Genomic DNA, 227076 nt, shown 5'->3' with positions numbered 1-227076 from the left:
TCGCGCGCGTGATCAGAACATGGGGCGCACCCAGCGCACTGGCGAAATCATGGGCCGCCAGGCCAATGCGCGTCTCCACCCCCGGCAAGCCCAGTTCCCGCCGGATACGCGGCGCCAGCCACGGATCAGGCGCGGGCAGGCCGGGCCATGTGCCTTCGTTCAGGCCGCCCAATATCATCAGGTCCGGCTGTACCAGTTGCGCCTCGATCAGCCCCAATATCGCAATGCGCGGGTGGCCACCCTGCGGCGGACGCACCGACACGCCGCCCAGCACATGATCGAGCAGCATCGGCAGCGCGCGCATGTCCGCCTGGCGCGGGCCTTCATCGGCGGCACCCTCCATCTCGGCGAACAGATCGGCGGCGGCATGCCCCTGATGCCCCGTCCAGACGGCGTCCCCCGTCAGCGCGCCCGCCTGCTCGCGGATCGCCGCCAATTGCGTGGCAAGATCAGTTGCGACGGCAAAGGCCCGTTCCAGCGGTTCCAGCAAGGCGCGCGCGGCAGGCCACCAGTCGCGCACCTGTCCGCGTATGGTCCGCTGGCGATCATCATCGCGCGGCATCAGCAGCAGGTCGATCCCTGCCAGCCCCGCCTGCGGCCTTGGCCCGCGCAACAGCAGGTCGAGCGCGCGCACACCCTCCAGCCATGCCAGCCGCCCTTCGCCCCGCATGACCAATGGATGTTTGAGCAATGTCAGCAGCGGGACCGGCGCGAACCGTTCCGCCACCGCCTGCGCTATCGCGATCAGCAAAGTGCCGGGCGGAAGCCGTGAAAGCGGCAAGCCCGCCGAATCGTCCGCCTCTATGCCCCAGCGCTTGAGATGCGCAGATACCCGCGTCGCCAGTTGCCGGTCGGGCGTCACCAGTGCGGCGGTGCGCTTCTCCGTCTCCAGCGCCTCGCGCAGGGCGATGGCGATGGCCTGTGCTTCCTCGCCCGGTGTCGCCACTTCCAGCGCAGCGACCCCCGCCAGCGAACGGTCTGCGGTCTTCAGGTCACGCCAGCGACTGGTGAGCCGGGGCGGCAGCATTGCGTTGGAGATATTGCGCCCGCGCACCGCCCGCGCATCATGCTCGCTGCCCCAGCGCCACTGCGCCACATCGTCACGGGTCGCGCTCATGGCGTGGAGCAGCCGTTTCAGCGCATATTGCGGATGGCTTTCATGCCCGGCGGGGGCCAGGCCGGTGACGGGATCGGGATCGAAGGGGCCGATCGCCTGCCACGCTTCGTCGTCCATATGCTGGTCCAGCCCGGCGAACACGACCATGCCGCCCGGCATTTCGCCTATCCGGCGCAACAGCCCTGCGACCGCCGGAGCCGTCGACGCAATGCCCGCCGCCACGACAAAGCCCGACGGCGGATGATCCCGCCAGCGCGCCGCCAGCCGGTCGAACAGCTGGTTGCGCCGCTCGGTCAGATCCATGCAGCCCAGCCGCGCCAGTTCATCGGGCCAGCGGGCGATCACGATCTCGAACAGATGCAGCGACGTTTGCCAGTGCCGCGACAATTCGTCGGACAGGCTGAGGTCGCGCAGCGCCGTGACTGGCACCCGCTCCACCTGCATCTGATCCAGCACCGCGCCCAGAGCCTGCCCCAGTTGCAGCGCTTGCCCCGCGTCAATATCGCCCTTCACCTGCTGCACCATCCGCGCCAGGATCATCTGGCGGCGCATCGGTGCAATCGCCGGGGGCAGCGCGTCCCCCTCCCCCAACGGATCGAGTGCGCTGCCGACCTGCTCGCCAATATCCGGGTCGCCGATGGCCGCCAGACGCGGCAGCAACAGCCCCCCGCCCGACGCGCGCACGAACGCATCGCTGACCGCGCGGACCGCGCGATTGCTGGGCAGCAGGATCATGCCCTGCGTCAACGCCATCGGATCGCCGCCATGGCGCGCCAACAGGCCCGCAACCAGCGCATCGGAAAAGGCGCGGTGCGCCGGGATGGAAAATAGCGCGGGGCGCGTGCGATCACCCATGGGTGATCATGGATTCCACGACAGGGATGGCTTTGGGCGTACCGACGTCGAACCAGAGGCCCTGATGCGAAACGCCATAGAGCCGTCCCGCCTCGATCGCCCTGTCCCAGAAAATATTGGTCGAAAATACGTCACCGGGCGGATCGCGCAGCAGCGCGGGCGACATGATCTGTACGCCGGTAAAGACGAATGGCGCGACATGGGCCGTCTTGCGCCGCGTCAGCCGACCGCTGGCGTCCATATGAAAATCGCCCTGGCCAGTATGGCAGTGCGCGCGCGCGAGCGGTACCAGCAGCAGCAGCGCATCCATCCTGTCCGGGTTCCAGATGCGCTGCATCATTCCCAGCGTTTCCTGTGGCCCGTCGATCCACAGATTGTCGCTATTGGCGCAGAAAAAGGGTTTGTCGCCCAGCAGCGGCGCGGCATGGATCAGGCCGCCGCCGGTTTCCAGCAATTTGGCGCGCTCATTGGAGACGGCAAACGCCATGCCGCCCTTGCGCGTGCGCAAATGCGCCTCGACCGTGTCGGCGAGATAATGGACATTGACGATCACCTTGCGGATGCCGCCAGCCTCCAGCCGGTCGAGCGCATGGTCCATCAGCGGTTTGCCCGCCACCTTGACCAGCGGCTTTGGCCGGGTGGCGGTGAGTGGACGCATCCGCTTGCCAAGCCCCGCCGCCATCAACATCGCTGTGTCGATCATGCCGGGGCGAACTCCACCAGCGCCTCATGGCGTTGATCGGCCGGTATGTTGGCGGCGAACCATTGCGCCACCGGTTCCAGCGCCGGGTGCGCCAGATCGCGCTCCAGCAAATCCCACATGCGCGGCAGGAAGCTGAGATAACGCGGCTTGCCATCGCGCTGCCAAAGGCGGGTGAAGATGCCGATAATCTTGGCGTTCCGCTGCGCGCCCAGCACCGCATAGGCAGCGTCGAAATCGGGCGGCGGCGCGGCGATCGCCTTGTAGCGCGCCAGCATCGCTGCCTCGACCTGCGGCGGCACATCGCGCCGCGCATCCTGCAACAGCGACACCAGATCATAGGCGGGATGCCCGGCAAGCGCGTCCTGAAAATCGAGCAGGCCCAGGCCATGCGACGTCGCCCGGTCGATCAGCATGATATTTTCTGCATGATAATCGCGCAGCACCGTGACGGTCGGGCTGGCGGACTGTTCGACGATCGGCAGCACCGCATCCCATGCCGCGACATAGGCGTCCTGATCGACCGTCAGGCCGATCGCCGGGCAATACCATTGCGTCAGCAAATCGACTTCGCGCTGATAGACCGCGCGGTCATAGGGCGGCACCGGCGCTGCGGGCAAACGGTGGAGGTCCGTCAGCAAATCGATCGCGCGGCCATAGACCGCAAGTTCCGCGTCCGGCTGATCGTCCAGATGTTCCTTGACCCGCAGATCGCCGAAGTCCTCGATCAGCACCAGCCCCTCTTCCAGATCGCGGGCCAATATCCGTGGCGCGGCAAAGCCGTCCGCCAGCAGATGTTCTGCGATGGCGATGAACGGGCGCGGATCTTCATGCGGCGGTGGCGCATCCATCAGCACCGCGCGGCGTCCGCCGTCGACGACGCGGAAATAGCGACGGAAGGATGCATCGCCTGCCAGCGGCACGATGGCGGCGTCGCCCCATCCGGCTTGGCCAAGGAAAGCGGGTGCGGCGGCCGGGGGGATCATATCTGTGACCATCGCTCCGTCCAAGCGTCGGGCACGTCCGCTGTCAAGCGCCGAGCGCCATCCCCTTCAATCGCAATGCTCAAACGCAGCGCATGCGGCCATAGCCGCGCACCCAGCCGGTCGGGCCATTCAACGATCAGCAGACTGTCCATCAGATAGTCGCCCAGCGCCAGTTCCTCCGTATCCTCCGGCGTGTCGAGCCGATAGAGATCGACATGGGCGACCGGCAATCGCACTTCCGGCACGTCATAGGGCTGCACGATCGCAAAGCTGGGACTGGGCGCTTCGCCCGCCAACCCCAACGCTTCCAATATACCGCGCGCCAGCGTCGTCTTGCCCGCCCCAAGCCCACCTTCAAGCGCAATGACATCGCCGATTCGCACATGGGTGGCGATGCGATGGCCAAGGTCCAGCATCGCAGCTTCATCGGCCAGATACAGCGCCACGTCAGCCACGGGGCAACTCGATCACCACCATCGTCCCCTGACCCGGCTGCGACACCAGTTCCAGCGTCCCGCCGTGGGCCTGCGCCAGCTGGCGGGCGAGCGGCAAGCCGATCCCGGCCTTGCCTCCGCTACGTGCCTGTCGGGCGCGGGCTGCCGGATCGAACAGCAATTTCTGCTGCGCCGCCGGGATGCCGGGTCCATTGTCGGAAATGACGATCCTGGCACGATCAGCACCACCATCGCCATGCAGCAGCACGCGGGCGCTCCTGCCGCCATAGCATATGGCATTTTCGAGCAGATGATCGATCGCCTGCCCGATCCGGCGGGCGTCCCCCTCCACCTGGCCCAGGCTGGGGTCGATCGTGACGGCCAGGTCTATCCCCTTGGCGTTGGCGTCGGCGCGGACACGATCGGCGCTCGCACGGGCAACCGCCGCCAGATCGACGGGCGCACGATCGATCGGCAACGTCCCCGCCTCGCCCTGCGTCAGGTCCAGCACATTGTCGATCAGCATGGACAGGCGGCCCGTGCTTTGCAGTATGCCATCGACATAGTCCTTGGCCGATGCGCTGAGTTCCCCGGCATAGCCCGCGCTCATCATCTCGGCAAAGCCGGCAATGGTGGTCAGCGGCGTACGCAGTTCGTAGCTCATATTGGTAACGAAGGCGGTCTTGACTTCATCGGCCTGTTCCAGCGCCACATTGCGGTCGCGCAGTACCTGTTCGACGCGGCGGCTGTCGGTCACGTCCAGCATGGTGAAAAGCGCATTGCCATCGGGCAACGGGATGGCGGCAAATTCGAAGGTCCGCCCGTCAGCAAAGCCGACATGGCCGATCCGCTGCTTGCGTTCGACCGTCGCCGCGCGGACAAGTTCGCGCACCAGATTGGACTGTTGCGGCTTGGCCAGCCGTTCCTGCACCGCGCGCATCAGGTCATCTATGCGCGGATGGGTCGCCAGCATTTCCTCATCTGCGCCCCACACCGTGCGGAACCGGCTGTTCCACATCTGGAGGCGACCGTCGGACGAAAAGACGCCGATCGATTCGAACAGATTGTCGAACGTCGCCGTCCGCACCCGCAGTAGCGTATCGCGCGCGCTCGAAAGCTGCACCTGCTCGGTCCGGTCCTCGAAGATCAGCAGCAGGCCGCCATCGGGAAGAGGCTGGGCATAGACACGCAAATGGGTGCCATCCTGCAGCAGCCAGTTTTCCTCGACCGGATCGGGGGACAGGAACCAGTCGCGCCGTTCGCCGCGCCATGCCGGAAAGTCGCGATGTTCCGGCAGGCGGCGTGCGTCGCGCATCTGGTCCAGCACCCGCTCGAACAGGGGGGCATCGGCCAGTTGCTCCTGATGCAGGCCGAACAGGCTGATGAAGGGCTGGTTCCAGAAGCGTAGCGCCCGGTCCGGGCCAAATCTGGCAACGCCTGCGGACAGGCGATCGAGCAAGTCGCGCTGCGCTGCTTCCAGGCGGCGATGTTCGACCCGTGCCTGTTCCAGTTGATGCTGGTCGACGGCATAGCCCGCGACGCCCGCCTCGCCCAGCGGCACGTCAACCACGCGCATGGTGCGCCGCTCGCCGTCGATCGTCGCGGGGACCATGCGTTCGATTGGCTCACCGCGCGCCAATGCGTCGGCGGCGGCGGCCTGCGGCGTCAGGCCGCCCACCGCCTCGACCAGTTCGACGCCGCTGCCGATCACTTCGCGGGCATCGGCACCATCGACCGCGCGGACATAGGCGCTGTTGACCAGGCTCAGGCGCAGGTCCGGGGTGCGGTGCCACATCGGGAAGGGTGCAGCCTCGACCAGTCCCGCCAGCGCTTCCAGCGCATCGCGCAACTGGTCGACCTGGCCTTTGAGCGCCTGGATTTCGGACTGGCTGTCGGTCGCGTCGAATATCCACAGCACGACGCCACCGTTTGACGCCAGGCTGGGCGATGCAGGCGCGCCGCGGACCAGAAGCAGGCGTGACGACCCGACACCGCGCACCGGCAGGGCAAAGCTCTTGCCCGCCTTTTGCGCAGACGCGATTTCGCGCGCCAGCGCTGCGGCATCGTCGGGTTCCAATCCCCCGTCGGCAGCGATCAGTTCAGATGCAAAGGTCGGGACACGGGGCTTGCCCAGCCATTTGGCGAGACGATCAGCCGCTTCCAGCTTGCCATCGGGATGAATGACCACCGGGGCGGCCGGTGCGGAAGCGAGCAGCATGGCAAGGCGATCGAGCTTGCCCTGCGCCTGCATCCCCTCGCGGCGCATCCGCTGTCCGCTGGCCAGCGCCCACACGGCGGCGCCCAGCCACAGGGCCAGCACGATGCCCAATATGATGGCGGCCATGGGGGTCAGCGTCATTGCGCCCTCTGCTCCCATTTCCGCCGAAACTGCCTGTCGCTGTTCATAATCATGCCCGGACTAACGCAAGTCGGGCGCAGCGGGAAGAAGGCGATGCAAAGAATTGAGGCCAGCGCGTAAAAGCAGACCAAAACAAATCCTCCCCCTTGCAGGGGAGGTGGCAGCACGACGTGCTGATGGAGGGGTGTCGCCCTATCTAAAGCAGGACACCCCTCCGTCTGGCCTGCGGCCCGACACCTCCCCCTAAAGGGGAGGATGGTCACTGATCAGTAGCGGTAGTGGTCGGGCTTGAACGGCCCTTCGACCGGCACGCCGATATAATCGGCCTGACGCTGGCTCAGCTTGGTGAGCTTCACGCCCAGCTTTTCCAGATGCAGTTCGGCGACCTTTTCGTCCAGATGCTTGGGCAGGACATAGACTTCGTTGCGATACTGATCGCTCTTGGTCCACAGTTCGATCTGCGCCAGCGTCTGGTTGGTGAAGCTGGCCGACATCACGAAGCTGGGGTGGCCGGTGGCATTGCCTAGATTGACCAGGCGCCCCTTCGACAGGACGATGATCTTCTTGCCGTCGGGGAACTCGACTTCGTCCACCTGCGGCTTGATCTCGGTCCATTTCATGTTGTTCAGGCCCGCAATCTCGATCTCGCTGTCGAAATGGCCGATGTTGGACACGATCGCCATATTCTTCATCGCGCGCATGTGATCGACGGTCAGCACGCCTTCATTGCCGGTCGCGGTGACGAAAATGTCGGCGCGCGGGGCGGCCTCTTCCATCGTCACGACTTCATAGCCTTCCATCGCCGCCTGCAGCGCGCAGATCGGATCGACTTCGGTCACGAGCACGCGCGCGCCACCATTGCGGAGCGAGGCAGCCGAACCCTTGCCGACATCGCCGAAGCCGGCGACGCAGGCGACCTTGCCGGCCAGCATGACGTCGGTGCCGCGACGGATCGCGTCGACCAGCGATTCCTTGCAGCCGTAAAGATTGTCGAACTTCGACTTGGTGACGCTGTCGTTCACGTTGATCGCGGGGAAAGGCAGCTTGCCCTTCTTGGCCAGTTCATAGAGGCGATGGACGCCAGTGGTGGTTTCTTCCGACACGCCCTTGATCGACTGAACGGTTTTGGTCAGGAAACCGGGGCGTTCCTTCAGCACGCGCTTCAGCACAGCGCAGAAGATTTCCTCTTCCTCGTTCGACGGGGTGAACAATTCCTCGCCCGCTTCGACCCGCGCGCCCCACAGGGCGAACATGGTGGCGTCGCCGCCATCGTCCAGGATCATGTTGGCAACGCCCGACGGATCGGTGTGCCAGTCGAAAATGCGTTCGACATAGTCCCAATATTCCTGCAGCGTTTCGCCCTTGATGGCAAATACGGGCACGCCCGACGCGGCGATCGCGGCGGCGGCATGGTCCTGCGTGGAATAGATGTTGCAGGTCGCCCAGCGAACCTGAGCGCCCAGCGCGGTCAGCGTTTCGATCAGCACGGCGGTCTGGATCGTCATGTGCAGCGATCCGGTGATGCGCGCGCCCTTCAACGGCTGCGACGGGCCGAATTCCGCGCGCAGGGCCATCAGGCCCGGCATTTCGGTTTCGGCGATATCCATTTCCTTGCGGCCAAAATCGGCCAGGGCGATATCGGCGATCACATAATCCTGCGCCTGGGTGGCGGAAGCGGTGGCCACGATCGTGTCTCCGTAAACTTGAAATGATGCCTGTACCGCTGGAAAAAGGTCCGGGCGGCGGCGATGGCAAGCGCTTTACCAACCGCCGCCGCCCGTGGCAACTCGATATAAAGATTTCTTTATGTGATGACCCTGCCGGTCGACCGAAACCTGCGTCAGGCCGAACCGGCACCGCGCACCAGATGCGACGAATCGACACCGGCCGCCGCATAGGAAGCGGCCCATTTGCGATGGGTGGGCACGTCGAACAACAGGTCGGCATTGCCCGGTGCCAGAAACCAGCTGTCGCTCGTCATCTCGCGTTCCAATTGCCCGGCGCCCCACCCGGCATAGCCAAGCGCGACGAGATAGCGGCTGGGTCCGCGCCCCTGCGCAATCGCCTTCAATATGTCGAGTGATCCGGACAAGCCCCATTGCGTGCCGACCTGCACCATGTCCTGCCCCGACCAGTCGAGCGAATGGAGGACAAAGCCGCGCCGCGGTTCGACCGGACCGCCGCGCAGGACGGGTCTGTCGGGGATCGCGCTGCCGTCAATGTCGAAACTGTCGAGCAGGCCATGCAGGCTGACGCCTTCCATTTCCTCCCCGACCGCTATGCCCATTGCCCCTTCGGCGTCATGAACGCACAGCGCGACCACGCTATGATCGAACCGCGCATCAGCCATGCCGGGCAATGCGAGCAGGAAATGCCCGCCAAAGAAACTGGTCTGGTCCATCACCGGAATATAGACCAACATGGGATGATGCCAAGGATCTCGCGGCATATTCCGTCCCCGCCCTTGACAGTCCGCCCGGCAGCAACGACCTGCGCCCTCGTCAGTTTCAGGAGAATGACCATGACCATTGCCAAGGGCGACCGCCTTCCCAGCACGACATTCACGAAAATGACCGAGGATGGTCCGGAGCCCGTGACGTCGGACGAATATTTCGCGGGCCGCACGGTCGCGGTCTTTTCCGTTCCCGGCGCATTTACGCCCACCTGCTCTGCCAAGCATCTGCCCGGCTTCATCGACAAGGCCGGTGCGCTGAAGGAAAAGGGCGTCGATGAAATCGCCTGCACCGCCGTCAACGACGCTTTCGTGATGGGCGCTTGGGGCAAGTCTGCCGGTGCCGATGGCAAGGTGACGATGCTCGCCGATGGCAATGGCGATTTCGCCAAGGCCGTTGGCCTGACCATGGATGGCAGCAAATTCGGCCTTGGCCAGCGGGGCCAGCGCTTCTCCATGATCGTGAAGGACGGCGTCGTGGCCGAACTCAATGTCGAAGCCCCCGGCGATTTCAAACTGTCATCGGCCGACCATATGCTGGGTCAGCTCTAATTCCAGAAGTCGGCGTGCATTTTCGATCGCGCGCCGACTTCCTTCCGTCATGCAACTGCGTTAGCAAGGGGCGATGACACAAAGCATCGGCAGCGCAACGGTCGCGCAACTTGACCGTCTCTATCAGACATCCATCGAAACATTGCGCGACGCCATGCGCGCTTACGGTCGCGACGGCAGCGTCCCTCCGCCGCAAGCGCGGCACGACCAGCGTTTCTGCTATCCCGAATTGCGCATCACCTATCATGGTGACAGCGACGCACCGCCGCCCGGCCGGTCCTTCGCCCGCCTGTCCAAACCGGGCCGCTATGTCACCACCATTACCCGTCCCGCGATGTTCGCCGATTATCTGGCCGAACAGATCGACTTGCTCGTCCGCGACTATGGGGTGGAGGTCGAAACCGGCCTCAGCCACCAGCAAATCCCCTTTCCCTATGTTCTGGACGGGCTGGACATGGGGGCGCTCGACGGTACGCCCCCGACCGAACTGGCGCGCTATTTCCCCACGACCGAACTGGCCGAGATTGGCGACGAGATTGCCGATGGCCTGTTCATGCCGGATGCGGACGGTGATCGGCCGCTGGCGCTGTTCGACGGTCTGCGCACCGACTTTTCGCTGGCGCGTCTGAAACATTATACCGGCACGCCTGCCGAACACATGCAGCGCTACATTCTGTTCACCAACTATCATCGCTATGTCGATGAGTTCGTCAGCTGGGCCTGCGCGGAATTGCAGCGGGACGGCAACCGCTTTACCGCTTTGTCGGGGGCTGGTGGCGTCTATGTCACCCCCGAAACCGCCGATCCGGCGCAGATGATCGCCGACAGCGCCTGGCGCAAGCATCAGATGCCGGCCTATCACCTGATCGCGCCAGACGGCAGCGGCATCACGCTTGTCAATATCGGTGTCGGTCCGTCCAATGCCAAGACGATCTGCGATCATCTGGCGGTGCTGCGCCCGGAAGCCTGGCTGATGATCGGCCATTGCGGCGGGCTGCGCCCCAGCCAGCGGATCGGCGACTATGTGCTGGCCCACGCCTATCTGCGCGATGACAAGGTGCTTGACGCCATGCTGCCGCCGGAAATTCCGATCCCGGCCATTGCGGAGGTGCAGGTGGCGATGGCCCAGGCGGCAGAAGCCGTGCTTGGGGGGCGTGACCCGGAAGATTTCAAGCGCCGCCTGCGCACCGGCACGGTCGTCACGACCGATGATCGCAACTGGGAACTGCGCTATTCCAGTTCCGCCCTGCGCTTCAGCCTGTCGCGCGCGGTCGGCATCGACATGGAATCCGCCACCATCGCGGCACAGGGCTACCGCTTCAGGGTACCCTATGGCACGTTGCTATGCGTTTCCGACAAGCCGATCCACGGCGAACTCAAACTGCCGGGCCAGGCCAACCGCTTCTATGAGGAAGCGATTGCCAGCCATTTGCGCGTGGGGCTAATGACCTGCGAACTGCTGCGAGAAGGCGGCGCAAAGCTGCACAGCCGCAAGCTGCGCGCGTTCAACGAGCCGCCATTCAGATAAGGTGTTGATCAGGCAGCCGCGCGCCAGATGGCGACGCGGTCCTTGCCGTCACGCTTGGCGTCGTAAAGGGCAGCGTCAGCACGGGCGACCATGTCGTCCAGTTGCTGGTCGCCCGCCTGCAATTGCGCAACGCCAAAGCTGGCGCGCAACCGGGCGTGCGGGGCGTTGGGCAGGATCAGGCAACCAATCTCCGCGCGCACCCGCTCCATGACGTCGGCGGCGGCGGCGGCGTCCGTCTCGACCAGCAGCAGCCCGAATTCATCGCCGCCCATCCGCGCGACGATATCGCCGCGGCGGACGGCGCTGCCCAGCAACTGGGCAAAGCCGCGCAGGGCAGCGTCCCCGGCGATATGGCCATGCCCGTCATTCAAAGCCTTGAACCCGTCAAGATCACACACGACCAGCGCCAGCGGGCGGCCATAACGCCGGGCATTGGCGATGGCGCGCACGGCGGCCTCATCCAACCCGCGCCGGTTGAGCACGTCCGTTAACGGATCATGCCGCATCTGCCGCCGCAACTGGTGCGCCAGATCGCCCGCGACCACCATGACGGCGGCCACGCCCGTGCCGACATAGATTGACGGCAGGCCAAGGCCCAATATCGCGCGATAGGTGACCAAGCCCGCGCCCGGCGCCTGGCCGAGATTGGCGGCGGCGCTGACGGCCAGGGCCGTCTGAAACAGCGCGAACAGCAGGAACATGGTGAAAAAGGCGATTTCCGGTGCATTGAACCGCCGGTCACGGGGCCAGAGAGAGGCAGCCGAACACAGCATCAATATGCCGACATAGCCCGGCACGATCATGCCCTGAAGCGCGCGATCATGGATCATCGCCGCATAGATGCCGCCGACCGCCACGATTGATCCCGCGCCCAGCATCAATCGCCAGGGTACGGGCTGTCCCGACCGCTGGCGCACGCCCGCCACCACCAGCGTACCGCTGACGACGATGCAGCATGCCGCCAGCGCCATCAGCGGGGCACTTTTCAACAAAATGCCCGCCGCGTTGGCGATCCACTGGACCGTTGCGGCGCTATAGGAGAGCGTCCAGCTTAACGCATGGACCTGGCGTCCAAAATGTAACCACGCCACCCCCATCGCCAGCGCCATGACGACGCTGGTGAAGAAGAGCAAAGCAATGATGATGATCGCCGGGTCCACGGGCCTGGCCTTTACTGGCTTTACTTGGCGATTACCAGCCGCAAGACTTGCCTTTGTTCTGCTGGACGAGCCATTTTTGCAACGGTGCGAAATAAGCGGTCATCGCCCTGCCCGAAATCTCGCGCGTTCCAGTGAAAGCCTGCAATGCATCGGGCCATGGCTTGGACGCGCCCATTTCCAGCATCGCGTTCAGCTTGGCGCCAACAGCCTTGTTTCCGTAGAAGGAACAGCGATGGAGTGGCCCCTTCCAGCCCGCCTGTTTGCACGCCGCTTCGTAAAATTGCTGCTGCAAAATCCCTGCCAGGAAATAGCGGGTGTAGGGGGTATTCCCCGGAATATGGAATTTCGCCCCCGCGTCGAACTTGGTTTCATCGCGGGTCACCGGCGGGACGATACCCTGATATTGGCGGCGCAGGTCGGTCCAGCCCTTTTCATACTGGCTCTGCGGTATCGCGCCGCTGAATACGCCCCAGCGCCATTTGTCGACCAGCAGGCCAAAGGGCAGAAACGCAACCTTGTCCATCGCCTGACGCAGCAACAGGCCAATATCCTTGTCCGGTCCGGGCACTTTGCCTGCGTCCAGCAGGCCGATCTTCACCAGATAGTCGGGCGTGATCGACAAAGCGACGAAATCGCCGATCGCTTCATGGAAGCCATCATTCGCCCCATCCAGATAAAGCGGCTTCTGATTCTGATAGGCACGCTGGTAATAATTATGGCCCAGCTCATGATGGATGGTCACGAAGTCGTCGCTGTTGACCTTCGTGCACATCTTGACGCGTATGTCGTCCTTGTTGTCGATATCCCATGCAGATGCATGGCAGACGACTTCGCGGTCCAGCGGCTTGATGAACTGGGTGCGTTCCCAGAACGTCTCCGGCAGCGGCGCAAAGCCCAGCGAGGAATAAAAGCCCTCGCCGATTTTGAACATCTGCTTTTCCCAATAGCCGCGCTGCTGCTTTTCCGGCGTGTCGGGGGTGTCGACCTGAGCGGGTCGGGTTTCGACATAACCCTTGGCCTTCAGCAACGCCCCGACGTCATAGCCCAGGTCGCCTGCGCCCTTGGGCGCGACGACATCATAGATATTGCCCCAGGATTGCGCCCACATATTGCCCAGCAGGTCGGCGCGGATCGGTCCCGTCGCCGGCTGCACCGCATCGCCATATTTCTCGTTGAGCTTGGCGCGGGTATAGCAATGCAACTGGTCATAGAGCGGCTTCACCTCCGCCCAGATCTTGTCGGTCAGCTTGGCAAAATCATCGGCTGGCATGTCATATTTGGACCGCCACATCGCCCCGGTATCGGCAAAGCCCAACTCCCTGGCGCCCGCATTGGCGATATCGACCAGCTTGGCGTAATCGTCCCGCATCGGCGCGCCAACATTGTCGTGCCAACTGACCCACATCTCTTTCAGTTCTTCGGGGTTGCGGTTGTTCCCCATCTGCTCCTCAATGTCGCTGCCATTGATCGGCTGGCCCTTGAGCGTTCCCTTCCCCTTGCCATAGGTGGACTGGAGCCGTGTCGCGAGATCATTGAGTTGCTGCGCCGCGCCCGGCGTGGTCGGCGCAGGCAGGGTCAGCGCGGTGCGCAGCAGGTCCAGGCGGCGCTTCGTTTCGGCCGACAGGCCAGCCGCGGTGGCATATTTCGCGGCCTCAAGTGCATAATCGACATTCATGGACGTGCGGATGGCGCCGAAATAGGCGGCCACGGCGTCGCTGTCGTCATTCAGATAGGTGGAATTGACCCAGTCGGCACGGTTGGAGATCAGCGAATGTTCGAACATCGCCTTTTCCGCCTTCGCAAGGAAAGCTTCGGCCTCGGCAGCCGTCGGTGCGGGCGTCTGCTGGGCAAGGACGGGCGATACAGTAAGCGCGGCCGCAAGCGCGGCAAGCGAGATGGCGATTTTCACGGGAGTTCCCCTCATAGGCTTATGAAGGGGAAGGTGACTTGCCCGGACGATACAGTCAAGCGGTCAGGAAATCGGCCATTGCCTGCCCCATCTCCTTGCGGGTGACGGCGTTCATGTGATTGCCCGGTATTTCGACATAGCGCCCATCGGGCAGCACATCCGCCAGTTCCTGCGCCACGCCATTATCGCGGTCGTCCGCGCCGCAGATGATTTCGGTCGGCTGCTGAATGGCAGCGATTGTCTCGCGCGGCGTATCGACAAAGGTGTTCAGGATATGGAGCATCGCCACCGGATCGCCCTTGGTGGTCTTGAGGAAGGCTTCCGTCATCCATTCCGACGTGCCGCGCTCGAACGTGCCAAGGTTCGTCAGGACATTCCTGTAATAGCCGCCATTGTCGAGCGTCTGGACCAGTCCGCGCAGGCCCATCCCCGCCAGGATCACCCGCCGCGGCGTCGCTCCGCGCGCCAGCATCCGAACGGTCGTGCGCGCGCCCAGCGAATAGCCGCCCAGATCATAGTCGGTCAGCCCCAGTTGCTCGACCAGTGCCAGCCCGTCTTCGGTCAGGGCGTCGGGCGGATAGGCGGCAATATCATGTGGCTTCCCGCTTTCTCCATGGCCGCGCAGGTCGGGCATGATCAGGCGGAAGCCCGCCTCAACCAGCTTGGCGGCATGACCGTAGCGAATCCAGTTGGTGAAGGCGTTGGAAAAATAGCCATGGATCAGCACCAGGTCCCGGCCCTCCCCCGCCACATGCACGGCGATTGGCAGGCCATCAAAGCCCTTGATGTCATGGCGTTCGATGGTCAGGTCGGTCATGGAGTAATCCTTACGCAGCGGTGGGCGGCTTGCCGATATGGCGTCCGGCGCGGGGGCGCAAGAGCGCGATCAGCGTCAGCGCACTGCCCAGTTGGGCCGCCGCCATATCTTTCTGCGCGTCCCAGACATCGCCTTGCTGGCCATTATAATAGTCAGCCGTCTCGCCAGCCGCGACGACCGTAAGCAGCCATTCGAATATTTCGTAGAGCGCGCTGCCCAAACCGATAGCGGCGAAGGCGAAGGTCAGGCTCCATCCGTGGCGCAAGCCACCGAAGCGATGCGCGCTTTGCGCCAGAGGCATCGTAAGCAGCGCGCCGAACGCAAAATGAACCAACCTGTCATAGCCGTTGCGCGACGTCCCGAACAAGGATGACAAGTCGTGCCCTGCCAACGCCCGCGCCCAATCATCATAGGGCACATAGGAATAGATCCAGCGCGCGCCGAGTGTATGGAGTAGAAGAAAGAGCCAGATGCACGCAACAGCGCCGTTGGATAACGGCCAGCGTCGAAGCAGCCAGGGCGCGGTAGCGATCAGCGCAATGGTTGGCCCATGTTGTAGTGGCGCAAGTTCAGGATAGGGCTGGGCGATGTTGGCGAGGCCGATCGCCATGATCAGCGAGAGGATCATCCGGCGCTGCGCAACAGGAACAGCGTTCCAGAGAGCGGCAGCGCCGGAGATCATGGGGTCGTCACCCCTTCTTGAGGTGACGGCGGCCCAGCAGTTCGGCGATCTGCACCGCGTTCAGCGCCGCACCCTTGCGCAGATTGTCACTCACGCACCAGAGCGTCAGGCCATTGTCCACGGTCGAATCCTCACGCACGCGGCTGATGAAGGTCGCGAAGTCGCCGACACATTCGATCGGCGTGATATAGCCGCCATCCTCGCGCTTATCGACCAGCATGATGCCGGGCGCTTCGCGCAATATGTCCTGCGCTTCCTTGGCGGAAATTTCATTCTCGAACTCGATGTTGATCGCTTCGGAATGACCCACGAACACCGGCACGCGCACGCAGGTGGCGGTCAGCTTGATCTTGGGATCGAGGATCTTCTTGGTTTCCGCGACCATCTTCCATTCTTCCTTGGTCGAACCATCGTCCAGGAAAACGTCGATATGGGGAATGACGTTGAAGGCGATCTGCTTGGTGAACTTCTTCGGCTCCGCCGGATCACCGACGAAGATGTTGCGCGACTGCTCGAACAGTTCGTCCATGCCCGCCTTGCCCGCGCCGGACACCGACTGATAGGTGGATACGACCACGCGCTTGATGGTCGCGGCGTCATGCAGCGGCTTCAGGGCCACCACCATCTGCGCGGTCGAGCAGTTGGGGTTGGCGATGATGTTCCGCTTGGTATAGCCGTCGATCGCGTCCGGGTTCACTTCGGGCACGATCAGCGGCACGTCCGGGTCCATGCGGTACAGCGAACTATTGTCGATCACGACGCAGCCGGCTGCCGCCGCCTTGGGCGCATATTCGGCGGTAGGGCCGCTGCCCGCCGCGAACAGGGCGATGTCCCAGCCGTTAAAGTCGAAATGTTCGATATTCTGGCATTTGATCGTCTTGCCGGTTTCACCGAAATCGACGGCCAGACCCTGCGACCGCGACGATGCGACCGCGGCGATCTCGTCAATCGGGAACTCGCGCTCGGCGAGAATGGTCAGCATTTCGCGGCCCACATTCCCGGTGGCACCTACGACGACGACCCTGTAACCCATGACTGAACACTCCACTCCGATGCAGATATTGCGGAGTGGGCGGCATAGCGGCGTTGCGTCATTTGTCCAGTGGCAAGCCCTTTGTTGCGCGAAAGGTCAGCTTTTCCCGCTGGACGTTGCCGCGATGCCGCAACGCCCTTTGCCGCCTGTCTCCTATGGTTTGGCGGCGTCGGGCGCTATCCCGCGCCGGGCCAGAAAATCCTCGATCGTGCGCCACAGATGTACGCTGATCCCCGGCCCGCCGACGCGGTGGGTCTGGCCGGGATAGACCATCATCTCGAACGGCACCGCCGCGCCCTGCATCTTGGCCATCAGGGCAGTGGCATTGTCGAACACCACATTGTCGTCCGACATGCCGTGGATCAGCATCAACGGATCACTGATCTTCACCGCCTCGTCGATCGCGCCTGATGCCGGATAGGCGCTGGGCTTGTCCTGCGGCATCCCCAGATAGCGTTCGGTGTAATGGGTGTCGTACAACTCCCACTTCGTGACTGGCGCACCCGCCACGGCCGCCGCGAAAACGCCCGGTGCCTTTTCCAGCAGCTTCAGCGACATATAGCCGCCATAGGACCAGCCATAGGTCGCGATCCGCTTGGGATCGACGAACGACTGGGCCTTTAGCCAATCCACGCCCGCCAGTTGATCCGTCACCTCGACCGTCCCCATCGCGCGATAGAGATGATCCTCGAACGCCTTGCCGCGATCGGGCGTGCCACGATTGTCGACCGCAAAGACGATCCAGCCGCGGTCGACCAGATACTGGTTCAGCGCGCCGGACCATGTGTTCGTCACCTGCCGCCCGCCGCCCGGCCCGCCATAATGGATCATGAACACCGGATAGCGCTTTCCCGGCTCGATCGGCGGGGTCATGATCTTGGTATACAGCGTCGTTCCGTCCGCCGCCTTGATCGTGCCGAACCGGGTTTTGACATGGCTCGCCAGATAGGGCGCATAGGGATGGTCGCCCTTCAGCGCATTTTCGGACAGCCACTGCAATTGCTTGCCGCTATTGTCGGCCAGATAGACCTGCTTGGGCTGATCGCTATTCTGGCGCGTGATGACGGCGCGGCTGGCGGCGGCGTCCATCACCGCGTCATTCCACCAACCGCTGGCCGTAATCTGGCGCGCGGCAGCCGGTCGCGTGATGGGGGCACTGTAAAGCTGCTGTTCCAGCGGTGTTTCGCGATTGCCGGTGAAATAGGCCAGCCCCGCTTTTTCGTCGACCGCCACCAGCGTCTTGACCTCCCAGTCGCCACTGGTCAGCGCCGTCCATTTGCCGTCATGGACGCGGTAGAGATGGCCATGGCCGCTCTTTTCGGACCACCACAGGAAATCGCCACCCGACAGGGGATGGAAATTGTCGCTCAGGTTGATCCAGCTTTTGGCCGTTTCGCTCAGAATGACCTTGGCCTTGCCGGTCGCCGGATCGACCGCCAGCAGGTCGAGCCGCTTCTGGTCGCGCGCTTCGCGCTGGACATAGAGGGTGCGGCCATCCTTCGCCCAGTCGACCCGCGCCAGATAAATGTCCCGATCCGATCCCAGATCGACCTTCACCTGGCCCGATCCGTCCGGCTTCATGACATAGAGGTCGACGATCGCATTGGGCGTCCCGGCGGCGGGGTAACGCTGCTGATAGACCGTCGTGCCCTCCCCGCCAATTGCGGTACGGGTGACGATGCCGACCGGGCTTTCATCGACCCGCGCAACCGCAATCAGGCTGTCGTCGGGCGACCACCAATAGCCGGTGCGCCGGTCCATTTCTTCCTGCGCGACAAATTCGGCAACGCCCCAGCTGACCGTATCGCTGGCCCCTTGCGTTACCTGCCGTTCCGCACCGCCGATCGGCTGTACGAAGAGGTTGCCGCCGCGCACGAAAGACACGAAACCGCCTTTGGGGCTGACAACGCCATTCAATTCGCCGTCAGGCGTATCGGTCAGCCGCTGCACCTTGCCATCCAGCGCAGCAAGATAAAGGTCGCCATCGACCGGCACCAGGATGCTCTTGCCATCCGGCGACCAGTCATAGCTGGTGATTCCGGTGCTCCCAGCGACGGAGCGGTCGCGTTCGCGCTGCATCTTTTCCGCTTCGGATAGCGCCGCGCCGCTGCCGGTCTTGCGCGAATCGACCAGCATCCGCTGCTTGCCGGTGCGCGTGTCGATCGCCCACAGGTCCAGCCGCTCCTTTTCGTCGGCGCGCGGTTTGAGCAAGGTAACGAGCGTACCGTCCGGCGACAATTTTAGCGCCCGCGGCTGCGGTCCTGCCAGGTCGGGGCTGGCAAAAACTCTCTCGAGCGTCAGCTTTTCCTGCGCGATGACAGGCGCGGTGGACAGCATCAGCAGCACGCCAAGCGCTGCGCCGGATTTCAGATAGGGCGGCATCGACATCCTTTCACGTCGGCGACCGTGCAGGCCACCGGATCAAGGGCAATGATTAGCCCCATGAGACTGAAAAGATCAATGCAGGGAAATAATCTGTCCCGTCCATGGCAGCCAAGCCATGGTGGGCGCGGTAGGGATTGAACCTACGACCCCACCCGTGTGAAGGGTGTGCTCTACCACTGAGCTACGCGCCCCCTTTCGGGAGGAGGCGGCCATTGGCATCGCTGGCGCGCCCTGTCAAGCGCGGCAGTATGGGCGCGTGCAAATTGCGCCTTTGCACGGCATCGCCCAAGCGCTTAAAATGATTATGCCGCAAATATGGAGTGATGAATTAATGCGTAAGGCGCTGTTTCTGGCCATTCTGGCTACGTTGGCCGCCTGCAACACTGTGCAGGGCGTAGGACGCGATATCGAATCTGTTGGTCGGGCCGGCAAAGAAGTGATGCACTGACCGATCGACAGGATATTATTGCAGGACGCGGCCGATGGCTGTCGCGTTTTTGCGCAGCCGGACGCCATCACATTCCGGTTCGCCACAGTTGCATGCTTCGATCGTATAGCGCACGCCACACATGACCAAAATGTCGTGATCGAAACTATAGTTGGAAATGCCCGCGCGCTCGACCTTTTCCTGAGCTCTGGCCTTGAGAGTCATGCGCGTTCTCCCATGAATGCGGACGCCAATAATTGATGGTGCAATGCACAATGTCAATTGATCGACATTTGTTCCTGAACGGTTTGTAAGAATATTGTCGCCAAAATGCCACGCTTCGTCGTCGCTGTTCAGGCGACTTGCACCACAAAGCACAGCGTCCCATATGCCGCTTCATGAATGACCATAACAGCAACAGCATGCCGGTCTGGCATGGCACCACCATCATGTCGGTCCGCAAGAATGGGAAGGTCGTCGTCGCTGGCGACGGTCAGGTTTCGATGGGCCAGACGGTGATGAAACCCAATGCCCGCAAGGTTCGCCGACTGCATGACGGCAGCGTCATTGGCGGCTTTGCCGGCGCCACCGCCGACGCCTTCACGCTGTTCGAGCGGCTGGAAGCGAAGCTGGAGCGCCATAATGGCCAATTGATGCGATCGGCGGTCGAACTGGCCAAGGATTGGCGCACCGACAAATATCTGCGCAATCTGGAAGCGATGATGATCGTCGCGGACAAGGATGTGACGCTGATCCTGACCGGCAATGGCGACGTGCTGGAACCCGTGAATGGCGTGGCCGCGATCGGCTCCGGCGGCAACTTCGCCCTCGCCGCCGCCCGCGCGCTGGTCGATTATGAGGCAGATGCGGAAACGCTGGCGCGCAAGGCCATGGCCGTGGCGGCCGACATTTGCGTCTATACCAACGATCAGCTCACAATCGAGACGCTGGACAGCGCCGCTTAACCTCCCTCCCGTTTGCGGGAGGAATTTTGGGGAGGGCGCGTAATCAGCCATCCCCGACATGCCCTCCCCTAACCCCTCCCTGAAGGGCGGGGAAAAGGACTGAAATGAACGACAATCTGACACCTAAAGCCATCGTCGCCGCGCTCGACGCGCATATCATCGGCCAGCATGACGCCAAGCGCGCTGTGGCGGTCGCCCTGCGCAATCGCTGGCGGCGGCAACATCTGCCCGACGACTTGCGCGATGAGGTAACGCCCAAGAATATCCTGATGATCGGGCCGACCGGCTGCGGCAAGACGGAGATCAGCCGTCGCCTTGCCAAACTGGCGGATGCGCCCTTCGTCAAGGTGGAGGCCACCAAATTCACCGAAGTCGGCTATGTCGGCCGCGATGTCGAACAGATCGTCCGCGATCTGGTCGAGGAAGCGGTGCGCCTGGAAAAGGACCGACGTCGCGAGGCCGTGCGCGAAGCCGCGTCGGAAGCCGCGATGGGCCGCCTGCTCGACGCACTGACGGGCAAGGAAGCCAGCGAAGCCACGCGCCTGTCCTTCCGCCAGAAGATCGAACAGCATCAGATGAACGATGTCGAGGTTGAGGTGGAAGTCGCCGACAGCCCTTCCATGCCGATGGAAATCCCCGGCATGGGTGGTCAGGTCGGCATGATCAACCTGTCCGACATGATGTCCAAAGCCTTTGGCCAGCAGCAGAAGAAGCGCCGCAAGATGCGGGTCGCCGATGCGTGGGACAAGCTGGTCGAGGAGGAGCAGGACAAGCGCCTGGATCAGGATGATGTCGCCCGCGTCGCCATCACGAGTGCGGAACAAAATGGCATCGTGTTCCTTGACGAGATCGACAAGATTGCAGTCAGCGACGTGCGCGGCGGCTCGGTCAGTCGCGAGGGCGTGCAGCGCGACCTGCTCCCGCTGATCGAAGGCACGACCGTTTCGACCAAATATGGTCCGCTCAAGACCGACCATATCCTGTTCATCGCGTCCGGCGCCTTCCACGTCGCCAAGCCCAGCGACCTGCTCCCCGAACTTCAAGGCCGCCTGCCGATCCGCGTCGAACTCAAGGCGTTGACCGAGGAGGATTTCGTGGCGATCCTGTCGGACACCAAGGCGAGCCTGGTGGCGCAATATCGCGCACTGTTGGCGACCGAGGAGGTGACGATCGACCTGACGCCCGAAGGCATCCACGCCGTTGCGCGCATCGCTGCCGAAGTAAATAGCGAGGTCGAAAATATCGGCGCCCGCCGCCTTCAGACCGTGATGGAAAAGCTGCTGGAGGATGTCAGTTTCGAGGCGGAAGATCGTCGCGGCGAAACGCTGGTGATCGACGCTGCCTATGTCGAAAAGCAGCTCAATGCCATCGCGCACGACACGGATCTGAGCAAATATGTCTTATGATACATTGCCGGGGATTAGCGCGACTGGGAGAAATTCGCCGCGCTCAGCCATGGCTTGCAGCGTCAGTGCACCGCGAACTGAAAAATGGTAGCCATTGCCGAAATAGGGTTCTGAATCGTCATAACCCACATCCGTTCGTTTCGAGCGTAGTCGAGAAATATAGCACAGCGCTGGCGGCTTCTCGACTACGCTCGAAGCGAACGGAGGTATTTTGTCTGCCGAAGCTCAATAACTCCGCCCGACCAGTACGCGTTCGACCGCCTTCTCCCCGGTGAATATGCATGTCCCGTCGGCGGGGTCGGCATCATTGGGCACATTGCGCAGTGTCAGCTTCTCGCCCTTGAGCCACTGCACCACCTTCTCCAGCGCCTCGCCGGTCGGCTTGGCCCATTGCACCAACGCCCAGCCGGGCTTGGCGCTGGCGGCGAAATAGGCCTTTAGCGCTTCAATGTCGGTGATCGACCGGTCGATGCTGCCATCCAGTCTGGACTTGGCATCCGCGAACAAGGACGCCTGAATTTCGGTCAGCATGCCGGTGGCGCCGGCGACGAAATCGTCCCTGGCGACAATCTGGCTGTCGAGCTTTCCGTCGGCGCGATAGAGCCGGTCGCGCCGGATCACCGACACATTACCGCCCGCCACGTCGCGGCCACCGACTTCGATCACGATGGGTGCGCCTTTCTTGACCCAGCCCCAGCGCTTGGTCGCTGCCTTGGCCGCACGACGGTCAAGCAGCGCGCGCACGGGTTCGCGGAACACGTCCAGCGCATTGAGCTGACCGACCAGATCGGCGCAATAATCCACGATCGCGGCATCCTCGTCCGTGTCGCGCAGCATCGGCACCACGACCACCTGATAGGGCGCAACGCGCGGCGGCACGCGCAGTCCGTCATCGTCACCATGGACCATGATCAGCCCGCCGATCATCCGGGTGGACATGCCCCAGCTGGTCGTCTGCGCCAGTTCCTGCTGCCCTTCGGCATTCTGGAACTTGATATTCTGCGCTTGGCTGAAGGTGGTGCCCAGGAAGTGCGAGGTGCCGGCCTGCAACGCCTTGCCGTCCTGCATGATCGCTTCGATCGAATATGTCGCGACCGCGCCGGGGAAGCGCTCATTCTCCGGCTTTTCGCCCGCCACGACGGGCATGGCGACGCAGTCTTCCGCAAAGCTGCGATAGACTTCCAGCATCTTCATCGTCTCTTCCATCGCCTCTTCGACGGTGGCGTGGGCGGTATGGCCCTCTTGCCAGAGAAATTCGGTGGTGCGCAGGAACATGCGGGTGCGCATTTCCCAGCGGACGACATTGGCCCACTGGTTGATCAAGACGGGCAGGTCACGCCAGGACTGGACCCAACGGCTGAACGCCGCGCCGATCACCGTTTCCGACGTCGGGCGCACGACCAGCGGCTCCTCCAGCTTGGCTTGCGGATCGGGAATCAGCTTGCCGTCCTTCTGGATCAGCCGGTGATGGGTGACGACCGCCATTTCCTTGGCGAAGCCGTCGACATGCTCGGCTTCCTTTTCGAAATAGCTCAAGGGGATGAACAGCGGGAAATAGCAGTTCTCATGGCCCGTCGCCTTGATCTGTGCGTCAAGCAATGTCTGGATGCGTTCCCAGATGCCATAGCCCCATGGCCGGATGACCATGCAGCCGCGCACGCCGCTTTCTTCGGCAAGGTCCGCTTCGGTAATGACGGCCTGATACCAGGCGGAGAAATCCTGTTCGCGGGTGACGGAAAGGGCGTGTTTCACAGAGATGGCTTGCCTGCTGTAGGGAATGGATCGGCGCGCAATAGGCCATGCGCGCTATCCCCGTCCAGCCCCGACGCGCATTGATGTTCAGCCGATGGCGACGCCCATTTTTTCAAGCCATGCGCGGGCTTGCTTTGGCTCGCCCGGCGCATCCGATGCCACCGGGCCGCGGGCGGCAAGAAAGGACTGGTGCAGCGCAAACGGCTCCAGCCCCAACTGATCGCGCAGGGCGTCGATGTCGGCGGCAAGTTCATCCAGTGCCGCGATGACAGGCGCAGTTCTGGCGCGGGCCTGTCGGTCAGGCTTATGGTCGAACAGGCCCCAAACCCCGCCAGCGGCCGTTTGAAGTGCTGCGATCAACGCGGCTTCATAGTCGGCTTCCAGCTCGGCCCGCCTTACGTCCAGCCGTTCGAGCCGGTCAGCCTTCGCCATGGGGTATCAGCCCAGCTTGTCGATCTTCGCGTTGAGCGCGGCGAGTTGCGCCTTCAACTCGGCGATCTCGTCATCCTTGTCGGCTTCCGCGGGAGTCGTGCCCGGAACGCCCGGAACACCGGGCATCAGCCCGCCTGCCCCCTTGAAGGCGCTGGTCGCGGCCTCGAACATCTGCATGTTGCGCTTGGCGATCTCGGCCAGCGGGCCGCCGCCGAACGCACCCTGCATCGCTTCCTGAAACTGCAACTGGTTCTTGCGGAAAGCGTCCATCGACGCTTCGAGATATTGCGGCACCATCGACTGCATCGAATCGCCATACATGGAGATCAACTGGCGCAGGAAGTTGACGGGCAGCATATTTTCGCCGCGCTGTTCTTCTTCCATGATGATCTGCGTCAGGACATTGTGCGTGATGTCCTCGCCGCTCTTGGCATCGACGACCACGAACTCGCGGCCCTCGCGCGTCATTTGCGACAGGAGATCAAGGGTGATGTAACTGGAGGTTTCGGTGTTATAAAGCCGCCGGTTAGCGTATTTCTTGATAACGACCGGCTCTGATTCATTAGCCGCTTTAGATTTGGCCATGGACACCTCTCCCGCACCTGCACAATCCTTATTAGCACAGGGCGTTGCCGCACCGCAACATGGCCCGAGGCCTTTACCCCTTTTTCTCAATATTTTATGGCGCGAAACAGAGGACGATCCCGAACTGCGCAAGCGCGCGTTCGTCGGTTTGCGCCGCTATCAGCAGGCAAAGCGCCCCGCCCCGCCGCCTGCCCCGGCCAGCATGGTGCAGGTCGGCAGCGCCCGGTTGCTGCGTTATGGCGTTGAAAATGGCCGCGCTCCGGTGGTTTTCGTGCCCTCGCTCATCAATCCGCCGCAAGTGCTGGACCTGTCGGAGCGCCGATCTTTGCTGCGCCACATGGCCGCAGCAGGACATGATGCATGGCTGGTCGACTGGGGCGCTCCATTGGCCGGTGACAGAGCAATGGGGCTTGAAGGGCATGTCACCGACCGGCTCTTGCCGCTGATCGCGGCGCTGCCGCGACCGCCCATCATCGTGGGCTATTGCCTGGGAGGAACGCTGGCGATGGGTGCGGCGATGCTGCGCCCCGTTCAGGCAGTCGCAACCATTGCCTCGCCCTGGCGATTCGATGGCTTTGCCGATGCCGACCGGCAGGAGATCAGTGCTTTGTGGCGCGGCGCGAAACCGATGTGCGATCGACTGGGCTATGTTCCGATGGAGGTGCTGCAATCGGGCTTCTGGGCGATGGACCCGGCGCGCACGATCCGCAAATTCGCCGTCTTTGCCGATGCCGCGCCGGGTTCCGACGGGGAGCGGGCGTTCATGGCGGTGGAGGATTGGGCCAATGGTGGCCCCCCGCTGACCTTTGCTGCGGGGCGCGACCTGTTCGACGATCTCTATGCCGGTAACGCCAGCGGACAAGGACGCTGGACCGTTGGTGGACAGACGGTCGATCCGCAGGCGCTGACCTGCCCCACCCTGTCGATCCGTTCCACGACCGACCGGATCGTCCCCGCCGCCGCCTCGGCCGAATTGGCTACAGACTGGCAATTGAAACTGGGGCATGTCGGCATGGTCGTGGGTGGGCAGGCGCGCGAAACTCTGTGGCTTCCCCTGTCCCAATGGCTTTCCAGCCATGGCGGATGATGCTATGTGCGCCTGCGAAAAGAGACCCCAATAATAGAGGATCGAGCCTTTGTCAGATATCGTCATTACCGCCGCCAAGCGCACGGCCGTCGGCAGCTTCATGGGCGCGTTCGGATCGACTCCGGCGCATGAACTGGGCCGTCAGGCAATCATCGCCGCGCTGGCGCAGGCCGGGGTCGCGCCCGACGAAGTGGACGAAGTGATATTGGGCCAGGTGCTGAGCGCCGGTCAGGGGCAGAATCCGGCGCGTCAGGCCGCCATCAATGCCGGCATCCCGGTCGAGCGCACGGCGATTGGCATCAACCAGCTCTGCGGATCGGGCCTGCGCGCCGTCGCACTGGCGGCGCAGGCGATCCGTGCGGGCGATGCCAGCATCATGGTGGCCGGCGGGCAGGAAAACATGTCGCTGGCCCCCCATGCGCAATATCTGCGCGCGGGCAGCAAGATGGGCAATGTCAGCCTGGTCGACACGATGATCCATGACGGCCTGACCGACGCCTTCAACAATTATCATATGGGCATCACCGCGGAAAATCTGGCGGAGAAATATCAGATCAGCCGTGAAGCGCAGGACGCTTTCGCGGTGGCCAGCCAGAACAAGGCCGAAGCCGCGCGTGCAGCGGGGCGCTTTGCCGACGAGATCGTGCCGGTCACGATCAAGGGCCGCAAGGGCGACACGATTGTCGATCAGGACGAATATATCCGCGCTGGCGCGACCATCGAAGCGATGGAAAAGCTGAAGCCTGCATTCAAGAAGGACGGCAGCGTCACTGCCGCCAACGCCAGCGGCCTGAATGACGGCGCCGCCGCGCTGGTGCTGATGACTGCCGATGCCGCCGCCAAGCGCGGCGCGACGATCCTGGGCCGGATCGCGGGTTTTGCGACCTGCGGCGTCGACCCTTCGATCATGGGCATCGGCCCCGCGCCTGCCAGCCGCAAGGCGCTGGAAAAGGCGGGCTGGGCACTGGCCGATGTCGACCTGATCGAAGCCAATGAAGCCTTCGCGGCGCAGGCGCTGTCGGTCGGGCAGGAACTGGGCTGGGATGCGTCCAAGGTGAACGTCAATGGCGGCGCGATCGCCATCGGTCATCCGATCGGTGCGTCGGGCGCGCGGGTGCTGACCACCCTGTTGTATGAAATGGCCAAGCGCGACGCGAAGAAGGGTCTGGCGACGCTATGCATCGGCGGTGGCATGGGCGTGGCGATGTGCATCGAACGCTGACCGCCTGAGACATTGAAAATGGCCGTCGCTCCAGCAAAGGGAGCGGCGGCCTTTTTCGTGTCAGGCTTTGCGCGGCGCGCTACGACAGCGGTCGGAACAATAGACGACATTGTCCCAGTCCCGCGCCCACTTCTTGCGCCAGGCAAAGGGGCGCTGGCAGACCGGGCAGGTCCTGGTCGGCAGATCGCGCTTCGCTACGCCGCGTGGCATGGGCAATCCCCGGCTGTTTCAGGCGTCGAGCGGGCGGTCCTTCGTTTCCGGCAGCGCGACGAGACAGGTGATAAGCGCCAGCGCCACGACAGCCAATGTGTACCAAAGCCCGGCATAGGGATCACCCGTGCGCGCCACGATATACTGGCTGACGAGCGGCAGGAAGCCGCCGAAATAGCCAGTCCCGATATGATAGGGGATCGACAGCGAAGAATAGCGGATGCGCGCCGGGAAATATTCCGACAAGAGCGCCGCCACTGGGCCATAGGTCGCACCCGATAGCGTCCAGAGCAGCAGCAGCGCGCCGAACAGCAGCATCGCGCGCGGCCAGTCCGGGGTTACGGCGCCGCTGGGGTAGCCCCCGGCCTTCAACGCCGCATCAAGGCCGTCGCTACTAAGGTCCGTGACCTGCAAATCGCCGATCTGCACCGCAGGCGCGGGCGCGGCCTGCTTGTCATAGGGGATGCCGCGCTTGGAAAAATGGTCGAGCAATTTGCCGCAGGCGGTCGGCTGTACCTTGGCGAAGGGATCGAACACGCAATCCGGGCCGCGCACCACGACAGGCGAGCGCGCGCCTGCCTCCACCAGCGCGGGGTTCGCGGTCGCGCCCATGAATTGGTAGAGCGGCATCAACAGCAGCAACACCAGCGCATAGCCGATGACGATCGGTTTCTTGCGCCCCACCCGGTCGGACAGATGGCCGAAATAGACGAAAGCCGCCATGCCCGCAAAGGCGCTACCCCCCACCAGCAATTGCGCGATGCCGGGGGAGACATGCAGGCCATTTTGCAGGAAATAGAGCGCCTGGAACATCACCGTATAGGCAATGACGGTAAAGCCCGCCGCGATGCCGATCATTGCGACCAGCATCCGCTTTCGGTTGCCGGGATAGGTGAAAGCCTCCTTGATCGGGTTTTTCGATTGGGCGCCTGCCTTCTTCATGGCCGTAAATACCGGGCTTTCGCGCAGCATCAGCCGCATCCACAGCGATATGCCGAGCAGCGCGAGCGAGAAGATGAAGGGCAATCGCCAGCCCCAGTCCGCCCAGATGTCCGGCCCGACGATTGCCTGCGTACCGACCACGACGATCAGCGACAGGATGAAGCCGCCGATCACTCCCGCCTGAATGAAGCTGGTGTAAAAGCCGCGTCGGCCGGGAGGCGCATGTTCAGCGACATAGATGGCCGCCCCGCCATATTCGCCGCCAAGCGCCAGTCCCTGGGCGATGCGCAGCACTATCAGGATGATGGGCGCGGCGATGCCGATGCTGGCGGCTGACGGCGTCAGGCCGACCCCGGCGGTCGCGACGCCCATCAGGATGATCGTGGCAAGGAACGTATATTTGCGGCCAAGCCTGTCACCCAGATAGCCGAACAATGCCGCGCCGATCGGACGGAAGGCGAAGCCGATCGCAAAGCCCGCCAGCGTATAGAGCAGTTCGACGGTGGGATTGTCGGTGGGAAAAAAGGTGCGCCCGATGATCGGCGCAAGGACGCCATAGATGTAGAAATCATACCATTCGAACACGGTGCCGAGCGCCGAGGCGGTGATGACCAGCCGGTCGCGCCTGACGTCCATCACATAGTCACTGCCGACCGCTCCGTTCATCCCCTGCCCCCCTTAACTTCGCACTTTTCCCGGCAATCGTGATATTGTGTTACCCGATCCGGCAACTAAATTTCCAACATCGCGCGACGCGACCGCCTGCATCGACCCTGCGCAACACAGGGTCGATATGGCATGAAGCAGGGGCAATAGGACAGGCAAAAACCTGTGTCAGCGTCGCAGTTGCAGCGTCACCAGCAGGACATGGTCGACATCATCGGCGCGACCGCGATTTTTGACATATTGATTGAGATAGCCGACCTCCATCGTCGACTTGCCCGCCAGCGGCAGTTCCAGCCCGGCAAAGCTGCGCAGCCGGTCAAAGCCGTCGCGCGCGCCCCAATCGGTATCGTTAAGGGCAACGAATCCTTCCGCATAGGCCAGCGCCGACACGCCCCCCGACCTCTCCGTCAACGGCACTGCCAGCCGGATCATCTGCCGCAGCCGCCACCCCATATCGTCGCCACTCGACACCCAGCGCTGTTCCAGCCGCGTGCGGGAAGAGAGCGGCCCGCGCGCAACCTTGCCAAGCGACCAGTTGATCTGCTGGAAGCTGCGATGCTCGCGCGTTTCGCCGCCACCCGATTGCGGCGTGCGGACATAGGCATAGCCCTGAAAGACGGTCAGCCGATCGGACAGTTTGACGCCGATCGCCGGACGCAGCAGCATCTGGTCCAGCCCGCCCATATCCCTGCCAAAGCGGGACTGGATTTCGGCAAAATAGACGATGTCGCCCGAAACCGGCCCCTGCGCGATAGCCTGGAGCCAGATTTGCTCATCCTCGGCGGCGTGGGCCGGCAGCGCGGCCATGGCGGCGCACAGGGCGAAAAGGCCGAAGATCGTCTGTCGCAGGCTGCTCATCCGGGGCTGCTAGGCGAAGGATCGGGGCCGGGGCAAGGCGTGACAGCGCGGCGAAACATAAAATAACAAAGGGCGATCATGGTCCTTGCACGCCCGCTGCCGAAATCCTGCTCCCGCAACCGTAGAGGAATCGCATATGAGCTTTCGCCATCCCTACAACGTCATCCTGAACTTGTTTCAGGATCCATCGCGCCCCAAAAGCTGCCGCTCGTGACGAGAAATGGATGCTGAAACAAGTTCAGCATGACGAAGGAAAATGAGGCGCGTTTTATCTGCGATAGCCCTACCCCGCGGGGAACGAGGAACCTTGCTCAACACGCCAATTCCGGTTTGCAAACCATGACAAAGGGCCGCCCAGCCTGAGCGGAGCGGCCCTCTATTGCAGCGATGCGGCGTGCGCCTATTCCATTTCGAGGATGATGGCATCGACGGCCAGGCTGTCGCCCTGCGCCGCCGACACGCTCTTGACCACGCCCGCTTTCTGCGCGCGCAGGATATTTTCCATCTTCATTGCCTCGATCACGGCCAGCGGCTGCCCTGCCTCGACCTTGTCGCCTTCGCCGACATGCAGTGCGACCAGCAGGCCGGGCATCGGGCAGATCAGGTAACGCGACAGGTCCGGCGGGATCTTCTCGATCATGTGCGCAGCATAGCGTGCAGCATGGGCGGGCAGGATGCGCAGCTTGTGGCTGGCCCCATGGCAGGTCAGCACAAAGCCGGCGCGGACCGGCGCAATGCGGACGGCCAGTTGCTCGTCGCCAAACTCCGCCTCGATCAGGCGATCGCCCGGCGTATATTCCAGCGCCATGTCGATGCTGACGCCATCGACGGTCACTTCGTCGCCGTCAATTTCGACGTCATGGGTCGCGTCGCCGATCTTGACCTGCCAGCCGGTCGGGGGGCTAAGGCGCTTGCCCAACTGTCCGTCGATCCGACGCGCCCGGTCGGCCTGCGCCATCGCCGCGAAGGCACCGATGGCGGACAGACGCACCAGCAGTTCGGGCGACGCAGGCGCGCCCTGGAACCCGTCAGGATATTCCGCCGCAATGAAGCCGGTGGTGATGTTGCCCGACCGGAACCGTTCATGCTGCATCAGCGCGGACACGAAATCGATATTATGCCCCGGCCCCTCAATCTCGAACTTGTCGAGCGCCTCGATCTGCTTGTCGATCGCTTCCAGGCGCGTGGGCGCCCAGGTGATCAGCTTGGCGATCATGGGATCGTAGAACATGGAGACCTCGCCCCCCTCCTCCACGCCGTCATCGACGCGGATCAGCGCGCCACTTTCATCCGCGCCGGTTTCGGGCGGATTGTAGCGGATCAGGCGCCCCGTGGACGGCAGGAAGCCGCGATAGGGATCTTCGGCATAGACGCGGTTTTCGACCGCCCAGCCGTTGATCTTCACATCGTCCTGCGTGAAGGCCAGCTTCTCGCCATTGGCGACACGGATCATCTGTTCGACCAGGTCGACGCCGGTGATTTCCTCCGTCACCGGATGCTCGACCTGAAGCCGGGTGTTCATTTCCAGGAAGTAGAAACCGTCCCCGGTCTTGTCCTCGCCCGACACGATCAGTTCGACCGTGCCTGCGCTGAAATAGCCGACCGCGCGGGCCAGAGCGACGCACTGCTCGCCCATCTTGCGGCGCATTTCGGGGCTGACGAACGGCGACGGCGCTTCCTCGACCACCTTCTGGTGGCGGCGCTGGATCGAACATTCGCGTTCGTTCAAATAAACGATATTGCCATGCTGGTCGCCCAGCACCTGAATTTCGATATGGCGCGGGCTTTCAATGAACTTTTCGATGAACACGCGATCGTCGCCGAAGCTGGCAAGCCCTTCGCGCTTGGTCGCTTCAAAGCCTTCGCGAACATCCTGTTCGGAATAAGCGAGGCGCATCCCCTTGCCCCCGCCGCCAGCGGACGCCTTCATCATCACCGGATAGCCGATCTCGTTGGAGATTTTGACGGCATGTTCGGTGTCGTCAATGACGCCGACGAAGCCGGGAACGACATTGACGCCTGCTTCGAGCGCCAGCTTCTTGGACTCGATCTTGTCGCCCATCGCCGCGATGGCATTGGCGGGCGGGCCAACGAAGATGATGCCCTCCGCGTCCAGCGCGTTGCGGAAGCTTTCGCGTTCGGACAGGAAGCCATAGCCGGGATGGACCGCGTCGGCGCCCGTCTGCTTGCAGGCCGCGATGATCTTGTCGGCGATCAGATAGGATTGGGCGGCGGGCGACGGGCCGATATGCACGGCTTCGTCGGCCATCAACACATGCGGCGCGCGCGCATCGGCATCGGAATAGACCGCCACGGTCTTGATGCCCATTTTCTTGGCCGTGCGCATGACACGACACGCAATTTCGCCACGGTTCGCGATCAGGATCTTGGTGATTGCCATTCTATTTCCTGTCCCAGTCCTTGCTCTAAACTCCGTTCGGTTCGAGCGTGTCGAGAACCGCTTCCCGACCTCGCTCGAGCCGAACGGATGATTTCAGTCTCCGTGCATGAACATGCCCAGATCGACCATCATCCAAAAAACCGCTGCCAGAACTGCGATGGCGACCGCCAAGCATCCCAAATAGCGGATCACTCCTATTCAGCCGCCTCCAGCTCAACCTTTACCTCGGCTTGCATCGGCACGACGCCCAGCTTCGCGAACAGTGCCGCGTCGGCATTGTCGCCCGCATTCGCAGTCGTCAGCAGCTTGTCGCCAGTAAAGATGCTGTTGGCGCCCGCCATGAAGCAGAGCGCCTGACATGCATCCGACATGCTCTCGCGCCCCGCAGACAGGCGCACCATGCTTTCCGGCATCACGATCCGGGCGACGGCAACCGTCCGCACAAACTCGATCTCGTCGATCTTGGCGAGCGGCGTGTCGGCCAGCATATTGCCCAGCACGGTGCCCTTGACCGGCACCAGCGCGTTGATCGGTACGCTTTGCGGATGGGTGGGCAGCACGGCCAGGGCGTGCAGGAAGCCGACGCGGTCCTCGCGCGTTTCGCCCATGCCCACGATTCCGCCCGAACAGACGTTGATCCCCGAATTGCGGACATTTTCGAGCGTTTCGAGGCGATCGTCGAAGGTCCGGGTGGTAATCACCTTCTCATAATGTTCGGGCGAGGTGTCGATATTATGGTTGTAATAATCGAGGCCAGCGTCGGCCAGCACCTTGGCCTGGCTTTCGCTCAGCATGCCCAGCGTCATGCAGGTTTCCATGCCCATCTGGCGCACGCCCTTCACCATCTCGACGATGGCGGGCATGTCCCGCTCCTTGGGATTGCGCCATGCCGCGCCCATGCAGAAGCGGGAACTGCCCGCATCCTTTGCCTGCGCCGCGGCCTGCATGACCGCCTGCACGCTCATCAGCTTCTCGGCCTTCAGGCCGCTCTCCGCCGACGCCGACTGGTTGCAATAGCCGCAATCTTCCGGACAGCCGCCGGTCTTGATCGACAGCAGGGTGGAAAGCTGCACTTCGTTGCGCGGGAAATTCGCGCGATGGATCGACTGCGCCTCGAACATGAGGTCGTTGAAGGGCAGATCGAACAGCGCGGCGATTTCGGCGCGGGTCCAGTCGGTGCGGGCGGTGATAGCCGTCATGGTCACTCCCCGCCTCCGTTCGCTTCGAGCGAAGTCGAGAAGCCGGAAGCCGCGTGCCAATGTTTCTCGACTACGCTCGAAACGAACGGCTGTTGGGTGCGGATCAGGATGAAGAGATTGTTCAAGCAGCGTCCTCCAGCCCGGCAGGGGGCATGTTGTGGCCGAGGAGGCGCAGCACGTCGGCGGCGCATTCCACGACATTGGAGCCCGGTCCATAAATGCCCTGGACGCCCGCGTCACGGAGGAAGTCATAATCCTGCGGCGGGATGACGCCGCCAGCGATCACCTTGATGTCGTTGCGACCCGCTTCGCGCAGCTTGGCGATGAGGTCCGGGATCAAGGTCTTGTGGCCCGCCGCAAGCGAGGATGCGCCGACGACATCGACGCCGCTGTCGAGCGCCAGCACCACGGTTTCGTCGGGCGTCTGGAATAGCGGTCCCGACACGACGTCGAACCCCATGTCGCCGAACGCGGACGCGATGACGTTGGCGCCCCGGTCATGTCCATCCTGCCCCATCTTGGCTATGAGGAGTTTGGGTTTGCGACCGAGGCGCCGCTCGACGGCCTGCACGCCGTCGAGTACCTGTTGCCAGCGGCTGTCGCCTTCATAAGGCGCGCTATAGACGCCCTTCACCGGCGTCGGCTGGGTTCCGTAGCGATCGAAGCTTTCTTCCATCGCCGAAGAGATTTCGCCCAGCGTCGCGCGGGCGCGGGCGGCCTCCACGGCGAGGGCAAGGAGGTTGTTGTCAAGACTGGACGGCCTGGCTGCGCCATCGCGCAACGCCTGCAATGCGGCTTCGCATTTGGCGCTGTCGCGTTCCGCCTTCACCCGGTTGATCCGGGCGATCTGCCCTTCGCGCACCTTGGCGTTGTCGACTTCCAGCGTTTCGAGCAGATCCTCGTTCGCCAGCCGATATTTGTTGACGCCCACGATCACGTCGTCGCCGCGATCGACCCGCGCCTGACGCGCTGCCGCTGCGGTTTCGATCATCGCCTTGGGCCAGCCAGCCGCAACGGCCTTCGCCATGCCGCCTTCGGCCTGCACCTTTTCGATGATCGCCCAGGCTTCGTCGACCAGTTGCTGGGTCAGCGCCTCGACATAGTAGGAGCCGCCCAGCGGATCGACCACCCTGGTCATGCCGGTTTCTTCCTGGATCACGATCTGCGTGTTGCGCGCGATCCGGGCGGAAAAGTCGGTGGGCAGTGCGATCGCTTCGTCCAGCGCGTTGGTGTGGAGCGACTGCGTGCCGCCCAGCATCGCGGCCATCGCCTCGATCGTGGTGCGCATGACGTTGTTGTAGGGGTCTTGCTCGGTCAGCGAGACGCCCGACGTCTGGCAGTGGGTACGCAGCATCTTGGAGCGCTCGTCCTTCGCGCCCAGCTGCGTCATGGCGCGATGCCACAGCACGCGCGCGGCGCGCAGCTTCGCGATCTCCATGAAGAAGTTCATGCCGATGGCGAAGAAGAAGCTCAGGCGACCGGCAAACTTGTCGATGTCGAGACCCGACGCGACGCCATATTTCACATATTCCATGCCGTCGGCGATGGTGAAGGCCAGTTCCTGCACCTGCGTCGCGCCGGCTTCCTGCATATGATAGCCGGAAATGGAGATGCTGTTGAACTTGGGCATCTCGCGGCTGGTATAGCCGAAAATGTCGCTGATAATCCGCATCGATGGTTCGGGCGGGTAGATATAGGTGTTGCGGACCATGAACTCCTTGAGGATGTCGTTCTGAATGGTCCCGTCGAGCAATTTGCGCTCGACGCCCTGTTCTTCGCCCGCAACGATGAAGAAGGCCAGGATCGGGATGACCGCGCCGTTCATCGTCATGCTGACCGACATCTTGTCGAGCGGGATGCCGTCGAACAGGATCTTCATATCCTCGATCGTGTCGATCGCCACACCCGCCTTGCCAACGTCGCCCGTGACGCGCGGATGATCGCTGTCATAGCCGCGATGGGTGGCCAGGTCGAACGCGACCGACAGCCCCTTCTGCCCGGCGGCCAGATTGCGGCGGTAGAAGGCGTTGGATTCCTCCGCCGTCGAAAAGCCCGCATATTGGCGGATGGTCCAGGGGCGGCCCGCATACATGCTGGCCTTCACGCCACGGGTGAAGGGCGCAAAGCCGGGCAGGCCGGGATCGGCGGTCACATCGTCGGCGGTATAGAGCGGCTTGACGGCGATCCCTTCCGGGGTCTGCCAGGTCAAATCCTTGCCCTTCACTTCCTTCGCGGCAGCGGCGGCCCATTGGTCCAGTGTCGGCTTGTCGGTCATCTAATCCATCCCTTTCCTCGCCCCGGAGGGGAGAGGATACGCAGGCTTGCCAGCTTGTCTGGCTAGCCGAAGTTGGAGAGGGGGTTCGACCCATCGGGCGTCGCGCCCCCTCTCCGCTGCGACTAAGGGTCTGCTGCGCAGCCCCCAAGTCTCGCTGCCTCCCCCCGCCGGGGGGAGGCTTAAACCGTCAATGTGCCTCCTTCGGCGTCTCCATGATCTCGGTCAGCACCCCGTTCATATCCTTGGGATGCACGAAGAAGATCAGCGTGCCATGCGCCCCGATGCGCGGTTCGCCGAGCACCCGCGCACCCTTCGCCTCGAACCAGGCCTTGGCTTCGAGAATGTCGGGCACCTCGTAGCACATATGATGCTGCCCCCCGGTCGGGTTCTTGGCGATGAAGGCGGTGATCGGCGAACTTTCATCGAACGGCTCGATCAACTCGATCTGCGTCCCCGCCGTCCCATTCTCGCCCGGCGTATCGACAAAACACACCTTCACCCCCTGCGCGGGCAGGTCGAACGGTTCATGGATCTTCGTCGCGCCCATCACATCGCGATAATAAGCGATGCTCTTTTCCAGGCTGGGCGTGGCGACGCCGATATGGTTGAGACGGCCGAGTTTCATATTTTCACCTTATCGCGCGCGAAATTCCGTAGGATAGTTAACTGAAGAACAACTGCCGGGAGAAAGGATTGCAATTAGGATTCCGATTCCGATCGAAGCAATCCACACCATCCCGAATGCCGCACCAATGATGTTGCCGACGCCATGAAAAAAACGAGAAATGATATTCGGTCTTACAGGATTCACTTGAGTTGCAGGTTGGGCTTTTCGATACTCCGCCCTGCGCTTGTCAGCCCAAGCTTCAAATTTTTCATCACGGCTTTCCAACGCCCTACTCACAGCGGAATATTGTCATGCTTCTTCCACGGATTCTCCAGCGCCTTGTTGCGCAGTTTCCGCAGGCCCAGCGCGATCCGCTTGCGGGTCGAGTGCGGCTGGATCACCTCGTCGATGAAGCCCTTTGATGCGGCCACGAACGGGTTGGCGAAGCGCGCTTCATATTCCGCGGTGCGCTCGGCGATCTCGTCCGCCGTCTTGCCGCGGAAGATGATCTCGACCGCGCCCTTGGCCCCCATCACCGCGATTTCGGCGGTCGGCCAGGCATAGTTCAGGTCGCCGCGCAGATGCTTGGACGCCATGACGTCATAAGCGCCGCCATAGGCCTTGCGGGTGATGATGGTGATCTTGGGCACCGTCGCTTCGGCATAGGCGAACAGCAGTTTGGCGCCATGCTTGATGATGCCATTATGTTCCTGCGCCGTGCCCGGCAGGAAGCCCGGCACGTCCACCAAGGTCACGATCGGAATGTCGAACGCATCGCAGAAGCGCACGAAGCGCCCCGCCTTCTTCGACGAATTGATGTCCAGCACGCCCGCCAGCACGAAGGGCTGGTTGGCGACGATGCCGATCGTGCGTCCTTCGACACGACCAAAGCCGCAGATGATATTGCCTGCGTGCGCTGGCTGCACTTCGAAGAAGTCGCCTTCATCCACGATCTTGCGGATGAGTTCGTGCATGTCATAGGGCTGGTTCGCATTGGCGGGGATCAGCGTGTCGAGGCTCGGTTCGATCCGGTCCCACGGGTCCGCGCTCGGCCGCTCCGGCACCGGCTCCTTGTTCGACGCAGGCAGGAAGTCCACGAAATCGCGCACCGCCAGCAGCGCTTCGAGGTCATTTTCAAACGCCACGTCCGCAACGCCCGACTTGGTCGTGTGCGTCACCGCGCCGCCCAGTTCTTCCTGCGTCACCACCTCGTTCGTCACCGTCTTGACCACGTCGGGGCCGGTCACGAACATGAAGCTTGAATCCTTCACCATGAAGATGAAGTCGGTCATGGCAGGCGAATAGACAGCCCCGCCCGCGCACGGCCCCATGATGACGCTGATCTGCGGCACCACGCCCGACGCCAGCACATTGCGCTGGAAAATCTCCGCATAGCCCGCCAGCGACGCCACGCCTTCCTGAATCCGCGCGCCGCCGCTGTCATTCAGGCCAATGACCGGCGCGCCGACCTTCAGCGCCATGTCCATGATCTTGCAGATCTTCATCGCGTGCCGTTCGGACACCGCGCCGCCGTAAACCGTGAAATCCTGGCTGAACAGGAACACCAGACGGCCATTGATGGTGCCGGACCCGGTGACCACGCCGTCGCCGGGGATATGCGCCTCATCCATGCCGAAATCGGTGCAATTATGTTCGACATACATGTCGAGCTCTTCAAAGCTGCCTTCGTCCAGCAACACCTCTATCCGCTCGCGCGCCGTCAGCTTGCCCTTGCCATGCTGCGCGTCGATGCGGCGCTGGCCGCCGCCCATGCGCGCGCCTTCGCGCTTGGCTTCAAGCTGTTCGATAATGGCGAGCTTCGACATAGGCATATCTCTCCGGTCAGGGTGCGGACCTGTTGTGACGCCCTTTTCCCGCGATTGCGATTTTTCGCAAATGTAAATTTGCTAATTTGCAAATCACGACTTCGCAAATTAGGGATGGGCAAATCCAGTCTATGGGTTTGTGCAGGGGGTGTATAGTGGCACGCGGCAACCGTATCTTTGCAGGACCAAAGCTGCGTCAGTTGCGCCTTGACCATCGCATGGACCAGGCGACGATGGCGCAGGCGCTGGGCATATCCGTGTCCTATCTGTCCCAGATGGAAAATGACGATCGCCCCCTGACCGCCAAGGTCAAGGCGGCGCTCGCCAATGCCTTCCCGACCGACTGGGCGAGTTTCGACGCGCGCGAGGATGAGCAGATGCTGGGCGCATTCACCTTCGCGCTCAGCCATCCCGAACTGCCCGGCGTCGCGCTGGAGCCGGAGCGGATCGAGAAATTGCACCTGCAATTTCCCGAATTCGCGGCGCGTTACCTCGATCTCTACAACGCCCATATCCGCGCCAATGAACGCATCAACATGATCGAGGAAGCGATCGCCAACGACAGCACGGTGCAGGCGCGGCTGCCATGGGAGGCGGCGCGCGACTGGTTTCATGAAGCGGGCAATTATGTCCACTCTCTCGACTGTCTGGCCGAGGATATGGCCGCCAGCTTTACCGCCGGGCAGGCGCTGGACGAGGGCATGCTGGTCGAAGCGCTGGCTCGGCGGCACGGCATCGAGACGCTGATCGCCGATACGCCCGACAGCGCGTTGCGATCCTATAGCGCGCCGGACCGACGCCTGTTCATCAACGCCGCGCTGCCGACCGAGAGCCGCAAATTCATGCTCGCGCACCAGCTGATGATGCTGGAGGGGCAGGCCGTCATCGCCGATGTCGTGGCAAAGGCCGCGCTGCCGGTGGCCGGGGCTGATCGGTTGCTGGCGATCGGCCTTGGCAATTATGCCGCTGGCGCGCTGCTGTTGCCCTATGCGCCGTTTCGGGAGGCGGCGCGGGTGATGCGCCACGACATCGACCGTCTGGCCCGCACCTTTGGCGTGAGTTTCGAGCAGGCGTGCCACCGCCTGTCCACGCTGCAACGCCCCGGCCTGCGCGGCATCCCCTTCTTCTTCTGCCGCGTGGACATGGCGGGCAACATCACCAAGCGCCACAGCGCCACCCGGCTGCAATTCGCCCGTTTCGGCGGCGCCTGTCCGTTGTGGAACGTGCATGAAGCGGTCGCCATCCCCGACCGGATCAACGTGCAACTGGGTGAAACGCCCGATGGGGTGCGCTATGTGTCGATGGCGAAGGGGCTGGTAAAGCCATCGGGCAGCTACAGCCGCACGCCGCGCCGCTTTGCCGTGGTGCTTGGGTGCGAGACCGCCCATGCGGCGAATTTCGTCTATGCCGACGGACTGCGACTGGAGGATGAGGGCGCGGCGACGCCCATCGGCATCACCTGCCGCCTCTGTTCGCGCCAGAGTTGCGACCAGCGCGCCTTTCCGCCCGCCGACCGGCCGATCCATGTCGACCCGGACAATCGCCAGATCGTCCCCTATTGGATCGGGTGAAGCCAGCCTGCGGAAAGCGGCCCTGTCGATCGTCTGGGCAAGGCATTAGAGAGGCATGATGACTCACGGCGCACTGATCGACCCGGCGACCAACGCCATTCAGACTATGATGGCAAGACAAGGCTATGCGCGCCTGTCGGGGGCCGAAACCTTCGCGCAACTGGGCGTGGGCGTGGCCGAATGGCATGCGTTTGCCGCCAGCTGGAACGATCTGGGGCCGGATCTCTATATGGCCGATGGCGGGCGCTACCGCCGCCGTCGCCACGCGACCTTCCGCTACGAAGCGGGCGATTTCATCCGCCAGCCGCACCAGCCCCATTATCAGAGCCGGGACTATAATCCGCTCAATGGCGATGTGCAGCGCTGGTTCGATCCGGTCGAACAGGCCACGATCGACAGTCCCGTCTGCCGCGCCATCTTCGCCTTCTGCGCGGCGCAATTCCCGATGAACGGCACCGCCCATGTCGAAATGCACCAGTTCCGTATCGAGGCGCGGCCCGGAGAAGTCGGCCGCCCCACGCCCGAAGGATTGCATCGCGACGGGGTGGATCATGTCCTGGTGATGCTGGTCGAACGGCGCAACGTGCGGGAAGGCGTGACCCGGATCGGCGCGCCAGACGGCACGCCGCTGGGCGAGTTCATGCTGGCCGATGCGGGCGACGCCATGCTGATCGACGACCGGCGGATATTGCATGGCGTTACGGAAATCCATGCGGTCGATGACAACCAACCGGCCTGGCGCGATGCGCTGGTGGTGACGTTCGTCCAGGCCTGAATGTTCCCGCCTGCGCGGGAACACGCCTATTTCATTTCAGCAGCACCAGTTCTTCCGCCATGCTGGGGTGCAGCGCGACCGTGTCGTCAAAGTCCTGCTTGGTCAGCCCCGCCTTCACCGCGATGGCCGCGGCTTGCAAGATTTCCGGCGCGTCGGGACCGATCATGTGCAGCCCCACCACCCGCTCGGTCGTGGCGTCCACGATCATCTTGTAGAGCGCCCGCTCCTCGCGCCCGGCCAGCACATATTTCATCGGGCGGAAGTCGGACGTATAGACCTTCACCGTCCCCAGCTTGTTCTTCGCCTGCGCTTCGGTCATGCCGACACCGGCCAGCGGCGGGTGACTGAACACGGCGGATGGCACGCAGTCATAATCGACCGTGCGCGGATTGCCGCCAAAGACCGTATCGGCAAAGGCATGACCCTCGCGGATCGCCACCGGGGTCAGTTGCAGACGGTCGGTCACGTCGCCCACGGCATAGATGCTCTCGCAACTGGTCCGGCTATAGTCGTCGACCTTGATCGCGCCCTTGTCGTCCAGTTCGACGCCTGCGCTGTCCAGCCCCAGCCCGTCGACATTGGGCTTTCGCCCGGTCGCGAACAGGACGACATCGGCGGATACCGGATCGCCATCCTTGAAGTGGACGCACAGCGCACCGTCATCCGTCTTTTCGATCCGTTCCATATGCGCGTTGAAACGGAAATTGATGCCCTTCGTCATCGAAATCTGAAGCAGCCGGTCGCGTATCTGTTCGTCATAGCCGCGCAGCAGGGTGGAGGAGCGATTGACGATCGTCACATGGCTGCCGAACTGGTGAAAGATGCCGGCAAATTCATTGGCGATATAGCCAGCGCCGACGATGACGATCCGCTTTGGGCATTGGTCGAGATGAAACACCTCGTTCGAGGTGATGCCATGTTCCGCGCCTTCGATGTCGGGCATGACCGGCCAGGCGCCAGTCGCGACCAATATATATTTCGCCGTCACTTCGCGCCCGCTGGCCAGCTTCACGCTGTGCGGGCCGGTCACGACCGCGCGTTCGGGGATCATCTCAACCTTGTGGCTGTTGAGTGTATTCCGGTAGAGCCCCTCCAGCCGGTCGACTTCGCCCAGCACATTGTCGCGCAGCGTCGTCCATTCAAAGCCGCAGTCGGGGACGTTCCAGCCAAAGCGGCGCGCATCCTTCAGATCCTCGGCGAAATGCGCGCCATAGATCAGCAGCTTCTTGGGCACGCAGCCGCGAATGACGCAGGTGCCGCCGACGCGAAACTCCTCGGCCACCGCGACCTTCGCCCCATGCGCTGCGGCGACACGCGACGCGCGCACGCCGCCCGATCCTGCACCGATGACGAAAAGGTCGAAATCAAACTCGCTCATGCCTGGCCTCCGATTGGGTGCGGGGGATATGGCGGTTGAGGGCGGGAGTTACAAACGGGAATCTTGTTGCTGGTAGCCAAACCACCTCCGTTCGCTTCGAGCGTGTCGAGAAGCGTGCAGCGCCGCTTCCGCGTTTCTCGACTTCGCTCGAAACGAACGGCTGTTGTGGTTTACTCCGCCCCCAGCGCAATCTCGATCAGCGCCATGGTCGACGGATCAAAACCTGTGGCCCCGTCCGCCTCGATCGATTTGGCGATTTCCTTGCCCAGTTCGACGCCGAACTGATCGAACGGGTTGATGCCCATCAGCACCGCATTGGCAAAGGTGCGATGCTCGTAAAAGGCGATCAGCGCGCCCAGCGCATGCGGCGTCACATCGTCCATCAGGATGGTGGTCGACGGGCGGTTGCCGGGATAGGCGCGTGCCGGGTCGGCGGCATTATCCTTGCCGCGCATCAGCGCGGCTCCCTGCGCGAAGCAGTTGACCAGCAATGCGCGGTGATGCGCCGGGTTGAGCGCATGGCCCGGCTCGATCGCGGCGATGAATTCGACGGGCGTGATGATCGTGCCCTGATGCAACAGCTGGAACACGGCATGTTGCGCGTCCGTCCCTACCCCGCCCCAGGTGATTGGCGCAGTCGGGCCGTCCACCGGCGATCCATCCAGCTTTACCGCCTTGCCATTGCTCTCCATCTCCAGTTGCTGGAGATAGGATGGCAGCAGCGCCAGCCGCTCGTCATAGGCGAACACGGCGCGGGTCTGGCACCCCAGCACCCGCGTATAATATTGGTCGGCAAAGGCCGCGATCAGCGGAATATTCTGCGCCGGGTCGGACAGGCGGAAATGGCGGTCCATTTCGGCCGCCCCCTCCAGCAGGCTTTCAAACGCATCCCAGCCAAGCGCCAGCGCGGCGGGAAAGCCGATCGAGGACCAGAGCGAATAGCGCCCGCCTACGGATTCGGCGAAGGGCAGGATGCGGGTTTCATCGACGCCCCAGTCCATCGCCCGTTCGGGCGCGGCGGTCAGCGCGACAACGCGGCCATAGGGGTCTTCCACGCCGCCTTCGATCATCCAGTTGATCGCGCTGGCGGCGTTCAGCATGGTTTCGCTGGTGGTGAAGGTCTTGGAGGCGATCGCGATCAGCGTCGCATGGGGATCGAACCCCTCGATCGCGCGCTCCAGCGCGGTGCCGTCGACATTGGACACAATCGCCACGTCATACCGCACGCCGTCGCCGTCCAGCGCATCGACGATCAGGTCGGGGCCAAGCGCGGACCCGCCAATGCCGATATGCAGGATGTGGCGAATGTCGCCCAGCGCGCCCGCCTCTATCGCATCGACCAGCGCGCGCATGCGGTTATGCAGCGCCTTTGCGCTGGCGACGCTGTCGGGATGTCCCTCGCCCCGCTCGGCGGGATGCTCGGCCGCACGGCCTTCGGTATTGTTCACCGCCTCTCCGGCAAACAGCGCGTCGCGCCGCTGGGCAAAGCCCTGCTCATCCGCCAGCGCCAGAAATCCGGCGACAAGGTCATCGGTCAGATGGGTCTTGGACCAGTCGAAGCGGATCGGCCCCAGTTGATGCACCAGTTTGGACAAGCGATCGGGATCGGTCGTGAAAATCGACTTGAGGTCGGCTTGCGGCAGGGCGGCGATGGCCGCCAGTGCAGGAGTCGGCATGAAAATATCCTCTTCGATGAAACCGAAACCGGCGCTGCACATGCCGATTCCCGGCCTTCTTTAGCCAATGTTTCGACCAATTGCATAGGTCAGGACGCGCTTGACGTGTCAGGCCGCAAGCCTCAAAAGCCCCAACGGCCGCTTTATCGGCTGTTTCACAGGGATTGAACGATCACCCATGACTGCAAAATCGGAAACGCGGGACTTTCTCTGGTTCCTCGCCAAGCTGGGCCTGTTCGTCTTTGTCCTGCGTAGTTTCATTATCTCGCCGTTCAATATCCCGTCGGAATCCATGCAGCCGCGCCTGCTGATCGGCGATTATCTGCTGGTCGCCAAATGGCCCTATGGCTATTCGCGCTATTCGCTGCCCTTCAGCATCCCCCTGATCCCCGGCCGCATCTTCCCGTCCACCCCGCACCGCGGCGACGTGGTGGTGTTCAAGGCGCCGCCGAACCAGAAGAATGACTATATCAAGCGGGTGATCGGCCTGCCCGGCGACATGATCGCCGTGCGTGGTGGCACCGTTTACCTCAACGGCGCTGCCATCCCCAAGCAGAAGGTCGCCGACCTCGTCATTCCCGTGACCCCCAACATGACGCAGGCTGCAGCCAAAGAGGGCGCAGAGTCCCCCTGCTATCGCCCCGATTTCGAGGAAGCCGCCCCCGGCGGCGGCAAGCAGTGCCGTTATCCCCAATATCGCGAAACGCTGCCAGCGACCAAGGATACGCCGGCGAAAAGCTATAATGTGCTGGACCTGGTGCCGGACGGCGCGGCGGATGATCGCGACACGGTGCTGGTGCCGCAGGGCCATTTGTTCATGATGGGCGACAATCGCGACCGCAGCGCCGACAGCCGCTTCCCGACGGTGGAAGGCGGCGGCATCGGGCTGGTCCCTGAAGAAAATCTGGTCGGCAAAGCCATGATTTCGGTATTTTCGACCGATGGCAGCGCCAACTGGCTGCTGCCCTGGACTTGGGTGTCGGCTGCGCGGTGGAACCGCATCGGGGAAGGTTTTTGAACCATAAGGCGCCCCAACCTGACACGGCGGGCTGGCTGGCGGCGCTGATCGGGCGCCCCCCGCGCGACCCTGCGCGGTTCAGCCAGGCGCTCACCCATGGCAGCGCCAACCCGGTCAATTATGAGCGGCTGGAATTTCTGGGCGACCGGGTCTTGGGGCTGCTGGTATCCGAATGGGTGTTTGATCGCTTTGCCGGTGAACCGGAAGGCAAATTGTCGCGCCGCTTCAACGCGCTGGTGTCGGGCGAAACCTGTGCCGAGGTGGCGCGCGACGCGGGCGTGCCGGCCCATCTGATACTGGGCAAGCAAGCGCGCGACGATGGCGCGGCCAATAGCGACAATGTGCTGGGCGACGTCATGGAGGCGCTGATCGGCGCGCTCTATCTGGAGGCTGGGCTGGACGAAGCCCGCACGCTGGTGCGCCGCCTGTGGGCCGACCGCGTCGATACCCAGACCGCCGCGCCGCGCCACCCCAAATCCGCGCTTCAGGAATGGGCCGCCGCCAACAAGCGCAAGCCGCCTGAATATGAAATCAAGGACCGATCCGGCCCGCAACATGCCCTGCGCTTCGTCGTCGCCGTGACGATCAAGGGCGCAGGCGAGGCCAGCGCGACCGGCGGATCGAAGCAGGAAGCGGAGACAGCGGCGGCAGCAGCGTTGCTGGAGAAGCTGACGGGCTAAACCGAATTTATATGTTATGATGTGCTCCTGCGAAGGCAGGAGCCCAGGGCGCACTGGCGCGTGCTAACGCCCTGGGCTCCTGCCTTCGCAGAAGCACGGCTTGTTTAGGGCGAACGGAGTTTAGTTTGGAAAGTCCAGAAATTCAGTCAACGCAGCGCTGCGGCGTCATTGCCATTGTCGGCGCGCCCAATGCGGGCAAGTCCACGCTGGTCAACGCGCTGGTGGGGCAGAAGGTGGCGATCACCAGTGCCAAGGCGCAGACGACGCGCACCCGTGTCATGGGCGTCGCGATCGAGGGCGACGCGCAACTGGTGCTGGTCGATACGCCCGGCATTTTCGCGCCCAGGCGGCGGCTGGACCGCGCCATGGTGCAGGCGGCCTGGGGCGGCGCGCAGGGCGCGGATCTGATCGCGATGGTCGTGGATGGCAAGGCGGGGCGTGGCCCGAAGCTTGAACCCATCATCGAAGCGCTCAAGCATCGCACCGAACGCAAATGGCTGATCCTCAATAAGGTGGACATTGCCATCAAGGAAAAGCTGCTGACCCATACGCAGGTGCTGAACGACACGCTGGGTTTTGACGAAATCTTCTTCGTATCCGCCGCAACCGGCGATGGCCTGCCCGAACTCAAGGCCGCCTTTGCCGCCGCCATGCCGCAAGGGCCATGGCATTTCCCCGAAGATCAGGTGTCCGACGCCACCGACCGGATGCTGGCGGCGGAAATCACCCGCGAGCAGCTCTATCACCAGCTTCACGCCGAACTGCCCTATGCCGCCGCTGTCGATACCGAACAATATAAGGAACGGCAGGACGGATCGGTCGAAATCCACCAGCAAATCCTGGTCGCACGCCCGACGCAGCGCGCTATCGTGCTGGGCAAGGGCGGGCAGCGGTTGAAGGAAATCGGGTCAAAGGCGCGCGAGGAACTGGCCAAGCTGTTGGGGGTGAAGGTGCACCTCTATCTGCATGTCAAGGTCAAGGAAGACTGGGAAAATGACCGCGGCATCTATCGCGACATCGGCCTGGACTGGGTCGAGTAGCCGCTGAAATTCATTGTTTACTATCCTGTGCTACCCAAAGGCGATGCGGGGCATGCACAGGATCCTGGCGGGCATAAGCTTTTCGGTCAGCACGACCATGGCCGCGATGTTCGTCGCCTCGCGCTTTCCGGGCATGGAAATCCCCTTCCCCTACTGGATTTTCGGCTTCTGCACGCCGCTATGCATTTCCACGCCCGTCTGTATCATCATGAGCAGGCAGGCGGAGCAGAAGCGCCGTCTCAATGACAAGCTGCGCGCCGCGCTGGTGGAATTGCAGCAACTGGCGGAAGTGGACCAGATGACCGGCCTGCTCAACCGGGCGACCTTTCTGCGCCGTCTGCAGGAGGAGCAGGACCGCCAGCCCGGCACCTGCCTGCTGATCGATGTCGATCATTTCAAGGCGATCAATGACGGCTATGGCCATGCCATGGGCGATCGCGTGCTCAAGGCGATCGCGGACAGCCTGCGCGCCACCATTCGCAGCGATGATCTGTGCGGGCGGCTGGGTGGCGAGGAATTTGCCATCTACCTGCGCAACATGCCATCGACCCAGGCAACCGCCATGGCGGAGCGCGTCCGCCAGGCGATCGAAATGCTGGACATAGCAGCGGCGGACGGCACCCATATTCGCCCGACGATCAGCGTAGGCGCTGCACATGCGGATGGCAGCGCCAGTGCCGGTCCCAGCGTCAGTGCCGGTGCGAGTGCCGATCAACTGCTCCAGCGCGCGGACATGGCCATGTATGCCGCAAAGGCGAATGGCCGCAATCAGGTCAGGCTCGCGGCCTGACCATCATTCCGCCGCCGCCGCCTTCTTCTTGGCCGGGGCTTTCTTTGCAGCGGGTTTCTTCGCCGCCCCCTCCTTCTTGGCCGCCGCCTTCTTGGGCGCGGCTTTCTTTTTCCCGCCCTTCTTGGCCGGAGCCGCGGCGGCCCGCGCGTCGATCAGTTGCGCAGCTTCCTCCAGCGTCAACTGGTCCTTGTCCACCGTCTTGGGCAGGGTCGCATTGGTCGTACCGTCAGTCACATAGACGCCGTAGCGTCCTTCCATCAGCTTGATCTCGGCTTCCGTGCGCGGATGCGCGCCCAATATCTTCAAAGGCTCCCGCCCGGCGCTGCGCGGGCCGCGATTGGCGGCTTCGGCAAGCTTGACCACCGCGCTGTTCATCCCGACCTCGAAAATCTCCGACGTCGATGCCAGCCGCCCATATTTGCCGTCATGCAGCAGATAGGGACCAAAACGCCCGATATTCGCCACGATCGGCTTGCCGGTTTCGGGGTGCAGGCCAATCTCGCGCGGCAGGCTCAGCAGCCTGACCGCCCAGTCGAGCGTCAACTCGCCATCGGGCAAGTCTCTTGGGATCGACCCGCGCTTGGCCTCCTTGCCTTCACCCATTTCGATATAGGGGCCAAAGCGGCCGGATTTCTTGACGATGTCCTGCCCGGTCTCCGGGTGCTTGCCCAATATTTCGGGGCCAGTATCCTCGCCATCCTTGCCGCCGGGCTGGCCGAATTTGCGGGTATATTTGCATTCGGGATAGTTGGAGCAGGCAATGAATGCGCCAAAGCGGCCGCCGCGCAGCGACAATTGCCCGTCCGCGCACAGCGGGCAGGCGCGCGGATTGCTGCCGTCCGCCCTGGGCGGGAACAGCATCGGCTCCAGAAACTTGTCGAGCGCGGCGGTGATGTCGCTCGGCTTCTGCTCCATCACCTCGGCGGTCTTGGGCTTGAAATCCTTCCAAAAGGCTTCCAGCACCGCCTGCCACTGCGCCCGGCCGCCGGAAATGTCGTCCAGCTCGTCCTCAAGGCCCGCGGTGAAATCATAGGAGACATAACGCTCGAAGAAGCGCTCCAGAAAGGCCGTCACCAGCCGCCCGCTCTCCTCGGCAAAAAAGCGGTTCTTTTCGACCCGAACATAGTCGCGGTCTTTCAGCACCTGCAATGTCGATGCATAGGTGGACGGTCGCCCGATCCCCAACTCCTCCAGCCGCTTCACCAGCGATGCTTCGGAGTAACGCGGCGGCGGCTGGGTGAAATGCTGCTCGGCGCTGACCTTCTTCCTGGCGGGCGCATCGCCCTCGCTCATGCGCGGCAGCAGCTTGCCATCTTCATCGTCGCTATCGTCGCGGCCTTCCTCATACAGGGCCAGGAAGCCGGGAAAGATCACGACCTGCCCGGTCGCGCGCAGCGTATGCGATCCGGTGGCGTCGCTCATGTCGATCGTGGTGCGCTCCAGCCGCGCCGACGCCATCTGGCTGGCCAGCGCCCGCTTAAACACCAGGTCATAGAGGCGTGCGTGATCGCCGCTGCCCACCTTGTCGCGCGAAAAATCGGTCGGACGGATGGCTTCATGCGCTTCCTGCGCATTTTTCGCCTTGGTCTGGTAGATGCGCGGCTTGTCCGGCACATAGCCGCCATCATAGCGCTGCGCGATCGCGGCGCGCGCGGCGGAAATGGCGCTGCCGTCCATCTGCACGCCGTCGGTTCGCATATAGGTGATCGCGCCATCCTCATAAAGTTGCTGCGCGATCCGCATCGTGTGGCTGGCGGAAAAGCCCAGCTTGCGGGCGGCTTCCTGTTGCAGGGTCGACGTCGTGAAGGGCGGCGGGGGATTGCGGGTGAGCGGCTTGGTCTCGACCTTCTCCACCGTGAAGCGCCCGGCCTCGACATCGGCCTTGGCCGCCATCGCGTCGCCCTCGCGACCGATCGTCAGCCGCTCGATCTTCTCGCCCTTCCAGCGGACGAGGCGCGCGGTAAAGGCGGTGCCGTCCTGCTCCATATCCGCCGCGACCGACCAATATTCCTGCGGGGTGAAGGACTCGATCTCCCGCTCCCGCTCGACCACCAGCCGCAGCGCGACCGATTGCACCCGGCCCGCCGACTTGGCGCCGGGCAGCTTGCGCCACAGCACGGGCGAGAGGGTGAAGCCGACCAGATAATCGAGCGCCCGGCGCGCGCGATAGGCGTCGATCAGATCCTCGTCCAGCGCGCGTGGCTTGGCCATCGCGTCCAGCACGGCGGCCTTCGTGATCGCGTTGAAGGTCACGCGGTCCACCTGCGCCGGCAGCGCCTTCTTGGCGCGCAGCACCTCCTGCACATGCCAGCTGATCGCTTCCCCTTCGCGATCAGGGTCAGTCGCCAGGATCAATCGTGACGCGCCCTTGGCTGCGTCGCTTATGGCCTTGAGCTGCTTGCCCTTGTCACCATAATTTTCCCACTGCATCGCAAAGCCGTCATCCGGGTCCACCGATCCGTCCTTGGCCGGCAGATCGCGGATATGACCGTAACTGGCCAGAACATGAAAATCCCCGCCCAGATATTTCTCGATAGTCTTGGCCTTGGCAGGCGATTCGACGATGACAAGCTGCATTTACGGCCCCGGAATTTGATGCCTCACACGTACGCGCGAGTCTGGAAGGCGATGACGGCGGGCGTCAAGCGGTGCGTGTGATTAGGGGAGAAGGCGGGGGAGCGCTAGCCCCTTGGCTCTGCCGTCATGCCTGCGAAGGTCGGCATCTCTGGTGATAAAAGAGTTGGCGGAACTATTGGCTCCGTTCGTTTCGACTGGGCGTCATTCCTCACCGCAAACGCACCCGTCCCCCCGCCAGCCGGTCCAGCCGCTCGGCCAGTTCCAGTTCCAGCAGCACCGTTTGCACCACCGCCGGGCTAAGGCCGCTCAGGCGGATCAGTTCGTCCACCGGCACCGGCGCATGGCCCAGCAGCGCGATGACGGCGCTGCGTTCGCCCGCCGCGACATCGCTCGATACCGGCTCACCGGCGAAATCGAAGCTGCCCTGCCGCACCATGCGAATGTCGATGCTGCCCACTGCCTCCAGCACATCGTCGGCATTCTGGATCAGGGTCGCGCCCTCGCGGATCAGCTGGTTGCAGCCTTGCGCGCGCGGGTCTAGCGGCGATCCGGGAACCGCCATCACCTCCCGCCCTGCTTCGCCCGCCAGCCGCGCGGTGATGAGCGAACCCGATTTGGGCGCGGCTTCGACCACCACGGTCCCCACCGCCAAACCCGCGATGATCCGGTTGCGCGCGGGAAAATGGCGCGCCAGTGGCTGCACGCCGGGCGGATGTTCGGTCACCAGCAGGCCGACATCGGCGATCTGCGCCTGCAAATCGCGATTTTCCGGCGGAAACACCACGTCCAGCCCGCAGGCGATGACGCCGATCGTCCCGCTGCCCACCGATCCCTGATGCGCCGCCGTGTCGATCCCCCGCGCCAGCCCCGATACGACCACCGCGCCGCGCTGCCCCAGATCCTGCGCCAGCGTCCGCGCGAAGCGTATTGCCGCAGCCGACGCATTGCGCGCGCCAACCATGGCGATGCACTGCCCCGCCGCCAGCGCCGCATCCCCGCGCACGATCAGCGCGGGTGGCGCGCCCTCAAACTGGTCGAGCAGGGCGGGATAGTCTGCGTCCCCCATCAACAGGTAACGCGCGCCCAAGGCCCGTGATGCGGCAATCTCCCGCTCGACCGCGCCTGCATCGGCAACGCTTGCCTTGCCGCCGCCGCGTGCCGCCAGATCGGGAATGGCGCGCAATGCAGCCCCCGCCGTGCCAAAGCGCGCCAGCAATTGCCGATAGCTGACCGGGCCGATCCGGGGTGAGCGGATGAGCCGCAGCCGGTCGAACCGTTCCTGCTCGCTCACCCTTTGCCGGACCCGATCTTGGGTTCCGTTCCCTGCATCAGCCGCGCGATATTGGCGCGATGCCGCCACAACAGGATCAGCGCCATCGCCAGCGCCACGGGCACCAGTTCGATCCGCCCCATGAACCATAGCGCGATCGGCGCGCTAACCGCCGCCGCCATGCCGCCGACCGACGACCATCTGGTCCCGAACAGCGCGCCGAGCCACACTGCGGCAAAGATGCAGCCAGCGGGCCAGTGCAGCGCCGTCACCACGCCCATCATCGTCGCCACGCCCTTGCCCCCGGCAAAGCGCAGCCAGACCGGATAGCAATGGCCGATAAAGGCCACGGCCCCCGCCATCGGCCCTCCTCCGTCGATCAGCGCCGCGCCGATCAGCACCGCCGCCGCGCCCTTGAGCAGGTCCAGCAGCAGCGTCGCCGCCGCCAGCCCCTTGCGCCCCGTGCGCAGCACATTGGTCGCCCCGATATTGCCGGAACCGATCTGCCGCAGGTCGCCCGCCCCGGTAAGGCGGGTCAGCAACAGGCCAAAGGGGATGGAACCCAGCCCATAGCCAAGCAGCAGAACGCACAGGGGAAGCAGCCAGGGAAAGTTCATATTCTCGCCGATGATGATAGGGCAGACAGGATGGTCAGGCGACCATAGCGTGACGGGCGGCGCGGGCAATGGTCAACCGCAACCGCTCACCGCCTTCGCTTGATTTATGCCTGCGCGCCCGTCATTCTGGCGACCTCCCAGCGACGGACTTGCCATGACCGACAATGCTTCGTTCGATCCCCTGAGCAACCTCGTCCACAACTGGAGCATGATGGCGCTGGCGCCGCAGAAATTGTGGCAGTCGATCAACAGCGGCTGGTCGTTCGGCAACATCATCGTCAACGAAAATAATTCGAGCGCGCCGCAGACCGAACAGGCGATCGTCGCGCAGGAAAGCTATGGGCGGCAGATCGGCAAGTTGCTCGACGCGGTCGATACGCTCGCCAGGCGGCAGCCGGACTGGCCGGACACGGAGCAGCTAAAGGCCGCCATCGACCTGAAGATCAGGGTCGACGGCGTGAAGCTGGCCATGGCGCAGCGGCGGATCGACCAGTTGCGCGGCGATCTGGAACTGCTGCGCGCCGCCGGCCCGGCCGACCAATATGATGCCAGCGTCGCGGCCCTGCGCAAGCTGCTGGCGGAACTGCCCGAAACAGGGGATTGAACCGAACGGGCGTTGACACCCCCGCCTGTTCCCGCGACATGTCCCTCCATAATGACGGTCGCGCCAGAAGCTCCCATCCTCTTTTTCGATTCCGGCGTGGGCGGGCTATCCATCCTCGCCCCCGCCCGCGCACTGATACCGACCGCGCCGGTCGTCTATGCCGCCGACAGCGCCGGATTCCCCTATGGCACCAAGAGCGAGACGGAAATTGCCGCGCGCGTTCCGGCGCTGCTGGGGCGGCTGGTGGAGCGATACCGCCCGCGCCTCGCCGTCATCGCCTGCAACACAGCATCGACCATCGCATTGAGCCATGTGCGCGCAGCGCTCGACATTCCCGTCGTCGGCACCGTACCCGCCATCAAACCCGCCGCGCTTGCCTCCAAAACCCGCGTGTTCGGGGTATTGGGCACCGACGCCACCGTGCGCCAGCCCTATGTCGACCGGCTGGCCGCCGAACATGGTGCGGACTGCATCATGCTGCGCCATGGCTGCGCGGCATTGGTGCAACTGGCCGAAGCGAAGCTGCGCGGCGAACCGCTCGACCCGGCGATCGCCCGTGCCGCGCTCGCGGGCCTGACCGACCAGCCGGGCGGGGACCGCATGGACATAGTCGCGCTGGCCTGCACCCATTTTCCGCTGGTCGAGGAAGAACTGGCCGCCGCTGCATCGCGTCCGCTGACCTTCGTTCATGGCGGCGAGGGGATCGCCCGGCGCATTGCGTTTCTGACGCAGGGCCAGCCCTGGCCTGACGTTCCGGCAAACGGCATCGCCGTATTCACGCGGGTGGATGACCATGTCCGCGCGCTCGCCCCGGCGCTTGCCCGCTATGGCCTCGACCGGATCGAACAGCTCTGATTCTGTCTCTTGGACAAAAGGTCCGATATGATTGATCGGTATTTCCCCTTATGTCTGCGAACGGTTAGCGCTGGTAAAGCGCAGCATTAATCGGTAAACGCCCGCTATAAGTAGAATGTGGGCAGTCTAGGGTTAGGGCGAGCGTGAACTACAAGCATATCTTTGCGCAGGCGATCGATCGTCTCCATGAAGAAGGCCGGTATCGGGTGTTCATCGATATCCTGCGCAACCGGGGCGCCTACCCCAATGCGCGCTGCTTTCACGGCCATAATGGTCCCAAGCCCATCACCGTCTGGTGTTCCAACGACTATCTGGCCATGGGCCAGCATCCCAAGGTCGTGGCCGCAATGGAAGAGGCGCTGCACGATGTCGGCGCCGGGTCCGGCGGCACCCGCAATATCGGCGGCAACACCCATTATCATGTCGATCTGGAAGGCGAACTGGCCGATCTGCATGGCAAGGAAGCGGCCCTGCTGTTCACGTCGGGCTATGTCTCGAACGAAGCGACGCTCTCTACCCTGGCCAAGCTGCTGCCGGGCTGCATCGTCTTTTCCGATGAACTCAACCATGCCAGCATGATCGCTGGCATCCGCAATTCGGGCTGCGAAAAGCGGGTGTTCCGCCACAACGACGTCGACCATCTGCGCGAATTGCTGGCGGCCGAAGATCCCGAAGCGCCCAAGCTGATCGCGTTCGAAAGCGTCTATTCGATGGACGGCGACGTCGCGCCGATCGCCGCGATCTGCGACCTGGCCGACGAGTTCAACGCGCTGACCTATCTGGACGAAGTCCATGCCGTGGGCATGTATGGCGCGCGTGGTGGCGGCATTTCGGAACGGGATGCCGTAGCTGACCGGCTGACCATCATAGAAGGCACGCTGGGCAAGGCGTTCGGCGTGATGGGCGGCTATATCGCGGCCGACCAGATGATCGTCGATGTGATCCGCAGCTATGCGCCCGGCTTCATCTTCACCACTTCGCTCTCCCCCGTGCTGGTTGCGGGCGTGCTGGCCAGCGTGCGCCATCTGAAAGGCTCCAGCGAGGAACGGGACGGGCAACAGGCGTCCGCCGCCCTGCTCAAGCAGTTCATGGCTGATGCGGGCCTCCCCGTCATGGACACGGTCACCCATATCGTGCCGCTGATGGTGGGCGATCCGGTCAAGGCCAAACGGATCAGCGACATTCTGCTCGCCGAATATGGCGCCTATGTGCAGCCGATCAACTATCCCACCGTCCCGCGCGGGACAGAGCGCCTGCGTTTCACCCCCGGCCCGGCCCACACCGAAGCGATGATGCGCGATCTGGTCGCGGCGCTGGTGGAAATCTGGGACCGGCTGGACCTTGAGTTGCTGGAACGCAAGGCAGCTTAAACCCCATCGCCGTTTCGCTGGAAATGGGCGGTCAGGCCTTCGCCACGCCACCGCGAACGGCATAGCCGCGATACAGCGTCCTCAGGCTCGGTTCGCCACCGACATTGCGGGCGACGGCTTCGATGGCGTCACCCAGCACCGGGCGCGGCGTTACGTGGAACCGCGCCAGCCATCCAAACAGGACCGCGCGCCACGCTCCGGGCAGGCCTTCCTGCTGGCCGAAATCCACAACCTCCAGCCTGCCCCCCGGCGCGACGCATAGCGCGGCCTGTTGCAATGCCGCTTCCCAGTCGGGGATCATCGACAGCGCATAGCTGATGAACACGCGATCGAAGGTCGCCCGGCCGAACAGCGCCTGGGGATCGAAATCCACCGCATCCCCCCGTGCCAGCCTGACGCGGCAGGCCATGCCCACCCGCTCAACCGAAATCTGCGCAGTATCAAGCATCGCCTGCGAAATATCGACGCCATAGAGCCGCGCATGGGGCCATGCCTTGCCAACCGCGATCAGGTTGCGTCCGGTGCCACAACCGATTTCCAGCACGCTGCCGCCCGAAGGCGGAGCAAGGTCGGCGATCAGTCCGTCGCGCCCCAGCAGATAATATTTGCGCGTTATGTCATAGATATGCCGTTGCCAGCGATAGGTGCCGTCCATCAACCGTCCATGGTCGCTCATCATGCCTCCTTCAGCACATAGAGATGCACCCCGCCATAAATGGCCGATCGGTCGCTCGCCGTGTAATCAAGCGACGCCTGCGCCTGATACGCCCACTGGTCCATCACCGCGTCGACAACCCGTCCGGGCAGGATGCTCGGTTCGCCCGCCGTGCGGAACAGCACCCGCGCGCCCGGCTTCGCCGTCCGCGTGATCTGCGCCCACAGCGCGTTCAACTGATCGTCATCCATCCAGTCCTGCGCATCGAGCAAAATGTAGCGATCCGCCGAAGCGGCAGGCTGATCGCGCAGGAAATCGGTGAAATTGACATGGCGCACATCGACCCGGTCCGCCCGCGTGCGCACCGCGTCATGATTGGCCGCCTGCAAATAGGGCGGCAATGGCCCCGCGCCCGCCGGGTCATTGGCGGCATAGCCGCGCCCGAAGGCCTGCACCGCGAAATAATTATCCTTCAGGTCAAAGTCGCAGGCCAGTTTCTTCAGCCGGGCTTTGAGCACCGCGTCCATCCGGTCGTCCCCGGCCAGCGCCTCGAACTGCGCGGGCGGAATGCCCAGCCCGAATAGCGAGGCGGGCTGGCTGGTCAGCCAGCGCACAAACGCCTTGTCGAAAATCGGGGCCAGTTCCGCGTCGAAAATCGCCCGCTGCTCCGCCAGTGTCGTGGCGTCCAGCATCCGCCGCGGATTGACGCCATGCAACCGCGCCAGCAGATGCGCCGCGCCGATGAAGCGCCCCAGCAGGCCATGTTTGTAGATGCCCCGCGCAAAGCCGCCGATCCGCCGCCGCCCGATCAGGTCGCGCCCTTCCCAGTAGCGCCGCGTCGCTTCATCCAGATGCGGCGCGACCATTTCCCGATAGGCCGCGATATTCTCGCGGCTGTCCGCCTGCGCGAAAAAACGGTGGAAGGCGGCGTGGTCCGGCAAGGTCCGCGCCGCCATCAGCTTCAGCCGGTTGAGCGCGATATGCGCGGTGTTCAGGTCCACGGCCGTGATCTTCGCGGGATCGGCAGTCAGGTAGGACAGGACGTTGCAGCCCCCCGACGCGATCGTCACCACATGGCAATCGGGCGTGATCGCCAGCGCCTCCATATCCACCGCCGGATCTTCCCAGATCTGGGCATAGACCAGCCCCCGGAACGCGAAGGTGAAGGCACGCTCCAGCAGCCCCTGCTTGGACAGATGCCGGTGGCGATGCACCGCGCGCGTGATCTTTTTATGGGCCGGTGCCGCCATGCTGTTCAAGCCTCCTCGCTATCGGGTCGTGGCGTGGCCCATAGGGCAACTGCGCGTCGGCACCGTGACGATAGCGTTACGTCCCTGTTACCAGCTTGCGGAACCGGCGGCGCTCTCACATCTTCTGGTCATCTATGGCCCATTGGATCGAACCCCACCCCACCGGCATCTATGTCCGCCCTGCCGATGCGTGGATCGACCCGTCCGCCCCGCGCGAGCGCGCATTGGTGACCCACGGCCATGCCGATCATGCGCGCGGCGGCCATGGCCATGTCTGGGCCACGCGCGAAACGCTGGCGATCATGGGCCTGCGCTACGGCACGGCATCGGGCACGCCGGTCGGCTATGGCGAGGAAATCCGGCTGGGCGGCGTCACCATCCGCTATGTGCCCGCAGGCCATGTCCTGGGATCGGCGCAGATCGTCCTGACCCATGCGGGCGAGCGGGTCGTCGTCACGGGCGATTACAAGCGCCGGCCCGACCCCACATGCCCGCCGTTCGAGCCGGTGCCGTGCGACATTTTCGTGACCGAAGCGACCTTTGGCCTGCCCGTGTTCCGCCATCCCGATACCGGCAGCGAGATCGACCGGTTACTCGCCGCCCTTCACGCCAACCCCGATCGCTCCGTGCTGGTCGGCGCCTATGCGCTGGGCAAGGCGCAACGGGTCATCTGCGAATTGCGCGCGCGCGGCCATCACGACCCGATCTACCTCCACGGGGCAATGGAACGCATGTGCAATCTCTATGTCGAACTCGGTGTCGAGATGGGCGACCTGCGCCCCGCCACTGGCGTCGCGGCAAAGGAGATGCGCGGCGCGATCATCGTCGCACCGCCATCCGCCCTCAACGACCGCTGGAGCCGCCGCCTGCCCGACCCGATCACTGCCATGGCATCCGGCTGGATGCGCGTGCGCCAGCGTGCCCGGCAGAAGAATGTCGAACTGCCGCTGATCCTGTCCGACCATGCCGACTGGGACGAACTGACAGACACGATCCGCGAGGTTGCCCCGACCGAAACCTGGATCACCCATGGGCGGGAGGAAGCTTTGCTCCACTGGTGCATGACCCATCAGATCAGGGCGCGGGCGCTAGCGCTGGTCGGGCGGGACGATGAGGAGGAGGAAGGGTGATGGCCCTGAGCGACCCCCACCCGTTCGGTTCGAGCTTGTCGAGAACTGTATCGCGCGCGTTCTCGACAAGCTCGAACCGAACGGACGTTGGCCAATGAGACCCTTCTCCCAACTGCTCGACGCCCTCGTCTACACCCGATCGCGCAATGGCAAGCTGGCGCTGATCGCTGCCTATCTGCGGTCCGCGCCGGACCCGGATCGCGGCTGGGCGCTGGCTGCTCTCACCGGCAATCTCGATCTCAAGGCGGTCAAATCCTCGGCCATTGGCGAAATGATCCGCGCCCGTGTCGATCCCGTCCTGTATGAAATGAGCCGCGACTATGTGGGCGATCTGGCCGAAACCGTCGCCCTGCTCTGGCCGACGCCGCCGGGCGAACCGCCGGACCTGGACGACGGCACGCTGACACTTGCTACCGTGGTCGATCGTCTCCACGCCACCAGCCGCGCCGCAGCGCCCGACGCCCTGGCGCAGATGATGGACCATCTCGACGCATCAGGCCGCTTCGCCCTGCTCAAGCTCGCCACCGGCGGCCTGCGCGTCGGCATCTCCGCCCGCCTCGCCAAAACGGGCTTCGCGCAGGCATTCGGGCTCGACGTCGATGATGTCGAGCAGGTCTGGCACGCCTTGCCGCCCCCCTACACCGCCCTGTTCGACTGGGCCGAAGGCCGCGCGCCACGCCCCGACCCAGCGGGCACGCCCTTCTTCCGCCCCTTCATGCTCGCCCACCCGCTCGAAGCCGACAGCGTGGACTTGGCGGACTATGCCGCCGAGTGGAAATGGGACGGTATCCGCATCCAGATCGTCGGCACGGGGAGCGAAACGCGCCTCTACAGCCGCGCGGGCGACGACATTTCCGCCAGCTTCCCCGAAATAGCCGCCGCCTTCACCGGCCATGCCGTGCTGGATGGCGAATTGCTGGTGCGCGGCGAGTTTCAGGGCGGCGAGGCGGCCAGCTTCAACGCCCTGCAACAGCGCCTTGGCCGCAAGCTCGTCAGCGCCAAAATGCAGGCGGACTATCCCGCTTTCGTGCGCCTGTACGATCTGCTGCTGGAGGGCGACGAGGATTTGCGCGCCCTGCCCTGGGAACAGCGCCGTGCCCGGCTCGAAGCCTATATGCCCCATCTCGACGCAACGCGGTTCGACCTGTCCGCCACCATCGACGCTGCCGATTTCGACGCCCTCGCCGACATTCGGGCAGGCGCGCGCGACGCCGCGATCGAAGGCGTAATGCTCAAACGCCGCGACAGCCCTTATGTCGCCGGGCGCAAGGCTGCTTTATGGTATAAATGGAAACGCGATCCGCTGACCGCCGATTGCGTCATGATGTACGCCCAGCGCGGCCATGGCAAACGCTCCTCCTTCTATTCCGATTACACCTTCGGTTGCTGGACGCCGGAGGGTGAACTGCATCCGGTGGGCAAGGCCTATAGCGGCTTCACCGATGAGGAATTGAAATGGCTGGACCGCTTCGTCCGCCAGAACACGGTCGCCCGCTTCGGCCCGGTGCGTGAAGTGGAAAAGACGCTGGTGCTGGAAGTCGCTTTCGACAGCATCCATGACAGCAAGCGCCACAAATCCGGCCTCGCCATGCGCTTCCCCCGCATCGCCCGCATCAGGCGGGACAAGCCAGCGGCGGAGGCGGACACGGTGGAGGGGCTGAAGAAACTGGTGCGCTAACCCAAAAACAAACGGGCCGATGGCAAGGGGGTGGAGCCATCGGCCCGTCGGCCATCACATCATTTCGACAGCGATCAAGGCATCAAAACCGTGTCGATGACGTGGATGACACCGTTCGACTGATTGACGTCGGCGATGGTGATCTTGGCCGATCCGCCCTTGGCGTCGGTGACATACCAGTCCTTGCCCTTCTGCCAGACGGTCAGCGGTTCGCCCTGCGCGGTCGTCAGCACAGCCTTGCCGCCATTGGCCGCAGCCTTGGCCGCAATGTCCTTCGCGTTCATTTTGCCGGGCACGACATGATAGGTCAGTATGCCGGTCAGCGTCGCCTTATTCTCCGGCTTCAGCAGCGTATCGACCGTGCCTGCGGGCAGCTTCGCGAAAGCGGCATTGGTCGGCGCGAACACGGTAAACGGCCCGGCGCTCTTGAGCGTGTCGACCAGACCGGCGGCCTTCACTGCGGCTACCAGCGTCGTGTGGTCCTTTGAATTGACTGCATTGTCGACAATATCCTTGGTCGGATACATCGCCGCGCCGCCGACCATCGGGTTCTTGGCCATTTGCGCCTGCGCGATCCCGCCGCCGCTGGCGGTCAATATCACGCTGGCAAGCGCGATCGTCATGGGTGAAAATTTCATGGGGGCATCCTTCCGCTATCCTGGCATCCCAAAGGTGTCGGGATGCGCGGTTGATACGTTTGAGAGCAGCGAATGGGTGCAAGGCATGACCTAAAGGACATCAGGGCAGGCAGCGCAATTGCACTGCGTCTTTGCGCTGTCATCCCAAGCCCCTATATGGGCGCTTTCGCGGGGTGACCGCGCACAGCATATGGAGACGAGATTGAGCAAGGTTCTGGTCATCGGCGCGGGCGGCGTCGGGTCGGTCGCGGTGCACAAGATGGCGATGAACAGCGATATATTCTCGCACATCACGCTCGCCAGCCGCCGCATCGTCAGCTGTGAGAAGGTCGCCGAATCGGTCCTGGCCCGCACCGGCGTCACCATCGACGTGGCGCAGGTGGATGCGGACGATGTCGCCGCCACCATCGCGCTGATCGAAAAGGTACAGCCCAGGCTGGTCGTCAATCTGGCCCTGCCCTATCAGGATCTCAACATCATGGACGCGTGCCTCGCGACCAAGGTGGATTATCTCGACACCGCCAATTACGAACCGCGCGACACGCCGAAATTCGAATATGGCTGGCAATGGGCCTATCAGGAACGCTTCAAGGAAGCGGGCATCATGGCGCTGCTCGGCTCCGGTTTCGACCCCGGCGTCACCAGCGTATTTGCCTCCTACATCAAGAAGCATCTGCTCGACACGATCGACACGCTCGACATTCTCGATTGCAATGGCGGCGACCATGGCCAGCATTTCGCCACCAATTTCAATCCGGAAATCAACATCCGCGAAGTGACCGCCCCGTCGCGTCACTGGGAAAACGGGCAGTGGGTCGAAGGTCCGGCGCTCAGCCACAAGCAGACATTCGATTTCGATCAGGTCGGCCCCAAGAATATGTACCTCATGTATCATGAGGAACTGGAAAGCCTGGCCAAATTCTATCCCGAAATCAAACGCATCCGTTTCTGGATGACCTTTGGCGACGCCTATTTGAAGCATCTGGAAGTGCTCCAGAATGTCGGCATGACCCGGATCGATCCGGTCATCTACGAGGGCAAGGAGATCATCCCGCTCCAGTTCCTCAAGGCCGTGCTGCCCGAACCGTCCAGCCTGGGTTCCACGACCAAGGGCAAGACCAACATCGGCGACATTGCCACCGGCACCAAGGATGGCGTGCAGAAAACCGTCTATGTCCTCAACATCTGCGATCATGAGGATGCCTATGCCGAAACCGGCAATCAGGCGGTCAGCTACACCACCGGCGTCCCCGCCATGATTGGCGCGGCCATGATGCTGACCGGCGCATGGCGCGGCGAAGGCGTGTTCAACATCGAACAGTTCGATCCCGACCCGTTCATGGACATGCTCAACAAGCATGGCCTGCCCTGGCAGGTGAAGGAACTGGACGCGCCGCTGGCGTTTTAAGCCGCCGTGCTCCTGCGAAGGCAGGAGCCCAGAGTCCGGGGCGCAGTGCTTGCCGCCCTGGGCTCCTGCCTACGCAGGAGCACATTGGGATAGAAATCATGGAAACCAAAGCCGGCGATCCCGCCGCCTTCGCCCATTTCGATCTGTATCGCGTTCCCTCGCCCGCCTTCGTGGTGGATGAGGCCGCGATCCGGCGCAACCTTGCCATCCTGGCCGATGTTCGCGACCGCGCAGGCATCAAGATATTGGGCGCGCTCAAGGCGTTTTCGATGTGGTCGCTCGGCAGCGTCATGGGCGAATATCTCGACGGCGTCTGCGCGTCCGGCCTCTATGAAGCGCGCCTTGGCCGCGAGGAATATCAGGGCGAGGTCGCGACCTATTGCGCCGCCTACAAGCCTGCCGATCTGGCCGAAATCCTCAAGATTTCCGACCATGTGATCTTCAACAGCCCCGGCCAGATTGCGCGCTTCAAGCCGCAGATCGACGCGGCCCGCGCCGCCGGACACAGTTTCGACATCGGGCTGCGCATCAATCCGCAAAACCCGGAAGGCGAAGTCGCAAAATACGACCCTTCGCAGCCGCACAGCCGCCTGGGCTTCCCCGTCAGCCAGTTGACGCCCGATCATCTGGCCGGGGTGGACGGCATCCATTTCCATAATCTGTGCGAACAGGATCTGGCGCCGCTGGAGCGCACCTGGGCGGCGGTCGAACCGCATATCCTGCCGCACATCGCCAGCCTCAAATGGCTCAATTTCGGCGGAGGCCACCATATCACGCGCGCCGATTATCAGCGCGACGATCTGGTCGCCTTCCTGCAACGGATCAAGGCGCAGACCGGCCTCACCCTCTATCTGGAACCGGGAGAGGCCATGGCGCTCGACGCGGGCATACTGGTGGGCGAAATCCTCGACGTCATCGATAATGGCATGGCCGTCGGCATCACCGACATTAGCGCCACCTGCCACATGCCCGACGTGATCGAGGCGCCTTATCGCCCCGCCATGCTGCACGAGCCATCGGACGGTCCCGTCACGCGCCTTGGCGGGCCATCCTGCCTGGCGGGTGACATTATCGGCGACTATCGAGTCCCCGGCGGTGCAGAGCCGGGCGCGCGGATCGCCTTCCTCGATCAGGCCCATTATTCCATGGTCAAGACCAATACGTTCAATGGCGTTCCCCTGCCTGCCATCTGGCTCTGGGATTCAACCACCGACAAACTCACGGAAATTCGCGCTTTTTCCTATTCGGATTTCAAGGCTCGCCTCTCCTGAGGCACGTTTCGTGGAGCCGCGTGCAACAAAATTTGCACATACGCTTTACAGGGGGACCCCCTACGCATATAGCGACCGTCCGCTGCCCCATGGGACTTCCACCGCAAGGCAGCTTTTTATGCCCACGAACGACACTGGAGGTCCCTTGAATTGCACAAGCATCCTAGCGCGCTGGGGGTAGCGACCACCCTCACACCGGCAGCACCGGTAACGCTGATTCGCCCGCAGGCTGCGGCCCGCGCCGCCCGATTCTTCGTCGAGAAGTTTCCGGGGCGCTCGCTCTATGCCGTAAAGGCCAATCCCTCGCCCGATTTGCTTCGGACGTTGTGGGACAATGGTATTTCGCACTTTGACGTCGCTTCCATCGCGGAAGTGCGCCTTGTCGCGGAAACGCTGCCGGACGCGAAGCTGTGCTTCATGCATCCGGTCAAGGCTGAAGAAGCCATCGCCGAAGCCTATGCCGTCCATGGCGTACGCACCTTCTCGCTCGACACGATCGACGAGCTGGAAAAGATCATGCGCGCGACCAATGGCGCGACCGATCTGGAATTGTGCGTCCGCCTGCGGGTGTCGTCGGAACATAGCGAATTGTCGCTGGCGTCGAAATTCGGCGCGGAACTCGGCGAAACCCGCGAATTGCTGATGGCCACCCGTCAGGCCGCCGACGCGCTTGGCATCTGCTTCCATGTCGGTAGCCAGGCGATGAGCCCGCAGGCCTATAGCGACGCGATCGAGCGCGTCCGCGCGGCGATCGTCGATGCGGCGGTCACGGTCGACATCATCGATGTCGGCGGCGGCTTCCCGTCGGTCTATCCGGGCATGGAGCCGGTTGCGCTGGAAAATTATTTCGACGCGATCCACCGTGGCTTTGAAAGCCTGCCGGTCAGCTATTCGTCGGAACTCTGGTGCGAGCCTGGCCGCGCGCTGTCGGCGGAATATAGCTCGATCATCGTGCGGGTGGAGCGCCGTCGCGGTACGGAGCTCTACATCAACGACGGTGCCTATGGCGCCTTGTTCGATGCCGCACATATTGGCTGGCGTTTCCCGGTCGCGCTGCTGCGTGACGAGGAAAGCGACGCGGCGATGACCGGCTTCTCCTTCTATGGTCCGACCTGCGACGATATGGACCATATGGTCGGCCCGTTCATGCTGCCTGACGATGTCGCTGCTGGCGATTACATCGAAATCGGCATGCTGGGTGCCTATGGCTGCGCCATGCGTACAGGTTTCAACGGCTTCACGGCGGAAACCGTGGTCGAAGTAGCGGACGAGCCGATGGCTAGCCTCTACGCCGAACCGGTCCCTGCCCGCCGTCGCGCGACTGTCATCAAGCTGGGCTAAAAGGCTCAAGCTCCCCTTTGGAGAGGGTGCCTGTCCCTCGCTGCTTCCCCCGCAGCGAGGGACAGTTTTTATCGGCGGAATATTCCCACCATCTCGACATGGGTGGACCAGCGGAACTGGCCGACCGGGCGGACCTGATCCAGCCGGTATCCGCCGCCCACCAGATGCACGGCATCGCGCGCAAAGCTTGCCGGATTGCAGGACACATAGGCGATTACCGGCACACTGGACGCGGCCAGTTGCATGACCTGCTCCCGCGCGCCCGCGCGTGGCGGGTCGATGACCACGGCGGCAAAGCGGTTCAGTTCTTCTGGCGTCAATGGCCGGCGGAACAGGTCGCGATGGTCCGCCACCATCCGCCGCTGCGCCCTTTGCCCCGCCAGTTTCAGCGCCAGCACGACATCCCGCGCGCCTTCCGCCGCATAGACCGGGCGCGCAGCCCCCAGCGCCAGCGCGAAAGTGCCAAGACCACAAAACAGGTCCGCCACCGCGCCCGTGTCCGGCATGGCCTCACGCACCGCGCCCACCAGCGCCGCTTCGCCATCGGGCGTCGCTTGCAGGAAGGAAAACGGCGGAAACGCCACCGGCACGCCACCGAATGTCACCGTGGCCGCTTCGGGTTCCCAGCGGGTCTGCGGGCCATCGCCTTCATCGATCGTCAGGCGCGCCAGGCCCAGCGTCCGCGCAAAATCGCCCAGCCCCTCGTCCGCCGCCAGCCCTTCGACCTTCACCCCTTCCAGCAGCAGGTCGACGCCCTGGTCGATCAGCGACATGCGGACATGCGCCGCCCGCTTGTCGGGCAGGATCAGCCGCAACAGGCCGCGCAGCGGCGCCAGCAGCGCAAACAGGCGCGGGTCCAGCACCGCGCACATGCTCAGGTCGATGAGCTTATGGCTGCCGGATTCGGCAAAACCGATCGTCACCGTCTTGCCCGCCCGCACCGCGCGCAACGAGGCGCGTCGCCGCGTCATGGGTGGCGAAAGATGCGGCGGCAGCACCGTTTGCGCGACAATGCCCTGCCCCGCCAGCGCGCCGACCACACGCCCGGTCACAAAGTCCGCCAGGCTCGGCTCATCGACATGCTGCAATTCGCAGCCGCCACAGGTCGGGAAATGGACGCAGGGTGGTTCCACACGATGCGGCCCGGCGATGGTCGTGCCATCGGTCAGCAGCCGGTCGCCCGGTGCGGTCAGCGCAGCGTGGCGTCCATCGGCGGTGATGCCATCGCCCTTGGCAGCGATGCGGATGATGATGTCTGGATCAGTGTCGGTCACAATCGCGCGGCGATAGCCGCTGGCAGCGCTGCAAGCAAATCATCGGCGATAAAAGCCGCGCCCACCCGTCGCGCAGCATCGCCATGCAGCCACACCGCCTCGCCCGCCGCGCGAAAAGCATCGCGCGTTACCGCCAGCCGCCCGGCGACCAGCCCCGCCAGAACGTCGCCCGTCCCGGCGGTGGACAGCCAGTGCGACGAACCCGACGCCACCGCAACGCGCCCGTCTGGCGCGGCGATCACGCTGTCCGCGCCCTTATATATCACGATCGCACCGCTCCGCTCCGCCGCCGCCCGCGCCCGGTCGATCTTGCTGCCCGGCAGATCGCCGAACAGCCGCGCGAATTCGCCCTCATGCGGGGTCAGGATCGCGCCATCGGGTATCTGGTCGACGTCGATCAGCGTCAGCGCGTCGGCGTCCAGCACCAGCGGATGGCCATGGGTCAACACCGCCTCGAGCCGCGCCCGCGCCGTGGCGTCGCGCCCCAGGCCCGGCCCGACCAGCACGGCCACAAGCCGCGCGTCATCCAGCCAATCATGGAGCGCATCGACAGTCTGCGCGTCCTGCGTGACGATGGCGTCGGCTCCGTGGCGCAGGCCATCGGCTGCCAGCCGCCGCACCATGCCCGCGCCGGATCGCGCGGCTGCCTGCGCCGCCAGAATGCTAGCGCCGGCCATCGTCCCGCCGACGACGGTCACCAGACCGCGCCGATATTTATGATCGTCCGGGCCAGGCGCTGCCAGGCGTGGCGGCATCAGCCGATGCACCAAGTCCGACGCCGGAATACCGATGTCGGCGCAGATCAGCCGTCGGACATGCCCCGCCGCCGGATAGATCAGGTGGGCGGGCTTCAATGCCCCCAGCGCGATACAGATGCTGAAATGCGGCACGGCGGAAAGTAGCGCGCCGCTGTCGCTATCCACGCCGCTGGGCAGGTCGATGGCATAGCTGTGGCTGGCCGACGCGCTCAGGTCGCACAGCCGCGCCGCCACGGCCGGATCAAGCCCGCGCGACAGCCCGGTGCCGAACAGCGCGTCGACCAGTTGCGTGGCCGGGGCAGCGGTCGCGAGTTGCTCGACCGGCCCATCCCATCCCGCCTGCGCCCGGCGGCTCGATGGCGTGCCGCTTTCCCCCAGCACGGCGACCCGTACCGCAACGCCCCGCGCGCGCAGCAGCCGGGCGATGACAAAGCCGTCGCCGCCATTATTGCCCGGCCCGCACAGGACCAGCGTGTCGCGCAATCCTCCCGCGCGCCAGATAATCGCCGCCGCCGCCGCGCCAGCTTCTTCCATCAGGCCATAATCATCGACGCCAGCACCGAACAAAGCCTGTTCCGCGCTGCGCATCTGCGCTGCGGTCAGGATCGGCGTTCCGGCGTTCACGGCGCCGATCCGGCGACCTTCACCGGCAGGCGATAGCGGTCGCCGCCGATACGGATTTCGACCAGTCCGGTATCGACGATCTGCAACCGCGCCATCTCCGCGCCGTCCGCCGCTTCCAGCCCACGACCGTCCGCCAATACGCGGAAGCGGCGGAAACCGCCATCAGGATGACGGATCGTCAATATCTCGCCTGTCCGTTCGATCTGGCAATCGCGCGCCCAGCCAGCGTCCGCGCCGATCGCACAATCGGCCTTGCCGTCATCGACCGGCGTAGCCGTCTCCTGCTGCGGCCCCGCCTCATTGCCCGGCTTGCCTGGCTCGCCGCCACAGGCCGTCAGCAACAGGCATCCGGCGATCAAAATCCTCATGTCAGTGCGCTCCTGCACGCCAGCACGACCGGGCCGATCAAATCGGCAAAGCGCCGCTGCCCCGCCGCGTCACGCACCATATCCTGCCGCATCTCGATCCCCAGATAGGGAATACCATTGGCCTCCGCATGGCGGTTCATCGTCGCGTTCAACTGCTTGCCAGAATAGGGCAACTGGTCCCCGACGATCAGCCCCGCCGCCTCCAGCATGGGGATTGCGATGCGCGCGGCGCGATCGTCCGCATTATATAATATGCCAATCTCCCAAGGGCGCTTCTGCCCCGGATCGCTGGCCAGATGGGGCGTGAAGCTGTGCAGCGACAGGATGAACGGCGCGGTCATCCTCTCCAGCTGCCGTTCGACCTGATGATGATAGGGATGGTGGAACCGCATCATCCGCTGGGCCAGATCGGCGTCGCGATTGCCGGGAATGGCATGGCCGTCGCTCATCACCGGCAACAGGCCCGGCGCGTCCGGTTCGCGATTGAGGTCGATCACCAGTCGCGACGCTCCGCCCAATATCGCGGTACAGCCCAGTTGCGCCACCAGCAGCGCGCTGACCTCCGCCACGCCGATGTCGATCGCGATATGATTGTCCAGCAACGCCGGATCGATGCCCAGGTCGATGTCATCGGGCACCCGCGCCGACGCATGATCGGCGATGATCAGAACGTCCAGCCCGCCGCCGTCAATCTGCGTGAATGCCTCGCTCATGCCGTTCTGATCCGCGTTTCCATGATCCACCAGTCGCGGTGCGCCGCCTGCACCGCCATGGCCGCGTCGGCCATCGCCGCATCGCTGTCGAACAGCGCAAAGCAGGTCGCGCCAGAGCCGGACATGCGCGCCAGCACCAGCCCGTCATGCCCCTCCAGCGCGCCGAGCAGCTGCGCAATCACAGGCGCAGCGGCGATCGCCGGCGCCTCCAGGTCATTGCGCCCCTGCGCCACCAATGTTTCCAGGCTCGTGGCATCCAGCGGTCCGCGATCCACCCGGTCCCAACCTTTGAAAACCTGCGCCGTCGATACACCGACCCCCGGATTGACGAGCAGCATCGCCATGCCGTCCAGCCCCTCAACAGGGTGCGGTCGCAGCCTTTCGCCGCGTCCTGTCACCATCTGCGTCACGCTGGCGACGCAGGCAGGGACGTCCGATCCCAGATCGAGCGCCAGCCCCGCCAGTTCCTCAGCTTCAATACGCACGTCCCACAATCGCGCCAGCAGACGCAGCGTCGCCGCAGCATCCGCCGAACCGCCGCCAATGCCCGACGCTACCGGCAAAATCTTGGTCAGGCGGATCGCCGCGCCGCGCTGATCCCCCAGATAGGCCTGCAACGCGCGCGCCGCCTTCATGACCAGATTGTCCGGCCCCGCCTCCAGCGCGCCGCCGAACGGCCCGTCGATGACCAGGTCGATCGCCCCGTCATCACTCGCCACCGCGCTCAGCCGGTCGCCATGCTCGGCAAAGACGAACAGGCTTTCCAGCGCATGATAGCCATCGTCCCGCCGCGCCCGCACGTGCAGCGCGACATTCACCTTGGCATAGGCGGTCTCGATCATCAGGCCCGCGTCCAGATCAGGGTGCGGCATTTTCTGGCTTCAATCCCTGCTCTACCTTGGCCGCGATCCGCTCCGCGCCGTCTCCTTGCGCAAAGAGGGAGGCCGCCGACCAGGCATAGCGCGCCTCATACCGCCGTCCGGCACTCCACAGCGCATCGCCCAGATGCTCGTTGATCGTCGCATCCGCCGGCGCGCCCGCCGCCGCCCGCTCCAGCACCGGAACCGCGCCAGCAACATCGCCCGTCACATAGCGCGCCCAGCCGAGAGAATCGGCAATAGAGGCATCCTGCGGCTTCAGCGCGCTCGCTTTCTTGATAAGGTCCAGAGCCTCCGCGACATTCTGCCGCCGCTCGATCTGCGCATAGCCCAGATAATTGAGCACCACAGGTTCGTTGGGGGCCAGCGCCATGGCCCGCTCCAGCACCACCCGCGCTTCATCCCAGCGTTCGCCCTGTTCCAATGCGCTGCCCTCGAACAGCAACAGCGCCCAGGGCACTTGCCCGTCACCATAGTCTGCCTGCGCTGCCCGGAACGCCGCGGCGGCACCGTCAAAATCATGCATGTCGGCCAGCAACCGACCCAACCGCACCTGCCGTTCGCTGCCCGCGCCCGGTTCCGCAGCCAGCGATCGCGCCAGTGCCAGCGCCGCCTGCCTGTCGCCCGCCGCCGCCAGCGCATCGACCAGCTCTGCCTGGCCCAGCGCGCCATACCAGCCATCGACCGGGATCTTGCGCGCCTCCGCCACGCCGCCCTGCGCCAGCCCGCCCGCGCTTAGCAGACGCGCGGCGACCAACTGCACCTCCGTCCCGCCCGGATCGGCAAAGGTCGCGATCCGCGCAAGCCGGACGCTCAGCGCCATGCCGCTATTGTCCGACGCGATGTCGGAAGCCAGCCGCGACAGCAAGCGCGCATAGCCCTGGACCGGCGTGACCGCCGCCGCCTTCACTTTGCCGCGTGTCAGATCCGCCCGCGCGCGCGCAAACGTCGCCTCGCCCGCCGGGACCAGCATCAGCGCCTCCGCCTTCGCCCCGCGCGCCGCCAGTTGCGCCGCCAGCGTCAGGCGCAACGCCGCGCTTTCGCCGCCGCGTAGCGCGATCGCGCGCCGGATCGCGGGCACCGCTGCCGCTACATCGCCGCGATCCAGCGTCTGCAAGGCCAGATGTTCATCGATATAACGCTGCGCCAGCGCCGCAAAACGGTCCTGACCCGCGACGACCGGCGCGGCATAATGGCCCTCGCCCAGCGTGATCCAGCTGGTGATGATGGGGGCAAGGAAGGAGAAATTGCCTTCCTCCACCATCCGCGCCGTCAGCGCGCGCGCGCCTGCCCAATCCTTGCGCCCCAGCGCCTCGCCGATCAGCAGCAGCGTGCCGTCACGCGGCAGCGCGCCCTGCTCCTCCAGCAACGCGGCGGACCGCAGCGCCAGCGCCCGGTCGCCGCTCTCCAGCGCCTGGACATAGGACCGCCGCGCCACATCCACGCTGTCCGGGTCGAGCGTCAGGGCCATGCGGTAATTGTCCACCGCCAGCGCCATCGCCCCATCCCCGTCCGCCAGCCGCGCGCGCGCATAGGCGTGCAGCGCAGCTTGCGGATCAACCGAGGCTCCGGCGGGTGCAGCCACCGGAATCGTCAGCATCAGGAACGGGATCAGGCGCTTACATATTGGGATAGTTTGGTCCTCCACCACCTTCGGGGACGACCCAGTTGATATTCTGGGTCGGGTCTTTGATGTCGCACGTCTTGCAATGCACGCAATTCTGCGCGTTGATCTGGAACCGGGGATTGCCCTCTTCCTCGCCAACCACTTCATATACGCCTGCGGGACAATAACGCTGCGCCGGCTCGTCATAAAGGGGCAGATTGTAGCTGATGGGGATCGCTGGATCCTTCAGCTGCAAATGAACCGGCTGGTCCTCTTCATGATTGGTGTTGCTCAGGAACACCGAAGACAGGCGATCGAAGCTGATCACGCCGTCGGGCTTGGGATAATCGATCTTGGCGCAGGCATCCTTGGGCCAGATTTTCTCATTGTCCGGCTTATGCTTCATCGTGAAGGGCAGGCCGATCTTGAGCGTACGCATCCACATGTCGATGCCCGCCAGCATCGTGCCGATCGTGCCGCCAAATTTGCTCAGCAGCGGTTCGGCATTCTTGACCAGCTTCAGCTCGTCCGCGATCCAGCTGGAGCGCAGCACATCCTCATAGTCGGTCAGAACGTCGCTGCCGCGCTGGCTCTGCACCGCGGCAAAGGCAGCCTCGGCCGCCAGCATGCCCGATTTCATCGCTGTGTGCGTGCCCTTGATGCGCGGCACGTTCACAAAGCCCGCCGAACAGCCGATCAGCGCGCCGCCGGGGAATACGAGCTTGGGGACCGACTGCCAGCCGCCTTCGTTGATCGCCCGCGCGCCATAGGAAACGCGCCGTCCGCCTTCCAGATATTTGCGGATTTCCGGGTGCTGCTTCCAGCGCTGGAACTCCTCGAACGGGTAGAGGTGCGGGTTGCGGTAGCCCAGCCCGACCACGAAGCCCAGCGCCACCTGGCCATTGGCCTGATGATAGAGGAAGCCACCACCATAGGCGTCGGTCAGCGGCCAGCCCTGCGAATGGATCACCAGGCCCGGCTGATGCATGGCGGGATCAATATCCCACAATTCCTTCATGCCGATGCCATAGACCTGCGGCTCGCATTCCGCGTCCAGCGCGAATTGCCGCTTCAATATCTTGGTCAGGTGCCCGCGCGCGCCTTCGGCAAAGAAGGTATATTTCGCGTGCAGCTCCAGACCGGGCTGATAGTCGCCCTTATGATTGCCTTCCCGGTCAACACCCATGTCGCCTGTGGCCACGCCCTTTACGCTGCCATCCTCATGGTATAGGATCTCGGCCGCGGCAAAGCCGGGGAAAATCTCGACGCCCAGCCCCTCGGCCTGCTCCGCCAGCCAGCGGCACAGATTGCCCAACGACCCGGTATAGGTGCCCTTGTTGTGCATCCACCCCGGCGTCATGATGTGCGGCATCGCCATCTTGCCGGTCTTGGTCAGGAACCAGTGCTGATTGTCGGTGACCGGCGTTTCAGCAAGCGAACAGCCCATCTCGCGCCATTGCGGCAGCAATTCGTCCAGCGCCCTGGGGTCGATTACCGCGCCCGACAGGATATGGGCGCCGATTTCCGACCCCTTTTCCAGCACGCATACGCCCAGTTCCTGCCCCGCGTCATTGGCCAGTTGCTTCAGCCGGATCGCGGCTGACAGCCCCGCCGGTCCCCCACCGACGATGACCACATCATAGGGCATCGATTCCCGTTCGCTCATAAACCCTCCATTGAGCCACCGGCGGGCTGCACCCCGTCCATCCGGTCGCCTTATTACTCCAACACTTTACCATCCAAGGCGATGAAGAATCTTGACCCCCTCGTCAACCTCTGGCCCAAGATGTTCTTGATGCGGGGTTTATTGCAGGATGAAGCGGCGGCAGCTAACGCCTATATGGCGTGGTGGACGCTCGCGGGCGTGGATGGCGCAGTCGGCGAATCGCCGGTTAACTGGCTGCGTCCCGTCACCGCGCCCGATGCGAAGGGCGCGATTCGCGCGGTTCCTGCGTCTGCGCCTCCTGAACAGAAACCCCAAAACCTCGATTCGTTCCGTGATTGGCTGGCAAATGATCCGGCCCAGCCCGAACGACGCTGGCCCGGCGCGCCCATTTTGCCGACGGGGGGCGAAGCCGCCCCGCTGATGGTCGTGACTGATTTGCCCGATCCGGCGGACATGGCGGCGGGTCAGTTGCTGGCCGATCGCGCGGGCATGTTGTTCGACGCGATGCTGCGCGCCATCGGGCTGGACCGCTCCGCCATCCATCTCGCCTCGCTCTTCACCGCCCGTCCGCCCGGCGGCATGGTGGAGGCGGCCGATCTTGCCGCCGTGGCCGACCGGATGCGCGCCCATGTCGCCCTCGCCCGCCCCCGCCGCCTGCTGCTGCTGGGCGATCGGACGATCCGTGCGCTGCTTCCGACGGATGCCGCCGCGGCCCCGGATGGTTTACGCGACTTTAACCATGAAGGCGGCATTGTGCCTGCCATCGCCACATTTCATCCCCGCCTGCTGCTGACCCAGCCTGCGGCGAAAGCGCAATGTTGGCGCGCCCTGCAAAGCCTGATCGAGGAAGTTCACCCGTGATTCGTGCCGCGACCCAAATATCCAGCCTTGCCCTGATCGCGCTGGGCCTGGCTGCAACGCTGCCCGCCCGCGCCGAAACTGCCCCGATCTCGCCCGCGATCGCCGTCACGCCCGCCTCCCCGCTCCAGATTGGCGATGGCGCCAAAGCCAGCTACCGCGCCATCTTTACAGCGTTGCAGGCGCAGCAGTGGAACGAAGCCCGGACGCTGATCAACGCGCTCGATGCGCAGGACGCCGTCCGCCCGCTCGCCCTGTCCGAACTCTATCTGGCCAAGGGATCGCCACGGGTCGAACTGTTCGACCTGCTCGACCTCATCAACAAGGCGGCCTGGCTGCCCAAGGCTGAACAGCTTTCCCGCCTCGCCGAAAAGCGCGGCGCAACCATCCTGCCCACCCTGCCACAGGTGCAGAAAATGGTGTGGCTGGGTTCCGCGCCCCGCCGCGAATATGTGGTGTCGACCAAGACGGATGCACTGGCGGTCGCGCTTTCCGGCCAGATACAGTCCTTCATCAAGGTCGACGATCCGGCCGGGGCCGAAGCGCTGCTGACCACCGGCGAAGCGGGTCTGACGCCAGAAGGGCTGACGGAAGTGCGCCAGCGCGTCGCCTGGGCCTATTATATCGAAAATGACGATGCCAATGCCCGCCGCATGGCCGCCCGCGCGCTCGAAACCCGCACTGGGGGCGACTGGACGGTGCAGGCGCACTGGACCGCCGGCCTTGCCGCATGGCGTCAGAATGACTGCCGCGCCGCTGCCCCGGCCTTTGCCAATGTCGCCGCCTTCGCGACCAATGACGACATGCGCGCGGCTGGTGCCTATTGGGCATCGCGCGCCTATATGGTCTGCGGCGAAGCGGAAAAGGTCGCGAACTATCTGAAGCTCGCCGCCCGGTCGGATGAAACCTTCTACGGCCTGCTGGCGCGTGAATCATTGGGGATGCCGCTGGGCGCTCCGCCGGTCGCAACCCGCTTCGGTCAGGCCGAATGGCTGGCGCTGAAGGACAGCCCCAACGCCCGCGCGGCCATTGCGCTCGCCGCGATCGGCGATAGCGCCCGCGCCGACGAATTGCTGCGCTTTCAGGCAAAGATTGGCGGCACTGGCCAATATGATGCGCTGCTCCGCCTCGCCAACGCGCTCAATCTGCCCGCGACCCAATTGTGGCTCGCCCATAATGGCCCGGCGGGCAAGCAACCGGCCAGCTTTGCCCGTTTCCCCGCGCCCGACTGGCGCCCCGATGGCGGCTGGCGCGTCGATCCCTCGCTGATCTACGCGCACACATTGCAGGAATCGGGCTTCCGGTCCGACGTCGTCAGCAGCGCTGGCGCGCGCGGCCTCATGCAGGTGCGCCCCGGCACGGGCAGCGACATGGGCCTTTCTTCCGCCGCGCAACTGTTCGTCCCGTCGACCAACATGGAGTTTGGCCAGCGCTATCTGGAAGCATTGCGCGACATGAGCGCGACGGGCGGGCTGCTGCCCAAGGTCATGGCCGCCTATAATGCCGGGCCGCTGCCGGTGGAGCGCTGGAACTCGCAGGTCAATGACAAGGGCGATCCATTGCTGTTCATGGAATCGCTGCCCTATTATGAAACCCGCGCCTATGTGAACATCGTCATGCGCAACTATTGGATGTACCAGATCCAGGCCAAGGGTACCGCCGATTGCCTGACCGGGATGGCGCAGGGCATGTGGCCGACCTTCCCCAACGCCAAGGGCGTGAAACTTGTCCGCCTGAGCCATGCCGATGGCCGCACCCGTCCGGCCGCGTCGATGGGTGGCGGGTCCGACTGATGCCGATTGACGAAAGCCGGGACTTCATCCCCGTCCGCATTGCCGTGTTGACCATATCCGACACCCGCAGCGCGGCGGACGACCGCTCCGGCGACACGCTGGTCGAACGATTGGAAGGCGCGGGGCATGTCTTGGCCGCCCGCTATATCGAGCGGGACGACAAGTCCGCCATCGTCGCCAGACTTCACGCCTGGATCGATGATCCCGACATAGACGTCATCCTGACCACCGGCGGCACCGGCGTCACCGGGCGCGATGTCACGCCCGAAGCACTGGCCCAGGTGCAGGACAAGGAAATTCCGGGCTTTGGCGAACTGTTCCGCTGGCTCAGCTACCAGACGATCGGCACCTCCACGATCCAGTCCCGCGCCACCGCCTGCGTCGCGCGCGGCACCTATATTTTCGCGCTCCCCGGTTCGACCGGCGCGGTGCGCGATGCATGGGACGGCATATTGGTAACCCAACTGGACAGCCGCTTTCGCCCCTGCAACTTTGTCGAACTGATGCCCCGCCTGACCGAGCGCTGACCCGGACTTGCCATATGGTGTATGGGCTGGCTTTACGAACTTCCGATTGACATTTTGTTCCTTTTATGTTCTCGTTCGGTCATGGGAATGGAGAAAGGAAGAGGCGCAACATTCAACACGCAAAGTGCGCGTTTTTCCCTGCCCCAACGTGAAACCGATGGCGACTGGCTCGATGCGGTGGAGGATATAGACGGGCCCGTCACCCGAACCCGAACGCAGGTCACGGTCGAACATCCCCGCACGATCATCACCCGCAACAATTCGCCCGATATTGGCTTCGACCAGTCGATCAACGCCTATCGCGGCTGTGAGCATGGATGCATCTATTGCTTCGCGCGCCCGACCCACGCCTACCATGACCTGTCGCCGGGACTGGATTTTGAAACCCGGCTATTCGCCAAGCCGGACGCAGCAGACTTGCTCCGCGCCGAACTGTCGAAGAAAAATTACACCGTCATGCCCATCGCTTTGGGCACCAATACCGATCCCTATCAGCCGATCGAAAAGGATTGGCGGATCACCCGATCGATCCTGAAATTGCTGGCGGAATGCCGCCACCCCATATTCATCACGACCAAGTCCGACCGCATCCTGCGCGATATCGATCTGCTCGCCGCCATGGCGCGCGACAGGCTCGTGTCGGTCGCCATATCGGTGACGACGCTCGACCCAGTGATCGCCCGCACGCTCGAACCGCGCGCGCCCCATCCCCTGCGCCGGGTGGAGGCAATCCGGCAACTGGCGGATGCTGGCGTGCCGGTATACGCCAGCCTATCGCCGATCATCCCGGCTATCACCGATCATGAGATCGAGACGATCGTCGCCCGCGTCTCCGCAGCGGGCGCGCGCGAAGTCACCTATATTCCCGTTCGCCTGCCCCATGAAGTCGCGCCTTTGTTCCGCGCCTGGCTCGACGCCCATTATCCCGATCGCGCGGCGCGGGTCATGACGATCATTCGCGAATTGCGGGGCGGGCGGGACAATGACCCCAAGTTTGGCAGTCGGATGCGGGGGCAAGGCGTATGGGCCGACCTCATCCGCACCCGCTTCGTCAAGGCCCGCAAGCGCGCCGGGCTGGGGGCCGAACGTCTGACCCTGCGCACCGACCTGTTCCGCCCGCCCGAAGGCGCGCAGATGCGGCTGCTGTGATGCTCAGCCGACCAGCCGCATTCCCGCCCGCCGGTTGCGGGTCCGGTAGCCGTCCTGGGTCGGCTCCATCCGCTCGAAGCGGTGGATCGTCAGATTGGGGATCACCGACATGGCGTCGACCTGATCGGCACCCAGCAGAAAATCATCGCCCAGAAACAGGCGCACAGCCTGCCCGTTCCCGGCCGATGTTCGCAGGAACAATTCGCTCCGCCCACCCCGGCTCTGCGCCATCAGCGCCGCCAGAGCCTCGACCGCTACCGGATCGGTCGTATCCACCACCAGTTCCATGCGCGACGCGCTGGCGATCAGCTTGAATGGCTCGATCTTGCGCACCGTTACACGCGGCGTTTCCTCACCCGGCAAACGGTCCAGTTCGACATATAGCAGCGCGCAATCGCCATCGCGCGCCAGTTCCTCGATCGCCTTGCAGGCGTCCTCCTCGAAACAGCTGGCCTGAAACTGCCCACTACTGTCGGAGAAGGTCGCATTGGCATAACGCGCCCCACGCTTGGTCTCGCGCCAGCGTACATCCTCGACCATTGCCGCCATGACGCCAGTAGCGCGCGCTTCCCCCGCCAATGGCTCGGCGCAGATCGCGCCATAGCTTTTGGCACCGCGGGCATCGGCCAGATGGCGGAAACGATCGACAGGGTGGGCGGAAAAATAAAAGCCGAACGCCTCCTTCTCCTGCGCCATGCGATCAGCCACCGACCAGGCCTGATGCGGCGGGATGCGGACATCGGCATGGGGCGTTTCGACATCGCCGAACAACCCGCCCTGCCCGCTTTCGCGCGCCTGCGCCGCGCTCGACGCGACGCTCAATATCGTTTCCGCCGCCGCATGGACGCCGGCCCGGTCGGCATGGATCGCGTCAAACGCTCCCGCCGCCGCCAGGCTTTCCAACTGCCGCCGGTTGAGCAATCGCGGTTCGATCCGATCGGCAATATCGTCCAGGCTCTTGAACGGACCGCCAGCGTCGCGTTCCGCAACCAGCTGGTCCATCGCCTTCTCGCCCACACCCTTCAGGCCACCCAGCGCATAGCGCACGGCATAGCCCAGCCGCGGATCATCGCCCTCATGCGCGATCGGCTCGACCGAAAAGTCCGCCTGACTGCGGTTGATGTCAGGCGGCAGACAGGTCAGCCCCATGCGCCGCATATCGTCCACGAATATGGTCAGCTTGTCGGTCAGATGAATATCGAACGCCATCGACCCGGCATAAAATTCCGCCGGATAATGCGCCTTCAGCCACGCCGTCTGATAGGCGAGCAAGGCATAGGCGGCAGCGTGCGACTTGTTGAAGCCATAGCCCGCGAATTTGTCGATCAAATCGAACAGTTCGTTCGCCTTGGCCGGCTTGATGTCGCTGGCGGCGCAGCCCTCGACGAAGCGCGAACGCTGCGCGTCCATCTCCGCCTTCACCTTCTTGCCCATCGCGCGGCGCAGCAAGTCTGCGTCGCCCAGACTGTAACCGGCCAATATCTGCGCGGCCTGCATCACCTGTTCCTGATAGACGAAGATGCCATAGGTCTCTTCGAGGATCGGTTTCAGCAGGATATGGGGATATTCAATCTCCTCCTGCCCGTTCTTGCGGCGCCCGAACATGGGGATATTGTCCATCGGACCGGGCCGATAGAGCGACACGAGCGCGATGATGTCGCCGAAATTGGTAGGACGCACGGCGGCCAGCGTCTTGCGCATCCCTTCCGATTCCAGCTGGAACACGCCCACCGTGTCGCCCCGCTGGAGCAGATCATAAACGGCGCTGTCATCCCAGCTGAGCGTATCAAGCTCCACCGTAACGCCGCGTGCCGCCAGCAACTGCACCGCCTTTTGCAGCACCGACAGGGTCTTGAGGCCCAGAAAGTCGAACTTCACAAGGCCGGCCCCTTCGACATATTTCATGTCGAACTGGGTGACAGGCATGTCGGATCGGGGATCACGGTAGAGCGGCACCAACTGCTGCAACGGCCGGTCGCCGATCACCACGCCTGCGGCATGGGTGGAGCTATGGCGCGGAAAGCCCTCCAGCTTCATTGCATAGTCGATCAGCCGTTTGACCTGGCCATCATTGTCATATTCCGCGCGAAACTCCGCCACGCCGTTGAGCGAACGTTCCAGCGTCCAGGGGTCTGTCGGATGATTGGGCACCAGCTTGGCAAGCCGGTCGACCTGACCATAGCTCATCTGAAGAACGCGCCCGGTATCCTTGAGGACCGCGCGGGCCTTGAGCTTTCCGAAGGTGATGATCTGCGCGACATGATCGACGCCATATTTCTGTTGGACGTAGCGGATGACTTCACCGCGCCGCGTTTCGCAAAAATCAATGTCGAAGTCGGGCATCGACACACGTTCGGGGTTCAGGAAGCGTTCGAACAGCAGGCCAAGTTGCAGCGGATCAAGATCGGTGATCAGCAGCGCCCAGGCAACCACCGACCCTGCGCCCGAACCACGTCCCGGCCCCACCGGAATGTCATGATCCTTGGCCCATTTGATAAAGTCGGCAACGATCAGGAAATAGCCGGGGAAGCCCATCTGGATGATGATGTCGGTTTCGAACTTCAGCCGGTCGAGATAGGGCTGACGTGCGGCATCGTCGATGATGCCGAGCTTCGCAAGCCGGGCGTCAAGGCCAGCACTGGCCAGATCGCGCAGCATCCGCGCCTCGCCCTCGATATCACCGGCCAGGCTCGGCAGGATCGGCTTGCGCTTGGGCGCGGCGACGGCGCAGCGCTGGGCGATGACCAGCGTGTTGGCCAGCGCTTCAGGCAGATCGTCGAACAGGCGGCGCATTTCGGCGGCCGGTTTCATCCAGGCGTCAGGCGAACTGGTCCGCCGGTCGGGCATGTCGACATAGGCGCTGTCGGCGATGCAGAGCATGACGTCGTGCGCGGCATGGAAATGCGGTTCGGTAAAGCAGGTCGGGTTGGTTGCTACCAGCGGCAGGTTGCGGGCATAGGCGAGATCCAGCAGGTCAGGCTCCGCCTTTCCCTCTATGGGATCGAGCCGACGACAGATTTCGATATAGAGACGGTCGGGAAAGAGTGTTTCCAGCCGCTCTGCATAGGCAAGCGCGGCTTCGGGCTGATCCTCCGCAAACAGGCGGGCCAGCGCGCCTTCGCCGCCCGCGGTCAGCGCGATCAGGCCGTCGGTCCGCCCCTCCAGCACGTTCAGGTCGACATGCGGCACTTCCTCCAGCGGCCGGTCGAGATGCGCCATGGAGACCAGCGCGCACAGATTGTCATAGCCCGTCTCATCCTGCGCATAGAGCGCCAGCCAGTCATGGACCGGCGACGCATTGGCGGGACGCCCCGGCCGCAACACGCCCAGCATCGCGCCGATCAGCGGCTGGACGCCCTCGCTCTTGCATGCGTCGGAAAAGGCCATCGAGCCATAAAGGCCGTTGCGATCCGTGATGGCGGCGGCGGGGAAGCCGAGCGCCCGCGCCTGCTTGGCGATCTTCTTGGGATCGATCGCCCCTTCCAGCATGGTGTAGGAGGAGAATATGCGAAGCGGGACGAAAGCGGCGTGGGGCATAGGGCACTCTATCCAGAAGGCCAGCTTGGTGACCAGCCCTGCGGAAGAAAAGTCTGTGGGTAAGATTGGGCTGCCTTACTGCAAGACCCCTTCGTGCAGCCGGACAACGCGATCCATCCGGGCGGCAAGCCGTTCATTATGGGTCGCGACCAAGGCTGCCGATCCCTCCTCACGCACCAGCCGCAGAAATTCAGCCAGAACGATGTCGGCGGTCCGCTCATCCAGATTGCCGGTCGGTTCGTCCGCCAGCACCAGCGCAGGCCGGTTGGCGAGCGCACGGGCGACGGCAACGCGCTGTTGCTCGCCGCCTGACAATTGGCTGGGTCGGTGGTCCAGCCGATGGCCAAGACCCAGCGACGTCAGCAAGGATTCCGCACGGGTGCGCGCGGCCTCCATCTCGGTATCGCGGATGACCTGGGGCAGGATGACATTTTCGGTCGCGTTGAAATCGGGCAACAGATGGTGGAACTGGTAGACGAAGCCCAATGCGTCGCGGCGCAACCGGGTGCGGCCGTCATTATCGAGCTTCGCCGCTTCTTCGCCATCAATGCGGATCGACCCGTCAAAGCCGCCCTCCAGCAGGCCAACCGCCTGGAGCAGGGTGGATTTGCCGGAGCCCGATGGCCCCAGCAGCGCGACAATCTCGCCCGGTCCCACGGTCAGGTCGACACCGCGCAGGACATGGATCGTCTCGCCACCCTGGGTAAAGCTGCGGGTTAGCCCTACGACTTTCAAAATGTCATTCATAGCGGAGAACCTGCACAGGATCGGTATTGGCGGCCTTAAAGGCCGGATAGAGCGTCGCGAGGAAGCTGAACAGCAAGGCCATGATGCAGATCGTGGCGATCTCTACGGGATCGGCTTGCGAGGGCAATTCGGTCAGGAAGCGGATCGAGGGATCCCAGAGATTTTGCCCTGTCACGAACTGGATCGCGTTGACGACATTCTGGCGGAAGAAAAGGAAGGTAAAGCCAAGGATCAGCCCCGCCACCATGCCCAGCGTGCCGATGGTGACGCCCACCGTCATGAATATGCGCACCAACCCGGCCCGGCTCGCCCCCATCGTGCGCAAAATCGCGATGTCGCGCGTCTTGGCACGCACCAGCATGATCAGCGAGGACAAGATATTGAACACCGCGACCAGCACGATGATCGATAGCACGACGAACATCGCGACCCGCTCGACGGCCAGCGCCTCGAACAGCGATGCGTTCATCTGCCGCCAGTCGGTGATGACGGCGCGGCCTGCAACCTTACCTGCCAGCGGTTCCAATATCTGGCCGACCTTGTCGGGATTGACCGTTTCAACCTCGATCATGCCAACGACATCGCCCAGCAGGAGCAAGGTCTGCGCATCCTCCATCGGCATGACGATGAAGGCCTTGTCATAATCATAGATGCCGACCTCGAAAATGGCGGCGACCTGATAGGCGACCTGCCGCGGCACCGTGCCGAACGGGGTGGAGCGGCCCGCCGGGTTGATCACGGTCAGACTGTCGCCCAGCTGGATCCCCATGTTTTCGGCCAGGCGCGATCCGATCCCGATCTTGCCGCTATTGGGCGTCAGACTGTCCAGACTGCCAGCGATCACCTTGCCCTTCAGCGTCTTGTTGGCGCGGATGTCGGCCACGGTCATGCCCCGCACCAACACGGCTTCCGCCCGTCCGTTGAAGGTAGCCAGCAAGGGCTGTTCGATCATCGGCGTCGCGCTGGTGACGCCCGGTGTCGCCTTGGCTTCTGCCAGAACGGCTCGCCAGTCCGGCAGACGGCCGCCATAGCCTTGCACCACGGCATGGCCGTTGAGGCCGACAATCTTGTCGAACAGTTCGGCGCGAAAGCCGTTCATGACGCTCATGACGATGATGAGCGCAGCGACACCAAGCATGACGGCGACCAGGCTGATCCCGGCGACGAGGAAGATGAAGCCCTCCCCCTTCCCCGGCAACAGGTAGCGTTTGGCGATCATGCGTTCGTAACGGGATAGAATCATGTGGCGCGGTCGGCCTTTGCGAAGGAACAGGCTGATCGTCTAGGCATAGCATGGCACAACGGCAAGCATTGCCAGATTGTTGCATCACAGCCACAGGCATAGGCGCAAAATCACACGCAGCCGATTTTGCCCGTGACTCCGCCCCTCAGCAGTCATAGCAAGATAGCCGAAGCACAGGTAAAAGGCCGTGGTTCAGGGATACTGCATCCCGTTTCGAGCTTAGGGGGCTGAGAAGCGGTCGAGGCAGACCAAGGGGGAGACGAGCAATCGTCCATTAAGCGCCCGGATCGTGAAACCGCGATCCGGGCGCTTTTTTGTCTGCGCCAATTGTTGTTCCCTGACGATAGGACAAACTGTCCAACCCCGCACGCGCTGGCGCTCGAAATGCTGGCTGCCACATCCCCTTGAAAGCCGAAAAGCCCGAACCATATCAAGCGCGTCTGGCCGCCGCATGGGGCCAGACATGGTATTGCCGAACGCCGGTTTCGGGTTCGGCAGGTTCATTTTGCTCTTTGGGAGATTATGACGATGCGTAACTTTGACCTGACCCCCTATCGCCGCTCGACCGTTGGGTTCGACCGCCTGTTCGACCTGATCGAAAATAATGCGCGTTTGAGCCAGGGCGACAATTATCCGCCCTTCAACATCGAACGGCTATCGGAAGATCGCTATCGCGTGACGCTGGCCGTTGCAGGCTTCCGTCCTGAAGAGATCGACATCACCGCGCAGCAGAATCTGCTTCAGGTTGTCGGTCGCAAGGATGAAGGCTCACCAGCCGACCGGTCCAAATTCCTGCATGTCGGCATCGCCAATCGCAGCTTCGAGCGGCGGTTCGAACTGGCCGATTTCGTGCGCGTGGAAAAGGCGGACCTGGCCGATGGCCTGCTGGTGATCGACCTGTTGCGCGAAGTACCCGAAGCGATGAAGCCCAAGAAGATTGCCATCAATGGCGGTCAGCTTGTGGAAATCACCGCGAAGGATCGCGACGCGGCCTGATAGGCACGTCGGGGCGCAGCCTGATTGGGGCTGCGCCCTTTTTATATCTCGACCTGACTGCCCAGTTCGACCACCCGATTGGTCGGAAGACGGAAGAATTCCATCGCGCTTTCCGCGTTGCGCAGCATCCAGGCGAAGATTTTTTCCCGCCACAGCGGCATGCCGGGCTTGGACGACGGCAGCAGCGTCTGTCGTGCCAGGAAGAAGCTGGTGTCCATCATCTTGAACGCCTGACCGCATCCCGCGACATTCTTGAGCGCGGCGGGGACATCGGGTTCCTGCATGAAGCCATATTGCAGCACCATGCGGAAGAAGCCCCGGCCCAGATCCTCAAGCTTGCAGCGGCCGTCATCCTCCACGACCGGTACGTCACGGATCTTCACCGTCAGCAGGATCACGCGTTCGTGCAGCACCTTGTTATGCTTCAGATTATGCAGCAGCGCATGGGGCACACCGTCGGGTGTCGACGTCATGAATACCGCGGTGCCGGGAACGCGGACCGCGCTGTTGGCGGCGGAGGCGACGAATACCGGGATCGGCATGGCCGCTTCACGCAAGCGATCCTGCACCAGCCGCCGACCGCGCGACCAGGTGGTCAGCAACGTGAAGATGATGAAGCCGATCAGCAGCGGGAACCAGCCGCCGTCCGGCACCTTGGTCAGGTTGGCGGCAAGATAGGCGCCATCGACGATGTAGAACACCGCAAGCACCGGCGCGGCATAATACCATTTCCATTGCCACAGGCGATAGAGCACCACTGTCAGCAGCACATTGTCTATGAACATCGCGCCTGTGACCGCGATGCCATAGGCCGCAGTCAGGTTGGACGATGTCTTGAAGGTCAGGACCAGCAGGATGACCATGACCATCAAGCCCCAATTGACGAGCGGGATGTAGATCTGGCCTGCGGTTGCGGCGCTGGTGTGGGCGATGCGCAGGCGGGGCATGAAGCCCAGCTGGATCGCCTGCTGCGTGACGGAGAACGCGCCCGAAATGACAGCCTGCGACGCGATGATCGCGGCCATGGTAGCCAGTACGATCAGCGGCAACTGTCCCCATTGCGGCGCGAGATTGTAGAAGGGGCTGTGCAGCGCGGCGGCGCCTTCGCGGAACAGCAGCGCGCCCTGCCCCATATAGTTGAGCATCAGGGCGGGCAGGACGAAGGCCAGCCAGGAGACGCGGATCGGGTTGCGACCGAAATGCCCCATATCGGCATAGAGCGCTTCGGCACCGGTCACCGCGAGAACGACCGATCCCAGTGCGAGGAAGGCGGGCAGAGGATCGGTGACGAAAAACATCACCGCCCAATAGGGGTTGAAGGCGAACAGGATGCCGGGCGTCTTGATGATGGAGAGGATGCCAAGGCTTCCGATCGACACGAAATAGAGCAGCATGATCGGGCCGAACAGCGCGGCGACCTTGTTGGTGCCAAGCCCCTGTATCCAGAACAGACCAAGCAGGATCAGGATGACGACCGGCAGGACGGCGGGCGCCAGTGCGGGGTTGTAAACCGCAAGCCCTTCCACCGCCGAAAGCACGGACACGGCCGGGGTGATCATCGAGTCGCCATAGAAGAGCGCTGTCGCAAATACGCCCAGCAGCACGATGCCGCGCGACCAGCGCTGCGTCTTGGTCTGGCCATTGATCAGCGCCAGCAGGGCCAGGCTGCCGCCTTCGCCCTTATTGTCCGCGCGCATGATGATGCTGACATATTTTAGCGTCACCACCAGCATCATCGACCAGAACATCAGGCTGATGACGCCCAATATATGGTCGGGGTCGAGATCGAGATGGTGATGCCCGGCAAAGGTTTCGCGGAAAGCGTAGAGCGGGCTGGTGCCGATGTCACCAAACACGATGCCGATCGCGCCGACGACGAGTTTGACCGTCGCTTTTTGCCGGGAATGGCCGTGGCCGCCGTCATGATCGTCCGCAGGGGACGATGGCGCGGTATTGGGAAGAAGATCAGCCACGAAGGAAAAGCCGAATTGTCATGCTCTGTTCGACACCTGTCCAAGGGCAATCAGGGAAATGCCGCCACCCCACAAACCGCCGCGCCCTATCACGGCTCCCAAGGCCGCGCAATGCGGCCTGAGGGGTGATCATGGGCTGACCGGCCCATTACCGGACAGCAGCGAGTCGATACGCGCGATATTGGCGTCCAGTTCCGTCCTGATCGCACTGCCCGGCGGCGTGGCTGCGGCGAGTGGCGCCCAAAGGTCGCGCGCCGCCTGCAACTGGCCATTGCGGGCAAGCGCAAGACCGTAGAAATAGCGGGGCGCCAGCCCGTCCGGGTCGAGCGCAAGGGCGCGCCGATACGCAAAGTCCGCGCCCGGTGACACGACGCCATCGGCGTGGGCGACCAGTGCGTTGCCAAGACCAAGCCAGAGGTTGGGATCATTGGGCGTCTGGCGCAGTCCTGCAAGCAGGATATTGGCCGATTCCTTCGTCTTGCCCTGACGCCCCAGGCCATCGGACATGACCAGCCATTGCCCGGCGGGACCATAACGTTCCGCCAGGCCGCGCCTTTGCTCAGCCAGCTTCTCGTCAAAGGGCGCGTCAATCTGTTTGACCGTTCGCGGCGCGCCGGCAAGGCCGGGATTGCCCTGCCAGGCATAGCCCGCCAGACCAAGCAACAGCGCGGCGGCCGTGATTTCGCGCGCCGATCGCGGGATGCGACCTACCAGCAGCATCGCGACGAAGGCCAGGGCGGCCAGCCCGAAGGCCAGGAACCATCCGGTCATGCCCGTCCCTTTCGCTTGATTCGGCCACGCAGGAGGAGGAGGCCCAGTCCCAGCAACACCAGTGGCGCGGCCCAGAGCGGCCAGAGGATCGGCGCGGCTGTGGGTTCATAGCTCACCCAGTCGCCATAGCGGGTGATCAGCCAGGCGCGGATCGCTTCGGGCTGTTCGCCCGCCATGATGCGTTCGCGGATCTGGGACCGCATGTCGCCCGCCATGCTGGCATTGCTGTCGGCGATCGACTGGCTCTGGCAGGTCAGGCAGCGGATGGTCTCCATCAGCGCCTTGGCTTTGCGCTCCAGCGCCGGGTCGGCGATCTGCTGATTGGCATAGGGCGCGGGCGGGAGCGCGGTCTGCGCGGCCAGCGGCGCGGCGATCAGCGCGAAGAGCAGGACCAGATACTTCATTGCGCGCTCCTCAGCCGGTCGAGGATCATCGGCACATCGTCGGCGCGGATCTCGCCGATATGCTGATAGGCGATGCGGCCCTTGCCATCGATGACGAAGGTTTCGGGAACACCCGACGAACCCAGCGCGATCTGGACTTCGCTGCGCGCGTCCAGGCCGATGCGGGCATAGGGGTTGCCGTTGCGCTGGAGGAAAGCGTCGACATCGGCGCGGGCGTCGCGGATGGCGATGGCGTCGATCTGCACGCCTGCTGCCCGCAACGCTTCGAGTTGGGGCGCTTCGGCCGCGCAGGGGACACACCAGCTGGCGAAAATGTTGAGCAGGCGCGGCTGTCCGGCGGCAAGCTGGCCGCTCGCGAGCGGCGGCCGATCGCTGGCGGCGGCAGGCAGGTTGAAGGCCGGGAGCGGCTGACCCACGAGGCGGGAGTGGATGATGCGATCGTCAGGCTGGAACAGGCCGCTGGCGAACAGGGCGATGAAGCCCAGGAACAGGACGAGCGGGAGCCAGATGAGCCATTTCCTCATGCCGCCGCCCTCGTCCGCCATTTCATCAGCCAGCCGCGACGCTCCCGGCCGAGCAGCGCCAGCGCGCCGCCCAGCGCTATCATGATGCCGCCAAGCCAGATCAGCGTGACAAAGGGCTTCCACCAGATGCGCAGCTGCCACCGGCCGCCCTCCACCTCTTCGCCCAGCACGACGTAAAGCTGGCCGTCCCAACGGGTGAGCAGCGCAGCTTCGCTGGTGGTGGTCGGCGGAGAGGCGAAGAAGCGGGACTGGGGATGAATGGTGACCGGCGCGCCGTTCCGGCTGACGTCCATATCGGCTTGGAGCGCGGTCCAGTTGTCGCCGGCAAGGGGCTGGATCTGAAGCAGGCGAATCTGCCAGCCAGCCGTTTCGATCGTGTCACCGGGACGGGCGGCGACCAGCTTTTCAACGGTGAAGGCGGAATCGCTGGCCATGCCGCCCAGGCTGACGGCGCAGCCCAGATGGGCGATGACCATGCCATAGGTGAAGAGCGGCGTGCGGCGCAGATTGCGTTTCCACAAGGGCGCGAGGCTGGCGACGCCGACCGATCCGGCGACGACGAGGCCAAGGAAAGGCAGGATGCCGATGCGGCCCCAGGCCAAAACCGACACCAAGCTGAACAATAGCAACGCAATGCAAAGTGGGCCCAGCAAACGTTTGCTAACAGCCTTTGCCTGGTCGCGCCGCCAGCGGACCAACGGGCCGACAGCCATGGCGATCATCAGCGCCAGCGCGATGGGGCCGGCGATCCGGTCGAAATAAGGGGCGCCGACGGAGACTTTGTGGCCGAACGCTTCGGTCATCAGCGGATAGAGGGTGCCGATCAGGACCAGCCCCAATATGACGGTTAGCAGCAGATTGTTGACGACCAGCAGGGTTTCGCGGCTGACCAGTTCAAAGGGCGCGCCTTCGCGGACAGCGCCGATGCGCCAGCCGAACAGGGCCAGCGCGCCGCCGATATAAAGGGCGAGCAGGCCGAGGATGAAACTGCCCCGTTCCGGGTCCACGGCGAAGGCATGGACACTGGTAAGGATGCCCGATCGTACGAGGAAGGTGCCGACCATCGACATGGAGAAGGCAACGACTGCCAGCATCACCGTCCAGGCGCGCAGTGCGTCGCGCGTCGCCAGCACGGTCACGCTGTGGAGCAAGGCCGTCGCAGCGAGCCAGGGCATGAGCGAGGCGTTTTCGACCGGGTCCCAGAACCACCAGCCGCCCCAGCCAAGCTCATAATAGGCCCAATAGCTGCCCGCCGTGATGCCCAGCGTCAGCAATATCCACGCGCCCAGCACCCATGGCCGCATGGCGCGGGCAAAAGCGGCGTCGACCTGCCGCGTCAGCAGCGCGCCGACGGCGAAGGAAAAGGCGACGGAGAGGCCGACATAGCCCAGATAGAGCGTGGGCGGATGGAAGGCGAGGCCGGGGTCTTGCAGCAGGGGGTTAAGCCCCTGCCCGTCCGCTGGCGCTGGCGAAATCCGGGCGAAGGGATTGGATGAGAAAAGCAGGAAGGCATAAAAGCCGAGGCTGATCGCCGCCTGGCCGCCCAGGGTCGCCATGTGGGTGTCGCGCCGCAACGCGCGCTCGAACAGGGCAACCGCCGCCCCCGCCACGCCCATGACCGTGACCCAGAGCAGCATCGAGCCTTCATGGTTGCCCCATGTCCCGGCAAATTTGTAGAGCCAGGGCTTGGCCGAATGGCTGTTGGTGGCGACAAGCAGCACCGACATATCCGAGCGCATGAACAGGGTGATCAGCAGCGCAAAGGCGATCGCGGTCAGGACACCCTGCGCCACGGCGGCAGGACGGACGGCTGCGAGCAGGTCGGGCTTGTCGCCCTTAAGGCCAACGAGGGCCAGGACAAGCTGAAGCAGCGCAAGGGACGCGGCGAGCCAGAGCGCGGCGAGACCGGTTTCGGCGATCATGCGGCCTGCCCCCTGATCATGGGCGTTCCGTCATGATCCGCGGTGTGGCGCATTCTCACTTTTCCACCTGCAATTCATGGGTGGTTTCATTGTAGCTCATGCCTTCCAGTTCGCGGGGCATATAGCGTTCGTCATGCTTGGCGAGCAGGTTGGTGGCGATGAAAGTGCCCTTGTCGTCGAACGATCCTTCGGCGACGACGCCGCTGCCTTCCTTGAACAGGTCAGGCGCGATGCCGCTGAATGTCGCAGGGACGGTGGCATTGCCGTCCGTGACGTCGAAGGACATGGTGACGCCATCGGGCGCGCGTTTCAGGCTGCCTTTCACGACCATGCCGCCCAGGCGAATCGCCTTGCCCGGTTCGACACCCTTGGCCTTCACATCGCCCGGCGCGTAGAAATAGGCGGCTTCATCCTTAAGCGCGGACGCCGCCAGCAGGCCCGCGCCGACCAGCGCGACCAGCGCAACGAGCGCGAGGATGAGGCGTTGATGCTTGGCCTTCATGACCGGCCCGCCAGCGTTTCGGCCTGCGCCTCTGCGCGCTGCATCGCGCGCCAGCTCATCAGGCTGACCACCGCTGTTCCCAGCAGGGTCACCGCATAGGCAGCGGCGACGAAGATCCATTGGTGCATGGGGCTATCCTCTCGCAAGGCGCTGCATGCGCGCCTCGACCTTATTCTGTGCCAGTATCGCGCGCATCCGCATCAGCACGATTGCGCCGAACCAGAGGGAAAAGCCCAGCACCGTCAGGCCCAGCGGCCACAGCAAGGCCATGTCGATGCTGGAGCCGCGCAGGGTGATGGACGGTCCCTGGTGCAGGCTGTTCCACCAGACGACGGAGCGGTTGATGATCGGGATGTTGATCGCGCCGACCAGCCCGAAGATGGCGGTCACGTTGCTGACACCGCCCTGCCCCGCCCCCTGGCGCGCGCTGGCGTTGGCCAGCGCGATATAGCCGAGGTAGAGGAATAGCAGGACCAGCATCGATGTCATGCGCCCATCCCATTCCCACCATGTTCCCCAGGTCGGACGCCCCCATATCGATCCGGTGGCAAGACAGATGGCAGTGAACAGAGCACCCGGCGCGGCGATGGCGCGACCGGCAACGGCGGCAAGTGGATGCCGCCAGACCAGCTGCATCAGCGCCGCCACAGCGATGCCGGTCCAACCGGCCATCCCCAGCCAGGCGGGGGGCACATGGATGTAGAGGATTCGCACCGTCTGCCCCTGAAGATAGTCGGCTGGCGTCACAAACAGGCCGCAGGCGCAGCCCGCCAGCAGCAGAGCAAGGCCGGTCCAGAACAGCCAGCCGGTGAGCGGACGGGCGATCTTTAGAAAGCGGGCAGGATTGGCGAAACGATGCATCAGGGCTGCGTCTTTAGCCGTGCGGGGACGGCATGGCCAGTAGGGCTTTTTGCCGATGGACGGGCCGATGGAAGGAGAGGTGAGATTGGATGTGGCCGGTGCCGGGACGATATTGACATCGCTTGCTGCCTTCGCCGATAGCTTGGCGCATCGGGCCAACACGGACGCCCGGTCAGACGGGGTACGTCCAAGTCCGTTCCCTTCGCCGTGCCTGCGGCGTCAGGAGCGCTTATATGACCGACCCGATGGATACCACCCGACCGCCGCCGATCAGTCTGGTCGCCTTGTTCCTCAAATTCCTACGTTTTGGCGCGCTCGCCTTTGGCGGGCCGGTTGCGCAGATTGCGATGGTGCGCCAGGCGCTGGTCGAGGAAGAGCGCTGGATCGCGCCTGCACGCTTCAACCGGTTGCTGGCGGTGTTGCAGGTGTTGCCCGGACCCGAAGCGCATGAACTGTGCGTCCATTTGGGCATGATGGCGCGCGGACGCATCGGCGGATTGCTGGCAGGGCTGGGATTCATGCTGCCGGGTCTGGCGCTGATGATGATTGCGGGCTGGCTGTATATCGGCTGGATCGCCGGGCATGTCGGGCTGACCGGTGTGCTGCTCGGCGTGCAGATCGTCGTGCTGGCGGTGATTGCGCGCGCGGTGGTGCGGATCGGCCAGCATATTATCGAGGACCGTTTGCTGGCGGGCATAGCCGTGGTGGCGCTGATCGCGACGCTGATGGCGGTGCCATTCTGGATCATCCTGCTGACCGGGGGACTGGCCTATGCGGCGGCGGAGCGGTCCGTTGTGGCGGTGCTGGTGCTGCTGGTGCCGATAGTGGGCGTGATGATCGTGCAGTATTTCGTGGGAACTACGGGTGCGGCCGGGCCGATCGTCACCCACGCGCCAGCGACGCTGGCGATGCTGTTCATTGCCGGGCTGAAAGGCGGACTGCTGACCTTTGGCGGCGCCTATACGGCGATCCCCTATGTGCGTGCCGACACGGTCGGGCGCGGGTGGATCAGCGATTCTGCCTTTCTGGACGGGATAGCTCTGGCAGGGGTGCTGCCTGCGCCGCTGGTGATCTTCGCGACCTTTGTGGGCTATGTCGCGGGCGGGCCGCTGGGCGCGCTCGCCGTGACGGCGGGCATGTTCCTGCCAGCCTTTGCCTTCTCGATGCTCTTCTTCGAGCGGTTGGAGGCGGTGGTCGCCCATCCGACATTGCATCGGCTGCTGACCGGCGTGGCGGCGGTGGTGGTGGGAATCATCGCGGCGACCTTTGCCCAACTGGCGCTGGCGACGGCTGCGCGCGTGGACAATATGCTGATCGTTGCGGTGCTATTCGCACTTGCCCTGGCGGTCGCCTGGCGGGTCAAAGGGGCCTGGGTGACGCCCGCCATATTGGCTGGCGGAGCGGCGGCTGGCTGGCTGATTTCGCTCTGATGGCAACGCCCGGCCAGGCCGTTTCGCCCCACCGGGGTGGGTAAAGGAACGGCCCGGCACGCTTTTTTGTTACAGGAGGGCGACAAAGCGGACGAGAGTGACTATATGCGCGCCAAAGCCCGGCCCTTGGCGTCGGGCAGGAACGGCTATGGACCCGCTCACACCCATGATCACGACCAACCCTTTCGACGACGACAAGTTGCGCGAAGAATGCGGCATTTTCGGCGTTTCTGGCGCTGACACGGCCTCTGCTATCGTCGCGCTCGGCCTCCATGCGCTTCAGCATCGGGGGCAGGAAGCCGCAGGCATCACCAGCTGGGACGGGCATGATTTCCATACCCACAGGGCCATGGGCCATGTCGCGGGCAATTTCGACCGGGACGAGGTGATTCGCGGCCTGCCGGGCGGTTCGGCCTGCGGCCATGTGCGCTATTCAACCACTGGCGAAACATCGCTGCGCAACGTCCAGCCGCTCTATGCGGAACTGAATTCTGGCGGATTCGCGGTTGCCCATAATGGCAATATCTCCAACGCCATGAAGGTGCGGCGCGAGCTGATTCGGCGCGGCTCGATCTTTCAGTCGACGTCCGACACCGAAGTCATCATCCATCTGGTCGCGACGTCCAGCTATCGCACCCTGCTCGACAAGTTCATCGATGCGCTGAAGCAGGTCGAGGGCGCCTATTCGCTGATCGTCATGACGCCTGAAGGCATGATCGCCTGCCGCGATCCGCTGGGCATCCGACCGCTGGTCATGGGGAAGCTGGGCGACACCATCATGTTCGCGTCCGAAACCGTGGCGTTCGATGTGGTGGGCGCTGAATATATCCGCTCGATCGATCCAGGCGAACTGGTGATCGTCACCAATTCGGGCGAGATACGATCACACCGCCCCTTTGGCGAAGTGCATCCGCGCCCCTGCATTTTTGAGCATGTCTATTTCAGCCGACCCGATTCGATCGTCGATGGCTCCAGCGTCTATTCGGTCCGCAAGGCGATCGGCGCGCAGCTGGCGATCGAAAACCCGGTCGAGGCGGATTATGTGATCCCCGTGCCGGACAGCGGCGTTCCCGCCGCCATCGGCTATGCGCAGGAATCGGGCATACCGTTCGAACTGGGCATCATCCGGTCCCACTATATCGGCCGCACCTTCATCCAGCCGGGCGACAAGGTCCGCCATCTGGGCGTGAAGCTGAAGCACAACGCCAACCGGGCGCTGATCGAGGGCAAGAAGATCGTGCTGATCGACGATTCGATCGTGCGCGGGACGACATCGCTCAAGATCGTGCAGATGATGCGCGAGGCAGGCGCGGCCGAGGTGCATATGCGGATCGCCTCTCCGCCGACCAAACATAGCTGCTTCTACGGCGTGGATACGCCCGAACGCACCAAGTTGCTGGCGCACAAGCTGGACGTGGGCGGGATGCAGGATTTCATCCATGCCGACAGCCTGTCCTTCATCTCGATCGATGGCCTGTACAAGGCGCTGGGCGAAGCCAAACGCGCGGACGGGCGGCCGCAATATTGCGATGCCTGCTTCACCGGCGACTATCCCACGACCCTGACCGATCAGGACGATGTGGTGGTCACCAACCAGCTGGAATTGCTGGCCGAGCGGGTCGCCTGAACGCTCGGTCGGGCGAACCTGTAATCTATTGCCGCATGTAAAAGGAATTCCGGCGTTCGCTGGAATATGGGGACATATGACTGATACGCTTCCTCTTTCTGGCAAGCTGGCGCTTGTAACCGGGGCCAGTCGCGGCATCGGAGCAGCGACGGCCAAGGCGCTGGCGGTGGCGGGCGCGCATGTCGTGCTGACCGCGCGGACCACCGGGGGTCTGGAAGAGGTGGAGGATGCGATCCACAAGGCGGGCGGCCACGCGACGATCGCGCCGCTGGACCTGATCGACGGGGAAAGCATCGGGCGGCTGGCCCAGGCGATTGCCGGGCGTTGGGACGCGCTGGACATATTGGTGCTGAACGCGGCGACGCTGGGATCGCTGGCCGCAGTGCCCGCGATCGACGCCAAGGAATTTGCGCGACTGCTGACGCTCAATATCGCCGCGCCGCAAGCATTGATCGCGGCGTTCGACCGGATGTTGCGGGCGAGCAAGGATGCGCGAGTGGTGGCGCTGACATCATCGGTCGCAACGCCCCGTGCCTATTGGGGCGCCTATGGCGCGTCCAAGGCCGCGCTGGAGACGCTGGTAGGAGCTTATGGCGAGGAGATGAAGAATATCTCCGCCATCCGCACGCATATCGTCGATCCGGCTGCGACCCGCACGGCGATGCGCGCGCGGGCATTTCCCGGTGAAGATCCTGCGACGGTCAAGGAACCGGAAGTGGCGGCTGACGCTATTGTCGATCTGGTGGTGGCGGACACGCCGACCGGGCATCGGGTGCGGATCGAGCGCTGAGGCGTCAGGCGGGCTTGACCAGCGTGACCTGGGCCACGTCTATGCCCCGGCCACGAAAACCGCCTTCGCAATACATCAGATAATAGCGCCACAAGGCCACGAAATGCTGGTCGAAACTGGCGGGCAGCCGGCCTTCGTCGATGACGCGGTCGAACCGTTCGCGCCACCGGCGCAGCGTTTCGGCATAGTCGAGGCCGAAGCGCTCCACATCCTGCCAGACAAAGCCCTGCTGCTCCGCCAGAGCGCGGAAGCGGCTTTCGGAGAGCAGCATGCCGCCGGGGAAAATATAGGTCTGGATGAAGTCGGCGCTTCGCGCATAGCCATCGAAGATCGCGTCATCGATCAGGATATACTGGATCGCCGCGCGACCGCCCGCTTTGAGCAGGCGATGGATGGCGGCGAGATAGTCGGGCCAATAGCGCTGGCCGACCGCCTCCACCATTTCGACGCTGGCGATGGCGTCATATTGCCCCTGCGCGTCGCGATAGTCGGTCAGGCAAATCTCCGCACCCGACCCCAGGCGATCGCGGGCATAATCGGCCTGTTCCGTCGACAAGGTTAGGCCGGTGTAGCGGACCGCATGGCGTTCCATCGCCTGCTCCGCCAACCCGCCCCAGCCGCAGCCAATTTCCAGCAGCGACGCGCCATCGGCGAGGTCCAGCCGATCGAGGATCGCGTCGACCTTGCGACGCTGCGCCTGTTCCAGGGTTTCGATCCGGCTGTCAGGACCAGCGAACAAGGCACTGGAATAATGCATATTCTGGTCGAGCCAGAGGCGGTAGAAATCATTGCCCAGGTCGTAGTGGAAGGCGATATTGTGGCGCGATCCGCGACGACTGTTGCGACGTGCCCAATGCGCCAAGCGCCCGGCCCAGCGGGCGGGGCCGCGTGGCCGGGCAGCCTTGCCCAGCGCCACCGCATTCGCCATGAACAGCGCGAAGAGCGGCACCGGGTCGGGACTGGTCCATTCGCCCGCCGCCCAGGCGCGATACCAACCGGACGAACCACCCGTCGCCAGTCGCAACAGCGCGCGCCAGTGCAACAGGTGCACCGTGCATTCCGGCCCCGGCGCGCGTCCGCCCAACAGCCTGCGCGTGCCATCCGGCAGGGTGGCGTCGATCGCCCCCTGCTCCAGCCCCTGGTCGATACGATCGAGCAGGCGGTGAAATTGCGGGCCGATCATGCGGGCGAACGCACTGACGGCCCCCGATCGCGGCGGACGCCGTACGGACAGGGGGCGCTTGCCGCGCCGGGGATCGATCGCATTCATGACGTCAATCTTGCATCAAGCCGGGCCGGGCTGCAATCATCCCTTAACGTCGCGATAGGCGGCCAGCGCGCGTTCGCGGCCTTCGCGATGGCCGACAATCTTTGCCGGATAGGCCGGGGGACGGACGCCATGGGCGTCGGGGTCATGAATATGGGTGTCTGACAGGTCGGCAAGTTCCGGCACCCATTGGCGAATATAGGCAGCCGCGTCGAACTTTTCCGATTGGACCAGCGGGGCCATGATGCGGACGAACATATTGGCATCCACCCCGCTGCCCGCCACCCATTGCCAGTTGACACTGTTGTTGGCGTAGCTGGCATCGACCAGCGTATCCAAGAACCAGCGCGCACCGTGACGCCAGTCGATCAGCAGATGCTTGATCAGGAAGCTCGCCGCAATCATGCGGACGCGGTTATGCATCCAGCCCGTCGCCCAAAGCTGGCGCATCCCGGCGTCGACAATCGGATAGCCTGTACAGCCGCGCTGCCAAGCAGTGAAATCACGTTTCGCCTGTCTCAGGTCGCGCCAGGGCAGCGCGTCGAAATCCGCGCGGGCGTTGGCGGAGCCATAGTCGGGCCGCTCAACGATCTGGTTATGTGCATAATCGCGCCAGATCAGTTCCTTGAGGAAGGTTGTTGTTCCTTCATCCGAACCTGTCAGGCGATGCCAGACCGTGGCCGGGGAGATTTCCCCGAAATGAAGGTGGGGCGAAAGGCGGGACGTCCCCTCGATCGAGGGCAGATTGCGGCCGGTGGCATAGTCAGGCGCTTCATCGGCGAAGCTTTCCAGATTGGCCTGCGCGCCGGCCTCTCCCGGCGTCCAGTCCTTTGAAAAGCCGGTCGCCCAGTCTGGGCTGGTCGGCAGCAGCGCCCAGTCGTCCAGCGAATCGCTCGTCGGCCAGGATGATGGCGCGGGAATATCGTCCGGGGCGGGGCAAGGCGCAGGCGGGGGCATGTGGGTCATCACCGCGCGGGCGAAAGGCGTATAGATGCGATAGATGCCCCCTCCCCCTGTCCGTACCGCACCGGGCGGCAGGAGCAGGCCGCCATCATGAAGGTGCAGGTCCACTTGCCTGCCGACCGCCTTTTCCGCGTTGCGCCACCAGGGTTCATAGTGGTGGAGCGCATATACGCTGTCGGCGCCCGCCTGCTTTGCGACCTGCGGTATGATGTCCGCCGATTTGCCCTGCCGCAGAATGAGGCGTGATCCTTTCGCGCGGAGGCTTTCGTCCAGCCGCGACAGGCTGTGGTGCAGCCACCAGCGCGCCGCGCCGCCCATTGCCCAATGGCGCGGCGTGTCATCGTCTAGGATATAGAGAGGGATCACCGGCCCTGCCTGGACAGCGGCGACCAGCGCAGCCTGATCCGACAGGCGAAGATCCTGGCGGAGCCAGAGCAGGACGGGTTTGGTCATCATCCTGCAATGCAGCCGGATCATGCCGGTTCCAAGCGACCTATAAAGCATCTTGCCAAGGCAGGCCGCCATATTTGTGGCGACCAAATCCATCGCGTTGCGATTCGATCAATGGACGGATGCAGCCATGCCGCCTATCCTTGGCGGGAGAAACAGGAAAAAGTCGGCGGCTCCGGGAGGTATGTCGCGGTCGAAATAGCGTAATCAGGGGACAAAATGGCTTCGACGCCCGAAGAACAGGAACGCGGATACCGACCTTGCGTCGGCATCATGCTCGTCAACATGCATGGCAAGGTTTTCGTCGGCCAACGGCTCGATAATATGGTCGAAGCCTGGCAGATGCCGCAGGGCGGCATCGACCAAGGCGAAGAGGCAAGGGAAGCGGCGCTTCGCGAATTGCATGAGGAAACCGGCATCATCGCCGATCATGTCAAGATCATCGCGACGACCAAGGACGAGCATTTCTACGATCTGCCGCCGGAACTGGTCGGCAAGCTGTGGGGCGGCAAATATCGCGGCCAGCGACAGATCTGGTTCCTGGCTCGCTTCCTGGGGCAGGACGAGCATATCGATATCCAGACCGAGCATCCCGAATTTCGTGAATGGCGCTGGACCGATCCGGAGACGCTGCCGGAGCTGATCGTGCCGTTCAAGCGCAAGCTGTACCGCGACATTCTGGCGGAGTTCAGGGCGCTTATCTGAGCGACCTGTCGCTTTGGGGGTTAACCTTTGCGGTCATGCAGCTATGACACGCACATGCGCTGCTGTTTGATCCCCGTCGCCTTGCTCTTCGCCGTTCCGGTCCATGCCGCCGATACGACCCTGTTGCCGCCAACAGTGCGCGAAATGCTGGAGGCGGCGATTGCCAATGGGAATGAAACGGACATCGCGACCGTCGCGAAGATCGCCCGTCAGACCAACCCAGGTTCAGCGGACGAGATCCAGCAACTCGTCAACAGCTGGAAAGAGCGAACCAAGGCCACCCATGACACGGTGATTCGCGAAGCGAGCTTCGCCGAATTGTGGACCGGACGGGTCGAAGCGGGCGGGTTCCGATCGACCGGCTCTACCAGCGAAATCGGGATCAGCGCATCCGCGACGGCAACCCGCAATGGCCTTCAATGGTCGCACAAGCTGAGCGCGTCCGCCGATTATCGCCGCGCCAATGGCGTCACGTCGCGCGAACGCTATTTTGCCAGCTATGAACCCAAATATCAGTTCGATCCGCGCGGCTTTGCCTATGGGCTTGCCCAGTTCGAGCGGGACACGTCCATCGGCTATGACGAGCGTTACACCGCGTCGGCGGGGGTGGGTTATAAATTGATCGTGAGCAAGCCTGTCGACCTGCTGGTCGATATCGGCCCTTCGGTGCGACACGCCAAATATCTGATCGGGGTGCGGGAAACCAAGCTGGGCGCCCGTGGATCGATGGCGCTGGCCTGGCGGGCCAGTCCCACCCTGACATTCAAGCAGACCGCCGCCGGTTATGCGGAGAGCGACGTCTATTCGCTCAACGCGCTGACGTCGATGGAGACGAAGGTGACGACGCGCTGGTCGGCCGCGCTGTCCTATAACGTGCAGTATGAGTCCGAGACATTATTGTCGTCGCGCAATTTCAACACGCTCAGCCGGGTGACTTTGAGTTACGATTTTTAGGCCATCGGCCAGATCGGATTGTCACATTCCAGGCTGACGCATGACTACGCTGTCAGAGGGGTGGAGACACAGCGCGGGGTCTGATAGACCCGGCGGGATGACGCTTTTATCATCGCTCGATCGAACATTGCTGGACCATGCGGCAGATGCGCCGATGCTGGCGCAGGTGCAGGCCTGGGCCGCTGTCAACAGCGGGTCGCGTAATCTGGATGGACTGGGGGTGATGGCCGGATTGCTGGCCGACGCCTTTGCCGTGCTACCCGGTGACATAAGACTGGTGGACGCCACGCCAGTCGAGACGGTCACCGCCGACGGGCGGATCGATAGCATCGCATCGGGTCGCCACCTCCACCTGTCGGTTCGCCCGGATGCGCGAGTGCGCCTGCTGCTGACGGGGCATATGGATACGGTGTTCGGGATCGATCATCCTTTCCAGACGCTGCGCTGGCTGGAGCCGGGCGTGCTGAACGGACCGGGGGTGGCGGACATGAAAGGCGGGCTGGCGGTGATGCTGGCGGCGCTGCACGCGTTCGAGGAAACGGAAGAGGCCGCAAGGCTGGGCTATGATGTCGTCATCAACAGCGACGAGGAAGTGGGCAGTCCTTCTTCTGCCGCGCTGCTGAAGCAGGCGGCGGCGGGAAAGCTGGCCGCCTTCACCTATGAGCCTGCGCTGCCCGATGGCACGCTGGCGGGCGCGCGGGCCGGGAGCGGCAATTTTTCGATCATCGTCACCGGGCGCAGCGCCCATGCCGGGCGCAATCCCGATGATGGGCGCAACGCGCTGCTGGCAGCGGCGGATCTGGCGCTGAGGCTGAAGGCGGCGAGCGGCAAGGGCTTTTCCTGCAATCCGGCCAGGATCGACGGCGGCGGGCCGAACAATGTCGTTCCTGATCATGCGGTGTTGCGCGTGAATTTCCGGCCGATGACGCCCGCAGACGAGAGTGCGGCGCAGGCGTTGCTGGACCGGGCGATCGCCGATGTGGCGCGCGAGCATGACGTCAGCCTGCATTGCCATGGCGGCTTTGGCCGACCGCCCAAGCCGATGGACGCCAAGGCGCTGGCGCTGTTCGAACTGGTGCAGCGGTGCGGCGCGGAACTGGGCCTGCCGATCGGCTGGCGCGACACGGGCGGGGTATGCGACGGCAATAATATCGCGGCGTGCGGCGTGCCGGTGGTCGACACAATGGGCGCGCGCGGCGGCAGCATCCATAGCGACGCGGAATTTCTGCTGACCGACAGTCTGGCCGAACGGGCGCAACTGTCTGCGCTGGCGCTGCTGCGGATCGCGCAAGGACAATATAAAAGAGAGGGAATGATCGCTTGAGCTTCATCATGCGTACCGCGCGCGCGGACGATTTGCAGACCTTGTACGAGATGGCCAAGCTGACGGGTGGCGGCTTCACCAACCTGCCGCCTGATCGCAAGGCGCTGTCGGCAAAGCTGGAGCGGACCGCGACTGCGTTGGCCCGCACCGGGGAAGGCATCAAGGACGAACTGATCGTGCTGGTGCTGGAGAATACGGAGACGGGGCAGGTGCGCGGCACATGCCAGATATTTTCGACCGTCGGGCAAAGCTGGCCCTTCTACTCCTATCGGCTGGGCATGTTGACCCAGCATAGCCGGGAACTGGCGCGGACGTTCCGGGCGCAGATGCTGTCGCTGACGACCGATCTGGAAGGGTCGACCGAAGTAGGCGGGCTGTTCCTGCATCCGCGCGAACGGGCGGAGGGGCTGGGCCTGCTGCTGGCGCGCAGCCGCTATCTTTACATTCGCGGGCATCGGCCACGCTTTGGCGACCGTATCATCGCGGAACTGCGCGGTGTGATTGACGAGGCTGGCGGATCGCCTTTCTGGGATGGGCTTGCCGGGCGATTTTTTGGCATGAGTTTTCAGGAGGCGGACGAGTTCAACGCGGTCAATGGTAACCAGTTCATCGCCGACCTGATGCCCAAAACGCCCATCTATACCGCGATGCTGACCGACAGCGCGCGCGCCGTCATCGGCCTGCCCCACCCCAATGGCCGGGCGGCGATGCGGATGCTGGAGACGGAAGGGTTCATCAATGCGGGCTATGTCGATATTTTCGACGGCGGGCCGACGATGGTGGGGCAGATCGACCAGTTGAAAACGATCGCGGCGGCGCGTGACGTCATATTGTCATGCTGCCACGACAAGGGCGGCGTCAAGATGCTGGTGTCGACAGGAACGCTGGCCGATTATCGCTGCACCTATGGCTTAGTGATCGAGGATGAGGATGGCGTGGTGTCGCTGGACGCGGCAAGCGCGGCGCGACTGCATCTGGAACCGGGGCAGAGCTTTACCATGGCGGGACGGGCATGAGCGTTACCGAGATCAACTTCGACGGGCTGATCGGGCCGAGCCACAATTATGCGGGACTGAGCCTGGGCAATCTGGCTTCGTCCCGCAATGCCGGGGCGATCGCCTATCCGCGCGCGGCCGCATTGCAGGGTATCGAGAAGATGCGCGGCAATGTCAGGCTGGGACTGGCGCAGGGGATATTCCTGCCGCAATGGCGGCCCGACGGGACATGGCTGGCGCAACTGGGGACGGATATTGGCGCGGCCGAGCCACATATCCGCGCGGCTGCGATGTCGGCATCATCCATGTGGGCGGCGAATGCAGCAACGGTTTCCCCCGCCAGCGATACCGCCGATGGGCGAACGCACCTGACCGTCGCGAACCTCGTCACCATGCCGCATCGCAGCCATGAATGGCCGCAGACGCTGGCGCAGTTGCGGGTCGCCTTTTCCGATCCCCGCGCCTTTGCGGTTCATGCCCCGGTACCTGCGCCTTTCGGTGATGAGGGCGCGGCCAATCATATGCGGCTGTGTGACCATCATGGCGCGGCAGGCGTGGAGATATTCGTTTATGGCCGGTCGGGCGGCCCCTTCCCTGCGCGCCAGCATCTCGAAGCGAGCAAGGCCGTGGCGCGGCTACATGGGCTGGACGCAGCCCGGACCCTGTTTGTCGAGCAGTCCGAAGAGGCGATCGCGGCGGGGGCGTTTCACAATGATGTCGTGGCCGTCGCCAATGAACGGGTACTGTTCGCGCATGAACTCGCCTTTGCCGACAAGGCGGGTTTCTACGCCGACTTGCGCGCGGTCATGCCCGGTGTCGAGATTGTCGAAGTCCCGGCCAGTGCGGTCAGCCTGGCCGACGCGATCAAATCCTATCTGTTCAACGCGCAACTGGTAACGCTGCCCGATGGCGGGATGGCGCTGATATTGCCGACCGAGGCGCAGGAAACCCCTGCCGTGTGGCAATGGCTGGAGCAGATGGTGGCGGGCAACGGGCCGATCCGTCGACTGGTGCCGGTGGATGTGCGCCAGTCCATGGCCAATGGCGGCGGCCCGGCCTGCCTGCGGTTGCGCGTGGTGGCGGACCCGGCGACGATCGACCCGCGCTTCATGATGGACGAGGGCAAGCTGGACGCGATTGCGCGGATCGTCAGTGATTATTGGCCCGAACAGATTGCGCCGGATGACCTGGCGGACACACGGCTGATCGCCCGGATCGAACAATCATGGTTAACCCTTGTTGACCATTTGCAGCTTTCAGGCGATCTAATCCCCTAGCGGCGGGCCGCAACGCCAGGTGGGATCATAATGGGACGCATCAAACGCCTTTTCACGATAAAGACCAAGTTCGAGGCGTTCCTGATCATCTATGCGCTGGCTCTGGGCGCGTCTGAACGCGGTTTGGTCTATATGCAGCAATATCCCGGCCTGGGCGGTCAGTTGCTGGCGCTGGCCTGCACTGGCGCTGTGTTCATGGCGGGCGGCAAGATGGTCGACGCGCTGGACTATCAGCGCGCTTACGGCAGCTGAGCCACCCTCCCCTCCGAAACGGAGTGGTCTGTCGATTCACCTTTTGATCCGGCGCTGTATCCTGGTTTCCTGACAGGAACCGGGAGCCAAGAAGCCATGCTGGATGATCGTCGCGGGCGGAGCGTCGCCGCCGCCGAACTGGTGCGCAATTTCGCCCATTGGCGGGAGGTCGGCGCGCGTGAACCCGTGATGATCACCCATCATGGCCGCGAGACCCATATCTTCATGGGGGTGGAGAGTTTCCGCAATCTGGGCGTCGGCGATGGTCCCGCCCCTGCCCCCGACCGGATGCGCGAACTGGCGAACCACATCCATCAGGGGTTGATCCTGTGCCGCAGCGACCTGACGATCGACTATGTGAACAGCGTGGCGCTGGCGATGACCAAGCGGTGGGACCGGCACCTGGAAGGACGATCGCTATGGGAAGCGCTGCCCGAATTTGCCGGTGCGCTGACGGAAGCCCATATACGTCATAGCCTGGCGTCCGGGGAGGCCAGCGCGGCGGACATCCCCTCCCCCTTTCGCAGCGATGCATGGTTGCATTTCGAGACATTCTCCTTTGGCGACGGCATCGCCCTGCTGCTGCGCGACATTACCGCGGACATGCGCCGTCACCGTCTGGCCGACGTCAAATCGGCGATTCTGAAGGCGATGAGCGTGCATGGCGGGGTCGGCTATGTCCGGGTGTCGACGCGCGCCTTCATAGAGATTGCCGACGACACATTCTGCGCGATGATGGGCCTGCCTGAAGAAAGGCTGTCGAGCGTGTGCCTGCCCGACATTATCGAAGTTTCCGCCCGCCCCCAGTTTCGCGAGCAGTTGGAGCGGGTGCTGCGCGGCGAGGGTGACAGGCGGGTGACGACACGGCTGCTGACCAATGGCGGGGAAATCATGCCCGTAGAGGCGGCGATCGCGCAGCTGCATGGCACTTACGGGATCGAGGGCGCCGTGATCGTGATGACAGGGCAGCGAATGGCAACGGATAAGGCCGGGTAAGCGGCGACGGGTGCAGCTTTTGCGCAAATTCATGGTCCGTTTCGGAGGGAGTGGATCAGGATTGATTGAAGGCCCGGATCGGTGGGACGGAGAATTGCGCGAATTGCGCACTATCCACCGACAGCCGACCAAACCGGCTGTTGAGTGCGCCCGGCTAGGCTGTCCTTATGCGTAAAAGCCCAACCCTCCGCTTTCGGTCGATCGCCGCCCTGTCCCGCAATCAAGCGGGCAGCGCGCTGGTCGAGGCGGCCTTTGCCCTGCCCCTGCTCATCAGCCTGCTGTTTGGCATATTGGTCTATGGCAGCTGGTTTATGACGGCCCACAGCCTGCAACAGGCCGCCAATGATGCGGCACGCGCGGCGGTCGCCGGTCTGGACGCTGCCGAACGACGCGCCCTGGTGGAGCAGAGCATCGCCGCCAGCCGCACCGCCTTCCCCGCGCCCGCCGCGCAGACCATCAGTATCGGCACGCAGGAGAGTGGCGGCTATTATCGGGTGACGCTGAGCTATGATCTCAACAATGCGCCGATCTTCGCGGCCACACCCATTCCCCTGTCCAACACGACGCTTCAGCGCAGTGCAGTCATACGGATCGCCATGCCATGACCCGACGCGGCCTGATCCAAGAGGCGCGTGGCGGCATCAGCCTGATCATGGCGGGATCGCTGTTCATGCTGGCGGGCGCGGCGACGGTCGCGGTGGATCTGGGGTCGGTATATCTGGCCAAGCGGCAGTTGCAGGGCATTGCCGATGCAGCGGCGCTGGCGGCCGTCGGCGGCGGGCGCAGCGCGGCAGAAGAGTTGATAGGGCAAAGCGGGGTCAGTGGCGTTGCGCTGGTAGGCGTTGACGGTGGCAATTATCGGGCCGATCGCGCCGTGCCGGTGGCGGATCGGTTCGTGGCCGGCGAAGGCGGGGCGATGCGGGTCGAACTGCAACGGCGCACGCCCCTGTTTTTCGCCCGGCTGCTGGTCGGTCGCGATGGCATCGACCTGCGGGCGCGGGCGATCGCCACGCGACAGGATGCGGCGGCCTTTTCAATCGGGACAGGGCTGGCGGCGGTCAGTGGCGGGTTGCCCAACATGCTGTTGTCCAGCCTGGCGGGGACGGAGTTGAACCTGACGGTGATGGACTGCCAGGGTCTCGCCAGCCTGAATCTGGACCTGCTGGGCGTTGCCGATGCGCTGCGGGTCAGGACGGGGCGCGATGATGAGGCCTATGGCGAATTGTTCGATCGCGAAATCCCGCTGTCCGACGTGATCGGGGCGATGGCCGACAGTGCGGGCGGCAATCAAAGCGCTGCGGTGCTGCTGGGCATGGCGGGCAAGATTGCGGGACGATCGATCCGGCTGAGCGATGTCATCGATCTTGGCCCGATGCGGGGCGCAGCGAGCGCAACCGGGCAACCCCATCTGCTGCTCGACGCCTTTTCGATGTTGCGCATGATCCTGAGCCCGCCATCGGGAACATCCGTGCCGATGGACCTGCGTGTGACGGTGCCGGGGCTGACATCGACGCGGCTGATGCTGGTGATTGGCGAAGGGCAAGTGCGATCCCCCCTGCTGAGCGTGACGGCGGACAAGTCCGTCGTGCTGCGCACGGCCCAGACCCGGCTCTATCTGGAAAGTAGCGTGGCCACGGCGCTGTCCGGCATCGCGTCGGTGCGTATCCCGCTCTATGTGGAACTGGCAGCGGCGGAAGCCCGGCTGTCGGCGATCGATTGCACGTCCGGATCGATGACCCAGGGCGTGACCCTGGCGGTGAAACCATCGATCGGTACGGCGGCACTGGCGGATGTCGACACGCAGGCCCTGACCAATTTCAACCTGATCGCCAATCCGCGTCCGGCCCTATTGGCGCAACTGCTTGGCACGAAAGTGACGGGCTATGCGAATGTCGCGCTGGGGGGCGTGCAGCCGCAGAATGTGCATTTTTCCCCCGCCGAGATCAGCGCGCAGACAGCCAAGCGCGTCAGCACCAACGACCTGACGCAAGGATTGGCCGCCAGTCTGGTCAGCCGGACGCAGGTGCAGGTGTCGGTGCTGGGCATCAACGTGAACCTCAGCCCACTCGCCCCGGCCATCGGCACGCTTTTGGCCACGACCGCCCCCTTATTGGACGGCATATTGGCGAGCGTGACGGCGACGCTTGGCGTGCAGCTGGGCTATGCCGACGTGCGCGTGCATGAGATGCGGTGCGGGATGGCGGCCATCGTCGCCTGACGACTTGCGCTGGCGGCCCGCTGCCGTCAGGAGCGTCCGATGGGCGCGATCATGCTACAGGGAACCGGATCGGACGTGGGCAAATCGGTGCTGGTCGCCGGATTGTGCCGGGCGCTGGTCCGACGGGGCTACAATGTGCGGCCGTTCAAGCCGCAGAACATGTCCAACAATGCGGCCGTCACCAGCGATGGCGGAGAGATTGGCCGGGCGCAGGCATTGCAGGCAGTTGCGTGCGGCGTGCCGTTACATAGCGACATGAACCCGGTGCTGTTGAAGCCGCAGGCGGACCGGACATCCCAGCTGATCGTCCATGGCCAGGTGCGCGGCACGTTGGGATCGGGCAATTTCCGTAGCGCGCGCGGCGAGCTGCTGGGTGCTGTGCTGGAAAGTTACGAGCGATTGAAGGCGCAATGCGACATTGTGGTGGTCGAAGGGGCGGGATCGCCAGCCGAGATCAATCTGCGTGCGGGCGACATTGCCAATATGGGTTTTGCGCGGGCGGCCAACGTGCCGGTCATACTGGTCGGTGACATCGACCGGGGCGGCGTGATCGCGGCGGTGGTTGGCACACGCACGGTGATAGACCCGGCGGACGCTGCGATGATCCGGGGTTTCCTGATCAACAAATTCCGTGGCGATCCTGCCCTGTTCGAGGATGGCTATGCCCAGATTGCGGCGTTGTCGGGCTGGCGCGGCATGGGGGTGATGCCGTGGCTGGACGCCGTGGCGCGGCTGCCGAGCGAAGATGCGGTGGTGCTGGAACGGCGCGCGCCGTCTGTCGATGCGCCGCTGGTCATCGCCTGCCCGGTGCTGCCGCGCATCTCCAATTTCGACGATCTTGATCCGTTGAAGCTGGAGCCGTCGGTCGAGTTGCGGATGATCGGGCCAGGGCAGGTAATCCCTGCCGATGCGGCGCTGGTGATCCTGCCGGGGTCCAAGGCGACGATCGCCGACATGCGCGCGATGGTGGCGCAGGGTTGGGACATCGACATTCGCGCGCATCACCGGCGGGGTGGCGCGGTGCTGGGGATTTGCGGCGGCTACCAGATGCTGGGACGGACGATCGGCGACCCCGAAGGGATCGAGGGACCGTCGGAGACCATTGCCGGACTTGGCCTGCTGGAAGTGGATACGCTGATGTCGTCCGGCAAGGCGCTCCATCAGGTACAGGGTCATGGGCTAGCAGCCGATTTTACCGGGTATGAGATGCATATGGGCGCGACCAGCGGGCCGGATTGTGCGCGGCCCTTTGCCATTCTGGACGGCGAGAGGACCGATGGCGCGATCAGCCGCGATGGGCGGGTGCTGGGCAGCTATGTCCATGGCCTCCTGGCCAGCGCGCCGCTGCGGAACGCATTGCTGCAGCGCTTGGGCGGGCAGTCGGCGATGGCCGACTATGCACAGACGGTCGAGGACGCCCTTGATGAGGTCGCGGCGCTGCTGGAGCAGCATGCCGACATCGACGCGATGGTCGCGCTGGCGATGGGGTGAAGGGGAAATGGTGCACCCGGAGCGATTCGAACGCCCGACCCTCAGATTCGTAGTCTGATGCTCTATCCAGCTGAGCTACGGGTGCGCTGGAAGGGAGACTGATCGCGGCTGGAAGCCAGGACCAAAAGCCCTTCGAATAAATGGTGCACCCGGAGCGATTCGAACGCCCGACCCTCAGATTCGTAGTCTGATGCTCTATCCAGCTGAGCTACGGGTGCACTGGAGTGGCGCGGATAGTAGGGCGCGCCGGATTGGGCAAGCCCCTTTTTTCACTTTTACCCGCCCTTCCCGCCTTTATGGGGCCACGGGGCAACTTTTGGCGTCATCCGCCGTTCGAGACGGTAATGAAAGGATGCCATCATGAGCTTCACCCTTAATGACATCGCCCTGCTGCTGATCGCGCTGGTCATTGGCCTGATCCTGGGCCTGATGATGAGCGGGCGCGGTAAATATCGCCGGGCCTGGCGGGACGAGCAGGCCGCCCATCGCGCGATGCTCAAGGATCGCGACGCGCAGTTGGAGGCTGCCAATGCGCGGATCGTCGCGCTGGAGAAGCGGACGCCAGCGGTTGATGCCGTGCCGGGCGCTGGCGTTGCCGCGGAAGGCGACGATCTGAGCCGGATCAAGGGCTTGAGCCAGTCGCAGGCAGCATCGCTCCATGAGGCAGGCTATCATCGCTATGGCCAGATCGCCACGCTGAGCAGCGAGCAGGAGGCGGCGCTGGAAGCGCGGCTGGGGCTGACGCCCGGCACGATCGCGCGTGAGGATTGGCGGGAGCAGGCGCGTGCGCTGGAAGGCGGCGGGCAGCGCAAGGGACTGTTCGGTCGGATCAATACGCCGGTCTGAGCCGGGCCGGGTCTAGAGCCGGTAAGAAAAAGGCGGGGTTTGCGCCCCGCCCTTTGCCTTAATTCTTGTTCGCCAGAGCGGCCTGCGCCGCGGCCAGGCGGGCGATCGGCACGCGATAGGGCGAGGCCGAGACATAATCGAGGCCGGTGGCCTCGCAGAAGGCGATCGAGGCGGGGTCGCCGCCATGTTCGCCGCAAATGCCAAGCTTGATGCCGGGGCGGGTCTTGCGCCCGCGTTCGGCGGCAAGCTGGATCAGTTCGCCTACACCCTCGACATCGATGCTGACGAAGGGATCACGGGCGAAGATGCCCTTGTCCACATATTGGGTCAGGAACCGGCCAGCATCGTCACGGCTGATGCCGATCGTGGTCTGGGTAAGGTCGTTGGTGCCGAAGGAGAAAAATTCGCCGACTTCCGCGATCTCGCCTGCCTTAAGCGCGGCGCGGGGCAATTCGATCATCGTGCCGACCAGATATTCGACGCTGTCGCCCTGTTCCGCGAACACTTCGGTCGCGACCCGATCGACGATCGCCTTCATCAGTTCCAGTTCCTTGCGGGTGGCAACGAGCGGGATCATGACTTCGGGGATCGGCGCTTCGCCACCGCGCTGCTTGACGATCAGCGCCGCCTCGAAGATCGCGCGGGCCTGCATCTCGTAGATTTCGGGATAGGTGACGCCCAGGCGGCAACCGCGATGGCCCAGCATCGGGTTGAATTCATGCAGTTCGTTGGCGCGACGCTTCAACAGTTCGACGCCGACGCCAGCCGCCTTGGCCACTTCCTCAAATTCCGCCTCGGCATGGGGGAGGAATTCGTGCAGCGGCGGATCGAGCAGGCGGATGGTGACGGGCAGGCCCGCCATCACCATGAAAATCTGCGCGAAATCGTCACGCTGTTCGGGCAGCAGCCGGTCGAGCGCGACGCGGCGGCCCTTTTCGCTGTCGGCCAAAATCATTTCGCGCACGGCGGTGATGCGGGCCGCGTCGAAGAACATATGTTCGGTGCGGCACAGGCCGACGCCTTCCGCGCCGAATTCACGCGCGACCTTGCAGTCCTGCGGCGTTTCGGCGTTGGCGCGGACCTTGAGGCGACGCACCTTGTCGGCCCAGACCATCAGGGTGCCGAAGTCGCCGGCCAGTTCGGGCTGAACGGTCGGGACTTCGCCCGCCATCACTTCGCCGGTCGAACCGTCGAGCGTGAGGATGTCGCCTTCCTTGAGTTCACGGCCACCGACGCGCAGGATCTTGGCGCTATTGTCGATCGAGATGCCGCCAGCGCCGGACACGCAGGGGCGGCCCATGCCGCGGGCGACGACGGCAGCGTGGCTGGTCATGCCGCCGCGGGCGGTCAGGATGCCTTTGGCCGCGTGCATGCCGTGAATATCCTCCGGCGAGGTTTCCACGCGGACCAGGATGACGGCGTCGCCCATTTCGTTGCGGCGCTCGGCCGTATCGGCGTCGAACACGATCAGGCCCGACGCAGCGCCGGGGCTGGCGGGCAGCCCCTTGGTCAGCACGTCGCGCGGCGCCTTTGGATCGAGCGTGGGGTGAAGCAACTGGTCGAGCGCGGCGGGATCGACGCGGGCGACGGCTTCTTCTTCGGTGATCAGCCCTTCATGCGCCATGTCCACGGCCATTTTGAGCGCGGCCTTGGCGGTGCGCTTGCCCGACCGGGTCTGGAGCATCCACAGCTTGCCCTGCTGCACCGTGAATTCGATGTCCTGCATGTCGCGATAATGGGTTTCGAGGATCTGGAACACCTTGGCCAGTTCGGCATAGGTTTCCGGCATCGCCTCTTCCATCGACAGCGGCTTGGCCCCTGCCCGTTCGCGCGCGGCTTTGGTCAGATATTGCGGGGTGCGAATGCCTGCGACGACGTCTTCACCTTGGGCGTTGATCAGGAATTCGCCATAATAGACATTCTCGCCGGTCGACGGGTCGCGGGTGAAGGCGACGCCGGTGGCGGAGGTTTCGCCCATATTGCCGAACACCATCGCCTGCACATTGACGGCAGTGCCCCATTCGCCGGGGATGTTGTTGAGGCGGCGATAGACTTTCGCGCGTTCCGACTGCCACGACCCGAATACGGCGCTGATCGCGCCCCAGAGCTGGTCATGGACGTCCTGCGGGAACGGCTTGTTCCACAGCTTTTCCACCAGCGCCTTATATTCGGCAACCAGCGCCTTCCAGTCGTCCGCCGTCATTTCGGTGTCGAGGGTGTAGCCCTGATCTTCCTTGGCGATTTCCAGCGCTTCTTCGAACGCGCCATGGTCCAGTTCCAGCACGACGTCCGAATACATCTGGATGAAGCGACGATAGCTGTCCCAGGCGAAACGCTCGTCGCCCGACGTGTTGGCGAGGCCGACGACGGTTTCGTCGTTAAGGCCAAGGTTGAGGACCGTGTCCATCATGCCGGGCATCGAGGCGCGCGCGCCGGAGCGGACCGAGACGAGCAACGGATCGGCAGCGTTGCCGAACGTCTTGCCGGTGATGCTTTCGATGTGGGCGAGGCCAGTGGCGACTTCCGCCTTCACGCTGTCGGGATAGACGCCGCCATCTTCATAATAGCGGGTGCACATGGCCGTCGTAATGGTGAAGCCCGGAGGGACAGGCAGGCCGATCGCGGCCATGCCGTCGAGATTGGCGCCCTTGCCGCCCAGAAGATTGCGGTCCCCCTGACCGCCATCATCGACGCCGCCGCCAAAACGATAAACATAGCGCGTTGCGGTCGTCGTCATCATGCCCTCTTCTGTATTCTTCATTCCCGGCACTCCCTGCACTGATTGCCGATTATATTGCATCGCAACAATCCGACATGCATAGCCAGATCATGCGCGTTCGAATAGGATTATTACGCCTTAACTTCGTACTTTTCCCGGCAAACATGACATTTTATTACGTCACCCGGTAATTTTCGAAAAGTCCGCCACACTGTGAACGGCGTCGCGGACCCGCGCCAGAAGGGCGAGGCGGGCGGCGCGCTTGTCCGCATCGGGATCATTGACCGTCACGCTTTCAAAGAAGGCGTCGATGGGCGCGCGGAGCGTTGCAAGGGCCGCCATCGCACCCTCGAAATCCTCCGCCGCCACCGCCTGAGCCGTGCGCGGTTCCGCCACGTCGAGCGCGGCGATGAGCGCAGCTTCGGCTATTTCGGGGGTGTAGGAAAGAGGCCCGTCATTCCCGCGAAGGCGGGAATCCATCGCCGCCGCTGTGTCTGATTGCTCGGTTGGGAGATGGGTCCCCGCCTTCGCGGGGATGACGGTGGTGGGTTGGGCAGGCGCTTCCTTCTTGAGGATGTTCGCGGCACGCTTGTAGCCCGCCAGCAGGTTCGCGCCGTCATCGGTCGCGACGAAGGACTGGAGCGCATGGACGCGGGCGAGCAGGCGGAGGACTTCCGTCTCCTCTTCAGCCATGAAAACTGCCTCTATAAGATCATGGCGAACGCCTGCCGTGCGCTGTTGAACCTTCAAGCGCTCAATGAAGAAATCAAACAGATGAAATACCGCTTCTGGATCTCCATCTGCAGTTCGCTGTTTTTCGGCAAGCGCAGCAATGAACAGCTTTTCGAGAGGAAAGCGCACATTATTTTCGACCGCTGAACTAATCAGACCCAACGCAGCGCGACGAAGGGCGAATGGGTCTTTAGAACCGGTAGGCCTCTCGCCGATGGCAAAAAAGCTGCCAATCGTATCCAGCTTATCCGCCAAACTCACCGCTACCGTGACCGGCGCTGTCGGCACGTCGTCGCCTTGGCCGACCGGCTTGTAATGGTCGCGGATGGCGTCGGCTACGGCGTCGGGCAGGCCTTCGGCGCGGGCGTAGTAGCCTCCCATAATGCCTTGCAGTTCGGGGAATTCGCCGACCATTTCGGTGACGAGGTCGGCCTTGCAGAGCATTGCCGCGTCATACGCAAGCTGCGCCAACTGCTCTTTCGTCATGCCAGTGGAAGCTGGCATCTCAGGCGTTGGTGTGCTGCCGCCTGAGACCCCAGCCTTCGCTGGGGTGACGGTGGTGGCGGGGGTGGTTGGGGTGACGATGCCCTCTTCCACCAGCCAGCGGGCGAGGTTCGCCACGCGCTCGACCTTGTCGGCGACGGTGCCGAGTTTCTCGTGGAAGGTGATGCGTTCCAGCTTCTTTGCGTGATCTTCCAGCCGGGTTTTGCGGTCCTGTTCCCAGAAGAAGCGCGCGTCGGAGAGGCGTGCGGCCAGTACCTTGCGGTTGCCCGCGATGATCGCCGCGCCGCCATCCTTCGCCTCGATATTGGCGGTGCAGATGAAGGCGGGGGCGAGTTTGCCCTGCCCGTCGCGCAGCACGAAATATTTCTGGTTGATGCGCAGGGTCAGCTGGATGACTTCGGGCGGCACCTCCAGGAAGGCGGGGTCGAAATCGCCCAGCAGCGGGACCGGCCATTCGGTGAGGCCAGCATTTTCCGCGATCAGCCCCTTGTCCTCGACCACGGTGTAGCCGTGGGCGGCGGCGGCCTGCGCCGATTTTTCCGCTATGATCGACTGGCGTTCCTGATGGCTGACGATGACATGGCAGGCGCGCAGCTTTTCGGCGTAATCGCTCGCGCCCCCGATGGTGATCTCGCCGCTATGGTGGAAGCGGTGGCCGAGCGTGGCGTAGCCGGACTGGATGCCGTCGACTTCGCAGGGGATAAGGTCTTCGCCCAATATCGCGACGATGGCCTGCAACGGGCGGACCCAGCGCAGGCTTTCGGTGGTTTGGGACGCGCTGCCCCAGCGCATGGATTTGGGCCAGGGGAAGGCGCGGATGATGGCGGGGATGGCCTGCGCCAGCACGTCTGCGGTCGCGCGGCCCGGCTTGTTGATGACGGCGAACCAGACGCCGTCGCGATCCTCCAGCTGGTCCTGGGTCAGGCCGGTCTTGCGCAGGAAGCCTTCGAGCGCCTGGGGCGGCGCGCTGGTGCGCGGGCCTTTATGTTCTTCGCTGACGGCGGCGGTTTCCAGCGGCAGGTCGCGGGCGATGAGCGCCAGGCGGCGCGGCGTCACGAAACTGTCGATCGCGCCGGGGGTGAGGCCGGACTTGGCCAGTTCCTCGGAAAACAGGCGGGCGAGATCGTCGCTGGCCTTCAATTGCATGCGCGCGGGAATTTCCTCGCAGCGCAGTTCGAGGAGGAAGTCAGTCATTGGTCATACCCACATGTAGAAAATCCTCCCCTTGCAGGGGAGGTGTCTGGCGCAGCCAGACGGAGGGGTGTCGCCTTATCGACAGGGCAACACCCCTCCGTCACGCCTCCGGCGCGCCACCTCCCCTGCAAGGGGAGGATGTTAAGTGCTGAATTCACGCCGTCCATCCGTTGGATTCCATCCATGCTTCGCAGCTGCCCTTGGCCATGTCGCGGACCTGGCCCATGTAGCTGGCGCGTTCCTGTACGGAGATGACGCCGCGGGCCTGCAGCAGGTTGAAGGTGTGCGATGCCTTGATCGCCTGCTCGAACGCGGCGAGCGGGACGCCATTGTCGATGCACTGGCGCCATTCGGCCTGGCAATCCTTGAACCAGCGGAACAGTTTTTCGGTGTCGGCGACCTCGAAATTCCATTTCGACATCTGCTTTTCATTGTCGAGGAACACGTCGCCATAGGTGACGCCCGCGTCGTTGAATTTCAGGTCATAGACGCTGTCGACGCCCTGAATATACATGGCGAGCCGTTCAAGCCCGTAGGTGAGTTCGCCCGCGACCGGCTTGCAGTCATAGCCGCCCATCTGCTGAAAATAGGTGAACTGGCTGACTTCCATGCCGTCGCACCAGACTTCCCAGCCCAGCCCCCAGGCGCCCAGCGTCGGGCTTTCCCAGTCATCCTCGACAAAGCGGATGTCGTGGACCAGCGGGTCGATGCCGATTTCCATCAGCGACCCCAGATAGAGATCCTGAAGGTTGGCGGGCGACGGCTTCATGATCACCTGATATTGGTAATAATGCTGGAGCCGGTTGGGATTTTCGCCATAGCGGCCATCGGTCGGGCGGCGGCTGGGCTGGACATAGGCGGCGTTCCACGGCTTTGGCCCCAGCGCGCGCAAGGTGGTTGCGGGGTGGAAGGTGCCAGCGCCCACTTCCATGTCATAGGGCTGGAGGATGACGCAGCCCTGTTTCCCCCAATAGGCATGGAGGGTCAGGATGAGATCCTGGAAGGAAAGCGCTTTGCCTTCGGCCACGGGTGATCCTTGCGATATGACGGTTTATCTTGGCGTCGCGCATTGGCGTATGGGGCTGATACGGTCAAGGGAAACGCGCGCAAAACAGGGTTAAGCAGCTTGCCCTTGGGCCGCCCTGCACGCATGTGTGCGGCATGAAGATGCTTCGTTTATGCGCCGCTGCGCTGTTGATGATGAGTGGCGTGGCGCAGGCGCGCCCTGCCACGCCCGCCAATATCGTTGCCACCCCCGCCCTGTGGCGGGTGCAGGATGCGGACACCACCATCTACCTGTTCGGCACCGTCCATGTGATGAAGCCCGGGATCGACTGGTTTCGCGGCGATGTGAAGGCCGCGTTCGACGGGGCGGACGAGCTGGTGCTGGAGATTATCGAGCCGGACGATCCCAATGTCATGGGCGCTGTCATGATGAGCAAGGCGGTTGCGGGCGACGGGGTGGCGCTGTCGGACCGGCTGGACGACACGGCGCGGGCGAAATATCGCGCGGCGATGGAAGCCAATGCGATGCCGTGGCAGGCGTTCGAGCGCTTTGCCCCGTGGATGGCGGGCATGGCGCTGTCGGTCGCGCCGCTCCAGAAGCTGGGCTACCGCGCCGATCTGGGCGCGGAGAAGATATTGCGCGCGGCGGCGGTGAAGGCGGGCAAGCAGGTCGAGGCGCTGGAGACGGTCGAGCAGCAGATCGATTTCTTCGCCACGCTGCCGATGGCGCAACAGATCGAATTTCTGAACGCGACGGTCGATGGATTGCCGGAGATGGAGGGCGAGTTTGCCAAGCTGCTGCGCTATTGGCAGGCGGGCGACCCCAAGCGGCTGGCCAGGTCGATGAACGAATCGCTCGAAGCGACGCCGCAGCTGGCGCAGACATTGCTGATCGGACGCAATGCGAACTGGGCGCAGTGGATAAAGGGGCGGATGGACCGGCCCGGCACCGTGTTCGTGGCCGTGGGCGCTGGGCATCTGGCGGGCAAGGGCAGCGTGCAGGATCAGTTGAAGGCGCTGGGCATCAAGACCCGGCGCGTGAAGGAGTAAGCGGGGATGCGGCTGTTCACCCGATTTCTGGCGCATTTTCTGGCATTCTGTGCGCTGACGCTGGTTGCCGCCTGTGGCGGTGACCCTGCCCCATCGCCCGCGGCAAAGGAAGGCCCGGCGCTGTGGCAGGTGCAGCGCGGCGACATGAAGGGATGGCTGTTCGGCACCATCCATGTGCTGCCCAAGGGGGTAGCGTGGGAGACGCCGACGATCCGCGCAGCGATGGCCAAGGCCGACCGGCTGGTGCTGGAGGCGGCGGATTTGCAGGACGAGGAGAAAACGCTGGCCCTGTTTGAATCCATGGGGCGCAGTCCGGGCCTGCCGCCACTCGAAGCGCGCGTGCCGGACAAGGAGAAGGCTGCGCTGGACAAGGCGATCAGCGATGGCGGGACCAGCACGCAAATATTGTCAGGCTATGAAAGCTGGGCAGCGGCGATGCTGCTGTCGGCGGCGACGCAACAGGAGCTGGGCGTCAGTCAGGATGACGGGGTCGAGCCGGTACTGATCGCGGCCTTCACAAAGGCAGGCAAGCCGATTGGCGGGCTGGAGACGATCGAACGGCAGTTCGGCGCGTTCGACACGCTGCCGCAAGCGGCGCAATCGCGCCTGCTGGTGCAGACCGTGCATGAGGCCAAGGATATGAAGGGGCTGTATGACCGCATCCTCAAGGCCTGGAGCACGGGCGACATGGAAGCGATCGCCAGGGAGGACCAGATTGGCGAGCAGCCCGACCCAGTGGTCGAGGAGGCGGTGCTGGTGGCGCGCAACCGCGACTGGGTGAAGGCCATCGAACCGATGAAAGGCGCGCCGTTCATCGCGGTGGGCGCCGGACATCTGACGGGGCGGGAGAATCTGATCGACCTGCTGAAGGCGCGCGGGTTTGCGGTGACGCGGGTGCAGTAGGCGCTTTGTGCTCCCGCGAAGGCGGGAGCCCAGTCGAGACGTATGAACTGGGCTCCCGCCTTCGCGGGAGCACCGCGTGTTGGCCCGCTTGCTTTCTGGGACTTTTCTGCTAAAGGGCGCGCTCCCGCTATGGTCATCCCTGGAGGCGTGGCGGGAAAAGTAACTCAAACCAGCTTTTGGAGACACGCAATGAGCGAGCAGCTTACGCTGTCGGCCGAGGCACGCGATCGGGCAGGCAAGGGAGCCTCCCGCGCCCTCCGCCGTGAGGGCCGCGTACCCGCCGTCATCTATGGAATGAACGAAGAACCCCTGTCGATCCATGTCGAGGAAAAGCTCCTCAACAAGCTGCTCGGCACCGGCCACTTCTTCAATTCGGTCATCATGGTCGAAGTGAACGGCAAGACCGTCCGCACCCTGCCCAAGGATGTGGCCTTCCACCCCGTTTCGGACCGTCCGCTGCACGCCGACTTCCTGCGCGTTGCCGAACATGCCAGCGTGACCGTCGCGGTCCCTGTGCGTTTCGAAAATGAAGCCGCCTCGCCCGGCCTCAAGAAGGGCGGCGTGCTGAACGTCGTTCGTCATGATGTCGAACTGGTCGTCGATGCTTCCGAAATCCCCGACGATGTCGTGGTCGACCTGACCGGCTTCGAAGTCGGTGATTCGATCCACATCAGCGCGGTGACGCTGCCCAAGGGCGCGAAGCCCGCGATCGAGGATCGCGACTTCACGATCGCGACCATCGTCGCCCCGTCGGCTCTCAAGAGCGCCGAAGGTGAAGGCGAGGCCGAGGCGGAAGCCGAATAAGCCTTTCGACCGTATAACGGTTCAGCTCAACCCCGTTCGGGCTGAGCCTGTCGGACCTGGCGGTTCGACAGGCTCAGGGCGAACGGGGTTTTGTCGTGAAGGAGCAAGGGACGATGCAAATCTGGGTGGGCCTGGGCAATCCGGGCGCGCAATATGCGATGCACCGGCATAATGTCGGCTTCATGGTCGCAGACCTGATCGCGGACCTGTATCGCTTCTCCCCGCCCCGCAAGCAGTTCCAGGGCTGGACCCAGGAAGGGCGGATCGGGCCGGAGAAGATACTGCTGCTGAAACCCGCGACATTCATGAATGAAAGCGGGCGGGCGGTTGGCGATGCTATGCGCTTCTACAAGCTGACGCCGCAGGACGTGACCGTCTTTCACGACGAACTGGACCTGGCGCCGATGAAGGTGAAGGTGAAGCGCGGCGGCGGCAATGCCGGGCATAACGGCCTGCGATCGACCGACGCGCATATCGGCGCGGATTTCCGCCGGGTGCGGATCGGCATCGGTCATCCGGGGCACAAGGACCGGGTGCATGACTATGTGCTGGGCAATTATCACAAGAGCGAGAGCGACGCACTGGCCGACATGCTGGGCGCGATCGGCGCGGAAGCGGAATGGCTGGCGAAGAATGACGATGCGCGGTTCATGAACGAAGTCGCGCTGCGGCTGGCGGATTGAGCGGACGGGCAGGCAATAACTGCATTGCGAATTGTCACAACGCCGGGCCATAAGGGCGCGGGACATTGCGTCTTGCAGGGGGTTACCGGGTGATTCAGACAGTTTCGACCACGCCGTTCAACGATCAGAAGCCGGGAACGTCGGGCCTGCGCAAAAAGGTGAAGGTCTTTGCCCAGCCCCATTATGCCGAAAATTTCGTCCAGTCCGTGTTCGACAGCCTGGAGGGCTTTGCCGGGCAGACGCTGGTGGTGGGTGGCGACGGACGCTATCTCAATCGCGAGGTCATCCAGATCGTCCTGAAAATGGCGGCGGCCAACGGATTTGGCCGGGTGCTGGTGGGTCAGGGCGGCATTTTGTCGACGCCAGCCGCGTCGCACCTGATCCGCGCGTCGGGCGCTTTTGGTGGGCTGGTGCTGTCGGCCAGCCACAATCCGGGCGGACCGGACGAGGATTTCGGGATCAAATATAATGTCGGCAATGGTGGCCCGGCGCCGGAGAAGGTGACCGATGCGATCCATGCGCGCACGCTGACGATCGACCAGTATCGCATATTGGACGCCGCCGACGTCGATCTGGACCATATCGGCACGAGCCGGATGGGCGACATGCTGGTCGAGGTGGTCGATCCGGTCACGGGCTATGCCGACCTGATGGAGCAATTGTTCGATTTCGGCGCGATCCGGGCGATGATCGCGGGCGGGTTCACGCTGGCATTCGATTCCATGAGCGCGGTGACCGGACCCTATGCGGTCGAGATATTCGAGCGGCGGCTGGGCGCGCCCGTGGGCACGGTGATGAACGGCACCCCCCTGCCCGATTTCGGCCATCACCATCCCGACCCCAATCTGGTCCATGCCAAAGAGCTTTACGACAAGATGATGGCCGTCGACGCGCCCGATTTCGGCGCGGCATCAGACGGCGATGGTGACCGCAACCTGATCATCGGACGGCATTGCTATGTGACGCCGTCGGATTCGCTGGCGGTGCTGGCCGCGAACGCGCATCTCGCGCCCGGTTACAAGGCGGGGCTCAAGGGCATTGCGCGGTCGATGCCGACCAGCGGCGCGGCCGACCGGGTGGCGGAGAAACTGGGCGTTGCGCTCTACGAAACGCCGACCGGCTGGAAATTCTTCGGCAATCTGCTCGACGCAGGCATGGCGACCATCTGCGGCGAGGAAAGCGCTGGCACCGGGTCCGACCATGTACGCGAAAAGGACGGCATCTGGGCGGTGCTGCTATGGCTGAACATCGTCGCGGCGCGCCAGCAGAGCGTGGCGGCGATCATGGCCGATCATTGGGCGACCTATGGCCGCAACTATTATGCCCGGCATGATTATGAGGCCATCGCCACCGACCGGGCTGATGCGCTCATGGCGGCGCTGCGCGGCAAGATCGACAGTCTGGCGGGAACGGGCAACAGCGGCGGGACGATCAGCGCGGCGGATGATTTTGCCTATACCGACCCGACCGACGGATCGGTGAGCCGCAATCAGGGCGTGCGTATATTGTTCGAGGATGGATCGCGGGTCGTGTTCCGCCTGTCGGGCACCGGCACGCAGGGGGCGACGCTGCGCGTCTATATCGAGCGGTACATGGCGCCCGATGGCGACCTCAATCTGGCGACGGGGGACGCGCTGGCCCCGCTGGTCGCCGCCGCGCAGGAACTGGCCGACATTCGCGGCTATACCGGCATGGACGCGCCGAGCGTCATCACCTGATCGGCCCGATATTGTCGCCGATGGGGCAAAGGCTGGCCAATGCACGGCGAAACCGCTATCGGGCGCGCCATCGGATTTGAAGTGAAGGCAGTCAAATGGGTTTTCGTTGCGGTATCGTCGGGCTTCCCAATGTGGGCAAGTCCACCCTGTTCAATGCGCTGACCGAAACGCAGGCGGCGCAGGCGGCGAATTATCCCTTCTGCACGATCGAACCTAACGAGGGGCGCGTGGCTGTGCCGGACCCCCGGCTGGAGACGATCGCGAAGATTGGCGGGTCGCAGAAGATCATCGAGACGCAGCTGGCGTTTGTCGACATTGCCGGCTTGGTGCGGGGCGCGTCCAAGGGCGAAGGGCTGGGCAACCAGTTCCTGGCCAATATCCGCGAAACCGACGCCATCGTCCATGTGCTGCGCTGTTTCGAGGATGACGACATCACCCATGTCGAGGGCAAGGTCGACCCGATCGCCGACGCCGAGACGGTCGAGACGGAATTGATGCTGGCCGATCTGGAAAGCCTGGAAAAGCGCGTGCCCAATCTGCTGAAGAAGGGCGCGCAGGGCGACAAGGAGGCGAAGGCCGCCGCTTCCGTGCTGGGGCAGACGCTGGAATTGCTGCGCGATGGCAAGCCTGCGCGCCTGACCCAGCCGCGCGATGACGAAGAAGCACGCCTGTTCGCGCAGGCGCAACTGCTGACGGCCAAGCCCGTCCTCTATGTCTGCAATGTCGAGGAAGGCGCGGCGGCGCAGGGCAATGCCCATTCCGCACGGGTGTTCGAAAAGGCGGCGGCGGAAAATGCCAGCGCGGTCATCGTATCGGCAGCGATCGAGGCCGAACTGGTCACCATGCCGGTCGAGGAACGCGGCGAATATCTGGAAGCCCTGGGGCTGACCGAAGCGGGCCTCGCACGGATCATCCGGGCGGGCTATGAGTTGCTGGGCCTCATCACCTTCTTCACCGTGGGACCGAAGGAAGCGCGTGCCTGGACCGTGCACAAGGGGTCGAAAGCCCCGCAGGCGGCTGGCGCGATCCATACAGATTTCGAAAAGGGCTTCATCCGCGCCGAAACCATGGCCTATGCCGACTATGTCCAGTTCAATGGCGAGGCGGGTGCCAAGGAAGCAGGCAAGTGGCGGTCCGAAGGCAAGGACTATGTGACGCAGGACGGCGACATCATGCTGTTCCGGTTTAACGTGTAGAAACCCCAACGTCGCCCCAGCGCAGGCTGGGGCCTCGTGAGGCAGCGCACTAACGCCTGAGATGCCAGCCTTCGCTGGCATGACGGCTTTGGAGGATGCGATCCAGCGCAAGGCAGCCCTCCCGCCCAGCGTCGATGCCGACACCCGGCTGCTGATCCTGGGCAGCCTGCCCGGCGATGTGTCGATCGCGCGGCAGGAATATTATGCGCATTCGGGCAATGCGTTCTGGGCGCTGATCGGCGATGTGCTGGACGAGGCATTGGTCGGGCAGCCCTATGCACTGCGGCTGGAGCGTTTAAGGGTGCGGGGCGTGGGGTTGTGGGACGTGATCGCCAGCGCGACCCGGCCCGGCAGTCTGGACAGCGCGATCAGCGATGCGCAGCTTCGCGATCTGGGCCAATTCGTTGCGGCCCTGCCCGCGTTGCAGGCGGTCGCGTTCAACGGCAGGACGGCGGCGGTGCATGGACGACGGCAATTGGCGGGGCGGGACGACCTGACGCTGATCGACCTCCCCTCCTCCAGCGGCGCGCATGCCACGTTGTCGCGCACGCAGAAGGCGGAGCGGTGGCGGGTCTTGCGCGCGTGGATCGTCTGACGTGCTTGCGTCGATCTGTCATATTGCGAAGCTAGGGCAGCAGGCTAAGACACAGTCGTAAAACAGCCATACAGAAAGTCGCCGCCATGTTTTCCCGTCGCCAGTTACTGACCGTTGCCACGACGGCGCCGCTGATCGGCGCGCCCGCATTGTTGAAGGCGCAAAGCTGGTTTGCGGGCTACCCCTTTGCCCTGGGCGTCACGTCGGGCGATCCGGCGGCGGACGGTTTCGTCATCTGGACCAAGCTGGCCCCCAAGCCGTTCGAGCCGCATGGCGGCATGCCGATGGTGCCGCTGCCGGTGAAATGGGAAGTGGCGAGCGACGACAGGTTCAAGACCATCGTGGCTTCGGGCGAGGCGACGGCACGGCCAGAACTGGGCCATAGCGTCCATGTCGAGGTGACGGGCTTGCAACCCGACCGGCCCTATTGGTATCGTTTTGCCCTGGGCAGCGACCAGTCGTCGCGCGGGCGGGCGCGCACTTTGCCGCTGGCGTTGGCCAGTCTTGCCAGCCTGAAATTCGGGGTCGCGGGCTGCCAGAATTATGAGGATGGGCTGTTCACTGCGTTCCGCCATCTGGCGCGCGAGGATGACCTGAATTTCGTCTTTCACTATGGCGATTTCATCTACGAATATAAACAGCGCGGCCCCGATTATGACAAGGACGGGTTGCCGGAGGATCAGGTCCGCCATCATATCGGCCAGGATTGTTTCGACGTGGCCGATTACCGGCTGCGCTATGCGCAATATCTGAGCGACTATGACCTGCAGGCCGCGCGCGCGAACCACACATGGTTTTCGACCTTCGACGATCATGAGGTCGAAAATAACTGGGTCGGCGACCATGACTGGAAGGATGTGCCGCCGGAGATTTTCCGCCTGCGCCGTCAGGCCGGGTTGCAAGTATGGTATGAATATATGCCGGTGCGCGCCGCGATGCTGCCGCGCGACGGCATCATCACCAACATGTATCGCGAGGCGCGCTTTGGCGACCTGCTGTCGATCGACTTTCTGGACACCCGCTCCTTCCGCAGCGACCAGCCGTGCAACGACGGGTTCAAACCCTATTGCCCCGGCATTGACGACAGCAAGGCGACCGTCATTTCGGCGCAGGAGGAAAGCTGGCTGGTCGATAATCTGAAGCGCGGGCGGACCAAATGGAATTGCCTGGCGCAGCAGGTGATGATGATGTCGCTCGACCGGCGCCGCTATGCCGACGAGAAGGCGAAAATCTATAATATCGACAGTTGGGCCGGCTATAGCGTGCCGCGCAACCGCTTGCTGGCCAAGATGCGCGGGCTGGACAATGTGATCGTGCTGACCGGGGATGAGCACCAGAATTTCGCCGGGCTGCTCGACAATGGCGACAAGACCGTGGCGGTGGAATTTGTGTCGACCTCCATCTCGTCGGGCGGCAACGGGTCCGATCTGCGGACCGGCAGCGACATGATGCTGAAGAACAATCCGGAGCTGAAATTCATCAACGACCAGCGCGGCTATCTGGTGTGCGAAGTGACGCCCGATGCCTGGACGACGAAGGCGCGGGTGGTGGATCAGGTATCCACGCCGGGCGGCGCGATCAGCACGCGCGCGACCATGACGGTGCCGCGCGGCCAGCCTTCCCTCCAAATTAGTTGACATTGACGTAAACGTAAGTTCGCATTAGGTCCGTCATGAAAGGAAATATCATGGCGGACGCGACAGTCTATTTCGAGGATATTGCGGTGGGCGATAGCATCGCCTTTGGTCCTCGGACGGTGAGCCGGGAGGAGACGATCGCCTTCGCCGCCGAGTTTGACGCCCAGCCCTTTCATCTGTCCGACGAGGCAGCCGCTGCCACCCATTTCGGCACGCTGTCGGCCAGCGGATGGCACACCACCGCCCTGTTCATGAAGATGTTTGTGACCGAGATGCAGCGCGATCCGGGGCGGCAGGCGGCGAGTCTGGGCGCGATGGGCGTCGACGAGCTTCGCTGGCTGCGCCCGGTGCGGCCCGGCGACACGCTGCGCGGCACCAGCGAGGTGATTGCCAAGAAGGCGTCGCAAAGCCGCCCGGAAATGGGCATCGTTCACAGCAAGGTGACGATCCTCAATCAGGATGACGACGCGGTGCTGACCATGATCCCGATTGCATTGTGGCGGACGCGGCCGGTTTGATTTTGGGGGAGGTGCGCACCTCTTGATCCTCCCCTTTAAGGGGAGGTGTCGGGCCGCAGGCCAGACGGAGGGGTGCCTCCCTATCGATAGGGCGACACCCCTCCACCATTCGCTTCGCGAACGGTCCCCCTCCCCTTGCAGGGGAGGATTTTGTAACGCTATCCGACCGGCTGGTTGGCCAGCGCGTCGGCCGCCATCACCCGCACATCGGCGGCTTTCGACCCCGCAATCTGCACCAGATGCCGACCGGCGGGGAGATCGAACCACACGATCTTGCGGATGCCCGAACAGTCCGGGCCATGACCATGTTCGACCGAGGCCATCGCCTGCGTGCCGGTGATGACGTCAACCCAGGCCGGGCCATCTAGTGCGATCCCGACCCGCGCCGCCTGCTTGAGCGACAGGGTGAAGAGACCGCCATGCCCATCTTTCGCCCCTTTGCCCGGCGGCGCGGCGAATTGGACATGGGCGGCGGGCGTCAGCGTGGCGGTGACCGGCTTTCCCAGGATCAGCGCGGGTGCGCCATGAGCCTGAACGCCCGCCTTTGCCCGTCCGCTCTGGGTCCAACTGGTCCAGGGTTCGGCCAATGGTGCGGGTGCTGTGCATTGCGTGGCGGCAACCGGGGCTGCGGCAAGCAGCAAGGCGGCGAGGATCGTCATTAGATCACTTCCTTCCGAACAATTTTTCTATGTCGCCATGGCCCAGCTTCACCCAGGTCGGGCGGCCATGGTTGCACTGGCCAGAGCGTGGCGTGACTTCCATTTCGCGCAGCAGGGCGTTCATTTCCGCGACGCTGAGCACCCGGCCTGCGCGGACTGATCCGTGGCAGGCCATGGTCGCGGCGACGAGATCCAGCCGTTCCTTCAGCGACAGGGCGCTGTCATAGGCGGCGAGATCGTCGGCCAGATCCTTGACGAGGCCCTGGACATCCGACTGACCGAGCATCGCCGGTACGGCGCGGACCAGCATGGCGGACGGGCCGAAGCGTTCGAGGTCGAGGCCGAAGTCGTGCAATTCGGGGGCGCGCGATTCCAGCCGGTCGCAGGCGGGTTCTTCCAGTTCGACGACTTCGGGGAGCAGCAGCGCCTGCGACTGGACGCCCTGCCCTTCCATCGCCCGGCGCATCCGTTCCAGCGTCAGCCGTTCATGGGCGGCGTGCTGGTCGACGATGACCAGGCCGTCCTCCGCTTCCGCGACGATGTAAGTGCGCGCAACCTGGCCGCGCGCGACGCCCAGCGGGAAGCTCTGCCCTTCCGGGGCGGGGGCCATGGCAGGTTCGGCGCGCGCCTGCGGCGGCGGGGTCATGAAGCTGGAACGGCGATCGCCGAAGGAAGATGCGGCGAGCGGGTTGTAGCTGACCGCCGCGGCGTCAAAGATCGGCATCGCGCCGATCGGCGTGGGCGAGACGGGTTCGGCGCGCCAGGCGGACAGCGCGGCGGGATCGGCATTCTGGACCGCGCGAAAGCCCTGTTCGTCGAGCGCGCGGCGCAGGCCCGAAATGATCATGCCCCGGATCATCGCGGGATCACGGAAGCGCACCTCCGTCTTGGCGGGATGGACATTGACGTCCACATCGAGCGGCGGGACGTCGAGGAACAGGGCCACCACCGGATGCCGATCGCGCGCCAGCATGTCGGCATAGGCGCCGCGCAACGCGCCGATGAGCAGCCGGTCGCGCACGGGGCGGCCATTGACGAACAGATATTGATGATCGCCCACGCCGCGGTTGTAGGTGGGAATGGAGGCGACGCCCGACAGGCGCACGCCTTCGCGTGCCAGGCTGATGATGACATGATTGTCCGCCAGCGCCCGGTCCGTCAGCGCAGCCACCCTTTCCTCCCGCGCATGGCCCGCCTGCACCCCCAGCGTCCGGCGACCGTCATGTTCCAGCGCGAAAGCGACCGCGGGATGTGCCATTGCGAGACGGCGGACGATGTCGAGACAGGCGGCATATTCTGCCTTGGCCGATCGCAGGAATTTGCGGCGGGCGGGCACCTTGGCAAAAAGCTGTTCGATGGTGACGCGGGTGCCGGGGGGCAAGGCGGCTGGCCCCTCCGCCACCAATTGCCCATTGTCGACCGTGCGGTTCCAGCCCTCCCCGCCCTGCCGCCGGCTGTCGATCGACAGGCGCGCGACGCTGGCGATGGACGGCAGCGCTTCGCCACGGAAACCCAGAGTGGCCACATTTTCAATGGCATCGTCATCGGGCATCTTGGATGTCGCGTGCCGTTCCAGCGCCAGCGCCATGTCGACCGAATCCATGCCGACACCGTCGTCGCTCACCTCGATCCGGTCGAGTCCGCCGTTCGACAGGCGGATGGCGATGCGAGTCGCGCCAGCGTCCAACGCATTTTCAACAATTTCCTTGAGCGCGCTGGCGGGTCTTTCAACCACTTCACCGGCAGCGATACGATTGACCAGATGTTCGGGCAGGCGGCGTATTGACATTGATTAGGGACTAGCCCAATCGGTCGCTTTCCGCGACCCGCGACGCCAAATATTTTGCACTGCACAGGACAACTGAACAGGGCAGAAGCCATTTAGCGCAGTGATGAACGGAACAGCTTTCCGACCGGTCCCCCAGTCGCGTCGCGGGGACGGCGGGCGATACAGGATAAGGCATGTCGATCTTCTCGCGTCTCTTCAAATTCACTTCGCAGGATATGGCCATCGACCTGGGCACCGCCAATACGGTGGTCTATGTGCGCGGTCGCGGCATTGTATTGAACGAGCCGTCGGTGGTGGCGGTCGAAACGCTGAACGGCGTGAAGCGGGTGAAGGCGGTCGGCGTCGACGCCAAGCTGATGATGGGCAAGACCCCGGATTCGATCGAGGCCATCCGGCCACTGCGTGACGGCGTGATCGCCGACATCGACGTCGCCGAACAGATGATCAAGCATTTCATCACCAAGGTGCATGGCGGCAAGCACAGCCCCTGGCGCGCGCCTGAAATCGTGATCTGCGTGCCGTCCGGCTCCACCAGCGTCGAGCGTCGCGCCATTCGCGATGCCGCCAGCAATGCCGGTGCGCGGCAGGTGTTCCTGATCGAGGAACCGATGGCGGCCGCGATCGGCGCGGACATGCCCGTGACCGAGCCGATCGGTTCGATGGTTGTCGACATTGGCGGCGGCACCACCGAAGTCGCCGTGCTGTCGCTGCGTGGCCTGGCCTATACCACCAGCGTGCGCGTGGGCGGCGACAAGATGGACGAAGCGATCGTGTCCTTCGTGCGTCGTCATCACAATCTGCTGATCGGCGAAGCCACGGCGGAACGGATCAAGAAGCAATATGGCATCGCCCAGTCGCCCGCCGACGGCGTGGGTGAGACGATCCATATCAAGGGCCGCGATCTGGTGAACGGCGTGCCCAAGGAAATCAGCATCAATCAGGGCCAGATTGCCGATGCCCTGGCCGAACCGATCAGCACGATCGTGGAAGGCGTGCGGATCGCGCTGGAAAATACCGCGCCCGAACTGGCCGCCGACATTGTCGATCAGGGCATCGTCCTGACTGGCGGCGGTGCGTTGCTGCATGGTCTGGACGACGAATTGCGCGACGAAACCGGCCTGCCCGTCACCATCGCCGAAGACCCGCTGACCTGCGTGGCGATCGGCACCGGCCGTGCGATGGAAGATCCGATCTTCCGGGGTGTATTGCAAACCGCCTGATCGTTAGGCCAGAGCGAAAGGGACGCGTAGATGGCGCGGCCACCCAGCCGACGCCCCGGACACAACCGGAAGGCGCAATATAGCCTGTTCGCCAGCTATGTGGTGGCGGTCACCGGCGCAGCGATCGGGCTGTTGCTGATCGTCGTCGCGATCTTCGATCCCACCGGGTTTGCAGGTATTCGCGCAGTTACCGCCGAATTGACCCGCCCTGTGTCCGTGGGCCTGAAAAACATGGTGAGCGGGGTCAGTTCCATCGACGAAGTGCTGGCCGCCTATTGGCGCGCGGGGTCGCAGAATGTCGCGCTGCGCCGCCAGGTGGAGGCGGATCGCAATCGCATCATCGAAGCCAAGGCCGTGGCGCAGGAAAATGCGCGGCTCAAGAAATTGCTCAAGCTGGTCGATGAGGATGCCAGCCAGTTGTTGACGGCGCGGCTGATCAGTTCCTCCTCCAGCAGCGCGCGGCGCTTCGCTCGCCTGAATGCGGGGCGGTGGCAGGGCGTGCAGCCGGGCATGCCGGTGCGCGCGACGGAAGGGCTGATCGGACGGGTGCATAGCACCACGCCCAACACGTCCGACGTCCTGTTGCTGACCGATAGCGGCAGCATCGTGCCGGTGCGGCGGGCGAATGACAATGTGCCCGCCATCGCGACCGGGGCCGGCGACGGATCGCTGGAAATCCGGTCGCTGTCGGCCGGGCGCAATCCGTTCAAGCCGGGCGACCTGCTGGTCACATCGGGCATTGGCGGCATATATCAGCCCAACATTCCCGTCGCTGTCGTCGTGCGGGTGCAGGGTGAAATCGCCTGGGGCTTCCCGCTGGCCAACCCATCGCGCGTCGATGCGGTCGTGGTCGAGCGCGCGTTTGAACAAGTCGTAACACGCCCCGACCCAGGCGCCCCCGCCGCGGCGGAGGGCGCAGAGCCGGGCAATGTAGCGACGCCATGATCGACCGGCACCTTCATTATGTGCCGCGCCTGGGGCGGAACCCGTCCCGATTTCGGCTGGCGGGAATCCCGGTCATCACCGTCATGCTGGGATCGTCTGTCACGGCGCTGCCGGTGATCGCGCAATCGCCGGTCATGCCGCCCTTTGGCCTGCTGTTTCTGCTATCCTGGCGATTGCTGCGCCCGGAATTGTGGCGGGCGTGGATCGGCCTGCCGCTCGGCCTGTTCGACGACATGATGAGCGGGCAGCCGATCGGTTCCGCCATGTTCCTGTGGACCATCATGCTGATAGGCGTCGACGCGGTCGAGCATCGCATGATATGGCGTAGTTACCGGCAGGACTGGCTGATCGCCGGTTTCGCCATTATAGTCTGCATGGCCGGCGGGCTGTTCTTTGCCCGCATCACCGGCGGAGGCGATGTGAGGTTGCTGTTGGTCGCGCCACAGATGTTCTGGACGATATTGTTGTTTCCCTTCGTCGTCCGGCAATGCGCGCGGATCGACCGCTGGCGCGTGATGGCATGAAATTTCCCGGTTCCAAACGCCAGATCATCACCGAAGCCGCCCAGTCCTTCACCTTCACCCGCCGCACCATGGTGCTGGGGGCGCTCCAGGGGGCGGTTGGCGCCGTGCTGGCCGCGCGAATGGCGTGGATCAGCGTGGCGGAGAATGAGAAATATTCGCTCCTGTCGGAGAGCAACCGCGTCAACCTGACGCTCATTCCGCCACGCCGGGGCTGGATCATCGACCGCCATGGTCGGCCGCTGGCCAACAACCGCACCGATTTTCGCGTCGACCTGATCCCGCAGCGGGTGGTCGACGCCGATGCGACGGTGAAGCATCTGGCGCAATTGCTGAGCCTGGAGCCGGACGAGGTCGATCGCATTCGCGAGGAACTGGACAAGTCGGCCGGGTTCCGCCCGGTGCAGGTCGCCGACAAGCTGACCTATGACCAATATGCCGCCGTCAGCGTACGCCTGCCCGACCTGCCGGGCGTTGCGCCCAGCCAGGGCTTTTCGCGCCATTATCCGGGCGGGTCCACAGTCGGTCATTTGCTGGGCTATGTCGGCGCGGCGACGGCGGAGGAATATAAGGAACGCAAGAATCCGCTGCTGATCACGCCGGGTTTCAAGGTCGGCAAGGACGGGCTGGAACGCGCGTTTGACGAACATCTGACCGGCAAGCCAGGGGCCAAGCGGGTCGAGGTGACGGCGCGCGGCAAGATCGTGCGGGAACTGACCACCCGACCCGATACGCCCGGCCATTCGATCAAGCTGACCATCGACGCGGGATTGCAGGAATATGCCGGACGGCGGCTGGCGACGCAGAGCGGCTCCGTCGTCGTCATCGATTGCGCCAATGGCGATGTGCTGGCGATGGCGTCGATGCCCAGTTTCGATCCGAACAGTTTTTCGGACGGCATCAGCCATATGGAATGGGCGATGTTGTCGCAGGATGACCATGTCCCGTTGCGCAACAAGACGTTGCAGGGGCTTTATCCCCCCGGATCGACCGTCAAGCCGATGGTGGCGCTCGCGCTGCTGGAAGCGGGCATCGGGCCGCAGGAAACGGTCGGTTGCTCCGGGGCGCTGCGCGTCGGCAATACGCTGTTCCACTGCCACAAGCGGCGCGGCCATGGCGCGGTCAACATGCGGACCGCCATCGCCCAGAGCTGCGACATATATTTCTACCAGATGGCCCAGCGCATCGGCATGGACCGGATCGCGGCGATGGCGCGTCGGTGCGGCATGGGCCAGCGTTTCGACCTGCCCTTCCCCAGCCAAAGTTACGGCACGGTGCCCGACCCGGCCTGGAAGCTGAAGAAATATGACCAGAAATGGCAGGTGTATGACACGGTGAACGCCACCATCGGTCAGGGCTATATGCTGATCAATCCGCTGCAAATGGCGGTGATGGCCGCGCGGCTGGCGACCGGCAAGCAACTCATGCCCAATTTCCTGCACGGCGCGAAGCGTCCCGAGCCTGCGTTGGTCGGCGCATCCGAAGAGCATCTGGTCGTCATCCGCGATGCGATGAGCGCAGTCGTCAATGGCGGCGGCACGGGCGGGGCCGCGCGCATGTCGATCCCCGGCGTGCTGATCGCCGGCAAGACCGGCACCGCGCAGGTCCGGCGCATCACCATGGCCGAGCGCGCGGGCGGGGTACGCGGCAACAGCTCACTGGCGTTCAAGCTGCGCGACCATGCCCTGTTCCAGGGGTTCGCGCCGTTCGACAATCCGCGCTATGCGGTCGCCTGCATCATCGAACATGGCGGGCATTTGATCCGTAACGAGGACGCGCCGATGATCGCCAGCGATACGCTGTCCTATCTGTTCGATCCCAAAAAGGCGATGGAGAAGCTGGAGACGCTGGAAAAGGGCTGGGGCGGCACCCCATCGGAAAGGCAGGCGCGGCAAATGGGCGCGTTCCGGCTGGCCCGCGCGATCGAGAAGGGTGAAGTCCCGCCACCTGCCGCCGACAATGGCAGCAACGCAGCAGCGGCGGGCAACAGCGCCACGCCAGCACCAGCGGCACCACCAACCGACGAGTCGGACGACGCCCCTCCTCCCCCCGGCAGCAATGCGGCGGATGTGCCATGAGCATCATTCCCCAGCCCATCACTCAATTCCCCTGGCGCGTCATGGCGCTGCTGCTGGCCATCGCGGTTTTCGGTACGCTGGTCCTCTACAGCGCGGCGGGTGGCAGTATCTTCCCCTGGGCGACCAACCAGGCGGTGCGCTTCTGCATATTTTCCGCGATGGCGCTGGTCCTTAGCCGCATCCCGCTGGAAATCTTCGCGCGTTTCGCCTTTCCCGCCTATGGCGCCATTCTGGTGGCGCTGTTTCTGGTCGAGTTGATCGGCGGGGTTGCGGGGGGAAGCCAGCGCTGGATCAATCTGGGCTTCATGCAGCTTCAGCCATCCGAATTCATGAAGCCGGTCATCGTGCTGGCCGTGGCGCAATTCTATGCGCGCCTGCCGGTGGGCGAAATCCGCAGCTGGAACGCGATCTGGCCCGCTCTCTTGCTGATCGGCATGCCATGGTCGCTGGTGTTGATCCAGCCGGACCTGGGGACCGCCACGATGATCCTGGCTGGCGGCGTGACCGTCATGTTCCTGGCTGGCTTGCCGCTGCGCCTGTTCATCGGATCGGGGCTGACCGTGGCTGCCATCGTGCCGATCGCCTTCAGCTTCCTGCACGACTATCAGAAGAAGCGCGTCCTCATCTTTCTGGACCCGGAAAGCGATCCGCTGGGCGCGGGCTATCATATCAGCCAGTCCAAGATCGCAATCGGTTCGGGCGGTATCTGGGGCAAGGGATTTCTGCAGGGATCACAAAGCCATCTCGACTATCTGCCCGAAGGCCATACCGATTTCGTTTTCGCCACCATGGCGGAGGAATGGGGCATGGCTGGCGGCCTGTTGCTGATCGGCGCGTTCATGCTGCTGTTCCGCTGGGGCCTGCGCGTGGCGATGCGTACGAACGACCGCTTCGCCCGACTGGTCGCGGCGGGGCTGACCACGACGATCTTCTTCTATGTCGCCATCAACCTGATGATGGTGATGGGCCTGGCCCCGGTGGTGGGCATCCCCCTGCCCTTCATGTCCTATGGCGGATCGTCGATGCTGACCGTCATGCTGTGCGTGGGCATCATCATGGCGATCGACCGCTCCAACAGCCGCGCGAACAACCCCCGAAACTGGGGCTGAAGCCGCCCCCGCGCAATATTTCTGCAACCCAACGCAATTTAGGGTTTGCGAATCCCGATGACGCTGCTAATTGCCCGCCCACGCCAACGGGCACTGGTCATCCAGACCGCCCGATTGCCGGTGTGGACGCATAGCTCAGTTGGTAGAGCAGCTGACTCTTAATCAGCGGGTCCTAGGTTCGAGCCCTAGTGCGTCCACCAAATTCTCACTTAAATTCAAGTTCTTACAGGTCATTGGACTGCGAAGTTTCGCAGGATGTGCCCAGCTAGGTAGCTCTCTAGGTAGCACGCAAGAGATTTGGTTTCGCCCAGAGCCATAGGGCATGGGCAAGCTGGACGCGCCTTGCAGGTCGTCGTCTCGCCCACAAATGATCCTTGATTCGGACTATTGGGCTCCCGCACAACGAGGGCGTTGTAAGCGGGATGCTTCAGCCCGTCAGAGACAGCGACTGCTGTGATCTCATTGCTCTAAGATTGTGTATCTGTTACCATAAGTCTGCTGACCTAGCGCGGTGGCCCTGACTCTGCTGCTTCGGAGCGAGTCAACAATGTCAATTTCGCATCGATCATGCTCACAGTGCTTGTGGGTGCCGCCGGGCCGCAGACATTTTTCTTGTTCAGAAAAAGCGACAGCGGATCGAGCAAAAATCCCATGGCGGAGGTAATGGCAAGTGAAGCGGTTTTGCGAATCAGAGGTGTCCGGCCATTCACTAGCTTGGGCAACGGCGGACGAAATGGCGCAACGTCTCGCTGCCATTATAGAAGCTTCCGACGATGCCATCCTTACGAAGGATCTGGAAGGGACTATCACCAGCTGGAACAGGGGAGCGGAAAGACTCTTTGGCTATCGAGCGCCTGATATCATCGGAAAACCCGTCACGATTCTGCTGCCGGATGATCGGCAGGACGAGGAGGCATCGATTCTGGCGCGGCTGCGGCGAGGTGAGCACGTCCGCCGTAATGAAACGGTAAGGCGCTGCAAGGACGGAAGTCTGGTCGATATCTCACTCAGCATCTCGCCCCTACGCGATGCCAACGGCGCGGTCATCGGCGCCTCCACGATCGCAAGGGACATTACTGAGCGCAAACGAGCCGAGGAGTGGCAGCGTCTCGTCCTGCATGAAATGAACCATCGGATGAGGAATCTGTTCGCGTTATCCGCCAGCCTCGTCAGCATGAGCGTGCGCGATGCTGCCAGCGCAGCGGAACTAGCAGCCATTGTCCAAGAGCGATTGGGCGCTTTGGCGCGGGCGCATGAGCTTACGATGCCCAAAGATCCTGTCGCGGATCCCAGCGATTCTGTCCGACTGCACGCGCTCCTTCACACCATCTTGGCTCCCTATCACTGTTCGGACCATGACCAGCGTCTGCGTATCGTCGGCGACGATCTAGACCTCACGGGTAGGGCAGTGACGGCATTCGCGCTGATTTTCTATGAGCTCGCCACCAATGCCGCCAAGTACGGAGCCTTGGCGTCGCCCTCCGGTACCGTCACGATCAGATCCGCCGTGGAAGATGAGATGGTGACGCTGGTCTGGGATGAGCGCGGAGAACCGCTCGGCGATGGACCGAAGGACGAGGGGTTCGGCAGCCAGCTTGAACGCGTGGCAAGCAGACAAATCGGCGGAAGTATCGAACGTGAGTGGCGGCCGGACGGCTTGCGAGTTGAGCTCAAGGTGGCGCGCGAACGCTTGTAGGCGTGCGCGATCATCGCTCCCCGCGTGGCAATTCGATGCCGGAAATCTGCTCGATAACCTGGCGTGCCACACGCGACGGCACCGCCAAACCGATACCGACATTGCCACCGCTGGGAGCGATGATCGCGCTGTTCACGCCAATCGCTTCACCACGCATGTTGATCAACGGACCGCCCGAGTTGCCGGGATTGATCGGCGCGTCGGTCTGGACGTAGCGCGGACCGCCTTCTGAAGGTGCGCGCAGGGCACTGACGATCCCCGCCGTGACCGTCTGGCCCACCTGGAAAGGATTGCCGATGGCGACGACATAGTCACCGACATGCGTCCGGTCGGAATCGCCGAGTGGGATCTGCTTCAAGCCACGTGCAGGAATGCGCAGGACGGCAATATCCGTGTTGGGATCGCTACCGAGAAACTCGGCCTCGACCTGCCGGTTGCCAAACCCGACGGCGATCGTGCGGGCATTCTCGACGACGTGGTGGTTCGTAACCACAAGTCCGCGCGTGGCATCAACGACAAACCCTGAACCCGCCGAGATCCGGGGTGCCAGCGCCTCGTCCGGCACACCGAGGAAGAAACGATAATAGGGATCGCGCAGCAGCGGGTTCTGCGCGTAGGGCGAAGCCTGCAGCACCGCGACATTGACCACGGCGGGTGCGAGGCGCTCGACCAGCGGCGCAACCGTCAGTCTGTTCAGCGGAACCGCATCGGTCGCAATCGGTGAACTGGCTGCCACAGTCGCTTTTTCACGCCCGGCCTCGAGCCAGGCCACGGCAGACCCGCCGGCCAGACCGGAGGCGAGTCCGGTCGCGGCCAGCATGGCCAGCCAGCTGCGCGGCAGGCGCGAACCCGGTCCACGCGGGTTCACGGGCGCTCCGCTCCCGGGCCCGATTTCTCCCCATGGCGGCGCAATCGCAGGCCCAGGCCGATCAGAACGACGCCCGCGATGATCGCATATCCCGCGATCACCCAGGCGACCGACAGGATTGTGGCCAAGGGTGTGACCACGAGGGCGACCGGAATGGCAAGGCCCAGCAGGATGGAAAGGACGCCCGACAGGGCGAGGAGCCACTCGCCTTCGATGTCCTTGCGCAGCCGGATCGCCGCGGCCAGTTCCAACGCGCCGGCGATAATGGCCCAGGCGCTGAGAATGCCGAGCGTCGCCAGCGCGTAACTGACCGTCGCCACAAACGGCATCAGTACGAACAGCACCGCGACCGCGATGCCGATGATGCCGCGCAAAACGAGCGTCCACCAGCGCTCTTCATTACGCATCGCCCCGCGGGCGCCCGCGATCGTCGAAAGCAGGCCGTCCGCGCCGGCGTAGGCGGCGAAGACCATGGTGAAAGCGAACAGCGCGCTCAGCGGAAAGAGGACGGCCAGCGCGACAACGATTAGGGCGAGGACGCCGCGGACGACGAACCAAGCCCAGTTGCGGCTCAGCAGCGAAGCGCCGGTGCGGGCTTCGTTGCTCGCACCGGGATAAGTGTAATTATGTACGATTGTCGACATCCGCTGCCTCCCGTCATTCTTCGCGCTGACCGAACAGGCTCAGCAGCAGCTGGAACAGGTTGATGTGGTTCAGATAGAGCGACAGCGCGCCCATCACCGCCAGCTTGTCGGCGCGGTCGCTGCCCGCATAGGCCAGATATTCGCTCATTAGCCGCTGTGTGTCCCAAGCGGTAAGCCCGGTGAACACTAGGACGCCGGCGATCGAGAAGACGAGCTGGAGCGTCGAGGAACCGATGAACAAGTTGACGAGGCTAGCGATCACGACACCGAGAAGGCCGACCATCAGGAAGGTCGTCCAGCGCGACAGATCGACGTTGGTCGTGTAGCCCCACAGACTCATGGCCGCGAAGACCGCCGCCGCGCTCGCAAAGGCCAGTGCGATGCTGGTGCCGGTGAAGACGAGGAAGATGCTCGCCATCGACACGCCCATCACCGCCGCGAAGGCATAGAAGGCCGCGCGGGCCTGCGCCGTTGTCATCCGCTCGACACGGAACGAGAAGAACAGCACAAACGCCAGCGGCGCGAAGATCGCCACCCATTTCAGCGGGGTGCCGAAGATCGGCTGATAGACCGCGGGCGTGCTCGCGATCAGCAGCGCGACGAGCGCTGAGGTGCCAAGGCCCAGCGCCATGTTGCGATAGACGCCAAGCATATGCCGGCGGAGGCCCTCGTCGTAGACGGCCGCACCTTGGGCGCGCGTAGACGAAGGGCGCGAATATGTAACAGGGTCAAATAGGCTATTCATGCCTCACTCCTTTGTTTCCAAATCAATGAGGCACTCGGCGGCTTGGCATGAAGCCTGCGATCCTGCACCGAGCGCACTCGATGCGGTCCGACATCACGGAGGCTGGAACAACCGCCGTCAGAGGGGCCCGGTCCGCAGGCCGAATCTTGTACGGCTCCGAGCAATTTCAAGACCTTCAACTGCGCTCGCGATTGAAAAATGGAATGCGCGAAAAACCTCTTGAAAGCGCTCTACGGCTTCCTAGATTTTTTCTGCCGGACGCCAACCGGGTCCGGTGGGACACATGAGAGCGCCGGCTCTCTCCGGCGCATCTCATGCCCAAATTGCTCAATTTGGAGGATTTGGAAATGAGAACGAACTTCGACTTTGCACCTTACCGGCGCTCGACCGTCGGCTTTGATCGCCTCTTCAACCTGCTCGAGGCAGGCGCTCGCGAGGAGGACGGCTATCCGCCCTTCGACATCCTCAGAGAAGGTGAGGACAGTTACCGGATTACGGTGGCGGTCGCCGGCTTCCGGCCAGAGGACATCGAGGTGGTAGCCCAGCAGAACCTGCTCACCGTCACCGGCAAGCGTGCCGAGGACGACGGTAAGGGCGAGTATCTGCACCGCGGCATCGCCGCCCGCGCCTTCGAACGCCGTTTCCAGCTTGCCGACTTCGTCGAAGCCGGGAACGCGCGGTTCGAAAACGGGCTACTTTCGATCGAGCTGAAGCGAGTTGTGCCCGAGGCGATGAAGCCGCGGCGCATCGAAATCGGCGGCGGTGAGCCTGCGACCAAGCAAATCGGTGAGGTGAAGGAGAAGGTCAGCGAACCTGCCTGATCCATGCCCACCGGCCTGCCGGCGCCGCTACCTCCCCGTACCCCCCGCAAGCGGCGGCCGGCAGGTTAAGCCCCAATCCAGCCAGAAGAGGAGATGACTATCATGGCATTTCGTGATCTCATTCCCTGGAGCCGGCAGGAAAACCGGCTTCCGGTCCCAGTGAGCGCTGAGCGTGAGCACGAACGGGAATCCCGTTCGCATCCGTTGCTCTCGCTTCATCGTGACGTGAACAGGTTGTTCGACGATGTCCTGCGAGGTTTCGGTATGCCGGCCTTTAGCGGTTTCGAGCGAAACCTGTCCTGGCCGCATGTTGAGCTCGGCGAGACCGACAAGGAAATCCGTGTGACAGCGGAGCTACCTGGCCTCGCCGAAAAGGATGTCGAGCTCACCGTCGAGGAAGGCGTGCTCACCTTGCGCGGCGAAAAGCGCGCCGAGGTCGAGGACAAAGACCGCGGCTACTCCGAGCGCAGTTACGGTCGCTTCGAGCGGCGGATCGGCCTGCCGCAGGGCGTCGACCGTGACAAGGTAACCGCGACTTTCAAGAACGGCGTGCTCACGGTGATCCTGCCCCGGACGGAGGCGGCGAACGAGAATGTTCGCCGAATTCCCGTCAATGGGAAGGCGGCATGACCGGTCGGCCCGGGACTCAGGTCCCGGGCCTTCCGCCAATGACAACGGGCCTACGCTGAGCTCGGCGCTCCCGAGGGACGCGCGAGCGATCGTCGAGCCCCTGCCTGTCGCCACGAATCAGGGCAGCCGCGTAGCGAGTGGCAAGTGGCGTGTTCGCTTCCAGCCTCGTTGGGGTCCGTCGGCCGATGCCCTTACGGGTTGGACTGGCGGCGGGGATCCACTCGAAACGATCGAGCTCAGGTTTCCCGACCGCCAATCGGCCGAAGGCTACTGCCGACGGCAGGGGGTGCCGTTCACCTGCCGTGAAGAACCGAAGGGTCGCAGGAGTTCGGCGCCGCTCCCGGTCGCAAATGCGCCGCCCGTAATTTGCTGCTTGCCGACGGGTCCGCATCCGCTGTGCTGCGGCCAATACAGGTTCGCGAGCTAGCCGAGGTCGCGAACGCGAAAACCGTAACCCCAAAATCACGGAGGATGACAGATGAAACTGCTTGTTCGTTCAGCCTTGTTTGCCGGCATCGCGGTCCTCGCGGTCGCGGGAACCGCGCTGGCCGGCAATCTCCACAACAAGGTAATGACTGTAAGCCTGCCGGACGGCCTAGGCTCAGGACCCATTGATTGGCTGACGGCGATGTGATTCAGGCTCCGCGAGGAGACTGAGCATGAGCGACCTGTATTGGCTGACGGACGAGCAGATGGCGCGTCCTTCGCCCTATTTTCCCAGGAGCCACGGCAAGCCCCGGGTCGATGATCGGCGCGTGCTGAGCGGGATCATCTTCGTCAACCGCAACGGGCTGCGCTGGCGTGATGCGCCCAGGGAATACGGTCCGCACAAGACGCTCTACAACCGCTGGAAACGGTGGGGCGAGATGGGCGTGTTTGGCCGGATGATGGAGGGGCTGTCTGCCCAGAGAGCCGATCCCCAGACCGTCATGATCGATGCTACCTATCTCAAGGCCCACCGCACGGCTTCCAGCCTTGGGGTAAAAAAGGGGGCCTCGGCCGCCTGATCGGGCGGACCAAGGGCGGCATGAATACCAAGCTTCACGCCGTCACCGATGCCAACGGCCGCCCTTTGAGCTTCTTCATCACGGCAGGACATATCAGCGATTACACCGGCGCGGCAGCCCTGCTCGATGATCTACCCAAGGCGCAGTGGATGCTGGCTGACCGGGGCTGTGACGCCGAATGGTTCAGGGATGCGCTCGAGCAAAAGGGCATCACGCCTTGCATTCCGGGCCGGAAATCCCGTTCTTTTCCCGTCAAATACGACAAGCGCCGATCCAAACGCCGAAACCGCATCGAGATCATGTTTGGTCGCCTGAAAGACTGGCGCCGTGTGGCAACCCGCTACGACCGCTGCTCAACCGTCTTCTTCTCCGCCCTCGCTCTCGCAGCCACCGTGTTCTTCTGGCTGTGATCAACGAGTCCTGAGCCTAGCTTGGCGCTGCTACTTGCCGAGCCGGCGTTGCAGCGCGCCTGTATTGCATCGAGCAGGATATCACCATTGCATAGGAACCGAATCCTTCGCTGGCTGCGCGCTGATCGCACAGCATCAGCGAAGTGGTTCGGGCCTTGCCACTGGCTCACAAAGTGATGGCTACCCTCAGGACGCCGCCACGCTGGTAAGAATAGAGATCGTAAGCTGCCTCAATGTGGTTCAGTTGAGACTGATGCATGGCCGGCGGGTTCAGATCGATTCGCCCGGGGCCACAGACCACCATTCGCCAGCGCATGCGCTCCCCCCCGCCCGGACAAAGGGTTGTAACGATGCAATTTTCACCCAAACCTGCGGAAAACGCTCTGTGCGGAATGATCAGATCGGTGGAATCCACTCCTCAGCTCGACAACTGCTTCACTGTATTGACGCACCGCGCCGGGATTGCCGCATGACCCATTCTGGCCGCTTATCGCACCGGTCACTGGACCAGAAATTAACTACATCGCTCACGCGAAAACGGGATTTTCCTGCGTGCCCTACAGCGTCAAATGTAGGGAAAACGGCATCGCAGTCGAAAGTAATGGACGGTCAACCGACCCAGTCTCGAACGAACCGTAACCAAGCTAGCCATCTCGGCCTTGCGGGGAATCCGATGGCGTTGCTGACGATTGCTGATCGCTGGCGCTGCGCGAGGGCGAATGGAAAACCTATGCGGAAAATAACAGCTGGCGCCACCGCCCTAACCCTGCGCCCAAAACACATTGAAAGGGCGGGCGCTGGCGAAGGCCGGCACCGCGCGAATCTCAGGTCTGCGGTGCGGACGAGCGATGCACTAAATCCTTGCTGCTATTGATCCGCTGCGGAGCGCCGGTGGCGTTGCTCACCCCACCGAACATCGCAGCGCCGTCTCCGCCGGACATGTAGCAGTTGAATTCTTCGCTATAGCGCTTTGCGATGACGGCATGATCGGCGTCGGGTGCGCTAGCGTACAGTTCGGTGAACCATTTGCCCTCTTCCTCATAGACGTGGTGCGTCACCGCGCCCTCGAGATGGCCGAACTTGTCTTCGAAGTCCTCGCTCATCGGGTTCATCCGCTCCAGCAAGCCCATCTGCATCTTTGCGGCTGCCTGCTCGGTATAAGCCATTGTCGCATGGCCGGTGTCGCCAACGTCCGACAGCGGAGGATAGATCACTCCTTCTAAATGCCCCGTCAGCAGCGCCCCAAGCTCTTTCAGGCGCGCGCGGCGCGTATCCGCGTCGGTGGCGACTTTGACCGCAGCAAACGCATCGTCGATCTGCCGGTGGTGATCGAGCACCATCGCCGACCAAGGGGCGCGCGGCGCATAGGCCTCTGCGCGCGCGCGGGCATTGGCACGGTCTTCATCTGATTCTGGCGGGGTCAGCGCGGCTACGACTTTATCGAGAATGGACATGGTAAATTTCCTGATTGCCGTGTTGGCCGGATGAAGGCGCGGAAATCGATGACCGCGGCTTTCTGTCGCGTATTCAGCCCGGCGATCCGTTGCTCCAACGGGGGCAAACCTGAATGTTCCGGGGAAGGCAGGAACCGTTCGCCCTAGCGCGCCGTTTTCGGATAATGGCTATCCATACCTTCATCTATGATGCCAAGGGAGGCGACGAGGAGGTTCAGGGAATTATACCCCTGCCTTCCGAGCTTCGCGATGACCAACTGCTGTGGATCGATATCGAAGGCAGTAGCGGCGAGGACCTGGCGGCGATCGGTTCGGCATTTGGCATTACACCAAAAATGTTCGAACGGGTCGTCGATCTAAAGCGCGATGCGTTGCTAGATAACTATACCGACTCCTTCGCATTCGCCATCGACGCGCCTGGCGATTTTCGTTCCAATACGCGCCGCGAGGGGTCCAACTTGGCATGATTGTTGGAACCCGGTGGCTGATAACGGTCCACCGCGAGCAGGTTCGATATCTCTCCGACTTTCGCGCGCAGGATAAGGGTGAGACCGATATCGGCAAGTTAAGTCCAGCCCTGCTGGCGGCCTCGCTGCTGGATTGGCACCTGACCCAGTACTTCGAAGAAGTATCCGATATCGAGGCCGACACTGACCAACTCGATGCCGCCATCCTGGCAGACGGCACCCAGCGCGAGATCCTGGCAAGATCGTCGATGTCAGGTTGCGTGTTTCGAAGCTGCGGGCGCAGTTGTCGAGCCAACGGGCGATCTTCTACGGCTTCCTGCGCCCTGATTTCGCTCAGAATTTCGATCGCGCGGCGTTGGGCCCGTTCGAGCGTCTGGTATCACGGTACGAACGCGCAATTGACGAAGTGGAGCGAACCCGCGATGTTGTGGTCGGCAGCTTCGATCTTTACACCTCGATCACAACGCAGCAGACCAACGACCTTGTCAAGGTACTAACCTTTCTGACCGCGGTTATCGGCTTCTGCGCAGCGGTCGCAGGCTTGTTAGGAATGAACTTCAAGCTACCGTTGTTCGAGAGCGGAATGTTCGGGTTCGAGATCGTCATAGCTGGGTTGACAGCCTTTGGCATCGCATCGTTTGTTGTCGCGAAATGGCGAAAATGGGTATGACCTGGACGGAGCCTAATCGATGTCGAGTTCAATCATGACCGGAGCATGATCGCTAGCGCTCTCCCAAGCTCTTGGTCGTAGATAGACCTTTGCCGCTTCGAGAAATTTCGCTGCTGCCGGGTTGAGCAAAACATGATCTATCGTGAGCCCGGCATTGCGCTCGAACGAACGTCGCCAATATTTCCAGAATGTATATATGGCTTTATCCGGATGCAGCTTTCGTATCGCGTCACTCCAGCCCTGTTCCTGCAATCGCGCGTAAACGGCGCGAACTTTTGGGGCAAACAAGGCATCGTCACGCCAGCGGTCAGGCGCGTAGACGTCAAGATCAGTCGGCATGACGTTGAAATCACCCGCGATGACCACTGGCACATCGAGACCAATAAGTGTCGCAAGATGCGCCTCGAGCCTTTCGAACCAGTGCAGTTTGTATTCGAATTTCGGCCCCGGGCGGGGATTGCCGTTTAGCAGATAAAAGCCAGCCACGAGCACCCCGTTGATTGCGGCCTCATTCTAACGGCTCTGCCTATCGTCCTCACCGCCGGGCAACCCGACTCCACCCCCGGCATAGGCGAACGCATCGCCGCCTGGCGCGGCGCTCAGACTGGTTGCACCTTTGAGCACGCACACCGCCCCAAATCGAGAACTGGCTTTCTTCACGGCGCTCAGTCGGTTTTGCTCGATCTCGTCAGCGTCACAGGCCAGCATTGCCGCCAGCGCTCCGATGTGCGGCGTCAATACTGAGGGATGTGCGAGCGAGCGAAGACGATCCGCATGGGAGACAAGATACATCAGCATCGCGGCATCGAGCACCAATTGGGCGTGGCACAATCTTAGCAGGTGACCGGTAACCTTGGATGCCGCTTTACCATCGGACATCGCCGGCCCGGCGACCACAGCATCGCACATTCCCAAGAAGTTCGAAAGCGGAGCCGAGTTTTTCATTGCAATCTCGCCAGCACGATTCCGCGGCACTGCAAACGGCAACTTCTGGCATGGCGATGCCCAGTGAGAGCGGCGCGCTTTCGACGCTCACCACCTGAATTTTGCTAGCTCCAGCGCGTAGTGCTGCCTCGACAGTGAGTTGGATGCCGCCCGGGACTGTCGCGGACCCGCCAATTGCGAGCACCCGTCCGCGACTGTTTTTGTCGGCCGCATTGTCGGGTACGGGAAGCGGATGCGCCCGAAGCCAATCGCTGTCGAGGGGGCGGACTTCTTCAGCCACGCGCCGCGACAATCTTGTCCGGGGCCGCAGTGACCGAAGTCGCCTGCTCGGTCATTGGTGCAGTAATGTTGTAGCGTGCCAGCACAACTTGCCATCACGGCCCTGCGCATCATCGAGACGATATTCGGTGATCGCGCAGTTGGCGACATCTCCCTCGCGGTCGATCGCCAGAATCTGGTCTTCAGACATGTTCTCGATGATGTACCGCAGGCACAGCACCACCACCTGGTGCGCCACAATCATCACCCGCCGCCCGCCGTTGTGTAACGACACGGTGTCCAACAGCGCGCGCAGGCGGAAGATGACATCTACCCAAGATTCGCCGCCCGGCGGACGGTGGTAGAACTTGCCGAGCAATTTGCGAAACGCCGCCTGCTCGGGTTGCAATTCGCCGACGGCTGCTGTGGTCAATCCGTCGAGGATGCCGAATTCCTTCTCGCGCAGCCGCTCGTCGATGCAGATGGGCTCGTGCGGATCGTAGCCGCCAGCGGCGCCGAACAGCTTGGCGGTCTGGACCGCGCGTATATAGGGCGACGCGAGCAGGATTTCCGGTTGAGCGTCTGGTTCAAACGACGCGAACCAGCGTCCGAGCGCTGCCGCCTGTTCGCGGCCCAGGTCGGAAAGCGGCACATCGACATGGCGGTGGGTGAGAGTGATCCGCGGGATACCCTCGCCATGGGCCGCGTCGCGCGCCACATTGCCTGCACTCTGGCCATGACGGACTACCCACTAGATCGATGGCCAACGAGGGGTCATTTGTCTTTCTCCGAGCTGGCAGTACCTCGCGTTACAGCGTCGAGCTGGGCGTTGAGTTCCGCTCCAAGGAGGAGAATAAACGCGCAAAGATAGAGCCAGGTCAGAAGGACGACGATGCCCGCCAGTGCTCCCCAGGTTGCGCTATAATTACCGAAGTTCGCGGCATACCAGGCAAAGCCAGAAGTCACGGCAAACCAGCCCAGCGCGGCAAACATGGCACCGGGACTGAGCCAGCAAAATTGCCGAATGGGAGGCGGCGGCGCAAAGCGGAACAAGGCCGCCGCGGCAAGTGTACCTGTTGCCAGCAGCAGCGCGCTGCCCGCAATGGCCAGAAGCCAAGCGGTGTCGAACGCGACTGGAAGCAGCGCTGCCGGAAGGTTGAGCGCGCTGACGGCCGCGAGCGAGACGACGACAAAAATGACAGCGCCAGAGGTCAATGCCAGTATGGTCGCGGTCCGGTGGAGCCAGTTTCTCGATTCCTGAAGGTCGTAGGCAATGGTCAAAGCGGTCACCAGACCATCTACACCCTTAGTCGCCCCATATATCGCAAGACCAAGTGCCATAGCGGCACCCCAGCTTTTGCCAGCAGACGGCGCGGCAACAAGCGAAGCGATCTGGTCGCCAACGACTTTGGCAGCCTCTGCTGGCAGGTGCTTGCTGAGTGACAGCAATGCGTCACCAAGCATCTCCGGAGACGCGAACAGCCCATAAAGCAACAGCGTCGCACTAAGCGCGGGCACCAGCGAGAGGAAGCCATAGAAGGCAACGCCGGCCGCAATCAAACCAAGGTTATCCTCGCCGCTGTCCCGCCATGCATCCTTGAGCACCCGCGACCAGACGGGCCAGCCCAGGCGCCACGGGGCGCCGGAACTCCCTGCACTAGCCATGCGCTGTGTTGCCCCCATCCAGATCCAGCACCGCTTCCACCGTGTCGCCATCGGAGGCCCGCAGCCAGTTGTGCGCCCTGGTGGCGGCCATCGCTCCGTGGCCCATCGCGACGCTGATCTGGTCGAGGCCATCGACCACATCGCCTGCACAGAACAGGCCCGGTATTTCGGTGCCCAAGGGGGCGGTGGCGGCGACCTTGCCGGACTCCTCGATCACCAGACCGAGCTGACGGGCAAGGACACTGCGGGGTCTGCACCCCAGTGCGGGATAAAGGACGTCAAAGGCGAGCGGCTCAGATTGATCTTCGAAATGAAGACGCATCTCGCATTTTGTGGGTTCGAAACGGGATACCGCCTCCGAAACGACTTTGATGCCGGCCTGTCCAAGATCGCGTTGCTCCTCCCGGGTCAGTTCAACTTCGCGCCGCGGAAGAAGTGTTACGTCGTCCGAATAAGTCGACAGGAATAGAGCCTCAGCAGCGCCTGATATGTCGCAGCCGAGCACCGCAATCCGGGCACCCTTATGCTCGAAGCCATCGCAGACCGGGCAGTAACGCAGGACGCCGTTGGCGATGGCAGTTTCGTGCATCTCGTCATCGAGCGGGATCTGGTTCAGCTCAAGTCCGGTGGCAAGGATCACAGCCCGAGCCGACCAGATCGCACCCTTTTCGTCCTCCAGTAGGAACTGGCTCTCGGGCGCTGTGAGCTTCACCACCCGCGCCTTGACCAGCTGTGCACCGAACTTTTGGGCGTGACGCGTCATTCGCTCGAGCAGATCGGTTCCGGCAATACCGGCATCAAATCCGGGCGCATTGTGTGTAAGAGGAATTCGTGAGGCGCGCGCGGTGCCGTCGTGCAGGACGAGCGTCCTACGGCAATAACGGGCGGCATAGAGCGCAGCGCTGAGCCCGGCAGGTCCGGCTCCGACAATCGCGATGTCATAAGTATCGATGGCAGGTTCCCCCGACTGTGCGCAGTGTCGTGTGCGTAAAACCACATTGGCAGGTCTTTGGTTCCGCCAAGTTGCGCCCGTGTTTTCTTCACGCATCGTCGGAACTCGCGCTATTGGGAGCCGTTAAAGGGGCCATGTTCCAAACCGAAAAATCTCATCCCCGCGACGACGCCGCCGTGGTCACGTCCAAGGACACCAAGGGTTCCCGCCAGCTTCTCGCGAGCAGCGTCACCATCAATCGCCCGGCCAGCGAGGTCTACGCTTTCTTCCGGGACTTCGCACAGCTGCCGCAATTTATGGAGAATATCGAACGTATCGATGTGCTCGACGACAAACGCTCGCACTGGGTTGTAAAGGGACCGGCCGACAGCCGCTACGAATGGGATTCCCGGATTATCGACGAGATCGAAGGACAATCCCTCACTTGGCAATCCGAAGACGGCGGCGATGTCACCAACAGTGGGCGGGTAGCTTTTGCGGAAGCCGGCGCGCGTGGCACCGTCGTAACTGCAACAATCGCGTATGAGCCGCCTGGCGGCATCCTGGGAAAGCTGGTCGCCAAACTGTTTCAGCGCGAACCGTCGATCCAGACCCGCCGCGACCTGCGGCGCCTTAAACAATTGCTCGAAACCGGCGAAATCGCGACGGCGGCGCGCAATCCGGCGATCTTTGCCGAGCAGGAAGGATAAGCCGATGCGCGCACTCACCTGGCACGGAAAGCATGATGTCCGCGTCGAAACGGTTGACGATCCCGGCATCGTCAACCCGCGCGACGCGATTATCAAGGTCACGTCTACAGCGATCTGCGGTTCGGACCTGCACCTCTACGATCACTATATCCCGACGATGCAGGCCGGGGACATTCTGGGCCACGAGTTTATGGGTGAGGTGGTGGAGATCGGCCCGAAAAGCACGCTGAAGATCGGCCAGCGCGCGGTGGTGCCGTTCACTATCGCTTGCGGCAGCTGCTACCACTGCGGCAAGGCACAGTTCTCGGCGTGTGACAATGGCCTGCCCGCCGACAACCAGGACATCGCGCGCGAAGCCTACGGACAGCCGATGTCCGGGCTGTTCGGCTACAGCCATATGACGGGCGGCTACTCGGGCGGCCAGGCCGAATATGTGCGTGTGCCATTCTCCGACGTTGGCCCCATCGTGATCCCCGAAGGGATCGAGGACGACAAGGTGCTGTTCCTGTCGGACATCCTGCCAACCGGGTGGATGGCGGCGGAAAACTGCGACATCGAGCCAGGCGATACCGTGGCGGTATGGGGTTGCGGCCCGGTCGGATTGTTTGCGGTCCAGTCGGCGTTCCTGCTCGGCGCCGAGCGGGTGATCGCGATAGACCACTTCCCCAAGCGGCTCGAACTGGCGCGCCGTTTCGGGGCAGAGACGATCAATTTCGAAGAGAGCGATACCTATGAGGCGCTGATGCTGATGACCGGCGGGATCGGCCCCGATGCGGTGATCGATGCGGTGGGCCTCGAAGCGCACGGGTTGTTCGTCGATAACGTGGTCGACCAGATCAAGGCCTCGACCTTCCTCGGCACCGAGCGCACCCATGCGATCCGCCAGGCCATCATCGCCTGTCGCAAGGGCGGCCGGGTGTCGATGCCTGCAGTCTATGGCGGGTTCGTCGACAAGTTTCCGCTCGGAGCTCTTATGGAAAAGGGCCTGACGCTTCGCACCGGGCAGACCCACGTTCAGAAGTATCTACCCGCGCTGCTTGCTGCGGTGCTTGAGGACAAGATCGACACCACCTTCCTGATAAGCCACCGCTTGCCGCTCGAAGATGCTGCTGAAGGGTACAAGCTGTTCCACGATCAGCAGAACGAGGCGACCAAGGTCGTGCTCAAGCCTGGCTTGTCGACAGCGACGTAAGTCCGCCCATTTGATCGTTCCCGTGCCCTACCTTGGGCGAGACTAGGGAGTTGTACCGCAATGCCTGATGTCGCCGCCTGGATTGCTTCAGCTGCGACCATGATTGCGGCGATGATGACAGCCGCCAATCTGGGGACAAAAATCACGGGGTGGGGATTTGTCGTCTTTACCGTCGGATCGGTTGCCTGGGCTGCAGTGGGCCTGACCACCGAGCAACCAAGCCTGGCGATCACCAACGGTTTTCTGTTGCTTGTTAACCTGTTCGGCGTGTGGCGCTGGCTCGGGCGGCAGGCCCGGCACGAAACGGGTAGCGAATTGGCGGAGCAGCGCAGCCGGGCGCGCGCGCACGTGCCCTCGCTTTATTCAGGTGCGTCCGCGATCGGCGCGAATGTCTTTGACGGAAGGGGTGAGAAGGTCGGGACGGTAGTCGATACCATGCACGACTGCGAAAGCCGGACACTGAGTTATGTCGTCATATCCCAAGGCGGGGTGGGCGGTGCCGGCGAAACCCTGCGGGCGATAGCGCCCGACCTTCTCGCGTTCGAAAGTGATGGCATCCACTGTGATCTGAGTGCCGAGCAAATCACTGCCATTGCGCCAATCGACGAGAAAGCCTGGCCTGCCGTTGCGCCTCCAGCGCTCGCCTCAAACTCCCATGATCTCTCGTTTGCCTCCAGTTCCAAAGGATTTTTCCATGCCCAAGCCTGATAAAGCCCAGCGTTCCGACAAATCGAAACAGAAGGGCGAGACGCCGAAGAAGGCACCCAAACTGCCGCCCCAGTCGGACCTGCCGACCAGTTATGCTGAGCCCCAGGGCAACGGCGGAGAAACCCACCAGACCACCAGCGATCCTGCCGCAACCATGACTTCGCAGCAGGGTATCCCGATCAGCGACGGGCAGAATAGCCTGCGCGCGGGGCCACGCGGCCCGACTTTGCTGGAGGACTTTCAGCTCCGCGAGAAAATCTTCCATTTCGACCACGAACGCATTCCCGAGCGAGTCGTCCACGCGCGCGGCACAGGTGCCCACGGCGTGTTTGAACTCACCGACAGCCTGGCTGACTATACCACAGCCGACGTGCTCTCAAGGGTCGGTCAGCAGACCGAGACCTTTGTGCGCTTCTCGACCGTCGCCGGCCGGGCCGGTTCGTTCGACCTCGCGCGCGATGTGCGCGGCTTCGCGGTCAAGCTCTACACGGCGGAGGGCAACTGGGATCTTGTGGGCAACAACATCCCGGTGTTCTTCATCCAGGATGCGATCAAATTTCCTGATCTGGTCCACGCAGTCAAGGAGGAGCCCGACCGCGGCTTCCCGCAGGCGCAGTCGGCGCATGACAACTTTTGGGATTTCGCCAGCTTGATGCCCGAAGCCTGGCACATGGTGATGTGGCAGATGTCCGACCGCACCATTCCGCGCTCTTACCGCACGATCGAAGGCTTCGGCGTCCACACATTCCGCCTGATCAATGCCGAGGGTAAGTCCACCTTCGTCAAATTCCACTGGAAGCCCCGACAGGGCCTGCAATCGGTGGTGTGGAACGAAGCCGTCAAGATCAATGGCGCCGATCCCGACTTCCATCGCCGCGACCTGTGGGAAGCAATCGACAGCGGCGACTTCCCGCAATGGGACCTCGGCGTCCAGCTCTTCGACCAGGCGACCGCCGATGGGCTACCGTTCGATCATCTCGACGCGACCAAACTGATCCCCGAGGAAGACGTGCCCGTCCGGCTGATCGGTACGCTGACCCTCAATCGCAACGTCGACAACTTCTTCGCCGAGACCGAACAGGTCGCGTTCTGCACAGCCAACGTGCCGCCTGGAATCGACTTCAGCGACGATCCGCTGCTGCACGGGCGCAATTTCTCGTACCTCGACACCCAGCTCAAGCGTCTTGGCGGGCCGAACTTCACCCACATACCGGTCAACGCTCCGCGCTGCCCGGTGATGCATTTCCAGCAGGACGGCCATATGGCCATGGTCAATCCCAAGGGACGGGCCAACTACGAGCCAAACTCGTGGGGCCCTGAAGGCGGTCCGCGTGAGAATCCGGAACTGGGATTCAAGAGTTTCGCCGCTGACGTCGAAGGCCCGAAAGCCCGTCTCCGGTCGGAGACCTTTGCCGATCACTACAGCCAGGCGCGAATGTTCTATCTCAGCCAGCAGCCGATCGAACAGAAGCACCTTGGCGATGCGCTGGTGTTCGAATTGAGCAAGGTCACACGCGTCGACATTCGTGCGCGCGCTGTCTCGCACCTGCGCAACATTGACGAGGATCTTGCGGCCTCGGTCGCCAATGGCCTCGGAATGGCGCTGCCCGATCCCGCAAAAGCTGCAAAGCCTACGCTCGACCTGCCCACTTCGGACAAGCTCAGCATCCTTGCCAATGGTCCGGACAGCTTCAAGGGCCGCAAGCTTGGCATCCTGCTGACCGATGGGTCGGACGGAGCTCTGTTCGCGGCGCTCACTGGCGCAGTCGAAGCCGCAGGCGCGGTATGGGAAGTGATCGCGCCCAAGATCGGCGGTGTCGTCCTCGACAACGGCGATGCTGTCGCGGCCAAGCAGAAGATCGATGGCGGTCCATCGGTGCTCTACGATGCGGTGGCGGTGCTGCCTTCGGCGGAGGGTGCGGTCCTGTTGGCCCAGGATGCTCCGGCCAAGGATTTCGTGTCCGACGCCTTTGCGCACTGCAAGTTCATTGGAGTCGGCGCGGATGCCGAGCCGCTGTTTGCCGCCGCACGCATTCCACCCGAGCTCGACGAAGGCTGTGTCGCGCTGGGATCGGGCAAGGATGCCAAGGCTTTTGTTGCAGCTTGCGCAGCCCTGCGGTTCTGGCCGCGAGAAGTGACCGTCGATCTGGATGCAATGGCCTGAGTGCCGTGAGCCAGGCAGCGGTTGCCACACGGATCGCCGAGCATTTGCAGCACGGCGATCTGGTCTACATTGCCGATAGCGAACAGACGGCGGTGGCTTTGGCCGCCGCCGTCAGCGCGGCTGCCCCCCAAGCTGCGGTCGTGCTGGTCCCCGCCAGTGACGCCTTGCCCGGTGAAGAGGCTCCGGCGTCTCCAGGGAATGCTGGCGCGCGCGTCGCGGCGCTGCGGCAAATCCGCGGCAAGGTTCAGGGTACGTGCCAGAAGCCGTGCGTCGTACTGGCAAGTGCCGAAGCCATTGCGCGACGTTACGCTCCGCCCAACGCGTTCGACCCCGCTCCACCTGTCCTTGGTGTGGGCGATCTGCTCGATCTCGAAAGCTTTGAAAGCGATTGCGAAGCACTGGGGTATGTTATCGATGACCGGGTCGATGAGCCGGGTGAAGTTGCGGTGCGGGGTAATGTGGCCGATGTCTTCCCGGCCGATCGTACGCTGCCGGTTCGCATCGAAGCGGGCGATGGACGGATTGTCAGCCTGCGTAGCTTCGATCCGGTTGACCAGCGCAGCCTGGACGATCTGACTGCCGTCGAAATCGGCCGTGTGGCTGAGCCAAGCGCGGTGGGCGGGGTAACGCTCCTCGCTCATTGCCCTGCGGGCGCGGCCCTGGTCCTCGAAAACAAGGTTGCGTCGCGCCATCGCGGGCTGCTGGCCCTTGCCGCGGATGTGACACGGCATGGCCGAGTCCCCGCCGACATGATCGGCGAGGAAGAATGGCGTGCGGCAACGACCGGCCACGACCGGCTCGACTGGGCCACCGACGACATTGGGGCCATTTCGCGGTTCGTCGAGGAGCGGGCTCCCCTGGGTGCCCTGTCCCGGTTCGTAGTGCCCCTGCTGGAGAGGGATGCCCGCCTCATCTTGCTGGGCAGCGACCGCGATCTGCGGTTCCTGCGTCCGCGTATTGCCAAAAAATTGAAGCGCGACTGCATCATGCTCGCCAGTTGGGCAGACGTCGCAGCGCTCCCATCAGGTGCGTTCGCGGCACTTGAAATGACGTGCGACAGAGGCTTTGTACGTGACAAGATCATCGCCGTTACCGCAGCTGATTTGCTCGGTAGCCGTGCGGAAGCTGAAGCTGGGTCGGTAGATCAAGAAAACGGGTTCGATGGATTGGGCGACCTTCGCTGCGGCGACGTTGTCGTCCATGAGGATCACGGCATTGCGGTAATCAGCGGGATCGAACCTTTGCCCCTGCTCGAGGGCAGCGAGCAGGACGCCATCGCGCTTGAATTTGCTGGCGCAGCTCGCCGACTGGTACCGGTCAGCGATGCCGGTCGCATCTGGCGTTACGGCGCCGACCCCGAGGCGGTGGCTCTTGACAAGCTGGACGGGTCGAGTTGGATCAAACGCCGAGAGACGCTTGACGGCGAGCTTGCTGAGACAGCCAAAGCGCTAATTGCGCTGGCCCATCAGCGTGCGGCACGAACTGTACCGGCAATCGCGGCCGACCCGGATGTCTACGAACGGTTCGTGGCTGGCTTCCCCTATTCGGAAACGGCAGACCAAACCCGCGCCATCGACGCCATCCGTTCCGACCTCGCTTCCGGCACCGCGATGGACCGGCTCGTCATCGGCGATGTCGGTTACGGCAAGACCGAGGTTGCGCTGCGCGCTGCGGCGTTTGCCGCGCTGGCGGGCGGGCAGGTCGTGCTGGCCGCGCCGACGACTGTGCTTGTGCGCCAACACTACGAACTGTTCCGGGCCCGGTTCGAGGGGACCGGCGTGACTGTCGCAATGCTGTCAAGCTCATCGACGCCCGCCGAAAAGCGCGCAGCGCTGGCCGGTCTTGCCGACGGGTCGATCGGAATCGTCGTCGGCACAAGCGCCGTCGCTGGCAAGAGCGTCCGGTATCGCAGCCTGCAGCTGGTCATCCTTGATGAAGAGCAACGCTTCGGCGCGGCCCACAAGGCCAGACTGCGCGCGCTGCACAGCGGCCATTTCCTGGCGCTCAGCGCCACACCGATACCCCGGACGCTCCAGAACGCGCTGGTGGGCTTACAACAGCTATCGGTTATCGCAACTCCGCCTGCGCGGCGGCAGCCAATCCGCACGGTGGTGAGCGATTGGGACGATACAAGCGTCCGGGCCGCGCTGCTGCGGGAACGGGCCCGGCGGGGGCAAAGCTTTGTCGTGGTCCCAAGGATCGCGGACATGGCGGCGATCGAAGCCAAGCTTGGGCAGCTGACGCCTGAACTCACGGTGGTCTGCGCGCACGGCAAGCTGTCCGCAGCAGAACTCGATACCGTAATGACCGAGTTCGCAGACGGTCGAGGCGACGTGCTGCTTGCCACCAACATTATCGAGGCAGGGCTCGACGTCCCCCGCGCCAATACAATGATCGTTTGGCGTGCGGACCGGTTCGGTCTGTCGCAGCTCCATCAGCTTCGAGGCAGGGTCGGACGTGGCAGTCGGCGCGGGCAGATCATGCTGCTCACGGACGCCGGTCATCCGATCAGCGAGGCGACCGCGAAGCGCTTGCGGACACTCGAAGCGCTGGATCGCCTTGGTGCCGGGTTTGCAATCAGCGCGCGCGACCTCGATCTGCGCGGCGGCGGAGATCTGCTGGGCGACAGCCAGACCGGGCATATGAAACTGGTTGGCGTCGAGCTTTACCAGCACATGCTGGAAGCGGCGCTCCGCGAGGCTCGCGGCGAGACCAGCGCGCTCCCCGCGCCTGACTTGAGACTAGGAGTCCATGGCGCCTTGCCCGAAAGCTGGATCCCGGAAGTGGATCTGCGGCTGCAGCTTTATGTCAGATTGGCGCGGCTGACAGATCTCGCCGCTCTGGATCTCTTCGAGGAGGAGTTGGAAGACCGGTTCGGCGCTATCCCCAAGGAGACGCAAGTGTTGCTGTCTGTAGCAAGGGTGCGCCTTCTTGCGCAAATTCTGGGTATTGAAAGGATTGACGCCGGGCGCGCCGCCATCGCGTTAAACCCGCGCGGTGAACCGCCAAAGTCATCGCCCCACCCCAGCGCCCAATTGGTGGACGGCCGTTTCCTGGTCCGCGAGAAGATGAGCGATCCGCACGCGCGATTGACCAGGGTAGAGGAAATCCTGCTGGAGATGATGGAAGTAGATACGGTACCCCCCGTGGAAACGATCGGTAGATAGAGGGTGATGGCCTAAGCGAGCGTCCGCAGCGTTATCGACCATCGAAGCTGTTGGAGTGGGGCAATGCTGTGTTCCCACTGGGTTCTGGCCTCACCGCTCAACCTGTAAAGCGAGCCGGGCCGAAGAGGCAGGGAATAGCGTGAGAAGCCGGCCGGTTGCCGCCTCCGCAATCGGAGGAAGGCCTCGGTGCCAAGCGAGATGCCGAACACTTCACCGAAGATTGCACGATCACGGTGCCAACCTATCGCCGCGCCCACCGGATAACGGGTCAGCAAGGCATGAACAATGGACCGGCCCGGCAGTTCACATTTCGCCTCGACCATCCTTGCCAGCTTGTCGAGCCAAGGAGGGAAAGCTTCGGCTTCACTTAACGTAGACGCGGTGAAATCGTAGTGAAGCCCGTAAGAGGCCGTCTCGCGCCTTCCAGTCCATTGCTGGAACCTGAAAGGCGCAAGCGACGTTTCCTCGATCTCGGTGATAAGGCTCAGCTGAGCGGCCTCATCAACGAGATCTTCAATCAGGAACAGGCCAGGAATGGCCGGGCCGAAGAAATCATCATTCACCTTGGACTGACATCAGCCTTGGGCAGCCATCAACTCCGCCTTGCGCGCCGCGAGCTGCTCGCCCAGTGCTTTGAGATCCATGCCACTGGCGCGGCATTCGGGGAAGAGTTCCTTTTCTTCCTCCTGCACGTGATGATCGATGTATTCGCCGAGCACCGTAACCTTGGCGTCGAACAGCGGTTCACCGACTTGGCTGGCCTCGATTTCTGCAATCAGCGCCTTAGCGCTCGCGTGTTCGACTTCTGCTTCATCGAGCAGATCATCGTCATCAAGGGCTTCATAAGCCGCCGGGTAAAAAATCTCTTCCTCGATCGTCGCATGGACGGTCAGCGCCATGCAGATCTTGTCTGCCAGTTCCTGCTTGCGCGCATCATCGTCGGTCTTGTCGAATTCCTCGAACCAGCCTTTGACCTCCTTGTGGTCGTCCTTGAGCAGCTTGATCGCGTCGGCGGGTCGCTTCTGCTCCTTGCTCGCCTTTCGCGTGGCACGCGCGCCGGTTTTGGGTTTTGCTTTGGAAGAGGTGGCCATGGGAAGCTCCTTTCGGCGGATAAACTTATCAGATGCGCTGGAGTTCCCCGCAGTGTAGGGTCAGTAGAGATAATATGGCGAGTACTCATTGACCTGCAGAGGCCGGCGCTGTTCTTGAAGGAATTGGATGCGATGCAGCGTTGGTGCCATCATTGCTCTTGAGGCTCGCGCGTTCTATAGCACGGCGTTGTGCCAGGAGATCAGACCTTTTGCCGCAGCGGGACGAAATTGGCGCGGATCGCGCTAGGCCGTATCGTCGAGGATGCGGCCAGCGAGGTCTATTTGTTCTCGGCGGATAGCTTTCAATTTGTTCTGGTAGATCGGGGTGTGAGTAGCCCCTAGTTTTCTAGACGCCTTCCGCTTTCAAAATCTGCTGCCGTTCGAATTGGGCGGGCGACAGCATCCCGTTCCTGACCTGCTTGCGCACCGGGTTGTAGAACATCTCGACGTAATCGAACACGTCCTGTCGGGCTTCTTCGCGGGTTTTGTATGTCCGGCGCCGGATGCGCTCGCGCTTGAGCGAGGAGAAGAAGCTCTCGGCGACGGCGTTGTCATGGCAGTTGCCGCGTCGGCTCATCGAGTGCTCAAGGTTGTGAGACCGGATGAACGCAGCCCAGTCCATGCTGGTGAACTGCGAGCACTGGTCCGAGTGGATCAGCACCCGCTGCTTCGGCTTGCGCCGCCATACCGCCATGTGCAGCGCCTGCAGCACCACGTCGGTAGTCTGCCGGCTCTGCATCGACCAGCCCACCACCCGGCGGGAGTAGAGATCGATCACGACGGCCAGATAGGCAAAGCCCTCCATGGTGCGGATGTAGGTAATGTCCGTCACCCAAGCCCGGTCTGGCGCAGCCACGTCGAACTGGCGATCCAGAGTGTTGTCGACCGCCAGGGACGGCTTGCCGCCATAGCTGCCAGGCCGGCGTTTGTAGCCGACCTGCGCTCTGATACCTGCTAGCCTGGTCATCCGCGCAACACGGTTGGGGCAGCAGGTCTCGCCGTGATCCAGCAGGTCGTCGTGCAGCTTGCGGTAGCCATAGCCCTTGCCGCTATCGTTCCAGGCCCGCCGTAGCAGCTCCGTTTGCCGAGCATCTTCCCGAGCCCGCTGGCTCAGCGGGCTCTTCTGCCAAGCATAGAAACCACTGGGCTGCACGGCGAGGCAGCGGCACATTGCCCGCACGCCAAAGCGATCGCGATGCTCGGCAATGAACGCGTATCTCACTTTGCATCTCAAGCGAAATACGCGGTGGCTTCCTAAGAAACAGCCATATCAGGCTCCCCAGGCATTTCGTGCAGGATGAAGCCGAAGGCCTTGGCGCGGCGCTGCAGATTTCCGATCACCCGACTGCGATAGCGCTCCTCATATTGTGAGGCGCCGGGATCATGATACGCCATGCCGTGGCGCAGGCTGTTATAGAACAGCACGGCGATTTTGCGTGCGGTTGCGGTGACCGCTTTTGCTTTTCCAGCGCGCGCCGACAGCCTTCGGTAAAAAGCGCCCAGCGCGGTGTCACTTCGACCGATGGTGGTTGCGGCCAGACGCAGGAGTGCTGCAGCGCGGCTCGAAGATCGTCGGGTTTTGGACGACAGCAACTTACCCCCCGATATCTTGTTGCCTGGTGCCAGGCACAACCAAGACGTAAAATGCTTCGAACTGGGCCATGCGGCAAGATCGGTGCCGCACTCGCCAACCAGTTTGAGCGCGAGCGAAGGGCCGATTCCGTGGATCTGTGTCAGGTCGACGCCCAGCACGCGATAGAGCGCTGACCGGACCTCGAAGTCGGGCGTGTTCACCTGTCGCCTTTTGGTCCGGACTTTTGGGAGTTGGCGAACATCATGTCCCTCGTTGATTTCGAGCGCCTTGAGTGCGATCTCAAGCTTTCGATCACATTCGAGAACTTTGGTTTGGTAGAAGTCGAACAGGGCCAGAGACTGGCCAAGCGCGAAGATATGTTCGTCGCGCCAGTTCCCCGATAATGCCGCACAGATGGTCTCAATAGTCGCGTGGCAGCGGACGTCGCGCATTTGTGCCAGCGTGCTGGGCGTACGTTCCCCGCTCACAATGGCCCTGATTATCCGCATTCCTGTCACGCCGGTAATGTCGGAGACGACGTGATGGAGTTGCACATTCATTTCCATCAGCGCCTTCTGCATGTGCTGAATATGTGAGGCAGCATATTCGATCAGCCGCTCGCGCTGCCGCAGATAGGCACGCATGGTCGCCACGCCCGCCTCGGGACGGAAACTCCCCCGCAGCAGCCCGTAGCTGTGCAGGCGTTGCAACCATGCAGCGTCACTGACGTCGGTTTTGCGACCCGGTACATTCTTGGCATATCGCGCATTGACCAGGATCACCTCAAAGCCGTGTCCTTCAAGCACTTCATAGGCCGGAATCCAGTAAACACCGGTCGATTCCATCGCGACAGTAGTGACGCCATATGTCTTGAACCAGCGGGCCATATCATGGAGATCGCCGGTGAATGTGCCAAACGCTCGTACCGGATTATCGTCGGCGTTGGGATTTATGGCCGCCATATGCATAGTCGACCCGATGTCGATGGCAGCGGCGCGCGGATTGACCATAGACAACGCGCCGGATTTTGATCGTTCCATTCCAAGTCCTCCTTCAAAACAGGAGGGTATGGGCGATGCTAAACGTCATCTTCCTAACCGGGATCGCCGCAAGACGGCGTCACCACTCTCAAGTACGCAAACACCCACGGGCCACGTTTTTTAACGGGGTATCATGCCTCCAATAAGCCATCGGCCGCGACCCTCCCGACCGCACCATAGCACGACCCGTTTCTACCGCGCACAGGCGGGCTCAGCCGGCGACGGTTTTTTAAGATGTCGCGCTCCTCCGTCACCCGGGCCAGTTCGCGCTTCAACTGGCGGATCTCGGCGTCCTTGCTGGCATCGCCGGACACAACCTTCGCCAGCTGCCGCTTCCAGGCATACAGCGAATGCTGGCTGACGCCGAGCCGCTGCGACACCTCAGCTACCGGATAACCCCGTTCGGTGATCTGAGCCACCGCATCACGCTTGAACTCATCGCTGAAATTGGGCTTCCCCATCGTCGCCTCCTGTCCTCAAAATTAGGATCGAAGGCGTCCAGAAACCTGGGGGCTACTCAGTCTTCAGGTTTTCCAATGCGCTCATTTTCTTCCTCCTCTGCTGATTTTCGCTGACCTACATTTCAGCCGGCGGAGTTGCGACTTCAGCGTAAGCGCTGTGCTCAGCCCACGGTGGTCCACGGCATGAGGTCGCCGACGCTGTTGGCCGGGTGACCATTGGCGAGCCTGGTGAGCGTCTCAGTGAGCCAGTTGTGCGGGTTGATGCCAGAGAGCTTGCAGTTCTCGATGAGCGTGGCGATCACCGCCCAGTTGTCGCCGCCTTCGTCCGAGCCGGCGAACAGGGCATTCTTCCGGTTGAGTGCGAGCGGACGGATCGAGCGTTCCACGGCGTTGTTGTCGAGATCGACACGACCATCGTCGAGGAACCGTGAGAGGCCGTCCCAGCGGGTGAGCGCGTAGCGGATCGCTTCGCCGAGCTTGGCCTTGGGGCTGACCTGGCGGTTCCGGGCTTCGAGATAATGGTGCAGATCGTCGATGATGACGCGGCTGTGTTCGCCGCGGACCAACCGACGCTGCTGGGCAGGCTCGCCGCGCACTTCATCCTCGATGGCGTATAGCAGGGCGATGCGATGCAGCACCTCGGTTGCGACTGGCGACGTGTCGGCAAGCTCGTAAAACTTGCGTCTGACATGGGCCCAGCAGAAGGCGAGTTGGACCTGCTGCCGGCGTCTGGCCAGCGCGGCGTAGCCGCCATAACCATCGACCTGCAGGATGCCCGCGAAGTTGCCGAGGTGCGCCTCTGCCCGCTCGCTCTTGCGATCCGCGGCGTAGACATAGGCGACCATCGGCGGATCGCCGCCAGCCCATGGGCGATCATCGCGGGCGTAGGCCCAGAGCTGCCCGGTCTTGGTCCGCCCACGCCCCGGATCCAGCACCGGTGCCGTCGTCTCGTCGGCAAACAGCCGTTCTGATCGTCGCAATCGCTTGAGGACCTCATCGCGCAAGGGGCGCAAGTACCATGCTGCCCGTCCCACCCAGTCGGCCAGCGTGGACCGATCGAGCTGGATGCCCTGCCGGGCGTAGATCTGGGCTTGAGGGTAGAGTGGCAGGTGATCGGCGTACTTGGCGACCAGTACCTGGGCGATCAGCGCCTCGGTGGGAATGCCGCCCTCGACGATCCGCGCCGGTGCTGGCGCCTGCACGACCGCGGCTTCACAGGAACGGCAGCCGTAACGCGGCCGGCGCGTGACCAGCACGCGGAAGGTGGTCGGCACCACATCGAGGCGCTCGGCCACATCCTCGCCGATCTGGTGGAGCGCACCGCCACAACAGGGGCAGGCCTTGTCCTCGACATCGACGACCTGTTCGATCCGCTCGAGATGCGCCGGCAGCGAACCGCGGTTGGTCTTGCGCGAGCGCTGGGCCTGAGCCCGACTTGTCTTGTCCCGGGCGTGCTCGGCCTCGGCCAATGCCGTCTCGACTTCCTCCAGGGCAAGCTGGAGCTGATCGGGATCGAGTTGTTCGGATCGGCGGCCGAAACGGTGACGCTGCAAGGCGTCGATGATCGCCTTCAGGCGTTCGACCTCAGCCTGGAAAACCTTGAGAGCATCAAGCTCACGGGCCTGTTCGAGGACGAGCGTACGCAGCGCTTCGACGTCGTTGGGAAGGTCCGCTTCCATGAGCATGGAGGCAGTGAATCAGCGTTGACTGGCCTGGTCAACCGGCAATCTGCGGGGCAATCGGACGTCGCCCGCCATGCACCCGGCGCCAGTCCAGGCCTTCCAGCAAGGCGCCGAGTTGCGCCGCCGTCAGGCGCATTACGCCGTCCTGGATGCCCGGCCACTTGAACCCGCCGGACTCCAGCTTCTTGGCCATCAGGCACAGGCCGGTGCCGTCCCACCACACGAGCTTGATCCGGTCGGCGCGCTTCGCCCGGAACACGTAGATCACGCCCGAATAGGGATCACCGCCGTACTCGGCGCCGACTAGAGCAGCCAGGGCGTCAGGCCCTTTGCGGAAATCCACCGGACGCGTCGCCACCATCACGCGCGCGCCAGCGCCCGGTCCGATCATCGCGTCGCCCTGAGCGCTTCGATGACTGCGGCAATCATGCCAGCATCGGCGCCGCGACCGATCCTTACCGCCACACCGTCGATCTCCAGCTCGACCGCACTCGCCTTCGAACGGCGACGCTTGCGGGAACGACGCATCGGCGCGGGATCCGGCGGTGCACTTGGGTCGATGACGGCGGGGACGAACGCGGCCGCTTGCGGCCCTGCTGCTGGCAGAGCCACGCCCTCGGCGTCGAACCGATCACAGAAAGCCCGCCGCCAGGCATAGACCTGAGAAGGATCAAGCCCATGCCGGCGCGCCACGGCGCTGACGCCCTCGCGGCCAGAATAGCACTCCGCGACAATCGAAGCCTTCACTTCCGCCGGCCACTCCCGGCGCTTGCCCGCGCCCGAGAACACCTCGAACCGCTGCGCGCCCCTACTCACAGGATCATCACCCGAGATTATCATAGTAGCAGCGTGCTCCAGCCCAATCAGGGCGCGGAGACTCAACGCTGCGCTTTAGAGCCTGATCCGAAATTAAGTTGAGTGGTATCAGCGGGTTAGCTTGACGCCATCCCAAGTCGTTGATTCAGGGGTTTTTGCGAAAACTTCCGGAGACCAACGATGTGGACCGATACCACTCGGGCGCAGTATGCCCGTGCGGCACTGGCTTTGCCAAGCGATTTGACCGATGACGAATGGGCGCTCTTGGAACCGTTCTTCCCGCCAGCATCGCATGTGGGGCGCCCGCGCAAGTGGCCGATGCGGCGGATTGTCGAGGGGATCCTGTACCTGCTGCGCGGGGGTCTGCCGTGGCGGATGCTTCCGCCGTGTTTTCCGCCGGTCTCCACGGTGCGGCGCTGGTTCTACCTGTGGCGCGACAATGGGCTGTGGCTCTCGCTCAACCATGCCCTGCTGCTGATCGGGCGCGAGGCGGCAGGCCGCGAGGCCTCGCCCAGCGCCGGGGTGATCGACAGCCAGAGCGTCAAAACCACGGAAAGCGGCGGACCTCGTGGCTATGACGCAGGCAAGAAGACCAAGGGCCGCAAACGCCATATCCTGACCGATACCGACGGCAATCTCGTCCATGCCGTAGTCCACACTGCCGACATCCAGGACCGTGACGGTGCGCCGCTGGTGCTCGCTGAGATCATCAAGCGCTTCCCGTGGCTGCGGCACGTCTTCGCCGATGGCGGCTATGCCGGTGACAAGCTCAAAGACGCGCTGCGCCGGATCGGAAAATGGACCATCGAAGTCATCAAACGATCCGATGCCACAAAAGGCTTCGTGGTTCTCCCACGCCGTTGGGTCGTCGAACGCACACTGGCTTGGCTCAATCGCAACCGCCGCCTTGCCAAGGACTTCGAGCAAACCATCGCATCGGCCACCGCTTGGCTCTTCATCGCCTCAATCCAGATCTTCATCCGCCGTATCGCAAGAGCATGAAATCAAAGACGATAATTTTGAATCAGATGGGGTGGTTGCCGCCCTCCCCAGACGGCATCGCAATGTGCCAAGATAGTGGTGTTGAAAGGCCACTGAGCGGAAAGGACGGCAACCGTGACAAAGGATATGATGATCGGGGTTGATTTGGCAAAAGCTGTTTTTCAGCTGCATGCCGCGTCGATGACAGGTCAGCTTCGGTTTTGTAAAAAGCTGTCGCGGCAGAGTTTCCTCAAGTTTATGGCCGAGCAGCCTCGTGCGGTGGTTGTGATGGAGGCTTGTGGCAGCGCGCATTACTGGGCCCGCGAGATGACCAGCCTGGGCCACGAGGTGAAGCTGATTGCGCCGCAATACGTGAAGCCGTTTGTGAAGCGGCAGAAGAATGATGCGGCAGACGCCGAGGCGATCGTGATCGCCGCCCAGAGACCGGAAATGCGCTTCGTCGAGCCAAAATCAGCCGAGCAGCAAGGTCGGGCAATGCTGTTCCGGGCGCGGACCCGGCTAGTTCAGCAGCGCACCGAACTGGTCAACATGCTGCGCGCTTTTCTTTACGAGCTCGGTCATGTGGTGCCGCAGGGCATCAATAACGTGTCCCGGATCGCCGCGATCATCACCGAGCCCAACAGCGATCTGCCTGAGATTGCCCGGATTGAATGCCGCGATTTGCTGGAGCAGATCGAAGCAATGACCGTGCGGATTGCGACAAGCGACCGCCGGATCAAGGATCTGGCAGGGCAAGCAGACATGGCTCGAAGGCTACAGACCATGCCTGGAGTGGGGCCGATGACGGCTCTGGCAGTCGAAGCGTTTGCCCCGCCAATGGAGAGCTTCAAATGCGGCAGGGACTTTGCCGCTTGGCTGGGATTGGTGCCGAAACAGCATTCGAGCGGAGGCAAGACCCGTCATGGCCGCGTCTCCAAAGCCGGGCAAAGCGACATTCGCCAGCTGCTTATCATGGGCGCCATGTCGCGATTGAACTGGATGGGCCGAAAATCGATCTCAGAAACATCGTGGCTAGCCCGCATGCTGGCGCGCAAGCCACGGATGCTGGTGGCAATCGCATTGGCCAACAAGATGGCCCGGATGATCTGGGCGATGTTGACGAAACAGGAAGATTATCGAACCCCGGCAACGGCAATCGCCGCCTGATAGAAAGGCTGCGCAAGGCCCAAGCTGGTAAGGGGGAGTGAGAAGGCGACGACCCGAATGGGCAAAATGATCGAACAGATCTGGATCAGGAAAACCAGTTAAGAGTCCCGAGTTTCGAGCTCGTGAATCAGATTTGGACCTGATCCGCGGATCACCATACCGGCCAGCGGCTTCTGGAAAACGCTGCAATCAAAGGCCTGACAGAAGACCGCGCTCGATCACCTGTTCACCGGTTCAAATACTTCTTGCCTCACGGGCGGCAACCACAGAAGACTCTTACGCACGCAAGATGGGGGCAGGACAGCACTTACACTTCAGCCCTGGAAATGCAGCAGAATGCCTCGCGCGATAGCTGGAGCTTCGAGAAAACCGAGGAACGCCTCGCCGCCATCATGCGCAACATTCATAATACCTGTGCCGAGACCGCCGAGGAATACGGCGCCCTTGGCGACTATGTTCTGGGCGCAAATATCGCAGGGTTTGAGCGTGTAGCAGCTGCCATGACAGCCTTTGGCGTCATCTAGGCTCTCAGGCCCCATTGATGATTTTGTTGTGGCTCAGTTCGCCCTAATTTGAAGCATTCAGGGGGCGATGGTCGCTAAGAATATGTGTTAGCAACCTACTGGAGCATTCCCCGCTCTGCCAACGAACTGAGCGGAAGCAGTTGCAGGGTCGTTTGCGTGGATGAGAGCGACTATCTAGGGTCGGACGCGGACGCCCGCTCGATATTCTCCTCAATGGACTCTGCGGTGAGAGCAGTTGGCGAAGCAGATCGGCGCGTATCGAAAAGTCAGATCGGGTTTTATCGGAAGTACCCATTTGCCGCTGTTTGGCGGCGGAACCAATATCTCAGCGGAAGCCATCCACCGCTGGTTTTGAGCATTTTCCTACAGCGAAGAGACCGATCTCTGCGCTGGAAGGAAATAGTCGAGCCCGAGCCAGGAAGCTTCACCCATCACCTGGAGATCAATGGCGCAACAGAGATCGACCACCAGGTTCGGGAGTGGCTGCGGGAGGCATGGACATCTGCTACGTGACTGATCATAGCCAGAAGATGACAGTTGCGGTGATGCATATGGCGGACTGAGCCGAAGCGGGGTCGGATCTGATCGTAACATTTTTGTAGGGTGACCTGCTAAGTCCGGTTTTGCCATGACCGGGGTCAAAACCCAACCTATTCCAGCAATCGGCTACCCCACAGCGGCTTCAACCGTTCGAGGAGGAACAGCATGGAAAGGCTGGCGAGCGCAATGTCCCGATTTCCCGGGGAGCAGCGCGGGCAAAATTGAACAGATCGACTCGCTTTGCGGATCAACCGCCCCTTCCCGTGCATGGAGGTCCGGATGCGCAACCTACTTCCGATCATCATTGCTGTGCTGCTGCTGGGCTCCTGTGATCGTCAGGAGCCTACTCGGCGCGGCAGCATCGCCCCGGCAGCGGATGCCCAGCAGTCGGACTCTCCAACGGCCGATCCGGCAAAGCGAACAGATGCCCATTGGGTCTTGCAGCCAAGCGCTGAGGCCAGTGTACTGGTCCTGCAGGCACAAACTGGCAACCCGATCCTGTCTCTCACTTGCCCTTCGGGAGGAAACCGGCTGCAAGTCAACCTGCCCGGTTTTACGTCGATCGGAAGCGAGGAGCGGCTGTCATTTGGCAGTGGCGGCGAAGTGGAAGCGCTTGTCGCAGATTTCCGCCGCGATCGCCGACTTGGCGGTGTCAGCGCGGCGGGAGCGGTTCCGGCCAACCTCGCGGCGCTGATAGGCGGCCCGGTGTCGGCAAGCTATGGCCCCCAGACCAGCGGTCCCCACCCTGCCGTACCCACCGCGATTGTCGCGTCGTTCGTCGCTGCTTGCCGCGGCCAGGCATCCGAAGTTGCGCCGCGCGCGGCATTGCCAGACCGTCCGGTCAGCCCCTGCCTCGTTCAGGACGGCCGGGAGTTTTCGGCCCAGCCCCTGCGCGCAATCGGAACAGAACCGTTCTGGGCCGTGCGGATCGAAGGGCGCTGCGTCACTTATTCCCACCCGGAGGACCAGAAAGGCACGCGCGTCTGGACCCGGTTCACGCCCACAACGGAGGGCGGTGTGTGGACAGGCGCGCTTGACGGGCGCCCGTTCGAACTGCGGACCCGTGCGGCGCCCGGCTGTTCCGATGGCATGTCGGACATGAGCTACCCTGTGGCGGTCGAGCTGCTGGCCCATGGCGAGCGCCGGAAAGGGTGCGCCGAACCGATGTAAGTCGGGGTCGCTGGTTCAAACTGAGTGCTGACCCAAAACATGCCCGCATCCATGCGGAAGCATGCGGACGAAAAGCCGCTCTTAATCAGCGGGTCCTTGGTTCGAGCCCAAGTGCGTCCACCACTACTTTCTTAATAATTTCAGTGACTTGTCACAGTAACCTAAGGTCGATTTTCGATCAAGATTCCGCTGGTGTGCAGCAAACTGTGCAGCAGATTTCACGTGATGCGAGGCTCCCAGAGGTTCGGGAATGTTCCTGCCAGTGACGCCTTGTTCGCGTGCGCCGACCTCAAAATCTGCCGTGCAAGACCTGACTTGAGGCATCTAGCCCTGGCTTGTGAACGAGCCTTATGCTGCTCACGGAAAGCCGATTCGCAAGCGACGTTCGGGGAAGGCTTTGCCTGCGCACCGTTCGGAACTAGCGGACGTTCGGTCTGCTATCGTGAAAATTGACTATGGGTTTCCTGGCCGCGATGCCAGAGCCTCATCCCGGGCGGCCTTTCGCTGATCCAACCAGTCATCGATCTCGGAAGCTATCCAGCGGTTCGTGCCTACGCCCAGTTTGATCGGTGCGGGAAAGCGCCCCTGCTTGATCAAGCGTGCCACATGCTGGCGGGTGAAAGGAATATCCTTCGCCTTTAGATCGGAGAATGCCAGCAGATTACGCATTGCAACGTCCGATCGGGTCGCCTGCCGACTTCAGTGTTGTGGTTGAGGGATTGGGGTCTTCGACAGTTGTCTGTCCGCTGCTTCCGCTTCCTTCCCTCTCCCTTCCCTTCCGGCCGATTTGGAACGGTTGGACCGCCATCCGGCCATTACGCGAACGCGTTCGCCGAAGCTGATCGTATGAGTCCGCATGGGAATAGCGCATGGATTGCTACCCTGTGGGCAACGCAGGCAGGCCATGACGCGCAGCCAATCTAGCATTTCCGGAGCGGCTTCCAAAGGACGAAGATCGCGCTTTCAGGCAAGCAAATGCCGCATATTGCGTTCTCGCTTATCATTCCCGCGGCGGGATCTCGTCGCTTAGCTCCGGTGTATGCCACCGCCCGCCCGGAACAGTTGTCAGCCTGTCCCTAAATAATATAGGGGGGTATAGTATGGCACACACATCTCGAAACGACTCCGATCTCATGGCGCGGGTCAAACGCATCGCAGGACAGGTCGCAGCGGTCGAACGCGGCCTCACTGACAAGGCGCCCTGCGCCGATATTCTCCAACTCGTCGCGGCGGTGCGCGGCGCTGTGAACGGGTTGATGGACGAGATCATCGTCGAGCATCTCAATGAGCATGTCGCACGGCCCGGCCTTGACGATACCGAGCGCGCGGCCGGCGCCGCGGAGCTGACAACCGTGATCCGGCGCTATTCCAAATGACTCGCGATACGGACGTCTTGCGAAGCGCCGAGACCCTCGCGCACGATCACAACTTCCTGGGCGCGAGCCATGACGAGAATGCGCGGCGCACCCGCATCGTCGTCGTGCTGACCTTCGCGATGATGATCGGCGAGATCGCCGCCGGCTATCTGACCGGATCGATGGCGCTGCTCGCGGACGGCTTCCACATGGCGACCCATGCGGGCGCGCTCGGCGTCGCGGCCTTCGCCTATGGCTATGCCCGGCGCCATGCGCGCGATCCGCGCTTCACTTTCGGCACCGGCAAGGTCGGCGAGTTGGCCGGCTTTGCCAGCGCCCTCGTGCTGGCGATCATCGCGCTCGGTATCGGCATCGAGTCGGTCCGGCGACTCTTCGCGCCCGCCGACATCGCCTATGTCGAGGCGATCTGGATCGCGATCCTCGGCCTGATCGTGAACCTCGTCAGCGCCTGGCTGCTCGGCAGCCATCATCATGGCCACGGTCACGAGGGCCATCACGATCATCATGCGCACGACCATCACGGGCATTATCGCCATCATCACGAGCACGACAACAATCTGCGCGCGGCCTACTTCCATGTCCTCGCCGACGCGCTGACCTCGCTGCTGGCGATCGCCGCGCTGCTTGCCGGTTTGTTTCTCGGCTGGCGCTGGATGGATGCCGCCATGGGAGTCGTCGGTGCGGTCGTGATCGCCCGCTGGTCATTCGGCCTGCTGCGCGACAGCTCGGCCGTGCTGGTCGACGCGGCCGCCAATACCGAGCTTGAAGACGAGATCCGCGAGGCGATCGAGGACGGCGATGCCCGCATCACCGATCTTCACGTCTGGCAGGTGGGTCCGGGCAAGTTCGCCGCGATCGTCGCTCTGGTCGCGGAACGACCCTTGCCTCCCGGGGATTATGCCAGACGGGTCCGGGTGCATGACGAGTTCGTCCACGTCACGATCGAGCCGCACCCCGCCAGAGAAGAGACCGGGCACATATGCGGGCTGTGTAGTCGCTGACCGTTGGTCTGGATCCAGCTGCGTTGGCCGATCATCGCAAAGCAGCTGTGGCCCTATTTGTCTGCGGGTCAATCGGATCGAACAATATCCGCTCGATGAAGATGCGCCGCAGTTCGGAGCGGTCGCGGGTTTCATATCTGGCCGCAATCATCGCCGCGCCGCCATTGGGGTGAGAGATCCTGCTTGAGCGCGGTGAGCACCGAATCCGATATCATCTCGATGCACTTGCGCTCGATGGCGGGCAGATCGCCGTAGATGAGCTGACGCGGGAACCGCATGCGCTGGCCCGCAAAGAGGATCGAGAAGGCGATATGTCCCGTCGGCATACCGAGGCTGAGCGTGGCTTTCAGATGATCCTCCAGCTTCGTGCCCGGCGCCCCGGCCTCGATCTCGCGCATCCAGCGCGGGCTGCCGCCCATGTTGGCGGCAAGCTCTATTTGCGTGATGCCGCGCAGGTTCCGCTCGTGCCTGATCCGCTCGCCGGACAGCAGCTTGATCTCCCTGAAGATCGACGTGTCGACGGCGGCAAATTTATCGTCGGGCTCCATGATCTCGTCCTCCGCAGCAACGCGTCCTGGCGCGATGGATCGCCCGAAATATCTAATTAGCCCAGACGGTCGTCCGCAATAATAGATCCCGATGATTTTAGAGGAATATATCTACCGAATAGGCATGAATACGTGCCCGCACCAGTCGAATACGGTATAGTCGGCATTTCGTTGCCGAATTCATCCAAAATGGGGTGTTTCGGAGTTTATTTTCCGAAAGTGCGACAGAGCGGCGCGAACGAACCCATCATACCGAAATAAAGCTATTTTCGAGCAATTCCGGCTAATTTCGAAGCTGGCGGCACTCAGCTGCCGGGGCCTGTTGCAATCGACTTCGAATCCCATCAGTCAAACCTCGTTCCGAACAACTCAAGTCGAATCGGGCCTGATACTTCGGATCGTTAAGTAACTTTAACCTTGGCGCGTTGCGCCGACATGGAGTCGTGCATGAAGCCGATTGCCAAAGCGATGACGGCTGCCCTGGGCGTCCTCGTCCTTACGACGACAGCCTGCGCGACGCCGGACAATCGCTCCCAGCGCCTCAGCTCCATGCCGGACGTGGGGCGGCATCGGACCATCGCCGCGACGGCGGACGGCTTTGTGATCCGCGCGGCGGCATCGGCCCCGGCGGAGAACGGCGGCCTGTCGGCCACGGCCCGTGAACACATCCCGGTAGGATCGGGCACGCATCTCGATGCGCGCCTGCTCTCACCTCCGGTTAGCGCCATTCAGGAGATTTCGCATGCGCATCCGTAAGCTCGGGCCAAAGATCGGGGCAGCAGCCCTCGCCCTGCCTCTGATCCTCGCTGCCCAAAGCGCCGCCTCGGCGCAGCAAGCCGATCCGCTCGCCGCGGCGGCGCGCGAAGCCGAGAGCGAACTGCGGCAGACCTTCACCAATCTCCAGTTCGAGGATTTCGGACCGGCGCCGGTCAAGGGTCCGATCTACCAGGCGAGCGCGGGTGGTCGCATCATCTACTACGCGCCCGAGAGCGAGCACCTGCTGTTCGCGGAGGTCTACGACCGCAACGGGCAGAATCTGACCGCGCTGGCGCAGAATTCCACTGCGGCGAGGAAGCTCGCCGCGATCGACACCAGCAAGGCCCTAGCTATCGGCCCCGAAGGCGCACCCGTCGTCCTCGAGTTCACTGATCCCGATTGCCCCTACTGCCGCGCGCTCGACCGCTTCTGGGCAGCAAAGGCCGCCGAGGGCAAGCCGGTGCGCCGCCTCATCTTCTTCGTCTCCGGCATCCATCCCGAGGCTGCCGCCAAGGCCGAGCATGTCCATTGCTCGCCCGACAAGGAAGCCGCGTTCAAGGCGATCTACGCCGGTGCCGCTCCCGCGCAGTTGCGCAAATGCGCGGAAGGCAAGGCGCGGGTCGAAGCCGACGCCGGCGTCGTGCGCAGCGTCGCGATCACCGGCACGCCGACGCTGATCGCGGAAGGCAAGATCATCTCCGGCTTCCGGCAGGCCGAGATCGAGGAGTTCCTCGCCGGGACGAAGGCGCTCGCCAATGCCGGGCGCTGACCACGTCCCGATCCCTGGTGCGGCGATCACCGCGCCAGCCCCATGCCGGCGGCGAGACCCGAGACGGGCCGTCCAGCCTCGCCGCCGGCCGACAGCGATCCCCATCGATGCCGGCAAGCAGATCCCGGAGCGGCCCATCTTCACAGGAGCAAATGCATGTTGAGGACCATCGGTCGGCAGACCGTCTCGCTCGCCAATGTCGGCATCCCTTTGACCGCGCTCGCGCTGCTCGGCGCCGGTGGGGCTCACGCCTTCTCCGCGCCGGCCGCGGGTGACCTCGGCTACGACATCTACGATATCGTCGTGAACCAGGGCGTCAAAGGCCCGCTCGGCTTCGTCGGCGGCGTCGCCGCCTTCCTGTTCGGCGTGAGCAGGCTGTTCTCGAACATCATGATCGGCATCCCGACGATCGTCGCGGCGGTCTGCCTGATCAAGGCGGACTCGATCCTCCAGACCTTCGGGATGGTCATCTGACGGTTCGGTCCGTGGTCCGCCCACGCGGACCGCGGGCCTCAACGGGCCAGCGCGCACAGGCGCGATGGCGAGACAGCCCACGAAGTTCAACCGGCTTCGGAAGGGAAGTCACGACGCAAGGAGGAGAAGGCTCATGAACGAGCGGCTACCCCAATATCTGCACAAGCCGGTCCAGATCCTGTGGTTCGGATCGGACGAATTCGTGCTGGTGATCACCGTCATCTTCGTCGCCGTAGTCCTCGGCGGGATGCTCGGTTGGGCGCTCGTTGCGGGTCTTCTCCTTTTCGTCCCCTGGCTTCGCACCAAGCCGCGCGGGTTCATCCCGCACATGGCCTGGCGCTGGGGCCTCGTCAGCTTTCGCAACTATCCGGGTCCGACGCAGACCCGCTTCTTCGAGTGAGTCCAAGCGATGTTCGGACGCAAATCCCCCGACGCGCCTCCACGCGACCCCCTGCTCGGCAAGCCCGCAAGCTTCGGCATGCACCGCTACCTGCAGGGCGCGAGCAACCTGTTCGAGGAGAACCGGCTGCTGAAGCTCGCCGTGATCGGCCTGTTCGGCATTACCGCCGTGCTCGGCACGCTCATCTACACCTCGAACCAGAACACCCGCACCGTGGTCGTGCCGTTCGGCAGCGGCGGCGACCTCTATGTGACCGGCAGCGAGCCGTCCGAGGCATACCTGCGCACGATTACGCGCAACGTGGTGTCGCTGTCGGGCACCTATTCGGCTTACTCGGCGGACCGGCAGTTCCAGGAGCTGCTCTCGATCGTCCACCCCTCGACCTACAATAGCGTGCGCGACAGTCTCAACCGCCTGCTCGACGAGCTGGCCGACAATCCGACACTCTCGATCGCGACTTATATCCGCCCCGATCAGCCGGTGACCTGGACCAGGACCGAGATCCTCGTTCCCGTCGAAAAGGTGCGCGTGATCGGCGGCGTGATCCGCAAGTTCCGGGGCAATCTGCGGATCCGATACGTGATCGACAACGGCCGCTTCTGGCTGACCGCCCTCAATGAGGAGAAGTTTGATGCACAGCCCCGCTAAGCGGCTGCTGGCGCTCGGCCTCGCCCTGATGCCGCTGCCCGTCATGGCGCAGACCATCGTCGCGCTGCCCGACCAGACCAGCACGATCCGCCTGTCCAACCGCGACATCAATCATGTGATCTGCGCGGGCGGCGAGATCGAGGACGTCAAGTTCTCCGCCGAGAAGGCGATCGCCGTCGAAAAAGCCGGACGCGACGCGTGGATCAAGTTTCTCGTCCGCGAGATCGACGACGCCGGTGCGGTGACGCGGACTTTCGTGACGGTCCCGTCCGAATTCTTCATCACCTGCAACGGCGCGGTCTTTGCGCTTTACGCCGAACCATCCGACATTCCGGCGCAGACGGTGACGTTGCAGCCGGGGGGCGCCCAGCGCGCGCAGGCGAACGAGGAACTGCTCGGACCGCTGGTCGAGGAAGAACGCGCGGTCTCGATCACGCTCTCGATGCTCCAGGACCGGATACCGGCGAGCTTCACCAGCGTCGCACCGCGCTCGGGCCCGCTCCGCCTGGGGCTGCTCCCCGATGCCAGCATCGAGGAACGGCGCCGCATTGAGGTCGACGGCTCGGGCCTCTCGGCCTCGGAGTATCTGGTGTCGGTGGCGAGCGACACGCTGCTCGACGAACGCAGCTTCCTCGACAGCGCGCTCGGCGCCAATATCTTCGCGGTCACGCTCGACCGCGGCACTCTGTCGGCGGGCGAGACGGCCCGGCTGATCGTCGTGCGCCGGGGAACCATACAATGAGCCCCGCCGGTCCCAATGATCGCAGCCCCGGCAATCGCGGCGGTCGCGGTGATCGCACGCTTCAGGACCGGGACGGCGAACTCGACCTCGACGGTTTTCAGGAGGAACGCGTTCGTCCCGACCTCGCCTCGCGCGGTCCGGCATTGCTCGATCTCAAGGCGCGCTGGCAGACGCTGAGCGCGCGCCAGCAGCTGCGCTTGAAGCAGCTCGGCGTCGCCGGCGTGATCGGCGCGCTGGGGCTCGGCCTCTATTCGGCGAGCGGCGACAAGGCCGAGGAAGCCGCCGCGCCGCCGAGTTCGCATCTCGACATGGGTGCGGGACTTCGCGGCGACAGCCTCGAGATCAAGCTGCGCGGCGACCTGAAGAAGATCCTCGACGGTCAGACGCTGCTCGGCGAGCGCGTGACCGCGATCGAGGAAGGCAAGATCGTGCCTGGGACCGGCACGGCGGGCGCGATCGACGGCGACCTGCCGCCGGCGATCCCCGGCGCGGTTCCCGACTTTCCCGAACCGCCCGCGACCGGCGACATCGATCCATCGGCGTCCGCTCCTCCGGCGCCTCCCGCGGCCCCGCCCGCACCCCCTGCTCCGCCGGTCGAAAAGACAGTGGGCGCGATCGGCGCGGCGACCGCGCCGGTCGGCGGCGGAGATGCGGCAGCGGGCGCTAAAAAAAAGGCCCGGACGATCTATTTGCCGCCTGGTTTCATGAAGGCGCGGCTGCTGACCGGGATCGACGCGCTGGCGAGCCGGGACGCGACCAACAATCCCGAGCCGCTGATCGCGCGTGTCCAGGCGCCTGCCGTGCTGCCCAATGACGTCAAGGCCAACCTCTCCGGCTGCTTCGTCATCGGCAACGCCACCGGCAGCCTCGCCAAGGAGCGGGTCGAAGTCCAGCTGGTCTCGCTGTCCTGCGTCGACTTCGACGAACGCTCGGTGGTCGATCAGCCGATCAAGGGCTTCTTCGTCGATGCCGACGGCAAGAAGGGCCTCTCCGGCAAGGTCGTCACCCGTGCCGGCGCGGCGCTGGCCCGCTCCTTTATCGCGGGCACCATCACCGGAGTCGCGCAGACGGTCGAGAACACGGTCGGCAATGTCTCGACCTCGGCGCTGGGCTCGGTCCGCACGCTGGATGCGGGCGACGCGGCGCAGGCGGGCATCGCCGGCGGCCTGTCGCGCTCGTCGGACAAGCTGACAGACTTCTATCTCGATCTCGCGCGCCAGGCCGGCCCCATCGTCGAGGTCGGCGCGGCCAAGGATGTCGTCGTCGTCATCCAGGAAGGCGTCAGCCTCGAAATCAAGCCCACCGCGGGGAGCAAATTCTGATGCGCCCGCCAGCAAACACCAGGGGAGTACGTCCCATGTTTCATCGTCCGCGAGGCCGCGCGATCCGGGCCGCTGCATTGATCCTCACGCTTCCCTTGCTCGGCGGCTGCGCGACGCTGGGATCGGTGATGTCGCCCTACAGCGAGAAGTTCAGCTGCAAGAACGACGATCATGGCCAGTGCATCCATCCCGACAAGGCCTATGCCGACGCCGTGGCTGGCGTGGCGTCGAAGTCCGATCCGGCCGTCACCAACGACAGGAAGCTGCTGAAGGACGGCAAGCCCGCGCGCGGTTCCGGCAAGGCAGGCACCGCAAAGACAGGGTCGGGCGCGTTCGCGGGCTATCGTGACTCCGTATATCGCGAACTGCAGGGCCTGATCGAGCAGCCAGTCACGCCGATGCTGAAGCCCCCGCGCACGGTACGCACCCTGATCCTGCCCTATGCCGATCGGCAGCGGCCCGACCGGCTCTACATGCCGCGCTATGTCTATTCTTTGGTCGAGCGCCCGCAATGGGTTGTGGGCGACTATCTGGTCACGCCCGTATCTCCGGCATCGCGCGCGAACGTGCTCGAACAGGTCAGGGATCGTGCCGACGACGGCCAGAACGACACGGGACCGCGGCCATGACCAGCTACCAATCGGGCATGACGCTCGCGCGGCTGCGCCGCAGCGTCGAGCGCGACAGCTATTCCGACTATCTGCCGCTCGCCGCCTGGGTCGAGGAAGAGCAGGCCTTCCTCACCATCGACGATGGCTGGGGCTACGCCTGGGAGCTGGTTCCCACCGCCTATTTGTTCGCGCATGTGCATGAGGCGTTGCTGGGGCTCCTCAATGTCAACTTTCCCGAAGGGACGATCCTCCAGCTTCAGAGCTTCGCCGATCCGCTGGTCGAAGGCGCTCTCGATGCCTTTCTCGATCTCAAGACGCGCCCCGATCCGCTGATCCAGGCATCGGCGCGGCGGACCTTCGACTATCTCCAGGCGGGAACCATGGGGCTGAAAGCGCTCCACGGCATCCCGGTCCGCAATTTCCGCACTTTCCTCTCGGTCAAGGCCAGGGCGCCGATGGACAGCGATCTGCGCCGGCAGATCGAGGAGCAATTATCCAAGCTCGGTATCCGGCCGATGGGGGCGGGCGAGATCGTTAGTTTCTATCGCCGCATCTTCAACGGCGTCCATGCCGCCGCGCCCGGCGTGTTCACCCAGACCGCCGATGTCCCCTTGCGCCGCCAGATTATCGACGCGGGACCGGCGCTGCTTTTCGACGGACCGGAAGTGTTTCTCGGCAACCAGGTGGCGCGCTGCCTGACCCCCAAGTCGCCGCCCAAGCGGATTACCGCCGAGCGCGCCAATCGCCTGACCGGCGGCATGCGCGGCTCGGCCGAGGACAGCGACCAGATCGGCGGGCCGTTCCTCTTCACCCTGAACGTGTTGTTCGACCATTCGCAATTCGAGATCCACAAGCGCGCGCAGATCCTCTCGGCGCAGAAGGCCGCGGGCAGCTTCGCGGTCGAGGTCGGCAAGCAGATCGAGGAGATTTCGTGGATCCTGGACGAAGTGGGCAACAGCCGCTTCGTCTCGGTGATCCCGACGCTCTGGGTGTTCGGCCGCGATCGTCACCAGGCCCGCGAGATGGCGGCGCGCGCCAAACGCCTCTGGGAGAGCGAGCCGCTGCCCTGGATGGTGCAGGAGGAAAGCTACCTCAATCCGATCCTGCTCGCCGCGAGCCTGCCGTTCGGTCTCTATCCCGAGCGCCGCACGGTCCGCATGCTTCAGCGCGATTTCCGCGTGCCGGTGCGCGCGGGCGTGCTGATGTCGCCGATCCAGACCGATTTCCGGGGCGGCGGCCGGCCGGCGCTGCTCTACACGGGCCGCAAGGGTCAGCTTATCACGCTCGACCTCTTCGATCCTCGGATCAACAATTACAACTTCATCGTCTCGGCCGAGTCCGGCGCGGGCAAGAGCTTCCTGCTCAACAACCTCTGCCAGCAATATTTCGCGCAGAACGCGCTCATCCGCATCATCGACATCGGGGGCTCCTACCGCAAGCTCTGCTCGCTCTGCTCGGGCCGCTACATCGACCTCGGCGAAGAGCATCTCGTCCTCAATCCCTTCGATCTGGGCTTGGCCCTCGACGGCGACGATCGCGAATCCGCGATCAGCATGGCCGTGTCGATCGTCGCGGAAATGGCCAATGCCGCGACCCGCAAGGGCGTCACCACCTCGGAATGGAACCTGCTCAAGTCCGCGGTGCAATGGGCGATCGACAGCGGGCGGGCCGAAGCCGGGATCGACGCGGTGCGCGAATGGCTGGGAGCCTATCCCGCCAACACCGCCTCCGATCTCGACCGCGTGGACCATCTGGTGCCGACCGCGCGCGAGCTCGCCTTCAACCTGCGCGATTTCGGTTCGGACGGGGCTTACGGCCACTATTTCAACGGGCCTTCGACCTTCGACATTTCGAGCGACGAATTCGTCGTGCTCGAACTCGAGCGCCTGAAGGCCATGCCCGACCTGTTCAACGTCGTGATCATGGTCGTGGTCAACGCCGTCACCCAGGAACTCTACCTGTCGGCGCGTGACCGGCCCCGCTTCGTGCTCTGCGATGAAGCCGCGCAGTTCATGACGCGCAGCGACGGGCAGGATCTGTCACGGCTCGCCGAGGCATTTTCCCAGGGGTATCGCCGCGCCCGCAAATATCGCGGCAGTTTCGGCATTGTCCTCCAGAGCATGAACGACCTCATGCTGTTCGGCGGCACCGGCCAGGTCATCCTCGAGAACGCCGCCACCCGCTTCCTGCTGCAGGGCTCGACCTACGACAAGGCGGTCGAGAACAAGATCCTCGACTATTCGGGTTTCGTTCTCGATCTCCTGAAATCGGTCCGCAATAACAAGCCCAACTACAGCGAGGTGTTCGTCGACTCGCCGCTCGGGCTCGGCATTGCACGCCTCGTCGTCGATCCCTTCTCCTACTGGATCAACACCTCGGCGCCCGAAGATGTCGCGGCCTTCGAGGCGCTGGTGCGCCGAGGCCGATCGCCGCTCGAGGCGGTCTGCGATCTTGCCGGCGTCGATCCCGCCGAGGTCCTCGGAAACGCGGGCCAGACGGACAGCGCCGTCGCATTCAAGCGGGGTGCGCGGTCATGAGCCGGCGTTTTGCCTCCCCCGACCAGCTGCCGCTCCGGCTCGTCGAGAACGGCGACAATGACCTCGAACGGATCGTCGAGGCGCGCGTGGCGAAGCGCGCCGAGGCCGATGCGCTGCGCTGGCGGTTCCGCCTCGTCGTCATCGAAACGGTGATGATCGCATCGCTGGTGCTCGTCGCCGGGCTGGTTCTCGAGCAGCCGACCGGACTCGTCCTGCGCAGCGCTGCGCTGGTCGGCGCTGGCTGCTTCCTGACCGGATTGCTGATGATCGCGCTGACCGGTGCCGTGAGCCGGTTGCTCGCGAAATTGCGGAGGCCTCGATGATCCTCGACCCGCTCCCGCCCCAAGACACCAATCCCCTGGCGGCCGTTCAGCGCCGGCCCGACGAAACGCTGCACGCCTACCTGCTCCGCTGCCAGGAGGAACTGAGCGGCCGGATCCAGCTGCTCGCGGCGGTCCGCGATGCCTATATCCAGATCCTGGGCATGGAGCGCATCCGCTGGCGGCGGTGCAAGCTCCTGCTGGCGTTCACCGGGCCGGTGATCGCCAGTCTGGCCTATGCGGGCCTTGCTTGCTGTGCAGCCACGGACAGCGTTCCCGCGCCGCTCATGGCCGCCCTGATCGCCTGTGCCGGGCTCGCCGGCGCGGCGCTGGCGCTCGCCGTCGCGCACATTCTCGATCGGCTTCCCGATTGGATGGCCGCGCGAAGGTCACGGAGATGGCGATGAACGGCATCTTCTCCGCCTCGCCCTGTCCGTCCTCGATCCGCCTGCTGGTCGGCACGCATCTGCTGCTGATCGTGCAGTCGGGGCTGGTGCTGTGGTCGGCCCCGGACCTCGGCGGCAACCAGGCGCTCATCTGGCTGACCCTCGTGCTCGGCCTCTCGGCGTTCATCTGTGCGGTCTGCGGCGAAAGCCGCACGCCGCCCGTGCCGTGGAGGGAGCGCCGCCGTGGCCGATGATCGCACCCGCCAGCGCTGGCCCATCGTCGCCTTCCAGTCCGCGACGATCGCCGGGCTCCTGGCCCGCGCGGTGCTGATCGCGTCGTCCGCCCGTGCCGACACCTCGACCATCGGCCGCACCTGGCCGATCGCCGAGCCCGACGCGATGGCCGAGATCGAGGCCCGCGCCGCGCAGCAGCCGCCCGATATCAGGGCGAAGTTCGGCCCGCGTTCGGCATGGAGCGCGCTCAAGGGTGCGACTCTCGCCACCGCGCGCGAGAATCGTGTGCGCCATGTCGTGCCTTTCTACACGCTCGACCAGGAAATCCGTCTGCCCGACGGCAAGCTGCTCTATCCCAAGGGCTTCACCTTCAACCCGCTGACCTATGTCTCGCTGCCGCAGCGCCTCGTCATCGTTCACCCCCGCGATCTCGCCTGGGCGCTGAAGACGGCGACGCTTACCGACTGGATCGTCCTGACCGGCGGCGGCGATCCAAAAGACGATGCCCTGTCGCTCGGCGAACGCCACAGCCGCGCGCTGTTCATGCTCGAGGAACGAGTGAAGGACCGGCTCGGCCTCACGGTCGCGCCCGTCATTGTGCGGCAGGTCGGACAAAAGCTCGAACTCACCGAAGTCAACCTGTCAGCCAAGGGAGGGCGAGGCCAATGACCCGCCTTGCATCCGCTCTGCGCGTCGGAGCCGCCGCGATCCTGCTGTCGCTGCTCGCGCCCACCACGCCCGCGCATGCTTCCAAATGCCCTTCGGACACGGTGTTCAATCCGATCACCAAGGTCAGGTGGAATTGCATCTTCCCGATCACCATCGGCGGCGTGCGCGTCGGCAGCTACGACAAGCTCGACAAGGCGCTCGACGCGCAGTCGGCGTCCAAGCCGCTCTGCGCCTGCCGCAAGGGCGCGACCTTCTGGTTCGGGGTCAAGGTCAGCTTCTGGACACCCAACCGCATGGTTGACGTCGTCACCGAGCCCGGCTGCATGACGGCGCTCGGCGTCGACCTCCTGCCGACCGGCGGCAAGCTCCAGGGCAGCCAGTCGTCGATCTCCGACGGGACCAACACCACCAAGCTGTTTGCGCAGGCGCATTACTACATCGCGCCGGTCTGGAAGATGCTCGACATGTTCACCGACCTGCCGTGCATCGAGGATGACGGCTTCGATGTCGCGATGATCACCGAGGTTCTGCCGACCTGGCAGTCGGGCACGCTCGGCGCGATCATCCAGCCCGAGGGCATCCTGTTCGGCAATCCGGCAGCAGGCCTTGCCTGCATGGCCGACAGCGCCGCCGCCGCCGCGGGCAAGACCATCGATCCCCTGTTCTGGTGCATGGGGTCGTGGGGCGCGACCTATCCGGTTGCCGGCGACATCCATATGGGCGACCGGGTCGAGGCCTGGGCCGGGCTGGCGGCGCGCACGACATTCATGATGGGGCGCCTGGGCGCACTCACCATCCATTCCGAGGACGGCTGCTCGTTCAAGGCTCAGCCGATTTGGACCAAGAGCCGCTACAAGCTCCAGATCATGGAGCCCGTCAAGGGCGGCAAGTGCGTCAACATCGGCCGGCCCGGCGCGCTCTGGACCAGCGGCAAGCATGCGCCGGGCAAGGACAACGCCCAGTTCATGCTCTTCGAAAAAGCGATCTGCTGCGCGGGGATTTCCACGCCATGAGCCGGTCGCTTCCCCCATCCCGCGCATCCGGCACGGGCGGTTGTCCCGCTCGTCACGGAAGGCTCCCCACCGTGAGCGGGCGCGCGGACGGAGCGGCGGCGGTGCCCCCTGCCGCCGTCGCTCCACCTATGGTCAGCGCGGCCGAATGCCCCCCATCGTGGGCGGCAGGCCCCCCTCATGCCGCGCCGGTGGCGGCCGCGCTGACCACCTTCGAGGGCCAGGCCGTCTTCCGGATACTCTCGCCCGGATCCAGCGCATTCCGCGCGGGAGACGTGTTCCGGTTCCGGCGCGGTTCACGCGGCACGCGGGCGAGGCAGCCATGAAAGTGCGCTGTCTCCTCCTGCTGGCGGCGACCGCCACTCTACCAATGTCGGCCTCGGCGCAGACAGTCGAGGATCGCGCCCGCGCCGCCGCCGAGGCCTCGCGCGCGAAGACGTCCGACAGCGATGCGATCCAGGAGAACTATCTGACGCCGGGCCTTGCCGGGCAGCCGATCACGACCGTCGACAACAGCAAGACGTTCAACCCGAATATCGCGTGCCAGAAGACGGCGACGCTGCTCGAACTGCTCGCGCAGCCTGCCGGAACGGGGGACATCGGGACGCTCCGCATTTCGCGCGACAAGGATCTCGACGGCAGCGTCGACCAGACATTGACCTTGCCCGTGCCGGTGTCCGGCATCTGCGCCAACGGCATTGTTTCCTGCCAGCCCGGCACCTGGAACCAGTGCAAGACGTTCAAATGGGATGTCGCCTCGAGCGGCGACCTCAAGCTCACCGAGGTCGGGTTGACCGATCTCGCCGGCTGCTACTGCATCAACAACAGCTGCGGCGCGAACCTGGTCTGGGGCAATATGGCCTCGGTGCTGAAGGACCTGGGTGGCGGGGTGATCGGCGCGCTCACCACCGCCGATCCGCGCGTCGGCGTCGCGCAGGCCGCGATCGACGGCCCGGTGATCCGCTATACCGGCGCGCAAAGCACCGCCTGCACGCCCAATCCGTCGCTGCCCCAGACCGCCTATCGCGCCAATCCGACCGCGATCCAGGGTGACGCCTCTGCGGCGTCGACTTCGAGCAGCATCTTCCAGGCGCTCAAGGCCTCGCCCGCTGGCGTCGGCAAGGCGGATCAGGTGAGGCTCTGCACGATCGAGCGGGAAGTGACGCTGGCGCCGGCGATCTATGACGACATCATCAGCGTTTCCGGACAAGTCCAGTCGGTCACGAGCTGCGGAACCGACTGCCGGCGCTACCGGATTGGCGGCAACGGCAATTGCTCGGCCGCACCGCCCATATTCACGGCGACGTTCCAGGTTCTGAGGCCAGACGGCCTCGTCTCTGCCCGCATCGTCCGGCAAGACGCCAATGACTGGCTGCAATCACGCGTCAACGGCGAGGTCGTCGGCTATGCCGGCAAGCGGCCGTGGCTGGGCGACGCCCTGCCTTCGGGCGACTGCAACGTCGATGCCGAAACGGTCAACCTGACGCCGATCGATCTCACCGAACGGTTCCGCGCTGGAACGGCGGCGCTCGGCGTGCGCGTGCGCGGCGGCGGTGACGGCCGTTGGGGCTGGGTCGATATCGAGGTCCGGGTCGATGCGAGCTGCGGTGTCTCCGAACGCCTCGTCGATCTCTGCTCGGGCTATGCCGCCGATTCCGCCTGCCGCCTCGATGGCGAGACCGTCGACGGCGTGCAGACCGTCAGGAACGGCGTCGGCACCGGCCTCACGCCGCTACCGCAAACGCGCCTGTTCGGCAATGGGATCTGCACGATCCGGCTGACCCGCGATTTCTTCAAGCGCGAGCGCCGCTACAAATGCGCCGTCGATCTCGGCTCGCCGACGCCGCCCGATCTCAGCCGCGGCGCCTATATCATCGACCATTCGACCGAGGCGCTGCTCGCCGACCGGGTGAAGACCGCCGATGACGGCTATACGACGTCGTCGCGTCCCTTCGCGCTACCCGATCGCGGTACGGTCCCGGCCTGCGAGCCGGTCTGCAAGACACGCGCGCCCAAGGCTAATGACGGCGTGGCATTGGATGGCGTCGTCAGCTCCAAACAGAACGCGCCCACGGGTTGGGACACATTCTACTACGCTTGCAAGACCGGCAGCGCGGGCGGTGACATCTGCCCCGCCGGTCCGGGCGAAGAGATCGTCTCGGCCTGCGGCTGTCTCGACGATTTTCCCGAAGCAGTCGTGATGATGCAGACTGTCCGTCTCGGCGGCGCCGATCTCGTCTGCACCGGAGAAGTGCGATGATCTGGCGTCCTCTCCTCTGGCCGACGCAGGTTGCCCTGATCGCGCTCGCCATCTGCGGGTTTCTACTCGCCGGTCAGTTCGCTCCGGCGCAGGCGCAGCAACCTGTCTGCGCGGTCGACCTCGACGGCAATGGCGATGCCGGCGATCCCGGCGAGGTCGTGAGCTGCTCGGCCATGGCCGACGACGCCTGGCTTTGCCCGACCCAGCAGACGATGTGCGTCGCCGATGCGCAGGGCGCCTATAGCTGCCCGCTCGGATCGCAACATCAATGCCTGACCCCCGTGGGCGGCGGCACGCCGATGTGCTCGCCCAATGCCTGCACCGGCAGCGACGGGACGGGAATCGAGGACGATCCCGTTGTCGATGATCCGGGCGCGCCCGCTGACGGTGCGGTCGATGCCGAAGGCCATTGCCTCGGCAACATCGAGATCTTTGCAGGCCGGGCGACCCGCTGCCGACCCGCTGGTCTCAGAACCACCTTTTCGAACTGCTGCAAGGACAGAGGCAAGATCGTCAAGGACGGCATGGGCGGATCGATCTCGTCGATCGGCACCAAGATCGCGGTCGCCAAGGGCGTGTTCACCGGCATGAAGGCCGCCTATGGCGCGTTCAAGGCCGGCGCGACCGCGGGCCAGGCCGCGACGTCGGGCGCGAACGCCATCATCGCGGGCATCGATCCGACGTCGATCGCGATCAGCCTGGCGATCAACTTCATGATGGATTTCCTGCTCTCGGGCTGTGACCAGCAGGACATGGAAGTCGGCATGCTCCGGGGTTCGGGCATGTGTCATGAAGTGGGGACTTATTGCAGCTCTAGGATTCTCGGCATCTGCGTGCAGAAGTCGAAGGGCCATTGCTGCTTCAACACCAAACTTGGTCGCATCATCCAGGAACAGGGCCGGCCCCAACTCAAGAGCTTCAACCGCGTCGGATGGGGCACGCCCAAGAATCCCTACTGCCGCGGCTTCACGCCGGAGGAATTCCAGGCTCTGGATTTCTCCAAAATGGACCTTTCCGAATATTATTCCGAGATCGAGGCCCGCGCCCAGGCCGACATCCAGATCGACATGAAGGACAAGATCGATGCCTATATGCAGGTTATCGGCCAATAGCGCGCGCCCTCTGGCCATCGTGATGGCGATGCTGATTTCCGCCTCCGCGCTCGCGCAGGACACGCCGCGCCCGGACAATGCGCGCGATCGCGCCGCAGCCGAAGGCGATGCCGCGCTTGACCGGCTCGAACGCGCCACGGCGGCGCGTAAGCAGGAAGCGCAAACGCGCGGTCCGACCGCGCTACCCACGCCATCGGAAGAAACCCGCCGCCGCGCCTTCGATGGCTTGCGCAAGCGCGCACCATCGCCCGCCATGGATGCACGCGCTCGGGCGGCGCTCGACAAGGGCAAGGATGCCATGGCCGCCGAGCGCGAAGCGATGGCGCGGCGTTTGGGTCACGCGCTCGGGCTCGAGGCGCCCGACATGGAAGCGGTCTTCGGCGTCGCCGCGCCGCCGAGCGCCAAAGGCTGGGTGCCGGTCCTGTTCGTCTCGTCGTCCATGCCGGTAACGACGCTGCGGACCTATGCCGCACAACTCGAGAAGGCGCGCGGCATCCTCGCCTTTCGCGGCATGCCGGGCGGCCTCACCAGGGTCGCCCCGATGGCGAAGCTCTCGGCCGAGATATTGCGGCATGATCCCGGCTGCGAAGGTCCGGCCTGTGCGATGCGTGACGTGCAGCTGATCGTCGATCCGCTGATCTTCCGCCAGCATGGCGTCGCCCGTGTTCCCGCGCTGGCCATGGTCCCGGGCGATCCGGCGCTGCCTTACTGCGAACGCGAGGACGAGAGCCCGCGCGCCGTCCATGTCGTCTACGGCGACGCGGCGCTCTCCGGACTTCTCGAAGAATATGGCCGTCTCGGCGGCAAGCAGGAGGTGCGCGATGCTGAAGCTCGCCTTCGCTGCTGCTAAATCGGCCTGGGTGGGACTCAAGGCTCTGCCGCTGAAAGCGGCGGTGGCGCTCGGCAGTTCCGGGCTCGGCCAGCCACCGCGCCCCAGGCAGCTCTGGAAAGCGTTCGGGATCGTGCTGCCGATCGGGCTGCTGACCTGGTGGGCGATCCCGCAGGCGACGATCGTGATGAGCCCGTCGATCGATGCATGGGCAGTCCGCAATGCGCCGGGGCCGATCGGGCGCGGCGATTTCGTGTCGTTCACGCTGTCGCACCCGCTCGCCGGCCCCAAGCCCGTCCAGGTGACCAAGATGGCGCTGTGCCTGCCCGGTGATCGCATCGACTGGATCGAGAAGCCCTCGCCGATGCATCCGGGCGAATGGGATGGCTGGTATTATTGCAACGAGACCCTGCTCGCAGTGAGCAAGCCTTTCGGCCATAACGGTCAGCGTCTCGAGCACTGGCGGCCGATGATCAGGACCATTCCGGCGGGCATGGTCTATGTCGGCTCGAGCCATGCGAGCGGGTTCGACAGCCGCTATTACGGCCCGGTCGCGATCGCGCGGCTCCGGCGCATGGAAAAGCTGCTGTGAGCCGGGTCCGCCTTGCCCTCGCCGCGGCGCTGCTGCTGGCCCCGTCGTCCGCGCTGGCCCAGGGGTCGGGCGATGGCCGCACCGGCTATTGGTGGTATCAGCCGCCGCCGAAGCCGGCAGAGGGGGAGCCCGATCCTGACGCGCTGGTGAAGCCGGCCATCCCGCCGATGGCGGAGCTCGCCACCTGGACGCCGCCGAAGATCAGGAAGCTGATCGAGCAGCAACGCGACTACGCCGCGACGGTGCTGACGGTCGATGCGGTCGCGGATTTCTGGCGCTTGCAGGATTTCGCGAGGCGCAAGGCGCGCGCCTTCGCGGGAGTCACCCAGATCGCCATGCTCCAGAATCCCGAACTCAGCGCGAAGTCCGCCAATCCGATGGTCGGCGAGGCCCGCGACCAGCTTTCCGCGCAAAAGGATCAGGTCCGCCGCCAGTATCTGCGCGGCCGCGCCAATGAGTTCGCGCTGGTCATGTTTTCACGCTCGACCTGCGGCTATTGCCGCGTCCAGTGGCCGATCGTCCAGCGCTTCCAGGAGGAGATGGGCTGGCAGGTCACCCTGATGGACATCGACCGCAGGCCCGAGCTGGCCCAGCGTTTCGGGGTCGAGATCACGCCGACGACGATGGTCATTCGCCGAAACAGCCAGCAACGCATGGTGATCGCGAGCGGGGTCGAGGCTTATCCCACTCTCATTCAGACGGCCTATCAGGCGGTGCGGCTGCTCGCGGGCGATATCCGGCCCGAACAGTTCCTGACCGGGGCCGGCGAAGAGGACGGCTTTTTCGATGCCCTCTCGGCCGGGCCGGTGTCCGCCACCGATCCCCGCGCGCTCGGCGGCGATCTGGTCGGCGCGAGCCTGGAGCCGCAGCGGTGAAGCGGCTCGTGGCCTCGGCGCTGGCCGGCCTGCTCGTGGGCGCTGTCCCGGCGTCGGCGCAGGCTCCGACCCGCGAACAGGCGATGCGCGCGGCGATCCATCCCGTCGCGACCGAAGCCGAGATGCGCGGATGGCTCGCCCGCGTGCCGGTGACGCGCGACTGGCCACCCGATTTCGCGGGAACCATGAAAGGCCAGGGACCGGCCTTCATCGTCGAGATGAGCACGGCACCGGGCTGCATTCCCTGCGCGGACCTGTGGACCAGGCTCGGTGCGCTCGGACAACGCTATGGCTGGAAGGTCCGCACGATCGGATCGCAGGAAGCGATGCTGCGATCCGGACGGCTCGGCTTGCCCTGGGTCGGCCATCCCGTCGCGTGGGTGCGCCCGGTGTCGGACGCCAACCGCATCATTCCGGTCGCCATCGGCACCGATCACGAACCGAACCTCGCACGCAATCTCTATCTCGCCGCCAAGATGCTGACCGGTGTGAAACCGTCGGTCGGCGTGCGCGGCATGTCCAAATTCACCGGGATCGTGGGCGTAGCCTCACCTCCCTCATCCAACCGGGCGAGGAACTGACATGGGGAGCCGGATCCTCGCCCCCTCCCACGAAGGTTGCTTGTCATGGCTACCCTGCGCCGCCGCCTGACCCTGCTCGCGCTGCCTCTCCTCACCACCCTCGCCACAACCTCTCCCGCTTCCGCGCAAAGCTGGGCGGAGTCATGGTTCGACAATGTGACCTACACGTCGCCGGGCAGCTTCGAGGATCAGACCCGCGGCTACATCACCGCGGGCGGCATGTCGGGCCGGGTCGACGTTCACAACGACTATCTGATGAGCGTGACGCTGCCGAAGATCAGGGCGGGCTGCGGCGGTATCGACATGTTCCTTGGCGGCATGTCGTTCCTCGATCCCGACTATCTCGTGCAAAAGCTTGAAAGCATCCTGCAGGCCGCGCCGGCGGTCGCCTTCCAGTATCTGCTCGAAACGCTCGATGAGAAGATGGGCAACATCATCTCGAAGATGGAAGCCGCCACCAACTTCCTGAACTCGATCCAGGTCAACGACTGCCGCCTCGCCAACCGCATGGTCCAGATCGCCAAGGGCGACGACAATATGAGCGGCATCATCGAGGAGATGACCGGCTACAAGTCAGTCCGTGAAGGCTTCTCGAAAAGCTATCAGCAGAGCCGCGAGAAGATTCAGGCCAACCAGGGCAACCCGACCGAGGACTTGAAGGACGCGCTCGAGAACTGCCCTGCCGAAGTGACCGAGATCTTCAAGACCGGCTCGCTGCTGGCCCATGCCGCGGCGCGGGTCGGCGCGTCTGAATGGGCGGGAGTCATGCGTGCCCGCGTTGGCGACGTCTATATGCGCTGGGACGCTATGGACCGCGTGCCGTTGTTCAGCGCGATTCCATCGTGTCCGCGCCAGGATACCGAAAGCGTCGACGATTTCCTGACAGGCCGGGTCCAGACCCGGGCCATCGCCGTGCCGCCCACATCGGCAGACTGCTCGGTCGATGGCAGCGGCAAGGGCGCGCTGATCCTCGCGCGCGGCCGGATGGAGTCGATCGCGGTGAAGATCCGGACGCGCGCGGCGTTGACGCCCGAGGAGCGCCAGTTCGTCGCCAATGTCCGCACCCTGCCGATCTACCGCCTGCTGGAATGGGGCGTGCGGCAGGGCATGGTCGACAGCGTGATCGGCGATACCGATGAGCTGGTCGCACTGACGCTCGCCTATCAGATGCTCAACGATCTGACGCGCAGCATCGATTTCGCCGTGTCCAACGCCGAGCGCGGCGCGAGCGCGGCGGGCGCAAGCGACGCGGGCAATGCCAAGGTCTGCCAGACTCGTATCCTCTCCAAGGGGATCGAGCAGCTCGGGGGCCTTCGAGACGAAGTGCTGCGCCAGCGCGCGCAGATGCGTCAGTCCTATATGGCCGCGCTCAACCAGGCGAACCTCTCGGCGAACTATGCCGGCGTCGTTCGCCAGCGCGACCGTGATGCGCGCGACGCCGCCGGCGCCGCCGCTAACCGCAACCGCTGAGCGAGGGCCGCGCCATGATCCGTATCCTTCGCGCCCTGTCGGTCCTGATCGCTCTCTTCGCGGCGACGCCCGCGCTCGCGATCGACACCAGCTTCCATACCTATGACGGCTTTGCGGAGACCGTGGACGCCTTCCGCCTGGTGTCGATGATCTTCGGCGATCCGCGCTACGAGACGCTGGTGCTGATCGTTGCGGTGGTCGGCATCGGTCTCGGCGTGCTGCTCGCCAGCATCCGTGGCTCGGGCATGGGGTTGGTCGGGTTCGGTTTCCAGATGCTGATCGGCGTCGGCCTGTTCGTCGGCATGGTCGCGACCACGGGCACCGTCCATGTCTATGACCGCGTCCGCAACGCCTATCAGCCGGTGGGCGATGTACCCAATCTCATCGTGCTCGTGGCGGGCGTCACCAACATGATGGAGCGCGCGCTCGCCGAGGTGATCGACGACAATACGACCGATCCCCACGCCAAGCTCGAGTTCGGCGCGGGCGGCCACACGTTCGATCTCTTCCTCAATGCGGCATCCCCGCGCGGCCCGATGACCGACACCTTCCTCGATGCGACGATCAAGGATTATGTGCGTCAATGCTATCCGGTGGCACGTGTCTCGCCCGCCTACGGCGTTGACGACGACATGCTGTTCCGAACCGCGACCGATCTGCCCGCGGCCTTCGCAGGCATGGCGGGACCGGCAACCTTCAGCACGGTGTTCACCTCCACCGACAAGGGCGGCACGACGGTGAGCTGCACCGAAGCCTGGGAGCATATCTCGACCCGGCTTTCCGAGCCCGCGCTGTTCGACAATTATGTCGCGCAGGTCTGCACGCGCACCGGATACGACATCGCCAATGCCACCCAGCTTCAGCGCTGCCGCGCCAATATCGGCGAACTCGGCCAGATGATGATGGATGCTCCCCAGTCGCTCCAGCAGTTCCTGACGAACGTGATGCTCGGCAGCACCGTCGGCGACGTGCTGTTCGAGGACAGTCCGGCAACCGCCGCGCGCGTCATGGCCAATCGCGCGGTGGTTTCATCCGGCCTCGCCACCATGTCGACGGCCAATGAATGGATGCCCACGATCCGGGCCACGGTCTTCGGAATCATGCTGTTCATGATGCCGATCGCGCTGCTGTTCATCCTGACCCCGATCAACCTGCGCGTGGCCTCCTTCGCGCTCGGCCTGTTCGTGTTCGTCGCGCTATGGGGCGTGATCGATGCCGGGATCTATCAGCTCACGCTCGGCCGGGCGACCGATGTGCTGGCCGAGATGCGCGCGAACAATGTCGCGGCCAACGCCTGGATGCTCGCGCCATCGTCCGCGATGAAGGCGCTCGCCATCTTCGGCAGCTTCCGCACGGCTGCGGCGGGGCTTGCCGGCGCCTTCGTGTTCACGGTGTTCCGCTTCTCGGGCAATGTGTTCACCTCGTTCACCAGCGGAGCCCTCGGTGTCCAGGGCCAGGGCACCGCGGCCGCCGCGCCGCTCGCGACCAGTGAGGGCTATGCCGGTGCGCTCGAGGCGCAAGCCACGGCGGCCGGCACCATGGCGCGGCGCGGTGCCGCGTCGAACTTCGGGGACTTCGGGGAGCGCTCGACCTTCGGGGCCAATCGCGCGTTCGGCGCCGCAAGCCGCGTGCTCGCTGAGCATGGCGGCGGAGCGAACGGCACGGCCGCCTTCGGCATGGGCAAGCTCGACGCCGCACGCGAGCTCGGCGGGCTCTCGCCTGCCCTCACTGGACGCAGCCTGACCGATCCCGAGACCGTTCGTGCCGTGCGCGACAATGCAGCGACGACAGCAATCCACAACTTCGCAGAGAAGGATGCGCTGCGCACGCTCGGCACGGGCTATTTCGGGCAAGGCCAGGCGGGCGAAAGCGCGTTCGCCGCCTTTACGCAACGGATGGTCCAGTGGAAGGCGTTCGGCGATACGCGCGCCTACGACATGATGATGTCCGGCGCGCAGCGGCACTTCGAGCGGAACGGCTATGACCAGAAGGACGCGGCGCTGAAGGCCTCGACGGTGATCGCGCAGGCGTCGGCCGATCCGACCTTCGCCAAGCTCATCGCCAACACCTTCGATCAGGAGCAGATGCTGAGGAACGACCTAACCGCCGCCCAGGTCCAGGTCGGGGCGATGGAAGGCCGGCGCGATTTCGCGGGCGACAATGTGGCGCGGATCGAGCGCGGCAATGTCGCGACCGAACAGGCCCATCGCACCGGCAGCAATGAGGGCCAGCGCAATGCCGCATCGATGCTCGGCCTCGGCGTGCAGGAAACCTCGCGCCGCATCGCCTTCATCAATGCGCTCTCGGGCGAAGCCCGCTCCTCCGCCATCACCCAACTCTCGCGCTCAACGGGGCGCAACGAGGCGCAGGTCATGCGCGCGCTCGAAACCTATAATGCCGCCGTGCAGGTCGGCACCGCCGACGGCGCTACCGCCGAGGCGGCGCGCGAGGGGACCAGCGTCTATGGGCGCACGCGCGAGGCGGCTGGCTACGATTTCGCCGAGCGGTCGGGCAAACTCGATGCGCAGCGCGAGGTCGGCCACGATGGCACGCGGTCGGCCGCTCGGATCGGCGAACAGCGACGGCAAGCCGACAATGCCGGGTTCGCAGAGGGCGCGGCGGCCGCGGGCATGTCGGTCCGGCAGGCGGCGCGGCTCGACAGCTTCATCCGCACCTTGAGCCAGGGCGCTGGTAATCAGGTCGATATGGCCGAAGGCGGCGCGGCCGGGATCGCCGATCGCGCGCGCAACGAGCGCCTGACCCGCATTGTCGACAATGAGCGCCTGACCCGCATGCAGCAACTGCTGGGCGAGCATGGCGTGCAGATGTCCAAGCGCCAGATCGCCATGGCGCAAAATGGTGACCTGAGCCTCAATCTGACGCCGGAGACCGCAGCGCAGATGTGGCGCGGTGGTCTGATCAACGAGAGCCAGCTCGGTGCGATCGCCAATGGCGGGCGTGCGCGATTTTCGTTCGCCGACAACGATGTGCTGGTATCGAGCTCGGTCGGGTTCCAACAGTCGGCGCGCAACGACACCAGTACGCGTTTCGAGGCGGGCAAACAGGCCGGGCCCGACACGATCGAGCATTTCCTGAGCAGCGGCGAACAGGGCCAGGCCATGATGCAGAACTGGCTGCGCGGCGGGTTCGAGATGGACCGGCACGGCAACTGGCGGCTCAATCCGCAGGTAGCAGATACGCTCACCAGGGACGTCCAGGCGATCATCGCGCAGACCGGATGGCAGCGGGGGCTGTCGCGCTCGGCGCAGGATCAGGTCACGATTGGTACGTCTGTCGGTGCTCATGTCGGAGGGAGTATCGACTCTCAGGAATCCGAAGCTATTGGCGGCCGCGGACAACCGGCCGGCAAGGGACAGCAATCGAGCCAAACGCCGACCACCCAGAAGGGCCGTTCCACCTCGGGACGTGTCGGCGGAAGTCTGGGGTTCGAGAGCCGTGATGTTGGCATTTCAACGGAGAATGCTCAGTCGAGCCTGGATATCGTGAACTACGACGTTCGAGAGGCAATTGCTGCCGCCGAACGTGCCGCGGCCCGGTCCAGCGATCCGGCTGCAACCTTCTCCCGCGAACTGTCAGATCGCATCCTTGGCCCGGATGGCATGCGTAACCGCTACCTTCAGGACGCGGATTCCGGGCGCGCGACATTCGACGTTACTGGCCCTCTCACATCGGTTGAACAGAACGCGGTTCTGAAGGGCGGGAGATTCTCCACGGACATCGAGGGCAGCCCGGGCGATGGCGACAGCAGCTTCAAAAAACGCTGATACGAGCGCCATTGTTAGGGCTTATCGGATTGCCGATGTATAGCGCCCCGGAGCGCGGATCGTGGATATCGCTGCCGGCTCGGATATCTTCCATAGCGCGATCATGCTCTTCCCACAGACGGGCAATTCTAGCCCGCGCCTCATCGGATATAGGATCGCCCTCGCCCTGCGGCGCAAATGCCGTCAGCCAATCCTGCGCGTAACCGACACCCAGCGCCAGGAGCGCAGTCATCGGGAAGAAAAGCACATTGAGAAAACCGGCAGGCGCGCTGTCGTAGAAGGCCTCCAGCGGCGCGATCTTCGTGGACGCCGCCATGCCGATCCACCAGACCGGGATCGTGGCCCACCACGCCTTTGCATACCACGGACGCCACAGCCAATCGGCTAGCCTCAGCCGCGGCGCTGCAGGATCGGTTGGGGGCATGTCGGCTGCGGTATTCATCGATAGTTCCTCGCAGCCGACTATAGCAGAGATCTTGTCATTGTTCCATCATTCATAGCCGGTTTCGTGCGGCAAATCGCACTGGAACACTGGTTTGACCCCGCTGATTCTGTTCTCTGCAAGCCGATCTGGAGCGCGCCTCAGCCTTCGGGTTCCGATGTGGATATGGTCGCGCGAGTGACCCCGGTGTGGAGCTCACGTCGAAGACAAACGACATTGCACGGCGCATCGCGCCCTGAACGCCTAGAACTGGCCTGCAGCTCTCAATTCACGTTCGAGTGTCGCAAAGGGCAATATGAGCGTCAGCGGTTTGTCGTGCAGCGGAATAGCGCCGTAGCCGGCATACCAGTCCGCGGCGCGCTCGTTTTTGGCGTCGATGATCAGCATAACCCCGCCGACCTCGGTCGCGACGCGAATGCATCTGCGCCCGATCGCGCCCAGGAGCTGACCCCCGAGCCCTTGCCCCTGCACACGCAGATCCGTTGCTAGCCGCGCGAGCCGGAAGCCCGGCACCTCATGCCTGGCGAGTCCTCGCCTCGCCAGTTCTGGCGTATCCGCATGATCCATGCTGCCCGGAGCGATGCTGTAAAAGCCGAGAACCGTCTTGCTGTCGGTGTCGTCGATGGCGAGGAACGTCTTCGCCCCGCCTGCCTCGTGGCTTTGCCGCGCATAACGCTGCAAGTAGACGTTCAGATCATTGTCGCCGCAGTCGAATGAAGTCCGGTCATGCGCTTTCGAAATCGCTTCCTCGTGCCATGAAGGAAGCGTCATGCCAACTTCGGCATCGCGGCGATGGCAGCGCGCAGTTTCGCATTCACCGGCGGCGGGTTCTCGAGCAGATCAAGAACGAGCAGGCTGTCTCTCTCGCTCAGTTTCGTCCGCTCCGACTCTTCGATCACGTTCTCGGCCTCGCGCAGCGCCGAACGTGTGACAAAGGTCGTGAGATCGGTATGCTTGAGCGCAGCCGCCCGGGCAAGCAAAGCCTTTTGCTCCGGCCGAATCCGCAGGCTCATGCGTCTGTTGTCTTCCACTACTGCTCGCGGCATTGTGTGCCTCCACTCGTACAGCTTCAATTGGTACACCCTTCCGCTGCCGTTCGTCAAGCAGTGTACGCTTTGAAAGAGCACCGGGGCGCTTGGGGGCGTTAACGCGCTTCCCCACTCACCACCTTTCCGATTCTACTCCACCGCCTCAACCAACCTCCACCCTTCCGCGCTGCTCGCCGCAAAATGGTCCAAGCCGTATCTGGCGCATCGTCCGCTCCCGCAACGCGATGTGAGCTATCCACGCTCCGGCTTGTCGTCGGCGCTCTCGGGCACCTTGCTATCCCTGTCCTGGCCATCACGGATGACCTGAGCATCGATGATCGCGCGCGCGACCAGCTCCGAGCGCCTGAAGACGCCGTAGCGTTGCTTCGCTCTCGTTATGAAATACCGAACCGTGGTTTGGGCGATCCCGAGGATCTGGCCGATCTCCCAATCGGTCTTGCCGAGCGCGATCAGCGCCGTGCATTCTGCCTCGCGGCGCGTAAGCCGGGGAACATTGCGGTCGTGCATGGCGTGATGGAGATAGAGGCCCGCCCTGAACGCGAAGCCGGCGATGATCTGGAGCGTGGTCATCAGCGATGGCGTGATCTCGATCGGTTCCGGGCGGGCGAAGGTGCATGACGCGTAGGACTCGCTCGGGATGTGTAGCGGCACGGTGACGCCGTGAACGATCCCGTAGCGCCCCGCTTCCTTGAAAAGGGCATGCTGGTGATCGGCAAGCTCGACGACGTTGCTGATCTCCTCCCAGCCGAACGGCCGATCGAGAAGCTGGCTCACTTCATAGACCGGGTCGATAACATAATAGTGGTTTGCGATGTAGGATTGGACGAACTTCGCCGGATAGTTGGTGACCACCATCGAGCACTCGACCAGCCGCGGCAGACCGCCGTGTTGGACCAGCGCGATATAGGGAAAGCCCATTTGCCTGGCGGCATCAGCCAGTCCGTCGCGCAGTGCCTCGGTCGACGATGCCATGTTGAGACGGGATAGCGCTTCAAGCAGGCGGGGTCCGACATACACGGGTTTCTCCTCCTCGCCGGCGCAGATCTTCGTCCAGTCGCAGGCTTCCGCTCCGACCAGACTAGGCGGAAACTTCTCGAAGAAGGGACGCATCTGCGGTTGTCTTAGCGTCTTGCGGACGACAACTTTTCTGATCGCGTGAGCTTGAAAAGCAATTTTTAGCCGAATCGAGGCCGGTCGTGCTAATATTCATAAAGGATGGATCCTTTGCTAGATTTGAGGGGCCTGCTGCTGCTCCAGAGCGGCCGTGATTATGGCGGCCTGCATGTGCGGCAGAAAAAGCAGTATCCTCGCCGCCTCTGGATGAGCAATCGGGAAGGGCGCGCGGACGTTCATGTTCGCCCCGTTGGGAGTATTGTCGGTCATCATTCAGTCTCTTTGGCGTAAGAGGTTGACTGACCGACCGGCCTTTTTCCAGCAATGCGGGATTCTACGCACCAGGGTCTGTTGCGCGCCGCCTAGCGCTATCGCCGTCGCAACCAGGCTCGCGATCGAACTAGCGTCGAGCTTGCGCATGATTCGGGCGCGATGAATCTCAGATGGCCGATTTGCCGCAACACTCAGGGTATTGGCGTAACCTGCTGGTATAGGTGCTGGATATTGTCTGGTCTGGCGAGATCGTGACCCGGGCTCATCACGGCGGCAGCGCCAGCAGCAATTCCGAAGCGGAACGCTTCGGCCGTATCCCAGCCGATCGAGATCGCAAAGAGCATGGCGGAGAGGAAACTGTCACCGGCGCCAACCGCACTTTTCGCCTCTATGGAGGCGGCCGGCAGAAAAAGCTGTCCGGTGGCAGTGGCAAGGATTGCGCCGTCATGGCCCATGGTCACGGCGACATGCGCGGCTTGTCCCGATCGAACGATTTCCATTGCGGCATTGGCGATCTCGTCGGGTGTCGCGAGTTTCTGGCCGGTGAATTGCCGCAACTCGCCGATGCTGGGTTTTACGAGAAAGATGCGGCCTTCCTGAAGGCCACCCTTGAGACCGGGCCCTGAACTGTCGAGCACAACCGGGATATTGCGTCGGTGCATCAGCGCCGCGACCTGACCGTAGAAGTCACCGGGCATACCCCGGGGTAGCGAACCGCTTAGGACCATGAATTTGCACTGCGCGTTTTCAAGCTGGGCAAGACACGCCTGCCATTCGACAGGCTGGATTGTCGGGCCGGGCGGGACGAAGCGGAATTCCTTGCCGCTTTCGATCTCCAGCACGGCAGATGCAACGCGGGTGTGGCCCGCGATGGTGATGCGATTGCGAACAAGCTGATGAAGGTCGAGCAGGCCGTCGAGCGCATCGCCCGTTGCGCCACCCGCCATATAATAGTTTCGAGCATTGCCGCCGAGGCGGACGAAGACCCGGGCGACGTTGATGCCGCCACCGCCTGGGCTGTAAAACTCGGATTTTGTCCGCATCTTGCGCGTGTGGAACATGCGATCGACTTCGTAGGCGACGTCGATCGTGGGGTTCAGCGTCAGGGTGGCAATGTTCGTCATTCTGCCATTGAGCGGGCCGGCCGCATTCCGGTCTATCCGCAATATCCCCAATTCAACCGGCCCATATTCGCGGATGTGATCGAGGATCGACGACGTCGCGGTCAGCGCGATGTGCTCGGCCAGTACGGCAATGCCAGTTGACGCGGCCCACTACGGGATATCTCGCATAGCTCGAGTTATAGGGGTGTCTAAGGGTCGGACTGTTGCAGACCAAGCAGGAGCAGAGTGAGCCGATGAGTAACGAGCCCAAGATCACCTTCCACGGCGCTGCAGGGACAGTCACCGGCTCGTGCATGGAACTGCACTATGGAGGGAGTACTGTGCTTATCGACTGCGGCCTTTTCCAGGGATCGCGGACTCTCGAAACGCTCAATCGGGACCCATTTTCATTCGATGTGCGCAGGATCGACGCGGTCGTGCTGACCCATGCGCATATCGATCACAGCGGGCTTCTGCCCAAGTTGTCGGCCGAGGGCTACCGTGGCCCGATCTACTGCACTCCCCAGACCAAGGATCTTCTCTACTACATGCTGCCGGATGCCGGACGGATCCAGGAGAGCGAAGCGGAGCGACGCAATCGTCGGCGTGATCGCAGGGATGAAGTGCCGTTCGAGCCGATCTACACCGAAGCGGATTCGATGGCCGCTTACAGCCTGTGCGACACGGTCGAACTGAATGAGTGGTTCGAGCCGGTACCGGGCTTCAGGACCCGGTTTTGGAATGCAGGGCATATTCTGGGGTCAGCGTCGGCCGAGATGCACGTCGGAGGCTCGCACCTATTGTTCTCGGGAGACCTTGGACCGCATCACAAGGCATTCCATGCGGATCCGGAAGCGCCGGTTGGTTTGGACCATGTCGTGTGCGAAAGCACCTATGGCGACCGGGTTCGGGAGGATGTCTCGATAGAGGAACGCCGGACGCAACTCGAGGCGGAGATCAAGGCCGCCCTGACCCGCGGCGGCAATCTGGTGATCCCAGTGTTTGCACTTGAACGTACTCAGGAATTGCTGCTCGACATCGCGACACTGATCAACACCGGGCGTCTGGCATTTCCGCAGGTGTTCATCGATTCTCCGTTGGCGACACGGGCGACCGAGGTGTTCGCCAAGCACGCCAACGACCTTGAAGACATGGGTTCGGGGGAGATCTTCCATCACCCGTCGTTCCACTACACCGCCACCACCATGGAATCGATGCGGCTGAACACGATGTCGGGCGCAATCATTATGGCCGCGTCCGGCATGTGCGAAGCGGGGCGTATTCGCCACCATTTGCGGTACAATCTCGCGCGTCGGGAATCGACGATCCTGTTCGTCGGCTTCCAGGCGGCTGGCTCGCTCGGCCGGACGATCCTCGACGGTGCCAGTCGCGTCCGGATCTGGGGACAGGACGTCGCGGTCCGTGCCCAAATTCGTCGGATCGACAGCTATTCCGCGCATGGCGACCAGACGGATCTCAAGGAATGGATCACGGGGCGGATGCCGATCAATGGCAGTCTTTTCCTGGACCATGGCGAGCCAGTCTCCATCGAGACGCTACGCCGCTTGATGCAAGGCGAAGGAGTGTTGTCAATCGTCACGCCGCAGATCGGCGAGACCTATTCGTTGCCCACAGGAGCGCCGGCCAAGCGCCTGAAGACGGGCGATGTCGAATTGCAGAGCGCGGTTGGGCGGGATTGGCAGAACGACTATGCCGATTTCTCGGTCCGGTTGAAGAAGGAACTGCAGGATATCGAGAGTGCGTCGGCACGGCGCGAGGCGCTTGCCCGGATGGGCGAGATCCTGCGTTCCTACCAGTCCCACCGCGAGAAGCGGAAGAGCCGGCAGGACTAGCTGCCCGAAGCTCCTTGCTCTGCTCGACCAGGCCTATCGCCCGAAGCTGATGGGGAACCTACTTATGGGCGCACCCGGGTGCGTCCTCTATCACGCTTGCATAGGCATCTACGGAGTAAGACATGTCGAACACACCGCATAATTTGAGCGAAGAGTTTCCGGGCCAGTTGGACAAGATCCATGCGCTGAAGGTCTCAAACCCGAGCTTTGCACAGTTGCTCATCGACTATGATGAAGTGAACGACGAAATTCACGTGGCCGAGACCAATGTCCAGCCGACGTCGCACGATCATGAAACCGAGCTTCGCAGGCGCCGCTTGGCGATAAAGGACCGGATCGCCGCAGCACTCTCGAATTAGCCCAATGGGTCAAGGGGTCTTGCGCGGCGCTGTCGGCCTTCGGATACGCGCCGGCGGGAAACGGCTCATCTCATGCACGCTGTATGATGAGGTAGCTAAGGTACGCCACGTAGGCACTCACGAAGAGGCCACCCTCGCCCCGCGTGATCTTGCGGCCGCTAACGAAAACCGGAATGCAGAACAACGCTACGCCTAGCATCACCGGGATATCGATGCCGATAAGGTGAGTGTTGACGTCGATGCCATCGGCCGGAATGAGGCAGGTCACGCCAAGGATCACAAGAATGTTGTAGACGCTGCTGCCGATCAGGTTGCCGATGGCGATGTCACGCTCACCTCGGAAGGTGGAAATGATCGTGGTCACGAGTTCGGGCGCTGAGGTGCCGATGGCGACGATGGTCAGACCTATGAATGCGTCCGAGACGCGCCAGAGACGTGCCAAACCGACGGCACCCTCGACGAGCCAGTCGGCGCCGGCGACGATGATGACAAGGCCGGCGGCAAGCATCAGCATCTCGGTGGCCGCCTGGCGATTGGCGAGGCGCCGGGGCCCGTACTCACGGGCAAATTCCAACTTGACCTTAATGCTCTCTTGCCGGGCGACGCGGATGACCGCCAGCGTGAACGCCGCGCCCATGGTGACGAGTAGGAGCCCCTCCAACCGCGAGAGCGTGCCGTCCCATGCGAAGGCGAGCAGCGTGGCCGAGGCGATGACGATCACGGGGAGTTCCAGGCGCAGTGTCTGCATCTGGATCGCCAGCGGCCGCAGCGCGGCGCTCAGCCCGAGGATAAGGAGGATGTTGACGGTATTGGTGCCGGCGATATTCCCCACCGCAAGCGAGCCGTTGCCCTGAACGGCGGCATCGATGCCGACAGCCAGCTCCGGAGTGCTCGTTCCGAGCGCGACGACGGTGAGTCCGATCAGCAGGGGTGAAACGCCGAGGCGTGCCGCCAGAGCCGACCCGCTTCTCACGAGCAGTTCGGCGCCAGCGATCAATGCGGCAAGCCCGACGCAGATCCAGACGATCGCAAGAGTCATCGGGAGGTCAGTCTGCCTTGCGCTTCGCGGGATCGGGCACGAGGAGGACGTCGCCGGGCACGGCATCGATGATCTTGCGCGCCGTGCTTCCGATCAGGGCTTCATAGACCATGCCGCCGCCATGAGTCCCCACCACGGTGAGATGGCGCCGCGAAGTCTCGGCATAGTCCTGCAACAGCCGCTCGGGCACTCCGTTTTCGATCATGCGGCTGACCATGCGAGCCGTATCGGGCGCGATCCCGGCTTCGGCCAGGAACTTGTCGGTCGCGTCCTTGCCATAGTCCTCGAATTGCTTCTCGACTTCCGCGCGGCCGAGATAGCCGGCAAAGGGCACGTCATAGGCGTGGAAGAGCGAGATGCCCGCATCTGGGAAGAACCGGACGGCCGTCTCGAGCGCGACACGGGAAGACTTCGAAAAATCCGTCGTGACGAGCATGTTGTGATAGCGCTCGAAGGCGCGGTCGCGGACGATGAGAACGGGAACGGGAGACTTGCGGATCAGCCGGTCGACAGTGTCGCCAAGGAACATGCGCGCCAGTAGTTCGTCGCGGGCGACGCCGGTGACGATCAGCTCCGCATGGGATTTCCGGATGACCTTCAGGACGACATCTGCAGGCGCTCCCGCCTCGACATGGACTGCGATGTCGATGTTCGGGTCCTCGCGCACCAGATCCCGGAACATTCGATCGCGGACCTTTCGAACCGGGTCAGGCGGGCGACGCCAGGATGGCTGGTCGCGCAGGCTCCCGAACAGGGTAATATCGTCGGGTGGGGCAAGCGCGTGGATGACTGTGAGTTCGGCCTGCCACGCCTTGGCGACCATCAGGGCCCGGTCGAGCGCGCGGTCGCAACGATGGCTGAGGTCGGTTGCAAGCGCGATACGTTTGGGGAAAGTGTCCTGGGTCATTTCGTCCTCCTAGTCGTTGAGTTCCTTGAACCAGCCCAGACGCCGCATGAGGTGCTTTTCGCCCTCGAGCAGGAGCATGAGAGCCGCGCCGGCGAGCACGAGCAGCGCAAGGTCGTCAACGGTGAGCGGTCGCGAGCCGAAGATCGCGTTCATGAACGGGGCGTAGGTGAAGAGCGCCTGGCCAAGGAGCAGGATCGCAATCGCGATCAACACGGCGGGGGTTCCCAGCGCGCCGCGCCACGTCAGGGACGTCATGTGCAGATAGCGGACGTTGAAGAGGTAGAAAATCTCCGCGACGATGAACATGTTGACGACCATCGTGCGCGCCACTTCGAGGCCGCGGCCCTGATCGAGCGTGTGGAAGAAGAGGCCGAGGGTGACCGCGGCAAACAGCACGGACACCAGCACGACGCGCCACAGGAGAAATGGCGAAAGCAGAGGCGCGCCGCGTTTGCGTGGGCGACGCTGCATTACGCCTGGCTCGGTGGGTTCGAAAGCGAGCACCAGACCGAGCGTCGCGGCGAGGATGAGATTGACCCACAGGATCTGGGTTGCTGACATTGGCAGAGCAAATCCCAAGAGGATCGCCAGAACGACCGCCAGTGTCTCGCCGCCATTGGTGGGGATTTCCCAGGAAATGACTTTCCGGATATTGTCGTAAACGGTCCTGCCCTCGCGTACGGCGCTGACGATCGATGCAAAATTGTCGTCGAGGAGCACCATGGAGGCGGCTTCCTTCGAGGCTTCGGTCCCCTTGATGCCCATCGCCACGCCGACATCGGCCTGCTTGAGCGACGGGGCATCGTTCACGCCATCGCCGGTCATGGCGACGATCTGGCCCTGTGCCTGCAGGGCGCGGACGATGCGAAGCTTGTGCTCGGGACTGGTCCGGGCGAACACGGAGATGCGAGCGACGATCCGTTCGAGTTCCTCGTCCGAGAGCTTCTCGATATCGAGCCCGGTCATCGCTTGCGGATCGTCGGCAAGCTCGAGCTGGCGCGCGATTGCCAGCGCCGTCGCGGCATGGTCTCCCGTGATCATCTTGACGGCGATCCCGGCCGAGCGGCATTCGGCGATCGCCTCCTTCGCCTCGAGGCGCGGTGGATCGATGAAGCCGACCAGTCCGAGCAGCCGGACGCCGGCCATGACGTCGTCGAACGAGATGCGCTCTGCATCCGACGGCATGGGCTTCGCTCCAAAGGCGAGGACACGCTCGCCCTCGTTTCCGGCTTCAGCGATGGCGCGTTCCCAATCGCCGATGTCGTCGGGCGAGGTCATCGCGAAGAGGGCCTCGGGTGCGCCTTTGACGAGGAGAGCCGTCGCTCCGTCAGACCCACGACAAAGCGTCGCCATGAAGCGGTGCGCCGCATCGAACGGGATCTCGTCGAGCCGCTCCCATTCCGTACGTTCCAGTTCCGGGTCGACGGCAGCCTTCATTGCCAGGGCGAACAGGGCGCCTTCCATGGGATCGCCCTCGACGCGCCAGTCTTCGCCAACCTTGCGCAGTGACGCATCGTTGCACAGGATACCACAGCGGATCAGCGGCATAGAGGCCGCCATGGCGTCGGCCTGATCGCCTGTTCCCGCGATCTGGAGATGTCCCTCCGGAATGTAGCCTGAGCCGCTGGCGATCATGGTGTGCCGGGCGGAGATGATCCGGCGGGCCGTCATCTCGTTGCGCGTAAGCGTGCCGGTCTTGTCCGAGCAGATCACCGAAGTGGCGCCGAGCGTTTCAACCGCAGGGAGCTTGCGGATAACGGCATTCCGGGAAGCCATCCGGCGCACGCCTATGGCAAGCGTGATGGTAATGACTGCCGGCAGACCTTCCGGCACAATGCCGACGGCAAGCGCGACAACGGCGATCAGAGCATCGATCCAGTCGTAGCCCCGCACCAGAACGGCGAACGCAAACAGCGCCAGGCCTCCTGCGAGCACGAACCAAGTAAAGCGACGGGCGAACTGGTCGATCTGCTTCAGCAGCGGCGTCACCATCGCTTCGACGGACTGGATTAGCTCGCTGATCCGTCCGATCTGCGTGTGGGGCCCGGTGGCAACGGCAATTCCGTTCGCTTGTCCGGCGGCGACCAGCGTGCCGGAGAAGGCCATGTTTCGCCGGTCTGCGAGAACGGTCTCTTCGGGCAGCACCGCCTCCTGCTTCTCGGCCGCGACCGACTCCCCGGTCAGAAGGGCTTCGTCGATCAGGAGGCGGCGGGCATGGAGCAGCCTGAGGTCGGCCGGGACACGATCGCCAGCTTCGATGAGGACAAGATCGCCAGGGACGATCTCGGAGACCGGGATCGTCTGCCTGATGCCGCTGCGGACAACGCTCGCCTTTGGCGCGATCATCTGCTGGATCGCTTCGAGAGCCTGTTCCGCCTTCCCTTCCTGGATATGGCCGATAACCGCATTCACAATTACGACGGCCACGATGACAGCCGCATCGATCATATGGTCGAGCAGCGCGGCTGCCAGCGCCCCGGCGATCAGAACGTAGATCAGGGTATTGTTGAACTGGGCCAGAAAGCGCAGCAACGGGCTCCGCCGAGGCGACTTGGGCAGCGCATTGGGACCAAAACGGGTAGCTTGTCGGCCTACTTCCGAAGGCGAGAGGCCGGTAAGATCCACGTCGAGGATCTTGGCGATCTCGCTGCTCGGTAACGCATGCCAGCACACTTCTTCCAAATCGATGGGTGCCGACATCAAGCCTCCTTGGGATAGGTTCGGATCATGGGAATTGAGCACACGGAAGCGTGGGCCAGACCTCGCTTCCTTTGGTTCCTGAACTGGGCTCCGAAGTCCTCCAATTCGATCGATAACTGGGATCAACTAGCTGGAGAGACCGGGTAGATCGCAATCCGGTTATATCCGTAGAGACGCTGCTCCCACCGCCCGATAGGCTGGGGTTTAGAAATGGACGAGTGCGTTCGCAGGACCCGCGCTGGGTGCGATCGGGGTGTTCGCGAACCGCAGGGTAGATCGCCTCTGCGGACCTCGAACAAGGCTGGCATGAACGGCCCATCCCGCTAAGAGTCCAAGGAGACACCGACCCTCCCCGCTTGTTCGAGGCCGCTTTTGGAAACCGTAACGCTTGTCCTGACTTTACTTTTCGCCGTCGTCGTAAGCGGCATACTGGCTCGGTTGCTTCCGCTCCCGATACCGCGGCCGCTGGTGCAGATCGCCCTGGGCGCCGCAGTCGGACTGGTCGCAGACTGGCGCGTAACGCTCGATCCGGAGATTTTCTTCCTACTCTTTCTGCCGCCGCTCTTGTTTCTCGATGGCTGGCGCATCCCGCGGGAGGATCTGTTCAAGGATCGGTCGACCATCCTCGAGCTTGCGCTTGGACTGGTCGTGTTCACTGTGCTGGGCATGGGATTCTTCATCAACTGGATGATCCCGGCGATGCCGCTTGCGGTGGCGTTCGCCCTCGCCGCAGTAGTATCGCCGACCGATCCGATAGCGGTCTCCGCAATCGCCCAGCGCACCCCCGTTCCCAAGCGGATGATGCATATCCTCGAGGGAGAATCCCTGCTCAACGATGCCTCGGGTCTCGTATGCTTGCGTTTTGCGGTCGCCGCCGCGTTGACTGGCGCCTTTTCCCTGGGGGAGGCAGCGATTAATTTCCTGTGGGTCGCGATCGGCGGAATCGCCGTCGGGATAGCGCTGACCTGGCTTGTCGGTTGGGCGAAGAGCATCGTCACGCGATACGTGGGCGAGGAAAGCGGCTCGCAGATCCTGATTAGCCTGCTCATCCCGTTCGGCGCCTATCTGATCGCCGAGCATCTCCATTGTTCAGGAATCCTCGCAACCGTCGCAGCCGGGCTTACCATGGGTTTCGTTGAGGCGCGCGGGAATGCCCTGGCTGTCACACGCATCCGAAGAACAGCGGTGTGGGACATGATCCAGTTCACCGCCAACGGGGTCATCTTCGTGCTGTTGGGCGAGCAACTGCCAACGATCCTCGCCGATGCCGCCGATACCGTGCGTCTCACCGGTCATCACGAACCGTGGTGGCTGGGTGTCTATGTCATCGCGATCAATTCTGGACTCGCAGCGCTTCGTTTCGCCTGGGTGTGGTTGTCGTTCCGCCTGACCTTGTTCCGTCGGCCGGAGGACCGAGAGCGCCCGAATTGGCGGATCATCGGGGCGATGTCCTTCGCCGGTGTGCGAGGCGCGATCACGCTGGCCGGTGTGCTCACCCTCCCGCTTGCGATGGTGGACGGCTCGCCCTTCCCCGCCCGCGATCTCGCGATATTCCTGGCGATGGGCGTGATCATTCTGTCGCTGATTGCCGCATCCATCGGTCTGCCCTTGATGATGCGGAGCCTCGAGATGCCACCCGAGCCGACGGGAGAGGCCGAGGTGGATGCCGCGCGCGTTGCTGCCGCGGAAGCGGCGATCGGCGAGATCGAACGAACGCAACATCGCCTCGCCAACGGCAAGAGGGATCCGGACACTTACGTTAATGTCGCGTCGCGGCTCATGGATTTATACCGTGATCGGATCGATCATCAGATCGCCGAGCCCGAGCAGAAGGATGTTCACCGGCGCGACGAGAAGATCGAACGCGAATTGCGGCTCGCCGCGCTCAAGGCCGAGCGGGAGGAAATATCCCGGCGGGTTCGCAACCGACAACTGGGCAGCGAGGCCGCGCGCAAGCTCATCCGAGAACTGGATCTCTTCGAGACGCGGCTTGCAGGATGAGATAGTGCCTCGCCTGTGAGGCATTTCGTTATGAAGCCAGCGCGGTCAGGATTGGAAGGAGGCGCGCCATGCCTCGCCCGTTATGAAGCCCTGCGACCGAAATTCAGCTCAGGAGAGGTATTTTTCATGAACAACAATGATCTTGCCAAAAAGATCGCCCGTGAACACGGCATCACCAAGGCCGATGCGCGCAAGCTTGTCGATGCGATGTTCGCCGGGATTGGCGAGGCCGCGGCGAAAGGTGGGGAAATCTCATTCAACGGCTTCGGCAAGTTCAAGGTCAAGGACAGCCCTGCGCGGGAAGGCCGCAATCCGACAACCGGCGAGGCAATGACCATCAAGGCATCGCGCAAGTTGGGCTTTTCGGCCGCCAAGGCCTTGAAGGACAAGCTCAACCCGTAACCCCGATCGGCGGTGCCTCTTAGCATAAGCCGGGGCGGCGCGATCAGATCGCTCAACCGAGGACCAACGAGCCTTGTCGTGGGTGCTGTGGCGGTGCTGACTGGGCATGGCCTGTCTGGAGCAGCTTTCGAGCGATGGGAGAAAGCGTGTAGAACGCTTGGCGCTGGGTGCCGCGATTATGGTGGTCGACCCGATAGCCCTGATAGTGCCGATGCAGGATCCCGGCGCGAACGAGAAGGATTTCCTTCACAGGAGACTTTGCAGCATCGTCTTGCAAAATGCTCTGCACAACTTCAGCGGAAGTCGTCGGACCAATCGTTCGGGAGAACGGCCTGGAGCCTGGTGCCGCGCCGCAGAGCAAATGCGGAAGCCGCCAGCCGCTCGATCTTGCCGCACCACGCGGCGATGTTCTTCTCGACGCCGCCTTGGCGCACCGGACCGAACTTCGTGATCCGCAGCGGCTTGAAGCCACAGAAGCCGAGTATCTGGCCGCGCCAGCGCCGCACCACCGGATTGCCGTAGGCCCAGCGCAGATACCAGGACGGCGTATCGGTGGTGATGAGCACATCAGCCGAGCGCCCGGCTAGCAGCCGGTCCCAGAGGGGATTATCGCGGTGATAGCGGAAGGCGAAGCCGGGCAGCAGCACGCGGTCGATCAGCCCCTTAAGCTGGGCCGGCTCGCTGCCCCACCACATCGGGAAAGCGACAACGAGATGGTCGCAGGCGGCGATGGCGGCGCCGACGCGCTCAAGGTCGGGCTCCCAGGGCTGCACGACTTTGTAACCGTGCCGCAGGATCGGATCGAAATCGAGATCGCGCAGGGCGATGCGCTCGACTTCCGCATCCGACGCGACCTTGGCGTGATAATGGTCGAGCAGATGCGTGATGAGGCGGCCATCGTCGGGATGCCCATCGAGAATCAGAACACGCATCCACCTGGCTCCGCCTGCCTTCAGAGTAAGCCGGTCATATCACATCCAGCGCGCAATCACGTGACGCTCGCCAGGAAAAGCGCCCCGCCTGATCGGACGCGCCGCGGGGTCGGTTAATTCGCGGCCAGGTCGTATTCGCTCGTGGCGCATGGCAAGAGACCGGCAGCGCAACCGCCCTTCCAAGGGGCCCCTCCTATGTTTCACACTGCAGCGTTCCGATTGCTGCGCGGACACGCCCTTGGTGATCAGAAGCTCCCCGTGAGATTGAATGAACCATAGCGCGTCCACCGCCCCGGCGGCGCGTTGGGCGCGTCGCGAAGGAACCGACCCTTGGCGAGCAACAGGCCATCAAACTCGAAGCGCAGCCGTGTCGGCATAATCCAGTAGCGAACGCGCGCTTCGATCTGGTGTCCCGCGAAACCGCCCGATTGTGCTGAGCTATCGCGCACGCCGGTCGTGGAGAAGCTGTCTTCGTCGGCGGCGAGCCACATCGGCCGGTAGACCGCGAACCAGTCGAGCCGCTTGCTGGGCGTCGCCTCGATCCGGACGCCCGGCGTCATGATGTTGGCGCGAGCAACCGCATTGTAGAGGCCGGCGGGCGCCAGATCGGCGCGCCGCATCCCGAACAGCGTGTCGAACCGGCCGAAACGCCCGCCCGGCTTGTCGCCGCTCGCGCGGTCGAACTCGACCGAAAGACGTGGTTTCCAGGGTCCGGCGAAGCTGTAGCCGACATCGGCATGGATGAAACTGGCGCTGACCGACTGCCGGGCCGCGGTCGGCACCAATGAAGCGCTCACATGGCCGACCTGGTATAGCGCCTCGATCTCGTAGTCGAACGCGCCCGTGCGCGGCTCGGCGATGAGCCTCCCGCCGAAGGTATCGAGCGAGCGGTCGCGGGTCGGACGGCCCGGCGCGTCGCGCTCGCCGACGTGGAAATAGGTCAGCTCCGCCGTCGCCGGACCGAGCGCCTTGGCCTTGCTGAGCTGGCCGCCCCAAAGAACGAGATCGAAGCTCTCCCTGTCGAGGCGCACCTTGGAATCGCGGATGCCTTCGTTGTCGTCGGGCAACCGGACCTGTGGCAGCGTGTAGATGAACGTGGCCTTCCAGCCCTGCGGTGCCGAGATGTCAGCGCGAAGCCCGGTATAGCCGTTGGTGGTGTTGCGATAATCGTCCGCGGCCACGAGCCGCCGCGATCCCAGGTTGAGCGTCATGCGGCCTGCGGTGAGCGTGAGCTTCGTGCCCCGGCCGAAGGCGCCGTTGAAGTCGGCTGCCACATAAGCCTGGACCGGCTCCAGCGTATTGACCTCGTTGGTCGTCACCGGCGTTCCGGCATCGTCGCCCCAGACGCGGCTGTCGAACAGCTCGACTCCGAACCGGACATCACCCTTGCGGTATTCGGCGAGGATGTTGGTGCGCAGGTTCACAAGCTCGTCGCTCGTGTTGAACCCGGCTCGCGCCTGTCCGTCGATCGCCTCGTAGCGCAAGCGGACCGAGCCCGAGAGCGTCAGGCCGTCCTGCGGCGGCGGCGCCTCGACACGCGCCGGTGCCTGCTGCGCCGAGGCAGGTTGCGCGACGGTCGCGATCAGCGCGGCGGGCGATAGGAGATATATATGTTTCATCGAATCGCTGACGATGATACATATGCACTATGACCGACACAACCGGCTGCGAGCATTGGCTGGCCTTGCTGCACCAGCTTCCGGCGAAGCCGCCCTATCTACGCGTCAAGATCTGGCGCCGCCTGCAGGCGATCGGCGCGGTGCCGCTCAAGAACGCGGTTCATGTCCTGCCGTGGCGCGAGGACAACGAAGCCGCCTTCCGCGCTCTGCTGACGGAGATCACGACGAGCGGCGGCGGCGAGGCGGTGCTGATCGACGCGCAGATGATCGACGGGCAGAGCGACGCCGAGCTGCGCGCCCTGTTCGATGCCGCACGCGACACGGACTATGAGGAGTTGGCGCAGGCCGCGCGCCGCTTGCTCGATACGGGCCCGCCGTCGGGTCCCGAGATCGCCAAGCTCCAGCGGCGGCTGGCCGAGATCGTCCGGCTGGACTTCTTCGGCGCGCACGGCCGGCAAGGCGCGGAGGCGGCGCTGCGCGACCTGGATGAGCAGCGCTACGCCCATCCGGATATCGGCCGCACGGGCGAGCCGGCGCCGCTTTCGCCTGCCGATCTCAAGAACCGTGTTTGGGTGACGCGGCGCGGCGTCCATGTCGACCGCATCGCCTGCGCCTGGCTGATCCGCCGGTTCATCGACCCGAAGGCCAGCTTCAAGTTCGTCGATGCGAAGAACCATGCGCCCGAGGCGGGCGAGCTGCGCTTCGACATGGTGGACGCGGAGTTCACCCACGAAGGCGATCGGTGCAGCTTCGAGACCTTGCTGCTGCGTGCCGAGCTTGAACGCGATCCGGCATTGGCCGTGATCGGCGAGATCATTCACGACCTTGACATCGGCGACGGCAAGTTCGGCCGGCCCGAGACGCCGGGGCTGGGCGCGATGCTGTCGGGCGTCTGCGCCTCGACCGACGACGATCTCCAGCGCATCGCCAGTGCCGGCGACGCGCTCGACCAGTTCCACGCCTATTTCAGCACGAGAAAGACCGAGCGATGAGCATCGCCACGACCGAGCTACCCGCAAATGCAGCCGCACCCGCGAAGGATCACGGCATAGCTTTCGGCGAGGCAGTGCGCGTCTGGGCGCGGATCGCGTCGCTGAGCTTCGGCGGGCCTGCGGGGCAGATTGCGGTGATGCATCGCATCCTCGTCGATGAGAAGCGCTGGATCGGCGAGGAGCGGTTCCTGCATGCGCTCAACTATTGCATGTTGCTGCCCGGCCCCGAGGCGCAGCAGCTCGCCGCCTATATCGGCTGGCTCTTGCACAAGACCAAGGGCGGGCTGGTCGCGGGCGCGCTGTTCGTGCTGCCCGGCTTCCTCGCCATTCTCGCCTTGAGCTTCGTCTATGTGCTGCTCGGGGCTTCGCCGCTGATCGAGGGGCTGTTCTTCGGTTTGAAGGCTGCGGTGCTCGCGGTGGTGATCCAGGCGGTGGTGCGGGTCGGCTCGCGCGCGCTCAAGAACAACGTCATGCGCGGGATCGCGGCGGCGGCTTTCGTCGCCATCTTCTTCCTGCGCGCGCCGTTCCCGCTGATCGTGCTGGCAGCGGCGCTCGGCGGCTATGTCGGCGGGCGCCTCGGCTTTTCCGCGTTCAAGGGCGGCGGCGGGCACGGCCCGGGCGGCGGCAACGTCGTCCACGATCGCGATACCGCGCTCGGCGAAGGACTGCCCGATCATGCCCGGCCCGATCTCGCCTGGTCGCTCAAGATTTCGGGGGCGCTGCTGTTCCTTTGGCTGGCGCCGGTCGCGGCGATGCTCGCGCTGTTCGGCCCCGACGACGTATTCAGCCGGATCGCGACCTTCTTCAGCCAGATGGCGGTCGTGACCTTCGGCGGCGCCTATGCGGTGCTCGCCTATGTCGCGCAGGAGGCGGTCGGCACCTATGGCTGGCTCCAGCCCGGCGAGATGCTGGATGGCCTCGGGCTCGCCGAAACGACGCCGGGGCCGCTCATCATGGTGACGCAGTTCGTCGGCTTTCTGGCGGCGTTCCGGGATTCCGGAGCATTGCACCCGCTGGTCGCGGCGACATTGGGCGCGGTCCTCACGACCTGGGTGACGTTCGTGCCCTGCTTTCTGTGGATCTTCGCGGGCGCGCCCTTCGTCGAGCGGCTGCGCGGCAACCGCGCGCTGTCGGTCGCGCTCGGCGCGATCACCGCGGCGGTGGTCGGCGTGATCCTCAACCTCGCGCTCTGGTTCGCGATCCACACGCTGTTCCGCGAGGTGCGGACCGTCGGCATCGTCGGCGGCGGGTTCGACGTGCCGGTGCTCACGTCGCTCAACCTGCCGGCGCTCGTTCTCGTCCTCGGCGCGGCGGTCGCGGTGTTCCGCTTCAAGGCCGGCATGATCCCGGTACTGTTCGCCTGTGCCGGCCTCGGCGCGGCCTATGTGCTCATCGTTTGAGAAGGAGAGGTTGGGTGACGGAAGTCTCACGACGCACGGCCGTCAAGGCCCTTGGAACAGGAGCAGTTGCAATGGCAGCAATGGATAGCGTGGAAGCGCAGCAACCGGCGCCGGCCCCCGCGCCGGCCTTTGCCGGCGGGTATCAGCCCAAGCCCCTGAAGTTCGATCCGGCGAAGCTCGACGGCCTGTCGGAGCGGCTGGTCCGCTCGCACTGGGAGAACAACTATCAGGGATCGGTGAAGACGCTGAACGCGGTTCGCACCCGGCTGGCCGCCGCGCTCGCCGACAGCGAAACGCCGCCCGCGCTCTATGGCGGCCTCAAGCGCGAGGAACTGCACCGCACCGGCTCGGTGGTGCTGCACGAGATCTATTTCGACGGTCTGGGCGGCAACGGCCAGGCCGCGGGCTCGGTGCGTGAGGCGATCACCGCAGCGTTCGGCTCGTTCGCGACCTGGGAAGCCGAATTCCGCCGCACCGGCATGAGCCTCGCGGGCGGCTCGGGCTGGACGATCCTCGCCTACAATCTCCACACCCGCTCGCTCAATAATCATTGGGCATGGGATCATATGCACGGCGCTGCGGCCGGCGTGCCGCTACTCGTGCTCGATATGTACGAGCACAGCTTCCACATGGATTACGGCACCCAGGCCGCCAAATATATCGACGCCTGGTTCAAGAACCTCGATTGGGAGGCGGTCGATCGCCGCTACGCGCAGGCGATCGCCGCCGCCCGCACCTGACACAGGAGGTTGCCATGAAATGGGTCACGCGCGAGCGCCCCAAGATCGACCGGATCGCCTGTCCCTGGCTGGTGGCGAGGTTCATCGACGAGGCGCCGGAGTTTCTCTATGTGCCGGCCGACCAGGTGTTCGCGGTCGCGCAGGCCGAAGGCGCAATCGCCTATGACATCCCCGGCGCGGAGCTGAGCCATGTCGGGGAGAAATGCAGCTTCGATGCCTTCCTCGACAGATACGGGCTGACAGAGGACGCCGCACTCCAGCAGCTCGCGGTCATCGTGCGCGGCGCCGATACGTCTCGGCTCGACCTGACCCTGCAATCGGGCGGCCTGTTCGCCATCTCGCTCGGCTTGTCGGCGATCTACGCCGACGATCATGCGATGCTGGCGCAGGGCGCTCACAATTCTCCAGAAAGCTGAATGAACCGCGTGCGTGCCGATGAAAGGAACCGAGATGACGTCCATCAAAACCGCCGCATGCGCCGCTGCGCTGCTCTTCGCACCGCTATTTGCCTCCCCCGCCCTCGCGCAGGCGCGCGATCATGGTGCAGCCGGCCAGTCCCAGACGCCGCAGGGCCAGGCCCCCAAGCCGCGGGAAGTGCCATGCCCGATGATGCAGAGGCATGATGAAATGAAGATGGACGGCAAGGCGATGCCACAGGGCGGTGCCCAGCATCCTACCACGGGTAACGTGACAGGCGGCACGGCCGAAACGAAATGCATGCACCACGGGGCCGCCGCGACGCCCGCTCCGGCACCCGAGGAGCAGCACAACCACGACCATCCGCCCACTAGCAAACCGCGGTAACGCGGCCGATCCCACGAAGGGGGAAACGATGACCGGTTTCAGCAGGAACTTCGCGATCATGCTCGCCACCGCGATCGTAGCGGCGGCGCTGTTCTGGCTGCTGCGCGACCATTGGGGCCATGCGCTGGGGGCGCTGCCCTATTTGCTGTTCCTGGCCTGTCCACTCATGCACCTGTTCATGCATCATGGCCACGGCGGTCACCAGTACCATAGCGGCGGTGATGCTTCGCCGCCCTCGCGGACGCCCTGACAATGGCGCCGACGGCGCTCGGCGATCCAGGTCGCCCGACGCAGCGGCCACGGCATTTTGAATCGAGACGCCTGCTGCCCGCCGCAGCGGTCGCGGTTTTCGCCCGGCTCGACGACCAAACCCGTCTTGCCGCGCATATGGAGAAGCCGTCCGCGATGATGGGCGGCGGACGGATGACCTACGCGTTCGACGCGAACCGTGGCATGGCCGTGGGCTCACTCATTCATATGGGCGGGTCCGCCTTCGGCCTGACCATGGCGGTCGACGAGGTCGTGACCGAGCGGACGCCGCCGTATCGCAAGGTCTGGCGCACGGTTGGAACGCCGCAGCTTGTCATCGTCGGCGGCTATGAGATGGGCATTCGGATCGCCAACGCGCCCGGCGGCTGCGAACTGACGGTCTGGATCGACTATTGGCTGCCGCGCGGTTGGCTCGGCGCGCTGCTGGGCCGGCTGCTCGGCGGCTTCTATGCGCGCTGGTGCGTTGGCCGCATGGTCGCCGACGCCGCAACGGCCTTTTCGAGTCCAACCGGCGCGCCGTCCGCGGCATAAGCGGCATATGAACATCGGCCAGGCTTCGGAAGCGAGCGGCGTCTCGCAGCGGATGATCCGCCACTATGAGAATCCCGGCGCCGCCGCGCCGCGCCGCGGCAGCGGCTATCGCGACTACTCGGCAACCGACCTTCATCGTCTCGGGTTCATCGCCAATGCGCGTGACCTTGGTTTCCCGATCGAGGATATCCGCCAGCTGCTTGACCTGTGGAACGATGGAGAGCGTTCGAGCGCCGAAGTGAAGGCCCTCGCGATGGCAAGAGCCGACGAGCTTCAGCGCAAGGCGGCCGCGCTCGAGGCTATGCGCCGCACACTGGTGGAGCTCGCCGAGCGCTGCGATGGCGACGACCGGCCCGATTGTCCGATCATCGCCAGCCTTGCTGACAATGATCGATGTATCGAATAGCGCAGGCGTCAGTGGGAAAACAGCAGCGGAATCGATGCCCCGCCAAGCAGGTCTCGGGTAACGCCACCGAGGACCATCTCGCGGAGGCGGGAATGTCCGTAGGCTCCGAGCGACAGCACTGCGACACCGCGCTCACAAGCAGCTTTGACCAGCGCCTCAGCGTCAGACAGCGCGGTCGCGTGGATAGGGACCACCGACGACATGAACCCGTGCCGGGCCAAGTGGTGAGCAATGTCCGCACCCGGCTCGGAACCGTGGCCCTTTGCCGAGGGCTGCGCGTCGAGAACCAGCACGTCGACCTTGGCCCCCGGCGCGGCGAAGGTCGTTGCATTACGCAGGGCATGTGTCGTCTCGCGCGTCGCATTCCAGCCGATCGCGAGATGCTCGATCGCACGCGGTTTGTGTCCGTTCGGAGCGACGAGAACCGGCCGGCCCGACGCGAACAATATGCGTTCGATCGTTTCGCGCCGGATTGGCGGATAGTCGTAGTTGTCGGCCGGGCCGAACAGGACGATATCGGCGTAACGCGCGTAGACTGCAGCCTTCCCGTAAATGATCGCCGGCTGGTCGGAAATCGTGCGGACCTCGACATTGGAGGCGCCGGCAAGCTTGGCAATGCGCTGCTGCTTGGCTTCGACCGCCTCCGTATAGTCCTGAAGAAAGGAATAGGGTGGTACGATCGTCAGCGCATAGTCCGCCGACGGAAGCGCCGAGAGGATGACGATGGATAGATGGGCATCATGGAATTCGGCAAAGGCGAGCGCGTCATGCAGGAACTGCTCGTCCGTGTCGCCGGTATCGACCACGGCGAGAATATCCTTGATAGCCATTCTTACCTCCGCTTGTCGGCATTTTGCTACCGCGTGCCGGAGAGGGATTCATTTGGGTGTTCTACGTAGTCGTTTCGCGTCGACCACCGTGAGCTGTCTGACCAGTGCCTGGCCGAGCAGCGGCCCAAGGGCGACAGCATTACTCGGATGAGCTATGCTGTCAGTGGTAACTATGCGGCACCCGATCGCCTTGAGGAGTTCCTCCGCTCCCGGAGCGAAAAGGCCATGGACTGCAAGACAGATCGGGCTGGAAACCCCTGAGCGGTGATCTCGCGCGCGGCGTGGGCGAGCGTCTGTCCCGAAGAGATCACGTCATCGACCAATATCGGAGTACGCTCCCTCCACACCGTCAGATCCGAGGCTGCGATAAGGACATCCCGGTCGCCCCGGCGCAACTTGGTGAATACGGCGTGCGGCGCGCCGATATGTGTGGCGATAGCTCCGGCCCATTGCTCGCTTTCGCTGTCGGGACCGATGATGAGCGGCCTTTCGACGTTGTCGCGAACCCACTCGGCAAGAAGTGGCGAGGCTGCCAGCGACTCGGTCTCGATCGAATAGATCTCCTGCAGAGCGCGGTAACGGTGCAGATGGGGATCGACCGTGATGAGCCCGTCGAATTCACATGAGATGAGCTGCGCGAACTGGCGGGAGGTCAGGGCCTCGCCATCCTGAAAGCGGCGATCCTGCCGCATATAGGCGAGATACGGGGCGACAAGTTGGATCGAGCGCGCTCCGTTTTCGCGCAACAGCCGCGCCGTGAAAAGCAACTGCAGGAACTGCTCATCGGCGCGCGCGAGCGTGCACACCACCGCGACGGCGCACCCCGCCACCAGTGAGTGGAGCCGAACATAGCTTTCGCTGTCCGGGAAACGGCGCAATTCGAGCTTGCCGACCGAGAACCCGGCCCGGTCGGCGATGGTGCCGGCAAGCCGCTCATTTCTGGGCATCGGGAACAGCGTCATCGTCATGGAGCGATCATGAGCATGTCTGGATTAGAGGCGGCGTAGGCTAGGCCGTAGGCCATTTCACCCTGGGATTCCGCATGAAGGGTCAGCAGGGGCTGACCGGCGATTATGTCATCGCCGAGGCGCACATGCAGGCGCATTCCTGCCGCCGGTGTATCCGGCGCACCGGCAAGTTTTGCCAGACGGGCGATCCGGCGATTGTCGATGTGCGTGACACGGCCGCTGTGGGTCGCAACGATCGGGTGCGTGAGCCTTGCCGTGGGCGGCGTGCGCATTCCGCCTTGGGCGTCGCATATTCGCTGGAATTTCTTCCACGCGTAGCCATCGGTCAGCGTGCGTTCGGCAAGTGCCCGCCCCGCCCCCGCCGCGGCCGCCTCGCCGATTTCGAGGATGACGCCCGCAAGGACGCAGGCGCGATCGCGAAGATCCGGAGGTGCGTCGGGGTCACCCTTGAGAACGGCGATCACGTCACGGGCCTCGAGCGCGGGGCCGATCGCCCTGCCGACCGGCTGCGCTCCATCGGTCTGGATGCAGCGGGTAACAAGGCCGAACCGGCCGGCCACGGATGTCCTCGTCGCGGCAAGACGGTCGGCGGCTTCCGCGCTGCGGACCTTGGCGGTCGGCCCCACGGGGATGTCGAGCACGACGTGGGTGGCGCCGGCGGCGATCTTTTTCGACAGGACCGAAGCGATGAGTTGTCCTTCGGTGTCGATGTCGAGCGCGCGCTCGACGCCGATGAAGATATCGTCGGCAGGACTCAGGCAGACCGCTCCGCCCCAGGCGAGGCATCCGCCTTCGGCCGTGACCACCCGTTGCATGGCGTCAAGATCGAGATCGATGCTGGTCAGCGTCGCCATGGTATCGGCCGTGCCGGCTGGCGAGGTAATCGCCCGTGAGGACGTCTTTGGCATGGTGAGGCCGCAGGCGGTTGCTATGGCGACGATGATCGGAGTCGTGCGATTGCCAGGCAAGCCGCCCACGCAATGCTTGTCGACTATGATTCCACCGGGCCAGCTCAGGCGGTCGCCGGCATCGACCATTGCCTTGGTGAGATGGTAGGTCTCGTCCTCGTCGAACGGCAGCGCCGCCGTGGCGGTGAGGAAAGCGGCAAGATGCACGTCCGCATAGCGGCCGGCGACAACGTCCTCGACGATGCTGCTCAATGCGGCGGCATTCAGCCTGTGCCCATAGATGCGTTGGCGGACGCAGGCGATCGATTCAAGCGGCGGCGCGTGGCCGACGTCCACAGTGGTCCCTTCGTCTACTCCAAGTGCTTCCCAGGCAGCTTCGGAGAGACCAATCTCATCCTCCGCGAGGAACGCGTCATCGACCTGGAAGAGCGTCGCGACGATCGGCCGGCCGCCGTTGCGGACAAAGATCTGGGTGTGCGGGGCGAGACCTTCGGCATGGCACACCGGACTGTCGGTCCGCATGACGGCGACCAGTTCGTCATGGGTATGAAGCCGCAATCGGCGCGCGCGCGATAGACGGTTCGACCCGGCCCGAAACACCGAGATCGTATTGCCCTTGCAACGGATCGGCGAGACCGCCGGCAGGATTCTGGATCACGCGGCGATAACCACCTTCAGAGCCTGGGTATCGGCCGCATTCGAGAAGGTCTCATATGCGCCGAGGATGTCATCGAGCGCGAAGCGATGGGTAACCAGTTGCTCCGGCCGGAGCCGCTTGGATTCGACCGTCTTGAGCAGCATCGGCGTGCTGACGGTATCGACGAGGCGGGTCGTGATCGTGATGTTGCGCGACCAGAGTTCTTCCAGATGGAGGTCGACTTTCGCGCCATGCACCCCGACATTGGCGATCACGCCGCCCGGCGCCACCAGTTCCTCGCACAGCTCGAACGTGGCGGGCACGCCGACCGCCTCGATCGCCGCGTCGGCGCCCTTCCCTCCCGTGAGATCGCGAACCATGCGAACGACCGCATCGCGCCCGCTGTTGAACGTGTGCGTGGCGCCGAACCTGCGCGCGACGGCCAGGCGGTTGTCGTCAAGATCGATCATGACAATGAGTGCCGGCGCGTAGAACTGCGCGGTGAGCAGGGTGGCAAGTCCGATCGGACCCGCACCCACGATCGCCACGCTGCTCCCCGGCGCAACCTTGCCATTGAGGACACCGCATTCATAGCCGGTGGGAAGGATGTCGCTGAGCATGACGAGCGCTTCCTCGTCCGCTCCAGCCGGAATCGGATGGAGGCTGTTGTCGGCATGGGGGATGCGGACGAATTCCGCCTGCGTTCCGTCGATCCTGTTGCCCAATATCCACCCGCCGTCGGCGCAGTGCGAATACATTCCCCGGCGGCAATATTCGCAGCGCGCGCAGGACGTGATGCAGGAGATCAACACGTGATCGCCGGCCTTAAAGCTGCCTACCGCGGAGCCGACTTCATCGACAATCCCGACACCTTCATGGCCGAGCACCCGGCCCGGTTCGCAGGTAGGGACATCACCCTTGAGAATGTGCAGGTCGGTGCCGCAGATCGTCGTCTTGGTGATGCGGACAATCGCGTCGGTGGGGGCCTGAAGAACCGGCCTGGGGCGCTCGTCCAGGCTTTTCTGACCAGGGCCGTGATATACTAGGGCTTTGATGGCACGCTCCGTTTGCAGTCATTTTTGAGCAATCGTCAGTGCACGAAGACGATTGGCAATCGCTGGTGCGCGATGAGTTCGCGCGTCACGCCGCCCAGGACAAATTCCAGGGCTCGCGAGCGTCCGTAGCCCCCGATGACGAGCACATCGGCATGCTGCTCGGACGCGAAGATCTGCAGCGCGCCCGACGTCCCGTGTTCCGCCGAACCGATGGCGTGAACGACGGCATTGTGACCATGACGGGCGAGATGGCGAGCGACCTGAGCCCCCGGCACGGGCCGGTCGGATCGATGGCCGTCGAGCGAGTCCACGACGATGACATCGATCGCCGCGCCAGACTCGACCAGATCAAGGACCGTCCGGGCCGCGCGGAAAGCTTCAAGCGAAGCGTTCCACCCAAGCGCGGCATGCGTGATGCGCGCCGGCCGCCAGGTCGCCGGCACAACCATTGTAGGTACGCCCGCGAACATGAGCACTTCGATGACATGGCGGCGCAAGCCGTCGCTCTGCCAGCTACCGGCTCCGGGGATGAGGGCGATATCCGCGTACTGTCCCTCAGCCTTGGCGAGGCCGGGGAGAAGGCCGGGCGCTTCGAACAGCGCATGGACCTCGACCTGAACCGAAGCACCTCTGGCGCGCTCGCGAACCGCCGCGACATGCTCTTTGCGCAGGGTGTCCGACGCCGCTATGGCTTCGGCGTAGGCCATCGGATCGATCGCTGCCGCCAGAGCAAGGTTCTCGGTTACGACGACGATCGTGAGCGTCGCCTCATGGATGTCTGCATAGGCTAGCGCTTGATCAACCGCGGCCAGCGAAGAGGGCGTGCCGTCGACAACGGCGAGGACGTCCTTAATGGATGTGTTCTTGTTCATGGTCGCACCATGGTTCCGAACGACCGGCGTGGCACTCCGTAACTTTACCAAGGGCGACTTGCGTTGAGCGCGCGCCGGATAACAGGCTGAAATCGCTTCTAGCGTCGATAGTCTCCCGGTTCTCCCGGAAGGAGAACGGCCGCGCCAACCAGAGCGCCTGCGCGCACCCGTTCCAGGGCGATGTTGGCATTGGCAAGGGAGAACGCGGTCGTGACCGTCTTGACGCGAGCCTTCTGCACGATCCTGAAAAAACTCGTCCCATCGTCCCGGGTGAGGTTCGCGACCGAGGCGATCACGCGTTCGCCCCAGAGATCGGCATAAGGGAACGCAGGGATGTCGCTCATATGAATACCGGCGCAGATGACGCGCCCGCCTTTGTGAACCACGCGGAGCGCGAGAGGAACCAGCGCGCCCACGGATGCGAAGAGGATCGCGGCATCGAGTTCCACCGGAGGCCGCTCGTCCGACGATCCGGCCCAGGCGCAGCCGAGCGACCGGGCGAAGTCCTGGCCCTCGCGATCGCCCGCCTTCGTGAAAGCGAAGACTTCCCTGCCCTGCCAGACGGCGATCTGCGCGATGATATGCGCCGCGGCGCCGAAGCCGTAGAGCCCGATGCGTCGCCCATCGCCGGCGGCCCGCAGTGATCGCCAGCCGATGAGCCCCGCGCAAAGCAGCGGCGCCGCCTCTTCGTCCGAATAGAGATCGGGAATCTGGAAGCAGAAATGAGCGTCGGCGACGACGTGGGTCGCATAACCCCCGTCCCGCGTGCATCCGGTAAAGCCCGGCGTGTCGCACAGATTTTCCTGCCCGGAACGGCAATAGTAGCAGTAGCCGCAGCTATGGCCGAGCCACGGAACGCCGACCCGGTCGCCTGGCCGGAACCCGGTCACACCCTCCCCGAGCGCGGCTACGATCCCTACGATCTCATGGCCCGGAATGATCGGAAGCCGGGCCGCCACTTCACCGTCGATGATGTGGAGGTCTGTCCGGCAGACACCACAGGCGGTTACTTCGATCAGCAGTTCCCCCTGCCCCGGGTCCGGAACGGCGCGGGCGACGAGTCGGAGCGGGCCGCCCACCGCGCCGAGTTCCATCGCCCACATGCCCGTCATTGAAGCTGCTTCGACACGATGACCAGCGTCGCGTCGCCCGGATAAGCCTTCACCGTGAAGCCCGAGTCCCGCTCCACTTCGATGGCCTTCTGGTTGAGCCGGCTCTCGACCGCTTCCAGCGTGCGGCTGCCCCGCGCCTTCGCATAGTCCGCGGCGCGGTTGAGAAGCGTCCAGCCCACGCCCCGGTGCTTGTAGTCCGCCCGGACGGCGATCGCCACTTCGGCGCGATCGCCCGACGGGTCGATCGCGATCATCGCCGATCCGACCAGCGTTCCGTCATCGACGAAGGCCAGGAGATCCTCGGTCTGCTTGTGGTCGACATCGACCATGGCCGCGATCCGGTCGTCGGACACCTCGAGCATCGCCGTGAGGAAACGGAAGCGGAGATCCTCGGGAGTGACCCTGCCGAAAAAGTCCTTCAGCACAGGGCCATCGTCGCGCGCGACCGGCCTCACGGACAGCCTGAGCCCCGATCGGGTCACCACCTCGGTGGAGGAAGCAATACCGGACATGCGATCACCTTTCTTCGATCTCGGCCCATGCAGAAAGGATCATCAGGATAACCGACCGACGGGCTCGATGGGCTTGGGAAGTCTACGTAACCGAAGCCGCCCTCATCAGGCCATCTCCGAGATGGCCCTCCGGAACTGCGCGAGCGCAATGGTGAAGAAAACGCCCCCGATCGCAACTATGGCGAGGAGCTGAGGCCACACGACATCGATACCCGCGCCGCGAAACAGGATAGCCTGGCCCAACTCCACGAAATGGGTGGTCGGCGCGGCCAGCATGACGTTCTGGACGACTTCCGGCATGCTTTCGCGCGGCGTCGTGCTACCGGAAAGCATCTCGAGCGGCAGCAGGACGAGGACCGTGAGCATCCCGAACTGAGGCATGTTACGCGCGATGGTGGCCATGAAGATGCCGATGGACGTGGTCGCGAACATGGAGAGAGCGGCCCCGGCGAAGAACAGCGACAGCGATCCCGCGACGGGAATGTCGAGCAAGGCCCGAACCACGAGGTTAATGGAGAGAAACGACGCCAGCAGCACGACCAGCCCCATGGACCAGACCTTGCTCGACATGATCTCGAAAGGCGTCACCGGCATCACGAGCAGGTGCTCGACAGTGCCGTGCTCGCGTTCCCGGATCAGCGCCGCGCCGGTCAGGATGATCGACAGCATGGTGATCTGATTGATGATCTCCGCGAGCGCGCCGAACCAGGACTTGTCGAGAGTCGGATTGAACCGCGCGCGCAGCTCGAGATCGACGGGCATGGCCGCCTGCCCGCGATAGCCCTGCACGAAGGCGGTCACTTCACCCAGCGCGATCTGCTGGATGTAGGAGCTACCGGTGAAGGCTTGGGTCATCCGGGTGGCATCGGTATTGAGCTGGATCTCGGCTGGCCGGCCAGCCAGGACGTCACGCTGGAAGCCGGTGGGAATGTGCATGACGAAGGTATAGTCGCCCGCATCCATTCCGGGATCGATGGCGCGCGTGGTGATCATCGCCGGACGCTTGAACTGCGGGGGGTAGAAGGCCGCAACGATCCGCTGTGAAAGCGGTGAATTGTCCTCGTCCACGATCGCCATTGAGGCATTGTGCAGCGTTTCGGGCATCGCCGTCGCCGCACTGTAGATGGCGATCGTGAAAGTGAACAGGATCAGCACGAGCATCATCGGGTCGCGCCAAAGGCTCCAGAGCTCCTTCACACCGAGGCGGTAGATGTTCGCGAGCGTCCGCCGCATGTCAGCGCTCCTGCTTCCTGAGCAGCAGGATGGAGGCGCCGGTGATGACGGGAACCGCGATCAGCAGCGGCCAGAACGATCCGGCGAGATCACGAAATCCGAGAGCCTTGTTGAAGACGCCGCGACTGATCGTGAACATGTGGGACGCCGGATAGACCTCGCCGAAAAGGCGGGCCGAGCCCTCGAGCGAAGAGACCGGGTCGATCATGCCGCCATAGGTGACGGCCGGTATCAGCGTGCCGATCAAGGCGAGCAGCAGGACGGCGATCTGACTGCGCGTGACGGCCGAGGCGAGCAGGCCCATGCCCGTCGCGATGATGCAGAAGAGGAGCGCCGCGAACGCCAGCGCAAGGAAGTTGCCCTTGACGGGCACGCCGAACAGCGTGACGGCCATCATCACCATGATGGCGAAGTTGATCATGGCGAGCCCGACATAGGGGATCTGCTTGCCGAGCAGAAATTCGGTGCGGGTGACGGGAGTCACATACAGGTTGATGATCGAGCCGACCTCCTTCTCGCGGACCACCGCCAGCGCGGCGAGCATCGCCGGCAGCATGAGCAGCAGCAGCGGAATGATGCTGGGCACCATCGCCGGAAGGCTTCGGACATCGGGATTGTAGCGATACCGGTTCTCGATGGAGACGGTGGATCCTGCGCCGGCACGGGCCGCGCCAGTGACACCGGCGGCGCGCATCTGATCGGTGAGCCAGCTCTGGTGCAGGCCCTGGATATAGCCCTGGACGGTTTCGGCACGCATCGGCATCGCGCCATCGAACCATGCCGCGATCGGCTTGGGGTGACCACGCAGCAGGTCGCGGCCGAAGCCGGGCGGGATTTCGATGGCGAGACTGATGTCGCCCGCGCGCATGCGCCGGTCGAGATCGTCATAGCCGGTGAGCGGCGGCTGCTCGATGAAATAGCGCGATCCGGCGATATCGAGCTGGTAGCGTTCGCTGATGCTGCTCTGGTCCCGATCCAGGACCGCGTAGCGGATATCGTTGACGTCGAGGCTGATGCCGAAGCCCATGACCAGCAGCAGGATCACCGAACCCGCCAGGGCTAGCGTGCTACGCACGGGATCGCGCCGCAGCTCGAGAGTTTCGCGCCACATGTAACTCAGCATGCGCTGCGGGCTGAAAGTACGTCGTCTGGCCGCCTGCGGCCGGGCCGGAGTGGCGCTTTCCTCGATGGCGAGCCGGTCGTCCGCGGGACTCTCCCCTCCGGCCTCGACCAGATAGTCGATGAAAGCTTCCTCGAGTGTGGCGGCGCCGCGTCTCTCGACCAGGCGGGCGGGCGTGTCGCTGTTCAGCACGCGGCCGGCGTGCATCATCGACATGCGATCACACCGCTCCGCCTCGTTCATGAAATGCGTGGAGATGAAGATCGTGACACGGTCTCGCCGGGAAAGCTCGACCAGCAACCGCCAGAAGGCGTCGCGTGCCACGGGATCGACGCCCGAAGTGGGCTCGTCGAGGATCAGAAGCTCGGGCTTGTGAACCATCGCAACCGCCAGCGAAAGACGCTGGCGGATACCGAGAGGGAGCTTGGGCGGGAGGTCGTCGAGGACCGCCTCGAGGCCGAAGCGATCGATCATTTCGGCGACGCGATCGGGGATCTCCTGTGCCGGCACATCGAACAGGCGCGCATGGAGTTCGAGGTTCTGGCGGATCGTCAGCTCGCTGTAGAGCGAGAAGCCCTGGCTCATGTAGCCGACCCGCCGGCGAACGGTGATGTCGCGGGAATCGATCTCCCGGCCGAACAACCAGGCTTGGCCGTCGCTCGCCGGCAGGAGGCCGGTGAGCATCTTCATTGTAGTGGTCTTGCCGCAACCGTTGGAGCCGAGGAAACCGAAGATCTCTCCGCGGCGGATACGAAAGCTGACGTGATCGACCGCGACGAAGGCGCCGAAGCGCATGGTGAGATCGCGCGCCTCGATCGCGATATCCGTATCGTCCGCGGCGAGCGGCGGGATGACCACCGATGCGTGGCCCCGCTTCTTCTCGTCGGGCAGCAAGGCGATGAAGGCATCCTCCAGCGAGGCGCTCTTCGTCCGCTCCAGCAGTTCCGCCGGGGTCCCGGTCGCGAGCAAGCCGCCGTCGTCCATGGCGACGAGCCAGTCGAAACGCTGGGCTTCGTCCATATAGGCCGTCGCGACGATGACACTCATGGCGGGGTGCTGGCGGCGGATGCGCGCGATCAGATCCCAGAACTGCGCGCGGGCGAGCGGATCGACGCCGGTAGTCGGCTCGTCGAGGACGAGCAGGTCCGGATCATGGATCAGCGCGCAGCACAGGCCGAGCTTCTGCTTCATGCCGCCTGACAGCTTCCCCACCGGGCGCGACAGGAAAGGGTAAAGCCCGGTGCTGCGGGTGAGGTCGTCGATGCGGTGCCGGCGCTCGGCCTCGCCGTGGCCGAACAATCGCGCGAAGAACTGGAGGTTCTCCTCGACCGACAGCGTCGGATAGAGGTTCTTGCCGAGCCCCTGGGGCATATAGGCGATCTGCGGACACACGGCGCCGCGGTGACGCCGGTCGGCCATGGAGCCGCCCAGCACATCGATCTCTCCGTCCTGGATCGCTCGCGCGCCGGCGACCAGCGACAGCAGGCTCGATTTCCCCATGCCGTCCGGGCCGATGAGGCCGACCATCCTGCCCGCGGGAATCGCCAGGTCGATCCCCCGCAGCGCCTGCGTCTTCCCGTAGCGGAGCTTTACGCCGGCTAGCCGGACGACCGGCGCGGCGTCGGCGGCGTCGGGGCGAGGCGCGGACGACATGCCCGCTTATTCTTTCACGACCCGCGAAAGCGCCTCGGGCCATTCCGCCTTGGGGTCCACCCGCAGGTAGGCCATGCCCGGAAGGCCCGTCTTCACCAGCGTCATGTGGCGCCGGAGCAGCGCCGGAGCGATGCGGGCCTTGACGCGGAACATCAGCTTCTGCCGCTCGCTGGCCGTCTCCACCGTCTTGGGCGTGAACTGGGCGACATCGGCGACGAAGCTGACCTCCGCCGGGATCGCATAGTCCGGCAAGGCGTCGAGGACGACGCGGACCTCGCTGCCGAGCCGGACCCGTCCCGCGACGGTTTCGGGCAGGAAGAAGGTCATGCTCACGTCGGACAGGTCGACAAGGTTGAGTACCCGCCCGCCCCCGGCGACGACTTCGCCGGGCTGGGCGACGCGATACTGGATGCGCCCGTCGCGCGGCGCGCGCAGATCGCTGTCCCTGATGTCCGCCTTGATGCGCTCGATCGTTGCCCGCGCGGCATCGACGTTCGAGCGGGCGCCAATGACCTGGCTGCGGGCGGCGGCGATCGCCGCATCGACCGCGGCGAGCTGCGCCCGCGCCGCTTCGAGGGTGGCGCCCGCGCCCTCGACCGACGCCTGATTGTCGTCGCGTTCCTGCACGGGGGTAGCGCCTTCGCGCGCCAGCGTTTCGGAACGCGCGAAGCGCTTGCGGGCGGCATTTAGCTCCGCCTCGCGCTGGCGCACGGTGGCCTGTGCGGAGGCGCGCTCGCTCTGGCGCTGCACGACCTGCGACGCGGCGATCTCGACCGCGTTCAGCGCCTGCGCCCGCATCGCCTCGGCTTCCGAGAGCTGGGCGCGCAGGACGTCGGTGTCCATATGCGCCACGACAGCGCCCGCCTTGACGAACTGGCCCTCGTCCGCGACGATATCGCGAATGCGCCCCGGCGACTTCGCGGCGATGTCGATCTCCACGGCCTCGAGGCGGCCATTGCCGCTCGCGATCCCCTCGGGAAGGCCCGAGGGCTTGACGAACGACCAGACGATCAGGGCGACGGCGATCACGGCCGCCGCGATCCCGCCCCTGACGAGCCAGGTCTTGCCGGTCGCTTGCGTCATGGTGTCCGTTCCCCGCTGTTCGGTGGTGTAGGTTGGCCAACGAAGCCCCCGCCGAGCGCAGCATAAAGCGCCACCACACTGGCGATCTCGGCCCGGTGTAGCCGGACGAGGGCTTGCTCCGCGTCGAAGAGATCGCGCTGCGCGTCGAGGACCTCGAGATAGGCCGACCGCCCGTTGTCGAAGCGAAGCTGGGCGAGCCGGGCCCGTTCACGCTGCGCGCCGACCATCTCGCGCGTCGTCGCAATCTGGAGACCGAGCTGCTGCTTGCGCACGAGAGCGTCGGACACGTCGCGGAACGCCACTTGGACCGTGCGCTCATAGCTCGCGACCGCTTCATCGCGTTGCGCTTTGGCGACGTCGAGATTGCCCTTGAGTCGGCCCGCGTTGAAGAGCGGCTGCACAATCGTTGGTGTAAAGCTCCAGGCTTCCGTGCCGTCCTTGAACAGCCCGTCGAGCGCAGTGCTCATCGTCCCAAAGCCGCCGGTCAGGCTGATATTCGGGAAGAAGGCGGCTCGGGCCGCGCCGATGTTGGCGTTTGCAGCGCGCAACCGATGTTCGGCCGCGACAACATCCGGGCGATTGGTCAACAGGTCGGACGGGAGGCCGGCTGGGAGCGCCAGATGATCCTGGACCGCCGTCAAACCAAGCGGTCCCGGTGCGATTTCAACGGGTTCGCCAACCAGCAGAGCGAGCGCATTACGATTGACGGCGCGATCCTGCTCAAGCACCTGCAACGTAATCTGCGCCTGGGCAAGCAGCGTCTGGGCCTGGGTCATGTCGAGCTTGGAGCCGGAACCGACCTCATAGCGCCGGCGGATAATCCTCAGGGATTCCTCGCGCGTGGCGATCGACGATTGGGCGAGCGCGGCGCGCTCTTCATATTCGCGTTCGAGAAGATAGCCGTTTGCGACCTGGGCCACCAGCTCGGTAGCGACTGCGCGGCGCGCCTCCTCCGTGGCAAAATACTGCCAGCGCGCCGCATCCCTGATATTGCGCAGCCGCCCCCAGAAGTCGATTTCCCAGCTCGCGCTGAGCTGAGCGCTGACCTGACGAAGGTCGACCGCTGTCGCGCCCATCCCCGGCAGCGTATAGAGAGTGCGCCCCCTGCCCCCTGTGCCCACTGCATCGAGTTGCGGATAAAGCGGGGCGCCTTCGATACGCCAGGCGCCCCGAGCCTGATCGACACGAGCCGTCGCGATACGGATATCCCGGTTGTTCGCCATTGCGGCATCGATCAATCGCTGGAGTTCAGGCGCGCGGAAGAAATCGCGCCAGCCGATGCGCGCAATGCTCGGTCCATCGGGCAACCGGTCGGAATATCGCGCCGGTACGGGTTGCGCGGGCCTGACATGGTCCGGCGCAAATGAGCAGGCCGCCGCGGCAAACGGGATAAGCGCGACAGCGGAGCGCCGAAGCAGCGCGCGCTTATCCCGTTTGCGGTCAGCAAGTCTCAGTGGCGACAAGGCGCGTCTCTCAACGAAGTGATTTGCAGGGCTTGCATGGCGCGGCCGCAAAGACGGCTTGCGGCTCAGGTGCTGGCCCCGGCATCGCTTGCCGCTGGCGCAGCAGCAGCGAAGGCCTGCAGCGGCGACAGGAAGAAGGCGCGCAGCGGCTCGAAGGCGACAGCCAACTGCGCCGTCTCGCTTTCCGGCGATAACAAATCTCCAGCGCTTTCCTGCCATTCTTCGAATGCCGCCTTCGTGTCGGCGATCAGCGCCAGGCGGTTCTGTTCCGCCTCCTGGGCCACTTCGGAGACTTTGCCGGGGTCGAACAGGGCACTCATCGCATGGGCCCCGATTGCGGCCTGCCGCGCGCCGGTCGTGCGTGCGATGTCGAAGAACTTCAGCGCGAGTTGGCGGTTGGCGCCGGCGATGGCCACGACCTGATCGAATGGAAATGTCATCGTTGGATCCTTCTCATCATGATATCCGCAAGACGGACCTGTCATCGGACCGCAACCACCGGTTGCGATCACATGACGGCCCCTCTCCCACGGAAACACGGGCTTTTTGCCCTGATTGGGCTCATGATGAGAATTGGGATGTATACGTATCGGCCGGCTGGTGCCGATCGGATAGGTGCGACAGATGCTAAAGTATGACCCACGCGCGGCAGGTTGATGATGAATGACATACAGCATGTTGCCGCCGACCCGCTCGACGGCATCAGCCAGACCCTCGATCGCGCGGCTGCGGTTGGCATCGCGCACCTGACGCACGGGCTATCGCCGGTGACTATGATTCTCGCGGCAACCGACTGGGCGCTGCACCTCGCCTGCGCGCCCGGCAAGCAACTGCAACTGGGCGCCAAGGCCGCGAGGAAATATTGGCGCTTGTCCGATTATATCGGACGAAGCCTCAGCGATCCTGGTGCCGCCCCCGCGATCGAACCTCTGCGCCAGGACCGCCGGTTCACCGATCCGGCATGGAAAGAGCCGCCCTTCAACCTGATCGTCCAGGCTTTCTTGCTGAACCAGCAGTGGTGGCACGCTGCGACCACCGGGATCGGCGGGGTGAGCAGGCACCACGAGGACATGGTCGAGTTCGCGGCACGGCAAATCCTCGATGTCTTCGCGCCAACCAACTTCCTTGCCACCAATCCGCTCCTGCAGCGCAAGATCGTCGAAACCGGCGGGCGATGCGTCGTCGATGGCTTCCGCAACCTCATGGAGGACATGCAGCGCCTGGCGCGCGGCGAGCCGCCCGTGGGCGCGGAGGACTTCCCCGTGGGCGAGAAGGTGGCGACCGCCAGGGGGAAGGTCGTCTATCGCAACGCACTCATCGAACTCATCCAGTATGAGTCCACGACGGAGACGGTGCGGCCCGAACCGATCCTGATCATCCCCGCCTGGATCATGAAATACTATATCCTCGACCTCTCGCCCGAGAATTCGCTCGTGCGCTGGCTGACGGATCAAGGTTTCACCGTCTTCATGATCTCCTGGCACAATCCCGGAAAACAGGACCGAGACCTCGATCTCGAAGCCTATCGCCGGCTTGGGCCAATGGCCGCGCTGGACGCAATCGAGGCGATCACGGGCGGTCAGAAGGTGCACGCCGCCGGATACTGCCTTGGCGGCACGCTGCTGTCGATCGCCGCGGCGGCGATGGCGCGAGACGGTGACGAGCGGCTCGCCAGCGTCACCCTGCTGGCGGCCCAGACCGAGTTCAGCGAGCCGGGTGAGCTTGGTCTGTTTATCGACGAAGCCCAACTCAACGTGCTCGACAACATGATGTGGGGCCGCGGCTATCTCGACGGCGCGCAGATGGGCGGCGCGTTTCAGATCCTGCGGTCGAACGATCTCGTCTGGTCGCGCATGCTCGGCACCTACCTCATGGGTGAACGTGAACCGATGAGCGACCTTATGGCCTGGAACGCCGACGCAACGCGCATGCCCCATCGCATGCACAGCGAATACCTGGCCCGTCTGTTCCTGAACGACGAGCTGGCCGAAGGGAAATACAAGGTCGATGGCCGCACGATCACGCTGTCCGCGATCCGGGCGCCGATGTTCGCGGTCGGCACCGAGCGCGACCACGTCGCCCCATGGCGCTCGGTGCACAAGATCCACCTGCTCACCGGGGCGGAGATCACCTTCGCGCTCACCAGCGGCGGACACAATGCCGGGATCGTTTCCGAGCCGGGTCATGCGGGACGTTCCTATCGTCTGCTGACCCGCGAGGCGGGCGGCCCCTCCTATGATCCCGAAGAATGGCTGGAACGGGCCGAGCGCAAGTCGGGGTCATGGTGGATCGAATGGGGCGTATGGCTCGATCGTCACTCGGGAGCGCCGGAGCCGCCGCCGTCCATGGGCGCGCCCGACAAGCGCTATGCGCCCGTCACCGACGCGCCCGGCACATATGTCCTGGAGAAATGAGCGGTGACCGACAGCGCATTCATCGAGAACCGGACCTTCGACGAGATTCAGGTGGGGGAGACGGCGAGTGTCTCCCGCACGCTTTCGGAGAAGGACATCCAGCTGTTCGCACTCGTCTCGGGCGACGTGAACCCGGCGCATCTCGATGCCGACTTTGCGCAAACGGACTTCTTCCAGCGGATCATCGCCCATGGCATGTGGGGCGGCGGCCTCATCTCGGCTGTGCTCGGAACAGAGCTGCCCGGGCCCGGCACGATCTATCTCGGCCAGTCGCTGCGCTTCACCCTTCCCGTCGGCATCGGCGACGTCATCACCGCATCCGTCACGGTGACGGAAAAGAAGCCCGAGGGCTGCATCCTCGTTCTCGACTGCCGCTGCGTGAATCAGAACGGCGAGACCGTCATCACAGGCCAGGCCGAGGTTCGCGCGCCTTCCGAGAAGGTCCGTCGCCCGCGCATGGCGCTCCCCGACGTGCGGGTGGCGACGCATGGCGAATACAGGCGATTGATCGAGCAGACGCAAGGCGGAGAACCCATCGCCACCGCGGTCGCCCACCCCTGCAGCGCGGCGGCGCTCGCGGCGGCGGTGGATGCAGCGGAAGCGCGGCTGATCACCCCGATACTCGTCGGTCCGGAAAAGCGGATCCGGGCCGCGGCCGAGGAAGCGGCGAAGGATATTTCCGCCTTCCGGCTCGTACCTGCCGATCACAGCCACGACGCGGCCGCGAAGGCCGTGGCGCTCGTGCGGAGCGGCGATGCGAAACTGCTGATGAAGGGCTCGCTGCATACCGACGAGCTCATGGCGGCGGTCGTGCCGGCCGCTACCGGCCTCAGGACGGAGCGGCGGATCAGCCATGCCTATGTGATGGACGTGCCGGGGCATCCGACGCCCCTCATCATCACCGATGCCGCGATCAACATCGCGCCGACCCTGAAGGACAAGGCCGACATCATTCGCAACGCGATCGATCTGGCCCATGTCATCGGCATCGCCGTGCCCAAGGTCGCCATCCTCTCTGCCGTCGAGACGGTCAATCCCGACCTGCCCTCGACGCTCGATGCGGCTGCATTGTGCAAGATGGCCGACCGGGGCCAGATCGACGGAGGCGTCCTCGACGGCCCGCTCGCCTTCGACAACGCGATCAGCGAAGCCGCCGCCCGCGAGAAGGGGATAGTCTCGCCGGTGGCGGGCAAGGCGGAAATCCTAGTCGTCCCCAATATCGAGGCCGGCAACATGCTCGCCAAGCAGCTGACCTTCCTCGGCGGCGCGGATGCTGCGGGCGTCGTCCTCGGCGCGCGGGTGCCCATCATCCTCACCAGCCGCGCGGACAGCGAGCGGACGCGTCTTGCGTCCTGCGCGATCGCGGCATTGCTCGCACGCGCTGCCCCGAAGGCAGCGCCCGGGCTTCCCGCATGAAAGCCGTCGTCAGCCTCAATTCCGGCTCCTCGAGCATCAAGTTCGCGCTCTTTACCCTCGATGATGCGGGCAATCCGGAACATTCGGCAGGCGGCAAGATCGAGAAGATCGGGATCGCCCCCTCGCTGGTCGCGCGGCGGGCGGACGGGACCGTCCTTGTCGAGCGAACCTGGGCGGGCGGCGCTGGCCTCACACATGCGGAACTGCTCAAGGATCTGTTCGACTGGGCCATCGATCACCTTGAAGGCCGGGAAGTCGTGGCGATCGGGCACCGCGTCGTGCACGGCGGGATGCGCTTCGCTGCACCGCAACGCGTCGACGCGGGTCTTCTCGCCGAGCTCGACGCGCTCTGCCCCCTCGCACCGCTGCATCAGCCGCACAATCTGGCAGCGATCCGCGCGATCGCAGCCTTGGCACCGAGCCTTCCCCAGGTCGCTTGTTTCGATACCGCCTTTCACCACGACAAGCCCGAGGTCGCCGCGCGGCTTCCACTCCCCCGCGCGCTGCATGAACAGGGGATTCGCCGCTATGGATTTCATGGGCTGTCCTACGAGTATATCGCCGGACAGATGCAAACCGTCGACGGGGAACTTGCAGCCGGGCGGGTGATCGCGGCGCATCTGGGCAACGGCGCAAGCCTGTGCGCCATGCGGGCCGGCAAGAGTATCGACACCACCATGGGATTCACAGCCCTGGACGGCCTGATGATGGGGACGCGCTGCGGCACGCTCGATCCCGGCGTCGTCCTCCACCTCCAGACCCAGCTCGGCATGAGCGCCGCCGACGTCGACGACATGCTATACCGCAAATCCGGCCTGCTGGGGGTTTCCGGGATTTCAAGCGACATGCGGACCCTGACGGCCGACCCGCGCGCGGAAGCCCGTGAGGCGGTGGAGCTTTTCGTCTGGCGCGCCGCGCGCGAATTCGGGGCGCTTGCCGCCTCGCTCGGCGGCGTCGATGGTATCGTCTTCACGGCCGGGATCGGCGAGAACCACGCCGAAGTTCGCGAACGGATATGCCAGCGGCTCGCCTGGCTGGGTCTGTCCATCGACGTGTGCGCCAATGCCGGACACGCCCTGACC

Annotated in this window: 212 protein-coding genes, 5 tRNA genes and 3 pseudogenes (2 of these 220 running past the window's edge); 114 read left to right on the top strand and 106 right to left on the bottom strand. The window is 63.8% G+C overall.

Annotated elements, in window-relative coordinates; genetic code table 11:
* The 7 genes from addB to AC07X9_RS05735 all read right to left on the bottom strand — a co-directional run.
* Positions 1 to 1972, bottom strand: the 5' portion of a protein-coding gene (gene addB / locus AC07X9_RS05765; RefSeq protein ID WP_017184407.1) for a double-strand break repair protein AddB. It extends 998 nt beyond the left edge of the window; the window shows 1972 of its 2970 coding nt (coding positions 1-1972); its start codon is at positions 1970 to 1972; the stop codon falls past the left edge of the window.
* Positions 1965 to 2675: a nucleotidyltransferase family protein gene (locus AC07X9_RS05760; protein WP_017184408.1), complete on the bottom strand. Its 711-nt coding sequence runs from the start codon at positions 2673 to 2675 to the stop codon at positions 1965 to 1967. Before AC07X9_RS05760 ends, addB begins: the two co-directional genes overlap by 8 nt.
* Complete coding sequence (locus AC07X9_RS05755) at positions 2672 to 3658, bottom strand: aminoglycoside phosphotransferase family protein (protein WP_017184409.1); 987 nt, start codon at positions 3656 to 3658, stop codon at positions 2672 to 2674. Before AC07X9_RS05755 ends, AC07X9_RS05760 begins: the two co-directional genes overlap by 4 nt.
* Positions 3655 to 4113: a tRNA (adenosine(37)-N6)-threonylcarbamoyltransferase complex ATPase subunit type 1 TsaE gene (gene tsaE / locus AC07X9_RS05750; protein WP_017184410.1), complete on the bottom strand. Its 459-nt coding sequence runs from the start codon at positions 4111 to 4113 to the stop codon at positions 3655 to 3657. Before tsaE ends, AC07X9_RS05755 begins: the two co-directional genes overlap by 4 nt.
* On the bottom strand, positions 4106 to 6451 hold the full coding sequence (locus AC07X9_RS05745; protein ID WP_017184411.1) for a PAS domain-containing sensor histidine kinase: 2346 nt from the start codon (positions 6449 to 6451) through the stop codon (positions 4106 to 4108). The genes tsaE and AC07X9_RS05745 overlap by 8 nt, the downstream gene beginning before the upstream one ends.
* Before the next feature lie 266 nt (positions 6452 to 6717).
* Positions 6718 to 8136, bottom strand: coding sequence for an adenosylhomocysteinase (gene ahcY / locus AC07X9_RS05740; RefSeq protein ID WP_017184412.1), 1419 nt, complete (start codon positions 8134 to 8136; stop codon positions 6718 to 6720).
* Between the two features lie 155 nt (positions 8137 to 8291).
* Entirely contained in the window at positions 8292 to 8873 is a 582-nt protein-coding gene (locus tag AC07X9_RS05735) for a YqgE/AlgH family protein (protein WP_017184413.1), read from the bottom strand.
* Positions 8874 to 8972: 99 nt separating this feature from the next.
* Here AC07X9_RS05735 and AC07X9_RS05730 point away from each other — a divergent pair, with 99 nt between their 5' ends.
* Both AC07X9_RS05730 and AC07X9_RS05725 read left to right on the top strand, forming a co-directional pair.
* Entirely contained in the window at positions 8973 to 9455 is a 483-nt protein-coding gene (locus AC07X9_RS05730) for a peroxiredoxin (RefSeq protein ID WP_026002626.1), read from the top strand.
* Positions 9456 to 9528: 73 nt separating this feature from the next.
* Complete coding sequence (locus tag AC07X9_RS05725) at positions 9529 to 10983, top strand: AMP nucleosidase (RefSeq protein WP_017184415.1); 1455 nt, start codon at positions 9529 to 9531, stop codon at positions 10981 to 10983.
* Positions 10984 to 10991: 8 nt separating this feature from the next.
* Here AC07X9_RS05725 and AC07X9_RS05720 read toward each other — a convergent pair whose 3' ends face one another.
* From AC07X9_RS05720 to AC07X9_RS05690, 7 genes are all read right to left on the bottom strand, one after another.
* Positions 10992 to 12143, bottom strand: a complete 1152-nt coding sequence (locus tag AC07X9_RS05720) for a GGDEF domain-containing protein (RefSeq protein ID WP_017184416.1) — start codon at positions 12141 to 12143, stop codon at positions 10992 to 10994.
* 31 nt (positions 12144 to 12174) lie between these two features.
* Complete coding sequence (locus tag AC07X9_RS05715) at positions 12175 to 14052, bottom strand: M2 family metallopeptidase (RefSeq protein ID WP_017184417.1); 1878 nt, start codon at positions 14050 to 14052, stop codon at positions 12175 to 12177.
* A gap of 55 nt (positions 14053 to 14107) precedes the next feature.
* Positions 14108 to 14869 carry an alpha/beta fold hydrolase gene (locus tag AC07X9_RS05710; RefSeq protein ID WP_017184418.1) on the bottom strand — a complete coding sequence of 254 codons (762 nt, stop codon included), beginning with the start codon at positions 14867 to 14869 and terminating at the stop codon, positions 14108 to 14110.
* Between the two features lie 10 nt (positions 14870 to 14879).
* The gene (locus tag AC07X9_RS05705) at positions 14880 to 15551 is read right to left on the bottom strand and encodes a DUF2238 domain-containing protein (protein ID WP_017184419.1); all 672 of its coding nucleotides are present in this window, start codon (positions 15549 to 15551) and stop codon (positions 14880 to 14882) included.
* Between the two features lie 7 nt (positions 15552 to 15558).
* Entirely contained in the window at positions 15559 to 16584 is a 1026-nt protein-coding gene (locus tag AC07X9_RS05700) for an aspartate-semialdehyde dehydrogenase (RefSeq protein ID WP_017184420.1), read from the bottom strand.
* 153 nt (positions 16585 to 16737) lie between these two features.
* Positions 16738 to 18966 (bottom strand): S9 family peptidase, encoded by a 2229-nt coding sequence (locus AC07X9_RS05695; protein WP_026002627.1) that lies wholly within the window; start codon positions 18964 to 18966, stop codon positions 16738 to 16740.
* A 119-nt stretch (positions 18967 to 19085) separates the two neighbouring features.
* Positions 19086 to 19160 (bottom strand) — tRNA-Val (locus AC07X9_RS05690).
* Between the two features lie 140 nt (positions 19161 to 19300).
* Here AC07X9_RS05690 and AC07X9_RS05685 point away from each other — a divergent pair.
* A complete protein-coding gene (locus AC07X9_RS05685; protein ID WP_026002628.1) occupies positions 19301 to 19417 on the top strand; it encodes an entericidin A/B family lipoprotein in 117 nt (38 codons plus the stop codon).
* 15 nt (positions 19418 to 19432) lie between these two features.
* Here AC07X9_RS05685 and AC07X9_RS05680 read toward each other — a convergent pair whose 3' ends face one another.
* Entirely contained in the window at positions 19433 to 19621 is a 189-nt protein-coding gene (locus AC07X9_RS05680) for a hypothetical protein (protein WP_017184422.1), read from the bottom strand.
* Positions 19622 to 19794: 173 nt separating this feature from the next.
* Between AC07X9_RS05680 and hslV the strand changes: the two genes are divergently transcribed.
* A complete protein-coding gene (gene hslV, locus AC07X9_RS05675; RefSeq protein ID WP_017184423.1) occupies positions 19795 to 20361 on the top strand; it encodes an ATP-dependent protease subunit HslV in 567 nt (188 codons plus the stop codon).
* 104 nt (positions 20362 to 20465) lie between these two features.
* Complete coding sequence (hslU, locus tag AC07X9_RS05670; protein ID WP_017184424.1) at positions 20466 to 21767, top strand: ATP-dependent protease ATPase subunit HslU; 1302 nt, start codon at positions 20466 to 20468, stop codon at positions 21765 to 21767.
* A gap of 225 nt (positions 21768 to 21992) precedes the next feature.
* Here the strand turns inward: hslU and proS are convergent, their stop codons facing one another.
* From proS to phaR, 3 genes are all read right to left on the bottom strand, one after another.
* On the bottom strand, positions 21993 to 23519 hold the full coding sequence (gene proS, locus AC07X9_RS05665; protein WP_017184426.1) for a proline--tRNA ligase: 1527 nt from the start codon (positions 23517 to 23519) through the stop codon (positions 21993 to 21995).
* 87 nt (positions 23520 to 23606) lie between these two features.
* Positions 23607 to 23951 (bottom strand): hypothetical protein, encoded by a 345-nt coding sequence (locus tag AC07X9_RS05660; protein ID WP_017184427.1) that lies wholly within the window; start codon positions 23949 to 23951, stop codon positions 23607 to 23609.
* Between the two features lie 6 nt (positions 23952 to 23957).
* Positions 23958 to 24536, bottom strand: a complete 579-nt coding sequence (gene phaR / locus AC07X9_RS05655; RefSeq protein WP_017184428.1) for a polyhydroxyalkanoate synthesis repressor PhaR — start codon at positions 24534 to 24536, stop codon at positions 23958 to 23960.
* Between phaR and AC07X9_RS05650 the strand changes: the two genes are divergently transcribed.
* Positions 24535 to 25623, top strand: a complete 1089-nt coding sequence (locus AC07X9_RS05650) for an alpha/beta hydrolase (RefSeq protein ID WP_241763692.1) — start codon at positions 24535 to 24537, stop codon at positions 25621 to 25623. The two genes, phaR and AC07X9_RS05650, sit on opposite strands and share 2 nt — an antisense overlap.
* A gap of 49 nt (positions 25624 to 25672) precedes the next feature.
* Positions 25673 to 26845, top strand: coding sequence for an acetyl-CoA C-acetyltransferase (locus AC07X9_RS05645; protein WP_017184430.1), 1173 nt, complete (start codon positions 25673 to 25675; stop codon positions 26843 to 26845).
* 60 nt (positions 26846 to 26905) lie between these two features.
* On the opposite strand, the gene AC07X9_RS05640 is transcribed toward AC07X9_RS05645, so the two are convergent.
* The 10 genes from AC07X9_RS05640 to AC07X9_RS05595 all read right to left on the bottom strand — a co-directional run bounded on the left by AC07X9_RS05640 (position 26906) and on the right by AC07X9_RS05595 (position 37829).
* On the bottom strand, positions 26906 to 27055 hold the full coding sequence (locus AC07X9_RS05640) for a DUF2256 domain-containing protein (RefSeq protein ID WP_081490961.1): 150 nt from the start codon (positions 27053 to 27055) through the stop codon (positions 26906 to 26908).
* An 18-nt stretch (positions 27056 to 27073) separates the two neighbouring features.
* Entirely contained in the window at positions 27074 to 28663 is a 1590-nt protein-coding gene (locus AC07X9_RS05635) for an MFS transporter (protein ID WP_086485643.1), read from the bottom strand.
* Positions 28664 to 28831: 168 nt separating this feature from the next.
* Positions 28832 to 29521: a DUF2490 domain-containing protein gene (locus AC07X9_RS05630; protein ID WP_017184432.1), complete on the bottom strand. Its 690-nt coding sequence runs from the start codon at positions 29519 to 29521 to the stop codon at positions 28832 to 28834.
* 400 nt (positions 29522 to 29921) lie between these two features.
* Positions 29922 to 31922: an acetyl-CoA carboxylase biotin carboxylase subunit gene (locus tag AC07X9_RS05625; RefSeq protein ID WP_086485642.1), complete on the bottom strand. Its 2001-nt coding sequence runs from the start codon at positions 31920 to 31922 to the stop codon at positions 29922 to 29924.
* 194 nt (positions 31923 to 32116) lie between these two features.
* The gene (gene bioB / locus AC07X9_RS05620; protein ID WP_017184435.1) at positions 32117 to 33121 is read right to left on the bottom strand and encodes a biotin synthase BioB; all 1005 of its coding nucleotides are present in this window, start codon (positions 33119 to 33121) and stop codon (positions 32117 to 32119) included.
* Between the two features lie 2 nt (positions 33122 to 33123).
* Positions 33124 to 33246, bottom strand: coding sequence for a hypothetical protein (locus AC07X9_RS05615; RefSeq protein ID WP_254908050.1), 123 nt, complete (start codon positions 33244 to 33246; stop codon positions 33124 to 33126).
* Positions 33243 to 35396, bottom strand: a complete 2154-nt coding sequence (scpA, locus tag AC07X9_RS05610; RefSeq protein WP_017184436.1) for a methylmalonyl-CoA mutase — start codon at positions 35394 to 35396, stop codon at positions 33243 to 33245. Before scpA ends, AC07X9_RS05615 begins: the two co-directional genes overlap by 4 nt.
* 187 nt (positions 35397 to 35583) lie before the next feature.
* The gene (gene mce, locus AC07X9_RS05605) at positions 35584 to 36021 is read right to left on the bottom strand and encodes a methylmalonyl-CoA epimerase (protein ID WP_017184437.1); all 438 of its coding nucleotides are present in this window, start codon (positions 36019 to 36021) and stop codon (positions 35584 to 35586) included.
* A 9-nt stretch (positions 36022 to 36030) separates the two neighbouring features.
* A complete protein-coding gene (locus AC07X9_RS05600; RefSeq protein ID WP_140159569.1) occupies positions 36031 to 36288 on the bottom strand; it encodes a hypothetical protein in 258 nt (85 codons plus the stop codon).
* Positions 36289 to 36296: 8 nt separating this feature from the next.
* Positions 36297 to 37829, bottom strand: coding sequence for an acyl-CoA carboxylase subunit beta (locus AC07X9_RS05595; protein WP_017184438.1), 1533 nt, complete (start codon positions 37827 to 37829; stop codon positions 36297 to 36299).
* Positions 37830 to 37984: 155 nt separating this feature from the next.
* Between AC07X9_RS05595 and AC07X9_RS05590 the strand changes: the two genes are divergently transcribed.
* Positions 37985 to 39400, top strand: coding sequence for a helix-turn-helix domain-containing protein (locus AC07X9_RS05590; RefSeq protein WP_026002632.1), 1416 nt, complete (start codon positions 37985 to 37987; stop codon positions 39398 to 39400).
* A gap of 58 nt (positions 39401 to 39458) precedes the next feature.
* Positions 39459 to 40175: a 2OG-Fe dioxygenase family protein gene (locus AC07X9_RS05585; RefSeq protein WP_026002633.1), complete on the top strand. Its 717-nt coding sequence runs from the start codon at positions 39459 to 39461 to the stop codon at positions 40173 to 40175.
* A 31-nt stretch (positions 40176 to 40206) separates the two neighbouring features.
* On the opposite strand, the gene gor is transcribed toward AC07X9_RS05585, so the two are convergent.
* Complete coding sequence (gene gor, locus AC07X9_RS05580; RefSeq protein ID WP_017184441.1) at positions 40207 to 41553, bottom strand: glutathione-disulfide reductase; 1347 nt, start codon at positions 41551 to 41553, stop codon at positions 40207 to 40209.
* A gap of 170 nt (positions 41554 to 41723) precedes the next feature.
* Positions 41724 to 43229: a glucose-6-phosphate isomerase gene (gene pgi, locus AC07X9_RS05575; RefSeq protein ID WP_026002634.1), complete on the bottom strand. Its 1506-nt coding sequence runs from the start codon at positions 43227 to 43229 to the stop codon at positions 41724 to 41726.
* A 178-nt stretch (positions 43230 to 43407) separates the two neighbouring features.
* Between pgi and lepB the strand changes: the two genes are divergently transcribed.
* The 4 genes from lepB to AC07X9_RS05555 all read left to right on the top strand — a co-directional run bounded on the left by lepB (position 43408) and on the right by AC07X9_RS05555 (position 46757).
* On the top strand, positions 43408 to 44247 hold the full coding sequence (gene lepB, locus AC07X9_RS05570) for a signal peptidase I (RefSeq protein ID WP_086485641.1): 840 nt from the start codon (positions 43408 to 43410) through the stop codon (positions 44245 to 44247).
* A complete protein-coding gene (gene rnc, locus AC07X9_RS05565; protein WP_017184444.1) occupies positions 44244 to 44927 on the top strand; it encodes a ribonuclease III in 684 nt (227 codons plus the stop codon). Before lepB ends, rnc begins: the two co-directional genes overlap by 4 nt.
* Positions 44928 to 45052: 125 nt before the next feature.
* Positions 45053 to 45967, top strand: a complete 915-nt coding sequence (gene era / locus AC07X9_RS05560) for a GTPase Era (protein ID WP_017184445.1) — start codon at positions 45053 to 45055, stop codon at positions 45965 to 45967.
* Positions 45968 to 46019: 52 nt separating this feature from the next.
* Positions 46020 to 46757, top strand: a complete 738-nt coding sequence (locus AC07X9_RS05555; RefSeq protein WP_017184446.1) for a GGDEF domain-containing protein — start codon at positions 46020 to 46022, stop codon at positions 46755 to 46757.
* A 3-nt stretch (positions 46758 to 46760) separates the two neighbouring features.
* Here the strand turns inward: AC07X9_RS05555 and topA are convergent, their stop codons facing one another.
* The 3 genes from topA to plsY all read right to left on the bottom strand — a co-directional run bounded on the left by topA (position 46761) and on the right by plsY (position 51221).
* Positions 46761 to 49334, bottom strand: coding sequence for a type I DNA topoisomerase (gene topA / locus AC07X9_RS05550; protein ID WP_017184447.1), 2574 nt, complete (start codon positions 49332 to 49334; stop codon positions 46761 to 46763).
* Positions 49335 to 49542: 208 nt separating this feature from the next.
* Complete coding sequence (gene dprA / locus AC07X9_RS05545; protein ID WP_017184448.1) at positions 49543 to 50625, bottom strand: DNA-processing protein DprA; 1083 nt, start codon at positions 50623 to 50625, stop codon at positions 49543 to 49545.
* On the bottom strand, positions 50622 to 51221 hold the full coding sequence (gene plsY, locus AC07X9_RS05540; RefSeq protein WP_026002636.1) for a glycerol-3-phosphate 1-O-acyltransferase PlsY: 600 nt from the start codon (positions 51219 to 51221) through the stop codon (positions 50622 to 50624). Before plsY ends, dprA begins: the two co-directional genes overlap by 4 nt.
* 154 nt (positions 51222 to 51375) lie before the next feature.
* Here plsY and AC07X9_RS05535 point away from each other — a divergent pair, with 154 nt between their 5' ends.
* The 3 genes from AC07X9_RS05535 to hemA all read left to right on the top strand — a co-directional run bounded on the left by AC07X9_RS05535 (position 51376) and on the right by hemA (position 54050).
* Entirely contained in the window at positions 51376 to 51825 is a 450-nt protein-coding gene (locus tag AC07X9_RS05535) for a hypothetical protein (RefSeq protein WP_017184450.1), read from the top strand.
* 51 nt (positions 51826 to 51876) lie between these two features.
* Positions 51877 to 52680, top strand: a complete 804-nt coding sequence (gene murI / locus AC07X9_RS05530; RefSeq protein ID WP_017184451.1) for a glutamate racemase — start codon at positions 51877 to 51879, stop codon at positions 52678 to 52680.
* A 143-nt stretch (positions 52681 to 52823) separates the two neighbouring features.
* Complete coding sequence (gene hemA, locus AC07X9_RS05525) at positions 52824 to 54050, top strand: 5-aminolevulinate synthase (protein ID WP_017184452.1); 1227 nt, start codon at positions 52824 to 52826, stop codon at positions 54048 to 54050.
* A 31-nt stretch (positions 54051 to 54081) separates the two neighbouring features.
* Here the strand turns inward: hemA and AC07X9_RS05520 are convergent, their stop codons facing one another.
* Both AC07X9_RS05520 and AC07X9_RS05515 read right to left on the bottom strand, forming a co-directional pair.
* Positions 54082 to 54726, bottom strand: a complete 645-nt coding sequence (locus tag AC07X9_RS05520; RefSeq protein WP_086485950.1) for a class I SAM-dependent methyltransferase — start codon at positions 54724 to 54726, stop codon at positions 54082 to 54084.
* On the bottom strand, positions 54726 to 55955 hold the full coding sequence (locus AC07X9_RS05515; protein WP_017184454.1) for a BtaA family protein: 1230 nt from the start codon (positions 55953 to 55955) through the stop codon (positions 54726 to 54728). Before AC07X9_RS05515 ends, AC07X9_RS05520 begins: the two co-directional genes overlap by 1 nt.
* Before the next feature lie 134 nt (positions 55956 to 56089).
* Between AC07X9_RS05515 and AC07X9_RS05510 the strand changes: the two genes are divergently transcribed.
* Complete coding sequence (locus tag AC07X9_RS05510; RefSeq protein WP_017184455.1) at positions 56090 to 57085, top strand: ligase-associated DNA damage response exonuclease; 996 nt, start codon at positions 56090 to 56092, stop codon at positions 57083 to 57085.
* Positions 57086 to 57179: 94 nt separating this feature from the next.
* Positions 57180 to 58763 (top strand): cisplatin damage response ATP-dependent DNA ligase, encoded by a 1584-nt coding sequence (locus AC07X9_RS05505; RefSeq protein ID WP_017184456.1) that lies wholly within the window; start codon positions 57180 to 57182, stop codon positions 58761 to 58763.
* A 74-nt stretch (positions 58764 to 58837) separates the two neighbouring features.
* Here the strand turns inward: AC07X9_RS05505 and AC07X9_RS05500 are convergent, their stop codons facing one another.
* Positions 58838 to 59401, bottom strand: a complete 564-nt coding sequence (locus tag AC07X9_RS05500) for a fasciclin domain-containing protein (RefSeq protein WP_026002637.1) — start codon at positions 59399 to 59401, stop codon at positions 58838 to 58840.
* Positions 59402 to 59603: 202 nt separating this feature from the next.
* Between AC07X9_RS05500 and AC07X9_RS05495 the strand changes: the two genes are divergently transcribed.
* The 3 genes from AC07X9_RS05495 (at position 59604) to AC07X9_RS05485 (ending at position 63421) form a co-directional block, all read left to right on the top strand.
* Entirely contained in the window at positions 59604 to 60809 is a 1206-nt protein-coding gene (locus AC07X9_RS05495) for a saccharopine dehydrogenase family protein (protein ID WP_017184459.1), read from the top strand.
* Between the two features lie 98 nt (positions 60810 to 60907).
* Positions 60908 to 62080 carry a carboxynorspermidine decarboxylase gene (locus tag AC07X9_RS05490; RefSeq protein ID WP_017184460.1) on the top strand — a complete coding sequence of 391 codons (1173 nt, stop codon included), beginning with the start codon at positions 60908 to 60910 and terminating at the stop codon, positions 62078 to 62080.
* 150 nt (positions 62081 to 62230) lie between these two features.
* Positions 62231 to 63421, top strand: coding sequence for a type III PLP-dependent enzyme (locus tag AC07X9_RS05485; protein ID WP_017184461.1), 1191 nt, complete (start codon positions 62231 to 62233; stop codon positions 63419 to 63421).
* Between the two features lie 68 nt (positions 63422 to 63489).
* On the opposite strand, the gene AC07X9_RS05480 is transcribed toward AC07X9_RS05485, so the two are convergent.
* From AC07X9_RS05480 to AC07X9_RS05450, 7 genes are read right to left on the bottom strand one after another with little or no spacing between them, the layout of a single operon-like run.
* A complete protein-coding gene (locus tag AC07X9_RS05480) occupies positions 63490 to 64695 on the bottom strand; it encodes a class I SAM-dependent RNA methyltransferase (RefSeq protein WP_017184462.1) in 1206 nt (401 codons plus the stop codon).
* Positions 64692 to 66077: a bifunctional ADP-dependent NAD(P)H-hydrate dehydratase/NAD(P)H-hydrate epimerase gene (locus AC07X9_RS05475; protein WP_017184463.1), complete on the bottom strand. Its 1386-nt coding sequence runs from the start codon at positions 66075 to 66077 to the stop codon at positions 64692 to 64694. The genes AC07X9_RS05480 and AC07X9_RS05475 overlap by 4 nt, the downstream gene beginning before the upstream one ends.
* Entirely contained in the window at positions 66074 to 66445 is a 372-nt protein-coding gene (locus AC07X9_RS05470) for a hypothetical protein (RefSeq protein ID WP_017184464.1), read from the bottom strand. The genes AC07X9_RS05475 and AC07X9_RS05470 overlap by 4 nt, the downstream gene beginning before the upstream one ends.
* Positions 66442 to 67158 carry an N-formylglutamate amidohydrolase gene (locus AC07X9_RS05465; protein WP_017184465.1) on the bottom strand — a complete coding sequence of 239 codons (717 nt, stop codon included), beginning with the start codon at positions 67156 to 67158 and terminating at the stop codon, positions 66442 to 66444. The genes AC07X9_RS05470 and AC07X9_RS05465 overlap by 4 nt, the downstream gene beginning before the upstream one ends.
* Positions 67155 to 68030 carry a 4-(cytidine 5'-diphospho)-2-C-methyl-D-erythritol kinase gene (locus AC07X9_RS05460; protein WP_017184466.1) on the bottom strand — a complete coding sequence of 292 codons (876 nt, stop codon included), beginning with the start codon at positions 68028 to 68030 and terminating at the stop codon, positions 67155 to 67157. The genes AC07X9_RS05465 and AC07X9_RS05460 overlap by 4 nt, the downstream gene beginning before the upstream one ends.
* Entirely contained in the window at positions 68017 to 69636 is a 1620-nt protein-coding gene (locus tag AC07X9_RS05455) for a tetratricopeptide repeat protein (protein WP_086485640.1), read from the bottom strand. Before AC07X9_RS05455 ends, AC07X9_RS05460 begins: the two co-directional genes overlap by 14 nt.
* A gap of 19 nt (positions 69637 to 69655) precedes the next feature.
* Positions 69656 to 71308, bottom strand: coding sequence for an electron transfer flavoprotein-ubiquinone oxidoreductase (locus AC07X9_RS05450; RefSeq protein WP_017184468.1), 1653 nt, complete (start codon positions 71306 to 71308; stop codon positions 69656 to 69658).
* Between the two features lie 129 nt (positions 71309 to 71437).
* Here AC07X9_RS05450 and AC07X9_RS05445 point away from each other — a divergent pair, with 129 nt between their 5' ends.
* The 4 genes from AC07X9_RS05445 to AC07X9_RS05430 all read left to right on the top strand — a co-directional run bounded on the left by AC07X9_RS05445 (position 71438) and on the right by AC07X9_RS05430 (position 75635).
* A complete protein-coding gene (locus AC07X9_RS05445) occupies positions 71438 to 72169 on the top strand; it encodes a uracil-DNA glycosylase family protein (RefSeq protein WP_026002638.1) in 732 nt (243 codons plus the stop codon).
* On the top strand, positions 72166 to 73959 hold the full coding sequence (locus tag AC07X9_RS05440) for a lytic transglycosylase domain-containing protein (protein ID WP_017184470.1): 1794 nt from the start codon (positions 72166 to 72168) through the stop codon (positions 73957 to 73959). The genes AC07X9_RS05445 and AC07X9_RS05440 overlap by 4 nt, the downstream gene beginning before the upstream one ends.
* Entirely contained in the window at positions 73959 to 74486 is a 528-nt protein-coding gene (moaB, locus tag AC07X9_RS05435) for a molybdenum cofactor biosynthesis protein B (protein WP_017184471.1), read from the top strand. Before AC07X9_RS05440 ends, moaB begins: the two co-directional genes overlap by 1 nt.
* An 87-nt stretch (positions 74487 to 74573) precedes the next feature.
* Positions 74574 to 75635 carry a PA0069 family radical SAM protein gene (locus AC07X9_RS05430; protein ID WP_017184472.1) on the top strand — a complete coding sequence of 354 codons (1062 nt, stop codon included), beginning with the start codon at positions 74574 to 74576 and terminating at the stop codon, positions 75633 to 75635.
* A gap of 3 nt (positions 75636 to 75638) precedes the next feature.
* Here AC07X9_RS05430 and dnaE read toward each other — a convergent pair whose 3' ends face one another.
* The 3 genes from dnaE to AC07X9_RS05415 all read right to left on the bottom strand — a co-directional run bounded on the left by dnaE (position 75639) and on the right by AC07X9_RS05415 (position 81162).
* Positions 75639 to 79172 carry a DNA polymerase III subunit alpha gene (gene dnaE / locus AC07X9_RS05425; protein ID WP_017184473.1) on the bottom strand — a complete coding sequence of 1178 codons (3534 nt, stop codon included), beginning with the start codon at positions 79170 to 79172 and terminating at the stop codon, positions 75639 to 75641.
* Positions 79173 to 79247: 75 nt separating this feature from the next.
* Positions 79248 to 79919, bottom strand: coding sequence for an ABC transporter ATP-binding protein (locus tag AC07X9_RS05420; protein ID WP_017184474.1), 672 nt, complete (start codon positions 79917 to 79919; stop codon positions 79248 to 79250).
* Positions 79912 to 81162: a lipoprotein-releasing ABC transporter permease subunit gene (locus AC07X9_RS05415; RefSeq protein ID WP_017184475.1), complete on the bottom strand. Its 1251-nt coding sequence runs from the start codon at positions 81160 to 81162 to the stop codon at positions 79912 to 79914. The genes AC07X9_RS05420 and AC07X9_RS05415 overlap by 8 nt, the downstream gene beginning before the upstream one ends.
* A gap of 522 nt (positions 81163 to 81684) precedes the next feature.
* Between AC07X9_RS05415 and AC07X9_RS05410 the strand changes: the two genes are divergently transcribed.
* Complete coding sequence (locus tag AC07X9_RS05410; protein ID WP_019052074.1) at positions 81685 to 82158, top strand: Hsp20 family protein; 474 nt, start codon at positions 81685 to 81687, stop codon at positions 82156 to 82158.
* Between the two features lie 41 nt (positions 82159 to 82199).
* Here the strand turns inward: AC07X9_RS05410 and AC07X9_RS05405 are convergent, their stop codons facing one another.
* The 8 genes from AC07X9_RS05405 to ccmC form a co-directional block, all read right to left on the bottom strand.
* Positions 82200 to 84131 carry a potassium transporter Kup gene (locus AC07X9_RS05405; protein WP_017184477.1) on the bottom strand — a complete coding sequence of 644 codons (1932 nt, stop codon included), beginning with the start codon at positions 84129 to 84131 and terminating at the stop codon, positions 82200 to 82202.
* Between the two features lie 129 nt (positions 84132 to 84260).
* Positions 84261 to 84902 carry a tetratricopeptide repeat protein gene (locus tag AC07X9_RS05400; protein ID WP_017184478.1) on the bottom strand — a complete coding sequence of 214 codons (642 nt, stop codon included), beginning with the start codon at positions 84900 to 84902 and terminating at the stop codon, positions 84261 to 84263.
* On the bottom strand, positions 84899 to 85306 hold the full coding sequence (locus AC07X9_RS05395) for a cytochrome c-type biogenesis protein (protein WP_017184479.1): 408 nt from the start codon (positions 85304 to 85306) through the stop codon (positions 84899 to 84901). Before AC07X9_RS05395 ends, AC07X9_RS05400 begins: the two co-directional genes overlap by 4 nt.
* A complete protein-coding gene (locus tag AC07X9_RS05390) occupies positions 85303 to 85830 on the bottom strand; it encodes a redoxin family protein (RefSeq protein WP_017184480.1) in 528 nt (175 codons plus the stop codon). Before AC07X9_RS05390 ends, AC07X9_RS05395 begins: the two co-directional genes overlap by 4 nt.
* Positions 85827 to 87752, bottom strand: a complete 1926-nt coding sequence (locus AC07X9_RS05385) for a heme lyase CcmF/NrfE family subunit (protein WP_017184481.1) — start codon at positions 87750 to 87752, stop codon at positions 85827 to 85829. Before AC07X9_RS05385 ends, AC07X9_RS05390 begins: the two co-directional genes overlap by 4 nt.
* 55 nt (positions 87753 to 87807) lie before the next feature.
* A complete protein-coding gene (gene ccmE, locus AC07X9_RS05380) occupies positions 87808 to 88254 on the bottom strand; it encodes a cytochrome c maturation protein CcmE (protein WP_017184482.1) in 447 nt (148 codons plus the stop codon).
* The gene (locus tag AC07X9_RS05375) at positions 88251 to 88382 is read right to left on the bottom strand and encodes a hypothetical protein (protein WP_017184483.1); all 132 of its coding nucleotides are present in this window, start codon (positions 88380 to 88382) and stop codon (positions 88251 to 88253) included. The genes ccmE and AC07X9_RS05375 overlap by 4 nt, the downstream gene beginning before the upstream one ends.
* A gap of 4 nt (positions 88383 to 88386) precedes the next feature.
* The gene (gene ccmC, locus AC07X9_RS05370; protein ID WP_017184484.1) at positions 88387 to 89115 is read right to left on the bottom strand and encodes a heme ABC transporter permease CcmC; all 729 of its coding nucleotides are present in this window, start codon (positions 89113 to 89115) and stop codon (positions 88387 to 88389) included.
* A gap of 233 nt (positions 89116 to 89348) precedes the next feature.
* Between ccmC and chrA (AC07X9_RS05365) the strand changes: the two genes are divergently transcribed.
* The 3 genes from chrA (AC07X9_RS05365) (at position 89349) to AC07X9_RS05355 (ending at position 92962) form a co-directional block, all read left to right on the top strand.
* On the top strand, positions 89349 to 90545 hold the full coding sequence (gene chrA, locus AC07X9_RS05365; RefSeq protein ID WP_086485639.1) for a chromate efflux transporter: 1197 nt from the start codon (positions 89349 to 89351) through the stop codon (positions 90543 to 90545).
* 148 nt (positions 90546 to 90693) lie between these two features.
* Entirely contained in the window at positions 90694 to 92172 is a 1479-nt protein-coding gene (purF, locus tag AC07X9_RS05360; protein WP_019052066.1) for an amidophosphoribosyltransferase, read from the top strand.
* Between the two features lie 76 nt (positions 92173 to 92248).
* Positions 92249 to 92962, top strand: coding sequence for an SDR family NAD(P)-dependent oxidoreductase (locus AC07X9_RS05355; protein ID WP_017182904.1), 714 nt, complete (start codon positions 92249 to 92251; stop codon positions 92960 to 92962).
* A gap of 4 nt (positions 92963 to 92966) precedes the next feature.
* Here the strand turns inward: AC07X9_RS05355 and AC07X9_RS05350 are convergent, their stop codons facing one another.
* Positions 92967 to 94232 carry an SAM-dependent methyltransferase gene (locus AC07X9_RS05350; protein WP_017182905.1) on the bottom strand — a complete coding sequence of 422 codons (1266 nt, stop codon included), beginning with the start codon at positions 94230 to 94232 and terminating at the stop codon, positions 92967 to 92969.
* Between the two features lie 36 nt (positions 94233 to 94268).
* Positions 94269 to 95645: a cryptochrome/photolyase family protein gene (locus AC07X9_RS05345; RefSeq protein WP_026002346.1), complete on the bottom strand. Its 1377-nt coding sequence runs from the start codon at positions 95643 to 95645 to the stop codon at positions 94269 to 94271.
* A gap of 216 nt (positions 95646 to 95861) precedes the next feature.
* Between AC07X9_RS05345 and AC07X9_RS05340 the strand changes: the two genes are divergently transcribed.
* The 10 genes from AC07X9_RS05340 to AC07X9_RS05295 all read left to right on the top strand — a co-directional run bounded on the left by AC07X9_RS05340 (position 95862) and on the right by AC07X9_RS05295 (position 105854).
* Entirely contained in the window at positions 95862 to 96347 is a 486-nt protein-coding gene (locus AC07X9_RS05340; protein WP_017182907.1) for an RNA pyrophosphohydrolase, read from the top strand.
* 54 nt (positions 96348 to 96401) lie between these two features.
* The gene (locus tag AC07X9_RS05335; RefSeq protein WP_017182908.1) at positions 96402 to 97301 is read left to right on the top strand and encodes a DUF481 domain-containing protein; all 900 of its coding nucleotides are present in this window, start codon (positions 96402 to 96404) and stop codon (positions 97299 to 97301) included.
* Positions 97302 to 97398: 97 nt separating this feature from the next.
* Positions 97399 to 98625, top strand: a complete 1227-nt coding sequence (locus AC07X9_RS05330) for a hydrolase (protein ID WP_026002347.1) — start codon at positions 97399 to 97401, stop codon at positions 98623 to 98625.
* The gene (locus tag AC07X9_RS05325; RefSeq protein ID WP_017182910.1) at positions 98622 to 99641 is read left to right on the top strand and encodes an arginine N-succinyltransferase; all 1020 of its coding nucleotides are present in this window, start codon (positions 98622 to 98624) and stop codon (positions 99639 to 99641) included. Before AC07X9_RS05330 ends, AC07X9_RS05325 begins: the two co-directional genes overlap by 4 nt.
* Positions 99638 to 100897: an N-succinylarginine dihydrolase gene (locus AC07X9_RS05320; protein WP_017182911.1), complete on the top strand. Its 1260-nt coding sequence runs from the start codon at positions 99638 to 99640 to the stop codon at positions 100895 to 100897. The genes AC07X9_RS05325 and AC07X9_RS05320 overlap by 4 nt, the downstream gene beginning before the upstream one ends.
* A gap of 30 nt (positions 100898 to 100927) precedes the next feature.
* Positions 100928 to 101149 carry a hypothetical protein gene (locus AC07X9_RS05315; protein ID WP_086485638.1) on the top strand — a complete coding sequence of 74 codons (222 nt, stop codon included), beginning with the start codon at positions 100928 to 100930 and terminating at the stop codon, positions 101147 to 101149.
* A 96-nt stretch (positions 101150 to 101245) separates the two neighbouring features.
* Entirely contained in the window at positions 101246 to 102145 is a 900-nt protein-coding gene (locus AC07X9_RS05310) for a PAS domain-containing protein (RefSeq protein ID WP_017182913.1), read from the top strand.
* Positions 102146 to 102312: 167 nt separating this feature from the next.
* Positions 102313 to 102750 (top strand): TadE/TadG family type IV pilus assembly protein, encoded by a 438-nt coding sequence (locus tag AC07X9_RS05305; protein WP_017182914.1) that lies wholly within the window; start codon positions 102313 to 102315, stop codon positions 102748 to 102750.
* A complete protein-coding gene (locus AC07X9_RS05300) occupies positions 102747 to 104363 on the top strand; it encodes a pilus assembly protein TadG-related protein (RefSeq protein ID WP_017182915.1) in 1617 nt (538 codons plus the stop codon). Before AC07X9_RS05305 ends, AC07X9_RS05300 begins: the two co-directional genes overlap by 4 nt.
* Positions 104364 to 104402: 39 nt before the next feature.
* Positions 104403 to 105854, top strand: coding sequence for a cobyric acid synthase (locus AC07X9_RS05295; protein WP_017182916.1), 1452 nt, complete (start codon positions 104403 to 104405; stop codon positions 105852 to 105854).
* 8 nt (positions 105855 to 105862) lie between these two features.
* On the opposite strand, the gene AC07X9_RS05290 is transcribed toward AC07X9_RS05295, so the two are convergent.
* Both AC07X9_RS05290 and AC07X9_RS05285 read right to left on the bottom strand, forming a co-directional pair.
* Positions 105863 to 105939 (bottom strand) — tRNA-Arg (locus tag AC07X9_RS05290).
* 56 nt (positions 105940 to 105995) lie between these two features.
* Positions 105996 to 106072: transfer RNA gene (locus tag AC07X9_RS05285), tRNA-Arg, on the bottom strand.
* 142 nt (positions 106073 to 106214) lie between these two features.
* On the opposite strand from AC07X9_RS05285, the gene AC07X9_RS05280 reads away from it, so the two are divergent.
* Complete coding sequence (locus AC07X9_RS05280) at positions 106215 to 106700, top strand: helix-hairpin-helix domain-containing protein (RefSeq protein ID WP_017182917.1); 486 nt, start codon at positions 106215 to 106217, stop codon at positions 106698 to 106700.
* A gap of 58 nt (positions 106701 to 106758) precedes the next feature.
* Here AC07X9_RS05280 and ppdK read toward each other — a convergent pair whose 3' ends face one another.
* From ppdK to AC07X9_RS05265, 3 genes are all read right to left on the bottom strand, one after another.
* Positions 106759 to 109461: a pyruvate, phosphate dikinase gene (ppdK, locus tag AC07X9_RS05275; protein WP_017182918.1), complete on the bottom strand. Its 2703-nt coding sequence runs from the start codon at positions 109459 to 109461 to the stop codon at positions 106759 to 106761.
* Between the two features lie 138 nt (positions 109462 to 109599).
* Positions 109600 to 111849, bottom strand: a complete 2250-nt coding sequence (gene glyS, locus AC07X9_RS05270) for a glycine--tRNA ligase subunit beta (RefSeq protein WP_086485637.1) — start codon at positions 111847 to 111849, stop codon at positions 109600 to 109602.
* Positions 111850 to 112003: 154 nt separating this feature from the next.
* Positions 112004 to 112876 (bottom strand): glycine--tRNA ligase subunit alpha, encoded by an 873-nt coding sequence (locus AC07X9_RS05265; RefSeq protein ID WP_017184732.1) that lies wholly within the window; start codon positions 112874 to 112876, stop codon positions 112004 to 112006.
* A gap of 134 nt (positions 112877 to 113010) precedes the next feature.
* On the opposite strand from AC07X9_RS05265, the gene AC07X9_RS05260 reads away from it, so the two are divergent.
* From AC07X9_RS05260 to AC07X9_RS05220, 9 genes are all read left to right on the top strand, one after another.
* Positions 113011 to 113904, top strand: coding sequence for a TraB/GumN family protein (locus tag AC07X9_RS05260; protein ID WP_017184733.1), 894 nt, complete (start codon positions 113011 to 113013; stop codon positions 113902 to 113904).
* Positions 113905 to 113910: 6 nt separating this feature from the next.
* Complete coding sequence (locus AC07X9_RS05255; RefSeq protein WP_017184734.1) at positions 113911 to 114807, top strand: TraB/GumN family protein; 897 nt, start codon at positions 113911 to 113913, stop codon at positions 114805 to 114807.
* 189 nt (positions 114808 to 114996) lie between these two features.
* Complete coding sequence (locus AC07X9_RS05250) at positions 114997 to 115611, top strand: 50S ribosomal protein L25/general stress protein Ctc (protein ID WP_017183664.1); 615 nt, start codon at positions 114997 to 114999, stop codon at positions 115609 to 115611.
* Between the two features lie 113 nt (positions 115612 to 115724).
* Positions 115725 to 116294 (top strand): aminoacyl-tRNA hydrolase, encoded by a 570-nt coding sequence (gene pth, locus AC07X9_RS05245; protein ID WP_017183663.1) that lies wholly within the window; start codon positions 115725 to 115727, stop codon positions 116292 to 116294.
* A gap of 89 nt (positions 116295 to 116383) precedes the next feature.
* A complete protein-coding gene (locus AC07X9_RS05240) occupies positions 116384 to 118012 on the top strand; it encodes an alpha-D-glucose phosphate-specific phosphoglucomutase (RefSeq protein ID WP_017183662.1) in 1629 nt (542 codons plus the stop codon).
* Positions 118013 to 118107: 95 nt separating this feature from the next.
* Positions 118108 to 119208 (top strand): redox-regulated ATPase YchF, encoded by a 1101-nt coding sequence (gene ychF / locus AC07X9_RS05235; RefSeq protein ID WP_017183661.1) that lies wholly within the window; start codon positions 118108 to 118110, stop codon positions 119206 to 119208.
* A gap of 79 nt (positions 119209 to 119287) precedes the next feature.
* Complete coding sequence (locus tag AC07X9_RS05230; protein ID WP_037514823.1) at positions 119288 to 119803, top strand: DNA-deoxyinosine glycosylase; 516 nt, start codon at positions 119288 to 119290, stop codon at positions 119801 to 119803.
* A gap of 86 nt (positions 119804 to 119889) precedes the next feature.
* Positions 119890 to 121440: an alkaline phosphatase D family protein gene (locus AC07X9_RS05225; protein WP_017183659.1), complete on the top strand. Its 1551-nt coding sequence runs from the start codon at positions 119890 to 119892 to the stop codon at positions 121438 to 121440.
* 50 nt (positions 121441 to 121490) lie between these two features.
* Positions 121491 to 121958, top strand: a complete 468-nt coding sequence (locus AC07X9_RS05220) for a MaoC family dehydratase (protein WP_017183658.1) — start codon at positions 121491 to 121493, stop codon at positions 121956 to 121958.
* A gap of 158 nt (positions 121959 to 122116) precedes the next feature.
* On the opposite strand, the gene AC07X9_RS05215 is transcribed toward AC07X9_RS05220, so the two are convergent.
* On the bottom strand, positions 122117 to 122617 hold the full coding sequence (locus tag AC07X9_RS05215; RefSeq protein WP_017183097.1) for a hypothetical protein: 501 nt from the start codon (positions 122615 to 122617) through the stop codon (positions 122117 to 122119).
* Positions 122618 to 122621: 4 nt separating this feature from the next.
* Positions 122622 to 124406 (bottom strand): DNA mismatch repair endonuclease MutL, encoded by a 1785-nt coding sequence (gene mutL / locus AC07X9_RS05210; RefSeq protein WP_017183096.1) that lies wholly within the window; start codon positions 124404 to 124406, stop codon positions 122622 to 122624.
* Between the two features lie 173 nt (positions 124407 to 124579).
* On the opposite strand from mutL, the gene AC07X9_RS05205 reads away from it, so the two are divergent.
* The 7 genes from AC07X9_RS05205 to AC07X9_RS05175 all read left to right on the top strand — a co-directional run bounded on the left by AC07X9_RS05205 (position 124580) and on the right by AC07X9_RS05175 (position 131975).
* Positions 124580 to 125626: a rod shape-determining protein gene (locus AC07X9_RS05205; RefSeq protein WP_017183095.1), complete on the top strand. Its 1047-nt coding sequence runs from the start codon at positions 124580 to 124582 to the stop codon at positions 125624 to 125626.
* A 30-nt stretch (positions 125627 to 125656) separates the two neighbouring features.
* Positions 125657 to 126571 (top strand): rod shape-determining protein MreC, encoded by a 915-nt coding sequence (gene mreC, locus AC07X9_RS05200; protein WP_017183094.1) that lies wholly within the window; start codon positions 125657 to 125659, stop codon positions 126569 to 126571.
* Positions 126568 to 127095 (top strand): rod shape-determining protein MreD, encoded by a 528-nt coding sequence (gene mreD, locus AC07X9_RS05195; protein WP_017183093.1) that lies wholly within the window; start codon positions 126568 to 126570, stop codon positions 127093 to 127095. The genes mreC and mreD overlap by 4 nt, the downstream gene beginning before the upstream one ends.
* Positions 127092 to 129170, top strand: a complete 2079-nt coding sequence (gene mrdA, locus AC07X9_RS05190; RefSeq protein WP_026002376.1) for a penicillin-binding protein 2 — start codon at positions 127092 to 127094, stop codon at positions 129168 to 129170. The genes mreD and mrdA overlap by 4 nt, the downstream gene beginning before the upstream one ends.
* On the top strand, positions 129167 to 130279 hold the full coding sequence (rodA, locus tag AC07X9_RS05185) for a rod shape-determining protein RodA (RefSeq protein ID WP_017183091.1): 1113 nt from the start codon (positions 129167 to 129169) through the stop codon (positions 130277 to 130279). Before mrdA ends, rodA begins: the two co-directional genes overlap by 4 nt.
* 124 nt (positions 130280 to 130403) lie before the next feature.
* Positions 130404 to 130479 (top strand) — tRNA-Lys (locus AC07X9_RS05180).
* 533 nt (positions 130480 to 131012) lie between these two features.
* Positions 131013 to 131975: a PAS domain S-box protein gene (locus tag AC07X9_RS05175; RefSeq protein WP_051586975.1), complete on the top strand. Its 963-nt coding sequence runs from the start codon at positions 131013 to 131015 to the stop codon at positions 131973 to 131975.
* A 10-nt stretch (positions 131976 to 131985) separates the two neighbouring features.
* Here AC07X9_RS05175 and AC07X9_RS05170 read toward each other — a convergent pair whose 3' ends face one another.
* From AC07X9_RS05170 to AC07X9_RS05160, 3 genes are read right to left on the bottom strand one after another with little or no spacing between them, the layout of a single operon-like run.
* On the bottom strand, positions 131986 to 132843 hold the full coding sequence (locus tag AC07X9_RS05170; RefSeq protein WP_036527564.1) for a trypsin-like peptidase domain-containing protein: 858 nt from the start codon (positions 132841 to 132843) through the stop codon (positions 131986 to 131988).
* Complete coding sequence (locus AC07X9_RS05165; protein ID WP_081799102.1) at positions 132840 to 133487, bottom strand: HdeD family acid-resistance protein; 648 nt, start codon at positions 133485 to 133487, stop codon at positions 132840 to 132842. The genes AC07X9_RS05170 and AC07X9_RS05165 overlap by 4 nt, the downstream gene beginning before the upstream one ends.
* Before the next feature lie 13 nt (positions 133488 to 133500).
* Positions 133501 to 134139 (bottom strand): Bax inhibitor-1/YccA family protein, encoded by a 639-nt coding sequence (locus tag AC07X9_RS05160; RefSeq protein ID WP_036527567.1) that lies wholly within the window; start codon positions 134137 to 134139, stop codon positions 133501 to 133503.
* A gap of 440 nt (positions 134140 to 134579) precedes the next feature.
* On the opposite strand from AC07X9_RS05160, the gene AC07X9_RS05155 reads away from it, so the two are divergent.
* The 5 genes from AC07X9_RS05155 to AC07X9_RS05135 all read left to right on the top strand — a co-directional run bounded on the left by AC07X9_RS05155 (position 134580) and on the right by AC07X9_RS05135 (position 137100).
* Positions 134580 to 135053 carry an Hsp20 family protein gene (locus tag AC07X9_RS05155; protein WP_036527568.1) on the top strand — a complete coding sequence of 158 codons (474 nt, stop codon included), beginning with the start codon at positions 134580 to 134582 and terminating at the stop codon, positions 135051 to 135053.
* Between the two features lie 102 nt (positions 135054 to 135155).
* Positions 135156 to 135683: an Hsp20/alpha crystallin family protein gene (locus AC07X9_RS05150; protein ID WP_036527734.1), complete on the top strand. Its 528-nt coding sequence runs from the start codon at positions 135156 to 135158 to the stop codon at positions 135681 to 135683.
* Positions 135646 to 136110 carry an NADH dehydrogenase ubiquinone Fe-S protein 4 gene (locus AC07X9_RS05145; protein WP_363331276.1) on the top strand — a complete coding sequence of 155 codons (465 nt, stop codon included), beginning with the start codon at positions 135646 to 135648 and terminating at the stop codon, positions 136108 to 136110. The genes AC07X9_RS05150 and AC07X9_RS05145 overlap by 38 nt, the downstream gene beginning before the upstream one ends.
* Positions 136111 to 136161: 51 nt before the next feature.
* Positions 136162 to 136317 (top strand): hypothetical protein, encoded by a 156-nt coding sequence (locus AC07X9_RS05140; protein ID WP_155986348.1) that lies wholly within the window; start codon positions 136162 to 136164, stop codon positions 136315 to 136317.
* 25 nt (positions 136318 to 136342) lie between these two features.
* Positions 136343 to 137100, top strand: a protein-coding gene (locus tag AC07X9_RS05135; protein ID WP_139797265.1) for an IS5 family transposase whose coding sequence is annotated in 2 segments (ribosomal slippage) — positions 136343 to 136664 and positions 136664 to 137100 — 759 coding nt in all. Because the reading frame shifts where the segments join, the coding sequence is not laid out codon by codon here.
* Positions 137101 to 137924: 824 nt separating this feature from the next.
* Here AC07X9_RS05135 and AC07X9_RS05130 read toward each other — a convergent pair.
* Positions 137925 to 138554 carry a hemerythrin domain-containing protein gene (locus AC07X9_RS05130; protein ID WP_176217825.1) on the bottom strand — a complete coding sequence of 210 codons (630 nt, stop codon included), beginning with the start codon at positions 138552 to 138554 and terminating at the stop codon, positions 137925 to 137927.
* 164 nt (positions 138555 to 138718) lie between these two features.
* On the opposite strand from AC07X9_RS05130, the gene AC07X9_RS05125 reads away from it, so the two are divergent.
* Positions 138719 to 139021, top strand: coding sequence for a hypothetical protein (locus AC07X9_RS05125; RefSeq protein WP_036527573.1), 303 nt, complete (start codon positions 138719 to 138721; stop codon positions 139019 to 139021).
* 241 nt (positions 139022 to 139262) lie between these two features.
* The gene (locus tag AC07X9_RS05120) at positions 139263 to 139691 is read left to right on the top strand and encodes a CorA family divalent cation transporter (RefSeq protein WP_084276701.1); all 429 of its coding nucleotides are present in this window, start codon (positions 139263 to 139265) and stop codon (positions 139689 to 139691) included.
* A 12-nt stretch (positions 139692 to 139703) separates the two neighbouring features.
* Here AC07X9_RS05120 and AC07X9_RS05115 read toward each other — a convergent pair whose 3' ends face one another.
* The 5 genes from AC07X9_RS05115 to AC07X9_RS05095 form a co-directional block, all read right to left on the bottom strand.
* Positions 139704 to 140192, bottom strand: a complete 489-nt coding sequence (locus tag AC07X9_RS05115; protein WP_254908096.1) for an exodeoxyribonuclease III — start codon at positions 140190 to 140192, stop codon at positions 139704 to 139706.
* Between the two features lie 12 nt (positions 140193 to 140204).
* On the bottom strand, positions 140205 to 140636 hold the full coding sequence (locus tag AC07X9_RS05110) for an ADP-dependent NAD(P)H-hydrate dehydratase (protein WP_254894902.1): 432 nt from the start codon (positions 140634 to 140636) through the stop codon (positions 140205 to 140207).
* A gap of 331 nt (positions 140637 to 140967) precedes the next feature.
* Positions 140968 to 141612, bottom strand: coding sequence for a histidine phosphatase family protein (locus tag AC07X9_RS05105; RefSeq protein WP_254894901.1), 645 nt, complete (start codon positions 141610 to 141612; stop codon positions 140968 to 140970).
* A gap of 56 nt (positions 141613 to 141668) precedes the next feature.
* Positions 141669 to 142559, bottom strand: coding sequence for a YihY/virulence factor BrkB family protein (locus AC07X9_RS05100; RefSeq protein ID WP_051586976.1), 891 nt, complete (start codon positions 142557 to 142559; stop codon positions 141669 to 141671).
* Entirely contained in the window at positions 142552 to 143607 is a 1056-nt protein-coding gene (locus AC07X9_RS05095) for an NAD(P)/FAD-dependent oxidoreductase (RefSeq protein WP_081799106.1), read from the bottom strand. Before AC07X9_RS05095 ends, AC07X9_RS05100 begins: the two co-directional genes overlap by 8 nt.
* A gap of 38 nt (positions 143608 to 143645) precedes the next feature.
* Between AC07X9_RS05095 and AC07X9_RS05090 the strand changes: the two genes are divergently transcribed.
* The 5 genes from AC07X9_RS05090 to AC07X9_RS05070 are packed head-to-tail and all read left to right on the top strand — an operon-like array spanning position 143646 to position 151431.
* Entirely contained in the window at positions 143646 to 144200 is a 555-nt protein-coding gene (locus AC07X9_RS05090) for an SRPBCC family protein (RefSeq protein ID WP_036527582.1), read from the top strand.
* A gap of 4 nt (positions 144201 to 144204) precedes the next feature.
* The gene (locus AC07X9_RS05085; protein WP_036527584.1) at positions 144205 to 145392 is read left to right on the top strand and encodes a zinc-dependent alcohol dehydrogenase; all 1188 of its coding nucleotides are present in this window, start codon (positions 144205 to 144207) and stop codon (positions 145390 to 145392) included.
* A gap of 60 nt (positions 145393 to 145452) precedes the next feature.
* Complete coding sequence (locus tag AC07X9_RS05080; protein ID WP_081799107.1) at positions 145453 to 146100, top strand: PRC-barrel domain-containing protein; 648 nt, start codon at positions 145453 to 145455, stop codon at positions 146098 to 146100.
* On the top strand, positions 146087 to 148264 hold the full coding sequence (locus AC07X9_RS05075) for a catalase (RefSeq protein ID WP_036527585.1): 2178 nt from the start codon (positions 146087 to 146089) through the stop codon (positions 148262 to 148264). The genes AC07X9_RS05080 and AC07X9_RS05075 overlap by 14 nt, the downstream gene beginning before the upstream one ends.
* A 5-nt stretch (positions 148265 to 148269) precedes the next feature.
* Positions 148270 to 151431, top strand: a complete 3162-nt coding sequence (locus AC07X9_RS05070) for a helicase-related protein (protein ID WP_051586978.1) — start codon at positions 148270 to 148272, stop codon at positions 151429 to 151431.
* A gap of 11 nt (positions 151432 to 151442) precedes the next feature.
* Here AC07X9_RS05070 and AC07X9_RS05065 read toward each other — a convergent pair whose 3' ends face one another.
* The 8 genes and pseudogenes from AC07X9_RS05065 to tnpA form a co-directional block, all read right to left on the bottom strand.
* The gene (locus tag AC07X9_RS05065; protein WP_036527586.1) at positions 151443 to 151994 is read right to left on the bottom strand and encodes an alpha-ketoglutarate-dependent dioxygenase AlkB; all 552 of its coding nucleotides are present in this window, start codon (positions 151992 to 151994) and stop codon (positions 151443 to 151445) included.
* A 12-nt stretch (positions 151995 to 152006) separates the two neighbouring features.
* The gene (locus AC07X9_RS05060; protein ID WP_036527589.1) at positions 152007 to 152522 is read right to left on the bottom strand and encodes a hemerythrin domain-containing protein; all 516 of its coding nucleotides are present in this window, start codon (positions 152520 to 152522) and stop codon (positions 152007 to 152009) included.
* 346 nt (positions 152523 to 152868) lie between these two features.
* Positions 152869 to 153774 (bottom strand): annotated as a pseudogene (locus AC07X9_RS05055) (IS3 family transposase); the annotation flags it as partial.
* Positions 153775 to 153776: 2 nt separating this feature from the next.
* Positions 153777 to 155135, bottom strand: a complete 1359-nt coding sequence (locus AC07X9_RS05050; RefSeq protein WP_048578827.1) for an IS110 family RNA-guided transposase — start codon at positions 155133 to 155135, stop codon at positions 153777 to 153779.
* 212 nt (positions 155136 to 155347) lie between these two features.
* Positions 155348 to 155596: pseudogene (locus AC07X9_RS05045) on the bottom strand (transposase); the annotation flags it as partial.
* Between the two features lie 161 nt (positions 155597 to 155757).
* On the bottom strand, positions 155758 to 157281 hold the full coding sequence (tnpC, locus tag AC07X9_RS05040; RefSeq protein WP_036527593.1) for an IS66 family transposase: 1524 nt from the start codon (positions 157279 to 157281) through the stop codon (positions 155758 to 155760).
* A gap of 31 nt (positions 157282 to 157312) precedes the next feature.
* Positions 157313 to 157669, bottom strand: a complete 357-nt coding sequence (tnpB, locus tag AC07X9_RS05035) for an IS66 family insertion sequence element accessory protein TnpB (RefSeq protein ID WP_036527596.1) — start codon at positions 157667 to 157669, stop codon at positions 157313 to 157315.
* The gene (tnpA, locus tag AC07X9_RS05030; protein ID WP_236727400.1) at positions 157666 to 158094 is read right to left on the bottom strand and encodes an IS66-like element accessory protein TnpA; all 429 of its coding nucleotides are present in this window, start codon (positions 158092 to 158094) and stop codon (positions 157666 to 157668) included. Before tnpA ends, tnpB begins: the two co-directional genes overlap by 4 nt.
* A gap of 180 nt (positions 158095 to 158274) precedes the next feature.
* On the opposite strand from tnpA, the gene AC07X9_RS05025 reads away from it, so the two are divergent.
* The 6 genes from AC07X9_RS05025 to AC07X9_RS05000 all read left to right on the top strand — a co-directional run bounded on the left by AC07X9_RS05025 (position 158275) and on the right by AC07X9_RS05000 (position 162599).
* Positions 158275 to 159096: an IS5 family transposase gene (locus tag AC07X9_RS05025; protein WP_086485634.1), complete on the top strand. Its 822-nt coding sequence runs from the start codon at positions 158275 to 158277 to the stop codon at positions 159094 to 159096.
* A 126-nt stretch (positions 159097 to 159222) separates the two neighbouring features.
* Positions 159223 to 160242, top strand: coding sequence for an IS110 family RNA-guided transposase (locus AC07X9_RS05020; RefSeq protein ID WP_086485900.1), 1020 nt, complete (start codon positions 159223 to 159225; stop codon positions 160240 to 160242).
* Between the two features lie 245 nt (positions 160243 to 160487).
* A complete protein-coding gene (locus tag AC07X9_RS05015) occupies positions 160488 to 160766 on the top strand; it encodes a hypothetical protein (protein WP_254908048.1) in 279 nt (92 codons plus the stop codon).
* Positions 160767 to 160850: 84 nt separating this feature from the next.
* A complete protein-coding gene (locus AC07X9_RS05010; RefSeq protein ID WP_363331315.1) occupies positions 160851 to 161279 on the top strand; it encodes a DUF5655 domain-containing protein in 429 nt (142 codons plus the stop codon).
* Between the two features lie 306 nt (positions 161280 to 161585).
* Entirely contained in the window at positions 161586 to 162476 is an 891-nt protein-coding gene (locus AC07X9_RS05005; RefSeq protein WP_139797263.1) for a COG3650 family protein, read from the top strand.
* A gap of 55 nt (positions 162477 to 162531) precedes the next feature.
* Positions 162532 to 162599: transfer RNA gene (locus tag AC07X9_RS05000), tRNA-Ser, on the top strand.
* Between the two features lie 330 nt (positions 162600 to 162929).
* Here the strand turns inward: AC07X9_RS05000 and AC07X9_RS04995 are convergent.
* Positions 162930 to 163145 carry a helix-turn-helix transcriptional regulator gene (locus AC07X9_RS04995; protein WP_086485633.1) on the bottom strand — a complete coding sequence of 72 codons (216 nt, stop codon included), beginning with the start codon at positions 163143 to 163145 and terminating at the stop codon, positions 162930 to 162932.
* Between the two features lie 431 nt (positions 163146 to 163576).
* Between AC07X9_RS04995 and AC07X9_RS04990 the strand changes: the two genes are divergently transcribed.
* Positions 163577 to 163852, top strand: coding sequence for a metal/formaldehyde-sensitive transcriptional repressor (locus AC07X9_RS04990; protein WP_086485632.1), 276 nt, complete (start codon positions 163577 to 163579; stop codon positions 163850 to 163852).
* Complete coding sequence (dmeF, locus tag AC07X9_RS04985) at positions 163849 to 164853, top strand: CDF family Co(II)/Ni(II) efflux transporter DmeF (RefSeq protein WP_086485631.1); 1005 nt, start codon at positions 163849 to 163851, stop codon at positions 164851 to 164853. Before AC07X9_RS04990 ends, dmeF begins: the two co-directional genes overlap by 4 nt.
* Positions 164854 to 164984: 131 nt before the next feature.
* Here the strand turns inward: dmeF and AC07X9_RS04980 are convergent, their stop codons facing one another.
* The gene (locus AC07X9_RS04980) at positions 164985 to 165401 is read right to left on the bottom strand and encodes a helix-turn-helix domain-containing protein (protein ID WP_086485630.1); all 417 of its coding nucleotides are present in this window, start codon (positions 165399 to 165401) and stop codon (positions 164985 to 164987) included.
* Positions 165402 to 165848: 447 nt separating this feature from the next.
* Between AC07X9_RS04980 and AC07X9_RS04975 the strand changes: the two genes are divergently transcribed.
* The 22 genes from AC07X9_RS04975 to AC07X9_RS04870 all read left to right on the top strand — a co-directional run bounded on the left by AC07X9_RS04975 (position 165849) and on the right by AC07X9_RS04870 (position 187783).
* Positions 165849 to 166157, top strand: a complete 309-nt coding sequence (locus tag AC07X9_RS04975) for a hypothetical protein (protein ID WP_086485629.1) — start codon at positions 165849 to 165851, stop codon at positions 166155 to 166157.
* Positions 166144 to 166926, top strand: coding sequence for a DsbC family protein (locus AC07X9_RS04970; RefSeq protein ID WP_086485628.1), 783 nt, complete (start codon positions 166144 to 166146; stop codon positions 166924 to 166926). Before AC07X9_RS04975 ends, AC07X9_RS04970 begins: the two co-directional genes overlap by 14 nt.
* A 156-nt stretch (positions 166927 to 167082) precedes the next feature.
* Positions 167083 to 167400, top strand: a complete 318-nt coding sequence (locus AC07X9_RS04965; protein WP_086485627.1) for a hypothetical protein — start codon at positions 167083 to 167085, stop codon at positions 167398 to 167400.
* 133 nt (positions 167401 to 167533) lie between these two features.
* Positions 167534 to 167800: a type IV conjugative transfer system protein TraL gene (locus AC07X9_RS04960; protein ID WP_086485626.1), complete on the top strand. Its 267-nt coding sequence runs from the start codon at positions 167534 to 167536 to the stop codon at positions 167798 to 167800.
* 9 nt (positions 167801 to 167809) lie between these two features.
* Positions 167810 to 168448: a TraE/TraK family type IV conjugative transfer system protein gene (locus AC07X9_RS04955; RefSeq protein ID WP_086485625.1), complete on the top strand. Its 639-nt coding sequence runs from the start codon at positions 167810 to 167812 to the stop codon at positions 168446 to 168448.
* Positions 168432 to 169190, top strand: coding sequence for a type-F conjugative transfer system secretin TraK (locus tag AC07X9_RS04950; RefSeq protein WP_086485624.1), 759 nt, complete (start codon positions 168432 to 168434; stop codon positions 169188 to 169190). Before AC07X9_RS04955 ends, AC07X9_RS04950 begins: the two co-directional genes overlap by 17 nt.
* Positions 169187 to 170512 carry a TraB/VirB10 family protein gene (locus tag AC07X9_RS04945; protein WP_086485623.1) on the top strand — a complete coding sequence of 442 codons (1326 nt, stop codon included), beginning with the start codon at positions 169187 to 169189 and terminating at the stop codon, positions 170510 to 170512. The genes AC07X9_RS04950 and AC07X9_RS04945 overlap by 4 nt, the downstream gene beginning before the upstream one ends.
* 35 nt (positions 170513 to 170547) lie before the next feature.
* Complete coding sequence (locus AC07X9_RS04940) at positions 170548 to 171141, top strand: TraV family lipoprotein (RefSeq protein WP_086485622.1); 594 nt, start codon at positions 170548 to 170550, stop codon at positions 171139 to 171141.
* Entirely contained in the window at positions 171138 to 173660 is a 2523-nt protein-coding gene (locus AC07X9_RS04935) for a TraC family protein (protein ID WP_086485621.1), read from the top strand. Before AC07X9_RS04940 ends, AC07X9_RS04935 begins: the two co-directional genes overlap by 4 nt.
* Positions 173657 to 173983, top strand: a complete 327-nt coding sequence (locus AC07X9_RS04930) for a hypothetical protein (protein ID WP_086485620.1) — start codon at positions 173657 to 173659, stop codon at positions 173981 to 173983. The genes AC07X9_RS04935 and AC07X9_RS04930 overlap by 4 nt, the downstream gene beginning before the upstream one ends.
* On the top strand, positions 173980 to 174387 hold the full coding sequence (locus tag AC07X9_RS04925; RefSeq protein WP_086485619.1) for a hypothetical protein: 408 nt from the start codon (positions 173980 to 173982) through the stop codon (positions 174385 to 174387). Before AC07X9_RS04930 ends, AC07X9_RS04925 begins: the two co-directional genes overlap by 4 nt.
* Complete coding sequence (locus AC07X9_RS04920; RefSeq protein WP_086485949.1) at positions 174384 to 174620, top strand: hypothetical protein; 237 nt, start codon at positions 174384 to 174386, stop codon at positions 174618 to 174620. Before AC07X9_RS04925 ends, AC07X9_RS04920 begins: the two co-directional genes overlap by 4 nt.
* Positions 174610 to 175269, top strand: coding sequence for a conjugal transfer protein TraW (locus tag AC07X9_RS04915; RefSeq protein ID WP_254908046.1), 660 nt, complete (start codon positions 174610 to 174612; stop codon positions 175267 to 175269). The genes AC07X9_RS04920 and AC07X9_RS04915 overlap by 11 nt, the downstream gene beginning before the upstream one ends.
* Positions 175266 to 176282 (top strand): TraU family protein, encoded by a 1017-nt coding sequence (locus AC07X9_RS04910; protein ID WP_086485618.1) that lies wholly within the window; start codon positions 175266 to 175268, stop codon positions 176280 to 176282. The genes AC07X9_RS04915 and AC07X9_RS04910 overlap by 4 nt, the downstream gene beginning before the upstream one ends.
* Positions 176283 to 176601: 319 nt before the next feature.
* Complete coding sequence (locus tag AC07X9_RS04905; RefSeq protein WP_086485617.1) at positions 176602 to 178539, top strand: hypothetical protein; 1938 nt, start codon at positions 176602 to 176604, stop codon at positions 178537 to 178539.
* The gene (gene traN, locus AC07X9_RS04900) at positions 178536 to 179651 is read left to right on the top strand and encodes a conjugal transfer protein TraN (RefSeq protein ID WP_086485616.1); all 1116 of its coding nucleotides are present in this window, start codon (positions 178536 to 178538) and stop codon (positions 179649 to 179651) included. The genes AC07X9_RS04905 and traN overlap by 4 nt, the downstream gene beginning before the upstream one ends.
* Positions 179652 to 179673: 22 nt before the next feature.
* Positions 179674 to 180501, top strand: a complete 828-nt coding sequence (locus tag AC07X9_RS04895) for a type-F conjugative transfer system pilin assembly protein TrbC (RefSeq protein WP_286866159.1) — start codon at positions 179674 to 179676, stop codon at positions 180499 to 180501.
* On the top strand, positions 180473 to 181072 hold the full coding sequence (locus AC07X9_RS04890) for a S26 family signal peptidase (RefSeq protein ID WP_086485614.1): 600 nt from the start codon (positions 180473 to 180475) through the stop codon (positions 181070 to 181072). Before AC07X9_RS04895 ends, AC07X9_RS04890 begins: the two co-directional genes overlap by 29 nt.
* The gene (locus tag AC07X9_RS04885; protein ID WP_140159567.1) at positions 181069 to 181947 is read left to right on the top strand and encodes a conjugal transfer protein TraF; all 879 of its coding nucleotides are present in this window, start codon (positions 181069 to 181071) and stop codon (positions 181945 to 181947) included. The genes AC07X9_RS04890 and AC07X9_RS04885 overlap by 4 nt, the downstream gene beginning before the upstream one ends.
* The gene (locus AC07X9_RS04880) at positions 181944 to 182528 is read left to right on the top strand and encodes a thioredoxin domain-containing protein (protein ID WP_086485613.1); all 585 of its coding nucleotides are present in this window, start codon (positions 181944 to 181946) and stop codon (positions 182526 to 182528) included. The genes AC07X9_RS04885 and AC07X9_RS04880 overlap by 4 nt, the downstream gene beginning before the upstream one ends.
* A 45-nt stretch (positions 182529 to 182573) precedes the next feature.
* Complete coding sequence (locus AC07X9_RS04875) at positions 182574 to 183998, top strand: conjugal transfer protein TraH (RefSeq protein ID WP_086485612.1); 1425 nt, start codon at positions 182574 to 182576, stop codon at positions 183996 to 183998.
* Between the two features lie 14 nt (positions 183999 to 184012).
* A complete protein-coding gene (locus AC07X9_RS04870; RefSeq protein ID WP_086485611.1) occupies positions 184013 to 187783 on the top strand; it encodes a conjugal transfer protein TraG N-terminal domain-containing protein in 3771 nt (1256 codons plus the stop codon).
* Here AC07X9_RS04870 and AC07X9_RS04865 read toward each other — a convergent pair.
* From AC07X9_RS04865 to AC07X9_RS04840, 6 genes are all read right to left on the bottom strand, one after another.
* Entirely contained in the window at positions 187770 to 188225 is a 456-nt protein-coding gene (locus AC07X9_RS04865; RefSeq protein ID WP_048577673.1) for a hypothetical protein, read from the bottom strand. The genes AC07X9_RS04870 and AC07X9_RS04865 overlap by 14 nt on opposite strands.
* A 243-nt stretch (positions 188226 to 188468) precedes the next feature.
* The gene (locus AC07X9_RS04860) at positions 188469 to 188996 is read right to left on the bottom strand and encodes a hypothetical protein (protein ID WP_048577672.1); all 528 of its coding nucleotides are present in this window, start codon (positions 188994 to 188996) and stop codon (positions 188469 to 188471) included.
* Positions 188993 to 189238 carry a type II toxin-antitoxin system TacA family antitoxin gene (locus AC07X9_RS04855; protein ID WP_237449632.1) on the bottom strand — a complete coding sequence of 82 codons (246 nt, stop codon included), beginning with the start codon at positions 189236 to 189238 and terminating at the stop codon, positions 188993 to 188995. The genes AC07X9_RS04860 and AC07X9_RS04855 overlap by 4 nt, the downstream gene beginning before the upstream one ends.
* Positions 189239 to 189505: 267 nt before the next feature.
* The gene (locus AC07X9_RS04850) at positions 189506 to 190384 is read right to left on the bottom strand and encodes a LuxR family transcriptional regulator (protein ID WP_202408155.1); all 879 of its coding nucleotides are present in this window, start codon (positions 190382 to 190384) and stop codon (positions 189506 to 189508) included.
* Positions 190385 to 190501: 117 nt separating this feature from the next.
* Entirely contained in the window at positions 190502 to 190660 is a 159-nt protein-coding gene (locus AC07X9_RS04845) for a hypothetical protein (protein WP_158500997.1), read from the bottom strand.
* A 191-nt stretch (positions 190661 to 190851) separates the two neighbouring features.
* Positions 190852 to 191784 carry a 1-phosphofructokinase family hexose kinase gene (locus AC07X9_RS04840; protein WP_048578303.1) on the bottom strand — a complete coding sequence of 311 codons (933 nt, stop codon included), beginning with the start codon at positions 191782 to 191784 and terminating at the stop codon, positions 190852 to 190854.
* 233 nt (positions 191785 to 192017) lie between these two features.
* On the opposite strand from AC07X9_RS04840, the gene AC07X9_RS04835 reads away from it, so the two are divergent.
* The gene (locus AC07X9_RS04835) at positions 192018 to 193616 is read left to right on the top strand and encodes an MBL fold metallo-hydrolase (protein WP_086485946.1); all 1599 of its coding nucleotides are present in this window, start codon (positions 192018 to 192020) and stop codon (positions 193614 to 193616) included.
* 122 nt (positions 193617 to 193738) lie between these two features.
* On the top strand, positions 193739 to 193975 hold the full coding sequence (locus AC07X9_RS04830; RefSeq protein ID WP_086485610.1) for an HP1242/YdcH family protein: 237 nt from the start codon (positions 193739 to 193741) through the stop codon (positions 193973 to 193975).
* Between the two features lie 70 nt (positions 193976 to 194045).
* Here AC07X9_RS04830 and AC07X9_RS04825 read toward each other — a convergent pair whose 3' ends face one another.
* Genes AC07X9_RS04825 through AC07X9_RS04815 form a run of 3 tightly spaced genes read right to left on the bottom strand, consistent with a single transcriptional unit; the run spans position 194046 to position 198621 of the window.
* Complete coding sequence (locus tag AC07X9_RS04825) at positions 194046 to 195014, bottom strand: calcium/sodium antiporter (protein ID WP_086485609.1); 969 nt, start codon at positions 195012 to 195014, stop codon at positions 194046 to 194048.
* Positions 195015 to 195021: 7 nt separating this feature from the next.
* On the bottom strand, positions 195022 to 195921 hold the full coding sequence (locus AC07X9_RS04820) for a universal stress protein (protein WP_086485608.1): 900 nt from the start codon (positions 195919 to 195921) through the stop codon (positions 195022 to 195024).
* A gap of 9 nt (positions 195922 to 195930) precedes the next feature.
* Entirely contained in the window at positions 195931 to 198621 is a 2691-nt protein-coding gene (locus AC07X9_RS04815) for an HAD-IC family P-type ATPase (protein WP_086485607.1), read from the bottom strand.
* Positions 198622 to 198993: 372 nt separating this feature from the next.
* Between AC07X9_RS04815 and AC07X9_RS04810 the strand changes: the two genes are divergently transcribed.
* Both AC07X9_RS04810 and AC07X9_RS04805 read left to right on the top strand, forming a co-directional pair.
* Positions 198994 to 200622, top strand: coding sequence for a Na+/H+ antiporter (locus tag AC07X9_RS04810; protein WP_086485606.1), 1629 nt, complete (start codon positions 198994 to 198996; stop codon positions 200620 to 200622).
* Between the two features lie 126 nt (positions 200623 to 200748).
* On the top strand, positions 200749 to 201024 hold the full coding sequence (locus tag AC07X9_RS04805; RefSeq protein WP_086485605.1) for an HU family DNA-binding protein: 276 nt from the start codon (positions 200749 to 200751) through the stop codon (positions 201022 to 201024).
* Between the two features lie 52 nt (positions 201025 to 201076).
* Here the strand turns inward: AC07X9_RS04805 and AC07X9_RS04800 are convergent.
* From AC07X9_RS04800 to AC07X9_RS04790, 3 genes and pseudogenes are all read right to left on the bottom strand, one after another.
* A pseudogene (locus tag AC07X9_RS04800) lies at positions 201077 to 201259 on the bottom strand (hypothetical protein); the annotation flags it as partial.
* Positions 201260 to 201317: 58 nt separating this feature from the next.
* Complete coding sequence (locus AC07X9_RS04795) at positions 201318 to 201956, bottom strand: NAD(P)H-dependent oxidoreductase (RefSeq protein WP_086485604.1); 639 nt, start codon at positions 201954 to 201956, stop codon at positions 201318 to 201320.
* A 245-nt stretch (positions 201957 to 202201) separates the two neighbouring features.
* Complete coding sequence (locus AC07X9_RS04790) at positions 202202 to 203575, bottom strand: alginate export family protein (RefSeq protein WP_086485603.1); 1374 nt, start codon at positions 203573 to 203575, stop codon at positions 202202 to 202204.
* 29 nt (positions 203576 to 203604) lie between these two features.
* Here AC07X9_RS04790 and AC07X9_RS04785 point away from each other — a divergent pair, with 29 nt between their 5' ends.
* The 8 genes from AC07X9_RS04785 (at position 203605) to AC07X9_RS04750 (ending at position 208718) form a co-directional block, all read left to right on the top strand.
* Complete coding sequence (locus tag AC07X9_RS04785; RefSeq protein WP_086485602.1) at positions 203605 to 204567, top strand: chromate resistance protein ChrB domain-containing protein; 963 nt, start codon at positions 203605 to 203607, stop codon at positions 204565 to 204567.
* Entirely contained in the window at positions 204564 to 205967 is a 1404-nt protein-coding gene (gene chrA, locus AC07X9_RS04780) for a chromate efflux transporter (RefSeq protein ID WP_086485601.1), read from the top strand. Before AC07X9_RS04785 ends, chrA (AC07X9_RS04780) begins: the two co-directional genes overlap by 4 nt.
* Positions 205968 to 206038: 71 nt before the next feature.
* The gene (locus AC07X9_RS04775; protein ID WP_254908043.1) at positions 206039 to 206707 is read left to right on the top strand and encodes a superoxide dismutase; all 669 of its coding nucleotides are present in this window, start codon (positions 206039 to 206041) and stop codon (positions 206705 to 206707) included.
* Between the two features lie 14 nt (positions 206708 to 206721).
* On the top strand, positions 206722 to 207123 hold the full coding sequence (locus tag AC07X9_RS04770) for a chromate resistance protein ChrB domain-containing protein (RefSeq protein ID WP_086485599.1): 402 nt from the start codon (positions 206722 to 206724) through the stop codon (positions 207121 to 207123).
* A 34-nt stretch (positions 207124 to 207157) separates the two neighbouring features.
* Positions 207158 to 207511 (top strand): hypothetical protein, encoded by a 354-nt coding sequence (locus AC07X9_RS04765; protein WP_140159566.1) that lies wholly within the window; start codon positions 207158 to 207160, stop codon positions 207509 to 207511.
* Positions 207512 to 207539: 28 nt separating this feature from the next.
* Entirely contained in the window at positions 207540 to 207761 is a 222-nt protein-coding gene (locus tag AC07X9_RS04760) for a DUF2933 domain-containing protein (protein WP_086485597.1), read from the top strand.
* A 2-nt stretch (positions 207762 to 207763) separates the two neighbouring features.
* Complete coding sequence (locus AC07X9_RS04755; protein ID WP_217884242.1) at positions 207764 to 208312, top strand: hypothetical protein; 549 nt, start codon at positions 207764 to 207766, stop codon at positions 208310 to 208312.
* A gap of 7 nt (positions 208313 to 208319) precedes the next feature.
* Positions 208320 to 208718, top strand: coding sequence for a MerR family DNA-binding protein (locus AC07X9_RS04750; RefSeq protein ID WP_086485596.1), 399 nt, complete (start codon positions 208320 to 208322; stop codon positions 208716 to 208718).
* Positions 208719 to 208726: 8 nt separating this feature from the next.
* Here AC07X9_RS04750 and AC07X9_RS04745 read toward each other — a convergent pair whose 3' ends face one another.
* The 4 genes from AC07X9_RS04745 to AC07X9_RS04730 all read right to left on the bottom strand — a co-directional run bounded on the left by AC07X9_RS04745 (position 208727) and on the right by AC07X9_RS04730 (position 212987).
* Positions 208727 to 209524, bottom strand: coding sequence for a universal stress protein (locus AC07X9_RS04745; RefSeq protein WP_254908042.1), 798 nt, complete (start codon positions 209522 to 209524; stop codon positions 208727 to 208729).
* A gap of 194 nt (positions 209525 to 209718) precedes the next feature.
* Positions 209719 to 210516: a ribose-phosphate diphosphokinase gene (locus AC07X9_RS04740; protein WP_217884241.1), complete on the bottom strand. Its 798-nt coding sequence runs from the start codon at positions 210514 to 210516 to the stop codon at positions 209719 to 209721.
* Positions 210513 to 212024 (bottom strand): thymidine phosphorylase family protein, encoded by a 1512-nt coding sequence (locus AC07X9_RS04735; RefSeq protein ID WP_254908041.1) that lies wholly within the window; start codon positions 212022 to 212024, stop codon positions 210513 to 210515. The genes AC07X9_RS04740 and AC07X9_RS04735 overlap by 4 nt, the downstream gene beginning before the upstream one ends.
* 54 nt (positions 212025 to 212078) lie before the next feature.
* Positions 212079 to 212987 carry a zinc-dependent alcohol dehydrogenase family protein gene (locus AC07X9_RS04730; RefSeq protein ID WP_254908095.1) on the bottom strand — a complete coding sequence of 303 codons (909 nt, stop codon included), beginning with the start codon at positions 212985 to 212987 and terminating at the stop codon, positions 212079 to 212081.
* Here AC07X9_RS04730 and AC07X9_RS04725 point away from each other — a divergent pair.
* The gene (locus tag AC07X9_RS04725) at positions 212874 to 213107 is read left to right on the top strand and encodes a hypothetical protein (RefSeq protein ID WP_254908040.1); all 234 of its coding nucleotides are present in this window, start codon (positions 212874 to 212876) and stop codon (positions 213105 to 213107) included. The genes AC07X9_RS04730 and AC07X9_RS04725 overlap by 114 nt on opposite strands.
* A 44-nt stretch (positions 213108 to 213151) precedes the next feature.
* Here the strand turns inward: AC07X9_RS04725 and AC07X9_RS04720 are convergent, their stop codons facing one another.
* The 8 genes from AC07X9_RS04720 to AC07X9_RS04685 all read right to left on the bottom strand — a co-directional run bounded on the left by AC07X9_RS04720 (position 213152) and on the right by AC07X9_RS04685 (position 222919).
* Positions 213152 to 213988, bottom strand: coding sequence for a universal stress protein (locus tag AC07X9_RS04720; RefSeq protein WP_086485592.1), 837 nt, complete (start codon positions 213986 to 213988; stop codon positions 213152 to 213154).
* Positions 213989 to 214086: 98 nt separating this feature from the next.
* Positions 214087 to 215100: a zinc-dependent alcohol dehydrogenase family protein gene (locus AC07X9_RS04715; protein ID WP_086485591.1), complete on the bottom strand. Its 1014-nt coding sequence runs from the start codon at positions 215098 to 215100 to the stop codon at positions 214087 to 214089.
* Entirely contained in the window at positions 215097 to 215612 is a 516-nt protein-coding gene (locus AC07X9_RS04710) for a GNAT family N-acetyltransferase (protein WP_086485590.1), read from the bottom strand. Before AC07X9_RS04710 ends, AC07X9_RS04715 begins: the two co-directional genes overlap by 4 nt.
* Before the next feature lie 105 nt (positions 215613 to 215717).
* Positions 215718 to 216845, bottom strand: coding sequence for an ABC transporter permease (locus AC07X9_RS04705; protein WP_086485589.1), 1128 nt, complete (start codon positions 216843 to 216845; stop codon positions 215718 to 215720).
* 1 nt (position 216846) lies between these two features.
* Positions 216847 to 219618 carry a ribosome-associated ATPase/putative transporter RbbA gene (gene rbbA, locus AC07X9_RS04700; protein ID WP_086485588.1) on the bottom strand — a complete coding sequence of 924 codons (2772 nt, stop codon included), beginning with the start codon at positions 219616 to 219618 and terminating at the stop codon, positions 216847 to 216849.
* A 6-nt stretch (positions 219619 to 219624) separates the two neighbouring features.
* On the bottom strand, positions 219625 to 220701 hold the full coding sequence (locus tag AC07X9_RS04695) for an HlyD family secretion protein (RefSeq protein ID WP_086485587.1): 1077 nt from the start codon (positions 220699 to 220701) through the stop codon (positions 219625 to 219627).
* The gene (locus AC07X9_RS04690) at positions 220698 to 222092 is read right to left on the bottom strand and encodes an efflux transporter outer membrane subunit (protein WP_254908094.1); all 1395 of its coding nucleotides are present in this window, start codon (positions 222090 to 222092) and stop codon (positions 220698 to 220700) included. The genes AC07X9_RS04695 and AC07X9_RS04690 overlap by 4 nt, the downstream gene beginning before the upstream one ends.
* Before the next feature lie 137 nt (positions 222093 to 222229).
* Entirely contained in the window at positions 222230 to 222919 is a 690-nt protein-coding gene (locus tag AC07X9_RS04685; protein WP_495197987.1) for a hypothetical protein, read from the bottom strand.
* Here AC07X9_RS04685 and AC07X9_RS04680 point away from each other — a divergent pair.
* The 3 genes in view from AC07X9_RS04680 to AC07X9_RS04670 are tightly spaced (at most 3 nt apart) and all read left to right on the top strand, a layout consistent with a single transcriptional unit that may run on beyond the window.
* A complete protein-coding gene (locus tag AC07X9_RS04680) occupies positions 222821 to 224578 on the top strand; it encodes a PHA/PHB synthase family protein (protein WP_176342108.1) in 1758 nt (585 codons plus the stop codon). The genes AC07X9_RS04685 and AC07X9_RS04680 overlap by 99 nt on opposite strands.
* Before the next feature lie 3 nt (positions 224579 to 224581).
* Positions 224582 to 225994 carry a bifunctional enoyl-CoA hydratase/phosphate acetyltransferase gene (locus AC07X9_RS04675; RefSeq protein WP_086485584.1) on the top strand — a complete coding sequence of 471 codons (1413 nt, stop codon included), beginning with the start codon at positions 224582 to 224584 and terminating at the stop codon, positions 225992 to 225994.
* Positions 225991 to 227076 carry the 5' portion of an acetate/propionate family kinase gene (locus AC07X9_RS04670; protein ID WP_086485583.1) on the top strand. It continues 102 nt past the right edge of the window, so 1086 of the gene's 1188 nt are visible here — the first part of the coding sequence; it begins with the start codon at positions 225991 to 225993; its stop codon lies off the right edge, out of view. The genes AC07X9_RS04675 and AC07X9_RS04670 overlap by 4 nt, the downstream gene beginning before the upstream one ends.

It is taken from the genome of Sphingobium sp. GW456-12-10-14-TSB1 (assembly GCF_059424385.1).
Note: the sequence above shows the minus strand (reverse complement) of the source record. Positions and strands in the feature narration are given on the sequence as shown.

What these genes read in the sequence shown, in the direction of transcription:
- AC07X9_RS05465 (WP_017184465.1), bottom strand. Translation starts at nt 67,158, where the DNA reads ATGAGCGAGGCATTCACGCAGATTGACGGCGGCGGGCTGGACGTTCTG.
- AC07X9_RS05305 (WP_017182914.1), top strand. Translation starts at nt 102,313, where the DNA reads ATGCGTAAAAGCCCAACCCTCCGCTTTCGGTCGATCGCCGCCCTGTCC.
- AC07X9_RS05395 (WP_017184479.1), bottom strand. Translation starts at nt 85,306, where the DNA reads ATGAAGTATCTGGTCCTGCTCTTCGCGCTGATCGCCGCGCCGCTGGCC.
- AC07X9_RS04825 (WP_086485609.1), bottom strand. Translation starts at nt 195,014, where the DNA reads ATGACTCTTGCGATCGTCTGGATCTGCGTCGGGCTTGCCGCATTGATC.
- AC07X9_RS05020 (WP_086485900.1), top strand. Translation starts at nt 159,223, where the DNA reads ATGATGATCGGGGTTGATTTGGCAAAAGCTGTTTTTCAGCTGCATGCC.
- AC07X9_RS05390 (WP_017184480.1), bottom strand. Translation starts at nt 85,830, where the DNA reads ATGAGGAAATGGCTCATCTGGCTCCCGCTCGTCCTGTTCCTGGGCTTC.
- AC07X9_RS05350 (WP_017182905.1), bottom strand. Translation starts at nt 94,232, where the DNA reads ATGAATGCGATCGATCCCCGGCGCGGCAAGCGCCCCCTGTCCGTACGG.
- AC07X9_RS05175 (WP_051586975.1), top strand. Translation starts at nt 131,013, where the DNA reads ATGGCGCAACGTCTCGCTGCCATTATAGAAGCTTCCGACGATGCCATC.
- phaR (WP_017184428.1), bottom strand. Translation starts at nt 24,536, where the DNA reads ATGGCCAAATCTAAAGCGGCTAATGAATCAGAGCCGGTCGTTATCAAG.
- AC07X9_RS04680 (WP_176342108.1), top strand. Translation starts at nt 222,821, where the DNA reads ATGATGAATGACATACAGCATGTTGCCGCCGACCCGCTCGACGGCATC.
- AC07X9_RS05710 (WP_017184418.1), bottom strand. Translation starts at nt 14,869, where the DNA reads ATGACCGACCTGACCATCGAACGCCATGACATCAAGGGCTTTGATGGC.
- AC07X9_RS05630 (WP_017184432.1), bottom strand. Translation starts at nt 29,521, where the DNA reads ATGAGCAGCCTGCGACAGACGATCTTCGGCCTTTTCGCCCTGTGCGCC.
- AC07X9_RS04865 (WP_048577673.1), bottom strand. Translation starts at nt 188,225, where the DNA reads ATGAATACCGCAGCCGACATGCCCCCAACCGATCCTGCAGCGCCGCGG.
- AC07X9_RS05205 (WP_017183095.1), top strand. Translation starts at nt 124,580, where the DNA reads ATGTCGATCTTCTCGCGTCTCTTCAAATTCACTTCGCAGGATATGGCC.
- mreD (WP_017183093.1), top strand. Translation starts at nt 126,568, where the DNA reads ATGATCGACCGGCACCTTCATTATGTGCCGCGCCTGGGGCGGAACCCG.
- pth (WP_017183663.1), top strand. Translation starts at nt 115,725, where the DNA reads ATGCAAATCTGGGTGGGCCTGGGCAATCCGGGCGCGCAATATGCGATG.
- AC07X9_RS04870 (WP_086485611.1), top strand. Translation starts at nt 184,013, where the DNA reads ATGATCCGTATCCTTCGCGCCCTGTCGGTCCTGATCGCTCTCTTCGCG.
- AC07X9_RS04820 (WP_086485608.1), bottom strand. Translation starts at nt 195,921, where the DNA reads ATGACCCAGGACACTTTCCCCAAACGTATCGCGCTTGCAACCGACCTC.
- AC07X9_RS04830 (WP_086485610.1), top strand. Translation starts at nt 193,739, where the DNA reads ATGTCGAACACACCGCATAATTTGAGCGAAGAGTTTCCGGGCCAGTTG.
- AC07X9_RS05320 (WP_017182911.1), top strand. Translation starts at nt 99,638, where the DNA reads ATGAGCGTTACCGAGATCAACTTCGACGGGCTGATCGGGCCGAGCCAC.
- AC07X9_RS05260 (WP_017184733.1), top strand. Translation starts at nt 113,011, where the DNA reads ATGAAGATGCTTCGTTTATGCGCCGCTGCGCTGTTGATGATGAGTGGC.
- AC07X9_RS05165 (WP_081799102.1), bottom strand. Translation starts at nt 133,487, where the DNA reads ATGTCGACAATCGTACATAATTACACTTATCCCGGTGCGAGCAACGAA.
- AC07X9_RS05680 (WP_017184422.1), bottom strand. Translation starts at nt 19,621, where the DNA reads ATGACTCTCAAGGCCAGAGCTCAGGAAAAGGTCGAGCGCGCGGGCATT.
- murI (WP_017184451.1), top strand. Translation starts at nt 51,877, where the DNA reads ATGACGGTCGCGCCAGAAGCTCCCATCCTCTTTTTCGATTCCGGCGTG.
- AC07X9_RS05080 (WP_081799107.1), top strand. Translation starts at nt 145,453, where the DNA reads ATGCCTGATGTCGCCGCCTGGATTGCTTCAGCTGCGACCATGATTGCG.
- AC07X9_RS05730 (WP_026002626.1), top strand. Translation starts at nt 8,973, where the DNA reads ATGACCATTGCCAAGGGCGACCGCCTTCCCAGCACGACATTCACGAAA.
- AC07X9_RS05705 (WP_017184419.1), bottom strand. Translation starts at nt 15,551, where the DNA reads ATGATCTCCGGCGCTGCCGCTCTCTGGAACGCTGTTCCTGTTGCGCAG.
- AC07X9_RS05460 (WP_017184466.1), bottom strand. Translation starts at nt 68,030, where the DNA reads ATGCCGCACCCTGATCTGGACGCGGGCCTGATGATCGAGACCGCCTAT.
- AC07X9_RS04875 (WP_086485612.1), top strand. Translation starts at nt 182,574, where the DNA reads ATGGCTACCCTGCGCCGCCGCCTGACCCTGCTCGCGCTGCCTCTCCTC.
- tnpB (WP_036527596.1), bottom strand. Translation starts at nt 157,669, where the DNA reads ATGATCGGACCGGGCGCTGGCGCGCGCGTGATGGTGGCGACGCGTCCG.
- AC07X9_RS05515 (WP_017184454.1), bottom strand. Translation starts at nt 55,955, where the DNA reads ATGGCGGCACCGGCCCATAAAAAGATCACGCGCGCGGTGCATCGCCAC.
- AC07X9_RS05500 (WP_026002637.1), bottom strand. Translation starts at nt 59,401, where the DNA reads ATGAAATTTTCACCCATGACGATCGCGCTTGCCAGCGTGATATTGACC.
- AC07X9_RS05635 (WP_086485643.1), bottom strand. Translation starts at nt 28,663, where the DNA reads ATGAACGGAGCGGTCGGCAGTGACTATGTGATGGACGTCAGGCGCGAC.
- AC07X9_RS05215 (WP_017183097.1), bottom strand. Translation starts at nt 122,617, where the DNA reads ATGACGATCCTCGCCGCCTTGCTGCTTGCCGCAGCCCCGGTTGCCGCC.
- AC07X9_RS05375 (WP_017184483.1), bottom strand. Translation starts at nt 88,382, where the DNA reads ATGCACCAATGGATCTTCGTCGCCGCTGCCTATGCGGTGACCCTGCTG.
- AC07X9_RS05410 (WP_019052074.1), top strand. Translation starts at nt 81,685, where the DNA reads ATGACGATGCGTAACTTTGACCTGACCCCCTATCGCCGCTCGACCGTT.
- AC07X9_RS04975 (WP_086485629.1), top strand. Translation starts at nt 165,849, where the DNA reads ATGAAGCCGATTGCCAAAGCGATGACGGCTGCCCTGGGCGTCCTCGTC.
- AC07X9_RS05755 (WP_017184409.1), bottom strand. Translation starts at nt 3,658, where the DNA reads ATGATCCCCCCGGCCGCCGCACCCGCTTTCCTTGGCCAAGCCGGATGG.
- AC07X9_RS05050 (WP_048578827.1), bottom strand. Translation starts at nt 155,135, where the DNA reads ATGGAACGATCAAAATCCGGCGCGTTGTCTATGGTCAATCCGCGCGCC.
- AC07X9_RS05695 (WP_026002627.1), bottom strand. Translation starts at nt 18,966, where the DNA reads ATGCCGCCCTATCTGAAATCCGGCGCAGCGCTTGGCGTGCTGCTGATG.
- AC07X9_RS04920 (WP_086485949.1), top strand. Translation starts at nt 174,384, where the DNA reads ATGAACGGCATCTTCTCCGCCTCGCCCTGTCCGTCCTCGATCCGCCTG.
- AC07X9_RS05100 (WP_051586976.1), bottom strand. Translation starts at nt 142,559, where the DNA reads ATGGCTAGTGCAGGGAGTTCCGGCGCCCCGTGGCGCCTGGGCTGGCCC.
- mutL (WP_017183096.1), bottom strand. Translation starts at nt 124,406, where the DNA reads ATGTCAATACGCCGCCTGCCCGAACATCTGGTCAATCGTATCGCTGCC.
- AC07X9_RS04905 (WP_086485617.1), top strand. Translation starts at nt 176,602, where the DNA reads ATGAAAGTGCGCTGTCTCCTCCTGCTGGCGGCGACCGCCACTCTACCA.
- AC07X9_RS05345 (WP_026002346.1), bottom strand. Translation starts at nt 95,645, where the DNA reads ATGACCAAACCCGTCCTGCTCTGGCTCCGCCAGGATCTTCGCCTGTCG.
- AC07X9_RS04860 (WP_048577672.1), bottom strand. Translation starts at nt 188,996, where the DNA reads ATGACGCTTCCTTCATGGCACGAGGAAGCGATTTCGAAAGCGCATGAC.
- AC07X9_RS05510 (WP_017184455.1), top strand. Translation starts at nt 56,090, where the DNA reads ATGGCCCATTGGATCGAACCCCACCCCACCGGCATCTATGTCCGCCCT.
- AC07X9_RS05490 (WP_017184460.1), top strand. Translation starts at nt 60,908, where the DNA reads ATGGAAACCAAAGCCGGCGATCCCGCCGCCTTCGCCCATTTCGATCTG.
- AC07X9_RS05160 (WP_036527567.1), bottom strand. Translation starts at nt 134,139, where the DNA reads ATGCTTGGCGTCTATCGCAACATGGCGCTGGGCCTTGGCACCTCAGCG.
- ppdK (WP_017182918.1), bottom strand. Translation starts at nt 109,461, where the DNA reads ATGAAGAATACAGAAGAGGGCATGATGACGACGACCGCAACGCGCTAT.
- AC07X9_RS05585 (WP_026002633.1), top strand. Translation starts at nt 39,459, where the DNA reads ATGACTCACGGCGCACTGATCGACCCGGCGACCAACGCCATTCAGACT.
- topA (WP_017184447.1), bottom strand. Translation starts at nt 49,334, where the DNA reads ATGCAGCTTGTCATCGTCGAATCGCCTGCCAAGGCCAAGACTATCGAG.
- AC07X9_RS04695 (WP_086485587.1), bottom strand. Translation starts at nt 220,701, where the DNA reads ATGACGCAAGCGACCGGCAAGACCTGGCTCGTCAGGGGCGGGATCGCG.
- AC07X9_RS04720 (WP_086485592.1), bottom strand. Translation starts at nt 213,988, where the DNA reads ATGAACAAGAACACATCCATTAAGGACGTCCTCGCCGTTGTCGACGGC.
- AC07X9_RS05650 (WP_241763692.1), top strand. Translation starts at nt 24,535, where the DNA reads ATGGACACCTCTCCCGCACCTGCACAATCCTTATTAGCACAGGGCGTT.
- AC07X9_RS04995 (WP_086485633.1), bottom strand. Translation starts at nt 163,145, where the DNA reads ATGCGTAATCTGCTGGCATTCTCCGATCTAAAGGCGAAGGATATTCCT.
- pgi (WP_026002634.1), bottom strand. Translation starts at nt 43,229, where the DNA reads ATGCCGACTCCTGCACTGGCGGCCATCGCCGCCCTGCCGCAAGCCGAC.
- AC07X9_RS05095 (WP_081799106.1), bottom strand. Translation starts at nt 143,607, where the DNA reads ATGCGTGAAGAAAACACGGGCGCAACTTGGCGGAACCAAAGACCTGCC.
- AC07X9_RS05110 (WP_254894902.1), bottom strand. Translation starts at nt 140,636, where the DNA reads ATGAAAAACTCGGCTCCGCTTTCGAACTTCTTGGGAATGTGCGATGCT.
- AC07X9_RS05555 (WP_017184446.1), top strand. Translation starts at nt 46,020, where the DNA reads ATGCACAGGATCCTGGCGGGCATAAGCTTTTCGGTCAGCACGACCATG.
- AC07X9_RS05725 (WP_017184415.1), top strand. Translation starts at nt 9,529, where the DNA reads ATGACACAAAGCATCGGCAGCGCAACGGTCGCGCAACTTGACCGTCTC.
- AC07X9_RS04710 (WP_086485590.1), bottom strand. Translation starts at nt 215,612, where the DNA reads ATGTCCGGTATTGCTTCCTCCACCGAGGTGGTGACCCGATCGGGGCTC.
- ccmC (WP_017184484.1), bottom strand. Translation starts at nt 89,115, where the DNA reads ATGCATCGTTTCGCCAATCCTGCCCGCTTTCTAAAGATCGCCCGTCCG.
- purF (WP_019052066.1), top strand. Translation starts at nt 90,694, where the DNA reads ATGGACCCGCTCACACCCATGATCACGACCAACCCTTTCGACGACGAC.
- AC07X9_RS05595 (WP_017184438.1), bottom strand. Translation starts at nt 37,829, where the DNA reads ATGTCGAAGCTCGCCATTATCGAACAGCTTGAAGCCAAGCGCGAAGGC.
- AC07X9_RS04795 (WP_086485604.1), bottom strand. Translation starts at nt 201,956, where the DNA reads ATGCGTGTTCTGATTCTCGATGGGCATCCCGACGATGGCCGCCTCATC.
- AC07X9_RS04815 (WP_086485607.1), bottom strand. Translation starts at nt 198,621, where the DNA reads ATGTCGGCACCCATCGATTTGGAAGAAGTGTGCTGGCATGCGTTACCG.
- AC07X9_RS05420 (WP_017184474.1), bottom strand. Translation starts at nt 79,919, where the DNA reads ATGAATGACATTTTGAAAGTCGTAGGGCTAACCCGCAGCTTTACCCAG.
- AC07X9_RS04930 (WP_086485620.1), top strand. Translation starts at nt 173,657, where the DNA reads ATGAGCCGGCGTTTTGCCTCCCCCGACCAGCTGCCGCTCCGGCTCGTC.
- AC07X9_RS04965 (WP_086485627.1), top strand. Translation starts at nt 167,083, where the DNA reads ATGTTGAGGACCATCGGTCGGCAGACCGTCTCGCTCGCCAATGTCGGC.
- AC07X9_RS05295 (WP_017182916.1), top strand. Translation starts at nt 104,403, where the DNA reads ATGGGCGCGATCATGCTACAGGGAACCGGATCGGACGTGGGCAAATCG.
- AC07X9_RS05470 (WP_017184464.1), bottom strand. Translation starts at nt 66,445, where the DNA reads ATGAGGATTTTGATCGCCGGATGCCTGTTGCTGACGGCCTGTGGCGGC.
- AC07X9_RS05660 (WP_017184427.1), bottom strand. Translation starts at nt 23,951, where the DNA reads ATGGCGAAGGCTGACCGGCTCGAACGGCTGGACGTAAGGCGGGCCGAG.
- AC07X9_RS04925 (WP_086485619.1), top strand. Translation starts at nt 173,980, where the DNA reads ATGATCCTCGACCCGCTCCCGCCCCAAGACACCAATCCCCTGGCGGCC.
- AC07X9_RS05445 (WP_026002638.1), top strand. Translation starts at nt 71,438, where the DNA reads ATGCGGGGTTTATTGCAGGATGAAGCGGCGGCAGCTAACGCCTATATG.
- AC07X9_RS05535 (WP_017184450.1), top strand. Translation starts at nt 51,376, where the DNA reads ATGACCGACAATGCTTCGTTCGATCCCCTGAGCAACCTCGTCCACAAC.
- AC07X9_RS04850 (WP_202408155.1), bottom strand. Translation starts at nt 190,384, where the DNA reads ATGCGTCCCTTCTTCGAGAAGTTTCCGCCTAGTCTGGTCGGAGCGGAA.
- dmeF (WP_086485631.1), top strand. Translation starts at nt 163,849, where the DNA reads ATGACTCGCGATACGGACGTCTTGCGAAGCGCCGAGACCCTCGCGCAC.
- rodA (WP_017183091.1), top strand. Translation starts at nt 129,167, where the DNA reads ATGAGCATCATTCCCCAGCCCATCACTCAATTCCCCTGGCGCGTCATG.
- AC07X9_RS04760 (WP_086485597.1), top strand. Translation starts at nt 207,540, where the DNA reads ATGACCGGTTTCAGCAGGAACTTCGCGATCATGCTCGCCACCGCGATC.
- AC07X9_RS04835 (WP_086485946.1), top strand. Translation starts at nt 192,018, where the DNA reads ATGAGTAACGAGCCCAAGATCACCTTCCACGGCGCTGCAGGGACAGTC.
- AC07X9_RS05145 (WP_363331276.1), top strand. Translation starts at nt 135,646, where the DNA reads ATGTTCGCCGAATTCCCGTCAATGGGAAGGCGGCATGACCGGTCGGCC.
- AC07X9_RS05230 (WP_037514823.1), top strand. Translation starts at nt 119,288, where the DNA reads ATGACGGCTTTGGAGGATGCGATCCAGCGCAAGGCAGCCCTCCCGCCC.
- mce (WP_017184437.1), bottom strand. Translation starts at nt 36,021, where the DNA reads ATGAAACTCGGCCGTCTCAACCATATCGGCGTCGCCACGCCCAGCCTG.
- AC07X9_RS05005 (WP_139797263.1), top strand. Translation starts at nt 161,586, where the DNA reads ATGCGCAACCTACTTCCGATCATCATTGCTGTGCTGCTGCTGGGCTCC.
- AC07X9_RS05150 (WP_036527734.1), top strand. Translation starts at nt 135,156, where the DNA reads ATGGCATTTCGTGATCTCATTCCCTGGAGCCGGCAGGAAAACCGGCTT.
- AC07X9_RS05075 (WP_036527585.1), top strand. Translation starts at nt 146,087, where the DNA reads ATGCCCAAGCCTGATAAAGCCCAGCGTTCCGACAAATCGAAACAGAAG.
- ccmE (WP_017184482.1), bottom strand. Translation starts at nt 88,254, where the DNA reads ATGAAGGCCAAGCATCAACGCCTCATCCTCGCGCTCGTTGCGCTGGTC.
- mrdA (WP_026002376.1), top strand. Translation starts at nt 127,092, where the DNA reads ATGAAATTTCCCGGTTCCAAACGCCAGATCATCACCGAAGCCGCCCAG.
- AC07X9_RS05450 (WP_017184468.1), bottom strand. Translation starts at nt 71,308, where the DNA reads ATGAGCGAACGGGAATCGATGCCCTATGATGTGGTCATCGTCGGTGGG.
- AC07X9_RS04755 (WP_217884242.1), top strand. Translation starts at nt 207,764, where the DNA reads ATGGCGCCGACGGCGCTCGGCGATCCAGGTCGCCCGACGCAGCGGCCA.
- moaB (WP_017184471.1), top strand. Translation starts at nt 73,959, where the DNA reads ATGCCGATTGACGAAAGCCGGGACTTCATCCCCGTCCGCATTGCCGTG.
- AC07X9_RS04705 (WP_086485589.1), bottom strand. Translation starts at nt 216,845, where the DNA reads ATGCGGCGGACGCTCGCGAACATCTACCGCCTCGGTGTGAAGGAGCTC.
- gor (WP_017184441.1), bottom strand. Translation starts at nt 41,553, where the DNA reads ATGAGCGAGTTTGATTTCGACCTTTTCGTCATCGGTGCAGGATCGGGC.
- AC07X9_RS05130 (WP_176217825.1), bottom strand. Translation starts at nt 138,554, where the DNA reads ATGTCCATTCTCGATAAAGTCGTAGCCGCGCTGACCCCGCCAGAATCA.
- AC07X9_RS04765 (WP_140159566.1), top strand. Translation starts at nt 207,158, where the DNA reads ATGACGTCCATCAAAACCGCCGCATGCGCCGCTGCGCTGCTCTTCGCA.
- AC07X9_RS04785 (WP_086485602.1), top strand. Translation starts at nt 203,605, where the DNA reads ATGACCGACACAACCGGCTGCGAGCATTGGCTGGCCTTGCTGCACCAG.
- hslU (WP_017184424.1), top strand. Translation starts at nt 20,466, where the DNA reads ATGAACGACAATCTGACACCTAAAGCCATCGTCGCCGCGCTCGACGCG.
- AC07X9_RS04960 (WP_086485626.1), top strand. Translation starts at nt 167,534, where the DNA reads ATGAACGAGCGGCTACCCCAATATCTGCACAAGCCGGTCCAGATCCTG.
- AC07X9_RS05505 (WP_017184456.1), top strand. Translation starts at nt 57,180, where the DNA reads ATGAGACCCTTCTCCCAACTGCTCGACGCCCTCGTCTACACCCGATCG.
- AC07X9_RS05155 (WP_036527568.1), top strand. Translation starts at nt 134,580, where the DNA reads ATGAGAACGAACTTCGACTTTGCACCTTACCGGCGCTCGACCGTCGGC.
- mreC (WP_017183094.1), top strand. Translation starts at nt 125,657, where the DNA reads ATGGCGCGGCCACCCAGCCGACGCCCCGGACACAACCGGAAGGCGCAA.
- AC07X9_RS04805 (WP_086485605.1), top strand. Translation starts at nt 200,749, where the DNA reads ATGAACAACAATGATCTTGCCAAAAAGATCGCCCGTGAACACGGCATC.
- AC07X9_RS05060 (WP_036527589.1), bottom strand. Translation starts at nt 152,522, where the DNA reads ATGGCCACCTCTTCCAAAGCAAAACCCAAAACCGGCGCGCGTGCCACG.
- AC07X9_RS05520 (WP_086485950.1), bottom strand. Translation starts at nt 54,726, where the DNA reads ATGAGCGACCATGGACGGTTGATGGACGGCACCTATCGCTGGCAACGG.
- hslV (WP_017184423.1), top strand. Translation starts at nt 19,795, where the DNA reads ATGAATGACCATAACAGCAACAGCATGCCGGTCTGGCATGGCACCACC.
- AC07X9_RS04715 (WP_086485591.1), bottom strand. Translation starts at nt 215,100, where the DNA reads ATGACGGGCATGTGGGCGATGGAACTCGGCGCGGTGGGCGGCCCGCTC.
- ychF (WP_017183661.1), top strand. Translation starts at nt 118,108, where the DNA reads ATGGGTTTTCGTTGCGGTATCGTCGGGCTTCCCAATGTGGGCAAGTCC.
- AC07X9_RS05760 (WP_017184408.1), bottom strand. Translation starts at nt 2,675, where the DNA reads ATGATCGACACAGCGATGTTGATGGCGGCGGGGCTTGGCAAGCGGATG.
- AC07X9_RS05220 (WP_017183658.1), top strand. Translation starts at nt 121,491, where the DNA reads ATGGCGGACGCGACAGTCTATTTCGAGGATATTGCGGTGGGCGATAGC.
- AC07X9_RS05140 (WP_155986348.1), top strand. Translation starts at nt 136,162, where the DNA reads ATGAAACTGCTTGTTCGTTCAGCCTTGTTTGCCGGCATCGCGGTCCTC.
- AC07X9_RS04845 (WP_158500997.1), bottom strand. Translation starts at nt 190,660, where the DNA reads ATGATGACCGACAATACTCCCAACGGGGCGAACATGAACGTCCGCGCG.
- AC07X9_RS04950 (WP_086485624.1), top strand. Translation starts at nt 168,432, where the DNA reads ATGCACAGCCCCGCTAAGCGGCTGCTGGCGCTCGGCCTCGCCCTGATG.
- AC07X9_RS05685 (WP_026002628.1), top strand. Translation starts at nt 19,301, where the DNA reads ATGCGTAAGGCGCTGTTTCTGGCCATTCTGGCTACGTTGGCCGCCTGC.
- plsY (WP_026002636.1), bottom strand. Translation starts at nt 51,221, where the DNA reads ATGAACTTTCCCTGGCTGCTTCCCCTGTGCGTTCTGCTGCTTGGCTAT.
- AC07X9_RS04775 (WP_254908043.1), top strand. Translation starts at nt 206,039, where the DNA reads ATGGCAGCAATGGATAGCGTGGAAGCGCAGCAACCGGCGCCGGCCCCC.
- AC07X9_RS04840 (WP_048578303.1), bottom strand. Translation starts at nt 191,784, where the DNA reads ATGACGAACATTGCCACCCTGACGCTGAACCCCACGATCGACGTCGCC.
- AC07X9_RS05735 (WP_017184413.1), bottom strand. Translation starts at nt 8,873, where the DNA reads ATGTTGGTCTATATTCCGGTGATGGACCAGACCAGTTTCTTTGGCGGG.
- AC07X9_RS05090 (WP_036527582.1), top strand. Translation starts at nt 143,646, where the DNA reads ATGTTCCAAACCGAAAAATCTCATCCCCGCGACGACGCCGCCGTGGTC.
- AC07X9_RS04855 (WP_237449632.1), bottom strand. Translation starts at nt 189,238, where the DNA reads ATGAGCCTGCGGATTCGGCCGGAGCAAAAGGCTTTGCTTGCCCGGGCG.
- AC07X9_RS05335 (WP_017182908.1), top strand. Translation starts at nt 96,402, where the DNA reads ATGCGCTGCTGTTTGATCCCCGTCGCCTTGCTCTTCGCCGTTCCGGTC.
- AC07X9_RS05225 (WP_017183659.1), top strand. Translation starts at nt 119,890, where the DNA reads ATGTTTTCCCGTCGCCAGTTACTGACCGTTGCCACGACGGCGCCGCTG.
- AC07X9_RS05400 (WP_017184478.1), bottom strand. Translation starts at nt 84,902, where the DNA reads ATGACCGGATGGTTCCTGGCCTTCGGGCTGGCCGCCCTGGCCTTCGTC.
- AC07X9_RS04895 (WP_286866159.1), top strand. Translation starts at nt 179,674, where the DNA reads ATGGCGATGCTGATTTCCGCCTCCGCGCTCGCGCAGGACACGCCGCGC.
- scpA (WP_017184436.1), bottom strand. Translation starts at nt 35,396, where the DNA reads ATGACCGACAAGCCGACACTGGACCAATGGGCCGCCGCTGCCGCGAAG.
- chrA (WP_086485639.1), top strand. Translation starts at nt 89,349, where the DNA reads ATGACCGACCCGATGGATACCACCCGACCGCCGCCGATCAGTCTGGTC.
- AC07X9_RS05300 (WP_017182915.1), top strand. Translation starts at nt 102,747, where the DNA reads ATGACCCGACGCGGCCTGATCCAAGAGGCGCGTGGCGGCATCAGCCTG.
- AC07X9_RS05340 (WP_017182907.1), top strand. Translation starts at nt 95,862, where the DNA reads ATGGCTTCGACGCCCGAAGAACAGGAACGCGGATACCGACCTTGCGTC.
- bioB (WP_017184435.1), bottom strand. Translation starts at nt 33,121, where the DNA reads ATGACGGCTATCACCGCCCGCACCGACTGGACCCGCGCCGAAATCGCC.
- AC07X9_RS04910 (WP_086485618.1), top strand. Translation starts at nt 175,266, where the DNA reads ATGACCCGCCTTGCATCCGCTCTGCGCGTCGGAGCCGCCGCGATCCTG.
- AC07X9_RS05255 (WP_017184734.1), top strand. Translation starts at nt 113,911, where the DNA reads ATGCGGCTGTTCACCCGATTTCTGGCGCATTTTCTGGCATTCTGTGCG.
- AC07X9_RS05415 (WP_017184475.1), bottom strand. Translation starts at nt 81,162, where the DNA reads ATGATTCTATCCCGTTACGAACGCATGATCGCCAAACGCTACCTGTTG.
- AC07X9_RS04740 (WP_217884241.1), bottom strand. Translation starts at nt 210,516, where the DNA reads ATGACGATGACGCTGTTCCCGATGCCCAGAAATGAGCGGCTTGCCGGC.
- AC07X9_RS04980 (WP_086485630.1), bottom strand. Translation starts at nt 165,401, where the DNA reads ATGGAGCCCGACGATAAATTTGCCGCCGTCGACACGTCGATCTTCAGG.
- dnaE (WP_017184473.1), bottom strand. Translation starts at nt 79,172, where the DNA reads ATGCCCCACGCCGCTTTCGTCCCGCTTCGCATATTCTCCTCCTACACC.
- AC07X9_RS05250 (WP_017183664.1), top strand. Translation starts at nt 114,997, where the DNA reads ATGAGCGAGCAGCTTACGCTGTCGGCCGAGGCACGCGATCGGGCAGGC.
- chrA (WP_086485601.1), top strand. Translation starts at nt 204,564, where the DNA reads ATGAGCATCGCCACGACCGAGCTACCCGCAAATGCAGCCGCACCCGCG.
- AC07X9_RS04945 (WP_086485623.1), top strand. Translation starts at nt 169,187, where the DNA reads ATGAGCCCCGCCGGTCCCAATGATCGCAGCCCCGGCAATCGCGGCGGT.
- AC07X9_RS05455 (WP_086485640.1), bottom strand. Translation starts at nt 69,636, where the DNA reads ATGCTGACGATTCCGGTGGCTGCACCCGCCGGAGCCTCGGTTGATCCG.
- AC07X9_RS05125 (WP_036527573.1), top strand. Translation starts at nt 138,719, where the DNA reads ATGGCTATCCATACCTTCATCTATGATGCCAAGGGAGGCGACGAGGAG.
- AC07X9_RS05700 (WP_017184420.1), bottom strand. Translation starts at nt 16,584, where the DNA reads ATGGGTTACAGGGTCGTCGTCGTAGGTGCCACCGGGAATGTGGGCCGC.
- AC07X9_RS04935 (WP_086485621.1), top strand. Translation starts at nt 171,138, where the DNA reads ATGACCAGCTACCAATCGGGCATGACGCTCGCGCGGCTGCGCCGCAGC.
- AC07X9_RS05640 (WP_081490961.1), bottom strand. Translation starts at nt 27,055, where the DNA reads ATGCCACGCGGCGTAGCGAAGCGCGATCTGCCGACCAGGACCTGCCCG.
- AC07X9_RS05280 (WP_017182917.1), top strand. Translation starts at nt 106,215, where the DNA reads ATGAGCTTCACCCTTAATGACATCGCCCTGCTGCTGATCGCGCTGGTC.
- tnpC (WP_036527593.1), bottom strand. Translation starts at nt 157,281, where the DNA reads ATGCTCATGGAAGCGGACCTTCCCAACGACGTCGAAGCGCTGCGTACG.
- lepB (WP_086485641.1), top strand. Translation starts at nt 43,408, where the DNA reads ATGACTGCAAAATCGGAAACGCGGGACTTTCTCTGGTTCCTCGCCAAG.
- rbbA (WP_086485588.1), bottom strand. Translation starts at nt 219,618, where the DNA reads ATGTCGTCCGCGCCTCGCCCCGACGCCGCCGACGCCGCGCCGGTCGTC.
- AC07X9_RS05025 (WP_086485634.1), top strand. Translation starts at nt 158,275, where the DNA reads ATGTGGACCGATACCACTCGGGCGCAGTATGCCCGTGCGGCACTGGCT.
- AC07X9_RS05355 (WP_017182904.1), top strand. Translation starts at nt 92,249, where the DNA reads ATGACTGATACGCTTCCTCTTTCTGGCAAGCTGGCGCTTGTAACCGGG.
- traN (WP_086485616.1), top strand. Translation starts at nt 178,536, where the DNA reads ATGATCTGGCGTCCTCTCCTCTGGCCGACGCAGGTTGCCCTGATCGCG.
- AC07X9_RS05085 (WP_036527584.1), top strand. Translation starts at nt 144,205, where the DNA reads ATGCGCGCACTCACCTGGCACGGAAAGCATGATGTCCGCGTCGAAACG.
- AC07X9_RS04940 (WP_086485622.1), top strand. Translation starts at nt 170,548, where the DNA reads ATGTTTCATCGTCCGCGAGGCCGCGCGATCCGGGCCGCTGCATTGATC.
- AC07X9_RS04750 (WP_086485596.1), top strand. Translation starts at nt 208,320, where the DNA reads ATGAACATCGGCCAGGCTTCGGAAGCGAGCGGCGTCTCGCAGCGGATG.
- AC07X9_RS04990 (WP_086485632.1), top strand. Translation starts at nt 163,577, where the DNA reads ATGGCACACACATCTCGAAACGACTCCGATCTCATGGCGCGGGTCAAA.
- AC07X9_RS05310 (WP_017182913.1), top strand. Translation starts at nt 101,246, where the DNA reads ATGCTGGATGATCGTCGCGGGCGGAGCGTCGCCGCCGCCGAACTGGTG.
- AC07X9_RS05385 (WP_017184481.1), bottom strand. Translation starts at nt 87,752, where the DNA reads ATGATCGCCGAAACCGGTCTCGCCGCGCTCTGGCTCGCCGCGTCCCTT.
- AC07X9_RS05315 (WP_086485638.1), top strand. Translation starts at nt 100,928, where the DNA reads ATGGGACGCATCAAACGCCTTTTCACGATAAAGACCAAGTTCGAGGCG.
- AC07X9_RS04890 (WP_086485614.1), top strand. Translation starts at nt 180,473, where the DNA reads ATGCTGAAGCTCGCCTTCGCTGCTGCTAAATCGGCCTGGGTGGGACTC.
- AC07X9_RS04770 (WP_086485599.1), top strand. Translation starts at nt 206,722, where the DNA reads ATGAAATGGGTCACGCGCGAGCGCCCCAAGATCGACCGGATCGCCTGT.
- AC07X9_RS04955 (WP_086485625.1), top strand. Translation starts at nt 167,810, where the DNA reads ATGTTCGGACGCAAATCCCCCGACGCGCCTCCACGCGACCCCCTGCTC.
- AC07X9_RS04790 (WP_086485603.1), bottom strand. Translation starts at nt 203,575, where the DNA reads ATGAAACATATATATCTCCTATCGCCCGCCGCGCTGATCGCGACCGTC.
- AC07X9_RS04970 (WP_086485628.1), top strand. Translation starts at nt 166,144, where the DNA reads ATGCGCATCCGTAAGCTCGGGCCAAAGATCGGGGCAGCAGCCCTCGCC.
- AC07X9_RS05430 (WP_017184472.1), top strand. Translation starts at nt 74,574, where the DNA reads ATGGAGAAAGGAAGAGGCGCAACATTCAACACGCAAAGTGCGCGTTTT.
- AC07X9_RS05625 (WP_086485642.1), bottom strand. Translation starts at nt 31,922, where the DNA reads ATGGCAATCACCAAGATCCTGATCGCGAACCGTGGCGAAATTGCGTGT.
- AC07X9_RS05330 (WP_026002347.1), top strand. Translation starts at nt 97,399, where the DNA reads ATGACGCTTTTATCATCGCTCGATCGAACATTGCTGGACCATGCGGCA.
- AC07X9_RS05745 (WP_017184411.1), bottom strand. Translation starts at nt 6,451, where the DNA reads ATGACGCTGACCCCCATGGCCGCCATCATATTGGGCATCGTGCTGGCC.
- glyS (WP_086485637.1), bottom strand. Translation starts at nt 111,849, where the DNA reads ATGACTGACTTCCTCCTCGAACTGCGCTGCGAGGAAATTCCCGCGCGC.